The organism is Streptomyces sp. NPDC018947, assembly GCF_044390505.1.
In the GTDB taxonomy this organism is placed as follows: Bacteria; Actinomycetota; Actinomycetes; order Streptomycetales; family Streptomycetaceae; genus Streptomyces.
Map to the genome: position 1 here is coordinate 57,672 of NZ_JBIRZD010000003.1, position 230,686 is coordinate 288,357.

Genomic DNA, 230,686 nt, shown 5'->3' on the forward strand with positions numbered 1-230,686 from the left:
GAAGGAACTGCTGTCGCAGCGCTACGCCGACTCGCGGGAGTGCCTGATCAAGGACGACGCGGTGCTCACCAGCCCGCTCGCCCCCGGCGACCCGCGCGATCCCGCGCCCTGCGCGGGCGGTGGAACGGCGGCGCCGACGACGTACGAGGGCGACAGCACCACGCACCTGACGGTCGCCGACAAGTGGGGCAACGTCGTCGCCTACACGCTCACCATCGAGCAGACCGGCGGCAGCGGCATCACCGTGCCCGGCCGGGGCTTCCTGCTCAACAACGAGCTGACCGACTTCTCCTTCGCCCCCGCCAACCCGGCCGTCCACGACCCGAACCTGCCCGGTCCGGGCAAGCGGCCGCGCTCGTCCATCGCGCCGACGATCGTGCTGGACCGGCACGACAGGCCGGTGGTGGCGGTCGGTTCGCCCGGCGGCGCGACCATCATCACCACCGTGCTCCAGACCCTGACCGGCGTCCTCGACCGCGGCCTCCCGCTGGTCGACGCCATCGCGGCACCCCGCGCCAGCCAGCGCAACGCCGCCCGGACGGAGCTGGAACCGGGCCTGTACGACAGTGGGCTGCGGGCGGAGCTGGAGGCCCTCGGGCACTCGTTCAGGGTCAACCCGGAGATCGGCGCGGCGACCGGTGTGCAGCGGCTGCCCGACGGCAGGTGGCTGGCCGCCGCCGAGCGGGAACGCCGCGGCGGCGGCTCGGCCATGGTGGTCAGGCCCGCCCGGTAGGGGGCGTCACAGCTCGGGGACGGGCTGCTGGGGGGTACGGAACGCCAGCCGCCCGTCCTCGACGTCGACCGTGACCCGGCCGCCCTGCTGGACCCGGCCGTCCAGCAGCAGCCGGGACAGCTCGTTGTCGACCTCGCGCTGGATGGTGCGGCGCAGCGGACGGGCGCCGTACTCGGGCTGGTAGCCGCGTTCGGCGATCCAGTCCACCGCGGCGTCGGTGAAGTCGACGGTGATGTCCTGCGCCCGCACCATGCGGCGGGTCTGCTCCAGGAGCAGGCTGGTGATCTGCCGGAGCTGCTCTCCGCTGAGCTGGCGGAAGACGACGATCTCGTCGATGCGGTTGAGGAACTCCGGCCGGAAGTGCTCGCGCAGCGGGCGCAGCACCTGCTCGCGCCGGGCCTCCTCGTCCGCCTCGGAGCCGCCCGCTCCGAAGCCGATGCCGGCACCGCGCCGGGTGATCACGTCGGAGCCGAGGTTGCTGGTCATCACGACGACGGTGTTGGTGAAGTCCACCGTCCGTCCCTGGGAGTCGGTGAGCCGGCCGTCGTCCAGCACCTGGAGCAGGATGTTGAAGACGTCCGGGTGCGCCTTCTCCACCTCGTCGAGCAGCAGCAGCGAGTACGGGTGCCTGCGCACCACCTCGGTGAGCTGCCCGGCCTCCTCGTGGCCGACGTAGCCGGGCGGGGCACCGACCAGACGGCTGACGGTGTGCCGCTCCTGGTACTCGCTCATGTCGAGGCGCACCATGCGGTCCTCGCTGCCGAACAGCGCCTCCGCCAGCGCCCGGGCCAGCTCGGTCTTGCCGACGCCGGTCGGGCCGAGGAACAGGAAGCTGCCGATGGGCCGGTCGGGACTGGAGAGCCCGGCACGGGAGCGCAGCACGGCGTCGGAGACGACCCGTACGGCCTCGTCCTGGCCGACCACCCGCTCGTGCAGGTGGGTCTCGAGGCCCAGCAGGCGGTCCTTCTCCTCCTGGGTGAGGCTGCTGACCGGGATGCCGGTCTGCCGGGACACCACCTCGGCGATGGCCTCGGTGCCGACGACGAGGTTCAGCCCCTCGTCGGCCTCGTCGCCGCCGTCCGCCTCGGCGATGCGCTGCTTCAGCTCGGTGATCTGGTCGCGCAACCGCGTCGCCTGCTCGTACTGCTCGTCCGCGACGGCCTGGTCCTTGTCCCGGATCAACTGGTCGACCTCGCGCTCCATGGCCCGTACGTCCGTGCCCTTGGTGCGCGACCGGAGCCGCACGCGCGCGCCCGCCTGGTCGATCAGGTCGATGGCCTTGTCGGGCAGCCGCCGGTCGGTGAGGTAGCGGTCGGACATCTCGACGGCCGCGACCAGCGCCTCGTCGGTGTAGCGGACCTGGTGGTGGGCCTCGTAGCGGTCGCGCAGCCCGCGCAGGATCTCGACGGCGTCCGCGCTGGTGGGCTCGGGCACCAGGATGGGCTGGAAGCGGCGGGCGAGGGCCGCGTCCTTCTCGATCCTGCGGAACTCCTCCAGCGTGGTCGCGCCCACGATGTGCAGTTCGCCGCGTGCGAGGGCCGGCTTGAGGATGTTGCCGGCGTCCATCGAACCGCTCTCGCCGCCGCCGCCCGCGCCGACGACCGTGTGCAGCTCGTCGATGAAGATGATCAACTGGTCGGAGTGGGCGCGGATCTCGCCGACGATGTTGTTCAGCCGCTCCTCGAAGTCGCCCCGGTAGCGGGTGCCGGCGACCACGCCGGTCAGGTCCAGCGCGATCACGCGCCGTCCGGCCAGCACGTCGGGCACGTCGCCGTCGGTGATGCGCTGGGCGAGCCCCTCGACGATGGCGGTCTTGCCGACGCCCGCGTCACCGATCAGCACCGGGTTGTTCTTGCCGCGCCGGGAGAGCACCTCGACGGTCTGCTCGATCTCGTCCTCCCGCCCGATCACCGGGTCGATCCGGCCCTGCTGCGCCAGGTCGGTGAGGTCGCGGCCGTACTTGTCCAGCGTCGGCGTGTTCGTGGACCGGGGCGCCTCCGGGCGGGCCTTGGCGCCCTCCGGGGTCTCGGTGGGCAGCCCCGAGGGTGCGAAGCGGGCCGCGTTCAGGATGTGCCCGGCGGCCGAGTCGGGGTTGGCGGCCAGGGCGCTGAGCACGTGCTCCGGGCCGATGTAGCCGGTGCCGGACGAGCGGGCCAGTTCGTGGGCGTCCAGCAGGGCGCGTTTGACCGCCGGGGTCAGGGACAGCGAGGTGGGCGGCGGTACCTCGCCGGGCGGATGCTGCACCGGGCCGCTGCGCTCGTCGATCTGCGACGCGAGCGAGTCGGGGTCGGCGCCGGCCCGGCTGAGCAGGCCGCGGGTCGGCTCGGTGGCGAGCGCGGCCCGCAGCAGGTGCTCGGTGTCCAGGTCCCGGCTGCCGTGCTCCGCGGCGTACTGGGCGGCGCCGCGGACCAGCTCCCGCGCGGGCTGGCTGAGCAGCCGCCCGATGTCGATCTGCCTCGGCCTGGGCCCGCCGAAGAAGCGCGCCAGGAATTCCGCGAACGGGTCGCCCTCCGGGCCCATGAAGCCGCTGCTCATCGTGTACGGACCTCCGCTGCATCGCTGATCGACGTGCCGGGGCCGGGTAACCCGGTCGGGGCGCGGTCATGCCCAACATGACACGTTCTGTTCCACCGGGCACGTCCGGCAGCCCGACGGACGCGAGACCCCGCGGGACGTCGGCGGGGGAGAGGCGCCCGGCGACTCGGTGACCGCCCGACGACGCCGGAGCACGGCCCCTCCGGGGTTCCGCGCCGTGGCGTGCGTGCGCGGCGGAGCCGGCGGGCGTGCCGGCTCCGGGGCGCCGACGGGTGCCTCACGCGCGAGGGACCGGCTTCCGTGCCCGGGCGGCCGGGAACCTGCCGGGGCTCCCCCGACGTGCGGACGCGGCCCCGGCCCGCCGTCGCCCGGGGACGGGAAGCGGCCGTGTCGGCGGCGGGCCGGCCTCCGTGCGCGGTTCTCGCAGCCGCCCCCGGTGGGCGCCGGGGCGCGGCCGGGGCGCCCCTTCCTCAGCGGACCCCCTTCACAGCGCCTCCCTCGACGTCAGGACGCGTGGGCCGGTTTCCGTGATGGCCACCGTGTGTTCCACGTGCGCCGCGCGGGAGCCGTCGTTCGTGCGCAGGGTCCAGCCGTCCGGGGCGGCGTGGTAGTCGTCGCGCCCGCCGGCGGTCAGCATGGGCTCGATGGCGAGGACCATGCCGTGGCGCAGGGGCAGTCCGCGGCCGGGGCGGCCCTCGTTGGGTACCCCCGGGTCCTCGTGCATGCGCCGGCCGATGCCGTGGCCGCCGAAGTCCTCCATGATCCCGTACCCGCCGGCCCGGCACACCGTGCCGATGGCGTGCGCGATGTCGCCGATGCGGTTGCCGACGACGGCCGCCTCGATGCCCGCGGCCAGCGCCCGCTCCGCGGTCTCGATCAGCGTCAGGTCCGCCGCGCGCGGGGTACCCACGACGAAGCTGACCGCCGAGTCGCCGGCCCAGCCGTTCAGCGTGGCTCCGCAGTCCACGGAGACGAGGTCGCCGTCGCGCAGCCGGTAGCCGTCGGGGATGCCGTGCACGATCGCGTCGTTCACCGACGCGCAGATGACGCCCGGGAAGGGTGTCGGCGCGAAGGAGGGCCGGTAGCCGAGGAACGGCGATCCCGCCCCGGCCTCCCGCAGCACCTCGCGCGCCACCGCGTCCAGCTCCAGCAGCGACACGCCCACGTCCGCGGCCCGCCGTACGGCGGTCAGGGCGCGGGCGACGACCTGGCCGGCCTCGTGCATGGCGTCGATCGATGTGTCCGTCTTCAGTTCCACCATGCCAATTACTATACCGGTATTTGAATTGGGGCCGACCGTGGTGACCGGTATTAGAATGACGGCATGGTGCGCACCCCCCTGACCCCCGAAGAGCGCGACCGCGGCGAGCGGCTCGGGCGGCTGCTGCGCGCGGCCCGCGGCGAGCGGAGCATGACGGAGGTCGCGGCCGAGGCCGGCATCTCCGCCGAGACCCTGCGCAAGATCGAGACCGGCCGAGCGCCGACCCCGGCCTTCTTCACGGTGGCCGCGCTGGCCCGCACGCTCGGGCTGTCCATGGACGAGCTGGCGGGGCGGTGCGTCCTGGCCGTGCTCTGAGGCGGGCCCCGGCAGCCTCACGGGCCCCACGGCTCACCCACCGGAGTGCGAAACGCGATCGACACCCCGGCTTGACGACGATGGTCTTGGCAAGCCCGCCCGGGGGGCTTACGTTCGTGCCTCTACGTGCCTGCTCTACGGGCGTAGAGGCTCTGACGTCGTGTCGAAGGAGCAGCTCATGGCCAACGTCGTACGTGCCGCTCTCGTCCAGGCCACCTGGACCGGCGACACCGAGTCCATGGTGGCGAAACACGAGGAGCACGCCCGCGAGGCGGCCCGGCAGGGGGCCGGGGTCATCGGGTTCCAGGAGGTCTTCAACGCCCCCTACTTCTGCCAGGTCCAGGACCCCGAGCACTACCGCTGGGCCGAGCCCGTGCCCGACGGGCCGACCGTCCGCCGCATGCGGGACCTCGCGCGCGAGACCGGCATGGTGATCGTCGTGCCCGTGTTCGAGGTCGAGCAGCCGGGCTTCTACTACAACACCGCGGCCGTGATCGACGCCGACGGCACCGTCCTCGGCACCTACCGCAAGCACCACATCCCGCAGGTCGAGGGCTTCTGGGAGAAGTACTACTTCCGCCCCGGCAACCTCGGCTGGCCCGTCTTCGACACGGCCGTCGGCAAGGTCGGCGTCTACATCTGCTACGACCGCCACTTCCCCGAGGGATGGCGCCAACTCGGCCTGGGCGGCGCACAGCTGGTCTACAACCCGTCCGCCACCCACCGGGGGCTCTCCGCCCACCTGTGGCAGTTGGAGCAGCCCGCGGCGGCCGTCGCCAACGAGTACTTCGTCGCCGCGATCAACCGCGTCGGGCAGGAGGAGTACGGCGACAACGACTTCTACGGCACGTCGTACTTCGTCGACCCGCGCGGCCAGTTCGTCGGCGACCTCGCCAGCGACACCAAGGAGGAACTCGTCGTCCGCGACCTGGACTTCGACCTCATCGACCAGGTGCGGCGGCAGTGGGCCTTCTACCGCGACCGCCGCCCCGACGCCTACGAAGGGCTGGTGCGGCCGTGACCAAGGACCTGCTGGGCCGCCACCGCGCCGTCCTGCCCGACTGGCTCGCCCTGTACTACGAGGACCCGCTGGAGATCACGCACGGCGAGGGCCGCCACGTCTGGGACTCCGCCGGCAACAAGTACCTCGACTTCTTCGGCGGCATCCTCACGACGATGACCGCCCACGCCCTGCCCGAGGTGACCAAGGCGGTCGCCGAACAGGCCGGACGGATCGTCCACTCGTCCACCCTCTACCTCAACCGGCCGATGGTCGAACTCGCCGAGCGCGTCGCCCACCTGTCCGGCATCCCCGACGCCCGCGTCTTCTTCACCACCTCCGGCACCGAGGCCAACGACACCGCCCTGCTGCTCGCCACCGCGTACCGGCGCGGCAACACGGTCCTGGCGATGCGCAACAGCTACCACGGCCGCTCCTTCGGCGCCGTCGGCATCACCGGCAACCGCGGCTGGTCCCCGACCTCCCTGTCCCCGCTGCAGACCCTGTACGTGCACGGTGGCGTGCGCACCCGCGGACCCTACGCGCACCTGGACGACCGGGAGTTCATCGACGCCTGCGTCGCCGACCTGAAGGACCTCCTCGGCCACACCCGCCCGCCCGCGGCGCTGATCGCCGAACCCGTCCAGGGCGTGGGCGGCTTCACCTCCCCGCCCGACGGGCTCTACGCGGCCTTCCGCGAGGTGCTGCACGAGCGGGGCATCCTGTGGATCTCCGACGAGGTGCAGACCGGCTGGGGCCGCACCGGCGACCACTTCTGGGGCTGGCAGGCCCACGCCCGCAGCGGCCCGCCGGACATCGTCACCTTCGCCAAGGGCATCGGCAACGGCATGTCCATCGGCGGCGTCATCGCCCGCGCCGAGATCATGAACTGCCTGGACGCCAACAGCATCTCCACCTTCGGCGGCACCCAGATCACCATGGCCGCCGGCCTCGCCAACCTCGCCTACCTGCTGGAACACGACCTGCAGGGCAACGCCCGGCGCGTCGGCGGGCTGCTGATCGAACGGCTGCGGGCCGTCGCCGCACAGGTGCCGCACGTGCGGGAGGTGCGCGGGCGCGGGCTGATGATCGGCATCGAGCTGACCCGCCCCGGCACCGACGAGGCCGCCCCGGAGGCCGCCTCCGCCGTGCTGGAGGAGGCCCGCGCGGGCGGGCTGCTCATCGGCAAGGGCGGCGGCCACGACACCAGCGCCCTGCGCGTCGCCCCGCCGATGACCCTCACCGTCGCGGAGGCCGAGGAGGGCGCCGCGATCCTGGAGCGCGCCCTGCGGAGCCTGTGACCACCGTGCACTGAGCGGAGGAACCGCCGCCATGACCACCACCCGGCCCGCCTGGGAACCCGCCCTGTCCGTCCGCCAGGTCCTCGCCCTGGAGCGGGTCCTCGCCGGACAGCCCGAGGTGGTGGCCGGCGCCGGCCTGCTCGACCGGCCGGTGCGCTGGGTGCACGTCGCCGAGGCCGCCGACGTCGGCGTGATGCTCAGCGGCGGCGAGATGGTGCTCACCACCGGCGTGCTGCTCGCCGGCGACGAGGACCGCCAGACCGAGTACATCCGCTCCCTGCACCGCGCGGAGGCCGCGGCCGTCGTCCTCGGACTCGGCCGCGCCTTCCCCGCCCCGCCGGACGTGATGCGCCGCGCGGCCGACCGCTGCGGGCTCCCCATGATCGTCCTGCACCGGCCCTTCCCCTTCGCCGAACTGACCGAGGAGGTCCAGTCCCGGCTGCTGCGCCGCAAATTCGCCGCCGTCAGCCTCTCCGAGTCCCTGCGCACCGAACTGACCGGCCTGATCACCGCGGGCGCCCCCGTGCAGCGCCTGCTCGACGAGGTGGCCCGGCACGGCGGCTGCCCGGTCGTCGTCACCAACCTCGCCCACCGCGTCCTCGCCACGGCGGGGGAGCGGGCGGCCGTCGACGACGTCCTGCGCGACTGGGAGCGCATCGCCCGCCAGGCCGGCGCGGGCACGGCCGACGGCTGGATCCGCGCCGACCTGACCTGCCGCGGGGAGCGCTGGGGGCGGCTCGTGCTGTGCGGCCACCGCGGCGACCGGGCCGCCGGACGCCTGCTCGCCGACCGCGCCGCCGAGGCCCTCGTCCTGCACCGCATGCTCGGCGGCCGGGCGACGCCCACCTGGGAGGAGCAGTCCGCCCACGGCCTGCTCAGCGACCTCACGGACGGAGCCGTGCCCGCCCGGCAGCTTCTGCCGCGGGCGCGGGCGGCCGGACTGCCGGTCAACCGGCGCGCGTTCGTCCCCCTGGTCGTCCGCGGCGCGGAACCCGCCCGACTCGACCGGGTCCTGCGGCTGCTGGGACTCACCGGGCTCGTCGCCCCGCTCGCCGACGGCATGGCCGCCGTGCTGCTCAGTCTCGCCCGCGACCAGGACGCCAGGTCCCTGACCGGCCACTTCGCGGCCCGGCTGCGCTCCGAGCCGGACGGCGCCGGCACCGTGGTCGCCGCCGCCGACGCCCGCACCGACTGGGAGGACGTACCGGCCGGTCTGCGCGAGGCCCGGCACGTCGCCGACGCCGTCACCGACTCCGCCGCCGCCCTGGACCTGCCGCCCGTCGTCCGGCTTCGGGACATCCACCTGCGCGGCCTGGTCCGGCTCCTGCGCGACGACCCGCACGTGCAGTCCTTCGCCGAGCGGGAGCTGGACGGGCTGCTGCGCGGCCCCGACGAGGACCTGCTCGGCGTACTGCGGACCTATCTCGCCACCGGCCGCAACAAGTCCCGCACCGCCCAGCTCCACCACGTCTCCCGCCCCGCCCTCTACCGCCGCCTGGAGGCGATACAGGCCCGGCTCGGCGTGGACCTCGACGACTTCGAGCAGGCCGCGTCCGTGCACATCGCCCTCCTCGCCCACGACGCACAACAGGGGTGACACCGTGCAATGCCCGACCCCCGCAGACGTGACACCGTGCCACTCAAACCGGCCCCGCGCCGTCCCTACGCTCGCAGCACACCGAGCGAGTGGAGGTTCGACATGAGCCGAGTGATCCGTGCCGCGCTCTTCCAGACCGCCTGGACGGGCGACAAGGAATCCATGATCCAGGCCCACGAGCAGGCGGTCCGCGACGCCGCCGCGCAGGGCGCACAGGTCCTGTGCTTCCAGGAACTGTTCTACGGCCCCTACTTCTGCCAGGTGCAGGACCCCGCGTTCTACGCCTACGCCGAGCGCATCCCCGACGGCCCGGTCGTCGAGCGCTTCCGGCGCCTCGCCCGCGAGCACGGCATCGTCCTGGTGCTCCCCATGTACGAGGAGGAGCAGCCCGGCGTCCTCTACAACACCGCCGCCGTGATCGACGCCGACGGCTCCTACCTCGGCAAGTACCGCAAGACCCACATCCCGCAGGTGCGCGGATTCTGGGAGAAGTTCTACTTCCGCCCCGGCAACAGCGGCTGGCCCGTCTTCGACACGGCCGTCGGCAGGATCGGCGTCTACATCTGCTACGACCGGCACTTCCCCGAGGGCTGGCGGGCGCTCGGCCTCGAGGGCGCCGAGGTCGTCTTCAACCCGTCGGCCACCTCCCGGGGCCTGTCCGGCTACCTGTGGCAGTTGGAGCAGCCGGCGGCGGCCGTCGCCAACGAGTACTTCGTCGGCGCCATCAACCGCGTCGGCGTCGAGGAGTACGGCGACAACGACTTCTACGGCACCTCGTACTTCGTCGACCCGGAGGCGCAGTTCGTCGGCGAGGTGGCGAGCGACAAGGAGACCGAACTCGTCGTCCGCGACCTCGACATGGCCAAGCTGCGCGAGGTCCGCGACCGCTGGCAGTTCTACCGCGACCGGGCGCCGGGCGCGTACTCCCCGCTGACCGCGCCGTGACCCACCGCTCCTGACAGGAGGGACCAGCATGAGCAGCCGCACCGTCATCCGCGGCGGCCTCGTCGTCACCGCGTCCGACGAGACGCACGCCGACGTCCTGATCGAGGACGGCCGCATCGCCGCCCTCGCCTCGACCGGCACCCCGGCCGCCGAAGCCTTCACGGCCGAGCGGGTCATCGACGCCACCGGCAAGTACGTCGTCCCGGGCGGCGTCGACGGGCACACCCACATGGAGATGCCGTTCGGCGGCACCTACGCCGCCGACACCTTCGAGACCGGCACCCGGGCCGCCGCCTGGGGCGGTACGACCACCATCGTCGACTTCGCGATCCAGAGCGTCGGGCACTCCCTGCGCGAGGGGCTGGACGCCTGGCACGCCAAGGCCGAGGGCAACTGCGCCATCGACTACGGCTTCCACATGATCGTCTCCGACGTGAACCAGGAGACGCTGAAGGAGATGGACCTGCTGGTGGAGGAGGGCGTGACCTCCTTCAAGCAGTTCATGGCCTACCCCGGGGTCTTCTACAGCGACGACGGCCAGATCCTGCGGGCCATGCAGCGCGCCGCCGGCAACGGCGGACTGATCATGATGCACGCCGAGAACGGCATCGCCATCGACGTGCTCGTCGAGCAGGCCCTCGCCCGCGGCGAGACCGACCCCCGCTTCCACGGCGAGGTCCGCAAGGCCCTGCTGGAGGCCGAGGCCACCCACCGGGCCATCCGCCTCGCCCAGGTCGCCGGCGCGCCCCTGTACGTCGTGCACGTGTCGGCCCAGGAGGCGGTCGCCGAGCTGACCCGGGCCCGCGACGAGGGGCTGAACGTGTTCGGGGAGACCTGCCCGCAGTACCTCTTCCTGTCCACCGACAACCTCGCCGAGCCGGACTTCGAGGGCGCCAAGTACGTGTGCAGCACCCCGCTGCGGCCGAAGGAACACCAGGCGGCCCTGTGGCGCGGGCTGCGGACCAACGACCTCCAGGTGGTCTCCACCGATCACTGCCCCTTCTGCTTCAGCGGCCAGAAGGAACTCGGCCTCGGCGACTTCTCCAAGATCCCCAACGGGATGCCGGGCGTCGAGAACCGCATGGACCTGCTCCACCAGGCCGTCGTCGACGGGCACATCAGCCGCCGCCGCTGGATCGAGATCGCCTGCGCCACCCCGGCCCGCATGTTCGGCCTCTACCCGAGGAAGGGCACCATCGCGCCGGGCGCCGACGCCGACGTGGTCGTCTACGACCCGCACGCCGAGCAGGTCATCTCCGCCGAGACCCACCACATGAACGTCGACTACTCGGCGTACGAGGGCACACGCGTCACCGGCCGCGTCGAGACCGTGCTCTCGCGCGGCGAGCCGGTCGTCACCGAGCGGGAGTACACCGGGCGCAAGGGCCACGGCGTCTACACCCCGCGCTCCACCTGCCAGTACCTGAACTAGGAGCGGTGCCCATGGACTTCGGACTCGTCCTCCAGACCGACCCGCCCGCCTCCCGTGTCGTCGGCCTGATGCAGCGCGCCGAGCGCAACGGGTTCACGTACGGCTGGACCTTCGACTCCGCCGTGCTGTGGCAGGAGCCGTTCGTGATCTACAGCCAGGTCCTGGCCAACACCACGAAGCTGAAGGTCGGCCCGATGGTCACCAACCCGGGCACCCGCACCTGGGAGGTGACCGCCTCCACCTTCGCCACCCTCAACGACATGTTCGGCAACCGCACCGTCTGCGGCATCGGCCGCGGTGACTCCGCGATGCGCGTCGCCGGACGCAAGCCCAACACCCTGGCCCGCATCAGCGACGCGATGAAGGTCATCAGGGCGCTCGGCCGGGGCCAGGAGGCCGACCTCGGCGGCGGGACCGTCGTCAGGTTCCCCTGGATCAAGCCGGGCGCCGAACTCCCCGTGTGGATGGCCGCCTACGGGCCCAAGGCACTGAAGATGGCCGGCGAGGAGGCCGACGGGTTCATCCTCCAGCTCGCCGACCTGTACCTCACCGAGTACATGGTCAAGGCCGTCAAGGACGCGGCGGCCGCGGCCGGCCGCGACCCGTCCGACGTGACGGTCTGCGTCGCCGCACCGGCCTACGTCACCGCCGACGACTCGCCCGAGGCGCTCGCCCACGCCCGTGAACAGTGCCGCTGGTTCGGCGGGATGGTCGGCAACCACGTCGCCGACCTGGTCGCCAAGTACGGCGAGCACTCCGCCGCCGTCCCCGACGAACTCACCGACTACATCAAGGCCCGCCAGGGCTACGACTACGCCCACCACGGGCGCAGCGGCAATCCGGACACCCAGTTCGTGCCCGACGAGATCGTCGACCGGTTCTGCCTGATCGGGCCGGCCGACAGGCACATCGAGAAGCTGACCGCCCTGCGCGCCCTCGGCGTGGACCAGTTCGCCGTCTACGACATGCACGACGCGCAGGAAGCCGTGATCGACGCCTACGGCACGACGGTCATCCCGGCCGTCAACGGCTGACGACCCCCAGTACGCCCCCTGTCCCCGCGGGGCAGGGGGCCGGGGCGCACCCGCGCACCCCCCTCGGCACCGCCCGCACGGCCTCTCCCGACCCCTCGCACGATTGGCCTGCCCATGACCGACACCGCGCCCACGGCCATACCGCCGTCCGCCCAAGTCACCCTCCCCGACGGGCGCGTGGAGCTCGCCCCGGGCTCCCCGCCGCCGAGCGGCCCCTACGCCAACGAGGACCTGCTGCCCGTCCCCGTCGAGGGGCGCACCTGGACCACGTACAACTTCTCCGCCCTGTGGGTCGGCATGGCCCACAACACGGCCTCCTGGACCCTCGCCTCCGGTCTGATCGCCGTCGGCATGGACTGGAAGCAGGCGGTGTTCACCATCGCCCTGGCCAACCTGATCGTCCTCGTCCCGATGCTGCTCACCGGGCACGCGGGACCCAAGTACGGCATCCCCTTCCCGGTCTTCGCCCGCGCCTCCTTCGGCATCCGCGGCGCCAACCTGCCCGCCGTCGTGAGGGCGTTGGTGGCGTGCGGCTGGTTCGGCATCCAGACCTGGATCGGCGGCGAGGCCATCTACTTCCTGGCCGGCAAGCTGATCGGCGACGGCTGGACGGGCGCGGCGGCCTTCGGCGGCCACCCGTGGACGATGTGGCTGTCCTTCGGGATCTTCTGGGCGATCCAGGTCGCCGTGATCCTCCGCGGCATGGAGACCATCCGCCGGTTCGAGAACTGGGCGGCGCCCTTCGTCCTTGTCGGCGCGTTCGTCATGCTGTGGTGGATGACCGACAAGGCGGGCGGCTTCGGCCCGCTGTTCGACCAGCCGTCCCGGCTGGGCTGGGGCGGCGACTTCTGGAAGCTGTTCTGGCCCTCCCTCATGGGCATGATCGGCTTCTGGTCCACGCTGTCCCTGAACATCCCCGACTTCACCCGCTACGGCCGCAGCCAGAAGGCCCAGACCCGCGGCCAGGCGCTCGGCCTGCCGACCACCATGACGCTGTTCGCCTTCCTGTCGGTGATGGTGACCTCCGGCTCGCAGGCGGTCTACGGTGAGCCGATCTGGGACCCGGTGAAGCTCGCCGCGAAGACGGACAACGTGGTCGGACTGCTCTTCGCCCTCGTCACCGTCCTCGTGGCGACGCTGTCCGTGAACATCGCGGCCAACCTGGTCTCACCGGCCTTCGACTTCTCCAACGTCGCGCCGCGCAGGGTGAGTTTCCGCACCGGGGCGCTGATCACCTGCGTCCTCGCGGTGCTCATCTTCCCGTGGAAGCTGTACTCCGATCCGCAGGGCTACATCTTCACCTGGCTCGGCCTGGTCGGCGGGCTGCTCGGCACGGTCGCCGGCATCCTCATCGCCGACTACTGGATCCTGCGCCGCGCCCGGCTCGACCTCGTCGACCTGTACCGCACGGGCGGACGCTACTGGTACACGCGCGGCTGGAACTGGCGGGCGGTCCTCGCCTTCCTGGCCGGCGGTGTGCTGGCCGTCGGCGGCGCGGACTTCGACCCGCTGGTCGACGGCCGGCCCGTCCCGTTCCTCGAGCCGCTGGCCGACTACGGCTGGGCGGTGGGCCTGGGCACGTCGATGCTGCTGTACCTGCTGCTGATGCTGCCCGGCGCCCGGCGCGGGGCGGCCCGCTGAGGCCGGGGGCGGGGGAGGGCGGTCAGCCCGCGTCCCCGAGGGCGGCCACCGCCTCCTTGGCCGCCTTGATGGCCCCCTTGTTGATCTCCTCCGTACCGGGGGCCTTGCGGGACTCGAAGTCGCTGCCGTTGTACGTGATCATCACCAGGGCGTTGGCCGCGCGGACCACCACGGTGCCCTCACGGGTCTGCTGCTTGTCCTCGGTGGTGAGGTTCACGACGGAGTACGCGGTGTCGCCGAGCCCCGGCACGTCGCCGCCGCCGCTGCGGTCGGCGACCCGCTCCCGGTACGACTTCTGCGCCGCCTCGTCCGAGGCCATCACCTCGTACGAGACGTCCAGCCAGCGGTAGTCGTAGCCCTTGAGCGCGTTCCACGAGCAGGTGCGGCGCACCTTCTTGTCGGTCGAGGGGATCTCCTTGCCCGCTGCCTCGGCCCCCGGCACCAGCGAGCCGACCGTCTTCTCGGCGAGGCTCTCGCAGGGCGCCGGGGCGGAGGCGTACGTCTTCGTCACGGCCTGTGTCGCCGGGGCCGAGGCGGACGGGGCCCCGCCGTCGGGCGGCGTCCTGTCCTCGGCGGCCGACGGGGTGTCCGGCCCGGACGACAGCACCCAGCCCGCCGTGGCGAGCACGGCGACCGGGGCCAGGCGCGCGGTCAGGGCGAGCGGCAGGGGAAGAGAACGCACGGCGCACTTCTCGTGGGGGACGGTGCGGAAGGGGTCCGCACTGCGGACGGTACGCCAGTGTCACACGAGTGCTCCCGGGGCGGAAGTGCGAACTCGCTGCGTGCCCGGGCGGTGACGCAGACGGACCGCTTGCTCGCGGCGCCCGGCGGTCCCGGCGCTCCCCGGGCGGCGTGCGCCGGGCGACCCGTCCGCGCCCCGTTCGGCGGGTTCACATCTCCCCGACGGTGACGACCTCGTGGCAGACCGTGTAGGGGCGGTCCGCCTCGACCCGCAGGACCCAGGTGCCCTCGGACGCCGTCAGCTCGGCGGTCGCGCCTCCCGTCCCGTCCGGCACCAGCGTCACCGGCTTGGCCTCCGTGACCGGCCGGCCGGCGGGGGCCAGTCGGGCCCGCAGCGTCCTGCCGGTGACCGTCGGACCGGTCGCCCGGACGGAGAACGGCTCACCGGCGAAGGCGAGTTCGGGCACCTCCAGGCCGAACGCGGCGTCCCCCGACAGCATCTGGCGTGTGGGCCGGCTGTGCCGGATCGCGCCGAGCTGGTGGCGCAGGGACTCGGCACCGGCCATGCCGGCGTGGCGTTCACCGTTCCACAGGGCGTCGTCCTCGCGCTCCAGCGCCCACGCGGCCATGGCCGAACCGCTGGGGACCGTGCCGTCCCCGCTCCACTCCTGGTCGTTGTCGAAGCGCGTCGGGAAGCGCAGCGTCCCGTCGACACCGACCTCGACACCGTGCACGGTGGGGTGCGCCCGCCCGGCGAAGCAGTGCACCCGGTAGGGCGGCGTCGCCAGACCGGCCTGGTTGCGTTCCCAGGCGCTGTCGATGTCCTCGTGGAACGCGAAGGCCTCCTCCACCAGCTCCGTGGGAAGGTCCGGTACGGGCACGCGGGTCAGCAGCCGCCGCTTGTCGCCGTCCTCCCGCAGCACCGCCGCGTAGCGGGGCAGCAACTGGGCGACGGACGGGAAGGACCGCGCGAGCAGGGCCAGCCGCTCGTTGACGGACAGGACGCGCTCCAGCGCCCGGGTGGCGACGTTCCCCGGCTCCACGGCGTGGCCGGTGAGCACCCGCACCGCCTTGGCGGCCCCCCGGAACGGGGTGCCCAGCGTCACCAGGGCCCGGGTGTCCTCACGTCCGCCGAGGCACTCGAGGTAGTAGCGGGCGACCAGCCCACCCATGGAGTGGCACATCAGGATCAGCCGGGGCGGATCGTCGTGCGCCTCCGGGTACACCGCGGGAGCCAGCTCCCGCCACCGCGCCAGGGCGGTGCCGACGCGCGCCGCCAGACGCCGCGCGGTCAGGCGGTTCGACAGCCGCCAGTCGTAGGGGAACACCAGGTACTGCCCGGGGTGCGGCTCCTGCCCCTCCCGGTCGGTGTCGCTCCAGCCGAGGGCGGCCCGGACATCGGGGTATCCCAGGCAGGACAGGAACCCCGGGAACGCCCGGGGGCTCTTGAGCAGGTGATCGGCGTCCAGGGCCCAGGGCCCCTCCGGTGCCTCGTCGCCGATGCCCGGCGGGAGCACGAGACCCTCCACGGCCCGGCCCGGGTTCCGCAGGCTCAGCAGGGCACGCGCGGACTGGTTCCACACGTCCTCGCCGTCGCGGGTCAGGCGGCTGCCGAGGATGCCCGGCACGAAGACGACCAGGTCGTGTCTCATGAGGTGGTTCTCGCTCTCTTCCGTTCGGCGGACGACGCCCGCCTGCCCTCTTCCCGCCCCAGGTCAGACGGGCCGCCGGGCGACCGTGAGCCGGTCCTGGGGAATCCTCACCTGGTCGCAGCGGTCGCGGCCCTGCACGAACAGCGTCAGACCCTGCGCACCCCGCACCGCGTTCGCCGAGTGCACCTCCGCACCGCGGCACGGGACGGTCAGCTCCTCGAGCCAGGTGTCCTGGACGACGTCCCGCACGGCGAGGGTCACCGCCCCGCCGAAGGCCAGCAGCAGCGGCTGCCGGGTGGTGCCGGCGAAGACGAGCGCGGCCGGCGGGCCGTGTTCCCCGGAGAGCCGGCGGGCCCACCACTCGCCCTCGTCGTACTCGGCCAGGTGCGCGGCGCCCGCCTCCCGCCAGGCGACGAGCGGCACCCAGCCGTCGTCGTACCGGGCCGTCAGGGCGATGCCCACCCGCTGGTCGGGTGCGGCGGCGCGCTGCCCCACGCGGCGGAACCCGTTCCCGGTGCTCTGCCACAGCGCGAGCGTGTCCCCGCAGTCGGCGACGACCCAGGTCCGCCCGGCCACCGTGTGCGCCGCCACGTCGCACACCTTCACCTGCGCGGCCTCGATCGCGGCCTGCGCCGTCCACGAGGTGCCCGTGCGGCGGTACGGGACCACCCGCCGGTCGTCGGGGACGAACAGCAGGCACCCGTCCTTCGGCCCGTCCACCAGCGCGAGCGCGGGAACCACCTCGTTGACGTCGCCGCCGAGGTCGACCGGGTCGTCCTCGCGGTGTTCCGCGAGGTCCTCCCGCAGCCGCCACACCCGGACCCGGCGCCCCGCCGCGGCGGCCACGATCCACTCGCCGTCGTGCCACAGCGCGGCCACCGACGTGACCCGTCGTCCGCAGGAGAAGCCGACGCCGGAGCCGGTCCGCCCGCCCACGGGGCTGTGCAGGCCGACCAGCACCCGCTCGCCGGCCGCCCGCACCAGCGCGCACGTTCCCGCGGGTGCCTCGGCCACGGCGATCCGCGCCCACGACTCACCGCCGCCGGGCCGGGCCGCGGAGCCGGCCCCGGTCAGCGCGACGGTGTCGACCACCCTGACCTCGTCACCGTCCCCGACGGCCAGCCGGCCGCTGCCACCGGGGTCGAACATCAGGCCGCCGCGCGGGGCCGCCAGCCGCAGCACCGCGTCGACCGTGTCGCCGACGACGCCGCGCACCCGTACCCGGGAACCCTCGTGCAGCGCGAGCAGCGGCGTGCCACCGTGTCCGCCGAGCGCGATCTCCCGCGCCGGGGAGGCCACCCGCAGCACGGGGACGACGTCCGGGGGCCCGTACCCCTCCGCGGAGACCCGCCACACGACGACGGCGTCCTCCTCGGCGCCCGCTTCGGCCACCGCGACGTACCCGTGGTCGGCGTCCTCGGCGAGAGCCGCGACGGCGGCGTAGCGCGCGTCCGGCACGCTGTGGAACTCCCAGTCGCCCCGCACCAGGGGCCGGTCACCGTAGAGCTTGCCGTGCAGTTCGTGCAGGACCAGCGAACCGGCGGCGGTGAGCAGGAAGCAGCGGTGGCGCAGGCTCAGCAGCGCCACCCGGTCGGTCGGCACCGGCAGCACGTCGTGGTGCACGTCCCGTTCGCCGGGCGCCACCCCGGACGCCACGGGCCAGCGCCACGCCCATACGCGCCGGCCGTCCGCCGCCACGATCTGGACGCCGTCGCCGCAGGGCGCGGCGTCCAGATCACCGATGCGGCCGCCCCAGCCGTACGTCCGCAGCGGCCGTCGCTCCTCGCCCCACCACAGGTGCAGCGACCTGCCGTCGTGCGAGACGGTGACGCGTTCGCCCCGCCGGGTCGCCTCGCGGACCTCGGTGAAGACCGCGTCGTCCCGCTCCGGCCCGTCGAGGGCCCGCCGGGTGTGGACGTAGGCGCCCGTCTCCGCGTGCCGGGTGACGATCTCGCCGCGGCCGGCGATCGAGATCCTCCCGCCCCCGGTCCGGCTCCACTCCAGGGCCAGGGCGCCGCCGGGCGGGGCGGGCAGTCTCACCTCGACCGGCTGCGGAGGCGCGTCGGTCCACACCTCCCGCCACACGCGATCGGCGAAGCCCGGCAGGCGGTCGAGCATCTCGTGGACGCCGGGGTGACCGGCGAACGCCTCGGCGCAGAGCAGCGCCCGGCGCTCGCGCGCCGACGTGTGGACCCGGAAGGCGGCGCCGACCCGCCGGTACAGGGCCGCCCCGTCGCAGGCGCCGGCCGGCTGCCCGGTCAGCGGCAGCATCACGTCCGGTTCCGTGTGGACCAGGAATTCCGGGTCCAGGAACAACTGCTCCAGGGGGTGCTGCTCGTCCGGCGGGTCGTCGGGGCCCACCGGGACCTGTGCGGCGTGCGCGCCCAGGTACGTCCTCGTGTACTCGTGCGCCCGTTCCCAGTCGCCGCCGGGCCGGTGCAGAGCCTCGAAGACCCGGCGGTGCGCGGCTCCCTCGCCCAGCCGGGCGCGCTCCAGCAGGGCGGCGCCGTAACTGGCGTGGTCGAGACGGTGCAGCGGGGGCAGGCCCGGCCGGCGTTCGGTGGTGATCAGTACGCCCTTGAGCCCGCGGAGCATCGTGTCCAGCATCCGGCGCGTGATCTCGGGAGAGCGCCTGCGGCGCAGCCTGTTGGCCAGCAGGAGCCACAGGTCGAGGTCGGCGAGGCCGGGGCCCTGGACCACGGCGAGGGGCAGCAGCAGTTCGGCGAAACGGCCGCTGTCGCCGGGGTCCAGGGCGTTCAGCTCGTCCGTCATGCGCTCGCGCAGCTCGCTGCCGCCGCGCCGGACGAACAGGCCGAGCGCCTCCGCGTCGAGCGGCTCGGGACGCCGGGCGAGTGCGCGGGCGACCAGGTGGGCGACGAGGAACCTGCGGCCCGAGCGCCGGGCCACCAGGGCGGCGGCCTCCTCCCGGAGCGTCTCGTTCTCCGGTCCCGCGTACGGGGAGCCGGGGGTGTCGGCGAGCAGCGAGGCCACCAGCGCGGCGATGTCCCGCTCGGTGTCGCGGTCGTGCTCGAGGTCCAGGACCGGGGACGACCGGTCCAGCGCGTCGAGCAGCGATTCGCGCGAGCCGCCGTCGACCGTCCGGCGCGGGTGGGCGCGCGTGCCGACGATCAGCTTGACGCCGGGGCGCCGGGACAGGGGGTTGAGCAGCCGGCGGGCGATCTCGTGGGCCTGGCCGGGCATGGCCTCGTCCAGCCCGTCCACCAGCAGCGTGACACCACCGACGCGCGGTACCAGGGAGCCGATGCGGTCCACGGCCTCCTGAGCGGTGACCACCGTCCCGTCGGGGACCTCGGCGCCCAGCGGCACCAGGGCCTGGAGCAGGGAGCGGGCCAGCGAGTGCAGGGACGCCCCGTGGCAGGAGACCGCGCCGTGGACCGAGCCGGGCCGGGGCACGGTCTGCGGCGGCGGAGGGGGATCCAGGGCCTGCTGCCGACGGCGTACGGACAGCAGCGCGAGCCGGGCCAGCAGCGCGGTCTTGCCGGTCCCGGCCGGGCCGGTGACGACCAGCATTCCCCGGCTCTGCGTGGCGGTCCAGGTCACGAGCCGGCCGAGGGGGCGGACCCGGCCGGAGAAGTGCTGAGGCCGCAGGGCGTCGTTGACCGGACCGAACCGGTCGGGGGTGACCCACGGTTCCTGCTCGGGGGGCAGGACGGCGGGGCGGTAGACGGCGTCGGTGGAGTCGTAGTGCGGGTTGTGCAGGAACCTGCGGCTCAGGGAGCGGACCTCGGCGAACGCGGGGCGCAGCGCGGCGTCCTCGTAACCGGCCGCGAGAGCGCGCCGGTCCAGGGCCTCCAGCAGGTCCGGCACCAGCAGGAACGGGGCCGTCGGCTCGAACGGGCGGACCGTGCCGTCCAGTTCGAGGTCCCGGTCGGCGAGGGTCTCCTGGAGCCAGTCCACCCACAGGCTCTCCTCCACCGGGCGGTCGGCGCCCGCGGTGGCCAGGACCACGAACCCGTCGGTCGTGTCCCCGGCGTCGCGGTGGCGCCGCAGCGCCTCGTGGAGCCAACGGGTCCCGTTCAGGGCGTGCTGCGACTCGCAGGCGTCCACGATCACGAGCAGCTCGGAGTTCCGCACGCCCGACAGGCGGTCCAGGAGACGGGTGAACGGCATGGCCCGGGCGGCGACCGGATGCGGCCGGCCGGGTTCGTAACTGCCGCGGCAGGCCAGTACGTAGGCGTCGTGCTCCGTGGCATGGCCGTGGCCGGTCCAGTACAGGATCTTCCGCTCGGCGTCGGCGGAGACGAACCGCCTCAGGCCTTCGTCCACGCTCTCCAGCGTGCCGTCGCCCTCCAGGTTCTCCACCCGGCCGAAGCCGAGCCGGTCGCACAGTTCCGCGAAGCGGGCGCGGGCCCGCAGGACGTGCTTGCGGTCGCGCAGTCCGCCGCGCTCGCCGTACTCGGCGATGGCCACCGTGCCGGCCAGCCCGGTCGACCGGAGCTCGTCCCGTCTGATCTCGAAGTCGGCAGACACCCCTGTCGTCCCTCCCGCCCCTATACTGATCGATCCCCGTGACGCATGTCACCGGATTGCTCAACACAACCTCGGAAAGGGCGGGTTGATGACCCTCAGGGACCGGTTCACCGTGGTCGGGCGGCAGACCGACTGCCATGTCTTCGAAGGTGACGGGACCCGTCCCGTCAGCGAGGGGAACATGCGGGTGAAGTACGTGCCCGAGCGGGTCGAACTGCCCGAGGAGGTGGGCGAGTGGCGGCGCGAGATCGAGGCGGAGGAGAACCGCAAGGAAGCCGCGGGGGAACCGCACCGCTGGAACAATCCGCGGTTCGCCGTGCGGCGGCTGGTCGTCTCCCGCACCCACACGAGCGAGGACCCGGTCGCCACCCTCACGCTGTGCGACGCCGACTACTACGACTTCCTCGCCACGTCGATCAACCTCGACCGGCGGCAGAAGAACGGCCTGACCCTGCGTCAGCAGTACCTGGAGGGCAAGGACCTCCTCGACGTGCCGCCGTTCATGTTCTGCAGTTTCGGCGTCAACGTCGCGGTCGAGACCGGCAAGGACCGCAAGATGCTGTTCTCCCGGCGCAGCGCCCGGGTCGCGGGTCCGAACAAGGCCAAGTGGAACTCCTCCGCCAACGAGGGACTGGCCCGCAACCACGACCTCTCGCCCGACGGGCGGGTCAGCCTGCACGCCGCCGCCCGCCGGGCGCTGCGGGAGGAGCTGGCCGTCCTGGAATCGGACGAGGTCGACCTCGAACTGCTCGGCTTCGGGCTCGACGTGCGCAACAACCAGTGGGCCGCGTTCTTCCGGGCGGTGCTCACCGACCTGTCCGAAGAGGACCTGCGGGTGCGCTGGAGCCGGGGCGTGGAGGACAAGTGGGAGCACGACGGCCACGCCTTCGTGGACGCGGACCCGGAGACGGTCCTGCGCTTCGTGCGCGACCAGCCGGAGGAGGTGTGGACGCCCTGCGCGCCCGCCCTCTTCTACCTCGCCCTGGTCCGCGGCGCGGTGCGCGCCCGCGGGGGCGACCCGGACGCGCGGTACGAGGTGGAGGCGAGCGAGCGCGCGGTGCTGGCGGCAAGCGGAGACGAGGAAGCCCTCGTGTGACGCGGGCGGCCCGGCCGGGCGGGGGTTCCTGAGCCTCGCCGGCCGGGCCGCCGCGGACGGTCACGGCACCCGGGCCGTCCACCGCGGCGCGGAGAACTTCGTGCGGGCCAGTTCCCGCGCGCGGTCCAGTTCGTCGTCGGTGACCTTGCCGCGGGTGAGACCGTAGCGGGCGTCGAAGGACGTGATCATGCGGTCGATCACGGCCTCGCGGGCCAGTCCGGTCTGGCGGCGCAGCGGGTCCACCCGCTTCTTCGCGCTCTTGATGCCCTTGTCGCTGAGCTTCTCGCGTCCGATGCGCAGCACCTCGAGCATCTTGTCGGCGTCGATGTCGTACGACATGGTCACGTGGTGCAGCACCGCGCCGGAGCCGCCGCCGTGTCCCACGATCCGCTTCTGGGCGGCGCCCGCGATCTTGCCCTGGTCGGTGGCGATGTCGTTCAGCGGCTGGTACCAGGCGCGGATGCCCATGTCCCCGAGGGCGCCGAGCACCCAGTCGTCGAGGTAGGCGTAGCTGTCCTGGAAGGACAGGCCCTGCACCAGCGCCTCCGGCACCGACAGCGAGTAGGTGATGGTGTTGCCGGGCTCGACGAACATGGCGCCGCCGCCGGAGATCCGCCGCACCACCTCGACGCCGTGGCGCTCGGCGGCGGCGGCGTCCACCTCGTTGCGCAGGGACTGGAAACTGCCGATGATCACCGCGGGGGCGCCCCACTCCCACACGCGCAGCGTCGGCGGCCGCCGGCCCGCGGCGACCTCGGCCGTCAGCACCTCGTCCAGGGCCATGTGCAGTGCGGGGGACTGCGGGCCTTCGTGGATGAGCTGCCAGTCGTAGTCCGTCCAGTCCGTGGCGTGCGCGAGGGCGCGGCGCACGGCGATCGCGACGCCCTCCGAGGTCAGCCCGTACATCACGGTGCCCTCGGGCAGGGCCGCGTCGATCCGCGCCGCCAGACCCGCCGCGTCGGTGTCGGCCGGGGCGCCCTCCAGCGCGCGGTTCACGGCGTCCAGCGCCTCGTCGGGCTCCAGGAAGAAGTCGCCGGCCACGCGCACGTGCCGCAGCGCACCGCCCTCGGCCTCCACGTCCACGACGACGAGCTTGCCGCCGGGAACCTTGTACTCACCGTGCACTGATCCGCCCTCCAATGCCTAGACATCACAGGCAACAGTCCCGCTCTCGCCTGTGTTCCCAAGGCGCACCGGTGGTATCGCCGCGCACCGCGGGTGTGCCGTCGCTGGTGCGTGCGGCCCGGGGCCGCCGTTCGCCGCCCGCACGGTCGGCCGCCCGTGCGAGCATGCGGTCGGCACAGACCCGCGGACATCGAGGTGACAGATGCAGTTCACCGCTCGACCCACCCTGCAGGGCACCTTCGGGATGGTGTCCTCCACCCACTGGCTCGCCTCGCAGTCGGCGATGGCGGTGCTGGAGGACGGGGGCAACGCCTTCGACGCCGCCGTGGCCGGCGCGTTCGTGCTGCACGTCGTCGAGCCGCACCTCAACGGGCCCGCCGGAGAGGTGCCGATCCTGCTCGCCCCGGCGGGCGGCGAGGTGCGCGTGCTCTGCGGGCAGGGCGTCGCACCGGCCGGCGCCGACGTCGCGCACTACCGGGGTCTCGGCCTCGCACTCGTCCCCGGCACCGGACCGCTCGCCGCCGCGGTGCCCGGCGCCTTCGACGCCTGGATGCTCCTGCTGCGCGACCACGGCACCAAGCCCCTGGCCGACGTGCTGAAGTACGCCGTCGGCTACGCCGAGCACGGGCACCCTCCCGTGGAGCGCGTCACACAGACCGTCGAGACCGTCCGGGAGCTGTTCGAGACCGAGTGGACCTCCTCGGCCGAGGTCTACCTGCCCGGCGGACGCCCGCCCCGCCCCGGTGAGCCCTTCCGCAACCCCGCCCTCGCCGCCACCTGGAGACGGCTGCTCGCCGAGGCGGCCGGAGCGGGCGGCCGGGAGGCGGAGATCGACGCGGCCCGCGAGGTCTGGCGCACCGGCTTCGTCGCCGAGGCGCTGGTACGCCAGGCCGGACGGCCCACCATGGACACCAGCGGCCGGCGCCACACCGGCGCCCTCACCGCCGCCGACCTCGCCGGCTGGTCCGCCGCCTACGAGGCCCCGGCGACGTACGACTGGAACGGCTGGACCGTGTGCAAGGCCGGTCCCTGGAGCCAGGGCCCCGTGCTGCTCCAGCAACTGGCGCTGCTCCCGCCCGAACTGCCCCGCCACGGCTCCGGCGACTACGTCCACCTGCTGATCGAGGGCTGCAAGCTGGCCATGGCCGACCGGGAGGCCTGGTACGGGGACGCCGCAGGCCCGGACGGCGTGCCGCTCGACGACCTGCTGTCACCCGGCTACAACGAGGCGCGGCGCGCGCTCGTGGGGGAGAAGGCGTCCTTCGACCTGCGCCCCGGTGCCCCGGGCGGGCGCACCCCACGGCTCAGCGCCCACGCGCGCGTGGCGGCCGTCGAGGGAGAGGGCCTCGACGCCCTCGGCGTCGGTGAGCCGACCGTCGCCAAGAGCCCGTCCTCCCCGGTGCCCGGCGAGCCGGACGTCGGCGCCGACGGCACCACCCGCGGCGACACCTGCCACCTGGACGTCGTGGACCGCTGGGGCAACATGGTCTCGGCCACGCCCAGCGGAGGCTGGCTCCAGTCCAACCCCGTGGTGCCCGAACTGGGCTTCCCGCTCGGCACCCGGCTGCAGATGACCTGGCTGGAGGAGGGCCTGCCGAACTCGCTCACCCCGGGCCGCCGCCCGCGCACCACCCTGACCCCCTCCCTCGCCCTGCGCGACGGCGCGCCCGTCATGGCGTTCGGCACGCCCGGCGGCGATCAGCAGGACCAGTGGCAACTGCACTTCTTCCTGGCGGTCGCGCTGCGCCCGCGCGTGCGCGGCGGGCTCGACCTGCAGGGCGCGATCGACGCCCCCAACTGGCACAACGACGGCTTCCCCGGCTCGTTCTTCCCGCGCGGCATGAGGGCGGGCAGCGTCACCGTGGAGTCGCGGATGCCCGCGGCGACCGTCCAGGAGCTGCGGCGCCGCGGGCACGACGTCACCGTGGGCGGTCCCTGGTCGGAGGGGCGGCTGTGCGCCGTCGCCCGGGACCCGGAGACGGGGGTGCTGTCCGCGGCGGCGAACCCGCGCGGAATGCAGGGGTACGCGGTGGGGCGCTGAGCGCGGAACCGCCTGTTCACGCGGATTCCACCGGAGGTCCACCACCCGGGCGGGGTGTGTCAGTGCCACGTGTTCTCATGGAGTAATGATCGAGGACAGCGAAACCATCGACGAGTTTCTGACCCGGCGTGCCGACGAGGTGGAAGAGGCCGTGCGCAAGGCGGCCGCCCAGGAGATCATGCCGCGCTGGCGCCGGCTCGCGGCACACGAGGTCGACCAGAAGTCCGGCCCGCACGACCTGGTGACGGACGCCGACCGCAAGGCCGAGCAGTTCCTCACCGAGGCCCTGGTGGCCCTGCTGCCCGGCTCGGTGGTCGTCGGCGAGGAGGCGGTGCACGCCAACCCGGCGTCGTACGAGGCGATACGCGGCGAGGCGCCGGTGTGGATCGTCGATCCCGTCGACGGCACACGGCAGTTCGTGCACGGCGACCCGGGCTTCTGCACCCTGGTCGCCCTCGCCCACCACGGAGTCCTGCGGGCCTCCTGGACCTACGCGCCCGCCCGCGACGAATGCGCCACGGCGATACGGGGCCGGGGCGCCTTCCTGGACGGCGGGCGGCTGTACGCCGGGCCGCCCGAGCCCGGGCGCGACCTGCGGGTCGCCACCTCCCATCCCGACTACACGACCGACGAGCAGAAGCGCTCCCTGCTCACCCTGCGCACCCCGGGGGTGGCGCCCCGTCCCTGCGGCTCGGCGGGCCTCGAGTACCTGGCCGTGGCGCGCGGCGACCTCGACGCCACCGCCTTCTCCTGGGAGGCGGCCTGGGACCACGCGGCGGGCATCCTGCTGGTGGAGGAGGCGGGCGGCGCCCATCTGACCCGCTCGGGGGAGCCCTTCCGGATCACGGGTGACAACGACCTCCCGTTCACCGCGGCCCGCGACGCGGCCACGGCCAGGCGGATCGCGGCACTGCTCGCGGGAGAGGCCGCCTGACCCGCGGGCGCTCGGCCGCCCCCCGTCCCGGACCCGCCCCCGAGCAGCGGCGCCGTCGGTGCCCCGGCCTATCCTGATCCCGAGTGGCCATCGGCTGACGAAGGAGTCCGAAGGTGCCGTCGATGCTCGATGCGGTCGTGGTGGGTGCGGGGCCGAACGGACTGACGGCTGCCGTCGAGCTGGCCCGCCGCGGATTCTCGGTCGCCCTCTTCGAAGCCCGGGACACCGTCGGCGGCGGTGCCCGCACCGAGGAGCTGACCCTCCCCGGCTTCCGGCACGACCCGTGCTCGGCCGCGCACCCGCTCGCCGTCAACTCACCCGCGTTCCGCGCCCTGCCCCTGGAGCGGTACGGCCTGCGGTGGCTGCACCCCGCCCTGCCCATGGCGCATCCGTTCCCCGACGGTTCGGCCGCCGTGCTGTCCCGCTCCGTCGGGGAGACCGCCGCCTCCTTCGGGCCGCGCGACGCGGGCGCCTACCGCAGACTGGTCGAGCCCTTCCTGCACCGCTGGGACACGCTGGCCCGCGACTTCATGTCCCTGCCGGCCACCGCCCTGCCCCGCGACCCGGTCACGCTCGCCCGGTTCGGCCTGGTCGGGCTGCCCCCGTCGACGTGGCTGATGCGCCGCTTCGCCGACGAGAAGGCGAGGACGCTCTTCGCGGGCCTCGTCGCGCACGTCATGGCCCCCCTCGGCGGCTTCGCGACCGGCGCCGTCGGCCTGGTCTTCGCCCTCGCCGCCCACGCCCGCGGCTGGCCCGTGGCCCGCGGCGGCTCCCAGGCCATCTCCGACGCCCTCGCCGCCCACCTCGCCGACCTCGGCGGCACGATCCACACCGACTACGAGGTCAAGCGCCTCGACGACCTGCCGCCGGCGCGCGCGTACGTCTTCGACACCTCGCCCACCGCCCTGGCCCGCATCGCCGGCCTCGGCAACCACTACGAGCGCTACCGCTACGGCCCCGGCGTCTTCAAGATCGACTACGCGCTGGACGGTCCGGTCCCGTGGACGGCCGAGGAGCCGCGCACCGCCGGCACCGTGCAGATCGGCGCCGACAGCGCGGAGATCGGCGCCGCCCTGCACGCCGCCTCCCGCACGGACCGCGCGCCCGACCGGCCCTTCCTCATCACCGTGCAGCCCGGTGTCGCCGACCCCACCCGCGCCCCGGCCGGCAAGCAGGTGTTCTGGGCGTACGGGCACGTCCCCAACGGGTGGACCGGCGACCTCACCGACGCCGTCGAACGCCAACTGGAGCGGTTCGCCCCCGGGTTCCGCGACCGCGTGCTCGCCCGCGCGACCGCCGGACCGCCCGAGATCGCCGCCCGCAACGCGAACTACGTCGGCGGCGACATCGCCTCCGGCGCGGTCTCCGGGCTCCAGCTCCTGCTGCGCCCCAAGCTGTCCCTGTTCCCGTACGCCACCCCGCACCCGGCCGTCTTCATCTGCTCGTCGGCCACCCCGCCGGGCCCCGGCGTGCACGGCATGTCCGGACACAACGCGGCCAAGGCCGTCTGGCGGAGACTGAGGCAGACATGACCACCCTCACCCTGGTCAAGGGAGACATCACCCGCGAGAGCGCCGACGCGATCGTCAACGCCGCCAACTCCTCCCTGCTCGGAGGAGGCGGCGTCGACGGCGCCATCCACCGGCGCGGCGGCCCCGCGATCCTGGCGGCCTGCCGCGAACTGCGCGCGGGACACCACGGCAAGGGCCTGCCCACCGGCCGGGCGGTCGCCACCACCGCGGGCGACCTGGACGCGCGCTGGGTGATCCACACGGTGGGCCCGGTCTGGTCGGCCACCGAGGACCGTTCCGGCCTCCTCGCCTCCTGCTACCGCGAGTCCCTGCGGGTCGCCGACGAACTCGGCGCCCGCACGGTGGCGTTCCCGGCCGTCTCCACCGGTGTCTACCGCTGGCCCGTGGACGACGCGGCCCGCATCGCGGTGGAGGCCGTACGCGCCAGGCCGACCGCCGTCGAAGAGGTGAGGTTCGTCCTGTTCGACGACCGGGCGTACGAGGCGTTCGCCGCACAGATCCGCTGAGCGTCCCGGACCCGCACGACGCCGTCTCCCCGAGGGTGCCTCCCCACCTGGCTTGACGCTTCTCTTGCGAATGATGTGCAATAACCGTGCATCGACAACAAGCGTGGGGGAGAGATGACGACCCGTCGGATACGAAGTGCCGCCGCGGTGGCCGCGTTCACCGCAGGCGTCACCGCCTGTTCCGCACCGGGCGGCGGAACGGGCGACGACGCCGGGGCGGCCGACTCCGTCGTGATCGCGGTGGCCTCCGAACCGGACACCCTCAGCCCGCTCCTCGGCTACGGCAAGGACGGCAACTCCAAGATCTTCGACGGGCTGCTCGCCCGCGACGCCGACCTGAAGCTGAAGCCCGCCCTGGCCGGCGCCCTGCCCGAGGTCGGCGACGGCGGACGGACGTACACCTTCCGACTGCGCGACGGCGTGAAGTTCAGCGACGGCGAGCCCCTCACGGCCGACGACGTGGTCTACACCTACCGCACCGTCCTGGACGCCCGGACCAACAACACCGCGCGCAGCGAACTGGACGCCGTCAAGGACGTCCGGGCCGACGGCGACGACACCGTCGTCTTCACCCTCAAGTACCCTTACGCGCCCTTCGCCGCGCGCACGGTGCTGCCCATCGTCCCCGAGCACGTCGCGGGCGGGCAGGACCCGAACACCGGCGAGTTCAACACCAGGCCCGTCGGCACCGGCCCGTACGTGCTCACCGACTGGCGCAAGGGCGAGAAGCTCACCTTCAAGGCCAACCCCCATTACTGGGGCGGCGAGCCCGCGGTGAAGTCCTTCACCATGGCGATCATCGCCGACGACGACGTACGCGCCACCCGGCTGCGCTCCGGCGACCTCGACGGCGCCGTGCTGCCGCCCAACCTCGCCGCCACCTTCGAGAACGACAAGGCCAAGCGCACCTACGAGGCGAAGTCCTACGACTTCCGCGCCGTCACCCTGCCCACCGCCCACAAGGTCACCGGCGACCGCGCGATCCGGCAGGCCCTCGACGCCGCCGTGGACCGCCGGGCCATGGTCGACAAGATCCTGGACGGCGCGGGCCGGCCGGCCTACGGGCCGCTGCCCGTGGACGACCCCTGGTACGCGCGCGACATCGAGCGCCCCCACGACCTCGCCGAGGCCCGGCGGATCCTGGACGAGGCCGGCTGGAAGACCGGCTCCGGCGGCATCCGCGCCAAGGGCGGACAGCGCGCCGCCTTCACCCTGTACTACCCCTCCGGCGACAAGGTGCGCCAGGACCACGCGCTCGCCTACGCCTCCGACGCCAAGAAGGCCGGCATCGACGTCGAGGTGGAGAGCGCCACCTGGGAGGTCATCGAACCGCGGATGGCGACCAGCGCCGTCCTCGCCGGCCTCGGCAGCGTCGGCGACCCGGACTTCGGTCTCTACACCCTGCTCCACTCCTCCCTCGCGGGCGACGGCTTCAACAACATGGCCGGATACGACAACCCGGCGGTGGACAAGGCCCTCGACACCGGCCGCCGCAGCCAGGACGCCAAGGCGCGCGGCGCCGCCTACGCGCAGATCCAGCGGGCGCTCGTCACCGACCCCGGCTACACCTTCCTCACCCACATCGACCACCTCTACGTGCTCGCCGACCGCTGGGACGGACTGACCACCCAGCTCGAGCCGCACGAGCACGGCTTCGCCAGCGGCCCGTGGTGGAACATCGAGGACTGGCGGCCGAAGAAGTGACCGCCGCATGAGCCCCGTGCCCTGGGGAGCGATGGCACGACTTGCGGGACGCCGGGCCCTGTTCGCCGTCCCCGTCGTCCTCGTCGTCACCTTCGGTGTCTTCGCGGTCGCCGCCGCCTCCCCCTTCGACCCCGTCAAGGCGTACGCCGGCACGGCCGCCCTCGGCGCCGACCAGGAGACCCTGGACCGGCTGCGGGACAACCTCGGCGTCGACCAGTCCTTCGTCGCGCGCTGGTGGCACTGGCTGACCTCCGCGGTCACGGGTGACTTCGGCGACTCCTCCGTGATGCGGCAGCCGGTGGCCGAGGTCATCGGTGAACGCCTCGGCTGGTCCGCGCTGCTGTGCGCCGTCGCGTTCACCGCCGCCGTCCTGGCGGGCACGCTGCTCGGCGTGCTCGCCGCCCGCCGCCCCGGTTCCCCGCTCGACCGGGCCGTCACCTCGCTCGCCTACTGCCTGGAGGCGGCGCCGGTCTTCTGGATCGCGCTCCTCGCCGTCTGGCTGTTCGCCCTCCAGTGGGACGTCCTGCCGGCCGGCGGTCTCACCGACACCGCCAGCGAACGGGTCACGGCGGGACAGGTCACGAGCCACCTCGTGCTGCCCGCGGGCGTGCTGGCCGTCTCCCAACTGCCCTGGTTCACCCTCTACGTGCGCCAGGGCGTCGGCGACGCGCTGGCCGAGGACCCGGTGCGCGGCGCCCGTGCCCGCGGCATCGGCGAGAGGACCGTCCTGCTCGGCCACGCGCTGCGCTCCGGACTGCTGCCGGTGCTCACCCTGATCGGCTCGCGCGTGCCCGAACTCATCACCGGAGCCCTGCTGGTGGAGACCGTCTTCAGCTGGCCCGGCATCGCCGCGGCCACCGTCGAGGCGGCCACCGCCGTCGACTTCCCGCTGCTGGCGGCCCTGACCACGCTCGCCACCGCCGCCGTCCTCGCCGGAAACCTGCTCGCGGACCTGCTCTACGGACTGTTCGACCCGAGGGTGAAGCTCGATGAGATGTGACCTCCATGGCTGACACCGCCACCCACAAGACGGAGCGGCCCCCCGCCGTGTGGCGCTCCCACGGCACCGCCCGCCGCTCCACCCGGACCCTGCGCCTGCGCACCTCGGCCGCGATCCTCACCGTGACCGTCCTCGCCGTGCTGCTGGTGCCGCCGCTGGTCCAGCTCGACCAGCAGGCCGTCGACCTGGCCGCCAAACTGCGGCCGCCGAGCCGGGAGCACCCCTTCGGTACCGACGACGTGGGCCGCGACCTGCTGCTGCGCTGCGTGTACGGACTGCGCGTCTCCCTGCTGGTCGGGGTGGCCGCGGCGCTGACGGCGACCGTCGTCGGCACCGCCGTGGGAGCCGCCGCCGGGGCGCTGGGAGGCTGGGCCGACCGGCTCGTCATGCGCGTGGTCGACGCGCTCTCCTCCGTGCCGCACCTGCTGCTCGGCATCTTCGTCGTCGCCATGTTCCGGCCGGGCGTGTGGCCGGTCGTGGTCTCGGTCGCGCTCACCCACTGGCTGTCGACCGCGCGCATCGTCCGCGCCGAGGTGCTGTCCCTGCGCTCGCGCCCGCACATCGACGCGGCGGTCTCCGGCGGCGCCTCCCGATGGCGGGTGGCCGTACGGCACCTGCTGCCCGGCGTGCTGCCGCAGGCCGCGCTGGCCGCCGTGCTGATGGTGCCGCACGCCATGTGGCACGAGTCGGCGCTGTCCTTCCTCGGGCTCGGGCTGCCCACCCACACCGCCAGCCTCGGCAACCTCATCCAGGGCGCCCGGGGTTCGCTGCTCGCCGGACAGTGGTGGCCGACCCTCTTCCCCGGCCTGTTCCTCATCGTCCCCACCCTCGCCGTGGCCGGCCTCGCCGGAGCCTGGCGGGAGCGGATCAACCCCCGGCGCCGATCGGAGCTGATGCTGTGAGCGACCGAGCCCCCGTCCTGTCGGTACGCGGACTGTCGGTGCGCTTCCTCATGCCGGGCGGGCGGCGCGTCGCCGCCGTCACCGACGCGGACTTCGACGTGGCGCCCGGCGAGTGCCTCGCGCTGATCGGCGAGAGCGGCTGCGGCAAGTCCGTGCTCGCCTCGGCGCTCCTCGGCCTGCTCCCGGGCAACGCGCAGACCGCAGGCAGCGCGCTGCTCGGCGACCTCGACCTGCTCGCCGCCGACGAACGGACCCTCGCCCGCACCGTGCGGGGCCGGCTGATCGGCCTCGTCCCGCAGAGCCCCGCCGCGCACCTCACCCCGGTGCGCACCGTCCGCTCGCAACTGGAGGAGACGGTCGCCCAGCTCACGCCGGTCCGGGGCCGCGCGGCGCTGCGCGCCGCCGCCGAGGCCGCCGCCGAACGCGCCGCCTTCCCCGCAGGTCACCTCGACCACCACCCGCACGAACTCTCCGGCGGTCTCGCCCAGCGCGCCGCCACCGCCCTAGCCCTCGTCGGCGAGGCCCCGCTGCTGCTCGCCGACGAGCCGACCACCGGACTCGACCGCGACCTGGTGGACCGCACCGTCGACGAGCTGCGGCGGCATGTCGACCACGGGGAGGACGGCGACCGGGCGCTGCTGATGATCACGCACGACCTCACGGCGGCCGAACGCATCGCCGACCGGATCGCCGTCATGTACGCCGGCCGCATCGTCGAACTCGCCGACGCCGCCGCCTTCTTCGGCACCCCCGGCCCCCGCCACCCCTACAGCCGGGGCCTGCTCGAAGCGCTGCCCGACCGGTCCTTCACCCCGATACCCGGGCTGCCGCCCGAACTCGGCGACCTCCCCGGCGGCTGCGCCTTCGCCGCCCGCTGCGACCGGGCGACCGACGTCTGCGCCACCCTCCCGGCGCTCACCGCGACCGTCGCCTGCCACCACCCGCACGCCGCCCTGACGGAGGCCGCCGACCGTGCTTGAACTGCGCGCCGTGACCGCCGGATACGCCGGCCAGGCACCCGTCGTCCGCGACGTCTCCCTGACGATCCGGCCGGGGGAGGCCGTCGGGCTGCTCGGCCCCAGCGGCTGCGGCAAGTCCACCCTCGCCCGCGTCGCGGCCCTGCTGCACCGCCCCGACTCCGGCACCCTGCTGCTCGACGGCGAACCGGTGCGCCGCTGGCGCCACCGGGCACCCCGTGCGCAGCGCACCGCCTTCGGCGTCGTCTTCCAGCAGGCCCGGCTCTCCGCAGATCCCCGGATGCGGCTCGCCGACCTGATCGCCGAGCCGCTGCGCGCCACCGGCCGCCGCGAGGAGGTCCCCGGGCGGGTCGCCGAACTGTCCGCCACCGTGGGCCTGACCGCGGATCTGCTCGGGCGGCGCCCCCACGAGGTCAGCGACGGCCAGTTGCAGCGGGCCTGCCTCGCCCGCGCCCTCGTCCTGCGCCCGCGCTGGCTGGTCTGCGACGAGATGACCGCGATGCTCGACGCGTCCACCACCGCCGCGCTCGTCGCCGTGGTAGAGGAGTACAGGGCCGCGACCGGCGCCGGGCTGCTGGCCGTCGGTCACGACCGCACGCTTCTCGACCGCTGGTGCGACCGGACCGTCCAGTGGGACGGCCTGCGACCCGCCCAGCTCGACATGTAACGGTCAAGCGCGGTCCACGGGCCGAGCGGCGGGGGTTCATCCGGCCCCCGTTGCCTGGGTGTCGTCCGGCCATCCGTCTCCTGGAGGTTCGATGACCCCGCCGCGCATCAGCACGGACCGCTCCGGCACCTCCCACGGCGCCCTGCGCAGACGAGGCTTCCTCGGGCTCGCGGGCGCCGCCGGCACCGGTGCGGTGCTGCTCGGCACCGGCGCCGCGCCCGTCGCCGCCGCCCCGGTACGCGTCCCGGCCGACCCGTTCCGGCTCGGCGTCGCGTCCGGCGACCCGCTGCCCGACGCCGTGGTGCTGTGGACCCGCCTCGCCCCCGAGCCCCTCGAACCCGGCGGCGGCATGCCCCGCCGTCCCGTCCCCGTGCACTGGGAGGTCGCCCTCGACGCGCGGTTCCGGAAGGTCGTCCGGCGCGGTGTCGAACTCGCCCGGCCCGAGGAGGCGCACACGGTCCACGCGGACGCGCGGGGCCTGAGCCCGCACCACGAGTACTACTACCGGTTCCGGGCGGGCGACGCCCTCTCCCCGGTGGGCCGCACCCGCACCGCCCCGGCGCCGGGCACCGCGCCCGCCGTCGAGTTCGCCTTCGCCTCCTGCGCCAACTGGGAGCAGGGGTACTTCACGGCGTACCGGCACATGGCGGAGGAGCGTCCGGACGTGGTCTTCCACCTGGGGGACTACCTGTACGAGTACGCGGCCGGGGTCAACGGCAAGGTCCGCACCCACGCCGGCGACGAGATGAACACCCTGGACGAGTACCGGCAGCGCCACGCCCAGTACAAGACCGACCCGGACCTGCGGCTGCTGCACGCGACCGCGCCGTTCGTCGTCACCTGGGACGACCACGAGACCGACAACAACTACGCGGGCCTCACCCCCGAGAACCGCGACCCCGGCCAGGGCAACGACACCACCGCCCGCTTCGCCGCCCGCCGCAGGGCCGCGTACCAGGCGTACTGGGAGCACATGCCGCTTCGCCGCTTCCGCAAGCCGGTGGACACGGCGCTGCCCCTGTACCGGCGCCTGGAATACGGGGCGACGGCCACCTTCAGCGTGCTGGACACCCGCCAGTACCGCACCGACCAGCCCTACGGCGACAAGTGGCAGGTCTCCGGCCCCGAGCAGTGGAACCCCGGCGCCACCATCCTCGGCGACGAGCAGCACGCCTGGCTGGAGCGCAGTCTGTCGCGCTCCCGCTCCGCCTGGAACGTGGTCCCGCAGCAGATCTACTTCGCCAACTGGGACGCGATCGCCGGGCCGGACGACGGGGGCTACAACGACGGCTGGGACGGCTACCGCGTCTCCCGCGACCGGGTGCTCGGCTATGTCGAGGAGCGCCGCATCGAGAACTTCGTGGTGCTCACCGGCGACGTGCACAACAACTGGACCAACGACCTGCGCCGCGACTTCGAGCGCCCCGAGACCCGCCTGCTGGGCAGCGAGTTCGTCACCACGTCGGTCACCTCGGGCGGCGACGGGTCGGCCACCCACGACCCCGGCCGGGTGTACTGGGACGAGAACCCGCACACCAAGTACTACAGCAGCCGCCGCGGCTACGTCCGCTGCACCGTGACCAGGGAGCGGTATGCGGCCGACTACCGCGTGGTCGACTACGTCACCCGGCCCGGCGCCCCGGTCCGCACCGACAAGTCGTTCGTGATCGAGGCGGGCGTGCCGGGCGTGCAGCCGGCCTGAGCGCGCACGGGTTCCTCAGGAACCCACAAAGTCCGACGGGGTAATTGATTCGTTTGTGTTCGGGTCCTAGGGTGTGCCTGACTCAGCAGTCGTCGCGTCACCGGCAGTTGTGATCCTTCTCCCTGCCGACTGCTCTGCCAGCACCGTGCGTTGAGCCGCCCCCGAAGCCCACGGAAGGCCACGGTCATGCCTCACTCGCCCGTGTCACCCGCCGGACTCCCGGCCCCCCGTCCCCGCCCGCTCGTCAGCCGCCGCCGCCTCCTGGAGGGCGGTGCCGCCGTCCTCGGCGCCCTCGCCCTCTCCGCGTCGCCCGCGGCGGCGCACGTGCCCGCCCGCCCGGCGGCGGCCGACGAGCCTCCGGAGTGGAACGACTTCGGCGTCTTCCGGGTCGGCACCGAACCGCCGCACACCACGCTCATGCCGTACGCGGACGTGAGAGCGGCCCTCGCCGGCGACCGCACCCGCTCGCCGTACCGGATGAGCCTGGACGGAACCTGGAAGTTCGCCCACGCCGACCGCCCCGACGACCGGGACGCCGACTTCCACCGCACCGACGTGGACGACAGCGACTGGGACACCATCCCGGTCCCGTCCGTCTGGCAGCTCCACGGCCACGACGCCCCGGTCTACCTCAACATCACCTACCCGTACTGGGGCGCCAACGGCCTCGGCGAGGAACCGCGGCCGCCCGCCGCCCCCACCCGCTACAACCCGGTCGGCCAGTACCGGCGCACCTTCACCGTCCCGCGCGACTGGCGGGGCCGCCGCACCTTCCTCCACTTCGAGGGCGTCAAGTCCGCGCACTACGTGTGGATCAACGGCGAACTCGTCGGCTACGACGAGGACTCCTACACGCCCTCCGAGTACGACATCACCGACCGCCTCAGGCCGGGCACCAACCAGATCGCCGTGGAGGTCTACCGCTACTCCGACGGCGACTGGCTGGAGGACCAGGACATGATCCGGCTGAGCGGCATCTTCCGCTCGGTCTACCTCTACTCCACCCCGGCCGTGCGCCTGCGCGACTTCAAGCTGGAGACCCCGCTGGACGACACGTACACCGCAGCGGAACTCGCGGTCACCGCGAGCGTCCGGGCGTACGGCGACGGCGGCGCCGGACGGTACACGGTCGAGACCCAGCTCTACGACGCGCGCGGCCACGCCGTCTGGTCCCGGCCGCTGGAGCAGTCCGCCGACATCGGCACCGTCCGCGCCGGCGAGGACGTCACCGTACGGGCGGCGAAGGCCGTGCCGAAGCCCAGGCTGTGGTCGGCGGAGCACCCGAACCTCTACACGGCCGTACTGCGGCTGCGGGACCCGTCCGGCAAAGTGACGGAGACCCTGTCCCACCGGGTGGGCTTCCGCGAGTTCGCGCTCGAGGACGGGCTGATGCGGATCAACGGCAGGCCCGTCTCCTTCCGCGGCACCAACCGCCACGAGATGCACCCGGACCGCGGCACCGCCCTCACCCGCGAGGACATGGCCGAGGACATCGGGATCATCAAGCGGATGAACATGAACAGCGTCCGCACCTCGCACTACCCGAACAACCCGCTGTGGTACGAACTCGCCGACGAGTACGGCCTCTACCTCGTCGACGAGACCAACCTCGAGACCCACGGCATCCGCGGCGAGTACCCCGGCGACCACCCCGAGTGGACCGCCGCCTGCGTGGCGCGCGCCCAGAACATGGTGCACCGCGACAAGAACCACGCCTCGGTCGTCATCTGGTCGCTGGGCAACGAGGCCGGCGGCGGCAGCACCTTCACCGCCATGCACGACTGGATCCGCTCCTACGACCCCACCCGCGTCATCCAGTACGAGGGCGACGACCGGCCCGGCATCAGCGACATCCGCTCCGAGATGTACGACACCCCGCAGCGCGTCGAGCAGCGGGCGAAGGACACCGCCGACACCCGGCCGTACGTCATGATCGAGTACGCCCACGCGATGGGGAACTCCAACGGCAACCTCAAGAAGTACTGGGACCTCGTCCGCCGCCACGACGTGCTCCAGGGCGGCTGGATCTGGGACTTCGTCGACCAGTCGCTGACCTGGCCCGTCCCGCCGCGCATCCTGCTGACCGAGGAGGGCCCCGCCGGGCTGCGCGGGGAGATCCTCGCCGCCTCCGGCACCTTCGAACGCGGCAAGGGCCTGTCCGGCGGCACCGTCTTCTCCCGCGACGACCGCCTCGACCTCACCGGCTCGCTGACGCTGGAGGCCTGGGTCACCCCGCACGTGACCGGGTACCACCAGCCGATCATCGCCAAGGGCGACACCCAGTACGCCCTGAAGCAGAACAACCGCACCCTGGAGTTCTTCATCCACTCCGGCGGCCAGTGGATCACCGCCACCTGGACCGTGCCCCAGGACTGGACCGGCCGCGAGCACCACGTCGCGGGCGTCTTCGACGCCGACGCCGGCACCCTCACCCTCCACGTCGACGGCGTGGTGCGGGCGACCCGGACCACGGACCGGCGGCCCACGAGCAACACGGCCCCGCTGTCCCTCGCCACCGACGCCGACAACCAGGTGCGCGAGTTCAGCGGCACGGTCCGCCGCGCCCGTGTCTACGCCCGTGCGCTCGGCGCCGCCGAACTGGCCCGGGAGGACCGGGGTCCCGGCGACGACGGCGTGCGGTTCTGGTTCGACGCGGCGACCGCCCGGGCCGACCGGCGGCGGCCCGGGGAGAAGACCTTCTTCGCGTACGGCGGCGACTGGGGCGACAACCCCAACGACGGCAACTTCGTGGCCGACGGCATCGTCCTCGCCGACCGCGGCCACACCGGCAAGGCCGCCGAGGTCAAGCGCGTCTACCAGGCGGTGGGCGCCGAGCGCCGGTCCGGCGGCGCGGGCGCCGTCACCCTCGTCAACGAGTACCTGTTCACCAACCTCCGCGAGTTCGACGGCCACTGGGAACTCGTCGCCGACGGCAGGTCCGTACGGCGCGGCCGGCTCACCCGGGAACAGCTCGACGTGGAGCCGCTGTCCCGGAAGGACATCACCGTGCCGGTACGGCTGCCGGAACGCCCGGAGCCCGGCACGGAGTACTTCCTCCAGCTCTCCTTCACCACCAAGGAGGCCACCCCCTGGGCGAAGGCGGGCTTCGAGGTCGCCGGGCAGCAGCTCGCCCTCGACTCGGACGCGCCCGCCGTGACCCCCGTGCCCCTGTCCCGGGTCCCGGCCCTGCGCCACCGGGACGGCGAGGGCGAGGTCACGGTCGAGGGCCGGGACTTCTCGGTCACCGTCGACAAGCGCAGCGGCACCATCACCTCGTACGAGGTGCGGGGCAGGAAGCTGATCACCTCCGGTCCGGTGCCCAACTTCTGGCGGGCGCCCACCGACAACGACCACGGCAACGGCCAGCACACCCGCAACCGGACCTGGCGCGACGCGGGTGCCCGCCGCAGGGTGACGGACGTCGCCGTGCGGGCCCTGGGCGACCGCGCCGTCGAGATCAAGGTCAGCGGCACGCTGCCGACCACGGTCGAGTCGTCGTACACCACCACCTGCACGGTGTTCGGCAACGGCGAGATCAAGGTCGACAACACCCTGCACCCGGGAGCGGCCTCCCTGCCGTACATCCCCGAGGTCGGGACGATGCTGTTCCTGCCGCGCGGCCTGGACCGCCTGCACTACTACGGGCGCGGCCCCGAGGAGAACCACTGGGACCGCAACACCGGCACGGACGTGGGCCTGTACTCCGGGACCGTCGCCGAGCAGTGGACGCCCTACATCCGCCCCCAGGAGAACGGCAACAAGACCGACGTCCGCTGGGCCGCCCTCACCGACGGCCGGGGGACCGGCCTGCTCGTCACGGGCGAGCCCCTGCTGGAGGTGAACGCCTCCCACTTCACCCCGGAGGACCTGTCGGCCGGGGCGCGGCACGACTACCAGCTCACCCCCAGGGACGCCGTCGTCCTGCGGCTGAACCACCGCCAGATGGGCGTCGGCGGCGACAACAGCTGGGGCGCCCACACCCACGACGAGTTCAAGCTCTTCGCCGACCGGGACTACGCGTACACCTACCGGCTGCGCCCGCTGACGGACGTGAAGGAGGCGACGGCCGCGTCACGGCGGCCCACGGCGACCGAATAGCCGGGGATGAACCGGGAGTCCGGGGCAACCCGGGCTCCCATGGGTGACGTACTGGTCGGAGCGTGTTCCTGGACGGACCGTCAGCTCGTGGCGAGCGGCTGGTATCCGCGGGGACGACGGGACGCCGAGGGGCGGCTGCGGCACTACGCCTCGCGGCTGCCCGTCGTCGAAGTCGACGCCGGGTACTACGCGTTGCCGAGCCGGCGCAACAGCGAGCTGTGGGTGGAGCGCACACCGCCGGGTTTCCGCTTCGACGTCAAGGCGTTCTCACTGCTGACCGGCCACCCCACGCGCCGGGAGGCCCTGCCCGCCGATCTGCGCGGGGCCGTTCCCTCCGGGTCCGGGCGCGGCAGGGCGAGCGAGGCCCTGCTGGACGAGGTGTGGGGGAGGTTCGCCGAGGCGGTGGAGCCGCTGCGCGAGGCCGGGCGGCTCGGCACCGTCCTGTTCCAGTTCCCGCCGTGGTTCGCACCCGGCGCGCCGGCCGAGGCGGAGCTGGAGGCGTGCGCCCGGCGCACCGAGGGCTGGCCGCTGGCCGTGGAGTTCCGGCATCCGGGCTGGTGGGAGCCGGAACGGGCGGACGCCACCCACGCGTTGCTGGCCGCGCTCGGCGCCTCGGCCGTCGGCACGGACATGGCCCAGGACGTCCCCGGGGCCCTGCCGCCGATCGCGCCGGTCACCCGGCCCGCCCTCGCCGTGGTCCGTTTCCACGGACGCAGCCGCTCCTGGGGACGCGGTGGCAAGGAGGACCGCTTCCGGCACGACTACCGCGCCCCGGAACTCGCCGCCTGGGTGCCCCGGCTGCGGCGGGCCGCCGCCCGTGCGGACGAGTTGCACGTGCTGTTCAACAACTGCTGCGCCGACGCCGCCGTACGCGCCGCCGAGACCATGGGCCGGCTGCTCACCGGCCCGCGCCGCCTCACCGGGCCGCGTCGCTGATGCCCAGCCGCAGGTGCTCCACGTGGTAGACCGCCTGGTCGAGGAGTTCGGCCACGTGGTGGTCGTGCAGCGCGTAGACCACCGACCGGCCGCGCCGCTCACCGACGACGAGCCCCAGATTCCGCAGCAGTCGCAGCTGGTGGGAGCAGGCCGACTGCTCCATGCCGACCTCCGCCGCCAACTCGGTGGCGGGCAGCGGCCCTTCGCGCAGCCGCGCGAGGATCAGCAGCCGGGAGGGCGTGGACAGGGCCTGGAGCGTCGTGGCGACCTTGGCGACGTTCTCCGCGTCCAGGCGCACGCGCTCGGCTGCGTCCTGCGCGGTGGTGGCGGCTCCGTGACCCATGCGGTCATCTTACGCAGGCCGCCCGTACGCCTGGACGAATGAAAGAATGAATGAGTCTTCATGTGTTCCTGTATGGTGTCCGCGTGTCCACGACCCTCGCTCCCGCGCCCGTCCCCGCGCCCACCCGCCGGGCACCCGCCCGCCGCACCCGCGTCCTCGCCCTGCCCGAGGCGCGCTGGGCCCTCGCGTCGCTGCTCGCCTTCCTCGCCGCGCTCACCCTGGACCTCGGCGGCACCCCCGCATGGACGTACGGCCCGCTGTACGCGGTCGCCTACGCCGCCGGCGGCTGGGAGCCCGCGCTGGAGGGACTGCGGGCCCTGCGCGACAAGACCCTGGACGTCGACCTGCTGATGATCGTCGCGGCGCTCGGCGCGGCGGCCATCGGGCAGGTCCTCGACGGCGCCCTGCTCATCGTCATCTTCGCCACCTCCGGCGCCCTGGAGGCCCTGGCCACCGCCCGCACCGCCGACTCCGTCCGCGGCCTGCTCGACCTCGCGCCTGCCACCGCGACCCGGCTCACCGCCGGCGGCCGCGAGGAGACCGTCCCGGCCGCCGAGCTCGCCGTCGGCGACGTCCTCCTGGTCAGGCCGGGGGAGCGGATCGGCGCCGACGGCTCGGTGCTCGACGGCACCGGCGAGGTCGACCAGGCCACCATCACCGGCGAGTCCCTCCCGGTGCTCAAGACCCCCGGCGACGACGTCTTCGCCGGCACCCTCAACGGCACCGGCGCCCTGCGCGTCCGCGTGGGGCGCGACCCCGCCGACTCCGTCATCGCCCGGATCGTCACCCTGGTCGAGGAGGCGTCCCGCACCAAGGCGCCCACCCAGCTCTTCATCGAGAAGATCGAGCAGCGCTACGCGGTCGGCGTGGTGGCCGCCACCCTCGCGGTCTTCGGCATCCCCCTCGCTTTTGGCGCCGACCTCACGGACGCCCTGCTGCGCGCCATGACCTTCATGATCGTCGCCTCGCCCTGCGCGGTCGTCCTGGCGACGATGCCGCCCCTGCTGTCCGCCATCGCCAACGCCGGCCGCCACGGCGTCCTCGTGAAGTCCGCGGTCGCCATGGAACGCCTCGGTCAGATCGACGCCTGCGCCCTCGACAAGACCGGTACCCTCACCGAGGGCACCCCCGAGGTGACCGCCGTCCGCCCGCTGCCCGGCTCCGGCCTCGGCGAGGACGGCCTCCTCGCCCTCGCCGCCGCGGCCGAGCACCCCAGCGAGCACCCGCTGGCCCGCGCGATCGTCGCCGCCGCCCGCACCCGCGGCCTCACCGTCGCGCCCGCCGAGGACTTCACCGCGACGCCGGGCCGGGGCGTCACGGCGGTCGTCGACGGACGCACGGTGCACGTCGGCCGGGCCGGGACGCCCGAGGGCGCCGCGACCACCGTCCAGGTCACCCGCGACGGCACCCCGCTCGGCACCCTCGTCCTCACCGACCGCCTGCGCGCCGACGCCGCCCCCGCCACCGCCGCGCTCACCGCCCTCACCGGCACCGCCCCCGCCCTGCTCACCGGCGACAACGCCCCCGCCGCCGCCCGCGTGGCCGACGCGACCGGCATCACCGACGTCCGCGCGGACCTGCTGCCCGACGGCAAGGTCGAGGCCGTACGCGGCATGGAGCGGGCCGGCCGCAAGGTCCTCTTCGTCGGCGACGGCGTCAACGACGCCCCCGCCCTCGCCGCCGCCCACGCCGGCGTCGCCATGGGCCGCGCCGGCTCCGACCTCGCCCTGGAGACCGCGGACGCCGTCGTGGTCCGCGACGAGCTGACGGCCGTACCCGCGGTCGTACGGCTGTCCCGGCGCGCGCGCCGGCTGGTGCTCCAGAACCTGGTGATCGCGGGCACCTGCATCACCGGCCTCGTCCTGTGGGACCTGATCGGACACCTCCCGCTGCCGCTCGGCGTCGCCGGGCACGAGGGCTCGACCGTGCTGGTCGGCCTCAACGGGCTGCGGCTGCTGCGCGAGTCGGCGTGGCGATCCGGCGGGGCCCAGGAAGCGTGAGGTCCATGTCGGATTCTCGCCAGCCACAGCGCCTGCGGTGGACCATCCTGGACCCATGCCGATGGGGATGCACACCGACACCGAGCGCTGCGTGCGCGCCGTCCAGTCCAAGGACGCGCGCTTCGACGGCTGGTTCTTCACCGCCGTTCTGACCACCGGCATCTACTGCCGGCCGAGCTGCCCCGTGGTCCCGCCCAAACCGGCGAACATGACCTTCTACCCGAGCGCGGCGGCCTGCCAGCAGGCCGGGTTCCGGGCGTGCAAGCGCTGCCGCCCCGACACCAGCCCCGGCTCACCCGAGTGGAACCGGCGCGCCGACCTCACCGCCCGCGCCATGCGCCTGATCGCCGACGGCGTCGTGGACCGCGAGGGCGTGCCGGGCCTCGCCGCCCGGCTCGGCTACAGCACCCGGCAGATCGAACGCCAGTTGCTCGCCGAGCTGGGCGCCGGCCCGCTCGCCCTCGCCCGCGCGCAGCGCGCCCAGACCGCCCGCCTGCTCATCGAGACGACACCGCTGCCGATGGCGGACATCGCCTTCGCGGCCGGCTTCTCCTCCGTACGCACCTTCAACGACACCGTCCGCGAGGTCTTCGCGCTCGCCCCGAGCGAGCTGCGCGCCCGCCGCACCCCCGCGGACCCGGCCGCCCGGACCCCCGGCGGCGCGCTGACCCTCCGCCTCCCCTTCCGCGCCCCCCTCAACCCCGACAACCTCTTCGGCCACCTCGCCGCCACCGCCGTACCCGGCGTCGAGGAGTGGCGGGACGGCGCCTACCGCCGCACACTCCGTCTCCCGTACGGCCACGGCACCGTCGCCCTCGCTCCGGCCCCCGGCCACATCGCCTGCCGCCTGACCCTCACCGACCTGCGCGACCTGACCGTCGCCATCAGCCGCTGCCGACGCCTGCTCGACCTGGACGCCGACCCGACGGCCATCGACGACCGGCTGCGCACCGACCCGCTGCTCGCCCCGCTGGTCGACAAGGCGCCGGGCCGCCGCGTGCCGCGCACGGTCGACGAGGCGGAGTTCGCCGTACGGGCCGTCCTCGGCCAGCAGGTCTCCACCGCCGCCGCCCGCACCCACGCGGCCCGGCTGGTCACGGCCCACGGCGACCCGGTGGAGGACCCGGAGGGCGGCCTCACCCACCTCTTCCCGGCGACCGGCGCCCTCGCGGAGGTGGACCCGGAGACCCTGGCGATGCCCCGCACCCGCCGCACGACCTTCACCACGCTGGTCAGGCACCTCGCGGACGGCTCACTCAACCTCGGGGTCGAGACCGACTGGGCGGACACCCGCGCCCGCCTCCTCGCCCTCCCCGGCTTCGGCCCCTGGACCGCCGACGTCATCGCCATGCGCGCCCTCGGCGACCCCGACGCCTTCCTCCCCACCGACCTCGGTATCCGCCGCGCCGCCCGCGACCTGGGCCTGCCCTCCACCCCCGCGGCGCTCACCGCGCGCGCGGCGGCCTGGCGGCCCTGGCGGGCGTACGCGGTCCAGTACCTGTGGGCGACCGACAGCCACCCGATCAACTTCCTGCCCGTGTAAGGACGGACCCGTGGCACCCCTGAAGCAGCACACCGTGACCGACAGCCCGTACGGCCCCCTCACCCTGGTCGCCGAGGACGGCGTCCTGTGCGGCCTCTACATGAGCGGCCAGCGCCACCGCCCGCCGGAGGAGACCTTCGGCGTGCGCGACGCACGCCCCTTCACCGAGGCCGAGGAACAACTGGAGGCCTACTTCGCCGGCGACCTGAAGGACTTCACCCTGGCGCTGCGCCTCGCCGGGACCCCGTTCCAGCGCGCGGTCTGGGGCCGGCTCCGCGAGATCCCCTACGGCGAGACCCGCACCTACGGCGAACTCGCCGAGGCCCTCGGCAACCCCACCGCCTCCCGGGCCGTCGGCCTCGCCAACGGCCGCAATCCCATCGGCATCGTCGTCCCCTGCCACCGCGTCATCGGCGCGAGCGGCAGCCTGACCGGTTACGGCGGCGGCCTGGAACGCAAGAAGCGCCTGCTGGACCACGAACGGGGGACGGAGGAGGCGACACTGTTCCAGGCCCCGGCGAGGACCGCGCCCTAGCGGTCGACCCGGACGCCGTTCTCCAGCTCCGCGGTGCCCGAGTCCTCCGCCAGGGCGTCGAGGGCGGCCAGGACACGGCCGTGCAGGGCGCCGATGAGGTGGCCGGCCAGGTCCTCGCGCGACACCAGGCGCCAGGACAGCAGTTCCTCCTCCTGGAGGCGGATCGCCTTGAGCGCGTCCTCGTCCAGGACCCCGCCGTCGTAGACGTACGCCACCAGCGGAGGCCGCCCGGCGCCCGGCACCCAGTCCACCGCGAGCAGCCGGCCGAGCGGGACGTCCAGCCCGATCTCCTCCAGGGTCTCGCGCCGGGCGCCCTGGCGCGGGGTCTCGCCGTCGTCCGACTCGATCGTGCCGCCGGGCAGCGTCCAGCCGTCCCGGTAGTTCGGCTCCACGAGCAGCACATTGTTGCCGGCGTCACGGAAGAGCGCGGCGGCACCGGCCAGAACGCGGGGCAGCGAGGCGATGTACGTGGCGTAGTCGTGCGTCGTCATCCCCGAAGCCTAAGCGTGCCGGGCGGCCGTTCCACGGAGCGGGCAGGGGCATGACGCGGAGGGCGTGCTCCGGTTATGGTCGCAGCGGCGCGACTGCCTTGACGTGCGCAAGGCTCGGAGAGCAAGGGGAGATCAAGGTGGCTGACGCTGCAGTGGACGGGGCCCGCCGGGTCCTCGTGGCCGCTGACAAGTTCAAGGGTTCGCTGACGGCCGTCGAGGTCGCCGAGCGGGTCGCGGCCGGGCTGCGCCGCATCGTGCCGGACGTCGCCGTCGAGGCGCTTCCGGTCGCCGACGGCGGCGACGGAACCGTGGCCGCGGCGGTCGCGGCCGGGTTCGAACGCCGGGAGGTGCGGGTCGCCGGGCCCCTCGGCGACGAGGTGACGGCGGCGTACGCGCTGCGCGGCGACACCGCGGTCGTGGAGATGGCCGAGGCGAGCGGGCTCCAGCGGTTGCCCGCCGGTGTGCTCGCCCCGCTGACCGCGTCCACGTACGGCTCGGGCGAGCTGCTGCGGGCCGCGCTGGACGCGGGCGCGCGGACGATCGTGTTCGGGGTCGGCGGCAGCGCCACCACCGACGGCGGCGCGGGGATGCTGTCCGCGTTGGGCGCGCGGTTCCTGCGCGCCGACGGGGAGCCGGTCGCGCCGGGCGGCGGGGGGCTCGCCGAGGCGGCCTCGGCCGACCTGTCGGGTCTGGACCCGAGGCTCGCCGGGATCGAGCTGGTGCTCGCGAGCGACGTCGACAACCCGCTGACCGGCCCCAAGGGCGCCCCGGCCGTCTACGGCCCGCAGAAGGGCGCCTCGCCCGAGGACGTGGAGACGCTGGACGCGGCCCTCGCGCACTTCGCCAAGGTGCTGGAGGGGACCGTGGGGGAGCGGGCCGCCGAGTACGCCGCCTCGCCGGGCGCCGGCGCCGCGGGCGGCATCGGCTACGGCGCGCTGCTGCTCGGGGCGCGGTTCCGGCCCGGCATCGAGGTGATGCTGGACGTGCTGGGCTTCGCGCCGGCGCTGGAGCGGGCGGACCTCGTGGTCACCGGGGAGGGCTCGCTGGACGAGCAGACCCTGCACGGGAAGGCCCCCGCCGGTGTCGCGGCGGCCGCGCGCACCGCGGGCAAGGAGGTCGTCGCCGTGTGCGGGCGGCTGGCCCTCGCGCCGGAGGTGCTCGGGCGGGCCGGGATCCGGCGGGCGTACCCGCTGACGGACGTCGAGCCGGACGTGGCGAAGTGCATCGCCGACGCCGGGCCGATCCTGGAGCGGGTCGCCGAGCGCATCGCGCGGGACTTCCTGGCCTGAGCCGCCCCGGCCTCCGCCCTCACCCCCTGGCCCCCCGGGGGAGGGGCGGAGCCCCCGCGAGGCACGCCCCGGCGCCGGGAGCGCGCAGACGGAAGGGCCCCGAACCCACCCGGGTCCGGGGCCCTTCCTCTCGCGTCGCTACGGCAACTGCGCCGCCCGCGCCTCTCGCCGGTTGTCACGGAAGTTGTTCACCCGCCGCGCCGTGGCGAACAGCGGAATCACCGCTCCCATCACGAGCTGGAGCGCGCATCCCGTCTGGAGCAGAAGCTGCCCGCTCGGCGCGTCGAACGCCCACGCGGCCAGCAGCCCCATCGACAGGACGATCCACGACAGCATCGCCACCGCGAGGCGTCCCCGCGGCTTCGGGTACTCGACCCGGCTCACCATCAGCCACGCCGTCCCGATGATGGCGAGGAGCGTCGCCACGAAGGGCAGCTCCAGCAGCACGATCGAGACCACCGTCAGCGCACCGAACGGGGACGGCATCCCCTGGAAGGTGCCGTCCTTGACGGTGACGCACGAGAATCTCGCGAGTCTGAGCACCACCGCCAGCAGCACCACGATCGCGCCCACCGCCGCGACCCTCTGGTACGCGTCGTGCGCGACCATCCCGTAGACCAGGACGAAGTACGCCGGCGCCAGCCCGAAGCTGATCAGGTCGGAGAGGTTGTCCAGCTCCGCGCCCATCGGCGAGCTGCGCAGCTTGCGCGCCACGAGCCCGTCGAACAGGTCGAAGATCGCCGCGCACAGCATCAGGATGACCGCGGTGGCCGCGCTGTGCCGGGCCATGCCCGACTCCTCGCTGCCCGTCAGGTGCGGGATCAGGATGCCGGTGGTGGTGAAGTACACCGCCATGAACCCGCACGTGGCGTTGCCGAGGGTGAGGGTGTCCGCTATCGACAGGCGCAGCGAGAGCGGCATCTCCTCCTCGTCGTCCGCCTCGTCGGCCTCCGGCACCCACCCGGTCTGGGTCTGTGGATCAATCACGGTCAATTCGAGTCACCCCAGCCACCGTCTTCTGCCCCACCTCGACCGCGACCTCCACGCCCTCCGGCAGGTACAGGTCGACGCGCGAGCCGAAGCGGATCAGACCGATCCGCTCGCCCTGCTCGACCTTCGTGCCCTGGGGCAGGTAGGGGACGATGCGGCGGGCGACCGCGCCGGCGATCTGGATCATCTCGATGTCGCCGAGCTCGGTGTCGAAGTGCCACACCACCCGCTCGTTGTTCTCGCTCTCCTTGTTGAAGGCGGGAACGAAACCGCCGGGGATGTGCTCCACCGACGTCACCGTGCCGGCCAGCGGCGCGCGGTTCACGTGGACGTTGAGCGGGCTCATGAAGATCGCGACGCGGGTGCGGCCGTCCTTCCACGGCATGATGCTCTGCACCACACCGTCGGCGGGCGAGATGACCCGGCCCCGGGTGATCTCGCGCTCGGGGTCGCGGAAGAACCACAGCATCCCCGCCGCGAGCGCGGTGGCGGGGACGGCTACGGCCTTGGCCGCGCCCGAGCGGCGGGCGCGGACCAGGCTGACGGCTGCGGTGGCGACGGTCGGCAGAAGCCACGGCGATGCTCCGCGCGCGAGGCGTACGCCGGCGAGGCTGTCGCGAGGTGCAGAGGTTTGGCTGTGGGGCATGGATGACCTTCGTAGCGGATGATGCCGCGCTATGACGGGGGACGGCGGCTTTCCGGCGATCGTAGCGGCTATCAGCCGCAACTGGGTAAGCCAGGAAGCCGAGTCGGCGGCTGAACAGTGCCTACGGGGTGTGACCTTCTTCTCCAAGAAAACACCCCGTATCCGGACATCTAACCCTGGAATCGATACTCTTCGAGCAGCCTGCGGCCGATGATCATTTTCTGGATCTCGGCGGTGCCTTCACCGATCAGAAGCATCGGAGCCTCGCGGTAGAGCCGCTCGATCTCGTACTCCTTGGAGAAGCCGTACCCGCCGTGGATCCGGAAGGCGTCCTCCACGACCTCCTTGCAGTACTCGGAGGCGAGGTACTTGGCCATCCCCGCTTCCAGGTCGTTTCGTTCACCCGAGTCCTTTTTGCGTGCAGCGTTGACCATCATCGCATGCGCCGCCTCCACCTTGGTAGCCATCTCCGCCAGCTTGAACTGGATGGCCTGGTGCTGGGCGATCTGCTTGCCGAAAGTGTGACGCTGCTGGGCGTACTGGACGCCGAGCTCGAAGGCACGCTGGGCGACGCCGCAGCCACGGGCCGCCACATTGACGCGTCCCACCTCCACGCCGTCCATCATTTGGTAAAAACCCCGGCCGGTGACGCCGCCCAGCACCCGGTCGGCCGGGACGCGCAGGCCGTCCATGACGAGCTCGGTCGTGTCGACGCCCTTGTAGCCCATCTTGTCGATCTTGCCCGGGATGGTGAGGCCGGGGCGCACCTCGCCGAACCCGGGCTCCTTCTCCACCAGGAAGGTCGTCATCGACTTGTGCGGGGCCGTGCCCTCGGGGTGTCCTTCGTCACTCCGGACCAGGACGGCCACCAGGGAGGACGTGCCGCCGTTCGTCAGCCACATCTTCTGGCCGTTCAGGACGTACTCGTCGCCGTCCCGCACCGCCTTCGAGGAGATGGCCGACACGTCCGAGCCGAGCGCCGGCTCCGACATGGAGAAGGCGCCGCGGATGTCGCCGGCGGCCATGCGGGGCAGGAAGTGGTCCTTCTGCTCCTGCGTGCCGTGCTGCTTGAGCATGTACGCCACGATGAAGTGCGTGTTGATGATGCCGGACACCGACATCCAGCCGCGGGCGATCTCCTCCACGCACAGCGCGTAGGTGAGCAGCGACTCGCCCAGGCCCCCGTACTCCTCGGGGATCATCAGGCCGAACAGGCCGAGTTCCCTCAGGCCGTCGACGATCTGCTGGGGATACTCGTCGCGGTGTTCCAGCTCGGTGGCGACCGGGATGATCTCCTTGTCCACGAAGTCCCGGACGGTGGAGAGGATCTCCCGCTGCACGTCCGTGAGGCCGTGGGTCTGGGCGAGGCGGCTCATCTACTTCCCCTGTTCCTTCAGCTCGGGGCGGCCCGGCTGCTCGCCGCCGCGCTCCTTGATGTACGTCTGCGTGGGCACCATCACCTTGCGGCGGAAGACGCACACCAGCGTGCCGTCCTGCTTGTAGCCCTTGGTCTCGACGTGGACGATGCCCCGGTCGTTCTTCGACTTGGACGGCCACTTGTCGAGCACGGTGGTCTGGCCGTAGACCGTGTCGCCGTGGAAGGTCGGCGCCACGTGCTTGAGCGACTCGATCTCCAGGTTGGCGATCGCCTTGCCGGAGATGTCCGGCACGGACATGCCGAGCAGGAGGGAGTAGACGTAGTTCCCGACCACCACGTTCTTGCCGAAGTCCGTCGTCTTCTCGGCGTAGTTGGTGTCCATGTGGAGCGGGTGGTGGTTCATGGTGAGGAGGCAGAACAGATGGTCGTCGTACTCCGTGACCGTCTTGCCGGGCCAGTGCTTGTAGGTCGCCCCGACCTCGAACTCCTCGTACGTGCGTCCGAACTGCATGGCGCTCAGGCCTCCGGGATCTCGAACTTGCTGGTGCGCCGCATGCCGGCGGCGCGTCCCTTGCCCGCGATGACCAGGGCCATCTTGCGGCTGGCCTCGTCGATCATCTCGTCGCCGAGCATCGCGGAGCCCTTCTTGCCGCCCGCCTCGGAGGTGCAGTACTCGTAGGCGTCGAGGATGAGTTCCGCGTGGTCGTAGTCCTCCTGCGAGGGCGAGAAGACCTCGTTGGCCGCGTCGACCTGGCCGGGGTGCAGGACCCACTTGCCGTCGAAGCCGAGGGCGGCGGCGCGGCCGGCGACCTCGCGGAAACCGTCGACGTTGCGGATCTGGAGGTAGGGGCCGTCGATCGCCTGGAGGTCGTTGGCGCGGGCGGCCATGAGGATCTTCATCAGGATGTAGTGGTAGGCGTCCGCCGGGTAGCCGGGCGGCTGCTCGCCCACGACCAGCGACTTCATGTTGATGGACGCCATGAAGTCGGCCGGGCCGAAGATGATGGTCTCGATGCGCGGGCTCGCCTGCGCGATCTCGTTGACGTTGTTCAGGCCCCGCGCGTTCTCGATCTGCGCCTCGATGCCGATGCGGCCGACCTCGAAGCCCATCGTCTTCTCGATCTGCGTCAGCAGCAGGTCCAGCGCGACGACCTGCTGGGCGTCCTGGACCTTCGGCAGCATGATGCAGTCCAGGTTCGGGCCGGCGCCCTCCACGACCGTCACGACGTCCCGGTACGTCCACTCGGTCGTCCAGTCGTTGACGCGCACGACGCGCGTCTTGCCGCTCCAGTCGCCCTCGTTGAGGAACTTGACGATGGTGTGCCGCGCCTCCGGCTTGGCGAGCGGCGCGCACGCGTCCTCCAGGTCCAGGAAGACCTGGTCCGCCGGGAGGCCCTGGGCCTTCTCCAGGAAGCGCGGGTTCGAGCCGGGCACGGCCAGGCAGGAGCGCCGGGGGCGCAGGCGGTTGACCTGGGGAGCGGGGCTGGTCATGCGGGGACCTCCAGGGGGTCGAGCTGGTTCGCTGTCCGGATCTCGTCCACGATCCGGCCGATGATTCCGGTGATGTCGAAGTCCTTCGGGGTGAAGACCGCGGCCACTCCCGCGGACCGGAGCTGTTCGGCGTCACTGCCTGGGATGATGCCACCGGCGATCACCGGAATATCTGTGGCACCGGCCACACGGAGGCGCTCCAGCACGTCCGGCACGAGCTGGGCGTGCGAGCCGGACAGGACCGACAGGCCCACCGCGTGCACGTCCTCCGCGAGCGCGGCGTCCACTATCTGCTCGGGGGTGAGCCGGATGCCCTGGTAGACCACCTCGAACCCGGCGTCGCGGGCCCGCACGGCGATCTGCTCGGCGCCGTTGGAGTGGCCGTCCAGACCGGGCTTGCCGACCAGGAACCGCAGCTTGCCGACGCCCATCTCCTTGGCCGTCAGTTCCACCTTGCGGCGCACCTCGGACAGGGCCGAGCCCTCCTCGGCGGTGACCGCCACGGGCGCCGACGACACACCGGTGGGCGCGCGGAACTCGCCGAACACCTCGCGCAGCGCCCCGGCCCACTCGCCGGTCGTGACGCCGGCGCGGGCGCACTCCAGGGTGGCCTCCATGAGGTTGTCGGTGCCCTTGGCGGCCTCCTTCAGCTTCTCCAGCGCCTTGCAGGGCCGGGGGTGGTTGAAGGGCGGCTGGTAGCGGGTGTCGCGCCAGTGCTGGAGCGCGGCGGTGACACGGGCCTCCACCGCCGGGTCGACGGTGTGGATCGCGGTGTCCAGGTCGGCGGTCAGCGGGCTGGGCTCGGTGCCCTCGAAGGCGTTGACACCGATGATCTTCTCCTCGCCGGACTCGATCCGGGCCCGGCGCTCGGCGTGCGAGGCGACGAGCTGCGACTTGAGGTAGCCGGACTCGACGGCGGCCATCGCCCCGCCCATCTCCTGGATCCGCTCGATCTCGGCCTGCGCCTCGCCGACCAGCTCCGCCACCTTGGCCTCGACGACCTTCGACCCCTCGAAGAGGTCGCCGTACTCCAGCAGGTCGCTCTCGTACGCCAGCACCTGCTGGATGCGCAGCGACCACTGCTGGTCCCAGGGGCGGGGCAGACCGAGGGCCTCGTTCCAGGCCGGAAGCTGCACGGCACGCGCGCGTGCGTCCTTGGAGAGGGTGACCGCCAGCATCTCCAGGACGATCCGCTGGACGTTGTTCTCCGGCTGGGCCTCGGTCAGCCCGAGGGAGTTGACCTGGACGCCGTAGCGGAAGCGGCGGTGCTTGGGGTTCTCGATGCCGTAGCGCTCGCGGGTGATGCGGTCCCAGATCTGCCCGAATGCCCGCATCTTGCACATCTCCTCGACGAAGCGGACGCCCGCGTTCACGAAGAAGGAGATGCGGCCCACGACGTCGCCCATGCGCTCCTGCGGCACCTGGCCGCCGTCGCGCACGGCGTCGAGCACGGCGATCGCGGTGGACATCGCGTACGCGATCTCCTGGACCGGCGTGGCGCCCGCCTCCTGCAGGTGGTAGCTGCAGATGTTGATCGGGTTCCACTTCGGCATGTGGGAGACCGTGTACGCGATCATGTCCGTCGTCAGCCGGAGCGAGGGCCCGGGCGGGAAGACGTGCGTGCCCCGGGACAGGTACTCCTTGACGATGTCGTTCTGGGTCGTGCCCTGGAGCCTGGTGATGTCCGCGCCCTGCTCCTCGGCGACGACCTGGTAGAGCGCCAGCAGCCACATGGCCGTGGCGTTGATGGTCATCGAGGTGTTCATCTGCTCCAGGGGGATGTCCTGGAACAGCCGGCGCATGTCACCGAGGTGCGACACCGGCACCCCGACCCGGCCGACCTCGCCGCGGGCGAGGACGTGGTCCGGGTCGTAGCCGGTCTGGGTCGGCAGGTCGAAGGCGACGGACAGGCCCGTCTGCCCCTTGGCGAGGTTGCGCCGGTACAGCTCGTTGGACGCCTCGGCCGTGGAGTGACCGGCGTACGTGCGCATGAGCCACGGCCGGTCCTTGTGACGATCGGTCATGCGGCGCTCCTCAGATGTTCCGGAAGCGGTTGATGGCCTCGACGTGCCGCGCGCGCATCTCCGGGTCGCGCACGCCCAGGCCCTCCTCGGGGGCGAGGCACAGCACGCCGACCTTGCCCTGGTGGAGGTTGCGGTGGACGTCGTACGCCGCCTGTCCGGTGTCCTCCAGGGAGTACACCTTGGAGAGCGTCGGGTGGATCTTGCCCTTGGCGATGAGGCGGTTGGCCTCCCACGCCTCGCGGTAGTTGGCGAAGTGGGAGCCGATGATCCGCTTCAGCGACATCCACAGGTAGCGGTTGTCGTACTGGTGGTCGTACCCGGAGGTCGACGCGCAGGTGACGATGGTGCCGCCCTTGCGCGTGACGTACACGGAGGCGCCGAAGGTCTCGCGGCCGGGGTGCTCGAAGACGATGTCGACGTCCTCGCCGCCGGTGAGTTCGCGGATGCGCTTGCCGAAGCGCTTCCACTCGCGCGGGTTCTGGGTGTGCTCGTCGGCCCAGAACCGGTAGTCCTCGGCGCTGCGGTCGATGATCAGCTCGGCGCCCATCTTCCGGCAGATCTCGGCCTTCTGCTCGCTGGAGACGACGCAGATCGGGGTGGCGCCGCCGGCCAGCGCGAACTGGGTGGCGTAGGAGCCGAGTCCGCCGCTCGCGCCCCAGATGAGGACGTTGTCGCCCTGCTTCATCTGGGCGCCGTTGCGGGAGACGAGCTGGCGGTAGGCGGTGGAGTTGACCAGTCCGGGGGCCGCGGCCTCCTCCCAGGTGAGGTGGCCGGGCTTGGGCATGAGCTGGTTGGACTTGACGAGGGCGATCTCCGCGAGGCCGCCGAAGTTGGTCTCGAAGCCCCAGATGCGCTGCTCGGGGTCGAGCATCGTGTCGTTGTGGCCGTCGGACGACTCCAGCTCGACGGAGAGGCAGTGCGCGACCACCTCGTCGCCGGGGTGCCAGGCGTTGACGCCGGGGCCGGTGCGCAGGACGACGCCGGCCAGGTCGGAACCGATGATGTGGTACGGCAGGTCGTGGCGCCTGGTGAGCTCGCTGACCTTGCCGTAGCGCTCCAGGAAGCCGAAGGTCGACAGCGGCTCGAAGATCGAGGTCCACACCGAGTTGTAGTTGACCGAGGAGGCCATGACGGCCACCAGGGCCTCGCCGGGGCCCAGCTCGGGCAGCGGCACGTCGTCCAGGTGGATCGACTTGCGCGGGTCCTTGTCGCGGGTCTCGAGGCCCGCGAACATCTCCGTCTCGTCCTTGTGCACGGTGATCGCGCGGTACGACTCGGGGAGCGGCAGCGCGGCGATGTCGGCCGGCGTGGATTCGGGCGACTGGATCGCGTCCAGGATGTCCTTCACGGTCACGGTGTTGCCTCCGGCGGTGGGCGCCCCGAGGGAGGGGCGCCGATGGGTACGTCGGTGCTGCTGAGGGTTGGGGTGGGGTGGCCGTCGGTTCGGCGGGGTGGTGCTGTTCGGCGGCGCTTGGTCGGCGCGGGAGGTGCCTGTGACGCAGGCGCCGGGCACGCAGGCGATGGCTTGCGGGGACAGCCCGGACTCCTTCAACGTATGACACCGCGTGTCACCCCGCAAGGCACTGAGTGCCAGAACTTGCTCTCAGATGAAATCTTTACGCGACAGATGAGCGATGATCGATCGAATGCGGGTCACCGGGGCTCAGAAAAGGGGCGTTGACGTGCAAAAACGGCCACCCGGAGGGTGGCCGTCGTCACAGGGGGAAGCGGGTTCGGAGAGGCGTTCAGCGCTCCTTGAGCGCCTGCTCGATGGTGCGCATGACCTCGTGCAGCGGCGCGTCGGTCCGCGCCACGGTCACCAGCACCTCGCCCTCCACGGAGGCCGCGGACGCCGGCCGCGAGGACGCCGCGCCGCGCCCGGCGCCGATGCCGGTGCCGAACGTCCTGCGCACGATCGCGAAGGCGTGGTCGAGCTGCGCCTCCACGTCCCCCTGCCCGCCCGCGCGCAGCCAGCGCCGCAGCACGTGGTTGTGCGCGGTGACCACGGCGGACGCGGCGACCTCCGCCAGCAGCGGGTCGTCGTTGGCGTCGTCGTCGTGCGCGTGCTCGTCGAAGTGGCCGAGCAGATAGCGGGTGAACAGGCGCTCGTAGCGGGCCACCGACGCGATCTCCGCCTCGCGCAGCGTGGGCACCTCACGCGTCAGCTTGTAGCGGGCGACCGAGATCTCCGGCCGGGCCGCGTACATCTTCATGACTTCCTTGATGCCGCGGCACACCGTGTCGAGCGGATGCTCGTGCGCGGGCGCGGCGTTGAGCACGGCCTCGGCGCGCACCAGGGTGTCGTCGTGGTCCGGGAAGATCGCCTCTTCCTTGGAGCGGAAGTGGCGGAAGAAGGTGCGGCGGGCGACGCCGGCGGCCGCCGCGATCTCGTCGACGGTGGTCGCCTCGTACCCCTTGGTCGCGAACAGCTCCATGGCCGCGGCCGCCAGCTCCCGGCGCATTTTGAGCCGTTGGGCGGCGGCGCGGCTGCCGGCCGCGCTCTCCGGCGCGTCGGACGTGGCTGGCGTACGTGAGGACTTGGCGGGCTGGGACATGCCCCGAACGTACTCCATGCCCGCGGGCCGGTGCGCACGACCTGGGGTTCCCCCGCCCGAGAGGGGCGGGGGAGACCCGGCCGGACCCAGCAGCCCGCCCCAGCCGTCCTGCGGCCCGAACCAGTCGCCCGGCCGCTCAGCGGCGGGCATACTCGCGGAAGCCGCGGCCCGTCTTGCGGCCGAGGCAGCCCGCGGCCACCAGGTGCTCCAGCAGCGGCGCCGGAGCCAGTCCCGGGTCACGGAACTCGCGGTGCAGGACCTTCTCGATGGCCAGCGAGACGTCCAGCCCGACCACGTCCAGCAGCTCGAAGGGGCCCATCGGGTAGCCGCCGCCCAGCTTCATCGCCGCGTCGATGTCGTCGAGCGTCGCGTAGTGCTCCTGCACCATCTTCACCGCGTTGTTCAGGTACGGGAACAGCAGCGCGTTCACGATGAACCCGGCCCGGTCGCCGCAGTCCACCGCGTGCTTGCGGATCCCGGCGCACACCTCGCGGACCGTGGCGTGCACCTCGTCCGACGTCAGCACGGTGCGCACCACCTCCACCAGCTTCATCGCCGGAGCCGGGTTGAAGAAGTGCATGCCGATCACGTCCTGCGGGCGCGAGGTGGCGCGGGCACAGGCGACGACGGGCAGGGAGGAGGTGGTGGTGGCCAGCACCGCGCCCTGCCTGCAGACCTTGTCCAGCGTGGCGAAGAGCTGCCGCTTCACCTCCAGGTCCTCCGCGACCGCCTCCACGGCCAGGTCGACGTCGGCGAAGTCGTCGTACGTCCCCGTCGGCGTGATCCGCTCCAGCGCCCGCGCGGCGGCCTCGGCGGTCAGCCGGCCCTTGTCGACGCCGCGCGCCAGGGACGCGCCGACCCTCGCCTTCGCGGTCCGCGCCTTCTCCTCGCTGCGGGCGGCGAGGACGACGTCGTACCCGGCCTTGGCGAACACCTCGACGATGCCGGAGGCCATGGTGCCCGAGCCCGCGACACCCACCGAGCGCACGGTCCGGCCGGTGACCGGGGCGGCGCTCTCGCGCGGCGTCAGCGCGTCCGGCACGACGACCGCGCCGCCGGGGGCGTCGTAGGTGTAGAAGCCGCGCCCCGCCTTGCGGCCCGTCAGACCCGCCTCGCTGAGCTGCTTCAGGATGGGCGCGGGGGCGTGCAGCCGGTCGTGGGACGCGGAGTACATGGCCTCCAGGACCGTGCGGGCGGTGTCCACGCCGATCAGGTCCAGCAGGGCCAGCGGCCCCATCGGCAGCCCGCAGCCGAGCCGCATCGCGGCGTCGATGTCCTCGCGGGAGGCGTAGTTCGCCTCGTACATCGCCGCGGCCTGGTTCAGGTACCCGAACAGCAGCCCGTCGGCGACGAAACCGGGCCGGTCGCCCACCGCGACGGGCTCCTTGCCGAGGTCCAGCGCCAGGTCGGTGACCGCCGTGACCGCGGCCGGCGCGGTCAGCACGGAGGAGACGACCTCCACCAGCTTCATCGCCGGGGCCGGGTTGAAGAAGTGCAGGCCCAGCACCCGCTCGGGACGGGCCGAGTCGGCGGCCAGCCGCGTGACCGACAGCGCGTTGGTGCCGGTCGCCAGGATCGTTTCGGGCCGCACGATCCCGTCCAGCTCCCGGAAGATCTGCTGCTTGATCTCGTACGACTCCGGGGCCACCTCGACGACCAGGTCCGCGTCGGCCGCGGCCGCGAGGTCGGTGGCGGTACGGATCCGGGCGAGCGCGTCGGCGCGCTCCCGCTCGGTCAGCCGCCCGCGCTCGACGGCACGTGCGGTGGAGGACTCCAGTGCGGCGACGGCCTTCGCGGTCTGCGCCTCACTGATGTCGATGCCGACCACGTCGCGGCCGGCCCTGGCCAGGACCTCGGCGATGCCGGTGCCCATGGTGCCGAGGCCGACGACGGCCACGGTCCGGAGCGGGGAGGAAGGGGTGTGGGACAGGGGAGTGGCCATCGCGGGACTCCAGGAATGAGGGTGACGACGGGAGACGCCCGGGTGTGCCGAAGGGCGCACCGGGTGCGTACGGAGTGAGGAGTGCGGGTGCTGCCGGGCTGTCTGCGCACACGCCCGGTGCCGTCCGCGAGGACGTGCACACGCCCGGGCGGCGGCGGGGTCCGACCGGCCCTGTCCCGGGGCCGGATCGCACTGCGGTACCTGAGGCACCGAACCGACTGATCCGCTCACGGCGGCTGCGTCACCAAACCACCGTGAGGACTACTGCGAGTGGGTGACCCGCTCGTCCGAGATTAACTCGCGGGTAACGGGCGCGCCAGCCCCCGGTGTTCGTGATGTAGGTCCCACGGCGAGGGTGACGCGCCTAACCTCGGCGGCATGGACGAAGAGTTGCGATCGCTCACGGAACGCTTACGGGCCGAGGCGGTGGCCTCGGGCGTGCCGGACGCCCCGGCGGTGTTCGACCGTCTCTCGGCGACCGTGGACTACGACGCGCTGGCCGCGGTGCTCACCGAGCCCGGGCAGCCGCTGTGGGCCAGGGAGCTGGCCGCCTGCCGGCTGGGGGCGGCGGGGGACCGGCGGGCCTTCGAGTCCCTCGTGCTGCTGCTCAACCACCGTGACCCACCGCGCTGCGCCTCGGCCGCCCACGCCCTCGCCCGCCTCGGCGACCCGCGCACCGCCCGCGCCGCCGCGGCACTGGCCACCAACGAACTGCGCGTCGCCTACGCCCTGTACCCGGTGCGGCTGCTGGTCGAGCTGCGCGCCCCGGAGGCCGTGCCCGCGCTCACCACCACGCTGCGGCGCCGGCTGGACCCGCACGACCCGTACCGGCGCGTGGCCCTGGCCTGCGTCGAGGGCCTCGGCACCCTCGGCGACCCCCGGGCCGTCCCCGTACTGACCGACGCCCTCGCCCACCCGGCACTGGCGCAGGCGGCGGTGCGGGCGCTGGAGCGGATCCCGGGGGAGCGGTGAGACGCCGGCCGGCGTGCCGTCAGCCGGTGAGCGACCTCGCGTACCGGACCTCGGGCACCGGGACGCCCGCCACCTCGGACGCCTCCTCCGCGCCGTCGGGGCGGAAGCCGGCCCGCTCGTAGAAGCGCCGGGCGCGGGCGTTGCCCTCGACCACCCACAGGAGCATGCGCGCGTGCCCGGCGGCGGCGCACCGGCGCACCGACTCCCGGAGCAGGGCGCGCCCGACACCGGTGCCCAGGTGCCCGGTGTCCACGTAGAGCGCGTACAACTCGGCGTCCCCGGTGCGCCGTTCACCGTCCCGGTACGCGCCGTGGCAGGCCCAGCCGAGCACGGTGCCGCCGTCGTCCTGCGCGACCAGGTCCACCGTGCCGGGCGCGGCGCGGGTGAAGCGGGCGCGCGTGCGCTCGGCGTCCTCGCCGACACCGAGCCCGTCGAGGTACGGCTGCGGCATCAGGCCCCGGTACGCCCACTGCCAGCCCCGTACGCGGATCTCGGCGACACGGTCGCAGTCGGCGAGCGTCATCTCCCGCACACGGGGTCCGCTCACGGGGCGACGACCGCGAACGCCTCGATCTCCATCAGGAACTCCGGCGCGACCAGCGAGGCGACCTGCACCGCCGAGGCCGCCGGCAGCCGGTCGTCGGGTATGTGCTCGGCACGAGCCGCGCGGATCGCGGGCATGTGCGCCATGTCCGTGACGAAGTAGGTCATCTTCACCACGTCGTCGAAGGTCGCGCCGGCGGCGGCCAGACACCGCCGCAGGTTCTCGAAGACCTGACGCGCCTGGGCCGCGGCGTCGCCCTCGCCGACGAGCTTGCCGTCCTCGTCCAGGGCGAGCTGGCCGGAGACGGCCACGAGCCGTCCCGTCCCGATGACGACGTGGGTGTACGCGGCGGCGGGGGCGACGCCCTCGGGGGCGGGGATCCTGATCGGCTCACTCATGGGTCCATGGTGGACCATGGCACCGACAGCGCCCCCGACGGCCCGTCGGGCCGCCGGGACGCGCGAGGTGTCCGGGACGCTCGGGGCCGGGGCGCCGGTCCCGCCGGGGTTGACCAGCAGCGCGCCCTGGTAGGTCTTCGCCGTGTGCGGGACGCGGGACAGCGCGAGGGTGATCCGCCTCCCGTCCGGGCGGGTGTGGTCGAGCGGCGGCACCGTGAGGGACGCGCACTGGAGCGCCGGGTAGTCGTCCGTGCCGCACTTCTCCCAGGCGGGTCCGGCGGCAGGCGAGGCGTCCGCGCGGTGCGGGGCGCCGGCCTCGGCGGGGACGGCCGTGGCGGCGCCGGCCGCGAGGACGGCGGCGGCGCACAGGACGGCTGCGCGGTGACTCATGGAGTTCTCCCAGCAGGAGAGGCTGCGGTCCGCGGGTGTCGCGGTCCTCGCGCATCGCCCCTGGGAGCGTCTCCGCGGGAACGCTTTCCGTCCGCACGTGACCCGATTGCGCCGCCGGATGCCCTGGAACGCTTCCAGGTGGAACAGAGTTGAACCGATCCGGCCATCGCGGACGCCCGCTCCAGGCTGGTCCCGCACACGAGGACGACAGGAGACCGCGATGCCCGAGGCGACGCCGAGCGGAACCACGCCGGCCGACGTGATGGCCGAGCTGGCCGCCCTCGAGGACCCGAAGGCGCGCGCGGTCAATGAGAGGCACGGCGACGACCACGGGGTGAACCTCGGCAAGCTGCGCGCGCTCGCCAAGCGGCTGAAGACGCAGCACGAACTCGCCCGCCGGCTCTGGGATACGGGCGACACGGCGGCGCGGCTGCTGGCCCTGCTGGTCTGCCGTCCGAAGGCGTTCGGGCGTGACGAACTGGACGCCATGGTGCGCGAGGCGCGTTCGCCCAAGGTGCGTGACTGGCTCGTGAATCAGGTGGTCAGGAAGAACCCGCACGCCGAGGAGGTGCGCGTGGCCTGGACCGCCGATCCGGACCCGGTGGTGGCGAGCGCGGGCTGGGCACTGACGAGCGAACGGGTGGCGCGGAAACCCGAGGGTCTCGACCTCGCGGGGCTCCTCGACGTCATCGAGGCGGAGATGAAGGACGCCCCCGGCCCGCTCCAGTGGGCGATGAACACCTGCCTGGCCCGCATCGGCATCGACCACCCCGGGCACCGCGCCCGCGCGATCGCCGTCGGTGAGCGACTCGAGGTCCTCAAGGACTACCCGACGCCGCGGGGCTGCACCTCTCCGTACGCCCCCGTCTGGATCACCGAGATGGTCCGCCGGCACGAGGAGGCCGACCGGGGACAGTGACGGTCGCGGGCCCGTACTGTGAGCCGCGTCCGCACCGCCGGGGGGAGACGCATGACAAGTCGGTTCACGGAGCTGGTGGTTGACTGCCGCGACCCGGAGGGGCTCGCCGCCTTCTGGTGCGAGGCGCTGGGGTTCGAGGTGATCGACCGCGGCGAGGGCAAGGTCGAGATCGGCTCCTGGGTGCCAACCGTCGAGGAGGTCCGCGCCCGGCAGATGCCGCCCACCCTGCTGTTCGTCCGGGTGCCGGAGGGCAGGGTGGTGAAGAACCGGCTCCACCTCGACGTCAGCCCGGTCGACGCCGGCACGGACGAGGAGGTCGCCCGGCTCCTCGCCCTCGGCGCCACCAGGACCGACGTCGGCCAGGGACCGGACCGGAGCTGGGTGGTCATGGCCGACCCGGAGGGCAACGAGTTCTGCGTCCTGCGCACCTTGGCACCCGGGCGGCTAGGCAGGGCCGGCGGGGCATGCGCCGCGCTGGCGGGCGACCACGGCCGGCCCTTGTGCGCCGCCCCTATTTCCGCGTCGGCCAGACCACCGCCTGGGCCACGACGACCCGCTCCCCGTCGAAGGTGACGGCGGGGCCCGCGTGCAGCTCGTACCCGAGCGCGAGCGCCTCGCTCACCCGTCGGCAGAAGGAGGCGTCGTCCGGTCCGGTCAGGACTCGGTAGAGGGGCAGTCCGTCGGGCGGTGTGCTCATGGGCGCCATGATCTCAGGCACCCCCTCGCTCCCGTCGTGCGGGCTCAGATGAGGGAGAGCTGCACCGGCTCCGTCGGGGCGGGGGACTGTGCCGGGGGCGGCGGCGCGATGCGGCGGGGCATTCCGGGGCGGGCGGGGCCGATGCCGTACTCCCCGGCCAGCTCGTGCACCTGGCGGGTGATGCGACGCTGGTACCACCTCGGGGCGTAGGCGCCCTCCGCGTAGAGGCGTTCGTAGCGGCGGACGAGGTGGGGGTGGTGCCGGGCGAGCCAGGTCATGAACCATTCCCGGGCGCCCGGGCGCAGGTGGAGCACCAGCGGGGTCACCGACGTGGCGCCGGCGGCGGCTATGGCCCGGACGGTGGCCCGCAGCCGGCCGGGGTCGTCACCGAGGAACGGGATGACCGGCGCCATGAGCACCCCGCAGCCGATGCCGTGCTCGGTGAGGGTCCGTACGACGTCCAGCCGGCGTTCCGGCGCGGGCGTGCCCGGCTCCACCGTGCGCCACAGGTCCGCGTCCATGAAGCCGACGGACACCGAGATGCCCACGTCCGTGACCTCCGCCGCCCGGGTGAGCAGGTCGAGGTCGCGCAGGATCAGCGTGCCCTTGGTGAGGATCGAGAAGGGGTTGGCGCGCTCGGTCAGGGCCGTGATGATGCCCGGCATGAGGCGGTAGCGGCCCTCCGCCCGCTGGTAGCAGTCGACGTTCGTGCCCATCGCCACGTGCTCGCCCTGCCAGCGGCGGGAGGCGAGCTGGCGGCGCAGCAGCTCGGGCGCGTTCACCTTGACGACGATCTGCGAGTCGAAACCGAGGCCCGTGTCGAGGTCCAGATAGCTGTGCGTCTTGCGCGCGAAGCAGTACACGCACGCGTGCGTGCAGCCGCGGTACGGGTTCACCGTCCATTCGAACGGCATCCGCGAGGCGCCCGGCACCCGGTTGAGGATCGAGCGGGCCCGCACCTCGTGGAAGGTGATCCCGCGGAACTCGGGCGTGTCGAAGGTACGGGTGGTCACCGCGTCCGCGCCGAACAGCGCGGGATCGGCGGACCGGGCGTGGTCGGAGTCCGTGAGGTTCTCCCAGCGCATTGACGCCTCCTCGGTAGCACTGCCCACAGATTAGAACAGATGTTCCCTTGATCGTGCGGGTGAGCCGCACGTGGACGCTTCGTGGCCCCCGATTTGGTGGCCGGGCGGTGGGGTGGTTGGCTTGCCCCGACCCGGCACAACCAGGCCTTGGAGGAACCCGATGGCGCAGGTCGAGTCCACGACGGAGCGGATCGTCGCCGCGGACGCGGAGACGGTGTTCGACACCCTCGCCGACTACACCGGCACGCGCGAGAAGCTGCTGCCCGAGCACTTCAGCGAGTACGAGGTCCGCGAGGGCGGCGACGGCGAGGGCACCCTCGTCCACTGGAAGCTCCAGGCCACCAGCAAGCGCGTCCGCGACTGCCTGCTGGAGGTCACCGAGCCGAGCGACGGCGAACTCGTCGAGAAGGACCGCAACTCCTCGATGGTCACGACCTGGCGGGTCACCCCGGCAGGCGAGGGCAGGTCCCGGGTCGTGGTCACCACCACCTGGACGGGGGCCGGCGGGATCGGCGGTTTCTTCGAGAAGACCTTCGCGCCCAAGGGGCTCGGCCGGATCTACGACGCGGTGCTCGCCAGGCTCGCCGCCGAGGTCGAGAAGTAGCCGAGGGGCCCTGGGGCCCCAAGAGGCCCCTGAATCAAGGGTGTTGGCGGTCTCACCGGTTCGAGTGATCCTCGGTTGATCGCGCCGTACGCCGTAACTTGTCGCACTTGCTCGTAGTTGTCGCCTCAGGTGGCAAAAGTGAGCAGGTGCGATGAGGGGAGCGGTACGTGGGCGGGATCACTCTGGTGAAGGACGAACCGGTCGCCGCGCCACCCCCGGAGGCCCCCGAGGCCCCCGCTCCCGCCCCGGAGCGGGACGACGGGCTCAGCCCGCGCCGGGTCCGGCTGGTCTTCGTCGGACTGATGCTGGCGCTGCTGCTCGCCGCGCTCGAGCAGATGATCGTCGCCACGGCGCTGCCGAAGATCGTCGGCGAGCTGCACGGCCTGGACAAGATGTCCTGGGCGATCACCGCCTACCTGCTGACCTCCACCATCGGGCTGCCGATCTACGGCAAGCTCGGTGACCTCTTCGGCCGCAAGGGCGTCTTCCAGTTCGCCATCCTGGTCTTCGTCGTCGGCTCCGCCCTCGCCGGGCGCGCGCAGACCATGGACCAGCTCATCGCCTTCCGTGCCGTGCAGGGCGTCGGCGCCGGCGGCCTGATGATCGGCGTGCAGGCGATCATCGCGGACATCGTGCCGCCCCGCGAGCGGGGCCGGTACATGGGCCTGATCGGCGCCGCCTTCGGACTCGCCTCGGTCGCCGGGCCGCTGCTCGGCGGCTACTTCACCGACCACCTCTCCTGGCGCTGGTGCTTCTACATCAACGTGCCCTTCGGCCTGGTCACCATGGCCGTCGTCGCCGTCGTGCTGAAGCTGCCCAGGCCGCGGGTCAAACCCCGCCTCGACATCCTCGGGGCCCTGCTGCTCGCCGCGGCCTCCACCTGCCTGGTCCTGCTCACGAGCTGGGGCGGCACCGAGTACGACTGGGACTCGGAGGTCATCCTCGGGCTCGGCGCCGGAGCGGCGGTCACCACCGTCCTCTTCCTGGTCGCCGAACGCTTCGCGCCCGAACCGCTGATCCCGCTGCGCCTGTTCCGGGACTCCGTCTTCAACGTCACCGGCCTGGTCGGCCTCGTCGTCGGCGTCGCCCTCTTCGGCGCCGCGAGCTATCTGCCGACCTTCCTCCAGATGGTCGACGGCGCCACCGCCACCGAGTCCGGCCTGCTGATGCTCCCCATGATGGGCGGCATCGTCGTCGCCTCCATCGTCTCCGGACAGCTCATCAGCCGCACCGGCCGCTACCGCGCCCACCCCGTCATCGGCGGCGCGCTGTCCGTGCTCGGCATGTGGCTGCTCTCCCGCCTCGACATCGACACGCCCCGGCTGCACTACAGCGTCTGGATGGCCGTCCTCGGCGCCGGCATCGGCATGGTGATGCCGGTCCTCGTCCTCGCCGTGCAGAACTCCGTGCGCCCCGCCGACCTCGGCACCGCCACCAGCGCCAACAACTACTTCCGGCAGATCGGCGGCAGCGTCGGCGCCGCCGTCTTCGGCACCCTCTTCGCGGGCCGGCTCACCGACGCCCTCGCCGACCGCGTCCCCGCCGAGGCGGGCGCCGGACTGCCCGACGCCGAGTCCATCACGCCGCAGCTCGTCCACAGCCTGCCCCCGGCGCTGCGCGACGCCTACATCGGGGCGTACGCCGACGCCATGCCGCGCATCTTCCTGTACCTGGTGCCGGTGCTCGCCCTCGGCCTGCTCATGGCCTTCTTCCTCAAGGAGAAACCCCTGGTGTCCCACAACGCCCCCGTCACCGAGCCCGGGACCGCGCAGCACACCGCCCAGGTGCCGCAGGCCCGCCCCCATTCTCCGAACGGGGGGACCTCCACCTCGCCCCGCTCGCCGTACGCCGCCGGCATCCCGGTCTGCGGCACGGTGCAGCACCCCGACGGCACGGTGGTGCCCCGCGCCGCCCTCACCCTCATCGACGTCGGCGGACAGCAGGTCGGCCGGGGCGCCAGCGGCGACGACGGTCGCTACGCGCTGGCCACGCCCGGCGCCGGGGCGTACGTCCTGATCGCCGCGGCCGGCGGGCACCAGCCGCAGGCGGTCTCCGTGACCGTCGGCGAACGCCCGGTCGAACTGGACGTGGTCCTCGGCGGCGCCGGACGCCTGGCCGGCAGCGTCGTCACCGCCGACGGCAGCCCCGTGCGGGACGCGATCGTCACCCTCACCAACGTGCACGGCGAGGTGGTCGCCACGACCCGCAGCGGACGGGAGGGCGGCTACGTCATCACCGAGCTGGTGGCCGGCGAGTACACCCTCGCCGCCAGCGCGCCCGCCTTCCGCCCGGCCGCCCTGCCGGTCAGCGTCCAGGCCGCCCGCGAGACCCGCCAGGACGTCGAACTGGCCGGCGGCGCCGTGCTGCGCGGCACCGTGCGGGCGAGCGGCGGACGGGTCGTGGAGGACGCCCGGGTGACCCTCCTCGACGCCGCCGGGAACGTGGTGGACACCCTCACCACCGGCCCCGACGGCACCTTCCGCTTCGTCGACCTGTCGTCCGGCGAGTACACCGTCATCGCCGCCGGCTACCCGCCCGTCGCCACCGTCCTCCAGGTGGCCGGCGGCGGCCGCACGGAACGCGACCTCCAGCTCGGGCACGAGGACTGACCCCCCCGGTCACCGGCGCGGCGCCACACGCGCCGGTGACGTGTGGTTCGTGCGTGCCGTTCCTCCGCAGTCGTCTTCCGCGGAAGTGGCCCCGACGTGAGCATCCACGGCAGTCTGGACCACCGGCCGCCGTACCGGGGAAGGTGAAGACGCATCACATGTACCGAGAGTTCCTGGCTCCCGACGACGAAGAAGTCCACGAAGCCCTTGGCGAATGGCCCGAGTCGCATGAGGACGGGGTGCGGACGGTTACGTTCCAGGATGCTTCCGGGCAGAGCCTGGTCTTCTCCTACGACGTGTTGTCGAGGTCGGTCAGACTTCGCTGGACGAACGAACGGGGCGTCGAGTTGCTGGATGTCCACCGCGAGGGTGCGACGTGCATGGCCGTCGGTGGCGGGGAAGCGGCTGCCCGCATCCGCGTCGACTTCCACATGGGCGAGTGCGCGGGCGCCCTGGACGTCGAGGTGACACCACGTCTCTCCGTGAGCGACCGGCTTCTGTTCCAGTAGCCCGTCCGGGACCGAGGGTTTCCTCCCCCTTCGTAGCCGCCCCGCGCCCGGGCGCGTAACGTGGCGCTCCATGAAGATCCTCATCAGCGCCGACATGGAGGGCGCGACCGGTGTCACCTGGCCCGCCGACGTTCTGCCGGGGACTCCCCAGTGGGAGCGGTGCCGGTCGATGTTCACGTCGGACGTGAACGCCGCCGTGCTGGGCTTCTTCGACGGCGGCGCCGACGAGGTGCTCGTCAACGAGGCCCACTGGACCATGCGCAACCTGCTGCTGGAGCGGCTCGACGAGCGCACGCAGATGCTCACCGGCCGGCACAAGGCACTGTCCATGGTCGAGGGCGTGCAGCACGGGGACGTGGACGGCATCGCCTTCATCGGCTACCACGCGGGCGCCGGCATGGAGGGCGTCCTCGCCCACACCTACCTCGCCAACCAGATCACCGGCGTCTGGCTGAACGACGTACGCGCCAGTGAGGGTCTGCTCAACGCGCACGTCGTCGCCGAATACGGTGTACCGGTCGTCCTGGTCACCGGGGACGACGTGGCCTGCGAGGACGCGCTCGGCTACGCCCCCGAGGCGCGCAAGGTCGCCGTCAAGGACCACGTCTCGCGGTACGCGGCCGTGTGCCGTACGCCGTCCAGGACCGCCGCCGACATCCGGGCCGCCGCCAAGGAGGCCACGTCGCTCGCGGTGCGCACCGAGCCCGTGAGCGGCGGACCGTACACCGTCGCCGTGGAGTTCGACGCCGAACACCTCGCCGACGCCTCGACCGTCGTGCCCGGCGTGGCCCGGGTCGGGGAGCGGAAGGTGGCCTACACGAACGACACCATGGTCGAGGCGATCCGGACCTTCAAGGCCGTCACCACGATCGCCTCGGCCGCCGTGGAGGAGCAGTATGGCTGAGCACACCACCGGGAGCGAGGCGGCCGGCGCGGACGCGCAGGCCCTGGACGAGGTCGTCCGGTTCACCTCCGAGCTGATCCGGATCGACACCACCAACCGCGGCGGCGGCGACTGCCGGGAACGCCCGGCCGCCGAGTACGCCGCCGAACGGCTCGCCGAGGCCGGGATCGAGCCCACCCTCCTGGAGCGCACCGAGGGCCGGACCAACGTCGTCGCCCGCATCGAGGGCACCGACCCGTCCGCCGACGCGCTGCTCGTCCACGGTCACCTGGACGTCGTGCCCGCCGAGGCCGCCGACTGGAGCGTCGACCCGTTCTCCGGGGAGATCCGCGACGGCGTCGTCTGGGGGCGCGGCGCGGTCGACATGAAGAACATGGACGCGATGATCCTCGCCGTCGCCCGCTCCTGGGCCCGGCAGGGCGTACGGCCCCGGCGGGACGTGGTGATCGCGTTCACCGCGGACGAGGAGGCCAGCGCCGAGGACGGCTCCGGCTTCCTCGCCGACCGGCACGCCGAGCTGTTCGAGGGCTGCACCGAGGGGGTCAGCGAGTCCGGCGCGTTCACCTTCCACGACGGCGGCGGCCGGCAGATCTACCCGATCGCGGCCGGCGAGCGCGGCACCGGCTGGCTGAAGCTGACCGCCCGCGGACGGGCCGGGCACGGCTCCAAGGTCAACCGGGAGAACGCGGTCACCCGCCTCGCGGCGGCCCTCACCCGCATCGGCGAGCACGAGTGGCCGCTGCGCCTGACCCCCACCGTCGGCGCCGCGCTCACCGAACTCGCCGCCCTGTACGGCGTCGAGGCCGATCTGAACGACGTCGACACGCTGCTGGAGAAGCTCGGGCCGGCCGCCGCCCTGGTCGAGTCGACCGTCCGCAACAGCAGCAACCCGACCATGCTGGACGCCGGTTACAAGGTCAACGTCATCCCGGGCCAGGCCGTGGCCCACGTCGACGGGCGGTTCCTCCACAGCTGGGAGGACGAGTTCCGCGCCACCCTCGACCGGCTCACCGGGCCGGACGTGGACTGGGAGTTCGCCCACCACGAGGTCGCCCTCCAGGCACCGGTCGACTCGCCGACGTTCGCGAGGATGCGGGCCGCCGTCGAGGAGTTCGCCCCCGAGGGACACGTCGTGCCGTACTGCATGTCCGGCGGCACCGACGCCAAGCAGTTCTCACGGCTCGGCATCACCGGCTACGGGTTCGCGCCGCTGAAGCTGCCGGAGGGCTTCGACTACCAGGCCCTCTTCCACGGCGTGGACGAACGCGTCCCCGTCGAGGCGCTGCACTTCGGTGTCCGCGTCCTCGACCGCTTCCTGCGCACGGCCTAGCACGGCCCAGGAAGACCCGAGCAACGCAGGCAAGCCGAGAGGAAGTTGGGGGAGTCAGTGCAGACTCTGGCGTACGGATCGTGGCCCTCGCCGATCGACGCGGCCCTCGCCGCCGCGCACGACGGACGGCCCGAGGACGTGGGCTTCGTCGGGGACGAGGTGTGGTGGACCGCGCCCAGGCCCGCCGAGGGCGGCCGCCGCACCCTGGTCAGACGGCACCCGGACGGCACCGAGGAGCCGGTGCTGCCCGCGCCGTGGAACGTGCGCAGCCGGGTCATCGAGTACGGCGGCCGGCCGTGGGACGCGCTGGCGGACGGCACCGGCGTCACCGTGGTGTTCGTGAACTTCGCCGACCAGCGGCTGTACGCCTTGGAGCCCGGCGGCGCCGGGCCGCGCCCCCTGACCCCCCTCTCGGCCGTGGGCGGCGGGCTGCGCTGGGCCGAGCCGCAGCTTCGCCCCGAACGCGGCGAGGTGTGGTGCGTGCTGGAGGAGTTCACCGGCGACGGGCCGGGCGACGTGCGCCGGGTCCCGGCGGCGGTGCCGCTGGACGGATCGGCCGCCGACGACCGCGCCGCGGTGCGTGAACTCGCCGGTGAACGGCACCGGTTCGTCACCGGCCCGCGCGTCTCGCCCGACGGGCGGCGCGTCGCCTGGCTGGCCTGGGACCACCCGCGCATGCCCTGGGACGGCACCGAGCTGGTCGTCGCCGACATCGGTGCCGACGGCACCTTCGAGCAGCCGCGCACGGTCGCGGGCGGCGCCGAGGAGTCCGTCGCCCAGGTGGACTGGGCCCCCGACGGAGCCCTGCTGTTCGCCTCCGACCGCACCGGCTGGTGGAACCTGTACCGCGACGGCCGGCCGCTGTGCACCCGCGAGGAGGAGTTCGGCGGACCGCTGTGGAAGCTCGGCCGGCGCTGGTTCGCCCCGCTGGACAACGGCCTGATCGCCGTCGTGCACGGCCGTGGAGCCACGGCCCTCGGCATACTCGACCCGGAGACCGGCGAGGTCGTCGACGCGGCCGGCCCCTGGACGGAGTTCACGGACACCCTCGCCGCGCACGGCGAGCGGATCGTCGCCGTCGGCGCGAGCCCCCGCAGCGCCTACGAGGTGGTGGAGCTGGACGCGCGCACCGGCCGGGCCCGGGTGATCGGCGCCCCGCACGACGACGCCGTGGACCCCGCGTACTACCCCGAACCCCGGATCCGCGTCTTCACCGGCCCCGACGGCCGCGAGATCCACGCCCACGTCTACCCGCCGCACCACCCGGAGTGCACCGCTCCCGACGGCGAACTGCCGCCGTACGTGATCTGGGCGCACGGCGGACCCACCAGCCGCTCGCCGCTCGTCCTCGACCTGGAGATCGCCTACTTCACCTCGCGCGGCATCGGCGTGGCCGAGGTCAACTACGGCGGCTCGACGGGACACGGCCGCGAGTACCGCAACCGGCTGCGCGGACAGTGGGGCGTCGTCGACGTCGAGGACTGTGCCGCCGTCGCCCTGGCCCTCGCCGACGAGGGCGGCGCGGACCGCGAACGGCTCGCCGTGCGCGGCGGCAGCGCCGGCGGCTGGACCGCGGCGGCCTCGCTCACCGCCACCGACGTCTACGCCTGCGGCACGATCATCTACCCCATCCTCGACCTGACCGGCTGGGGCACCGGGGAGACCCACGACTTCGAGTCGCAGTACCTGGAGACCCTGGTCGGCCCCCTCGCCGAGGTCCCGCAGCGCTACACCGAACGCTCGCCCGCCGAGCACGCCGACCGGGTGCGCGCGCCGTTCCTGCTGCTCCAGGGCCTGGACGACGTGATCTGCCCGCCCGCGCAGTGCGAGCGGTTCCTCGACCGCATCGCCGGCCGCGGGGTGCCGCACGCGTACATCGCCTTCGAGGGCGAGGGACACGGCTTCCGCCGCGCCGAGACCATGGTGCGCGCCCTGGAGGCGGAACTCTCCCTGTACGCACAGGTCTTCCGCATCGACCCGCGCGGCATCCCCACCCTGGAGCTGACCACGTGAGGCCACTGCTGCGCCCCTCCCGGCTCGCGCCCGGCGCCCGCGTGGCCGTCGTCGCGCCCAGCGGACCCGTGCCCGAGGAACGGCTCCAGGCGGGCCTCGACGTGCTGCGCGGATGGGACCTCGACCCCGTCGTGGCACCGCACGTCCTGGACCGGCACGGCACCTTCGACTACCTCGCGGGCACGGACGCCGGCCGGGCCGCCGACCTCCAGGCCGCGTGGTGCGACCCCGCCGTGGACGCGGTGCTGTGCGCCCGCGGCGGATACGGCGCCCAGCGCATGGTGGACCTGCTCGACTGGGAGGCGATGCGCGCGGCGGGGCCCAAGCCGTTCGTGGGCTTCAGCGACATCACCGCGCTGCACGAGGCGTTCGCCCGCCGGCTCGGGCTGGTCACCCTGCACGGGCCGATGGCAGCGGGCGTCGACTTCCTCAAGAACGCGCGGGCGCAGGAGCACCTCAGGGCGACCCTGTTCGCCCCGGAGACCGTCCGTGTGATCACCGCCGACGCCGGCACGCCCCTGGTCGGCGGCCGGGCGCGGGGCGTCACCCTCGGCGGCTGCCTCGCGCTGCTCGCCGCCGAACTGGGCACCCCGCACGCCCGCCCGTCGGCGCGCGGCGGGCTGCTGTGCCTGGAGGACGTGGGGGAGGAGCCGTACCGCCTCGACCGCTACCTCACCCAACTGCTGCGCGCGGGCTGGCTGGAGGGGGTCGGCGGGGTGCTGCTCGGATCGTGGGAGGAGTGCGAGCCGGCCGCCGCGCTGCGCCCGCTGCTGGCCGACCGGCTCGGCGGGCTCGGGGTGCCGGTCGTCGAGGACTTCGGCTTCGGCCACTGCGCCGGGGCGCTGACGATCCCCTTCGGAGCGGCGGCGGAACTGGACGCGGACGCGGGCACCTTGACACTGGACGAGCCGGCGCTGCGCTGACCGGGCCGGGCCCCCGGCCGCGTCGTAGAGTGGCGGGATGCCGCACAGCGCCTCCCGCCACCTCGCCGAGGGCCCCCGCGTGGCCGTACGGCACTTCACGTACGAGGACGGTGCCGAGTTCACCGCCCGGGTGCGTGAGAGCAAGGACCTGCACCACCCCTGGCTCTTCCCGCCGGACAACGCCGAGGCGTACGCCGCCTACGCGGGCCGGCTGATCGAGGACCCGGCCAAGGCGGGGTTCCTGGTGTGCGAGAGGGACCGCGGGGGCATCGCCGGGTTCATCAACATCAACAACATCGTCGGGGGCGGCTTCCTCAGCGGCGCCCTCGGCTACGGCGCCTTCCGGCACGCGGCGGGGCGCGGCCTGATGCGCGAGGGGCTGGACCTCGTCGTGCGGTACGCGTTCGGGCCGATGGGACTGCACCGGCTGGAGATCAACGTGCAGCCCGGCAACGCCGCCTCGATCGCGCTGGCCCGCGCCTGCGGCTTCCACCTGGAGGGCTTCTCGCCGAGGATGCTCTACATCGACGGCGCCTGGCGCGACCACCAGCGCTGGGCGATCACCGCCGAGACCGTGACTTCCGGTTGATCTTCATCGTGTCGAGGTCCGTCACCGTCGACCTGAGGTCGCGGAACCCGTAGCCCAGTCCGCGCAGAGCGCCCTCCGCCCGGTCCTCCGCGAGGGCGGCCGCCATCTCCTCGCCGTCCGCCGCGTCCGAGACCACCACGTAGCGCATCGAGAAGTGCTTCAGGGGGGAGGGCTCGTACGACAGCGAACCCTCCTCGGTGAACCGCATGCTCGCCATCCCGTGCTCGCCCGCCTCGGCGAGCAACCGGGCACGGGCGTCCTCGGTCAGTCCCTCCCAGGTGCCCCGGACGATCACCCGGTAGGTGTGCTGCTCACTCACGTGCCGCTCTCCTTCGTACGCGCGCCGACCGCCCGACCCTAAGCCCTCGCCCCCACCGCGCCCCAGGGAATTAAACGTGAGCCACGTCGCCCCGGCCCGCGAGGCGGAGCCCCTGTTCACCGCGCCGGTGAACGGCTTCCATGGGGACCGTGACGACGATCCGACGTGAGGTACTGACGCTGCCCGCCGCTTCGCTGGGAACGGACAACCCGCTGCCGCCGCTGCGCCCGCTGGACGAGGCCCACCGCATCGACGAGCGGGACCGGGCCGCGCTGCCGCGCGACATGGCCCGGCAGGTCGACTACGAGCCGCTGCGCAGCCTCCTGCCCGTCCAGGTCCGCGACGGCTACGGGCGCCGGCGCGAACCGCGCGGGCTGGACGCGCTGGTCATCGAGAACGACCGGTTGCGGGCCACCGTCCTGCCCTCCCTCGGCGGCCGGATCGCCTCCCTCTTCCACAAGCCCACCGGACGTGAACTCCTCTACACCAACCCGGTGTTCCAGCCCGCCAACTTCGCCCTCAACGGCGCCTGGTTCTCCGGCGGCATCGAGTGGAACATCGGCGCCACCGGGCACACGACCCTGTCCTGCTCACCCGTGCACGCCGCCCGGGTGCCCGCCCCCGACGGCGGGGAGATGCTGCGCCTGTGGGAGTGGGAGCGGCTGCGCGACCTGCCCTTCCAGGTCGACCTGTGGCTGCCCGACGGCTCGGACTTCCTGCGCGTCGGCGTCCGGATCCGCAACCCGCACGAGCGCCCGGTGCCGGTCTACTGGTGGTCCAACATCGCCGTCCCCGAGGACCTTCGCGTCCTCGCCCCCGCCGAGGAGGCCTGGCACTTCGGCTACGAGCGCCGGCTGCGCCGCGTACCGGTCCCCCGCTACGACGGCGCGGACCGCACGTACCCGCTCGACAGCACCTACGCCGCCGACTACTTCTACGAGGTGCCCGACGGCCGGCGCCGCTGGATCGCCGCGCTCGACGCGCACGGGCACGGCCTGGTGCAGACCTCGACCGACGTGCTGCGCGGCCGCAAGCTGTTCGTGTGGGGCACGGGGCCCGGCGGGCGGCGCTGGCAGGAGTGGCTCACCGAACCCGGCACCCGGGGCTACTGCGAGATCCAGGCCGGGCTCGCCCGCACACAGCTCGAGCACGTGAAGCTGGAGGCGGAGAGCGAGGTGTCCTGGCTGGAGGCTTACGGGCCGCTCGACGCGGCGCCCGAGGGCGAGTGGCACACGGTGCTGCGCGGGGCGCAGGAGCGGCTGGAGACCGCGCTGCCGCGCGCCGACGTGGACGCCGCGTACGCCGCCTGGCGGTCCCGCGCCGACGACGAGCCCGGCGAGAGCCTCGCCACCGGATCCGGCTGGGGCGCCCTGGAGGTGCTGCGGGCGGGCTGGAAGCTGCCCGGCACGCCCTTCGACGAGAGCACCCTCCAGGACGAGCAGGCGCCGTGGCTGCACCTGCTGCGCGCGGGGTCCCTCCCCGAGCCGGACGGGTCACGGCCGCCCGCGCCGACGCTGGTCGCCCGGCCCTGGCGGGACATGCTGGAGACGGCTCCCGCGACACCGGACACCGAGTACCACCTCGGCGTCGCCCAGTGGCACGCCGGTGATCTGGCGCAGGCGGTGCGCAGTTGGGAGCGCGGCCTGAAGGGCGCCGCCGAGCGCTGGCCGCTGCTGCGCTGCCTCGCGCTGGCCGACCAGGAGGGCGGCCACCCGGAGCGGGCCGCCGACCGGTACACCGAGGCCTTCGGCGACCTGTGCGGGAGGCGGGACGCGGGCGGGGACGAGGGTGACGCGTGGCCGGCCGTCATGGCCGCGCTCGGCCGTGAGGCGATCGAGGCGCTGCTGGCGGCCGGACGTGCCGCGCACGCCCGTTCCGTGTGGGAACGGCTGCCGGACGCGGTCCGGGCCCGCGGCAGGTTCCGGCTGATCGAGGCGGAGCTGCTGGCCGCCGAGGGCCGCCGCGCCGAGGCACGGGCCGTCTACGACGACGGCTTCGAGGTCGCCGACCTGCGGGAGGGCGACGAGCGCATCGGCCGGCTGTGGGCCCGCCTCACCGGCGAGCCGCTCCCGGCCCGCCACGACTTCCGGATGCGGCCGGACGGGGGCGGGCCCGCCCGGCCGGACACGCTCACCCCGGCGGCCGGCCTGTCCGAAGGGACTGCCTAGGCGCGCCGGTCCACGTACTCGTACACCGCGCCGTCCGGATGACGGGCGATCAGGTTGCGGCCGGCCGGTGTCGGCAGCGGGCCCGCGATGATGTCCGCGCCCAGCCCGGACAGCACCCGGCCGGTCTCCTCGACGTCCGCCACGGCGATCGTCGCGGCCACCTTGCGCAACACCTCGAGCTGGTTCTCCGGCCCGCTCATCAGCAGGAAGCAGCCGACGGCGGCGACCTGGACACCCCCGCGCTCGAATCGCAGCGCCCGGCCGCCCGCCAGGCCTTCGTAGAAGGGGATCGCCTTGTCCAGGTCGTCGACGTAGACGCGCAGAGTCGCTCCGAGAATGTCCATACGGACGAGCCTAGTTGGCGCGGCGGGCACGGTGCCCGGGTCATGGGGGACGCCGTCGTGGGTACCCGCGACCCATGGACCGCATGGATCACTTGGAACACCTGGACAGGCAACTGATCGACGAACTGGCGCAGGTGGCACGCGAGACCGTGCGCGACGAGCTGCGCCGGCAGACGCGCAAGCAGCGGCGCAGGGCCACGCTGTACGCCGCCTCCGGTGCCGCCGCCCTGTACGCGGGCGCGGCCCTCGCGCTCACCGTGGGGCTGGTGCTCGCCATCGGCCTGCCGGGCTGGGCCGCCGCGCTGATCACGGCCGCCCTGCTGGGCGTCGCCGCTCACCTGCTGCGCACCGCCGCCCGGCCGCACGGCTCCGGGACGGGGACCGGGTACGGCGCCGGCCACGGGCTCACCGCCTCCGGCCACGCTCCCGCCGCGCAGGCTAACGGCACCGGCGTGCCGTATCCGCCGATGCCGTCCGTGGCGCCCGACGCGGAGCCGCGCCGGGACGACGCCGGCGCCGGGGACCCGCACCGCCGCGCCTGACGGGCCGCTCGCACGGCCGCGCCCCCGGACCGGTGTCCGGGAGCGCGGCCGTGACCGGGGGAGCCGGGGCTCAGGCGGTCTCCTGGAGCTGCGGCAGCACCTTCGTGCGGTAGAAGTCGAAGAAGCCGCGGAGGTCGGGGCCGATCTGGTTCACGTAGATCCGGTCGAAGCCGGCGTCGGCGAACCGCTTCAGCTCCGCGACGTGTTCGTCCGCGTCGTCCCCGCACACGCGGTTCTCGCGCACCATGTCCTCGGTGACCAGGGTCTGCGCCTGCTCGAAGTGTTTGGGCGACGGCAGCACCTGGCCCAGCTCGCCCGGCAGCAACTCGTTCGCCCACAGCCGGTGCACGGTCCGTACCGCCGCGTCCCGGTCGGTGTCGTAGCAGACCTTGGTGCCGCCGCTGACCGGCTTGGAGCCGCCCCCGCCCTTGCGGTACTGCTCCACCATCGAGGCGTCCGGCATCGTCGTGATGTAGCCGTCGCCCACCCGGGCCGCCAGCTTGGTCGCGGCCGGGCCGAAGCCCGAGATGTCGATGGGCACGGGCTCGTGGGGGACGGTGTAGAGACGGGCGTTCTCCACCGTGTAGTGCGTGCCGTGGTGGTTGACCTCCTCGCCGGACAGCAGTCGGCGCATGACGAGGACGGCCTCCTCCAGCATCTCCAGGCGTACGTGGGCGGCGGGCCAGGCGTCCCCGAGGATGTGCTCGTTCAGCGCCTCGCCGGTGCCGAGACCGAGCCGGAAGCGGCCCTCCGTCATCACCGCGCTCGTCGCCGCGGCCTGCGCCACCACCGCCGGGTGGATGCGCACGGTCGGGCAGGTCACCGCCGTCTCCACGGGCAGCGACACCGCCTCCGACAGCGCGCCGATCACCGACCACACGAACGGGCTCTGCCCCTGCTGGTCGTTCCAGGGGTGGTAGTGGTCCGAGATCCACAGCGCCTGGAATCCGGCCTGCTCGGCCATCCGCGCCTGCTCGATCAGCTCCGCGGGACCGTACTGCTCGCACGAGAGGAAATAGCCGTACTCGGGCATGGGGCTGCCTCCGGGACGTGGGGGAGGGTGGGACCCGGCCCGGGTACCCGGGGGCCGTCCGCGCAACCGGCGGCGCAAGGCCCCGCGCGGCCCGCCGGACGTTTGGCCGACCCGGCCGAGGGGACGCGGAAGGCTCACGAGGTACGCGACAGCCCGGAGGCGAACCGTGAGCCGACCCCGCATCGTGATCGTCGGTGCCGGCTTCGCCGGGTACCGGACGGCCCGCACCCTGTCCCGGCTCACCCGGCACCAGGCCGACATCACCCTGCTCAACCCGACCGACTACTTCCTCTATCTGCCCCTGCTGCCCCAGGTCGCCGCCGGCGTCCTCGAACCGCGCCGGGTCAGCGTGTCCCTGTCGGGCACCCTGCCGCGCGTCCGGCTGGTGCTGGGCGAGGCCGACGGCATCGACCTCGACGGGCGCACCGTGCGCTACACCGGCCCCGAGGGCGCGGAGGGCACCCTGCCCTTCGACCGGCTCGTGCTCGCCGCGGGCAGCGTCAACAAGCTGCTGCCGATCCCCGGGGTCGCCGAGCACGCCCACGGCTTCCGCGGGCTGCCGGAGGCGCTGTATCTGCGCGACCACGTGACCCGGCAGATCGAGTTGGCCGCCGCGACGCGCGACCGCGCCGAGTGCTCCGCCCGGTGCACCTTCGTGGTGGTCGGTGCCGGATACACCGGTACGGAGGTCGCCGCGCACGGCCAGATGTACACGGACGCGCAGGTCCGCAAGCATCCGATGCGCACCGGCATGCGGCCGCGCTGGATGCTTCTGGACGTTGCGCCGCGTGTCCTGCCCGAGATGGACGAGCGGCTCTCCCGCACCGCCGAGAGGGTGCTGCGGCAGCGGGGCGTCGACGTGCGGATGGGCACCTCCGTGAAGGAGGCGACGCACGAGGGGGTGGTGCTGACCGACGGCACGACCGTCGACACGCGCACGCTGGTGTGGTGCGTGGGGGTGCGGCCGGACCCGCTGGTGGAGTCCCTCGGGCTGCCCATGGAACGCGGCCGGCTGCTGGTCGACCCCCACCTCCAGGTGCCGGGGCACCCCGAGCTGTTCGCCTGCGGCGACGTGGCGGCGGTGCCCGACCTGCACAACCCCGGCGGGTACACGCCGATGACGGCGCAGCACGCGTGGCGGCACGGCAAGGTGTGCGCCCACAATGTCGCCGCGTCGCTCGGCCTCGGCGGTGAGCGTCGGCCCTACCGTCACCGCGACATGGGCTTCGTCGTGGACCTGGGCGGCGCCAAGGCCGCGGCCAACCCGCTCGGTGTCCCGTTGTCCGGCCCGGCGGCGGGTGCGGTGATGCGTGGCTACCACCTCGCGGCGATGCCGGGCAACCGCGTCCGGGTCGCCGCGGACTGGCTCCTGGACGCGGTGCTGCCCCGGCAGGCCGTGCAGTTGGGCCTCGTACGGTCATGGTCGGTCCCCCTGGAGTCGGCGTCCCCGGAGCTGGCCCGGGTCCCGGCGGGGGCGGCACCGGAACGCCGGGGCACGGCGGCAGGCGCGGGGTCCGGTCCCGGCCGGCCGGACACGGCGTCCGAAGACGCCGGCCGCCCGGCCGCCGGGCCGGCACGACCGGCACCGGACGACGGCCGACCGGACGGGGGCAGGGCAGGTGGTGAGCCCGCGAAGAACCAGCCCGGTGGTGAGCCCGCGAGGAACCAGCCCGGTGGCGAACCGGCGAAGAAGCAGCCGGGCGGCGAACCGGCGAAGAACCGGCCCGGCGGCGACCCCGCGAAGCCGAGCCCCGCCGACATGCCTCACACACACGGGACGCCCGGGCCCGGCCCCGCGGGCGCCCGCCCCAAGCCCGGATCGGCCGCTGCCGGAGCCGCCGGGGCCGGAGCCAGGCCCGGGCGGGCCGGGGGAGCGGCCGGGCCCGGCTCCTCCGGCGGCCGGGGCGGGCCGCGTCCGGCCGGAGGGCCCCGGGCCAGGCCGCCGTCGGCCGGCGCGCCCGCCCCCACCCGCTCCGCCGAAGGCGTCGAGCCCCCGCCGAACCAGCCGCCGCCCGGCCCCGACATCGCCCCCGGTCCCGTCAGGCGTACCGACGGACCCCCGGAAGGAGACTCATGAACACCGGTGAACTCGCGGAACTCGGGCAGCAGTTGCGCGTCGACAGCGTCCGCGCCTCCGCCGCCGCGGGCTCCGGGCACCCGACGTCCTCGATGTCCGCGGCGGACCTGATGGCCGTACTGCTCGCCCACCACCTCCGCTACGACTTCTCCCGCCCCGCACACCCCGGCAACGACCGCTTCGTCCTCTCCAAGGGACACGCCTCGCCCCTGCTCTACTCCGCCTACAAGGCGGCCGGCGCCATCGACGACGAGGAACTGCTCACCTTCCGCAAGCTGGGCAGCCGCCTCGAAGGGCACCCCACGCCACAGCGACTCCCGTGGGTCGAGACGGCCACGGGCTCGCTCGGCCAGGGACTGCCCGTCGGCGTCGGCATCGCGCTGTCCGGCAAGCGGCTGGACCACGCCGACTACCGGGTGTGGGTGCTGTGCGGCGACAGCGAGATGGCCGAGGGATCCGTGTGGGAGGCCGCGGAGCACGCCGGTCACGAGCACCTCGACAACCTGACCGTGATCGTGGACGTCAACCGGCTCGGCCAGCGCGGCCCCACCCGCCACGGACACGACCTCGACGCCTACGCGCGCCGCTTCCGCGCCTTCGACTGGCACACCGTCGAGATCGACGGGCACGACGTGGACGCCATCGACCGCGCCTACGGCGAGGCCCTGTCCACCCGGGGACAGCCCACCGCGATCATCGCCCGCACCCTCAAGGGCAAGGGCGTCGCGGCCGTCGAGGACCGCGAGGGCCATCACGGCAAGCCGCTGCCGGAGGCCGAGGACGCCGTCGCCGAACTCGGCGGCCCGCGCGACCTGACCGTCCGGGTGAACGAGCCGCCGTCCGCGCGGGCCCTGCACTCGGCCGGCTCCGGACAGCTCGACCTGCCCCGGTACGCGAAGGGCGACGAGGTGGCCACCCGCAACGCCTTCGGCGAGGCGCTGGCCGCGCTCGGCACCGCCCGCGGCGACGTCGTCGCCCTCGACGGCGAGGTCGGGGACTCCACCCGCGCCGAGTTCTTCGCCAAGCAGCACCCCGAGCGCTACTTCGAGTGCTACATCGCCGAGCAGCAGATGGTCGCCGCCGCCGTCGGCATGGCGGCGCGCGGCTGGGTGCCGTACGCCTCCACCTTCGCGGCCTTCCTCACCCGCGCCCACGACTTCGTCCGCATGGCCTCCGTCAGCGGTTCCGGGATCAACCTCGTCGGCTCCCACGCGGGCGTCGCCATCGGCCAGGACGGGCCCAGCCAGATGGGGCTGGAGGACCTGGCGATGATGCGGGCGATCCACGGCTCGACCGTGCTGTACCCGTGCGACGCCAACCAGACGGCGGCCCTGGTCGCCGAGATGGCCGGCCTGGAGGGCATCCGCTATCTGCGCACCTCGCGCGGTGAGAGCCCGGTGATCTACGGGCCCGACGAGGAGTTCCCCGTCGGCGGCAGCAAGGTGCTGCGCTCCTCGGACCGCGACCGGCTGACCGTCGTCGCGGCCGGCCACACGGTCCACGAGGCGCTGACCGCGGCAGACGCCCTCGCCGGGGAGGACATCGCGGTCCGGGTGATCGACCTGTACTCGGTCAAGCCCGTGGACGCCGAGACGCTGCGCGGGGCCGCCGAGGAGACCGGCTGCCTGCTGACCGTCGAGGACCACCGTGAGGAGGGCGGCATCGGCGACGCGGTGGCCGACGCGTTCTCCGACGGGCGCCCGGCGCCGCGCCTGGTACGGCTCGCCGTACGGACGATGCCGGGCTCGGCCTCCCCGGACGAGCAGCTCCGCGCGGCCGGCATCGACGCCGAGTCCATCGCGGCGGCCGGCCGGCTGCTGGTGGGGGAGGCGGTCGTCGCGTGAGCCAGGACGCCGTACGGACCGTCCGGGCCGGCCGGCGCACCGTGGAGGTCCACCGGCCCGGCAAGGTGCTGTTCGCCGCCGGGAGCGGCCCGGGCGGCGACGGCGGGGCCGGGGAGTACACCAAGGGCGACCTCGTCGACTACTACCGGGCCGTCGCGCCGTTCATGCTGCCGCACCTGCGGGGCCGCCCGCTGATGCTGGAGCGGCATCCGGACGGTGTCGACGGCCCCCGGTTCATGCAGAAGAACACCCCGGACCACTACCCGGACTGGGTCCCCCGCGTCGAGGTGGGCAAGGAGGGCGGCACCGTCCGCCACACGGTCTGTGACGACACCGCCACCCTTCTCCACCTTGCCGACCAGGCCGCCCTCACCCTGCATCGCTGGCTGTCGCGGACCGGTGACCTGGAGCGGCCGGACCGGATGGTCTTCGACCTCGACCCGTCCGGCGACGACTTCGCCCGGGTCAGGGAGGCGGCCGGACTGCTCGGCGCGCTGCTCGACGAGCTGGAGCTGCCCTCCATGCTCATGACCACCGGCTCGCGCGGCCTGCACGTGATCGTGCCGCTGAGACCGCGTCAGGACTTCGACGAGGTGAGGCGGTTCGCGCGCGACGTCGCCGACACCCTCGTCGCGGCTCACCCCGGCCGGCTCACCACCGCGGCCCGCAAGAAGGACCGCGGCGACCGGCTCTACCTCGACGTCCAGCGCAACGCCTACGCGCAGACCGCGGTGGCGCCCTTCACCGTCCGCGCCCTGCCCGGCGCCCCGGTGGCCACGCCGGTCTCCTGGGACCAGCTCGACGACCCCGCCCTGCACGCCCGCCGCTGGACCGTGGCGGACGCCGTCGAGCAGGCACGCACCCGGCCCTGGGCCGGGATCACCAGCCGCGCCAGGGCGCTGGGACCCGCCCGGCGGCGGCTGGACGCGCTGCGCGGCTGAGCCGCCCCGCCTCCTCGGCGGGGCCCGGCGCCGCCGCGCACATGCATGTGTCTGTGGAGGTTTGGCGAACACGCTTGCGGCCACACGGAGGGGGAGGTGGCCATGACGAACACGAAAAACACATCCGAATCGCCAAGCTCACAACAGACTTCACGGAAATCAACACAAGAGACCCGAGAGTCGCAAAAGTCTCAAGAGCAACGAGAGTCACGCGAGTCACAGGAACAACAGGGGGCACAGTCGGCCCGTCGGCCGGGCCCGATGGAGGTGCTGCGCGAGGCGCGCGCCCAGTTCGCGGAGCTCACCGGTCTGACCGCCGAATCCGTCTCGTCCTTCGGGCAGACGGAGGACGGCTGGTCGCTGGAGGTCGAGGTGCTCGAGCTGGAGAGGGTGCCCGACACGATGAGCCTGATGGCGAGCTACCAGGTGGAGCTCGACCCCCAGGGGCAGCTCACCGGCTACCGGCGGGCCCGGCGCTACGAGCGCGGACGCGCCGACGCGCGCGGCTCCGGCCGCTAGGCCGTCCGACCGCGCCCCACCCACACCCGTAGACGAGAGGGAGGAACAACCGGATGACTGTCGTACCGGCACAACAGTCCGGCGGCGGAGGCGGCAGCAGCGGCCTCTACGACGTGCTCGAGCTCGTACTGGACAGGGGGCTCGTCATCGACGCGTTCGTGCGGGTTTCCCTGGTCGGCATCGAGATCCTGAAGATCGACGTCCGCGTCGTCGTCGCCAGCGTCGACACCTATCTCCGCTTCGCCGAGGCGTGCAACCGGCTCGACCTGGAGGCCGGGCCGCGCAAGGCCCCGGGCCTGCCCGACCTGGTCGGAGAGATGACCGAGTCCGGCGCCCGCGGCAAGTCCAAGGGGGCGCTGTCCGGCGCCGCCGAGACCATCTCGGACGCGTTCAAGCAGGCCCGTGACGAGAGCGGCTCCGAGCGGGAGAGCGCCTCGCGTCCGCGTGCCCGCAAGGCCACGTCCTCGCGTCGTAAGGAGGAGCAGGAGTGAGCACGTACGTCTACGGCATCACCGCCGGGTCCCACCCCTCGCTCCCGGAAGGGCTGACGGGCATCGGCGACCCGCCCCGCGAGGTGCGCGTCCTCAAGGAGGGCGACCTGGCCGCGGTGGTCAGCGACGCCCCCGAGGACCTGCGCCCCAAGCGCAGGGAACTCCTCGCCCACCAGAACGTCCTCAGCGAGGCGGGCGCCGCCGGGTGCGTGCTGCCCATGAGGTTCGGCAGCGTCGCCCCGGACGACGCGGCGGTCACCGGCGTGCTCGCCGAGCGCGCCGAGCACTACCAGGAGCGGCTGCGGGCGCTGGACGGCCGGGTCGAGTACAACGTCAAGGCCAATCACGTCGAGGAAGCCGTCCTGCACCAGGTGATGGCCGAGAACTCGGAGATCCGCGCCCTCGCGGAGTCGAACCGGAAGGCGGGCGGCGGAAGTTACGAGGACAAGATCCGGCTCGGCGAGCTGGTCGCCTCCGCCGTCAAGGGCAAGGAGGCGGAGGACGCCGTCGCGCTGGAGCGCGCCCTCGAGGGGGCCGCCGACTCGGTGAGCGTGGGACCCGAGTCCACCGGCTGGCTGGCCAACGTGTCGTTCCTGGTGCACCGGGACTCGGCCGAGGAGTTCCTGGCCGCCGTGGAGCGGATCCGCGGGGAGATGCCGCACCTGGAGGTGCGGGTGAACGGTCCGCTGCCGCCGTACAGCTTCGTGGAGCCCGGCCCGGCCGAGCCCGCGGGCACCGCGGCCGGCGGGACGGACGCCGGAGCGGGGTGACGACCGTGGGAATCCTCTCGGAGATCCTCCTGCTGCCGCTCGCCCCGGCGCGCGGTGGCGGCTGGGCCATCAAGCAGGTACTGGCAGAGGCGGAGCGGATCTACTACGACCCCTCCACGATCCGGGCCGAACTCGCCCGGCTGGAGGAGCGGTTGGAAGCCGGGGAGATCACCGAGGAGGAGTTCGACCAGGAGGAGGACGCCCTCCTGGACCGGCTGGAGACCGCAACGCGCCACAGCGCGGGATTGGGCAACGGGACGGCACCATGAATCGAACGGCACTGGGCCTCGCGGTAGGGGCCGGCTATCTGCTCGGACGCACGAAGAAGATGAAAATGGCGGTCGCCGTGGGCACCATGGTGGCCGGAAAGAAGCTGAACCTCACCCCGAAGGGTGTCGCGGAACTCGTCTCCTCGCAACTGCAGAACAACCCGCAGTTCAAGGAGATCGGGGACCAACTGCGCACGGACCTGCGGGGCGTGGGCAAGGCCGCCTCCGGTGCCATGGTGGAGCGGCAGATCGACGCGCTCGCCGACCGCCTCCACGGCCGCACGGCCCAGGTGCGCGACCAGCTCTCCGGCGTGACGTCGAAGGCGACGGGCGTCGGATCCGGCGACTCCGAGGACTCCGAGGAGCCGGAGGACGCTGAGCCGGACGCGCGGGACGCGGAGGAGCAGGAGGACGAGCGCGCCGGGGAGGAGCACGAGGAGGAGCGCGAGAAACCCGCCGGGCGGCAAGAGCCGCGGCGCGAGAGGGCCGCGAAGGACGCTCCGTCCGCGGCACGGAAGACGGCCCGGAAGGCTCCGGCCAAGAAGGCCGCGGGCAAGGCTCCCGCGAAGTCCGCGGCGAAACGGACACAGCCCGCCAGGAAGGCGGCCGGCAAGAAGACGGCCGGCGCCCGCAGTACCGGGTCCCGGCAGTCGAAGGGCGGTGGTGAGCGATGACCGACACCCTCGGTTCCGCGGCCTCCACGGCCGGCAAGGCCGTGAAGGACAACCCGTTGGCCGACGTGGCGCGCAGCGAGGCGGCCGACCGCCTCAAGGCGGAGGTGCAGGACTACCTCGCCGCCCAGGCCACGCGTCTGCTGACCGGCGTCGGCCGCAAGCTCGGCGAGACCACCGGCAAGCTGAACGACATCGCCGAGGGCAACAGCCCCGGGTTCGCCAAGCTCGCCCTCGACGGCGGGCGCAAGCTCGCCGAGGGCAAGAGCCCGCTGCGGGCCGCGTTCGAGGTCGGCGCCGGCAAGGTCAAGGACAACGTGCTCGGCGCCTTCAAGAACCTCGGCGGCGGCAAGGGCAAGAAGAAGGGCGGCGGCGGCCAGAAGCCGACCGTCATCATCGAGTACGTCGACGTCGGCGTGCCGTTGCGCACCGCCTACGACCAGTGGACGCAGTACCAGGACTTCAGCACCTTCGCCAAGGGCGTCAAGAGCGCCAACCGCGCCGACGACACGACGTCCGACTGGCAGCTCAAGGTGTGGTGGTCCAACCGGAGCTGGAAGGCCAAGACCACCGAGCAGGTCCCCGACGACCGGATCTCCTGGTCCTCGGAGGGCGCCAAGGGCACCACCAGAGGCGTGGTCAGCTTCCACCGGCTCGCCGACAACCTCACCCGCGTGCTCCTCGTCATCGAGTACTACCCCAGCGGTTTCTTCGAGAAGACCGGCAACATCTGGCGCGCTCAGGGCCGCCGGGCCCGGCTCGACCTCAAGAACTACGTCCGCCACATCACCCTCAAGGGCGAGGTCGAGGACAGCTGGCGCGGAGAGATCCGCGACGGCGAGGTCGTCCGCAGCCACGAGGACGCGGTCGAGGAGGAGGAGCGGGAGAAGCGGGAGAAGGAGAAGGGGGAGGACCGGGAAGGCCCCGAGGGCCGGGAGCGCGACGAGGACGAAGAGGACTACGGGGACGACGAGGAAGCCTCGTACGACGAGGACGAGGACGAGGCGGAGGAGGACTCCGGCGAGCCCGAGGACGAGGACGACTACGAGGAGGAGCCCGAGGACGAGTACGAGGAGGACGAGGAGGAGGACGAGGACGAGGAGCCCGAGGACGAGTACGAGTCGCGCGGTGAGTACGAGGACGAGGACGAGGACGCCTACGCCGACCGCGGGAGCCGTCGATGACCACTCCCGGCCGGCTGCCCGAGCCCTACGGTCAGGGACAGAGCGCCAACCTCGCCGACATCCTGGAGCGGGTGCTCGACAAGGGTGTCGTCATCGCGGGCGACATCCGGATCAACCTGCTCGACATCGAGCTGCTCACCATCAAGCTGCGGCTCATCGTCGCCTCCGTCGACAAGGCCAAGGAAATGGGCATCGACTGGTGGGAGAGCGACCCGGCGCTCTCCTCGCGCGCGCGGCGCGACGAACTGACCCGGGAGAACGCCGAGTTGCGGCAGCGCCTGCGCGAGCTGGAGGGCGGCCGCGTACCGAGGGAGGAGGCACCGTGACAGGACTGCGGTACGTCTACGCCGTCTGCCGCCCCTTCGACTCGCCCCTGCAGTCCCAGCTCACCGGGGTGGCGGGCGATCCGCCCAGGCTGCTGACCCACGGCGGCCTGGTCGCGGTGGTGAGCCATGTGCCCGAGGCCGACTTCTCCGAGGAGGCGCTGCGGGCACGCCTGGAGGACCTGGACTGGCTCGCCGGGACCGCCCGCGCCCACCAGCAGGTCATCGACGCGCTCACCGTCGTCACGACGCCGCTGCCGCTCCGGCTGGCCACCGTCTTCCGGGACGACAGCGGCGTCCGCTCGATGATGGAGGAGCGCGAGGAGGACTTCGTGCGCACCCTCGGCCGGCTGGAGGGCCGGGTGGAGTGGGGCGTCAAGGTGTACGTCGAGACGGAGCCCGGGCAGCAGGAGCGCGCGGAGCCCGCGCCCAAGCCCGTCTCGGGCCGCGACTACCTGCGCCGGCGGCGGCAGCAGTCGCGGGCGCACGAGGACCGGTGGGCCAGGGCCGAGGAGTTCGCGACGCGCCTGCACGCGAACCTGTCCGCGCGGGCCGACGACGCGCGGCTGCACGCGCCGCAGAACCCGACGCTCTCCGGTGCCGCCGGACGCAACGTTCTCAATGCCGCCTATCTGGTGCCGCGGGACGTTTCCGAGGAATTCGTGGAAATGGTCGACCGCACGAAGGACGACACTCCCGGAATTCGCGTGGAACTCACCGGGCCATGGGCAGCCTATTCCTTCGCGGGAGAGGAAGCCGCCGGCGAGGAGAGCGCGGCCGGCGAGGGCGCCGCCCCGGAGAGCGGGGAGAGGACCGCGGGGGAGGACGCATGACCGTCGTCGAACGACGTGAGATCGCCCTCGTGGACCTGCTCGACCGGCTGCTGGCCGGCGGAGTCGTCATCACCGGCGACATCACGCTGCGCATCGCGGACGTCGACCTCGTCCGCATCGACCTCAACGCGTTGATCAGCTCGGTCAACCGCAATGTGCCCTCACCGTTCGGGGACTGACGTGAGCGAACATCCCGAACGCCGCAAGAGGCTCGACCTGGAACCCGACACGGTCGAACGCGACCTGGTCAAGCTGGTGCTGACCGTCGTGGAACTGCTGCGCCAGCTCATGGAACGCCAGGCGCTGCGCCGCGTCGACGAGGGCGACCTGAGCGAGGAGCAGGAGGAGCGGATCGGGCTCACCCTGATGCTGCTCGACGACCGCATGACCGAACTGCGCGACCGGTACGGACTGCGGCCCGAGGACCTGAATCTGGACCTCGGGCCGCTGGGACCGCTGCTGCCCCGGGAGTGAGCCTCCCGGGGCAGCAGCCTCACCGCCTGTCGTTCACCGCCTGTCGTTCACCACCTGTACCAGCGGCCCCGGCCGCCGCCGGCGTTCGTCCCACGGGCCAGGAAGCCCAGCAGCCACACGATCAGGACGGCCAGGGCTATCCACCAGAGAATCTTCACGGCGAATCCGGCGCCGAAAAGAATGATTGCGAGAAGCAGTACGAGCAAAAGCGGAACCATAGTGTGAACCTCCTGCCCTACTGGTTTCCCGTAATACGCGGAACAGGCGTCCGTCAGCCTTCCTTTCTGCACAGAATCTCTCCGTGCAGGACGCTGAACCAGCCCTCCGGCCGGCGCCCCCACTCCCGCCAGGCCGCCGACACGGCCCGCAGCTCCTCCTCGGTCGCGTGGCCGCCCCGCGTGGCCCGCTCGGCGTAGGACGACTCCAGGGTGCGGTCCGCCCACAGGCCGCTCCACCACGCGCGCTCGTCCGGCGTGGCGAAGGTCCAGGTGTCCGAGGTCGCCGTGACGTCGGTGAACCCGGCCTCCAGCGCCCAGGCCTTCAGCCGCCGCCCGGCGTCCGGCTCGCCGCCGTTGGCGCGGGCCACCCGCTGGTAGAGGTCCAGCCAGGCGTCCATGCCCGGTGAGGCCGGGAACCAGGTCATGGCGCCGTAGTCGGCGTCGCGGACCGCGATCAGCCCGCCCGGCTTCGCCACCCGCCGCATCTCGCGCAGCGCCCGGACCGGGTCGCCCACGTGCTGGAGCACCTGGTGGGCGTGGACCACGCAGAAGGTGTCGTCCGGGTAGTCCAGGGCGTGCACGTCCGCGACGGCGAAGTCGGTGTGCGAGAGGCCGCGTTCGGCGGCGGTGGCGCGGGCCCGTTCCACGATCTCCGGCGCCCGGTCCACCCCGGTCACGTGCCCGTCGGGCACCAGCTCGGCCAGGTCCGCGGTGATGGTGCCGGGGCCGCAGCCGACGTCCAGGATCCTCATGTGCGGCTTCAGCGAGCCGAGCAGGTAGGCCGCCGAGTTCGCGGCGGTGCGCCAGGTGTGCGAGCGCAGCACGGACTCGTGGTGTCCGTGCGTGTAGACGGCGGTCTCCTGTGGCCTGGACATGGCTGGTCCCCTCTTCCCGACGGCCCGACACGCCGGTGCGCGGGGTACGGCGACCCCGCCCGGCAGCAGGATCACGGTACGCCCGCGCACCACATGATGAGACCCGTGTTTTGCTATGTGGACTGACGACCCCTCAGGAAGCGTGTGCCGAGGGGCGGCTGCCGATCAGCGGACGGTAGACGGTCAGCGCCTCCGGCAGCTTCTCCAGCAGCAGGTCGCCCTGCGTCTCGGTGAGCTCCCCGTCGTACGCGAGGAGCGTGCCCGGCGCGATTCCGGCCAGCCGGAGCCGGGGCACCTGCACCGCCGCGTGGGCGGGGGAGCGCGTCAGCGGACCGGCGACGGCCGCGGAGAGCAGGCGCAGCGCCGGCCGCGCGCCGCCGTGCACCACCCGGACGTCGAGCTGCCCGTCCGCCAGGTCCAGCCGGCGGCCCGGCGCCAGCCCCATGCGGTGGTACGTGCCGTTGCCCGCGAACAGCATCCACAGCGGGCGCCTGCGTCCCCGCAGTTCCGCCTCCAGCGGATGCCGGTCGGCCCGCAGCACCCGCACGGCCGCGAGCACCCCGGCCGGCCAGCCGCCGATCCGGTGCGACCAGCGCTCCCGCTCGCGCACCAGCTCCGGGTACACGCCGAGGCTGAAGGTGTTCAGGAAGACGCCGCGCTGCTCGCCGGAGGTGAACCGGCCGACGTCCACGCGCACGCCCTCGCCGCGCTCCAGCGCGCGGCACAGGTCGCGCACGTCCTCCACACCGAGGTCGTAGGCGAAGTGGTTGAGCGTGCCGCCGGGCAGCACCGCCAGGGGCAGGCCGTGGCGCAGCGCGATCTCCGCGGCGGCGTTCACCGTGCCGTCGCCGCCGCAGACGCCGAGCACCCGGGCGCGGTCAGCCGCCTTCTCCAGCTCGGCGCCCACCTCGTCCGGCGCGCACTCGACGACCTCCGCCCGGGGCAGCGCGTCGCACAGAGCCCGCACCCGGTCGGAGGTGCCCGAGCCGACGTTGGCCACCATGACCAGGCCCTCGCCCTGCGACAGCGCCGGGACCTCGGCGCGCGGCCGGGCCGGCGGGACGAGCTGGGCGCGCGTGGGCACCATGCCCCGTACGGCGAAGGCCGCGCCCACCCCCAGCGCCGCGCCGGCCAGCACATCGCTCGGGAAGTGGACGCCCGTGTAGACGCGGGACAGGGCGACCGCCGCGGCCACCGGCGCCACCGCCGCGCCCCACGCCGGCGACTCCAGCGCGACACCGGCCGCGAACGCGGCGGCCGACGCAGAGTGCCCCGACGGGAACGACGTGGTGATCGGCTGCCGCTTCAACTGCCGCACCACCGGCACCGGATCCAGCACGGGCCGGGGGCGGCGCACCGAGCGCTTGCCGAGCGTGTTGATCGTCAAGGACGCCAGGCCCAGCGAGGCGAGGCCCCGGACGGCGGCGCGCCGCGCCCGCGGTGTGCGGGACGCGGCCAGCGCGGCGGCCGCCGCGAACCACAGCACACCGTGGTTGGCGCCGCGGCTGAGGCGGGGCAGCAAGGGGTCGGCGCCGGGCCAGTGCCGGGCGGCGACCGCCTCGAACACGCGCTGGTCCAGCCGCAGCAGACCGTTGCGGACCGGGTGCGGACCGGGCGTCGGGGCGGTGAGGTCTACGTCGGGGCTCATGCCTCCCGACTACCCGGCGGACGCCGTTTCCTGCGGGTGGTGTGCCGCACCTGCCCGTACCGGGGAAAACGGTTTGCCCGCAGGGCGCCCGGAGCCGCAGAATCCGGTCCCATGGGTCATCTCGAAGCCGCGCACCTGGAGTACTACCTCCCCGACGGGAGGGCGCTGCTCGGCGATGTCTCCTTCCGGGTGGGGGAGGGCGCCGTGGTGGCCCTCGTCGGACCCAACGGGGCCGGCAAGACCACCCTGCTGCGCCTGCTGTCCGGGGAGCTGAAGCCGCACGGCGGGACCGTCACCGTCGGCGGCGGGCTCGGGGTGATGCGGCAGTTCGTGGGCTCCGTGCGCGACGAGACGACCGTGCGGGACCTGCTGGTGTCCGTGGCCACGCCCCGCGTCCGCGAGGCCGCGCGCGCCGTCGACGCCGCCGAGCACGCGATCATGACCGTCGACGACGAGGCCGCCCAGATGCGGTACGCGCAGGCGCTCGCCGACTGGGCCGAGGCCCGGGGCTACGAGGCCGAGACGCTGTGGGACATCTGCACCACGGCCGCGCTCGGCGTCCCCTACGAGAAGGCCCAGTGGCGGCAGGTGCGCACGCTCTCCGGCGGCGAGCAGAAGCGCCTCGTCCTGGAGGCGCTGCTGCGCGGCACCGACGAGGTCCTCCTGCTCGACGAGCCGGACAACTACCTCGACGTGCCCGGCAAGCGCTGGCTGGAGGAGCGCCTGAAGGAGACCCGCAAGACGGTCCTCTTCGTCTCCCACGACCGCGAACTCCTCGCCCACGCCGCCCAGAAGATCGTCTCCCTGGAACCCGGCCCCGCCGGCGCCGACGCCTGGGTGCACGGCGGAGGCTTCGCCACCTTCCACGAGGCCCGCCGCGAACGCTTCGCCCGCTTCGAGGAACTGCGCCGCCGCTGGGACGAGAAGCACGCCCAGCTCAAGAAGCTCGTGCTGACGCTGCGTCAGGCCGCCGCCGTCAGCCACGAGATGGCCTCGCGCTACGCGGCCGCCCAGACCCGGCTGCGCAAGTTCGAGGAGGCCGGCCCGCCGCCCGAGCCGCCCCGCGAGCAGGACATCAGGATGCGCCTGAAGGGCGGCCGCACGGGGGTACGCGCCGTCACCTGCGAGGGCCTCGAACTCACCGGCCTGATGAAACCGTTCGACCTGGAGGTCTTCTACGGCGAACGCGTCGCCGTCCTCGGCTCCAACGGCTCCGGCAAGTCGCACTTCCTGCGGCTGCTCGCGGGCGAGGAGGTGGCGCACACCGGGAACTGGAAACTCGGCGCGCGCGTGGTGCCGGGACACTTCGCCCAGACCCACGCCCACCCCGAACTGCTGGGACGCACCCTCCTGGACATCCTGTGGAGCGAGCACTCCCAGGACCGGGGCGCCGCCATGTCCCGGCTGCGCCGCTACGAGCTGACCCAGCAGGCCGAGCAGACCTTCGACAGGCTCTCCGGCGGCCAGCAGGCCCGCTTCCAGATCCTGCTGCTGGAACTGGAGGGCGTCACCGCCCTGCTGCTCGACGAGCCGACCGACAACCTCGACCTGGAATCGGCCGAAGCCCTCCAGGAGGGCCTGGAGGGCTTCGAGGGCACGGTCCTCGCGGTCACCCACGACCGCTGGTTCGCCCGCTCCTTCGACCGCTACCTCGTCTTCGGCAGCGACGGCCGGGTCCGCGAGACACCGGAGCCGGTCTGGGACGAACGGCGCGTGGAGCGGACCCGGTAGCGGTCGGCGGGACGCCGCGGGACCGCCGGGAGGGTTCCGGGCTGACGCGCGGGGCCGGACGGGTGCGGGCCGTCACCGCCAGCGCAGCAGGGCGCCGAGCCCGCCGACCGGCACGTCGTCCGCGTCCTCGCGCGGCAGCGCCGGCGTCACCGAGATCGCGGGTGCGCCGGTCATCACCGCCGAGCGCAGCAGCGCGTCGTCCGCGCGGGCCGACCAGGAGTTCTGCTCGCCCAGCGTCTTCAGCTCCGTTCGGCGCACCGCCACCTGGTCGGCGTCCTCGCCGATCCACACCTCGCGGTGCGTGTCCGGCCCGTCCGGGATGACGAGCAACTCGTCGATGCGGTGCTCCCGGGCTGCCTCGATCAGCGCCGGCACACCCTCCGCGGCGGCGGCCCGGCCCTCGTCGTCCGGGGACCGGGCGGCCAGGAACCGGTCCAGGTCCACCCGCGCCCGCGCCCGTACGTGCTCGTCGCGCAGCCGCTCCACGTCCTCGTCCAGCAGCCGGCTGCCGGCGCCGTGAGCCGCGTCCACGATCCGGTCCTGGAGCCGCTTGGGCAGCCGCTCGTGCACCGACCGCCGTTCGCGGTCCTCACCGACCAGGATCAGCAGGTCGGCACCCGTCTCCTCCTGGCACACGGCCAGCGCGTCCGCGATCTCCGCCGCGTTGTGCTCCCAGGTGTTCTCCACCCGGAGCTGGAAGTGGCGCTCCGACCAGTCGAGGGTGCTCGTGCGGTGCACGGGCCACTGCCTGCCGGTCACCGACCCGGCGTCCCGGCTGCCCAGGGCGCTGCGCAGCTCGAAGTCGGCGCCCTTGCGGTCGATGTACGCCACGACGCACACCGGGTCCTCGCCGGCCAGCTCCAGCAGCGGCGCCACGTGCGGCAGCGGCGCCCAGTGGGCCTCCGTGCCGCCCCGCGGGGGCCGCGCCAGCACCGGGTCGAGGACCACCTGCCCGGCGCGGGCGAACAGCGCCCGCCCGTGCCGGTCCGAGGAGTGGCGCAGCCCGTCGACCGCCACCCGCACGGCCTCGCAGGTCGCCTCGTCCGCGCCCTGCGCCGCCAGCTCCCGGGCCACCGCGGCGGCCGTCAGCTCACGCTCGTGAGGAGTGTCCTCCGTGTGCCGGGACAGATCGACGTACACGGAGGCCCAGGGGCCCTGATGTTCGTAGAGGGGATGCAGAAACGCGAGATCCATGGCTCCCTCCCGGATGCCGCTCGGGGGTGGTAGTGCTTCCGGGGCGGCGGGTACCCGGACGGCATGAACGAACACGACACGCGGGGCGACACCGGCACCGCCACCGGGGTCGACCCGGGCCGCCTGGACGACCAGCAGCTCATGAAGGAGCTGGAGACCATCCACCGCACGCGCCACGACACCCTGCTGTACGGGTCGAACGACGCGCTGCGGGCCCACAACGGACGCATGGCGCAGCTCGAGGGCGAGTGGCTGCGCCGCAATCCGCGGCGTGCGGTCGCCGCGGGCCGCACCCGCGAGGGTGCCCGCGAACGAGGATCGTCGGACGCGGCGACACCCGGCGGCTGACGGGTGGCCGAGCGCGTCGCGGCCCCGGACACGCGCGGGCCCGGGCCGGCGGCGCGACGATGGCGCACCGCGGGGCCCGGGCCCGGTACGGGGTCCCTCAGCCGTCCGCCTTGGCGAACTCGGCGAGGTACGTCTCGCAGAACGCCTTGAGGTCGTCCGGCTTCCGGCTGGTGACCAGCACGTTGTTCCCGTGGTCGCAGACCTTGACCTGCTCGTCGACCCAGGTGGCGCCCGCGTTGCGCAGATCGGTCCGCAGGCTCGGCCACGAGGTCAGGACCCGGCCGTTCACGACGTCCGCCTCGACGAGCGTCCACGGGGCATGGCAGATCGCGGCCACCGGACGGCCCCGGTCGAAGAAGTCCTTCACGAAGGCCACGGCCTTGGCGTCCATGCGCAGGAAGTCCGGGTTGGCCACACCGCCGGGCAGGACCAGCCCGCCGAACGAGCCGGCCGACGTCTCGCCGACCACCTCGTCCACGGGGAACGTGTCGGCCTTGTCGAGATGGTCGAAGGCCTGGATCTCGCCGGACCGCGTGGAGACGAGCACGGGCTCGTGACCCGCGTCCTTCGCCGCCTGCCACGGCTCGGTCAGCTCGACCTGCTCCACGCCTTCCGGTGCGGTCAGAAATGCGATGCGCATAGGGTTTCCGGTTCCTTTCGAGGCGCGCCGCGGTGTCGCCGCGCGGCGCGCGCGTCTCGTTCGTGTTCCGGGGCGGCGGTCCCGTCAGGTGCCGTCCCGGGTGTCCGGCCGGGCATGGCCGATGTCGGCGAGCGCCGAGCCGGGGACGTGGGCCTCGGCCAGATCACCGAGGGTCACCATCCCCACCGGCAGGCCGTTCTCCACGACCGGGAGACGGCGCACGGCGTGCTCCCGCATCAGCGTGACCGCGTCCGCCACCGGAGCGCCGGGGGAGACGGTCAGCGGATCGGGGGTGCACACCGTACGGACGCTCACCGCCATGGGGTCGAGGCCGTCGGCGACGGCGCGCACCGTGATGTCCCGGTCGGTCAGCACGCCCACGACGTCCTGCCCGTCCGCGACCACCACATCACCGATGTGCCGCGCGCGCATGAGCAGCGCCGCCTCGACGAGGGAGGAGTCCGGGCGGACGGCGACCACGCCCGGCGTCATGACGTCCCTCACGTACTCGGCCATCGTGGGCCGCCCCTTCCGGCGCCTACGCGCCCTGTGCTCCCGCCGTACCCGGCGGACCGGACTCGGTCAGGGCGACGGCCAGTTCCTGCACGTTGTCGTAGCGCGCCTTGTCCGGCAGCCGCTCCAGCCCCTCGACCAGGGCGTCGGGGGCGTTGCCGCGGCGCAGGGCGCGGGTCAGTTCCCGCGGGCCCGCGGGGAAGGTGCCCCGCGTCAGGTTCCGGGCCAGCTCGAGCCGCAGGGCCTCCAGATAGGTGGGGCCGCGGCCCGGGGTCACCGGTCCGAACACGACGTCCGGGTCGTCCTCGGCGGCCGGTTCCGGGTCGTTCCACTCCTCGCTGCGGGTCGGGTGCCCGGACCTGAGCAGACCCTGCAGTTCGTGCTTCATCTCGTCGTCGCGGTGGACGCTCATCCGGTCACTGCCTCGCTGCATGTTTCCCTCCAGATCCTCAGGGGGTGCGGACCGCGTACCCGGCCACCGCGGGCCGACACGGATTCCCCCGGACGGGTCGATTCCGATTCGTCCGGACACGGAGCGTTCGGGGGTGTGCACGGCGGGTTTGCCCCGCCGGGCCGGGGAACCCGCCCCGCACCACCACCCCCCACGCCCACCCCTTTCGGGAAGGACGGATCATGGCGGTGCTGCTCGCTGTGTTCATCCCGGTCCTCATGCTCGGCGTGGTGCTGGCGATGGGCAGGTACGAGGACGTGATGCTGCCGGGCACCGCTCCGCCGCCCGACGACGCCGCAACGACCGCCGGCACGGAGGGGCTGCGCTCCGCGCGGTAGGCGGCCGGGTGCCGGGGGACCGGGGCGCCGGGGCGGGTTTGGGACGCGGTCGCGGGGGCATGCGCAGGGGCAGTGCTTCGGACAGGAGGCACGTCCGTGGGAGCGGCACGAAGCCGCCCCGGACGCGTCCGTCCGATCCCGGACGCCCTCCCACGGTGACCGACCGACCCCGGGCCGTGTCGTCGCCCCGCGCCGACGCCCGTTTCGCGTACCGAAGTTCGCCGAGCCCCGGCACCCGCCGCGACGACAGGACCCGCGCTCCGAGGAGTTGCGACGCACCATGCCGATACCAGCCGGCGCGAAGCACCCGCACGACGACGCCCCCGACACCGCCGACGCCTTCCGCCGCCTCGCCGCCCTCGCCGACGGCCCGGAACGCGACGCGGTCCGCGACGGGATCGTCGAGGCCTGGCTGCCCATGGCCGAACGGCTCGCGGGACGCTTCCGCAGCCGCGGCGAGAGCCACGAGGACCTGCGCCAGGTCGCGGCCCTCGGCCTGGTCAAGGCCGTCGACCGCTACGACCCCGCCCGCGGCAGCGCCTTCGAGAGCTACGCCGTGCCCACGATCACGGGCGAGATCAAGCGCCACTTCCGCGACCACATGTGGACCATGCACGTGCCGCGCCGGGTCCAGGAACTGCGCAACCGCGTGCGCCTCGCGGGCCAGGAACTGTCCCGGTCCACACCGGGCGGCAGCCCCACCGTCGCCGAGATCGCCGAGCGCGCCGATCTGAGCGAGGAGGAAGCCCGTATCGGCATGGAGGCCCTGGAGAGTTTCACCGCCCTGTCCCTGGACGCCGAACTCCCCGGCAGCGAGGACGGCTACTCGCTCGCCGACGGCCTCGGCGGACCCGACCCGGCGCTCGACACCGTCGTGGACCGCGAGGCCGTCAAGAAGCGGCTTGCCGCCCTGCCCGAGCGCGAGCGGGCCATCCTCTACATGCGGTTCTTCGACGACATGACCCAGAGCCGCATCGCCGAGCGGCTCGGCATCTCCCAGATGCACGTCTCGCGGCTGATCAGCCGGTGCTGCGACCGGGTGCGGGAAGAGGTGCTGCGGGACCCGGCGGCCTGACCCGCCCGGCTGCGCGCGGTCCGAAACCCGCTCCTCACCCGCTCGGGCGCCCCCGGTCCCGCGAACGGCGCAGGGCGGCGCGCGCCCAGGGGGCCGGAGGGCTGTGATGGCCGAGGGGGCGCGAGTGCCGTGCCCCCGCAGCCGTCGCTCGAAGGAGCCCGCCCCATGCGCCGCACCGCCCGTGCCCTGTCCGTCGCCGTCGTGGCCAGTGCCGCCCTGGGCGCCCTCACCGCGTCCGGCGCGGCGGCCCGGGGCGTGACCCCGGAGCCCTCCGGAGCGGGCGGTCCCACCGCGGCGGTCAGCCCGGCCGACGCGCCCCCCGGCGGCACGGTCACCGTCTCGGTGACCTGCGACGCGGCCGGCGAGAGCGCGCCGGCCGTCCTGTACGCCACCTCCGAAGCCTTCGACGAGGGCACCGTCGCCCTGCTCAGGGTGCGCGACGACTCAGCGGTCCCGGTCTACCGCGGTACCGCGCGGACAGCCTCCACCGCCGCGTTCGAGGCCGACCCGGACGCGGCCGGCCCGCACATCCCGTGGACGGTCGACGGCACCTGCCCGTCGGCCTCCGGCGGCGAAGGCACCCGCTGGAGCGCCCCCATGACGGTGACCGGCGGCAGCGGCGCGACGGCGTCCCGGGAGAGCGGCGCGACGGCGTCCGGCAGCGGTGGCGCCCCGCCGTCCCGGGGCGGCGGCACGGGGGCGCCCCCGTGCCCCGAGCCCACCGGCCCGCACCGGCCGGCGACCCCCCACGAGCAGCCGACGAGACCCGGCGGCAAGCCGGCCGTCCCCGCCGAGCCGTCGGCGCACGGCCAGGCTCCGGTGCCGGGGGAGGACGCGGTTCCCTACGACGGGTCCGCAGCGGACGGGGAGCCCGGTCTCCCCGAGGAGGAGCCGGTCCTGCCGGGCGACGAGCCTCCCCTCCCGGGCGACGGGACCGTGCCGGGGGAGGCGCCCGCTCCGGACGACGTGACCGCCGTCCCCGGCGCAGAGCCCGCGGGGCCCGGCGACGAGGCCGCCGCGCCGTACGACGAGACGCTCCCCGACGAGGAGTCCGTCCCGTACGACGACGCGGCCCCCGGCGACCAGCCCGGTCCCGTCCCCGCCCCCTCGGCGCCGTCAGGCCACTCCGCCGGGGACGGCGGGACCGGCACCCACGGCGTGCCCTGTGCGACCGGCCCCGCCTGCCCCGAACCCGCCGCGCCCGGCACGGACTGCGAGGGGCCGGGGGCGGAGCACGGGGTGCGGGCGGGCGCGGGAGGGTCCTTCACCGGCTCCGTGCCCGCTCTGGCCGCCGGCGGCGTCCTGATCGCGGGCGCGCTCGGCGGGGCCGCCCACCGGGTCCGGCTGAGGCTGCGCGGGGACGCGCGCGAGGACTGAACCGGGCCCCGGCCCCGCGGGCGGTCCGCGTTGTGATCGGCGCAACCGGGGCCGCGGCCATGGCCCGGCGGCACGGTGGGTACTTGGAGCACGACCGCGGACCACGGCCCGGCGGCGACAGGACTCGGCACCACGGAGGCACCCATGCGGCGGACCCACCCCGAAGGCAACGCCTCCGCAGGCGACGGCCCCGGGGTGCGTGCCCCCCACGGCCGGGCGCCCGACGGCCGAGTCGCCCCGGAACGCCCCCCCGAGGGCCGGGCCCCCGAGGGCGACGCCTCCACGCGTCACCTGTCCCAGGGCCACAGCCCCGAGAACGACGCGTCCCAGGGCGGTGCCTTCGAAGGCGCGGTCCCGGAAGGCGCGGTCTCCCAGGGCAACGCCTCCGAAGGCGGGGCCTCCGAAGGCCACGGCCGCGGCGCCCGCACCCGCCGAGACCCGGCGCCCGAAGGCCGGGACGCCGGGGGCAAGGCCACCGAGGGCCGAAGAGGCCGGCCCCCCGGAGCCCGGGACCTCGGGCACCACCCCCCGCACGGCCACGGCCCCGTCCGCTACGGCCCCCACCTCCCCGGGGACGGACTGCCGGTGCTGCCGGAGCTGTCCGCCGTCCTCGCCGCCTCGGCGGGGCGTGCGGGCGAGGAACCGGTCGGGGGCGCGCCCGCGCTGCTGGAGTCCGCCTGCGGCTACTGGGAGCGGCGCGGCCTGCCCACCGAGCCGGGGCAGGTGGCCGCCGCCCCCGGTGCCCACTCCCTGCTGCTCGCGCTGACCGCCGCGCTGGGCGGCGACGTCCTGGTGCCCCGCCCCTGCGCGGCCTGGTGGGCGCCGGACGCTCGGCTGCTGGGCAGACCCGTGTTCCACGTGCCGACCCCGGCCGAGTCCGGCGGCGTACCCGATCCGTACGCACTCCTGGAGACCGTGCGCCGCGTCCGCGACGAGGGCGGCGAGCCGCGGCTGCTCGTGCTGTCCGTCGCCGACGACCCCACGGGCACCGTCGCGCCGCCCGAGCTGCTGCACGAGACCGTCGAGGCCGCCGCGGGCGAGGGACTGCACCTGGTCAGCGACGAGACCTGGCGCGACACCCTGCACGACCCGCACGGCACGGTGCTGCTCAGCCCCGCCGAGATGCTCCCCGAACGGGTCACCGTCGTGACCGACCTCGCCGGGGCGTTCCTCCCGCCCGGCTGGCCCGCGGCCGTCGCCCGCCTGCCCGCGTCCGCCGCCGGCCAGGACCTGCACGCACGCGCGCTCGACGTGCTCACCGCCCTCGGCGCCCGCGTGGCCGCCCCCCTCGCCGCCGCGGCCGGGTACGCGCTGGACGAACCCGAACCGGTCACCGCCCGCCGCACCGCCGCCGTCCGCCTGCACGCGCGCCTCGCCGCCGCCGTGCACGCGGCCGTCGTCGCCGCGGGCGCCACCGCCAGACCCCCGCAGGCGGGCCGCCACCTGTACGCCGACCTCGGGCCCCTGCGCGACGCGCTCGCCGCGCAGGGCGTCGGCGACGCCCAGGAACTGGAGGACTTCCTCACCGCCCGGCTCGGCATGCCCGCCCCCGGAGGGCACCGCTTCGGCGACGACCTCCCCGCCCTGCGCGTACGGCTGTCCACCGGCCCGCTGCCGGCCGACGCCGACGAGCCGGGCGCGCACTTCCCGACGACCACCGACCCCTTGGAACTGCCGCACGTGCACAGCGCGTTGGCACGCCTGAAGTCCGTCTTCGGCGATCTCCGCGACGCTCAGCGATGGGAGCCTCCTCGATGACGCAGCAGCCCCGGCCGGCCACGGGCACCACGACGCCCGTCCAGGACCAGGACACCGACGCCCCGCCGTCCACGACGGCCCCGTTCCCGCCGCTGGCCGAACCCCGGCCGCCGGCCGAACGCCGGGTGTGGCCCCGTACCTTCCACGACCGGCTGACCGCCCCGCTGCCCGGCCTGAAGGCCTTCGCCAGATTCGCCCGCGAGGGCGCGGTCAGACCCGGCCCGGAGGGCCTCGCCGACATCCCCAGGCTGCCGTACGCCCCCGGCCCGCTGCCCCGCGTGGACACCCGCACCGTCGCCGTCACCTGGGCCGGACACGCGAGCTGGGTGGTCGGCATCGGCGGGCTCACCGTGCTCACCGACCCGGTCTGGTCGCGCCGCATCCTCGGCACACCCGCCCGCATCACGCCGGTCGGCGTCCCCTGGAGCGCCCTGCCGCGCGTCGACGCGGTCGTCATCAGCCACAACCACTACGACCACCTGGACGCCCCCACGCTGCGCAGGCTTCCCCGCGACACCCCGGTGTTCGTCCCGGCAGGGCTCGGCCGGTGGTTCCACCGCCGCCGGTTCACCCGCGTCACCGAGCTGGACTGGTGGGAGGCGACCGAACTGGGCGGCGTCCGCTTCGACTTCGTGCCCGCCCACCACTGGTCCAAGCGGACCCTCACCGACACCTGCCGCACCCTGTGGGGCGGCTGGGTCCTCACCGACCCCGAGGGCCGGCGCGTGTACTTCGCCGGCGACACCGGCTACGGCCACTGGTTCTCCCGCATCGGCCGCCGCTACCCCGGCATCGACCTCGCCCTGCTCCCCATCGGCGCCTACGACCCGCGCTGGTGGCTCAGCGACGTCCACTGCGACCCGGAGGAGGCGGTCCGGGCCGCGGTGGACGTCGGCGCCCGCCGGATGGCGCCGATGCACTGGGGCACGTTCGTGCTCTCGGCCGAACCGGTCATGGAGCCGCTAACCCGCGTACGGGCCGCCTGGGAGCAGGCGGGCCTGCCCCGGCAGGACCTGTGGGACCTCCCGGTCGGCGGCTCCCGCGTACTGGAGTGACACCGCCCGCCCGGCGCCTACGCCTTCGCGGGCCCGCGCATCCGCCGCCACACGCTCGGCGCCGCGCTCACCAGCACGGTGAGCGCGACCGCCGCGGCCACGCCCTCCCACGGCTCGGCGAACAGCGAACCGCTCAGGATCCCGATGAGCTGGTAGGTCGCGGCCCAGGCCAGACAGGCCGGCAGATTACCCCTGGCGAAGCGGCGCGAGGGCCACTCGGCCAGCAGACAGGCGAGCATCACCGGTATCCGGCCGGCCGGCACGAGCCGGGACAGCACGAGCACCGCGACGTCGTGCTCGGCGAGCTTCGCCCGCGCCTGCTCCAGCCGGTCCTCGGGCGCCCGCGACCGGATCACCTCCAGCCAGCGCGACCCGTTCTTCGAGCCGACCCCGCGCCGCCCCAGCCAGTACAGCGCCATGTCCCCGCAGAACGCCGCCAGCGACGCCGTCACGAACACCATCAGCAGCGAGAACGGCAGCGTCTGGTGCATCGCCACCACCGCCGCCGAACTCACCAGCACACCCGTCGGCACCACCGGCACCAGCGCGCCGATCAGCACCAGCAGGAACAGCGACGGATAACCGAGCGCCTGCTGCGTCGGCTCGCCCGGGATGCTCGTCGCGGCGGTGCCCAGCCAGGTCACCTCGCGACCTCCACCCGCACGCTCTCGCCGTGCCCGAGCCGGTGCACCGCCACCTGCGGCGCGCGCAGCCCCGACAGGCGCACGAACTCCTCGCCCGGCGTGTGGAACTCGTGGGGGCGCACGGCGTCCATCCCGATCGGCCAGTACGTGCCGTAGTGCACCGGCACCGCCGTGCGCGGCGCCAGCCGGGCCAGCGCCTCGGCCGCCCGCCCCGCGTCCAGATGGCCGGGCCCCAGGTACGGTCCCCAGCCGCCGACCGGCAGCAGCGCCGCGTCGACCGGCCCGACCTCCTTCTCCATCCCGTCGAACAGGCCGGTGTCCCCCGCGAAGTAGGTGCGGCCCTCGCCCTCGACGACGTAACCGAGCGCGGGGGAGCGGTGCGGGCCCAGCGGCAGCCGCCGCCCGTCGTGCCGCGCCGGCACCGCCCGGATCCGCAGGTTCCCGACGACCGTCTCGTCGCCGGGCGCCACCTCGCTCAGCCGCAGATGCCCGAGCCGGCGCAGCCCCGCCACCTGTCCCCGCGCCCCTCGGGGCACGAGCAGGCGCGTGCCCGGCGCGAGCCGCGCGAGCGACGGCACGTGCAGATGGTCGGCGTGCAGATGCGACACCAGCGCCACGTCCGCGCGCCACGCGTCCGGCGGCGGCACCGCGCCCCGCCTGCGGCGCAGATGGGCGAGCCTGCGCACGAACAACGGGTCGGTGAGCACACGCATGTCCGAGTCCTCGACCGTGCAGGTGGCGTGACCCCACCACGTGAGCTCCACCGGCACTTCTTTGCCCCCTTCGTGCGACTCCCCGAAGCCTACGTCCAGGAGTAGGGTCGGCGGCGAAAACAGGAGGTGAGGGGGGACACCATGAGGCCGGTACGGGTGACGGCGATCGCGAGTCTGACGCCGCTGGAGCAACTGGACGACGATCCGTTCCTGGTCGACTCCCGCAGCCAGCACGCCATGTGCGCACACTGGGCCGCCGAGCAGGGCTACACCGTCACCCGCGAGCTGCTGGTCCGCGGGCTGCGGACCGACCACGCCGCCCTGTGGGACGGCGTCCGTCCCGGGCAGGACCTGTTCGTGGCCCCCAGCCGCCGGGTCCTGGAGAGCGCGCTGTCGTCCGTGGAGGAGTTCATGGCGGAGTGCGCGCGGCGCGGGGTGCGCGTCGAGACCGTCGGACAGGCCGAACCGTCGTACGACGCCCGGATGAAGGCGTGCGTCCACCGCAGGCTGTCGATGCCGACGGCGGGCTACGACGGCCGCTGACCCGGCCCGCCGCGGGCGCCGTCCCGGGCCGAACCGGGCCAGGGGGGACAAACAGGCGCTCCGGAGCGTTGTGGCAGGGTGGGGAGGGCCCGCACGGACGACGGGCCGGGACGTGAGGTGTGCGGAGCGTGGCTGGAGGGCGTTGGCGGCGGGGCGCCAGTCAGATCGGGCGGAGCGTCACGGTGTGGGCCGTCTCCACGGTCACCATGCTGGTGCTCGCCGGCATCCTGCCGGACTTCCGGCTCCAGTCGCCCGACGGGGACAGCGCCACCGACATAGCCGTCACCGCCGCGGCCGGCGCCGGTGCCTTCGGCCTGCTGTCGGCCCTGGTGTGGCCGCTGCTGGTCCGGCTGCTGCTGCTGGTGCCGGCGCTCGTCCTCGGCCTGCTGGTGTTCTTCCTCAACGGCGGGCTGCTGCTGCTCGCCCTCGACGTGAACCCCACGGCGCGCGGCGGCGTCGCCCCCGAGACCGCGGTCGTGGTGGCCGCCGTCATGTCCGCCGTGGCCTCCGCCACCGGAGGCGCCCTGGCCGTGCGCGACGACGACGCCTACCGGCGCCGGCTCTACCGGCTCGCCGACCGCCGCCGCCGGGCCGGCCCGCCCTGCCCGACCGGCCCCGGCACCCTCTTCCTGCAACTGGACGGCGTCGGCCACGACGTCCTGAGGGACGCGGTCGACGAGGGACTGATGCCCACCGTCGCCCGCTGGCTCGGCCGTGACGGCACCCGCCCCACCCACCGTCTCGCCCCCTGGCGCACCGACTGGTCCAGCCAGACCGGCGCCAGCCAGCTCGGCATCCTGCACGGCAGCAACCACGACGTCCCGGCGTTCCGCTGGTACGAGAAGGACACCGGCGAGGTCGTCGTCTGCAACCGCCCGACCAGCGCGGCCGAGCTCCAGCGGCGTGCCGTCGTCCACACCGGCGACGGCGGGCTGCTCACCGCCGACGGCGCCAGCCGCGGCAACCTGTTCAGCGGCGGCGCGGGCGAACAGGCCCTCGTGCTGTCCATCGCGACCCGCCGCCGTAGCCGGGAGAACCGCTCCCGCGCCGGCTACTTCGCCTACTTCTCCGACCCGGCCAACGCGGTCCGCACCGCGCTGTCCTTCGTCGCGGAGGTGTGCCGGGAGATCGGCCAGTCCACCCGCGCCCGCCTCAAGGAGGTCCGCCCGCGCGTCTCCCGCGGCGGCCTCTACCCCTTCGTACGCGCCTTCGCGACCGTCGTCGAGCGGGACGTCGTCGTCGCCGCGGTGATGGGCGACATGCTCGCCGGACGCACCGCCGTCTACGCCGACCTGGTCGCCTACGACGAGGTCGCCCACCACTCCGGGCCGCGCAGCCGGGACGCCGCGAAGGTCCTCCAGCGGCTCGACCGGTCCCTCGCGCTGATCGAGAAGGTCGCCGAGCACGCCCCCCGCCGGTACCGCGTCGTCGTCCTGTCCGACCACGGGCAGAGCCCCGGTGAGACCTTTCGCGCCCGCTACGGCCTCACCCTCGCCGACCTGGTGCGGGCGGGCTGCGGACTGCCCGTGCCCCGCAGTGCGGGCCGCACCCGCAGCGGCGCCGAGGCGCGCTCCGCCGTACGGGCCGCCCTGCACCGGCCCGTCGAGGAGGGCGAGGAGCGGCGCCGCCCCGACGACCGCCGCTCCGAGCCGATCGTGCTGGCCTCCGGCAACCTCGGCCTGGTCTCCTTCCCCGACGTCCCGCACCGGATGAGCCGCGAGGAGATCGACGCCCGCCACCCCGCGCTGCTGCCCACCCTCGCCAACCACCCCGGCGTCGGCTTCCTCCTCGTGCGCAGCGAGGAGCACGGCGGTCTGGTGCTCGGCGCGCGCGGTGCGGAGATCCCCCTGGACCGGCTCGACGAGGAGCCGGGGCCGCTCGCGCCGTTCGGGCCCGGCGCCGCCGACGCCGTGCGCCGCACGCACTCCTTCCCGCACGCCGCCGACGTCATGGTCAACTCCTTCCACGACCCGGCCGACGGCGAGGTCCTCGCCTTCGAGGAGCAGATCGGCTCCCACGGCGGACTCGGCGGCGACCAGTCGCGGGCGTTCCTGCTGTCGCCGCTCGTCCTGTCCCCGCCGTGCGACGACGGCGCGGGCATCGTCGGCGCCGAACACGTCCACCGGGTGCTGCGCCGCTGGCTCCGCGAGTCCAACGGCCCTCAGGTGCCGCTGCACGATTCCCGGCCCGAAGGCCCCGACAGTGCACCTTTTGCGGTCCCCGAGGGGCTGGCACAGGACAAATCCGCCTGATTTGGAGTGATGTGCGCCCATGCCGGACCATGGGCGGGTCCCGGCGATCCCGGGCACCTGTTCCAAGGAAGGCGCACCACCCCATGCACGTCACCGGGACCGTCACCCCACCGGCTCCGGAGCAGCGGGAGACCCCTGCGGCCGCCACCCCGGCACCGGTCAGCACCCGGCACGCCCGCCGCTTCGGACTGCCCGTCGCCACCGCCCTGGTCATGGGCAACATCATCGGCGGCGGCATCTTCCTGCTCCCGGCCTCCGTCGCCCCCTTCGGCACGATCAGCCTGCTCGCCTTCGGCGTGCTCACGGTCGGTGCCATCGCCCTCGCCCTGGTCTTCGGCCGCCTCGCCGCCCGCGATCCGCGTACCGGCGGCCCCTACGTCTACGCCCGCGAGGCCTTCGGCGACTTCGCCGGATTCCTCGCCGCCTGGGCGTACTGGATCACCACCTGGGTGTCCAACGCCGCACTCGCCGTCGCCGCCGTCGGCTACCTCGACGTCCTCGTCCCGGTGAACGACCACCGCTGGACCGCCTGCCTCGCGGCGCTCGCCCTCCAGTGGCTGCCGGCGCTCGCCAACTTCGCCGGCACCCGCTACGTGGGCGCCGTCCAGCTCGTGTCCACGGTGCTGAAGTTCGCGCCGCTGCTGCTCGTCGCCGTCGGCGGCCTGTTCTTCTTCGACCCGGACAACCTCGGCCCGTTCAACGCGACCGGCGGCAGCGGGATCGGCGCGGTCTCCGCCGCCGCCGCGATCCTGCTCTTCTCCTACCTCGGCGTGGAGTCCGCGGCCGTCAGCGCGGGGGAGGTCAAGGACCCGCGCCGCACGGTCGGCCGGGCCACCGTCATCGGCACCGCGGGCGCCGCCCTCGTCTACCTGCTGGGCACCCTCTCCGTCTTCGGCACCGTCGCCCACGACCGCCTGGTCGACTCCTCCGCTCCCTTCTCCGACGCCGTGAACGCCATGTTCGGCGGCGCCTGGGGCGGCTGGGCCGTCGCGCTGGCGGCGCTGGTGTCGATGACCGGCTGCCTCAACGGGTGGACCCTGCTGAGCGCCCAGACCCCGTACGCGGCGGCCCGCGACGGGCTCTTCCCCGCGGCCTTCGCCCGCAAGCGGCGCGGTGTGCCCACCGTCGGTGTCGGCGTGACCGTCGTCCTCGCCTCGCTGCTCACCGTGTACAACTACACGTCCGGCTCGGCGAAGGTCTTCGAGGTTCTCGTCCTCGTCACCACCTTCACCGCCACCGTGCCCTACCTGCTGGCCACCGCCGCCCAGCTCTTCCACCTGGTCTCCGGGCGGGGCGAGCGGGTCGACCGCGCCCGCCTCGTACGGGACGGCGTGATCGCGTCCGTCGCGGCCGCGTTCTCCCTCTGGCTGGTCGCGGGCGCCGGCTACGCGGCGGTCTACCAGGGCGTGCTGTTCCTGTTCGCGGGCGTGCTCGTCTACGCCGTGATGGCGGCCCGCAGGAAGCGGCAGGAGGAGCCCGCCGCACGGTGATCCGGCCGCCCGGGGCTCGCGCCGGGCCGCCCTTCACCGCCCGGAGGCCGGTCGTGCGGGTGAGCCGGGCCGGAGTGTGATCGGATGGGGCCGAGGAACCCGGACACGGGCTCCCACCGCCCCCGTACCGCAAGGGAATCGGAAAGGATTCGTCGTGGCAACCACGCGCTCCGCACACACCGTCTGGGAAGGCAACCTGCTCGAGGGCAGCGGCGTCGTCACCTTCGACTCGTCCGGCATCGGCGAGCAGCCGGTGTCGTGGCCGTCGCGCGCCGAGCAGGCGAACGGGAAGACCAGCCCGGAGGAGCTGATCGCCGCCGCCCACTCGAGCTGCTTCTCCATGGCGCTCTCGCACGGCCTGGCCGGCGCCGGCACCCCGCCCACCAAGCTCACCACCTCGGCCGACGTCACCTTCCAGCCGGGTGAGGGCATCACGGGCATCCACCTCACCGTGGAGGGCACCGTCCCCGGCATCGACAACGACGCGTTCGTCGCCGCCGCCGAGGACGCCAAGAAGAACTGCCCGGTCAGCCAGGCCCTGACCGGCACGACCATCACCCTGTCGGCGAAGCTCGCCTGACACGGGAGCGGGGCGGGCGGGCCGGCTACGACCCCGCCCGCTCCCACCCCCGCCGGTCCGGGCGCGGCCCAGGCCGGCACCGGGTCCCCGAGCCGGGCCCCGGGCCTCCCGGTACATGTCCAGCAGCACCCCGCGCACGTACGGGTGGCGCACCCGCGTCGGCGAGTAGGTGTACCAGGAGAACGCGGCGCCCCGGGGACAGCCGCGCGGCTCGTACTCGGGGCGGTCCGGACCGGCCGACGGACAGTCCGTCGCCTGCGTCTCCCAGGTGATGACGCCGTCCTTGACGAACACGTTCCCGCGGCAGGAGCCGGTGCAGTTCACGCCGTGGGTGGAGGTCACGACCTTGTCGTGGCTCCACGGGTCCCGGTAGAAGGCGTCCGACTCCCGGCCGCCGACCAGCCCGATGCCGTGCAGGTCGCGGGAGGGCGTGCCGGGCCGGAAGAACCGGCCCGCACGCAGCAGGACCGCGCCCGGCTCGGTGGGCGGTGTCCGCGTCTCGGTCACGTGCGCTCCCTTGCCCGCCCCTGGGCCAGAACCCAGGGGCGGGCGGGAGCGCCCACCCGATCGCGGGGCCCGTAGGGGTCAGGGAGCGCGGCGACGCGAGCGGTCAGGGCTTGCGCGCCACCCCCGCGTACACGGGGACGATGCCCTCGGCCTGCGCCGCCACGTCCTCCGCCTCCGGCCGCCAGCCGGTCACCGGGATGATGCCGGGGCCCAGCAGTTCCAGACCCTCGAAGAACCGCGCGAACTCGGCCAGCGAGCGGGGGTGGAACGGGGTGCCGCCGCGGGCGAACAGGGCGGCGGCCCGGCCGACCGCCTCCGGGCTCAGATCGGGGGTCACCTGCGACAGGATCAGGTGGCTGCCGGGGGCGAGGGCGTCGACGTACCGCTTGAGCAGCCCGTGCACGTCGTCGCCGTCCACCGCGTCCCCGAGGTAGTGCGTCAGCGCCACCAGCGACAGGGCGACCGGCCGGCCGAGGTCCAGGCACTCGCCGGCCAGCCGCAGGATGGTGTCCGGGTCGCGGACGTCCGCGTGGACGTACTCGGTCCGGCCCGCCGCGGAGCCGTGCAGCAGCGCCTCGGCGTGCCGCAGCACGATCGGGTCGTTGTCGGCGTACACCACCCGGGCCTCGGGCGCCACGCCCTGGGCCACCTGGTGCAGGTTCGGCTCGGTGGGGATGCCCGTGCCGATGTCCAGGAACTGGCGGATCCCGGCCTCGGCGACCGTGCGCACGGCACGGTGCATGAAACGGCGGTTGGCGCGCGCCCCGCGCACCGCCGTGTCGTCCGCGGCGAGGATCTTGCGGGCCAGTTCCTCGTCCACGGGGTAGTTGTCCTTGCCGCCCAGCCACCAGTCGTAGACGCGGGCCGGGTGCGGCCTGCTCGTGTCGATCGGGGTGGCGGCGGCGTCGGATCCGGTCATGCGGTGTGTCTCCCTCGGTGCTGTCGGCGGCGTCAGTAGTTCTCGCGGTACTCCCGCAGGATCTTCTCGGTGCGCTGGGCGGAGGCGGCCCGCGCCGTCATGTGGTCCAGGACCTCCAGGTGCGTGGAGACCTCCACACGGGAGTCCAGGTACAGGGCGCCGGTCAGATACTCGGTGAACACCATGTCGGGCAGCTCCGGCTCGGCGAACCGGAACAGCGTGAAGGGCGCGTACGTCCCCGGGTGCGGGCCGTCCGCGAACTCGGCGACCTGCAGCGTCACCCGGTCCGTCGCGGTCAGCTCCAGCAGGCGGTCGAGCTGGTCGCGCATCACCCGGCCCCGGACGCTCACCGGGCGGCGCAGCACCGTCTCGTCCATGATCACCCACAGGTGCGGCGGGTCCGGCCGCTCCAGCAGCCGCTGCCGCTCCATCCGCAGGGCCACGTGCCGCTCGACGGCGTCCTCGCCCGCGTTGCCTATCGTCCCGGCGTCCAGGACCGCGCGCGCGTAGTCCTCGGTCTGCAACAGGCCGGGCACGAAGTGCGGTTCGTAGGAGCGGACCAGGCGCGCCGCGCCCTCCAGGCTCACATACAGGCTGAACCAGTCCGGCAGCACATCGGTGTAGCGCTGCCACCAGCCCGGGCGGTTGGCCTCCTCGGCCAGCGCGACGAACGCCTCGACCTCGTCCTCGGGCATCCCGAACGCCGTCAGCAGAAGCTGGACGTACGGGATCTTCAGCGCGACCTCGGCCGTCTCCATGCGCCGCACGGTCGCCGGGGCCACCCGGAGCACCTTGGCGGCCTCCTCGCGCTTGAGCCCCGCGGCCTCCCGTAATTCCTGGAGCCGCTTGCCCAGCACCACCTGGCCCACGGTGGGTGCCACCCGCCGCTCACTCACGCCACGCCTCCCCAACGCGCCCAAGTCCGCCCGCAGTCTGTCATGTTCCCCTGTCAGTTCCACAAGAGGTGCGGGCCCGCCCGGGCATTACCCCGGGGGTAATCGACCGCGGCCGGCCGGCGCGGGATCGTGGAGCGCACCGGGGCCCGGACCGGCGCACTCCGGCCCGGGCACCGGCCCCCCGGTCCCGACCGACCCCCGATGAAGGGTGATTCGACATGTCCGCGAACCAGCTCGCCGCCCTCGCCCGCACCGTCGAGCCGCAGCTCGCGCTGCGCCGCTTCCTGGCCCTCGACGCGCTCGTCACCGGCGGCAACGCGCTCGCCTACCTCGCCTTCTCCGGCCCCCTGGGCCGCTTCCTGGGCGCCGGTTCCGGGCTGCTCCTCGGCCTCGGCGCCTTCCTCGCCGTGTACGCGGGGGCCGTGGGCCTGCTGGCCGCGCGCCGGCACCCTCCGGCGCTCGGGGTGCGTGTCGTGGTGGAGGCCAACCTCGCCTGGGCGGCGCTCAGCCTGGCCGCCCTCGCCCTGTGGCTGACGCCCACCACGGCCGGCGCGGTGTGGACGGTGCTCCAGGCACTGACCGTCGCGGGCTTCGCCCTGCTCCAGTACGCGGCCCTGCGGCAGTGTCAGGACACGAACGTCTGAAGGTACTTGACCGTCGCCGGGTCGGCCGGGAGCAGCGTCTCGATGGCCAGCTCGGCGACGGTGACGTCCATCGGCGTGTTGAAGGTGGAGATGGACGAGATGAACGACAGGGTCCGGCCCTCGTGTTCCAGCATCAGCGGCAGCGCGAAGTACGGCACCGGCTCGTCCGGCTCCTGCCCGGCGCCCGTGTCCGGCACCGGGTACGCGGCGACCTCCTCGTACAGGGCGCGCAGGGGAGGGGAGCGGTGCAGGGCGATCTGCCGCTGCATCTGTTCCAGCAGGTGCCCGCGCCACTCGCGCAGGTTGCGGATGCGCGGCGCCAGGCCCTCCGGGTGCAGGGCGAGGCGCATCGCGTTCGGCCGGGGCGCCAGCAGGTGCTCGGGCAGGCCCTCCATCAGCATCAGGATGCCCCGGTTGGCGGCCAGCACGTCGTACGTCGCGTCGACCACCAGCGCGGGATAGGGCTCGTAGCCCCTGATCAGACGCTCCATTCCCGCGCGCAGCGCGTCCAGGGACGGGTCGTCCAGCGGGGTCTCCGGGTAGTGCGGGGCGTAACCCGCCGCGAGCAGCAGCGCGTTGCGCTCCCGCATGGGGACGTCGAGCCGTTCGGCGAGCCGCAGCACCATCTCCTCGCTCGGGCGGGCGCGGCCCGTCTCGATGAAGCTGATGTGCCGGGCGGAGGAGTCGGCGCGCAGGGCCAGTTCGAGCTGGCTGATCCGCCGCCTGACCCGCCAGGCCCGCAGGAGCTGACCCACGCCCTGGGCGGTGGAGGCGGTGGCGGACACGAGTGCGGTCATACGCCGAACCGTAGTGGACGCCGGAGCCCGCCGGGACCGGCCGGCGCCGCTGACCAGGGCCGCGAGAGCCGTGCTGTGGCAGGCTGGGAGGGGAACCGAGGCCGTACGGGGCACGTGAGCCGGCCCCAGCAGACGAGGAGCGCAGCCCATGCCCGTGGAACCGCTGTCGCACAAGGAGATCGAGGAGCGGCTGGCCGAGCTGCCGGGCTGGTCGGCCGAGGGGGACCGTCTCACCCGCGCCTACCGGCTCGGCTCGCACTTCGCGGCCACCGCGATGGTCGTGCACATCGCGCAGGTGCAGGAGGAACTCGGCCACCACTCCGACCTGACCCTCGGCTACAACACGGTGAGCCTGGCCGTCAGCACCCACAGCGCGGGCGGCGTCGTCACCGAGAAGGACATCGAGCTCGCCCGCAGGGTGGAGGACCTGGCCGGGAGCCACGGGGCACACTGACCGGGTGCTCGACTACGACGAAGAAGCGCAACGCTACGACACCCTGCGCGGCGGCGAGCCCCGTGCCGAAGCCGCCGCCCGTGCCGTCCTGAGCCTCGTGCCGCCGGCCGCCCGCGACCTGCTCGACGTCGCCTGCGGCACCGGACTGGTCACCGCCCGGTTCGCGGCCGTGCGGCCGGGGCTGCGCGTGACCGGCGTCGACCTCGCCCCCGCCATGGCCCGCCGTGCCGCCGTCCGGCTGCCCGGCCGTGTCGTACGCGGCGACAGCCGGCGCCTGCCGCTGCGCGACGGGGAGTTCGACGCCGTCAGCAGCGTGTGGCTGCTGCATCTGACCGGCGGCGCCGAGGACGCGCGGGCCGTCGTCGCGGAGTGCGCCCGTGTGCTGCGGCCCGGCGGGGTGTACGTCACGACGGTCGACAAGGGCGCCTCGCACAACGTGGGCAGCGACATCGACGCCGTGCTCGCCGCACGTCCGCCGAGTCCCGCCCACGACGCCTCCCGCCTCGTCGAGTCGTACGCCCGCGCGCACGGCCTGGTGCCGGCCGGTGAGGCCCGCTTCACCGGCCACGGACAGGGCCGCAGCCCCCGCCGTGCCATCGCCGACCTGCGACGCGGCTGGTTCGTCACGGTGCCGCCGGACGGGGAGCGGGCCGACCGCTTCGCCGCGCGCCTCGCGGCCCTGCCCGACCAGGAACGGCCCCGGCCCGACCCGGTCTTCACCCTCAGGGCGTTCGTGAAGGCCTGAACACCGGGCGCACGGGCGGCGGTACGGCAGCCGTGACGTCCCGGGGATCACCGACACGATTCCGTCACGGATTCTTCATGCGGGGCGGTGCCGGGAGATGATGGGGCCGCAACTGCGACACCCCCGGGGGGAACCTTGAGCAACCACATGACGCCGCCGCCGCTGCCGCCGTACGGGCCGCCGGTGCCCCCGCAGCCGAGGAAGAACCCCGCCGTCGTCACCGCGCTCGTCGCGGGCGCCGCCGCCGTGGTCGCCGCGGCCGTGGCGGTCGCCGTCACCCTCGGTGTGACCGGCGACGACGAGGCGAAGGCGGCGCCCACGGTCACCGTCACGGAGACCGTCGGCGAGGGCGCCGCGCCCGCCGCCGACGAGGAGGAGGCCGCCGAGCCCGCCGCCGAGGCCTCCGAGGACGGCGTCTACGCCCTCGGTGACACCGTCACGTACGACAGCGACATCGAGGTCGGCCTCTCCGGCTTCGAGCGGGCCGTGTCCACGGACACCGCGATGCCCGAGAACGCGCCGCACGTCCGCTTCACCGTGAAGATCAAGAACGGCGGAGGCGAGACGCTCGACGCCACCGCGCTCACCGTCAACTGCTCCTACGGCAAGGACGGGCACAGCAGCGAGGCCGTCTTCGACAGCGCCGCGGGGCTGAACGGCGGGCCGGACACCAAGCTGCTCGCCGGACGGTCTATCAACGTGCCGTGGGGCTGCGAACTCCCCAAGGGCGAGAAGCTGGTCCAGATCGAGGTCGCCCCCGACTTCGACTCGGAGACGGCCATCTTCACGGGCGAGGTCGAGTAACCGTCCCGGTACGCCCTGCCGGCCACCCGGCCGTTTTGCGGTAACGGCAACACGGATTGCCCGCTCGCGGTGAGTCGTCGCACCCTGGGCCCACCGCGAACGGAAGGCTGACCGGCATGGCACACGACCACCACCACGCTCACGACCGGAATCACGCCCACGGCGACCTCGACTGGGCCGCGATGGCCCCGCTGCTGGAGGCACAGGCGGAACTGTTCACGCCGCTGTACCGGCGCGCCATGGAGTGGCTGGCCCGGGAGGCGGCCGAGCCGGGACTGATCGCCGACGTGGGCAGCGGACCCGGCGTCGTCTCCTGCCTGTTCGCCGAGCACTTCCCCGGCGCCCGGGTCGTCGCCGTCGACGGGGCCGGGCCCCTGCTGGAGCGGGCCCGCGACCGCGCCGCCCGGCTCGGCGTCGCCGACCGCCTCGGCACCCTCACCGGCGATCTGCCCGGGGTGCTCGCGGAACTGGAGGGCCCCGCCGACCTGCTGTGGGCGAGCCAGAGCCTGCACCACCTCGGCGACCAGCGTGCCGCCCTCGCCGCGCTCGGCGGGCACCTCGCCCCCGGCGGCACCCTGGCGATCCTGGAGGGCGGGCTGCCCGCGCGGTTCCTGCCCCGGGACATCGGTGTCGGCCGCCCCGGCCTCCAGGCCAGGCTGCACGCGGCGGAGGAGGACGCGTTCGCCGGGATGCGCGCGAGCCTGCCCGGCACCGTCGCCGAGACCGAGGACTGGCCGGCGCTGCTGACGGCGGCGGGCCTGAAGCACACCGGCACCCGCAGCTTCCTGCTGGACCTGCCCGCACCCGTCTCCGACGAGGCCCGCGCGTACGTCACCGCCGCCCTGTCCCGGGTGCGGGAACGCTTCGCCGACGGTCTCGACGCCGAGGACCGGGCCACCCTCGACCGGCTGCTCGACCCCGAGGACGCCGCGAGCGTGCACCGGCGGCCCGACGTGTTCGTCCTGCTGGCGCACACGGTCCACACGGCGGTGCGGCCCGCGGACTGACGGGTCCGGACAGCAGAAGAGGGGCCCGGTCCGCGCGGACCGGGCCCCTCCGTGGCGCGTACGGGGTCAGGCGACGTCGAAGTGGGCCGGGTCCGGACCCAGGCGGCGGTCCTCGTTCAGCGCGCTGATCGCCGCGAGGTCCTCGGTGTCCAGGGTGAAGTCGAACACGGCGATGTTCTCCTGGATCCGCGAGGGCGTCACGGACTTCGGGATCACCACGTTGCCGGTCTGCAGGTGCCAGCGCAGCACGACCTGGGCCGGGGTGCGGTTGTGCTTCTGCGCGATGGCGACGATCGCCGGGATCTCCAGGATGCCCTTGCCCGAGCCGAGCGGGGACCAGGCCTCGGTGGCGATGCCCTGCTCCGCGTGGTACTCGCGGGCGGCGTGCTGCTGGAGGTGCGGGTGCAGCTCGATCTGGTTGACGGCCGGGACGACCGACGTCTCGCCGATCAGCCGCTCCAGGTGCTCGGGAAGGAAGTTGGAGACTCCGATGGCACGCACCCGGCCGTCGGAGTACAGCTTCTCGAAGGCCTTGTACGTGTCCACGTACCGGTCCTTCGACGGCAGCGGCCAGTGGATCAGGTACAGGTCCACGTACTCCAGACCGAGCTTGGCCAGCGAGGTGTCGAAGGCGCGCAGCGTCGAGTCGTACCCCTGGTCGCTGTTCCAGAGCTTGGTGGTCACGAAGAGGTCCTCGCGGGCGATGCCGGACGCGGCGACGGCCTTCCCGGTGCCCTCTTCATTGCCGTAGATCGCCGCTGTGTCGATGCTGCGGTACCCGGCCTCCAGCGCCGCGGCGACGGCCTTCTCGGCCTCGTCGTCCGGCACCTGCCAGACGCCGAACCCGAGCTGGGGCATCTCGACGCCGTTGTTCAGGATGATCGGGGGGACCTTGCTGCTCACGAGCTGTTGATCCTTCGGTTGTGGTCAGGTGGTACGACCATGGTCAACGATCGTGGGGCGCCGTGCATTCCTGACCGGGAAAATCACGCCCGGTACAGCGCCTCGACCTCGGCGGCGTAGGCCTTCTCGACGGCCTTGCGCTTGAGCTTGAGCGAGGGGGTCAGCAGCCCCTGCTCCTCGGTGAACGGCTGGGCGAGGATGCGGAAGGTGCGGATCGACTCGGCCTGCGACACGAGGGTGTTGGCCGCGACGACCGCCCGCCGCACCTCCGTCTCCAGATCGGCGTCGTGCACCAGCTCGGCCGTGCTCGTGCGGGGCTTGTTGCGCATCGTCAGCCAGTGCTCGACCGCCTCCTGGTCCAGGGTGACGAGGGCGGCGACGTAGGGGCGGTCGTTGCCGACGACGATGCACTGGCCGACCAGCGGATGGTCGCGCACGCGCTCCTCCAGCAGGCCGGGGGAGACGCTCTTGCCGCCGGAGGTCACCAGGATCTCCTTCTTGCGGCCGGTGATGGTGAGGTAGCCGTCCTCGTCGAGCACGCCCAGGTCGCCGGTGGCCAGCCAGCCGTCGTTCAGGGTCCGGTCAGTGGCCTCGGGGTCGTTGAGGTAGCCCTGGAAGACGTTGTCGCCGTTCAGCCAGATCTCGCCGTCGTCCGCGATGTGCACGGTCACGCCGGGCAAGGCCTGGCCGACGGTGCCGTAGCGCGTGCGCTCGGGCGGATTGGCGGTGGCCGCCGCCGTGGACTCGGTCAGGCCGTAACCCTCGTAGATCTGCACACCGGCGCCCGCGAAGAACAGGCCGAGCCGCCGGTCCATCGCCGAGCCGCCCGACATCGCGTTGCGGATCCGGCCGCCCATCGCGGCCCGCACCTTGCCGTAGACCAGCCTGTCGAAGAACTGGTGCTGCACCCGCAGGGCCGCCGACGGTCCCGGACCCAGGCCCCAGGCCCTCTCCTCCACCGCCTGCGCGTACCTCACCGCCACGTCGACGGCCTTCTCGAAGGGACCGGCCTTGCCCTCCTTCTCCGCCTTGCGCCGGGCCGCGCGGAAGACCTTCTCGAAGATGTACGGCACGGCCAGGACGAACGTCGGCCGGAACGCCGCCAGGTCGGGCAGCAGCGCGGCGGCGTCGAGCCGCGGCTGGTGGCCGAAGCGGACCCGGCCGCGGATCGCCGCGACCTCCACCATCCGGCCGAAGACGTGGGCCAGCGGAAGGAACAGCAGCGTCGCCGCCTCGTCGCCCTTCCGGGAGTGGAAGACGGGCTCCCAGCGCGCGACGACGGTGTCCGCCTCGTACATGAGGTTGCCGTGCGAGAGGACGCAGCCCTTGGGGCGGCCCGTGGTGCCCGACGTGTAGATGACGGTGGCGACCGAGTCGGGCGTCACCGCCCGCCGGTGCCGGTGCACCACCTCGTCGTCCAGGTGCGCGCCCGCGTCGTACAGCTCCTGGACGGCGCCGGAGTCGAGCTGCCACAGGCCGCGCAGCCGGGGCAGCCGGTCGATGACGGTGGCGATCGTCATGGCGTGGTCCTCGTGCTCGACGACCGCCGCCGTGACCCCGGCGTCGTGCAGCATCCACAGGCACTGCTCGGCGGACGACGTCGGGTAGACCGGCACGACCTGGGCGCCGATCGTCCACAGGGCGAAGTCGAAGAGGGTCCACTCGTAGCGGGTGCGGGACATGACGGCGATCCGGTCGCCGAAGCGCACGCCCTGGGCGAGCAGGCCCTTGGCGAGGGCCAGCACCTCGTCGCGGAAGGCGCCGGCGGTGACGTCCCGCCACTGCCCGTGCTCGTCCTTGCGGCCCAGCGCGATGCGGTGCGGGTCCTCCTCGGCATGGCGGAAGACGGCGTCGGCCAGACCGCCCACGGGTGGTGCCAACGCCAACGGAGGATTGGTGAACTCGCGCAAACCCCGCTCCCCGCTCCTGGTGACGCCCCGCACAGCGCCGTGAAAGCTACCCCACGCCCGGCGGGGGCGGGAGTGGTGCCGAAGGCGGGCGGGGCGTGTGTCCGTGCCGGCGGGCGGGGGAAAATGCGCGCAGACGGGGAGGGGACGGACGGTTTCGCGGCGGTCGGGCGAGGATCGGTGGCGCAATCTCCACCGAATCCATACGCCCCGATTACCGCCGGTACGGTGCCGGGCGAGGCGTCCCCGGCGCCGCCGGACAGGCCGTCTCCTCCTACAGCGCGGGCACCCCGCACCGCGTCACACCCGGCGCCGCGGAGCCCGTGCGGCCCCTAGGCGAGGCCCGCGCGGCCGGGGCGGTGCAGGCGGTCGCCGCTCGCCAGGATCGCCGACGCCAGGGCGTCCGCGGCGCCCTGGGCCGAGGGGCGGCGGCGGCCGTGCACCAGGACGAAGTCGACACGGCCCAGCTCCGGCAGCCCGGCCCGGTCCGGCACCCGCACCAGGCCGGGCGGGACGAGTCCCCGCGAGTGCGCCATCACGCCGAGGCCGGCGCGTGCCGCCGCGATCAGCCCGTTGAGGCTGCCGCTCGTGCAGGCGACGCGCCACTCCCGGCCCTGCCGCTGCAAGGCGTCCAGCGCGAGGGCGCGGGTGATGCCCGGCGGCGGATAGACGATGAGCGGCACCGGGCGGTCCGGGTCGAGGCGCAGCCGTTCGGCGCCGATCCACACCAGCCGGTCCTGCCAGACCGGCTCGCCGCGCGGGTCCTCGGGGCGCCGTTTGGCCAGCACCAGGTCGAGCTTCCCGGCGGCCAGCCGCTCGTGCAGCGTGCCCGACAGCTCCACCGTCAGCTCCAGGTCGACCTCGGGATGCTCCTGCCGGAAGCCCTCCAGGATCTCGGGCAGCCGGGTGAGCACGAAGTCCTCGGACGCGCCGAACCGCAGCCGCCCGCGCAGCCGGGTGCCGGTGAAGAAGGCCGTCGCCTGCTCGTGCACCTCCAGGATCCGGCGCGCGAAGCCCAGCATCGCCTCGCCGTCCTCCGTCAGCTCCACGGAGTGCGTGTCGCGGGTGAAGAGCCGACAGCCGGCGGCGTCCTCCAGCCGCCGCACGTGCTGGCTCACGGTCGACTGACGCAGCCCGAGCCGCCGGGCGGCGCGCGTGAAGCTCAGCGTCTGGGTCACCGTCACGAAGGTCCGCAGGTGGGAGGGGTCGTACACACCCTCACGGTACCGCGCTCATCGTGGAACGTGATGACAGTGAGAGCGGTGTACCGGATTCCCGATCGCGGGGGGACGGCCCACCATGGAACGGGGACCCCGTCCCCGGGAACCAGGACGAGAACGAGCATGTGGAGCACCGTGAGACGCCTGCGACGGCCGCGTTGGATGCCGGTCGACCCGTACATCCTGCTGCTGATCGGGACGGTGGGCCTAGCGGCCCTGCTGCCGGCCCGCGGAACGGGCGCCGACGTCGCCTCCGGGGCCTCCACGCTGGCGATCGCGTTCCTCTTCTTCCTCTACGGGGCCCGGCTCTCCACCCGTGAGGCGCTGGACGGGCTGCGTCACTGGCGGCTGCACCTCACGGTGCTGGCCTGCACCTTCGTCGTCTTCCCGCTGCTGGGCCTCGCCGCCCGGGGACTCGTGCCGGCCCTGCTGACCGACCCCCTCTACCAGGGCCTGCTCTTCCTCACCCTGGTCCCCTCCACCATCCAGTCGTCGATCGCCTTCACCTCCATCGCCCGCGGCAACGTGCCCGCCGCGATCTGCGCGGGGTCCTTCTCGTCGCTGGCCGGCATCGTCGTCACCCCGCTGCTGGCCGCCGCCCTGCTCGGCGGCGGCGTCGGCGGGTTCTCCGCCGACTCGCTGGTGAGGATCGTGCTCCAGCTCCTGGCGCCGTTCGTCGCCGGGCAGGTGCTGCGCCGCTGGATCGGCGGGTTCGCCGCCCGGCACAAGAAGGTGCTCGGGCTCGTCGACCGCGGCTCCATCCTCCTCGTCGTCTACACGGCGTTCAGCGAGGGCATGGTGCAGGGCATCTGGCACCAGGTGAGCGCGCTCCGGCTGGCCGCGCTGCTGGCCGTCGAGGCGGTGCTGCTCGCGGTGATGCTGGCGCTGACCTGGTACGGGGCCCGGGCGCTGGGCTTCGGCCGGGCCGACCGGGTCGCGATCCAGTTCGCCGGCTCCAAGAAGTCCCTCGCCTCCGGCCTCCCCATGGCCGGCGTCCTGTTCGGCGCCCACGCCTCGCTGGCGGTGCTGCCGCTGATGCTCTTCCACCAGATGCAGCTCATGGTGTGCGCGGTCATCGCCAAGCGGCGGGCACGCGACCCCGAGGCACGCGACCCCGAGGACCCGGCCGCCGGGGCACGGACGGCTGTCGGCACGGGGGCGGGCTCGGGGTAAGCGGACCGGGGCGGACGGCCGTCCCCGCGGGGACCGGCCGGGGGTGAGCGGACCGGGCGGGACGGCTTTCGGTGGACGGGTCCCGGTACGGGCCGGGGCGCGCGGCGAGCCCTCGCCGCGCCCGGCCCCATCCGGACGGTTGGTGCCCCGTCGGCCGGAGCGCCCGCCCGCGGCGCGGTTCAGTCCCGTCCGGGCGCTGCCGGGAGGGTCACGCGGTGTTCGCCCGCGTACACGTTCATCGAGGCGCCCCGCAGGAAGCCCACCAGTGTCAGGCCCGTCTCGGCGGCCAGGTCCACCGCCAGCGAGGACGGCGCCGAGACCGCGGCGAGCACCGGGATGCCCGCCATCACCGCCTTCTGCGCCAGCTCGAAGGAGGCCCGCCCCGACACCAGCAGCACGGAGCGGGACAGCGGCAGGTCCCCGTTCTGGAGGGCGCGTCCTACCAGCTTGTCGACCGCGTTGTGCCGGCCCACGTCCTCCCGTACGTCCACCAGCTCCCCGTCCTCGCCGAACAGGGCCGCCGCGTGCAGGCCGCCGGTCCGGTCGAAGACCCGCTGGGCGGCCCGCAGCCGGTCGGGCAGGCTCGCCAGCAGCTCCGGGGTGACGCGCAGCGGGGGAGCGTCCGTGATCGGCCAGCGGGCGGTGGTGCGCACCGCGTCCAGACTGGCCTTGCCGCACAGGCCGCAGGACGAGGTGGTGTAGACGTTGCGCTCCAGTGTGATGTCGGGGACCGGCACCTGGGGGGAGGTCTGCACGTCCACCACGTTGTACGTGTTGGAGCCGTCGGCCGTGGCACCCGCGCAGTACACGATGTTCCGCAGGTCGTCCCGCTCGGCCAGCACGCCCTCGCTGACCAGGAACCCGGCCGCCAGCGCGAAGTCGTCGCCCGGAGTGCGCATCGTGATCGCGAGCGGCTTGCCGTTCAGCCGGATCTCCAGCGGCTCCTCGGCGACGAGCGTGTCCGGGCGGGTGGAGACGGCCCCGTCCCGAATGCGGATCACCTTGCGTCGTTCCGTGACTCGTCCCATGTCGTGCCCCTCGTACCGGTTCGTCCCGGTGCTGATGCGTGCTGGTGGCCGAAGAGGCCCTTGCCGCACAGGTTGCCCGGTCCCGCCGGCTTGCCCGCGGCGGGGTGGCCTCCACCGGCTCATTGTCCTGCACGGCGGGGCGCGGACCGCGGACGCTGACGGAAGCCGACAAGGCGGGCGCCCGTTTCCTGTCGCATCACCTGCCGCCGTACTCGTCGGTCACTGATCACACTGGTGGATCCCGTCCCCGACGCAACGAGGATCCATCCATGCTCGGCTCGCGCATCACCGCCGTCGGCCACTACCAGCCCGCCCGGGTGCTCACCAACGAGGATCTGACGGGCATGGTCGACACCAGCGACGAGTGGATCAGGAGCCGGGTGGGCATCCGTACCCGCCGGATCGCCGGGGCCGACGAGCCCGTCGACGAGCTGGCCGGCCACGCCGCCGCCAAGGCGCTCGCCGCGGCCGGGCTGACGCCCACGGACGTGGACCTGGTATTGGTCGCCACCTCCACCGCTATCGACCGCTCCCCGAACATGGCGGCCCGGGTGGCCGCCCGCCTCGGCATGCCCGGGCCCGCCGTGCTGGACCTCAACGTGGTGTGCGCCGGCTTCACCCACGCCCTCGCCACCGCCGACCACGCCGTCCGGGCCGGGTCGGCGAGCCGCGCCCTCGTCATCGGGGCCGACAAGATGTCCGAGGTGGCCGACTGGACCGACCGCACCACCTGCGTGCTGGTCGGCGACGGGGCGGGGGCCGCCGTCGTGGAGGCCTGCGACGAGGGCCGGGCGGGGATCGGGCCGGTGCTGTGGGGCTCGGTGCCCGAGATGGGCAACGCGGTCCGCATCGAGGGCACGCCCCCGCGGTTCGCGCAGGAGGGGCAGAGCGTCTACCGCTGGGCGACCACGAAGCTGCCCGCCATCGCCCGCCGGGCCTGCGAACGCGCCGGGCTGGAACCCGCCGACCTCGCCGCCGTCGTCCTGCACCAGGCCAACCTGCGCATCATCGAACCCCTCGCCGCGAAGATCGGCGCGGTCAACGCCGTCGTCGCCCGCGACGTGGTGGAGTCCGGCAACACCTCCGCCGCGAGCATCCCCCTCGCCCTGTCCAAGCTGGTCGAGCGCGGTGACATCACCTCCGGGGACCCGGTGCTGCTGTTCGGCTTCGGCGGGAACCTCTCCTACGCCGGCCAGGTCGTCCGCTGCCCCTGAACCCGCACCGCCCGCCCGGCCCGCCGCCGCGCCGGAAGGCCTCTCCGCACCCCCTCTTTGTCCTCTCAGTGGAGAAAGTTCGCAGGAATTCATGCGCGACTTCTTCCCACACCGGGCGGCCACTGCTACGTTCCCTCCGAAAGCAGGCCACGGAAGTGGCCGGAAATCCGGCACGCTCAAGCCGATCGAGGCGGGGAGGGGCTCGTGAGACGCATGACGGCACGACCTGCGAACGCCCACCAGGCCCGGCTGCTGCGGCTGTTGCGCGACGGCGGTCCCAACTCCCGCGCCCAGCTCGGCGACCAGGTCGACCTGTCCCGGTCCAAGCTGGCCGTCGAGGTGGACCGGCTGCTGGAGACGGGTCTGGTGGTGGCCGACGGACTCGCCGCCTCGCGCGGCGGACGCCGGTCCCACAACATCCGCCTCAATCCCGAACTCCGCTTCCTCGGCGTGGACATCGGCGCCACGTCGATCGACCTCGCGGTCACCAACGCCGAGCTGGAGATCCTCGGGCACCTCAACCAGCCCATGGACGTACGCGAGGGCCCCGTCGCGGTCTTCGAGCAAGTACTCGCCATGGCGGCCAAGTTGCGGGCCACGGGGCTCGCGGAGGGCTTCGACGGCGCCGGCATCGGCGTCCCGGGCCCGGTCCGCTTCCCCGAGGGCGTGCCGGTGGCCCCGCCGATCATGCCCGGCTGGGACGGCTTCCCCGTGCGGGAGGCGCTCAGCCAGGAACTGGGCTGCCCGGTCATGGTCGACAACGACGTGAACCTGATGGCGCTGGGAGAGCAGCACGCGGGTGTCGCCCGCACCGTCGCCGACTTCCTCGTCGTCAAGATCGGCACAGGCATCGGCTGCGGCATCGTCGTCGGCGGTGACGTCTACCGCGGGACCACGGGCAGCGCGGGCGACATCGGCCACATCCAGGCCGTGCCCGACGGACGCCCGTGCGCCTGCGGCAACCGGGGGTGCCTGGAGGCCCACTTCAGCGGTGCGGCACTGGCCCGCGACGCGACGGAGGCCGCCCAACAGGGCCGGTCCGCCGAGCTCGCGAGCCGGCTGGAGACGAACGGGGGCCTCAGTGCCGCCGACGTCGCCGCCGCGGCCGCGGCCGGTGACGCCACCGCGCTCGAGCTGATCCGGGAGGGCGGCCGCAGCACCGGCCAGGTCATCGCCGGCCTGGTCAGCTTCTTCAACCCGGGCCTGGTGGTGATCGGCGGCGGGGTGACCGGCCTCGGTCACAACCTGCTCGCCGCGATCCGCACACAGGTCTACCGCCAGTCGCTGCCGCTGGCGACCGGCAACCTGCCCATCGTCCTGGGGGAGCTGGGCCCGACCGCCGGCGTCATCGGCGCGGCCCGGCTGATCAGCGACCACCTGTTCTCACCGGCGTAGACCGGCAGAGGCGCGCGGGCGGCAGACCGCCGCCCCGCGCACCGCACCCGCGGCAGACCGCCGCACCGTGCACAGCACAGCAGCAGCCCCGCCGTACCGCGTACCGCACCACCCAGCAGTTCCGCCGCACCACGCACCGCACCCGCACGCCGCCGCCCAGCGCGCCGGCACCGGCTCCGTCGTACCCGCGCACCGCACCCGTACCACCGGCACCAGCTCCGTCGTACCCGCGCACCGGCGGACGTACCCGTCCGTCGTACCACCGGCCCGCCCGTACCCCTGCTCCGCCCCGTCCCGCCCACCCGCTGCGCCGCACCGCGCTCAGCCCTGCCCTGACACCGGCCCGAACGCCCGCCGAGGGGACCTCACATGGCACCAGAACCACCGCTGCTCAGCATGTCCGGCATCACCAAGTCGTTCCCCGGCGTCCGGGCCCTGGACGGCGTCGACCTCGACGTCCAGGCCGGCGAGGTGCACTGCCTGCTCGGCCAGAACGGCGCCGGCAAGTCCACCCTCATCAAGGTGCTGGCCGGCGCCCACCAGCCCGACACCGGCACCATCCGCTGGCGCGGCGAGGAGGTCACCCTCCGCTCGCCGATCGCCGCCATGCGCCTGGGCATCGCCACCATCTACCAGGAACTCGACCTGGTGGAGCACCTGTCGGTCGCCGAGAACGTCCACCTCGGCCACGAGCCGACCGCCGCCGGCTTCGTCGTCCGGACGGGGGCGGCCAAGGCGTCGACCGCCGCGCTGCTCAAGCGGCTCGGCCACCCCGAGATCGACCCGGGACGACTCGTCGGCGACCTGTCGGCGGCGCAGCAGCAGATCGTGTCCATGGCGCGGGCGCTCTCGCACGAGGTGCGGCTGATCGTGATGGACGAGCCGTCCGCCGCGCTCGACCCGGACGAGGTCGACAACCTCTTCCGCATCGTCGGAGACCTCACCGCGGACGGGGTGGCCGTCGTCTACATCTCGCACCGCCTGGAGGAGATCCGCCGCATCGGCGACCGGGTCACCGTCCTGAAGGACGGCCGGGCCGTCGCGGGGGGACTGCCCGCCGAGTCGACACCGACCCGCGAGGTGGTCGCGCTGATGACGGGACGCAACGTCGAGTACGTCTTCCCGGAGCGCCCGGCCGCACCGCCCTCGGGCGAGCCCGTGCTGAGCGTGCGGGGACTGGCCCGGGAGGGCGAGTTCGACCCGCTCGACCTGGACGTGCGCCCCGGCGAGATCGTGGGCCTGGCCGGTCTGGTCGGCTCCGGCCGCTCGGAGATCCTGGAGACCGTCTACGGCGCCCGCAGGCCGACCGCCGGCCAGGTCCTCGTCGAGGGCCGCCCGCTGCGGCCGGGCAGCGTACGCGCCGCCGTCCGCGCCGGACTCGGCCTCGCCCCCGAGGAACGCAAGGCGCAGGCCCTGCTGATGCTGGAGTCCGTCACCCGCAACGTGTCGGTCTCCGCCATGTCCCGCTTCTCGCACGCGGGCTGGATCGACCGCGGCGCCGAACTGGCCGCCGCCCGGGCCTCCACCCGCGAACTGTCGCTCAGGCCGGACAACCCGTCCGTGCCGGTGCGCACCCTGTCCGGCGGCAACCAGCAGAAGGCGGTCCTCGCCCGCTGGCTGCTGCGCGGCTGCCGCGTCCTGCTCCTGGACGAACCCACCCGCGGCGTCGACGTCGGCGCCCGCGCCGAGCTGTACGCGGTCATCCGCCGCCTGGCCGACGAGGGCCTCGCCGTCCTCCTGGTCTCCAGCGAGGTGCCCGAGGTGCTCGGCCTCGCCGACCGCGTCCTGGTGCTGCGCGAGGGCCGCGTCGTCCACGAGGCCCCCGCCCGCGAACTCGACGAACACCGCGTACTCGACCTCGTGATGGAAGGAAGCCCGGCGTCATGACGCAGCACGTGTCCCCGCCACGGGGCGGCACCGGCAAGGCGGCCCCCGTGGAGGGCCCGCCCGCCTGGAGGGGCCTGACGGCCCGCGCCGACCTGCGCACCCTCACCCTGCTCGGCGTGCTCGCCGCCCTCGTCCTGATCGGCGGCATCACCCAGCCCGACGCGTTCCTCGACACCCGCAACCTGCAACTGGTGCTCACCCAGGCGTCCGTCATCGGCGTCGTCACCGTCGGCATGACCTTCGTCATCGTCTCCGGCGGCATCGACCTGTCCGTCGGCGCGATCGTCGCCCTCGCCTCGGTGTGGGCGACCACGGTGGCCACCCAGGAGTTCGGCTTCGCCGGCATCCTGTTCACCGCGGTGATCGTCGGAGTCGGCTGCGGACTGGTCAACGGCGTGCTCATCGCCTACGGCCGGATGGTCCCGTTCATCGCCACCCTCGCCATGCTGGCCTCGGCCCGCGGCCTCGCGCTGCAGATCACCGACGGCCGCACCCAGGTGGTCACCGTCCCCAGCGTCCTCGACCTCGGTGAGCGCGACTCCTACGTCCTGGGCATCCCGCCGCTGGTCCTGGTGTTCGCGGCCGTCACCGTCGTCGGCTGGCTGGCGCTGAACCGGACCACCTTCGGGCGCCGCACGGTGGCCGTCGGCGGCAACGCCGAGGCCGCCCGACTCGCCGGCATCGACGTCCGCCGCCAGCGGCTCTACCTCTACCTGCTGTCCGGCCTGTGCTGCGGCATCGCCGCCTTCCTGCTGATCGTCCTGGCCGGCTCCGGCCAGAACACCAACGGCAACCTGTACGAACTCGACGCCATCGCCGCCGCGATCATCGGCGGCACGCTCCTCAGCGGAGGCCGCGGCACCATCGTCGGCTCCGTCCTCGGCGTCCTCATCTTCACCACGATCACGAACATCTTCGCCCTGAACAACCTGCAGAGCGACGTCCAGCAGATCGCCAAGGGCGCGATCATCGTCGCCGCCGTGCTGGTCCAGCGCCGTACCGCGAGCACGACCTGAGGAAAGGGTTCACCACCATGAAGCAAGTCAACGCGAGCCGCAGAGGACTGCTCTTCGGAGCCGCCGCCGTCTCCGCCGGTGCCTTCCTCACCGGCTGCACGAGCAACGAGACCGACGACGAGAAGCCGGCCGCCAACGAGCAGCCCGCCGCCGACGACAAGCCCGGCAAGCCGGTCACCATCGGCTACGCCGGCCCCCAGGCCGACCACGGCTGGCTCAACGCCATCAACGACAACGCCAAGAAGCGCGCCGAGAAGTACTCGGACGTCACCCTCGAGGTCACCGAGGGATCCAACGACACCGCCCAGCAGATCGGCCAGATCGAGACCCTCATCAACAAGAAGGTCGACGTCCTGGTGGTGCTGCCCGCCGACGGCAAGGCACTCACCCAGGTCGGGCTGAAGGCCATGCGCGCCGGAATCCCGGTCGTCAACCTCGACCGCATCTTCAACAGCCCCCAGGCCTACCGCTGCTGGATCGGCGGCGACAACTACGGCATGGGTCTCAACGCCGCCCACTACATCGGCGAGAAGCTCAAGGACAAGCCGAACGCCCGGGTCATCGAGCTGGCCGGGCTCGACAACCTGGAGCTGACCAAGCAGCGCACCCAGGGCTTCGACGACGGTCTGAAGAACTACCCGAACATCAAGAAGGTGGCCCGCCAGGCCGCCGAGTTCACCGTCGAGTCCGGCCAGGCCAAGATGGCCCAGCTCCTCCAGGCCCAGTCGCAGTTCGACGCGCTGTGGAACCACGACGACGACCAGGGCGTGGGCGCGCTGCGCGCCATCGAGCAGGCGGGCCGCGACGACTTCCTGATGGTGGGCGGCGCCGGGGCGCTCTCCGCCTTCGAGGCCATCAAAGCCGACCGGGGTGTCCTCAAGGCGACCGTGCTGTACCCGCCGACCATGGCGGCCTCGGCGATCGACCTCGCCCGCGCCCTCGGCCAGGGCAAGGGGATCGGCGGCCTCGCCGAGTTCGAGATCCCCTCGACGGTCACCTGCTACTCGGCCGTCGTCGACAAGGACAACGTGGACCAGTACATGTCCACGGGCTTCAAGTGAGGCCGGCCGCCCCGCGGGCCTGACCAGCCCGCCGGGGCGGGGCCCACCCGCACCGCGCCACCACGACGAGGAGGACATCCGCATGGGACAGCCGCAGCAGCCCGAGGGGGCCGGGGCGGACGCAGCAGCGACCGGGACCGGTGACGGCACCGCCACCACGGCCACGGGGGCAGCCGGGACCAGACCGCCGCTGCGCGTCGGCATGGTCGGCTACGCCTTCATGGGCGCCGCCCACTCCCAGGGCTGGCGCACCGCCGGCCGGGTCTTCGACCTGCCGCTGAACCCGGTCATGACCGCGATCTGCGGCCGGGACGCCGACGCCGTGCGCGCGGCGGCCGACCGGCACGGCTGGGCGAGCGCCGAGACCGACTGGCGGGCCCTGGTGGCACGGGACGACATCGACCTCGTCGACATCTGCACCCCCGGCGACAGCCACGCCGAGATCGCCCTCGCCGCCCTCGCCGCGGGCAAGCACGTCCTGTGCGAGAAGCCCCTCGCCAACACCGTCGCCGAGGCGGAGGCGATGACCCGCGCCGCCGAACAGGCGGCAGCGCGCGGGCAGGTGGCGATGGTCGGCTTCAACTACCGCCGGGTGCCCGCCACCGCGCTGGCCCGGCGCATGGTCGCCGAGGGCCGCATCGGCCGGCTGCGGCACGTGCGGGTGGCGTACCTCCAGGACTGGCTGGTGGACCCCGAGGCGCCGCTGACCTGGCGGCTGCGCAAGGAGCTGGCCGGCTCCGGCGCGCTCGGCGACCTGGGCGCGCACATCGTCGACCTCGCCCAGTACCTGGCGGGGGAGCGGCTCGCGGGCGTCTCCGCCCTCACCGAGACCTTCGTACGGGAGCGCCCGCTGCCCGGCGGCACGGCCCGCGGCCTGTCCGCGACGTCGGCGGCCGGGACCGGCGAGGTCACCGTGGACGACGCCGCCGTCTTCACCGGCCGATTCACCTCCGGCGCCCTCGCCTCCTTCGAGGCCACCCGGTACGCCACCGGCCGCAAGAACGCCCTGCGCATCGAGCTCAACGGTGAGCGCGGCTCGCTCGCCTTCGACCTGGAACGGCTCAACGAGCTGTCGTACCACGACGGCACCGGGCCCGAGGAGCACGCCGGGTTCCGCCGCATCCTCGTCACCGAACCCGGACACCCCTACCTGGAGGCCTGGTGGCCGCCGGGCCACGGACTGGGCTACGAGCACACCTTCGCCCACCAGGTGCGCGACCTCGTCCACGCGGTCGCCGAGGGCCGCGGTCCCGAACCCTCCTTCGCCGACGGGCTGCAGGTGCAGCGCGTGCTCGCGGCCGTGGAGGAGAGCGCCGGGAAGAACTCCGTCTACACCCCCGTCGGCGTCACGTCGATCCCCGTCTGAGGAGGCCACAAGCGCATGCCGCGCAACTTCACGCTGTTCACCGGACAGTGGGCCGACCTGCCCCTGGAGGAGGTCTGCCGGCTCGCCCGCGACTTCGGCTACGACGGCCTCGAACTCGCCTGCTGGGGCGACCACTTCGAGGTCGACAAGGCCCTCGCGGACCCGTCCTACGTGGAATCCCGCCATCAGTTGCTCGACAAGTACGGACTGAAGTGCTGGGCGATTTCCAACCATCTCGTCGGGCAGGCCGTGTGCGACGCCATCATCGACGAACGCCACCAGGCCATCCTGCCCGCCCGCATCTGGGGCGACGGCGACGCCGAGGGCGTCCGCAGGCGCGCCGCGGCCGAGATCCAGGACACCGCGCGGGCCGCCGCCCGCCTCGGCGTCGACACCGTCATCGGCTTCACGGGCTCCTCGATCTGGCACCTGGTCGCCATGTTCCCGCCCGCGTCCGAGTCGATGATCGAACGCGGTTACGAGGACTTCGCGGACCGCTGGAACCCCATCCTGGACGTCTTCGACGCGGAGGGCGTGCGCTTCGCCCACGAGGTCCACCCGAGCGAGATCGCCTACGACTACTGGACCACGCAGCGCGCCCTGGAGGCGGTCGGCCACCGGCCCGCCTTCGGCCTCAACTTCGACCCCTCGCACTTCGTGTGGCAGGACCTCGACCCGGTCGGCTTCCTGTGGGACTTCCGGGACCGGATCTACCACGTCGACTGCAAGGAGGCCCGCAAGCGCCTCGACGGCCGCAACGGCCGCCTCGGATCCCATCTGCCGTGGGGCGACCCGCGGCGCGGCTGGGACTTCGTCTCCGCCGGGCACGGCGACGTCCCCTGGGAGGACGTCTTCCGCATGCTGCGCTCCATCGACTACCGGGGGCCGGTCTCCGTCGAGTGGGAGGACGCCGGCATGGACCGGCTCCAGGGCGCCCCCGAGGCCCTCACCCGGCTGAAGGCCTACGACTTCGAGCCGCCCAGCGCGTCCTTCGACGCCGCGTTCAACCGCTGATCCGCACGTCTGACGGCGGGCCGGGCCGGGGGCCGAAGCGTCCTCCGGCCCCGGTCCGGCCTGCCCGGACACCGCTTTGTCCAGCGTAGGGAAAAAGTTCGACCACTGTCCGTCCCAAGGCTGTTGCGCCCGGACGAACACGGCTACCGTCCCTGATGCGTTCAGGACACACACGCCTCCGGGGTGACGGCGCACCCCGGCGCCCGCACACCGCACGTCTTCGCACCCGTTCCGTACGGCCCATTCCGTTCCCGGAGGGATTTCGTGCACAGAAGCAGACTCAGAGGCAGCACCGTGAGACGGCCCGGGCTCCGCACCGCCCTCGCCCTGCTCACCGGCCTCGCACTGGCCGTGGGCACCCCGGCGACCGTCGCCGGCGCCCGGCAGGGCGCCGTCTCCGCCGAGGAACCGGTCGCCGCCGAGGGGCAGTTCCAGCAGGTGCCGCTCGCCAAGGGCGAACCCGAGACGGGCGAGCCGATGTCGCTGGCCGTCCTCCCGGACCGCAGCGTCCTGCACACCGCGCGCGACGGCACACTGCGCCTCACCGACCAGGGCGGCGTCACCAAGGTCGCCGGCAAGATCCCCGTCTACAGCCACGACGAGGAGGGCCTGCAGGGCGTCGGCATCGACCCGGACTTCGAGAACAACCGGGCGATCTACCTCTACTACGCCCCGCCCCTCGACACCCCCGCGGGCGACGCCCCGGAGACCGGCACCGCCGAGGACTTCAAGAAGTTCGACGGCGTCAACCGCCTCTCCCGCTTCGTCCTCAACCCCAACGGCACGCTGGACATGGCCAGCGAGAAGAAGGTCCTGGACGTCGCGGCCTCCCGCGGCACCTGCTGCCACGTCGGCGGCGACATCGACTTCGACGCCGAGGGCAACCTCTACCTGTCCACCGGCGACGACACCAACCCCTTCGCCTCCGACGGCTACACGCCGATCGACGAGCGGCCGGACCGCAACCCGGCCTTCGACGCCCGCCGCAGCTCCGGCAACACCAACGACCTGCGCGGCAAGATCCTGCGCATCAAGGTCGCCGAGGACGGCTCGTACACCGTCCCCGAGGGCAACCTCTTCCCGCCGGGCACCGAGAAGACCCGCCCCGAGATCTACGCGATGGGCTTCCGCAACCCGTTCCGGATGAGCGTCGACGACAAGACCGGCACCGTCTACGTCGGCGACTACGGCCCCGACGCGGGCGCCGCCGACCCGAAGCGGGGCCCGGCCGGCCAGGTCGAGTTCGCCAAGGTCACCAAGGCCGCCAACTTCGGCTGGCCGTTCTGCACCGGCGCCAACGACGCCTACACCGCCTACGACTTCGCCACCAGGACGTCCGGTGAGAAGTTCGACTGCGCCGCTCCCAGGAACACGTCCCGCCACAACACGGGCCTCGTCGACCTGCCCCCCGCGCAGCCCGCGTGGATCCCCTACGACGGCGGTTCCGTGCCCGAGTTCGGCAGCGGCTCCGAGTCCCCGATGGCCGGCCCGGTCTACCGCTACGACCCGGACCTCGACTCCTCGGTGAAGTTCCCCGAGGAGTACGACGGCGACTTCTTCGCCGGCGAGTTCGGGCGCCGCTGGATCAAGCGGATCGAGCAGAACACCGACGGCTCGGTCGCGCGGATCAACGCCTTCCCCTGGACCGGCACCCAGATCATGGACATGGAGTTCGGCCCCGACGGCGCGCTCTACGTCCTCGACTACGGCGTCTCCTGGTTCCAGGGCGACCAGAACTCCGCCCTGTACCGGATCGAGAACGCCGAGGACGGCTTCTCCCCGATCGCCGAGGCCGGCGCGAACAGGACGTCCGGAGCGGTCGGCATGAAGGTCACCTTCACCGGCTCCGCCAAGGACGCCGACTCGCCCGAGCTGACCTACGCCTGGGACTTCGGCGACGGCACCCGGGGCGAGGGCCTCAGCCCCACCCACCAGTACAAGAAGGCCGGCACCTACACCGCGACCTTCACCGCGAAGGACCCCGAGGGCAACACCGGCAACGCCAGCGTCAGGATCGTCGTCGGCAACACCGCGCCCAAGGTGAAGATCGAGATCCCGGGCAACGGCAGCCTGGCCGCCTTCGGCGAGCCCGTCCCGTTCAAGGTGACCGTCACCGACCCCGAGGAGACCGTCGACTGCTCCAGGGTCAAGGTCGCCTACAGCCTCGGCCACGACTCCCACGCCCACGAGCTGACCAGCGAGACGGGCTGCGAGGGCACCCTCGAGCCGCCCGCCGGTGACGGCGGCCACGACCCCAACGCCAACATCTACGGCGTCGTCGGCGCCGCCTACACCGACGGCGGGGCCATGGGCCAGGAGGCCCTGACCGGCACCGCGCGCGCCGTCGTCCAGCCCCTGCACCGCCAGGCCGAGCACTACACGGCCCAGTCCGGTGTGAAGACCTACGACAAGGCCACCGCCAACGGCGGCAAGACCGTCGGCGACATCCACGACGGCGACTGGATCTCCTTCAGCCCCTACCGGTTCGACGGGCAGAAGAAGATGACCGTACGGGCCTCCTCCGGCGGCGCCGGCGGCTTCGTCGAGCTGCGCACCGGCTCGCCCGACGGCCCGCTGCACGGCTCGGCGTACATCCCGCCGACCGGGAGCTGGGAGACGTTCCAGGACGTCGACGTGCCGCTGCGGGCCCTGCCGGCCCGGACCACGGACATCTACCTGGTCTTCCGGGGCGGCGAGGGCGCGCTGTACGACGTGGACGACTTCGAGTTCTCCAAGGAGCCGTTCAAGGGCGGCAAGAAGGTCCTGGTCTTCTCGAAGACCGCGGGCTTCCGCCACGACTCCATCCCCGCGGGCATCGCCGCGCTGAAGGAACTGGGCGGCCCGGCCGGCATCACCGTCGACGCCACCGAGGAGGCCAGGCAGTTCACCACGGCCAACCTCGCCAAGTACGACGCCGTGGCCTTCCTGTCCACCACCGGTGACGTGCTCAACGCCGACCAGCAGAGGGCGTTCGAGAACTACGTGGCGAACGGCGGAGGCTACATCGGCATCCACGCCGCCGCCGACACCGAGTACGAGTGGGAGTTCTACGGCGGCCTCGTCGGCGCCTACTTCGCCTCGCACCCGGCCATCCAGAAGGCCACCGTGCGCGTCGAGGACCACGATCACCCGTCCACCGCGCACCTCGGGGACACCTGGGAGCGCACCGACGAGTGGTACAACTACCGCACGAACCCGCGTGAGCAGGCCAAGGTCCTCGCCACCCTCGACGAGACCACCTACCAGGGCGGCACCATGAAGGGCGACCACCCGATCGCCTGGTGCCAGAGCTACGGCGGCGGCCGCTCCTTCTACACCGGCGGCGGCCACACCAAGGAGTCCTACGCCGACGAGGCCTTCCGCGCCCATCTGCTCGGCGGCCTCCAGTACGCCACCGGCCAGGTGAAGGCGGACTGCAAGCCGAACAAGGGCTACCGGCAGATCTTCAACGGCCAGACCCTGGACGGCTGGAAGCAGGCCGGCCCCGGCAGGTTCGACGTCAAGGACGGCACCCTCGAGTCCGAGGGCGGCATGGGCCTGCTCTGGTACCAGGCCAAGGAGCTGAAGTCGTACTCCCTCAAGCTCGACTGGAAGATGCAGGGCGACGACAACTCCGGAGTCTTCGTGGGCTTCCCCGCCTCCGACGACCCCTGGTCCGCGGTGAACAAGGGCTACGAGATCCAGATCGACGCCACGGACGCGCCCGACCGCACCACGGGCTCCGTCTACTCCTTCAAGTCGGCGGACATCAAGGCCCGTGACCAGGTCCTGCGTCCGCCCGGCCAGTGGAACACCTACGAGATCAAGGTCCAGGGCGAACGCCTCCAGGTGTTCCTCAACGGGGTCAGGATCAACGACTTCACCAACACGGACCCCGCGCGGAGCCTGACCGACGGCTACATCGGCCTGCAGAACCACGGCGCCGACGACCAGGTCTCGTTCCGCAACATCCAGCTCAAGGAACTGCCCTCCTAGGGCGCACAGACGGCGGCGGGCGGAGGACGCCGGACCTCCGCCCGCCGTCTCCCCGGACCCACGCGTCCGGCAACCGCTCGTCCCCTTCCGGCACTCGCACCAGGTTCGCGTACGACAAGGAGGCTGCCCATGTCCGCCGAACCGTCCCTTCCCACCCCCGCCCCGGCCCCGCGCCACGGCGTCTGGCTCATCGGCGCGCGCGGTTCCGTGGCCACCACCGCGATCGCGGGCTGCGCCGCCGTCGCCGCCGGGCTGCACCCGCCCACCGGCATGGTCACCGAGACCCCCGACTTCGCCTCGTCGGGTCTGCCCGCGCTGTCGTCCCTCGTCTTCGGCGGACACGACACCGTGGACTGCCCGCTGCCCAAACGTGCCGAACACCTCGCCGACGGCGGGGTCCTGCCGCACGGCCTGCCGTCCGCCGTGCACACCGAACTCGCCGCCGCCGACCGGGAGATCAGGCCCGGCGGCCCCCTGCCGGACGACACGGACGGCACCCCCGGCCGCACCCAGGACGCGTGGATCGACAGGTTCGCGTCCGACATCAGCGACTTCGTACGCCGCCACGGGCTCGCCGGCGCGGTCGTGATCAACGTCGCCTCCACCGAGCCCGCGCCCGCCGAGGGCACACTGCCGCCCAGCTCCCTCTACGCGGCGGCCGCGCTGCGCGCCGGCTGCCCCTACGTCAACTTCACCCCCTCCACGGGCCTGCACCACCCGGCGCTGGCCGCGCTCGCCGCGTCCTCGGGCGTGCCGTACGCGGGCCGCGACGGCAAGACCGGGCAGACGCTGCTGCGTTCCGTGCTCGGCCCGATGTTCCTCCAGCGCGCCCTCGCCGTGCGGGCCTGGTCCGGCACCAACCTCCTCGGCGGAGGTGACGGGGCCGCCCTCGCCGACCCGGCGGCGGCCGCGGCGAAGAACGCCGGCAAGGAACGCGTCCTCGCCGACACGCTCGGCGCCGCCCCCGAGGGCGAGGTCCACATCGACGACGTCCCGGCGCTCGGCGACTGGAAGACGGCCTGGGACCACATCGCCTTCGACGGCTTCCTCGGCTCCCGCATGATCCTCCAGACCATCTGGCAGGGCTGCGACTCGTCCCTCGCCGCCCCCCTCGTCCTCGACCTGGCCCGTCTGGCCCTGCGCGCCCAGGAGAAGGGCCTGACCGGGCCGCTCGGGGAACTGGGGTTCTACTTCAAGGACCCGGTGGGAGACGGACCGGCGTCGCTGGCGGAGCAGTACGGAGAGCTGAGGCGGTTCGCGGCCCGGTTGGGGGACGGGGCCGAAGAACGGGGGAGCGGTGGTGCCGGGGGCCGAGGGAGCGACGGTGCCCGTGCCGACGGCCGGGTGAGCGACGGTGCCGGTGAGCGGTCGGGCGCCGTTGGGGACGGCCACGTGAGTGACGGTTCCGACGAGCGCGGGGCGCGGCGATGAGCCGCACGGTCGCGGCCGCACGGGAGGTGCCCGCGCCTGCCGGGGGGCAGGCGGGGGCGGCGGCCGGCCCGGCCTGTGGGCCCGCCGACCCGATCGCCTCCGGCGGCGCCCCGCCGTCCGCACCCCGCCCCGGGTCCGGCCGGGCGGGCGCCTGGGCCGAACTGCTGCGCCTGCCCGCCCTGTTCACCGTCCCCGGCGACGCCCTGGCGGGCGCGGCCGCGGCCGGTGCGCGCCCCGGGCCCCGCACCCTGCTCGCCATCGGATCCTCCCTGTGCCTGTACGAGGCCGGCATGGCCCTCAACGACTGGGCGGACCGGGCCGAGGATGCCGTGGAACGCCCGCACCGCCCCCTGCCGTCCGGCCGCGTCCGCCCGGCCGCCGCCCTCACCGCGGCCTGCGGTCTCACCGGCGCCGGTCTGCTGCTCGCCGCCCGTGCCGGCCGGCCCGCCCTCGCGGTGGCCGCGCCCCTCGCGGCGACCGTCTGGGCGTACGACCTGGCGCTGAAGCACACGCCCGCCGGCCCCGCGGCCATGGCCGCCGCCCGCGGACTGGACCTGCTGCTGGGCGCGGCCGCCACCAGCGGCGGCATCCGGACCGCGCTGCCCTCCGCGGCGCTGCTCGGCAGCCACACCCTCGCGGTCACGGCCGTCTCCCGCCGGGAGACCACCGGCGGCTCGGTTATGGCCCCGCTGGCGGCCCTCGCGGCGACCGGGGTACTGACCCGGCTGGTCACCCACCGCCGCACCCGACTCCCGGCAGGCCGACGGGCAGCAGCCGCCCCCGGCCTGCCGGGCTCCCACCCGGCCGAGGACCGTCCCGGGGCCACCGCCGGCCGGGGGGCCGACGCCCTCTCGGCCGAGGTCCCCGGCCCGCGCGGCCCCCGCGACGCCGTGCACCCGACCCCGGGCGTGGCCGCTGCCGGGAGGGCACGCCGTGCCGCACCCGGCTCCCGAACCTCCGCGGCCGAGGCAGCCGCCGACGCGGTGACGGGCGTCCCCGGACCGCGAAGCTCCCGCCCGGGCGGGAGCACGCCGAGGGCCCTCGGCGCCCTCACCGGCGCCCTGGGCGCCGTCTACGCCGCCACCGCCGCCCGCCCCTACTTCCACGCCGCCCTCAACCCCTCGCCCCCGCTCACCCAACGCGCCGTCGGCGGCGGCATCCGGGCCACGATCCCGCTCCAGGCCGCGCTCGCCGCCCGCTCCGGCGCACCCGTCACCTCCCTCCTGGTCGCGGCCCTCGCCCCGGCCGGCCGGATGTTCGCGCGGAGGACCGCCATGAGGAAGGTGAGCATCACATGAACCGGAACGAGAACCAGGACACCCCGGACGCGGGCACGATCGCGGCCTCCGGCGCGAACGCGGATCCTCGTGGGCACGCCTCCTCCGGCGCTCACGCGGCCTCCCGCGCAGGCGCCACCACCCGCACCTCGCCCCCTCTCCGCTTCGGCTACGGCACCAACGGCCTGGCCGACCTCCGTCTCGACGACGCCCTCGCCCTCCTCGCCGACCTCGGCTACGACGGCGTAGGGCTGACGCTCGACCACATGCACCTCGACCCCCTCGCCGACGACCTGGCGGCCCGCACCGGCCGGGTCGCGCGCCGGCTCGGCGAACTCGGGCTGACGGTGACCGTCGAGACGGGCGCCCGCTACGTCCTCGACCCGCGCCGCAAGCACGGGCCGTCCCTCCTCGACCCGGATCCGGAGGACCGCGCCCGCCGCACCGGCCTGCTCCTGCGTGCCGTCCGCGTCGCCGCCGACCTCGGCGCGCACGCCGTGCACTGCTTCAGCGGCGTCACCCCGCCGGGGACGGACGAGGACACGGCCTGGAAGCGCCTGGCGGAGGCCCTCGCCCCCGTCCTGGACGCCGCCGCCGGCGCCGGTGTGCCCCTGGCGGTCGAGCCCGAACCGGGCCATCTCCTCGCCCGCGTCGCCGACTTCCACCGGCTGCGCCGCACCCTCGGCGACCCCGGCCACCTCGGCCTCACCCTGGACATCGGCCACTGCCAGTGCCTCGAACCCCTCCCTCCCGCCGACTGCGTGCGCGAGGCCGCGCCCTGGCTGCGGCACGTCCAGATCGAGGACATGCGCCGCGGAGTCCACGAACACCTCCCCTTCGGCGACGGCGAGATCGACTTCCCGCCCGTCCTCGAGGCCCTCGCCGCCACCGGTTACCAGGGCCTGACCGTCGTGGAACTGCCCCGCCACTCCCACGCGGGACCCCACTTCGCCGAGCAGTCCCTCCCGTTCCTCCGCCGGGCGGCGGCAGCGGCGGCCACCACCGCGCACCACCGTGGCGAGCGCTCCGCCACCCCGAAGGGAGCCACCACATGACCGGACAGCACGCCGCCCAGGACCCGGCCGGCACCCGCGCCGCGCGGCCCGCCCAGGGCACCACCCCCGCCCACATCCCCCCGGCCGAGCTGCGCGCCACGCTCACCGACCGGCTCGACGCGGCCGCCCGCGCCTGGCTCGACCGGGCCCTGGACGAGGCCGCCGCCCGCCCCGACACCCACGGCCCCGTCTCCGCGTGGGAGCTGCGCCTCGCCGAGGCCGGCCGCCGCTGCGGCCCCGCACACGCCGACGCCGCCCGCGTCCTCGTCCTGCACGCGGCCCGCCCCGGCACCGACGCCCTGACGCGGGCCTACTCCCAGGGCACCGCCGACGAACGCCGCGCCGTCCTGCACGCCCTGCCCCATCTCGTCCCCGGCCCGGACGCCCTGCCGCTCGTCGAGGACGCCCTGCGCACCAACGACACCCGGCTGGTCGCCGCCGCGCTCGGCCCGTACGCCGCCCGGCACCTGGACGCCCACCAGTGGCGGCACGCCGTACTGAAGTGCCTGTTCACCGGCGTCCCCGTCGACCGGGTGGCGGACCTGGACCGGCGGGCCGCCGGGGACGCCGAGCTCGCCCGCATGCTCGCCGACTACGCCGCCGAACGCACCGCCGCCGGCCGCCCCGTCCCCGAAGACCTGCACCGTGTGCTGGCCCTGACCGACCCCCCGCGCGCCCCGCACGGCACGGCCGACCCCCACGGCAAGGAGTCCTGATGCGCATCTTCGACCCCCACATCCACATGACCTCCCGCACCACCGACGACTACGAGGCCATGCACGCCGCGGGCGTCCGCGCCGTGGTCGAGCCCTCCTTCTGGCTCGGCCAGCCCCGCACCTCTCCCGACTCCTTCCGCGACTACTTCGACGCGCTCCTCGGCTGGGAACCCTTCCGCGCCGCCCAGTACGGCATCGCCCACCACTGCACGATCGCCCTCAACCCCAAGGAGGCCAACGACCCGCGCTGCGCCCCCGTCCTGGACGAACTGCCCCGCTACCTCGTCAAGGACCGGGTCGTCGCCGTCGGCGAGATCGGCTACGACTCCATGACCCCCGCCGAGGACACCGCGCTCGCCGCCCAGCTGCAGCTCGCCGCCGACCACGGGCTGCCCGCCCTCGTGCACACCCCGCACCGCGACAAGCTGGCCGGCCTGCGCCGCACCCTCGACGTGGTCCGCGAGTCCGCCCTGCCCACGGACCGGGTCCTGGTCGACCACCTCAACGAGACCACCGTCAAGGAGGCCAAGGACAGCGGCGCCTGGCTCGGCTTCTCCGTCTATCCGGACACCAAGATGGACGAGACCCGCATGGTCGCCCTCCTGCGCGAGTACGGCCCGGAACGCGTCCTGGTGAACTCCGCCGCCGACTGGGGCAGAAGCGACCCCCTCAAGACGCGCAAGGTCGGCGACCTGATGCTCGCCGAGGGGTTCACCGAGGACGACGTGGACCACGTGCTGTGGCGCAACCCCGTCGCCTTCTACGGCCTCAGCGGGCGCCTGAGCCTCGACGTGACCGCCTCCGACGCCACCCACGAGGGCAACTCCATCCTGCGCGGCGGGGAGTGAGAGATGCGCTTCCGGCACCCCGACGGCTCCACCGTCCACCTCGCCTACTGCACCAACGTCCACCCCGCCGAGACCCTCGACGGCGTCCTCGCCCAGCTCCGCGACCACTGCGAGCCCGTCCGCAAACGCCTCGGCCGCGACCGCCTCGGCATCGGCCTGTGGCTCGCCCGCGACGCGGCCCACGCCCTGGTCACCGACCCGTCGGCCCTGCGCGGCCTGCGCGGCGAACTCGACCGGCGCGGCCTGGAGGTCGTCACCCTCAACGGCTTCCCCTACGAGGGCTTCGGCGCCGAAGAGGTCAAGTACCGCGTCTACAGGCCCGACTGGGCCGACCCCGAGCGCCTCGACCACACCACCTCCCTGGCCCGCGTCCTGGCCGGCCTGCTGCCCGACGACGTCACCGAGGGCAGCATCTCCACCCTGCCGCTGGCCTGGCGCACCGCCTACGACGACACCCGCGCCGACAAGGCCCGGGCCGCGCTCGTCACCCTGGCCGAACGCCTCGACGCCCTCGAGGAACTGACCGGCCGCTCCATCCGCATCGGCCTCGAACCCGAGCCCGGCTGCGTGGTGGAGACGACCCACGACGCCATCGCCCCGCTCACCGCGATCGCCCACGACCGCATCGGTGTCTGCGTCGACACCTGTCACCTCGCCACCTCCTTCGAGGACCCGCACACCGCCCTGGACGCCCTGACCGAGGCCCGCGTCCCCGTCGTCAAGTCCCAGCTCTCCGCCGCCCTGCACGCCGAACACCCCCGTGATCCCGCGGTCCGCGAGGCCCTCGCCGCCTTCGCCGAACCCCGCTTCCTGCACCAGACCCGCACCGCCGGCCCGGCCGGCGCCCTGCTCGGCACCGACGACCTCGACCAGGCCCTCGCCGCCGACGGCCCGCTGCCGGGCACCGCGCCCTGGCGCGCCCACTTCCACGTCCCCCTGCACGCGGCCCCGGCCGCGCCCCTCACCTCCACCCTCCCCGTGCTGGAGACCGCGCTGAGCCGGCTCGTCGGCGGCCCGCACCCCCTCACCCGCCATCTCGAGGTCGAGACCTACACCTGGCAGGCCCTCCCGCCCCGGCTGCGGCCGCGCGCCCGCGCCCAGCTCACCGACGGCATCGCCGCCGAGCTCACCCTCGCCCGCGACCTGTTGACGGACCTCGGCCTCAAGGAACTGCCATGACCCGACCCACCCCCTCCGACGGACCGACCCCGCTCCTCGTCCTGGACGTCGTCGGCCTCACCCCCCGTCTCCTCGACCACATGCCCCACCTCAAGAAGCTCGGGCAGACCGGCTCCCGCGCCCCCCTCGGCACCGTCCTGCCCGCCGTCACCTGCGCCGCCCAGTCCACCTTCCTCACCGGCACCCACCCCGCCGAACACGGCATCGTCGGCAACGGCTGGTACTTCCGCGAACTCGGCGACGTCCTGCTCTGGCGCCAGCACAACGGACTCGTCGCCGGCGACAAGCTCTGGGACGCCGCGCGCCGCGCCCACCCCGGCTACACCGTCGCCAACATCTGCTGGTGGTACGCCATGGGCGCCGACACCGACATCACCGTCACCCCCCGTCCCGTCTACTACGCCGACGGCCGCAAGGAACCCGACTGCTACACCCGGCCCCCGGCCCTGCACGACGAACTCACCGAGAAGTTCGGCACGTTCCCCCTGTTCCACTTCTGGGGCCCCGGCGCGGACCTGGTCTCCAGCCAGTGGATCATCGACGCGACCCGGCACATCATGCGCACCCGCCACCCCGACCTGACCCTCTGCTACCTCCCCCACCTCGACTACGACCTGCAGCGCTTCGGCCCCGACGACCCCCGATCCCTGAAGGCCGCCACCGACCTGGACGCGGCCCTGGCCCCGCTCCTGGACGACGCCCGGGCCGAGGGCCGCACCGTCGTCGCGCTGTCCGAGTACGGCATCACCCGCGTGAACCGGCCCGTGGACATCAACCGCGCCCTGCGCCGCGCAGGACTGCTGGAAGTCCACACCCAGGACGGCATGGAGTACCTCGACCCGATGGCCTCCCGCGCCTTCGCGGTCGCCGACCACCAGATCGCCCACGTGTACGTCCGCCGCCCCGAGGACCTCGACGCCACCCGCGCCGCCCTCGACGGCCTGCCCGGCATCGAGCTGCTCCTCGACGACGAGGGCAAGAAGGCCCACCACCTCGACCATCCGCGCGCCGGCGAACTCGTCGTCGTCGCCGAGCCGGACGCCTGGTTCACGTACTACTACTGGCTCGACGACGACCGCGCGCCCGACTTCGCGCAGCTCGTCGAGATCCACCGCAAACCCGGCTACGACCCGGTCGAGCTGTTCATGGACCCGCTCGACCCCTACGTCAAGGTCAAGGCGGCCACCGCCCTGGCCCGCAAGAAGATCGGCATGCGCTACCGCATGGCGGTCGTGCCCCTGGACCCCTCACCTATTCGCGGCAGCCACGGCCGCCTTCCCGAGAGCGACGACGACGGTCCGCTCCTCCTCTGCTCCACCCCCCGCGCAGTCGGCGACCGCGTCGCGGCCACCGACGTCAAGCAACTCCTGCTCCGGCTCGCCGGACTCGGCTGACGCACCACCGCACACCGCGGCGTACGGCCCCCGGGACCCAGCTGCCCGGAGTGAGACACACCGCACTGACAACGGCCCGCCCCGACCACGTCGGCGCAGGCCATGACCCAGAAGGCAGGCACCGTGACCCCGTTCCCCGACCCCTCCCGCACCGACACCGCCACGCCCTCCGCGGCCGGCCCGGACGAGGCCCTCCGCCGCACCCTCGGCGTCGGCCGCCGCCGCTTCCTCACCACCTGCACCGCCGTCGCGGCCGGTGCCGTCGCGGCCCCCGTCTTCGGAGCGGGCCCGGCCCTGGCCCTCGACGGCGACGACCAAGGCCAGGAGCACGGCCACGACCACGGCGGCGACGTCCTCGTCCCGCACGCCAGGCGCGGCATCATCCTCTACACCGTGCGCGACGCCACCGGCCGCGACCCCCTCTCCACCGACCTGCCCTCCGGCTTCCGCGAGGTGTTCAAGCAGCTCGCCCGCCACGGCTACCGCCAGGTGGAGTTCGCCGGCTACCGCCAGCACGCCAACGCGCCCGGCGGCGCCGACCTCGAGACCGTCGCCGGCGCCAGGCTGCTGCGCTCCTGGCTCGACGAGTACGGGCTGCGCGCGCAGGGCAACCACGGCTTCATTCCGTCCTCCTGGCCGCTGACGACGGCGGACCTGGACACCTTCAAGAAGCACCTGGAGATCGCCAACATCCTCGGCATGGACCACATGGGCACCGGCGGCGACCCCACCGGCAGCTCCTACCGGGCCGACTGGGACGTGGCCGCCGACAAGTGGAACGCCCTCGGCGAGATCGCCCGCCGCGAGGGCGTCAAGCTCTACACCCACAACCACGACGCGGCCTACGGCTTCCTGCTCGACGGCGGCCCGCTGGACGCCCAGGGCCGCCCGACCCGCAGCTCCGGCATCCGGAAGCTGGAGTACTTCCTCCAGGTCACCGACCCGAAGTCCGTCTGGCTGGAGATGGACATCTTCTGGGCGCACGTGGCCCAGTACAAGTTCCACACGTACACCGCGCACGACGGCTCGACCCGGGAGAACGTCTTCGACCCGGCCGCGCTCGTCGCCCGCAACAACAAGCGCTACCCGCTGTTCCACGCCAAGGACGGCACCGTCAACACCACCAACGGCCAGGGCTACGACATGGTCCCGTTCGGCACCGGGGTCATCGACTACCGGACCTTCTTCACCCGTGTCGGCCACCGCAACTACCACAACCCGATGGTCGAGCAGGACAACGCCCCGAGCTCCACGGACGCGGGCCAGTCCCTGCGGTACGCGAAGACCGGCTACGACAACCTGGCCGCGCTGCGCAAGCGCCGCGGCTAGCACGGCGCACGTCCTCCGCGCCGGTCGCCGGGGCATCGGCGGTCAGCCGATGCCCTGGCGGTCCGGCCGGAGGGCGAACGCCCGGTCCGCCGGGGTCGGCGCGGTGCGCTCCACGGCCTGCCGGACCAGTTCCCGGTGGCGCCGGAGCGGCTCGCGCCGCTCCGGCGGGGAGAGCCGCTCCAGGTCGTCCAGCCCGGCCAGCATGCGCCGCGAGACCTGCGGCGACCCGGCGGCGCATCCCCGCACCTCGGCGAAGCCCAGATCCACCAGCTCGGCCCACCCCGGCACGGCCTGCACCAGCCGCACCGCACCCCGCCGGTCCCGGTGCGCGACGGTGTCCAGGGGCCGCCGGCACAGCGCGGCCAGCAACTGCACCACCCGGTCCAGCGCCTGCACGGCGGTCGTCGGATCGTTGACCGCGGGGGACAGGGCCCGCAGGGCGATGTCGGAGAGCTGCCGCAGCCCGAAGCCCAGATCCTGGTGGAAGGTGCGCTCCACACCCACGGACAGGGCGTACCGCAGCGCCCGGCGCGGCGGAGCCTGCCCGCCGTGCACCGCCAGTACGGGCGTGCCGGGCACCACGAAGTCCCCGGTACGCGGAATCAGCCGCAGCACCACGCCGTGCTTGCGCGCCGCCCGCACCAGCCGCGCGACGTGCACGTCCCGCAGCACGCCCGCCGTGCCGTCGTGGGCGACCCACGCGGTGACCGGCCCGAGCGCGGGCACCCCCGCACCGTCCGCCGGCACGGGCATCGCCGCAGCCACCCGGAACGACTCGGCGGCGATCCGGGCGATCACGTGGCCGATCCGCATCAGCCGCAGTGTCGTGTTCACGTACATCACGAACAGCAGCAGACTCAGCGCGACCATCACCAGGGTGAGCACCGACTGGACCAGGGGGACCGACGTGACGACGCGGGGGTCGGTGGAGCTGTCGTAGGAGGTCAGCACCAGCAGGGTCAGGACGAAGGTGGCGAGGAAGACCGCGAAGGTCGCCTTGGTGATCCGGCTGCGCACGAAGAGACGCACCACCCGCGGCGTGAACTGCCCGCTCGCCATCTGCACGGCGACCAGCGAGATGCTGAAGACCACACCGATGAACGTCATCATCGCCGAGCCGACCGCCGACACCACGGACTTCGCGTCGGCCGCGAACCGCAGCAGCTCGGACAGCGTCTCGTAGTCCCCGTGCTCCCGCAGGGAGCGCACCAGCGCGGCATCGAGCTCCTGGGCCACCAGCCACACCACGAGGACGCCCGCCATGGCCGCGGTCGGCGCGAACCAGAACGTGTCCCGCAGATGCTCCCTGAACGGCGACAACGGCCGCGGCCGCCGCGGACGGGACCCCTCGGTAACCAGCCAGTCACTCATGGTGCGACCCTAGGCTCCGCGCGGCCGCACACCCGGCAGCGCCGCCCGGGACAGGGAAAACGCAGGTGAAAGGCACTCCGAAACCTTGGTATGGTTGTCCATGTCGCCGCGGGGAACACCCCGAACGGCGGCAGACACCTAGTCCGGGTGGCGGAATGGCAGACGCGCTAGCTTGAGGTGCTAGTGCCCTTTATCGGGCGTGGGGGTTCAAGTCCCCCCTCGGACACACACAAGAAGCGGGCCCCGGTCGTCGACCGGGGCCCGCTTCGTCCTGCCGGTCGCCTGCGCGCGGGAGCCCGAAAATCCGTGGCCCCGTCCTCCCCTCCCTCCCTACACTCGCCGCACGGACGAACAGACGGGCCCCCGGCGCGGGGTGCCCGTGACCAGTGAGGGGAGAGCGCCGTGCGTGACCGCACCGCCGTCGTCGCTCCCCGTCCCCGGTACACGGTGATCCTGGTGTCCCGGGCCGTCCGGTGCCTGCCGCGCGGCCCGCACCGGATGCCCGTGGCGTCCGCCTGATCCACGCTCCGCCGCCTCCCCGCCGCCCCAGGGTCGGCGGTCAGGGGGCGTGCCGCGTTCGGCGTGCGCCCGGGAAATCGCGCTGCCCGATTCCCGAACTCCCGAAAGGCCAAGGGGCCATGCGCAGCAACCCCCTCACCACCGTCCGCAACCTCGGCGTCCTCGCCCACGTCGACGCGGGCAAGACCACCGTCACGGAGCGGATCCTCTACACCACGGGCACCACCCACAAGCGCGGCGAGGTCCACGACGGGACGACCGTCACCGACTTCGACCCGCAGGAGCGCGACCGCGGCATCACCATCTTCGCCGCGGCCGTGAGCTGCTCGTGGGACGGCCACCGGCTCAACCTGATCGACACCCCCGGGCACGTCGACTTCGCCGACGAGGTCGAGCGGTCCCTGCGGGTGCTGGACGGCGCGGTCGCCGTGTTCGACGCGGTCGCCGGGGTGGAACCGCAGAGCGAGTCCGTGTGGCGGCAGGCCGACCGGCACGGGGTACCGAGGATCGCCTTCGTCAACAAGATGGACCGGGCCGGCGCCGACCTCGACACCGCCGTCGCCTCCATCCGCGAACGGCTGCACCCCGTACCGCTGGCCGTGCAGGTGCCCATCGGTACGGAGGACGGTTTCCGCGGCGTCGTCGACCTGCTGCGCATGCGCGCCCTCGTGTGGGCCGACAGCGCGGACGCGGCCGAGGACCGGCCGGTGCCGGACGCCCTGCGCGAGGAGGCGGCCCACAGGCGGCGGGCGCTGGAGGAGGCGGTGGCGGAGCGGCACCCGGCCGCGCTGGAGGAGTTCTGCGACCGGGAGACGCTGAGCGCCGGCACCCTCGCCGCGGCGCTGCGCGACCTGACCCGTGACGGCGAGGCCGTCGTGGTCCTGTGCGGCTCGGCCTACCGCAACCGCGGCATCGAACCGCTGCTGGACGCCGTGGTGGCCTACCTGCCCTCCCCGGTGGACGTCCCCCCGGTACGCGGCACGCACGACGGCACGGAACAGGAGCGGGCCACCGACCCGGCGGCACCGCTGGCCGCGCTCGCGTTCAAGGTGAACGCGACGCCGACCGGGCGGCTGACGTATCTCAGGCTGTACTCGGGCACGATCGGGAAGGGAGACACCGTGTGGGACGCGGGCACACGCCGCACCGAGCGGATCGGCCGCATCCTGCGCGTACGGGCCGACCGGCACGACCCGCTGGACCGGGCCGCCGCCGGGGACATCGTCGCCGTCGTCGGGCTCAAGTCCGCCCGCGCCGGCTCGACCCTGTGCGCGCCGGACGCCCCGCTCGTGCTGGAACCTCCGGGCGTCGCCGACCCGGTCGTGCACGTCGCCGTCGAGGCCCGGCGGTCCACCGACACCGACAGGCTGGCCACCGCGCTCGCCCGGCTCACCGAGGAGGACCCCTCGCTGGCCGTGCGGACCGACCCGGAGACCGGGCAGACCGTGCTGTCCGGCATGGGCGAACTGCACCTGGAGGTCGCCGTGGAGCGCCTCCGCGGCGAGCACGGCATCGAGGTCGCGGTGGGACGGCCGGGCGTGGCGTACCGGGAGACGGTCGGTACGGGCGTGTCCGGCTTCGTCTACCGGCACGTCAGACAGGACGGTGGAGCGGGCCAGTTCGCGCACGTCGTGCTCGACGTCGAACCGTGGGGCGAGGGCGGGTTCGTGTTCCGCTCGGCGGTCGTCGGCGGGCGCGTGCCGCAGGAGTACGTCCGCGCCGTCGAGGCCGGCTGCCGGGACGCCCTGGCCGAGGGGCCCCTCGGCGGGCATCCGGTGACCGGTCTGAGGGTCACCCTCACCGACGGCCACACCCATGTGAAGGACTCCTCGGACACGGCCTTCCGCACCGCCGGACGGCTGGGTCTGCGCGACGCCCTGCGTGCCTCGGCGATGGTCCTGCTGGAGCCGGTCGTCGAGGTGACCGTCACCGTGCCCGAGGACGCGGTCGGCGGCGTGCTCGGTGACCTGTCCGCGCGCCGCGGACGCGTCACCGGGTCCGACACGCGCGGCGGCGCCGCCGTCGTCACGGCCACCGTGCCGCTGGCCGAACTGTTCGGCTACGCCACCCGGTTGCGCGGCCGCACCCAGGGGCGCGGCACCTTCACCGCCCGGCCCACCGGCTACGCGCCGGCACCGGCCGCGAGGCCCGTCCCGTAGGACACGGGCCGGTCCCCTCTTCCGCTCGGCAGGGGGGACCGGCCCCGTTGCGAGCAGGGAGGCGGTACGGCATATTCCGCCGCACCCGGCGGAATATCGGATACATGTCAAAGGGGATGCGCTGGACGATCGTGATCGCCCTGCTGGTCTGGAGCCTGTTCGCCTACCCGTGGTTCGACAGGGGGTGCGACATCGCGGAGGCGTACACGGCGGTCTTCAAGTACGGGGTGCCGGAGGGGCTGGAGCCGTTGCCGGCCTGCTACGGCTGAGGATCCGGCGGCGGTCGTTCGCCTGCCGCGCGGCGGGTGCGGGCCCCGGGACCCGGCGCCCGCCCGCCCCGTGACCCGGCACCGGCTCGGCACCCCGGCACCGGCTCGGCACCCCGGCACCGGCTCGGCACCCCGGCACCGGCTCGGCGCCGGGCCCGGGGACCCGGGCCCCGGTGACCCGAGGCCTGGGTCACCTCCGTCAGCCCCCGGAGAGCAGCGACTCCAGCGTCCGTGCCGTGGACGGATGCCGGGCCACGAGCACGGCCCCGCCCGGCGCGCCCGCATCGGCCGTCGCCCACGCGCCGTCGCACCCCAGCAGCCCCGCCACCGCGTCGCACGTGGCCGGATGCGCGGACAGCAGGGCCACGCCCGGCGCCGCCGGGCCGCCGGAGACGGCCCACCCCTCGTCGCAGCCCAGCAGCCCGGCCACCGCGTCGCACGTCGCCGGATGGGCCGTGAGCAGCGCGGCCCCCCGGCGGCCCCCGCCCTCGGAATCCGTACGGCGGCCCGCGGGCGGGGCCGGCGGAGTCCGCCACGGCGGTATCCACGCGTCCAGGGCCGCCAGTCGGCCCGGGAACACCCGCCCCGCCTCACGGATCAGCAGCGGGGCGAGGTCCCCCGCACCGGAGCGCAGGGTGGTGATCAGCAGCGGCAGCCACGGCAGCAGCACGGCGTCCGGCAACCGGCCGAACGCGTTCGACACCGCCTCCACCACCACGTCCGCCAGTCCCGGCACGGGCTCCAGCGCGTGCACGAAACCGCTCAGGTAGCGCGGATAGGCGGGCACCACCAACGGGTTGTCCAGCAACCCGGAGCACCGGGACCGCAGTTCCTCCCGCGACAGCGTGCCGAGCTGCACCCGCGCCGCCCACAGCAGCGCCGTCTTCGCGGGCTCCTCGGGGTGCGACTGCCCGACCGACAGCTCCAGTTGGGCCCGGTCGCAGCCCAGCGACAGCGCGAGGCCCTCCATGCTGAACAGGAAGCCGAGCATCGCCGCGACCTGCCCGACCGTCGCCTCCTCGTCCCGGAACGCCGTGGGCAGCAGCGTGCAGTAGTGCGCGTAACCGGTCTTGACGAACGACTCGATCCACGCCGGCAGCACCGGCTCACTGGTCCGGTAGTACGCCAGCAGCGCACGCACCCGGCGCAGCACCTCCGGAGCGCCGTCCACGCTGCGTTCGGTCGCGAGCACCTTCAGCGCGTGGGTGCCGAGTTCGTCGGCGAGGCGCCGGCTGCGCAGGTACAGGGTCGCGTCCTCGACGGCGGCCAGTACGGTCGCCGTCGTCGCCTGCGGGGCGTAGGCCTCGCGCCGCAGCCGCTGTTCGAGGACCTGCTCGATGCTGACGCCCTCGTAACCCAGCTCGATCAGCGCCCGCTGGTGCGTGCCGATCGCGAGGTCCCAGGACTCCTGGATCGACCGCTCACCGAGCCGTCGCTCACCCATGATCGGCCGCGCCGCGCCGTGCGGCATCAGGCGCCGCAGCATCCACAGCACGTCGGAGCAGGCCCGCAGCTCCGGCCGCGAGGCCATGTCCAGCAGGGCCCGCTGCACACCGCGCTGCTGGAGCTTGAGGCCGAGCGGCGCCAGCCGGTCGTGCACGTCCCGGGCGAGCGGCGGCAGCGCGTCGTAGCCGACCTGGCCGATCCGGTCGCCGCCCATCATGATCTCGACCAGGCGCCGCACGTCCCGCCGCCCGGGAACGGCGTCCTTCTCGATGCAGGTGACGGCCGCGTCCTGGAAGTCGTACGGCGTCGGCTTGGCCCGGTCCCGCATGCCCGCCAGCAGGATCGACGTCTCGAAGACCGCGATGGCGTCGGCGGTGGAGGCCAGGTAGCCGTTGCGCCGGGCCGCGCGCACGATGTCCACCGACCAGCCGAGCAGTTCGGCCTCGTCCAGGGCGTCGAGCACGGGCGGCCGCCGGAGGAAGCCGGACAGCCGGTCGGCGGAGCCGGTGGCCGGGGCGCTCGCCCCGGGGAGCGGCGCGGCCGCCTTCGCCGTGCTCTTCTTCGTGCCCGCCTGACCCGCCAGCCGGTACGGCCGCACCCGGGTGCGCCTGAGGCTCTTCGCCCACTCCGTCGCCGCGATCGACACGGAACCGGCGGCCAGCCCGAACTGCGCCTCGATCGCCGCGTGACTGGACGGGATCAGCCCGTACTGCCAGGTGGTGCCGGTGCGCGGCGATATCGTGAACGTGTCCGCGCCCCGCACGCCGAACTCCTCGACGCGGCTGGCCGCGTGGAACGCCCCGCACACGTACAGGCAGTCCGCCGGGTCGGTGCCGGTCGCCCGCAGGTGCTCGCGCATCCGCGTCCACATGTACCGCTCGCGGTCCTCGTCCACCCGGACCCGCGTGCTGTCGCCGGGGGCGAGCCGGCGGAACAGGCTGCCGACGAGGAACATGACCTGGCGGTAGGTGTCGTGGTCGCACCTGCCGTCGCCGAGGGGCACCTCGACGTACTGGTGCCACCACTCCGACCAGTGCCGCACCTTGCCGTGGCGCAGCAGGTGCTCCTCCAGCTCGGCGAACCGGGGCCGCAGATCGCCGATCTCGACGCCGACGGCCTCGCCGTGCAGCCCGGCACCCTCCTCCACCGGTGCGTCCGCGCTGTGGGCCGGGGCGTCCGGAGCCTGCTCACCGCGGGTGTCCCACTGGAACACGTGGTCGGCGGACCGGTCGACGAGGACCAGTTCCACGCCCGGGGTGTCCAGGGCGTACGCGATGGCCTGGTACTCGGCGGACGCCTCCGTCAGGGGCGCGACGACCGACAGCGGCGCCCAGTCCTGGGGGAAGCCGTCGACGTCGCCGGCGAACGCCTGCACCGCCACCGGCAGCCGGCAGTTGCGCAGCTCGGTCAGCAGCGGCGCCATGTCCTCGCACAGCTCCAGGTACACGGCCTTGGGCTGCTTCTCCCGCAGGCGCCGCGCCATCGCGGTCGCCGAGGCAGGGGAGTGGTGGCAGACCGGGAAGATCTCCAGCGGTTCGCGGATCGCCCGGTCCACGTCGTCGACCAGGCCGAGCAGGATGCCCTCCAGGGCGTCCGGACCGCCCGCGAACTCGGCCGCCGCCTGCTGCAGTTGGCCGCGCAGGGCGTCGAACGTGCCGCCGCCCCCCTGGGCGGGCGCGGCCACGACGGTGTTCTCCTGGGCCCCGCTCATGACAGCGTGGCGATCGCGTCGCGGCCGCCCTCCAGGAACTCCGGCCAGCAGCCGCCCTCGTCCTTGCTGCGCGGCTCGACGACGCCGTGCAGGTACTTGTTGAGGATGGCCAGGTCCTCGGGCTCGCGCCGGGTGAGGGAGCCGACCAGCGAGGACGCGAGGGTACGGGCGGTCAGCGCGCGCTCGCCGAAGAAGTTGCTGTGCAGGACCGCGTCCTCCAGCACGCCGATCTGCTCCGCCGTCGACAGCGCCGACTCCAGCTTCTCGTCGTCGCTGCCGGCCGCCGCCGCGGACGCCCGCAGATCGGCGAAGCTCTGGAGCAGCACGTCGAGCAGCGTCGGCGGCACGTCGAGGTCGATGGAGTGCCGGCGCAGCAGTTCCTCGGTGCGGAAGCGGACGATCTCCGCCTCGCTCTTCTTGTTCGTCACCACCGGGATGCGCACGAAGTTGAAGCGGCGCTTGAGCGCGGACGACAGGTCGTTGACGCCCCGGTCGCGGCTGTTGGCGGTGGCGATGATCGAGAAACCGGGCTTGGCGAACACGATGTTGTCGTCACCGCCGCCGCTCTCCAGCTCGGGCACGGAGATGTACTTCTCGGACAGGATGGAGATCAGCGCGTCCTGGACGTCGCTCGTGGACCGGGTCAGCTCCTCGAAGCGGCCGATCGCGCCCGCCTCCATCGCCGTCATGATCGGGGACGGGATCATGGACTCCCGGGACTGGCCCTTGGCGATGACCATGGACACGTTCCACGAGTACTTGATGTGGTCCTCGGTGGTGCCGGCCGTGCCCTGGACGACCAGCGTGGAGTTGCGGCAGATCGCGGCGGACAGCAGCTCGGCCAGCCAGCTCTTGCCGGTGCCGGGGTCGCCGATGAGCAGCAGACCGCGGTCGGAGGCGAGGGTGACGATGGACCGCTCGACGAAGCTGCGGTCACCGAACCACTTCTGCGACACCTCGCGGTCCAGGCCGTCGGAACGCTCGGAACCGAGGATGAACAGGCGGACCATCTTGGGCGACAGGCGCCACGAGAACGGCTTGGGGTTGTCGTCGATCGACTCCAGCCAGTCGAGTTCCTCGGCGTACTTGATCTCGGCGGGGGCGCGCAGCAGGTCGGACATGGAGGGGAGGCCTTTCGTACGGTGATCGGAGGGGGACGGCGCGGACACACGTCCGCCGATCAGGTGAGAAACGTCTTGAGTTCGTGCACGAGCTTCTTGATGTGGCCGGAGATCACCGGCGTGCCGAGGTCCTTGAACCGCTCCCGGAACCACGGGTTGACGCTGCCGCGCCCGGAGCTGGTCACCGAGCCGACGGGGATGAACCTGGCCCCCGAGCGGTGGATGGCGGCCATGCTCTCGAACAGCTCCGCGTACCGCCATTCGTAGAAGTCGGAGATCCACACCACGACCGTGTTGCGCGGCTCGGCGATCTTCGGCTGGGCCAGCGCCATGGCGACCGTGCCGTCGGTGCCGCCGCCGAGCTTGGTGCGCAGCAGCGTCTCGAAGGGGTCCTGCGCCCAGGGCGTCAGGTCCAGCGCCTGCGTGTCGTACGCGACGAGGTGGACGTCGACCTTCGGCAGTCCCGCGAAGATGGACGCCAGGATGGTGCAGTTGACCATCGAGTCGACCATCGAGCCCGACTGGTCCACGACGACGATCAGCCGCTGCGGCGTCGTCTTGCGGCTGGTGTGCCGGTAGTAGAGGCGGTCGACGTAGAGCCGCTCCTCCTCCGGGCTCCAGTTGGTGAGGTTCTTCCAGATGGTGCGGTCGAGGTCGAGATTGCGGAAGACCCGCTTCGGCGGCACCGACCGGTCCAGCTCGCCGACCGTGGCCTTCTCCACCTGGGTGCGCAGCACTTCGGTGACCTCGTCGACGTAACGGCGGATCAGCGCCTTGGCGTTGGCGAGGGCCACGCCGGAGAGGTTGTCCTTGTCGCGCAGCAACTGCTCGATCAGGGACATGCTCGGCGTCAGCCGCGAGGCGAGCTGCGGATCGGCCAGCACCTCGCGCAGGTGCATCCGCTTGACGAGGTCGCCCTCGATGGCACCCAGCTCCGGGCCGATCTCGGGGATCAGCCGGCCGAGGTCGGGCGCGGGAGCGCCGAACCCGGTGCCGGTGGGGCTGACACCCGTCCCGCCCCCCGCACGGCCGGCACCCCGGGGGCCGCCGGGCGCGCCGGGACCACCGGCACCGCCGCGCAGACCACCGGGCCGGCAGCCCAGCGCCCGCTCCAGCCACCCGGCGTCCGACTGCCAGCGCGCCAACTGCTCGGCGGTGACGGTGCCGGGCCGGGACGCGAAGACGTTCAGCAGCACCTTGGACGCCAGCGCCGCGCGCCGCACCTCGGCGGCCCGGTCGCGCGCCCCGTCCTCCTCAGGCTCGGGCACCATCACCCCGTCGAACTCGGCGGCCAGCTCGGGATGCCGCTGCACCACGGAGTCGACGGACGCGCCGGGGTCGAGCAGCGCGGCGGGCAGACCGATGTCCTCGACCACGGCGAGGCTCGCCGACTCCAGCGTGGCCTGCTCCTCCGGGTCGAAGAGGCGGGCCAGCAGACGCCAGTACAGCACCTGCCGCCGGTTCTCGTCGGGGTCGGGCCCGGGGGCGTCGCCGTGGGGGAGGGGGGCCGTCGCGGTGCCGGGGACCGCCGCGGCCCGGCCGGCCGCCGTGTCGCGGCCGGGCGTTCCGGCGCGGTCGCCGGCATCGCCCCGGCCGCCCGTACTGCCCTGCCCGGGCGTTCCGCCGTGGCCGCCCGCATCATCGTGGCCTGGCGTTCCGCCGTGGTCGTCCGCGACGCCGTGGCCGGTCGCTTCGTCGTGGGTCATTTCCGCAGCAGCTTTCCGGCGCGTTCGCGCAGCACCTTGACGGCGTCGGTCGCGGCCTTCTCCGCCCGCACCCCGGCCTTGTCGGCCGTACCCCCGGCCCAGGCACCGGCGTGCACGGCGACCGCCTTCTTCCGCACCGTCCGCTCCACCGCGAGCGGCTGGAGCAGGAACTCCCCGGCATCCCAGCGCAGCAGCCCGACACACGCGCCGGACGCGGCGACGACCTCGGGGGTGAGCGGCCCGGCGGCCGGCACCCGGTCGACGTCGACGACGAGACGGTGCCCGGCGATCCGCAGGGCGGTCCCGTCCTCGTCCTCCTCCACGGCGTACCCCTCCACCAGCACGGGCACGGCGATCCGCGCCGGATGCCGGTCGAGAGGCGCGACCGCGGACGCGACGGCGGTGGGCAGGGCCACCCGGGCGGTGGTGAAGACCTCGGCAGGTTCACCGGCGCGGGCACGGGTGTCGTCCCACACCAGGTCGCCCTCGGCCGTGACGGGCATCGCGTCCAGCTCCATCGTGCGGCCCTCGCTCACGGCCGCGAGCAGGGACATGCGCGGCCGCAGAAGCTGCCACAGCCCCGCCCCGACGACCGTGTCGGGCTTCGGCGCGGACACCGAGGCCCGCACCAGCCGGGTCGCACCGCCGTCCGAGGGCTCGAACACCGCGTGCACCTGGGCCTGTACGGCGGTGGCGTGCTCCTGCACGTCCACACCGAGCGGCAGCAGCCGGCCCGACACCTCGGCCACGCCGGCGGGGCGGGCCGCTCCGGGCAGCGTCAACAGCAGGGCGCGCGACCACAGATCGGCCCAGCGGCGCACCGGAACGCGCTCCAGGGTCGCCCCCGGGCAGGACGCGGCCAGCTCGGCCGCGAACCCGTCGAGCAGCGTGGCCAGGCGGCGCAGCGCCGGGTCGGGCAGCATCGCGGAGACGACGGGCGCGGCCCCGGCGACGAGTTCGTGGTCGATGCCCTGCCAGCCGGCCCGCGCCAGGTCGCACAGCCAACTGCGGGCCGCGGCATGCAGGTTCGCGGCGTACTCCTCACCCGCGGACGGTGCTGCGGCCTCCGCGGCCGCGGGCCGACCGGTGACCTCGTCCACCCTGGCGACCAGCGCGTCGTGCACCGAGCCGAGCAGGGCGGTACGGGCCGCGGCGAGAGCGACGAAGTGGTCCTCGCCCCCGGCCCCGGCGGCCGTCTTCTCGGCGGCCTCGGCGGCCCGTGAGGCGAGCGGCGTCCCCGCGACGGCCTCGGCGAGCCCGGTCAGCCCGCCGGCCTGCCCCGGACGGGGGCGCAGCAGACCGCCCACCAGGACGTCGTCGAAGCCGTCCACGGCCGCGAGCGCCTCGTCCAGTCCGTCGATGGCGTCGGACAGCAGATCGGCACGCATCAGGCCACCGCCCTCGTCGTCGGGAACCACTGCATCTCGGGCAACGGCTCGGTCACCGGCTCGAGTTCGAGGTACGCCAGGTGCCGCAGGAACCGGCTGAACACCTGGGCCGCGGCGGAACTGTCGGCCTGTGCCGGCCGCGTCGTCGTCATGGCGAGGGTGACCGCGTGGGCGTCCGGCTCCGCGGCCTCCACCTCCACCTTCAGGTACCGCGCGACCCGCTCCGCCCCGTACTGGAGCGCGGCCTCGCCGATCAGCGCGCGTATGTGGTTGCAGAACATGCCGCGCGCCCCGCCGCAGGGCCGGTTGTTGTTGGTGCTGCACGCGAACGCGTACGTCCCCGCCTCGACCGACGACACGTAGACGCGCCCGATGTCCGACCCGCTGGACACCACGCCCTGCAACCGCCCGTCGGCCAGCTCCACGAACGGCACCTTGGCCAGCTTCCGCGGTCGTGCGGCCGGGACCACCCGTGCCGTACTCGACCTCTCCCAGACCGACAACGCACCATCTCCCATGCATGCGAAAGGGGGGCGTTCACGCCACCTCGGCGGAACGAGATCGAACTTATCGCCGACCACTGACAACGCCGCGTCCGCCTCGTGCGCGGGGCCGCGCGGCCTCTGCTCGTGTCCGACGTCCACGGACTCCACGTCGCCCTCGACCTGCCCGGCTCCCCGCCGGCCCCTGACCGCACCGGCGGACGGCGGCCGGGCACCGACCGTGCGCCGGGAGACGCACCCCGACGAGTCCGACGAACTGCGCACGATCTGCGGTGGCCGGCCGCCCGATCCCACTCACGGGAAGGGGGGAGCGGATGTTGCTCCTGTTGCGCACCTTGACGGTTCGACGGAACGGGCCGCTACTTGTGCACGGGACGTTGGGCGGTTGTCCATGTCCGGGTCAACAGGAGTGAGGAGCAGCCGCGCATGGTCGTGTCCGGTCCACCCACCACCGAAGGGCGCCGGCACCATGCCCGGGGCCCTCGGCCCGATACCCATGCCCATGCTCCCAGGCGGTGCGGATGAAGAAGAGACTGGTCGGTGCGGCAGCCGTCCTCGGCGTCCTCGTCACGGCGGGCGGCCCTCCCGCCCAGGCGTCGTCCCCGGCCCCGGAGCCGACCCGGCAGGCACTGCCGCTGGGCCCCTCCGACCTCACCGAGACCCGCACCACGACGACCCTGCAACCGGGCGTCACCCTCACCCGCATCGTGCGCGGCGACGCCGACCCGTCCCTGCACTGGACGGTCGAGGTCTCCATTCCCGGCGGTGACACCTCACCGGACCCCGACGCGCCGCCGACGGCCCTGAAGGACAGGGCGAGCGCGGACGAACTCGCCGCGAAGCTCCGGCGCGACGGCTTCCCGGCCCGCGTGGAGCAGGTGACGACGGAGAAGACGGCCGACTACGCCGGGGGCACCCTCGGCTGGCGCGTACGCATCGGAACGTTCACCTCCCAGGCCGCCGCGACTGCCGAACGCACGCGCCTGAGGGCCGCGGGCCACACCGGCTCCGCCGTCTTCACCGGCTGGGACGGCGCGGCCACGGACCGCGGTCCCTGGCACATCGACGTACTCACCATCGACCCGCGCCGGTTCCACGGCGGCCTCGGGGCCTCCTACGGCCCGGACCTGGAGAACCGGGAGACCACGACCGCCCTCTCGAACGCGGCCGGCGCCACCGCCGCCGTCAACGCGGGCTTCTTCGTCCTCGACCCGAAGGCGGGCGCGCCCGGCGACCCCGCGGGACTGGGCGTCTACGACGGACGCCTGCTCAGCGAACCGGTCGGCACACGCCCCAGCCTGGTCCTCCACGACAACGGCGGACGCACGGAGATCGCCCGCTACACCTGGCGGGGCCGGGTCGCGGCCCACGGCACCTCCCTGACCCTGAACGGCGTCAACCGCGTACCGGGCCTGATCAGGAACTGCGGCGGCAGCGACGGCGACCTGCCGACGTCCCTGCCGCTGCACGACGTCACCTGCACCAACGCGAACGAACTGGTCGCCTTCACCCCGGAGTTCGGCAACCGGACGCCGTCCGGCGAGGGTGTCGAGGCGGTGCTGGACGCCCACGACCGCGTCGTGGAGGTGCGTTCACCGCGCGGCGGCCCGCTCCCGCCCGGCGGCGGCTCCGTCCAGGCGACCGGCGCACGCGCCGCCGAACTGACCGCCCTCGCACGCACCGGCGGCCGGCTGAGCGTGACGACGACCCTGCTGGACGAGCGGGGCCACCGCGTGACGCCCTCGCCGGACACGGACATCGTCAACGCGGGCCCGGAACTGGTGCGTGACGGACGGCTGCACGTCACACCCGCCACCGACGGCATGGTGCACCCGGGAGACCCGAGCTGGTACTACGGCTGGGTGCACAAGCGCAACCCGCGCACCCTCGCGGGCGTGGACGCGGCCGGCCGCACGGTACTCGTCACGGCCGACGGACGCAGCACCGAGGCCCTCGGCCTGAGCATCCTGGAGAGCGCCAGGATCGCCGAGGCCCTCGGACTGCGCGACGCGGTCAACCTCGACGGCGGCGGCTCCACGACCATGGTGGCCGACGGCACGGTGATCAACGACCCGTCGGACGCGGCGGGCGAACGCCCGGTGGGGGACGCGGTGTTGATCACCCCGAGCCGCCACTGACCCAGTCCCGGTCCCACCGTTCACTCAGCGACGAACCGCAACCGCAGGGAGCATCCGTGCCGGCGACCAAGACCGTCCTGACGACGTTCAGATCCCGCGTACTCCTCGTCCTCGCCGTCCTCCTGGCCACCCTCGCACCGACCGCGCCCGCAATGGCGGGCACGGACGCACCCCGGCCGTCGTCACCGCGGGGCGCGGAGGTCGTGGCCGTCACCCGGGTCGCGGACCGCCAGGTCGACCTGTCGGTACGGTCGCGGGCCCTGGGCGGCAGGACCGTGAACGTCCGCCTCCTCACCCCCGACGGCTGGGACCCGGACGCCCGGGGAGGGCAGCACTGGCCGACGCTCTGGCTGCTGCACGGCTGCTGCGGCGACTACACGTCGTGGACCCGGATGACCGACGTCGCCCGGACCGACAGCCTGCGCGACGTCCTCGTCGTGATGCCGGAGGCCGGCTGGAACGGCTGGTACAGCGACTGGTGGAACCACGGCGAGGGCGGCGACCCCGCGTGGGAGACCTTCCACACGAAGGAACTGCGCCACCTCCTGGAGCGCGACTGGGGCGCCGGCCCCAACCGCGTCGTCGCGGGCCTGTCGATGGGCGGCCAGGGAGCCCTCCTCTACGCCGCCCGCCACCCCGGCATGTTCAAGGCGACGGCCGCGTACTCGGGCTCCGCGCACCCGCTCCTCGACGCCGAGTCGGTCGGCCGCATCATGGGCTTCTTCGCCGGCCAGGGCAACGATCCGCTCCGCGTCTGGGGCGACCCGGTGGCCCAGCGCGCCGTCTGGGAGGCGCACGACCCGTACTTCCTGGCCGAACGGCTCCGCTCGATCCCGGTCTACCTGTCCTGCGGCGACGGCACGACGGGCCCCCTGGACGCCCCGGGCGCGACGAGCGCGCTGGAGGCCGACTTCAACCGCCAGAACCACGCCCTGGCGGGGGAGCTGCGGAGGGTGGGGGCACGGCACCTGACGACCAACTTCTACGGCCCCGGCACGCATGGGTGGGCGTACTGGCAGCGGGAACTGCACGCGTCGTTGCCGATGCTGCTGGGGGCGTTGGGGGTGGAGGGCTGAGCGGCCGTCGGTTGCCGTCCCACCCCTCCCACTGGTTGACCTGAGCATGGCGGCCTGGGCAGGGTGAGCCGGTCCGCGTTCCGTCTCTCCCCAGGAGTCGCTGTGACCGACACTCCCGCCCCCGGCCCGGCCGCACGCCGCCCTTCCCGCCGCGCCCTGCTGCGCACCACCGGACTGATGGCCGGTCTCGCCGCGGCCGGCCTCCCCACCCCCGCGGGTGCGGCCGGACTCCCCGACGCGGAACAGGCCCCGAGCCCCGTGGCCAAGGCCCCCGGACCGGCCGCGGCCGAGGGCCGTGAACTGCGCGGGGAGTGGATCGCCACCGTCTCCAACATCGACTGGCCCTCGCGGCCCGGCCTGAGCCCGGCCGAACAGCGCGCGGAGTTCGTCGCACTGCTCGACCGCGCCCGGTCGGTGGGGCTCAACACGGTCTTCGCCCAAGTGCGCCCGGCGGCGGACGCCTTCTGGCCCTCCCGGTTCGAGCCGTGGTCGCAGTACCTGACCGGAACCCAGGGGAAGGAGCCCGGTTACGACCCTCTGGAGTTCATGGTCGACGCGGCGCACGCCCGCGGACTGGCCCTGCACGCCTGGTTCAACCCGTACCGGGTGTCACAGCAGTCGGACGTCACCAAGCTCGTGCCCGGCCACCCGGCGCGACGGCACCCGGAGTGGATCGTCCCCTACGGCGGCAAGCTGTACTACAACCCGGGCATTCCCGAGGTCCGCGCGTTCGTCGAGGACGCCATCATGGACGCGGTGGAGCGCTACGAGATCGACGGCGTCCACTTCGACGACTACTTCTACCCCTACCCTGTGGCCGGTCAGGACTTCCCCGACGACGACGCGTTCGCCGCGTACGGCGGGGACTTCACCGACCGGGCCGCCTGGCGCCGGCACAACGTGGACCTGCTGGTGAGCGAGATGTACGACCGGGTGCGCGAGGTCCGGCCCGAGGCGGCCTTCGGCGTCAGCCCCTTCGGCATCTGGCGCAACGCCTCCAGCGACCCGCGGGGCTCGGCCACCCGCGGCACCCAGGCCTACGACGCCCTGCACGCCGACACCCTGGGCTGGGTGCGCAACGGCTGGCTGGACTACATCGCCCCGCAGTTGTACTGGAACATCGGTCTCCCCGTGGCCGACTACGCCGTCCTCGCCCCGTGGTGGGCGGACGCCGTGCGCGGCACCGGCGTACAACTGTGGATCGGCCAGGCCGTGTACAAGGTCGGCGACCCCGCCCAGCCCGCCGCCTGGCGGGACCCGGCCGAGCTCTCCCGGCACCTGACGCTGGACAAGGGACTGCCGGAGATCAACGGCGAGATCCTGTTCAGCGCGAAGAACGTGACCGCCGACCCGATCGGAGCGATCAGCACCCTGACCGCCGACCACTGGCAGCGGCCCGCACTGGCTCCCGTCCTGCCACGGCTCGCCGACGGCCGGGCGCCCCTGCCCCCGCTCGCGTCGGCGACCCGGTCGGCCGACGGCGCCATCCGCATCGACGTCCGTTCCCGGGGCAACCACGTCCCCGCGCTCTACGCGGTCCGGCTCAGGGGCGCGGACGGCAGCGACACACTCGTGGCGGTCCTGCCGGGCGCCCGCAGCACGACGTGGACGGGACCGACGGCACCGGAGGGAGCGGCCTACGCGGTCGCGTCGGTGGACGGCGCCCGCCGCGAGAGCACGCTCATCGGGGTGAGGCCGCCCAGCCACTGAACGAAGCGGCGGAGGTGTGCCGAGAGTGCTGCGCGCTCGGGCCGTCCACTGCCGCGCCCAGGCCGGTGCGCCGCCCCTTGCAAGGCGGCGCCCGGAGTGCGGAGAGGGAGGCGTTTCGGCCGCATTTTCCGTATTACCCCCGAGCTCCCCGGTGAGCGGCGTACGTTCACGTGCATGTCTGAACCTCTCACCCCGCACGCCTCGGCCGCCCGTCCTTCCCGCCGTACGGTGCTCAGGGCGGCCGCGGTCGCCGCCGCGGTGGTCGGCGTACCGCTCCAGGCGTGGACGGCCGGAGCGCAACCGGCCGGGGCCACCCCGTCGGCCACCGCCTCGTCCGCGCCCGAACTGCCCGCCGGACTGGTCGCGTACCGCACCCCCTACGTGAACTGGTCGGGGGAGATCACCCACGCCGGCTTATGGGCCTGCGCACCCCGCACCGCCCAGGACGTCGCGGACCTCGCCAACTGGGCGCACCGCGAGGGCTGGCGGCTGCGCGCACGCGGCAAGGCGCACAACTGGTCCCCGCTCACCATCACCGGTCCCTCCGAGCCGGACGAACGGGTCCTCCTCCTGGACACCACCCGCCACCTCACCGGCATGGAACTCGTCACCCCGCCCCCCGGCGCGCCCGGCGCCGTCCGGGCGCAGACCGGAGTGCTCCTGGAGACCCTGATGGCCTTCCTCGCCGACCACGGACTCGGAGTCACCAACACACCGGCGCCCGGGGAGCTGACCCTCGGCGGCACCCTGGCCATCGACGCCCACGGCACCAGCGTGCCGGCCGCCGGGGAGACCCCGCGTCCCGGCCACACCTACGGCTCGCTCAGCAACCTCGTCCTCTCCCTCACCGCCGTCGTCTGGGACACCGGACGCGCCGAATACGTGGTGCGCACGTTCCACCGGGGAGCCGACGACGAGTGCGAGGCGCTGGCCACCCACATCGGACGCGGACTGCTGACCGAGGTGGTGCTCCAGGCAGGCGAGGAGGTCCCGCTGCGCTGCGTCAGCCGCGTCGACATCAGCACCGACGAACTGTTCGCGGCGCCCGGCAGCCCGGAGGCCGGCCGTGGCAACACGTTCGCCGACTTCCTCGACCGCGCGGGACGTGTGGAGGCCATCTGGTTCGCCTTCACCGACCGGCCCTGGCTGAAGGTGTGGAGCCTCAGCCCCAGGCGTCCCCTCACCTCACGGCCCGTCAGCCACCCCTACAACTACCCCTTCAGCGACGTCCTGCCGACACCCGTCGCCCGCCTCGCGGGACGGCTCGTCGGCGAAGGTGCCTGGTTCCTCGCACCCGAACTGGGCCTCGTCCAGTACACCGTTGCGGCGACCGGCCTCACCGCCACCCTCGCCTCCGACCTGTGGGGACCCGCACACGCGCTCCAGTTCTACCTGCGCCCCACCACCCTCCGCGAGACCGCGAACGGCTACGCCATCCTGACCCGGCGCGCCGATGTCCAGAGAGTGGTCTCCGAGTTCGCCGCCTACTACAGCGAGCGGCTCAAGTCGGCGGCGCTGCGAGGCAGCTACCCGGTCAACGGCCAGGTCGAGATCCGCGTCGGCGGACTGGACAGCCCCGAGGAGTCGGCGGCCCCCGGAGCCCGCCCACCGCTGCTGTCCGTGATCCGGCCGCACCCGGACCACCCGGAGTACGACTGCGCGGTGTGGGTCGACGTGCTCACCCAGCCGACCACGCCCGGGGCGCACGCCTTCTACCGCGACCTGGAACGCTTCCTGCTGAGCACCTTCGACGGCGGTTACGCGCTCACCCGCGTCGAGTGGTCCAAGGGCTGGGGGTACACCGACACGGCCGCCTGGTCCGACGAGGAGGTCATCGGCACCGCGGTGCCGGCCTCCTACGGGCGCGGCCAGTGGGCGGAGGCGGTCGGTATCCTCGACCGCCTCGACCCCCACGGCGTCTTCGGCAACGACTTCACGGACCGGCTGGTACGGGTGTGACGCCGTAACCTGGCACACACCCCTCGCGACCCCACACACGGACGGTGCCCCGCAGGCCGGCGACATGCCGGCCCGCGGCTCCGCGAGAACAGCTCATACGTCCGCCTCCACCAGGAACTGGCTCGGCTTGCCCGACCAGGAGACGTACAGGCTGTCGCGGGCCCTCGTGCAGGCGACGAAGAGCAGGCAGCGCTCGGACATCATGTCCGTCTCGTGCTGCTTGGGGTCCACCTCGGGCGGCGTGACCGCCTTCGCGAACGGCAGTGCCTCGTCGTCGACGCCGATGACCGCCACGCAGCGGAACTCAAGCCCCTTGAAGGAGTGCATGGTCCCCACCCGTACGGTCGTCCCCTGCCCGGCGGCGTCGGTGGAGCGGAGCGTCGCGGCGGGGACACCGGCGTCCTTCAGGCGGGCGACCGCCTTGGCACAGGTCTTGTTGAACCGGGCGCTGACCCCGATCTCCCCGGCGCCGACGCCCGCGTCCATCCACGTCCGCACCTGGGTGACCAGCGCGTCCAGTTCCGCCTCCTCGGACTTGGCCGGGTGGACGGTGGGCCCGTCGCCGTGAAGGGCGGAGCGGTAGCCGAGCAGGGTCTCGTTGCCGTTCTCGTCCTCGAGCCGGGCGATCGGGCGGCCGATGAGCAGGGCGGTGGACCAGCGCAGGATCTCCTGCGTGCTGCGGTAGTTCTTGCGCAGCTTCACCGACCGTCCGGCCACCTTGATGCCGAGCGACTTCAGCGACACCTTCGAGTCGTAGATCCGCTGGTGCGGGTCGCCCGCGATGAACAGGTCGTCCGGACGGGCGGGAGCCGCCGCCCGCAGCAGACGCCACTGCGCCGGGTGCAGGTCCTGCGCCTCGTCCACCACGACGTGCCGGTACCGCGGCCCCGTCTCCTCCAGCAGCCGCGCCGCCTCCGCGCACGTCTGCAGCCAGGTGCGGCGCCCGTCCGCGGCCAGGCCGGCCGTGAACCGCTCCATCGTCTCCCACACCAGCGGTCGCTCGGCCGCGGTCAGCCGGCTGCCGCGTCCCCGCCGGTCCGCCGCCTCGTACTCGGCCAGGGTGCCGATGCCCTGCGCCAGGACGACATGGCGGTACTCCTGCGCGAGGAACTGCGCGCTGCCGGTGAAACCGGTCGCCTTGGCGGCCTTTCCCCAGCGGCTCACCTCCTCGTTGTGCAACAGCGGCCGCAGCGGCACGGCGTCCGGCGCCTCCGCGACGACGCGGCTGGCGAAGCCGTCCACCGTCGAGATGTCCACCCGTTCGCGCAGTTCCGGATCGTCCACCAGGGACTCCAGACCGGAGCGCAGCGCGTTGACCAGGGCGTTGGTGTACGTCGTCAGCAGGATGCGGTCGCCGTCGCGCAGGTGCCCGAGCAGGTGCTTGACCCGGTGCAGCGCGACCACCGTCTTGCCGGTGCCCGGCCCGCCCGTGACCTGCGCGGGGCCCGAGTACGACGACCGGTACGCCACCTTGCGCTGGGAGGGGTGCAGGAAGACCCGCCAGGCCGCGAAGGGCTTCTCCAGGATGTCCCGCAGCTCCTCGGGAGCCGTCACCAGCGCGATACGCGCCCGGGTGTGCTGGATCGCGGTCTCGTAGTCCCCCTGGTCCACCGGTTGCGTGGTCGCCCGCAGCGCCGGCGCCACGATGTCCTGCCAGACCTCCTCGACCGTGCAGCCGGCGGCGAGGTACTGCAGTACTTCCCGCTGGTCCTGCGGCAGCAGCGGCGCGAAGACGTCCAACTGCTCCTGGTCGACGAGCGACCGGGCCTGCCGCAGCGTCTCGTCGTCGATGCCGAGCGCCTTCAGGTCCCCGTCGGAGAACTTCGCGAACAACCGTTCCTTCGACGAGGCTTCGGCCACCTGCTCATAGGCCGGCGTGATCTCGTCCAGGGTCGCCGCGTCCCGGATCTCGACGGCCCGCGTCACCTCGTTGATGCTGGACCTCTGCTTCATCGCCCAGGCGATGGCCTTGTCGTGCGGCATCACCCGCAGCAGGACGAAGGTGTCCCCGGAGGGCGGTGCGAGTACCACACCGCGCCAGAACTGGTCGATGCGGATCGTCCGTATCTGCTTGTCCTTCGCCTTCACCAGGCTTTCCAGCTTCAGACCCTGATCCTTGAAGAGCTGGTCCAGGGTGAGCCGGTTGAACTTCTCCCAGGCGTCGAGCACACCCTTCCTGACCGGGGGCTGGAGCTTGGCGAGTTCGGCGAAGAAACCGATGTCGAAGGCGAGCTGCGGCATGCGGGGATCCTAGTGCCCGGCCGGCCTGCTGCGCGGACGAAGACCAGGTCAGGGCGCAGAACCGGCGCTGTCACCATCGAGATCCAGACGGATCACCGCCAGGGTCTCGGCCACCTCGGCGGTCAGCTCGTCGTCCGGGCCGAGCACCACGCACAGGTCCGCGTGCAACGGTTCCAGGACGTCGAAGGCCTCCGCCGCCCGTTGTTGCGCGAGGAGCAGCATGCCGATGTCGCGGCGCAGCTCCACGGCGTTCTCGCTGACGTCGCCGTCGACGGCCCGCACCGCGTCGAGCACGCCGTTCAGCCCGGCCAGCGCCTCGGTCACCCGGCCGAGTTCGCCGCGGCAGCGTGCCGCCTGGGCCCGGCACTCCAACGCCTCCTCACTGCTCGGGCCGCTCACGCGTCCGTAGGCGTCGGCGAGTGCCTCGAACTCCGGCAGTGCGGCCCGGTGGTCACCGGCGAGCTGCCGGCTGACCGCCCGCCACGAACGCAGCCGCAGCACCGCCTTGCTCTCCGATCCCAGGGACCGTGCGGCCGGCTCGATCAGCTCACCCACCACGTCGGCGGCCTGCGCGTACCGTTCCTCTTCCATCAGCGCCAGATAGTGCGCGTGGACCTCGCGGATCTGCTCCCGCAGCGCCTCCCGCTCGGCCGCGGGCACGACGGGCGGCACGTCCGGTCCGACGGCGGGCGAGGCGGCCTGCGCGCCGCCCGTGGCACCGGCACGCGAGCGGGGCGCGTAGGGCCGACGGAAGATGCCGGTCGGGTCGGGCGTCCCGGCGGGCCCCGCCTCCTGTGGGGCGGCCTCCTCGCCGGGCACCGGCAGGAACGGCCGCAGCCGCTCGTACACCTCCTGCACGTCCGCCGGGCGTGCCTCGGGCGCCTTGCGGAGCAGGTGCAGGACGAGCTCCTCCAGGGCCGCCGGCACGTCGCCGCGGAGCTGCCGCAGCGGGGGCGGGGCCGCATTGACATGCTGCATCATCAGCTGCCACTCGCTGTCCCCGCTGAACAGGGGCCGCCCGCCGAGCAGTTCGTGCAGTACGCACCCCAGTGCGTACAGGTCGGTGCGGGGCGTGACCCGCGCGCCGCGGACCTGCTCCGGTGCCATGTACTGGTGCGTCCCGATCGGACTGCCCGTCGCGGTCAGCTTGGTGACGTCCGTCCGCAGGATCGCCGCGATACCGAAGTCCAGCACCTTCACCGTGCCGTCCCGGGCCACGAGGATGTTGCCCGGTTTCAGGTCACGGTGCACCACCGGCACCTCGTGCGCGTACGACAGCACCGTCGCGACCTGTGCCGCCACGGCCACCGCCCAGCTGACGGGGAGCGGATGATCCGGGTGTACGTACGCGGTCAGGGGTACGCCGTCGACCAGCTCCATCACCAGGAACAGTTGCTCGTACGACTCGTCCAGCACCGCGTCGTACACCTGCGGCACGCCCGGGTGCTGGATCCGTGCGGTGACCCGCGCCTCGCGCCGGAACCGCTTCTCGAACTCCTCCGCCAGATGCGGCGACGTGACGGCCTGCGGGCGGATCAGCTTCACGGCGACCGGCCGGTCCAGCACGGCGTCGTAGCCGCGCCAGACGTCCCCCATGCCGCCGTGGCTGAACTGCTCCAGCAGTTCGTAGCGTCCCGCGATCCGTCGTACGTCCGGCACCTGGTCCCCGCTCCCGCCCCGTCGAGTGTCCGAAGGGACCAGTCTCGCGGGCGTGCTTTCACGCGTCCAGCCAGGTCCCGGAGCAGGTGTGCGATCAGGTCAGGCCGACAGCGGTGCACTCCGCCCAGACGGTCTTGCCGGGCCCGCCCGTGGAACGGGGCGAGCATCCCCAGCGGTCGGCCAGGGCCTCGACGAGAAGCAGTCCGCGTCCGCCGTCGCCGTCCTCAGATACGGCGGCGGGGAGGTGGGGGAGCCGGTCACCCCGTGTGTCGGTCACCTCGATGCGTACGGTCCCGGTCGCGGGGTCCGCGGTGAGCAGGACGTGGAAGTCCCGGCCGGCGACGCGCCCGTGCCGTACGGCGTTGGCACACAGCTCCGACGCGATCAGCGTGACGGTGTCGTGCGCGTCGCTGCCGTACGGAACGCCCCAGGCGTCCAGCCGGTGCGCGCACAGGCGCCGGGCCAGGCGGGCGCCTCGAGGGGTGGAGCTGAAGCACATCGCGAACCGGTGCACCGTCACGGGTGGTTGTGTTGCGGTCATGCACTCACGGTGGCGCCCCGTGGCCTAGCGTGACCAGCAGTGACGCGCTGACGCCGGTCCTTCGTACGGGGCGGGCGCGGGCGCTGTACGCGGTGGTACGCGGGGAGAGGAAGCAGGGCGGTGACCGTGCGGGACGAGGAGACGGCGCAGCGGCCGGAGGACGAGCCGGGGACAGGTGTGGTGACCGCGTTCGGACGGCAGTTGAAGCTGCTGCGGACGCGGGCGGGCTTGGAGCGGGCCGAGTTCGGCAAGAGGCTCGGGTACTCGGCGGACACGGTGGCGTCCATCGAGCAGGGGCGGCGCATCCCGCAGGCCCGCTTCATCGAGAAGGCGGACGAGGTGCTGGGGGCGGGTGGCGTCCTCACGGCGCTCAAGGAGGAGGTGGGTCGGGCTCAGTATCCGGCGTTCTTCCGGGACATGGCCCGGTTGGAGGCGGAGGCGGTCACCCTTCATGTGTACGGTGCCTTGGCCGTTCCTGGCCTGTTGCAGACCGAGGAGTACGCGAGGGCTGTTTTCACCATGCGTCGCCCGCTTCTCGATGAGGAGACCGTGGAGCAACGGGTTGCAGCGCGACTGGCACGACAGGAGATCTTCTCGCGGCGACCGCTTCCCACGCTGAGCTTCGTCATCGAGGAGTCGGTGTTGCGGCGGCCCGTGGGAGGACGGTCGATCCTGCACGGACAGTTGGAACAGATCCTTCTGCACGGGCAGCGCAGAAATGTCGAGATCCAGGTCATGCCCACTGATGCAGCCGAACACTGCGGGCTGGCTGGACCCTTCACCTTGATCGAAAAACGTGACGGGCGGAGGATGGCGTATGTGGAGGTGCAGCGGACCAGTCGCCTCTACACAGAGCGCGCAGAAGTGCGGGACGCTGAGGAGCAGTACGGCATCCTGCGAGCTCAGGCCCTGACTCCACGCGGGTCGCTGGCCTTCGTCGAGAGACTCCTGGGAGAGAAATGACCCACCGGGTGAGTGAGCTGACGGTTGCCGAGTCAGCGTGGTTCAAAAGCAGCTACAGCAGCGGCGAGGGCGGGGAATGTGTCGAAGTAGCCGCCCACGCAGCCACCGTACTGGTACGGGATTCCAAGCGTCCGACAGAAGCCAGGCTCTGCTTCGCACCCGAGGCATGGGTCGGCTTCCTGCGGATGACCACAGAGCGCTGAACCGATGGAGTCCCCTGGGCCCGGTACGCGCGCCGTACCGGGCCCAGGGTGCGTCAGATGTCGTCCAGCCCCTCCTCCCGGCGGATCATCCGCCAGGCCGCGCGGCGGGCGCTGCGGTCGAGGTTGGACTTGAAGTCCCGGTCGGTACCGAAGTACCGCTTTCCGAGCGTGTCGATCGTGGAGACATGATCCATCATGTTCTCCTCGAACTTCTTGTCGAAGACGATGCCGAAGTTCTCCTCGTCGTTGACGAGGGCGGCGGCCCGGACCTTCGGGTCCTCCTTGGTGGCGTTGAACGCCGGAAGAACGTCCTCCTCCGTGAACTCCGTCCCGAACTTGGCGTTGAACTTCTCGATCAGTTCGGACAGGAGTGACTTCTCGGCGTCCGTGGCACCGCCGACTCCGTCGCCGAAGCCCTTGAGTTCGGCGGGGCCCTCGGGGTTGAGGGACACGTCGTGCTCGCCGGTCTTCTCGACGCGCAGGTGGCTGAGGTCGACCTCGCCTATGTCGACGCCACCGTCGGCGAGCCGGGGGAGCCGGTTGAGCAGGTACCGCCCGTACAGGTACAGGCGCTCCAACTCGGCGTCGCGGTACGGCACGATCTGCGCGAGGAAGCCGTACTTGCGGACGTAGTCGTTGAGGTTGGCGCGGAACTCCTCGGCCGTCTCGACGTCGTCCTCCTCCTCGCTCTCCAGGAGAGTGGTGAAGCGGGTGACGGCGGGGGAGAGGAGCCGGTACAGCTCGGCGTGCAGCTTCTCCCACTTGGACTGCGAGCCGCCCGCCTTCTCCTGCGCCTCGAAGTACGCGGCGACGAACTCGTCCATGTCCTGCTCCGAGATGATCGGCGCGGACATGACGCGGCTCTGGGCCGTGTAGAGGAGGTTCGGGTCGGAGGGCAGGGTGTGCGCCTCCTCGAAGTACGGGCGGAACGCGTCCTGGATGTCCTCTGCCTCGTTGACGAAGTCCAGCACGGCGAGGTCGGCCTGGGTCTTGCGCTCGGCGGTGCGGTTGAGGCGGGAGAGGGTCTGCACGGCGGCGATGCCGGTCAGCGTCTTGTTGACGTACATCGTCGTCAGCAGCGGCTGGTCGAAGCCGGTCTGGTACTTCTCGGCGACGACCAGGATCCGGTACTCCTGCTGGCCCTTGCCGCCGGCCTTCACCGCCTTGTCGTCGGCGCGGGTGTAACCGAACGCCTTGGGCAGCGCGCTCTCCGGCAGACCGCCGTTCTCCTTGGTCTCGGTGGTCTCCTCGCCGTCGATGGTGAGGGACCCCGAGAAGGCGACCAGGACGCCGAGGTCCGGGTACCTGGTGTCGTACTCGCGGTCGGCGATGTAGCTCCGGATGGCGCGGGCCATCTGCACGGCGGAGTGGCGGGACGCCGTGACCACCATGGCCTTGGCCCGTCCGCCGAGCCGGCCGCGGGTGTGGGCGACGAAGTGCTCGACGATCACCTGGGCGTGCTGGGACACCGTGTGCTCGTGCATGAGCGCGAACCGGGCGAGCAGGCTGTTCGCCTTGGAGGGGTCGACCTCCTTCTCGTCGTGGTTGAGGTTCGCGAGCTTCCAGTACGTGTTGTAGGTGACGTAGTTGCGCAGCGGGTCGAGGATGAAGCCTTCCTCGATGGCCTGGCGCATGGAGTAGGTGTGGAAGGGGCGGTAGACGGTCCTGCCGTTCTCCACGCCTTCCGTGCCGAAGAGTTCGAGGGTCTTGGACTTGGGCGTGGCGGTGAACGCGAAGTAGGAGAGGTTGGCGGCGTGCGAGCGCTCGACCGCCTTCGCCTTCAGCTTGTCGTCCACGGTGACCGTGGTCGCGCCCTCGTCGTCCGAGTCGGCGTCCAGACCGAGGTCGCGCAGGGCGGACTTCACGGCGGTGGCGGCGTCGCCGGACTGGGAGGAGTGCGCCTCGTCGACGATGATCGCGAAGCGCGTGCCCTTGATCTCGGTGGGGTTGTCCTTGATGTGGTTCAGCAGCGCCGGGAACGAGTGCAGGGTGACGGTGACGATCTTGCCGGTGTCCCGGGAGAGGGCACGGGCGAGCTGCTCGCTCTTCGCGCCGTGCTTCTCGTCCACCTTCACGACCAGGCCGTCGGTCTGGCTGAAGCTGCCGACGGTCTCCCGGATCTGGGCGTCCAGGTTGCGGCGGTCCGTGATGACGATGACCTTGTCGAAGACGGGCTCGCCGGGCTTGATACGGCCCTCGGCCAGGGCGTCGGGTCGGAGAACGGCCGGGTCCATGCGCGCGTGCAGATCGCTGAGGCGATGGGCCAGCCAGCCGATGGTGTTCGACTTGCCGGAGCCGGCGGAGGCCATGACCAGGTAGTTCTGGCCGGCGCCGTGGACGGAGGCGTGCGCGGTGAGCTTCCGGACCACGTCCCACTGGTGGAAGCGGGGGAAGATCGTCTTCTTGGTGACGCCGCCGCCGGGCGTCTTCTCCTTCTGCTGGTGCACGAAGCGCTGGAGGAGGTCGAGCCAGTGGTCCCGCTGCCAGACCTCTTCCCAGAGGTAGGAGGTGGCGTACTTGCCGTGCGCGGTCGGCGCCGGGTTGCCGGCGCCGCCGGGTCGGCCGGGGCCGTTCGATCCGGTGTTGAACGGCAGGAACTGGGTGCTCTTGCCGCGCAGCTGCGTGGTGACGAAGACCAGGTCCGGGTCCACGGCGAAGTTCGCGATGACGCGCCGCGTGAAGATCAACTCGGTCGGATCGCGGTCGGTCCGGTACTGCTCCTTGGCCTGCTCGACGCCCTGGCCGGTGAGCGGGTTCTTCAGCTCGGCGGTGGCGACGGGGATGCCGTTGAGGAACAGGGCCAGGTCAAGCTCGTGTCCCCAGTCGGCCTGCTTGGTGGCGTACCGCAGTTCACGGACGACAGTGAGGCGGTTGGCGCGGTAGCCGTCCAGGACGGAGTCGGCGGAGATGAGGTTGGGCTTGAAATAGGCGACGCGGAGCCGGACTCCGCGGTCCTTGACGCCGTTGCGGAGGACATGGAGCAGTCCGTCGTCGGCGATGGCCCGGTCGAGCCGCTGCGCGAATCCACGCTCGGCCTCGTTGGGGTTGCCGCCGTAGACGGTGAGCAGTTCGTTCCACTCGTCGGGCTGGGTCTCGCGGACAAACTCGTACAGCTCGTCGGTGTCCAGGCCGAGATCGGCTTGGTAGTTCTCGGGGTTGGCTTCCCGCCAACCGCGCTCGCAGAGGGCGGCGACGATAGCAGACCCGAAGGACGACTCGTCGTGCACGGGGCTCATGCGGAGACTCCCTCGGTGACGTTGCGGCCGCTGGCGGTGGAGACGTCGAACTGGCCGGTTACGGCGGCGGTGATGAGGGCTTGGCGGCGTTCGGCCAACAGATTCAGTTGGCGCTCGCAAGCGTCGACGGCCGCCTTGGTCCGACTCCAGGACTGCCGGTGCTCGGCGACCACGGATCGTTGTTTCCGCAGTTCCGGAATGGGCAGCATCGCGGACTTCACGATCTCCAGATTGATCATCGAGCGGGTAGAGCCTCGACCCTCGATCGAGCTGGCGCCAACAGGCGAAGACAGCAGCAGGGCGATAAAGTCGGCGTCGGCTGCTTCCGTCTCCAGGCGCGCCCGGAAGCACTTTCCCTTCACGATCGCCGGACCGAGAGCCGGGGCCACACAGGCGCGTCCGGCATGGTTGCGAGCGTCTCCCAGTCCGGCGATGAGAACGTCCCCTCGGCTGACCTCGTGGTATTGGAATTGTCGATACAGGCTCATCGGGATGTACGCCTGATCGGCTGGCCTGTATTCCGCGAAACCGATGTTCCCGAGCCGGATGACTGCCGCGCCCTCGTCGATGTAGTCGGCGCTGGAAAAAGCGCTCCCGAAAGGACCGTCGATGACGGACCGTATGACGCGGCGCAGCGGAATCACTGGTCCGGCTACTGTGTCCATGACCTCTTGGAACTGCGACCACCGGCGTGAGGCAAGAAGATCCCGCTGCTGGCGGCGCAGATTCGCTACATGGTCGATGCGGGCGGTCTCGGTGTCGAGGAAGTCGGCGATGCGACGCTGTGTACCCAATGGTGGATCGGGAAGCGCCAGATTGCCGACTTGCTCAGCATTGAGGTTCGCCTGCGTGTTGCTTCGCGCAAACTCCGTGAGAGTCGGCTTGATGGCATCCAGTGCGTACTTGACGAACCGTACGTCGTAGGACGGTGAGACGTCGATCCCCAGAATGGCCTGGTTCCAGCTGGCTCGTGTCGTCAGGAATGCCGTATGACCGAGACTCGCGTACATACTCAGAAGTAGGGTCCCCGGGGCGCCCACTGGGAGGCGAGCGGCCGAAACGCCTGCATCCGTAACCCTGCGGCCTGTGGTGGTGACCCAATCGCGCCCAGACATGTCACCGATGGACACCCACGGCAGTCCGGTCTCGTCGTCGTTGGACCAGAAGGATGGCTCGGCAACCGAGGGGGTCCCACCTGCATTGCTGGTAGCCACCCACTTCAGCTTCGTGGTGGGGAAGGTCATTCCGTCACCTCTCTCAACAGTCCCTGAATCTCCGCCTCCAGCGCCTTCAACTCCGCGTCGATCTCCGCCAGCGGCCGAGGCGGCTCGTACACATAGAAGTGCCGCGTGAACGGAATCTCGTACCCGATCTTCGTCTTGCTGTGATCGATCCACGCGTCCGGCACATGTGGGTGAACCTCCCGCGCCAGGTACTCCTCGACGTCCTCACCCAAAGGCACGTTCTCGAAGTCCCGAAGCTCCGAGTCCGGCTCCGGCTGGCCCTTGACGAGCTGGACCTCGCCCTCCGCGTCCCGCACGCCGACGACTTCGCGAAGCGCCTTGTTGAACGGCGCCCCCGTCGGCCACGTCCCGCCGGCCTGCACCACCGCGTCCTTCAGGGCGAGCCAAGCCTCCTGCTTCGTACCCCAGCTCGTGCTCATCAGGGACTTGAAGGCGTCCGCCAGGGCCGCAGCCTGCGGAAGCTTCTGGATCGCCTTCGACGCCTCCAACGCCGTCAGCGTCTCCTCCGTCACCTCGAAGCGCAGCTTGAGCGGGCGTTCCACAGTGATCCGCTGGTAGCCGAAGTCTTCGTTGCGGAAGACCTTCACCTTGCCGTGCAGCGGGTGTTCCGCATCACGCGCCACGGTCAGCGCCTCGCCGTAGAGCTTGACCACCGTCGCGATGTGCTCCTTGCCCAGCTCCTTGCGCTTGTCGCCGAGCGACTTCCGCATCTTCTGCCACTGGTCGCGGGCATCCAGCAGGATGACCTTGCCCTTGTGGTCCGGACTCTTGCGGTTGGTCAGGATCCAGAAGTACGTTGAGATGCCGGTGTTGTAGAACAGCTGATCTGGCAGGGCCACGATGCCCTCCAGCCAGTCGTTCTCCAGAATCCATCTGCGAATCTCCGACTCGCCCGATCCAGCCGCACCTGTGAAGAGCGGCGAGCCGTTGAAGACGATCGCGATACGAGAGCCGCCCTTGCCTTCCGTGTCGACCGGCTTCATGTGCGCGATCATGTGCTGGAGGAAGAGCAGAGAGCCGTCGTTGATCCGCGGCAGACCCGCACCGAAACGGCCGGCATCACCGAGCGCCTTGTGCTCATATTCGACTTCGTCCTTGACCTTCTTCCACTCGACACCGAAGGGCGGGTTCGCCAGAAGGTAGTCGAAGGTCTTCCGCCTAAAAGCGGGGTTCGAGAACGAGTTGCCGAAGGCGATGTTGTCCGGCTCCTGCCCCTTGATCATGAGATCGGAACGACAGATGGCCCAGGATTCCGGGTTGAGCTCTTGCCCGTACACCTCGACTTGGGCGTGCTCGTTGAGCTCGGTGATGTGCTCCTCGGTGGCGGAGAGCATGCCGCCGGTGCCGCAGGCTGGATCCATGACCGTGCGGACAACGCCGGGCAGGTGGAGCGCGTCTCCGTCCGGGGCGATGAGCAGGTTCACCATCAACTGGATGACTTCACGCGGCGTGAAGTGCTCACCGGCCGTCTCGTTGGACTGCTCGGACCAGCGGCGAATGAGCTCTTCGAAGATGTAGCCCATGTTGTGGTTGGGTACGGAGTTTGGGTGCAGGTCGAGATCGGTGAACACACCGAGCACGTTGTAGAGCTGGTTTGCCGCGTCAAGTCGGTTGATGTGACGGTTGAACTCGTAGGCTTCCAGAACTTCACGGACGTTCTCGGAAAAGTTGCTCACGTAGAGCCTGAGGTTGGCTGCGGCATGTTCCGCATCGCCCGCGATCTTCTTCAGCGTGAGATCCGACTTGTTGTAGAAGGCGAGGCCCCCCGCTGCCCGCCGGAGAAAACCGTCCGGGTTCACCTCCGTCTGGTCCTTGTACTTCTCAGCCACAGCCGCGACCGCGTGGCGCGTCGGTTCCAGGACGCACTCCAGGCGACGGAGCAGCGTGAACGGAAGGATCACCCTGCCGTACTCCGACTGCTTGTAATCCCCGCGTAGGAGTTCGGCTACCGACCAAGCGGTGTTCACCAGCTCCGTGTGCTTGCTGCCGTTCAACTGGATCCCCAGATTCCTTCCGAAATGTCCCAGCCCCACCGTCCGAGCCGAGTCCGCGTCGAGCGGCCGACCGGAGCGGTCTGACAAGTGTGGTCCATAGGTGAAGGCCCGCGTGCCGAAGGGGGCGAATCGCCACCCCGGCCGCCTGCCTCCGGTCGCGTACCTCAGCCGTCTCCCGGCGACGGCAGCAACTGTCCGCCCGTGAGCCCGCCCGCCAGGAGCCGCGCCGTCTCCTCCGCGAGCCGCGTCGCCCGCTGCGCCTCGGCCCGGAGCTCGTGCACGTGCCGGAACGCCTCCCCGTACCGCCGCTGCTCCTCCAGCGGCAGCAGCGGTACGCGCAGCCGGCCCGGGTTGACCGTGAGGACCGTGCTGCCGGTCGAGGCGCCCGCGATGTTCTCCTCCGCGCCCAGGAACCCGGCGAGGAACCAGGCGTCCAGGCGTGCCGGGTCCGGGCGGAAGAGGTGGACCTGCGGGCCGGGCAGTGCTCCGGCGTCCTGCTCGTCCGCGACCCGGGCCATGGGGCCTTCGGTGCCGGCGACCGCTCGTACGAGGACGTCCCCGACGGCGATCACGGGCGACGAGTCGTCGTACAGACCCATCGGCTCTCCCGTGGGCCCCGACCCGGTGGCGATGTCCGCGCCGGTGAGGACCGCCCGTGTCTCGGGTCTCCCGTCCTCACCGCCGGCGGCGTGTGCGCGTGTGCGCACGCTGTCCGGCACCGGGCGGAGCAGGATGAGTGCGCCGCCCCGCGAGAGGTCGGAGGCCGTCGCCGTCCGCCATTCGCGCGCACCGACGCCCGCGGCGCTCCAGCCCTCACGGCCGGCCGTCCGGGCGAGGGCCTTCGCGGCCTTCACGAGATCCTGACGGGCGGCATCGACCTCGGCCGACAGCTCCGCCGGATCGACCTCCGCCCGTGACGCCCGCACGAGCCGTGCCGGGGTCAGGTCCACCATGTCGTCCAAGAGATCCACCACGCCGACCGCACGCGCGACACCCGGCTCGCCCTCGAAAGCGTCCCGGGCCGCAGTGAAGGCCTCCCACGCCTCCAGGGCCCTCGTCGTGACCTCGGTCCAGTCCACGGAGGCCGACCGGCTCGCGCCCCGCGTCCGCGCGGTCACCGCCGTCCCGCCTCGCCCGGCCACCGACGGCGTCTCCGCGGCCGTGTCGACGAACAGCACCGACTTGCGCTCCGCGCCGCCGGGCTCGGGCCGCTGCAACACCCACACCTGAAGGCCGACATGCAGCGGCAACGACGCGCCCACCGGCAGGGCGATCACCGCGCGCAGCGCCCCGCTGCGGACCAGCTCCGCGCGTACGCGGCGACCGGACGTACGCCCGGCCGTGGCCGGTGGCAGGAGCAGGGCCGCGCAGCCGCCGGGCGAGAGGTGGGCGAGCGCGTGCTGCACCCACGCCAGCTCCGACTCGGCGCGGGCCGGTACCCCGTAGGCCCAGCGCGGGTCGTACGCCAGCTCATCGTGGCCCCAGTCGCGCACGCCGTAGGGCGGGTTGCACAGCACCGCGTCCGCGACGAGGTCCGGGAACGCGTCCGCGCGCAGGCTGTCGCCGGCGCGCACGGCTACCGTGGCCTCCGGGGCGGTCAGTGCGAGGCTCACGGCGCTGCGCCGGGCCTGCACGGGCAGCGTGTCCTGGCCGAACAGCTCGCGGGCACCCCGGCGGGCGGCGGCCGCCAGCAGGGTGCCACTGCCGCAGGCCGGGTCGAGCACGCGGTCCGGGATGCCGGGGATCAGGGCGGCGAGCAGGTCCGCGAGAGGCGCGGGGGTCCGGTACGCACCGGACGCGGCGCTGTCCTCCAGCTCCCGCTCCGCCAGCACGCTCAGCGCGGTCGCTCCGCCCTCGTCACGTACACACGCGTACAGCGCGCGCAGCACCGCCGCGTCGTCCGCCCCGAAGCGCAGCGGGTCCGCGCTCGGCACGGCCTCGGCCACCGACGCCGCGTCGTCCTGCGCTCGTTCGGCGAGGTCCGCGTCCGGCAGCCGGACGGCGGCCGTCAGCTCCTCCGGTGAGCGTCCCGCCGCGGCGAGGACGAGGAGCAGGAGATCCGGCGTCCCGCCGCCGCTCAAGGGGTGCAGCCGCAGGACCGTGCGGAGCTCCTCCGACGCGCTGGCCGCCGAGGCGTGGCCGCGCGACGCGAGCCAGGCGCGCACGGATTCGAGGTCGTACAGCGGACTGCTCTCCGTGCCGCCCGAGGGCGTGGGGAAGTCCTCGTGCCGACGGCGCCAGTTGCTGACCGTGGCGCGCGTGACCCCGGCGATGCGGGAGATCTCGGCGGCGGTCACCTGGGCTGATGACTGGGGCATGGCAGGGAGTCCTGGGCCTCTCGGTAGCGAACGGTCAACAACCTACAGCACCCGTCAAGGCTGTCAACGTGATTGACGATGCTTTCACGTCTGTGCTTCTCTGTTGCTGCTTCCGAATGGAAGCCTGTTGCTCATAGCTCCGGGGGGAGTCCCATGCGCCTGACCATGCCGACGGCCGTCGTCGAAGGCACGCAGCTCACCGTCATGCCGTTCCGCGCCGACGCCGTCGTGGGCACGATGTCCGTGCCGACGCTCGTCCAGCTCGTGCCCTCGCCCCGCGCCGAGGAGGATCCGCGCCGGCTGAGGGCCGCGTCGGGTCTGGTGCGCCGGCACGCCGAACTGCGGGCCACCGTGCAGAGCACGCCGAAGTCCTCACAGAAGGGCAAGAACGTCGGCCCCTACGCCGACTGCATCGCCTCCGGCCTCAAGGGCGAGCTCGGCGCCGCCTGGTCCACGCCGCCCATCACCCCGACTTCAGCGGCGGTGTGAAGGACTCCGGCGGGCGGGTCGCCGAGGCGATCCTCCACCCGGCGACCGAGACGGGACGCAGGATCCGCGGCCTGTAGGCCGGCCCGAACGACCTCACCGCATCACGGCAGGGGACGGACCACCGGTCCGCCCCGACAGAACCGCCTGCCCCCACCACAGTCGTCTGCACGAAACGGAGCGCCCCATGTCCGATCAGCAGCCCGTCCCGGCACCCGACCCCGAGAACGTTCCTGCCATGCCGCCGGCTTCCGGGCCGTACGGTGACGACCGGGGCGCCTTCCCACCCGTGCCGCCGGTGCCGCCGGACAGCCGGGCCGGGTGCCCCGACCCCGTCGGCCGGGTGACGCTCCACAAGGGCGAGTACTTCAAGACCAACCGGTGCCAGGAGTGGAAGCGGGTCGGCTGAGCCCCGACGCTCCATGCGGTGCCGGACGGCACAACAGCCACAGGTCTGGAAGAAGGGGACGGTGCCCGTCCCTCTTCCCGGTACGGCGTCGACGACGGACGCCCCGTATCCCCTCGTCACAGACATGCCCTCGAACACCCGGCGTCCTGTCCCATCCGCCACCTCTGCAGCCCGCTCACCACCACCCGCGACCTGGAAGGACCTCGTGACGACCACCGAGCACACAGAGCTCATCCGTCGCTTCGCCGACGACTTCACCGCCCTGCAGGACGCCGTCCTCGCCCGCATGAACGGGATCTGCGACCCGGAGACCGCCGCGGCCCTGGAACACGCGTCACTCACCGGCCCCGTCCTCCTCGTCCTCGCCCACGCCGACGTCCTCGCCCGCGGGGCCGTCCGGTGCGCGGAACTCTCGGCCCGGCAGTCCCCCGAGCGGCTGCGACAGCTGCGCGCACACGCGTACAGAGTGCGACGGGCCCGGTCGCAGGCGGAGACCCTGTACAAGGAACAGCGGGCCCGCCAGCTCGCCGGCCGTACCCGGCAACCGGACCCGCTGGAGCTGCGCGTGGCGCGTACGGCATCCCCGACGGCCTTCGCCGAGGCCCTGCGGCGTGAACTGGGCGACAGGGGACTGCCGGACGGCACACCGCAGGCACCGGAGAGCGATCTCACCCGATGGGCCTGGGAGCGGAACGCGGCGGGCGGCGAACTGCCGGAACCCGTGCGCGAACTGCGGGACTGCGACGACGACACCTTCGTCCAGGCCCTCCTGCGCGACGCCCGGGAGGAAGAGAACCCGCACCTCCCGCACGACGCGGTGTGCGAACGGTGGAGCCGTCACGCCCGCACCGCGCTGGCCTGGGGCCGCTACGCGATCGGCCGGGCCGAGCGGGACGTGCTCGCCTGCCGGCCCTCCGCACGGCATGCCCGGCTCGACACCCTGGAGGACGCCTACCAGGACGCCGCGGTGCTCGCCGCCCGCTCCCGCGAAGCCCAGCTCCGGACCACGGAACTCTACGACCGGATGCGGGCCTGCATGGCCAAGGGGACCTTTGCGGAACTCCTGGCCCAGTGCCGCGCCTCGGCACTGGTGCGCTTCGCCGATGCCGAGCCCGAGGTGTGGCACCGAGTGTGTGAGCTGACCGCGGCGCACCGAGCGAACTGCCCCGAACAGGCGGAGGGTTGCCCGCGCTGCCACCGCGCCCTCGCCGCCGCCTGGCCCGCTGGTCCGGCCGAGGACGGTGAAGGAGGACGTTCGACGGCAACGCTCCCGGTCGACGGAGACCGCTACGCCATGCTCGCCGACCTCCCCGACACCACCGCCGTGGCCGTCGCCGACGCCGCCCTCGGCGACGACTCCGCCGTGTGCGGTTACGGCTGGGCTGCCGAGGACGGAAGCACCGGATACGGCGACTCCCTCGCCTCGAGCAGCGGCGAAGCCGAAGTCATCGGCATCTGCGCGGCCGCCCTCGGCCTTCTCGAGCGGCACGAGGAGGCACCCGTCGTCGTCCTGTGCGACAGTACCGAGGCCGTCGAGGCGGCCAACACCGCCCTGCGCGCCGGCGACCCGGCAGCCGCCCACCGCACCCTCCTCTTCCCGGAGAGCCGCCACCTGATGGGCCGTCTGCTGCACCACCGTGACCGGGTCCAGGTCCGCTGGCTCAAAGGCCACATCGGGCACGACCTCAACGAGACCGCCGACGCCTTCGCCCGCCTCGCTCTCCGCCGCGCCACCGGCCGCATCCCTCCCGCAGCGGCACGCAAGGAGGAGACCCGGATCCTGCGCGCAGTCGGTTCCGGGGGCGGCTTTCTTCCGGCGGCCGCCTGAGGGCGGGGCTCGTCACTGGGTTCACCGGTAACCGGGCCTTGACCACGTCCGACGGTAGGCGGTGTGGCAGTTCCGGCCGGAGACGTACGCCTGGTGACATTCGAAAACACGTACCCCGTCGTTCCCGGGGCCTGGCATCATCTGGGGCTGTAGCGATGCGTCTTTTTGCGGGCCGACTGGTCCTGACCGAGAGGGATTTCATGGCGGACTGGATCTACATCCTCAATCCGCTCAAGGACACGCTGGACGAGGAGCCGTCCGACAAGGAGACGATGCGTCGGCTGGCGGAGGAGGAACCGGAACTGGAGTTCTGGCTCAGCCGCCGCAACCGTATGCGGCCGGGCGACCGTCTCTGGTTCTTCTTCACCCACCCGGAGTCGGCGGTCGCGGCGGTGGCCCAGGTCGACGAGGAGCCCTGGGAAGACGCCGACGGAGCCGGCACCTCATACCTGGTTGCGGCGACCTTGCTGCCCGAGGCGACGAAGGCGTTGTACCGCGACCCGGTGGGCCGTGACGAACTGGCTCTGGGGCAAGTGCGGTCCGTGCAGAAGGTCAAGCCCGAAGCCCTGCCGGTGCTGCTGGCACGGGCGGGCCTCTGACACCAGGCCGACGGGCCGGAAGTCACACCACTCGCCGTGCAGTCCGGCGAATCCGGCTGGGTCACAGCGGGAAGCTACAAGGAATCCCTTGTCCAGTGGTGCCGGACTCATGGCCGTGATCACGCAGGACTGCTTCCAGCACTCCAAACATTCCCAGCACTCTGACATCGAGGCGACAACATGACTCTCTCCGCTTACGAACAGCGGGAGTGGGACCGGCTCCAGAAGCGAAAGGCGGCCGTCCTCGGCAAGCAGACGAGGAACATCCTTCCGCAGTCGGCCCGGGACCGGCTCGCTTCGCTCGGTCAGAAGGCGAAGAACGCCCCGGGCGCCGACAAAGTGGTTGCCGCGTACGGCGGAGCCGCAAAGGGCCTCGGCAAGGCTGTGGGCGGCACCGCGAGCCGGACGGTGAGCAAGAAACGTGTCATCGAGCAGTATCGACGTGCCGGACACGACATCGCCGGGTTGGACGACATCCGTACGCTCGATCTGCGGATCGTCGACGAGGTCGCCAGGCACAACACGGTGCGGTACGGTCACGCGCTCTCGGCAGCGGCAACCGGCCTCGGATCCGCCGCAGCCGTGACGGGCGGAGAGGTTCTCGCCGGCGCCGGGACCATCGCCGGCGCAGGTGCGGGAGCCGCACCCGGGTTCGGAACCGTGGCCGGGGCGATGGCCGCCGACTCCGCGATGATGCTCGCCCTTGCCACGCGAACGGTCGCCGCCACAGCTCTCTACTACGGCTATCAGCCGAGCGATCCGGAAGAGGAAGTCTTCGTGATGTCCGTGATAGCTCTCGGGATGTCCGCGGGCACATCGGCGAAGGCGGCCGCGTACGCCGAACTGTCCCAGCTCACCCAGTTGCTGGCCAAGAACGCTCCCTGGGCCAAGTTGAACGAGAAGATCCTCACCAAGATCGCCCAGGCCTTCGCGGCGAAGTTCGCGAAGCAACTTCCGAAGAGGAAACTCGGGCAGTTCGTGCCCGTCGCCGGTATGGCAGTCGGTGCGGGGCTGAGCTACATGCTCATCGACGGCATCGCCGTGTCGGCGCGCGACGCGTATCGCGAACGCTTCCTGATGGAGAAGTCGGGCGGAGACCTGACCGGCGTCCCGGACTACGGCGACGCCGACCCCGCACAGGACGACGACGCGATCGGCGTGTTCGAACTGCTCCGGGAGGAAGACGTCCTGCCGACGTCTGCCCCGACCGGCTCCGAGGATCAGCCGGACGACTGCATCCGGTGAGGTACCACCGAGCGAATCGTCGAAGACCCCGGCCGGCCGCCGGCCAACAGACGAGATCCGCAATCGTGCAGGTAGGGGCACGACTTGTGGAAATGCTCAGCGCCGGTCGGCTTGCCTGGGAGGCTCATCGACTGCTCACCGCAGCACATCCGGGTCCGGCGTGCTGTGCGAGGGCGCGGACGCCCGCAAGGTCCGGCACTCAGCCGGCCACCGCCTCGTGCACCAGCCGCTTGAGGTCCCGGAACACCGTGTGCGAGGACCTGGGCCGCACCTGGGTCATGAACTGCACCGTGAGGTCACGGCCCGGGTCGACCCAGAAGGTGGTCGTCGCCACCCCGCTCCAGCCGTACGTGCCGAGCCCGGAGGGCGCCTGCGTACGGCTCGGGTCGACGACCACGGAGACGCCGAGGCCGAAGCCGACGCCGTCGTTGCCGGGTACGTCGTGCGCGGGCCGGCAGCCGAAGGCGCGCAGGTCGGCGCCGCCGGGCAGATGGTTGCGGGTCATCAGGCCGACCGTCTCCGGGGCGAGCAGCCGTACGCCGTCGAGTTCGCCGCGGCGCCGCAGCATCTCCGTGAAGCGGTGCACGTCGTCCGCGGACGCCACCAGACCGCCGCTGCCCGACAGGAACCGGGGCCGGCCCCGCAGCGGCAGCCCGGCCACCGGTTCGATGCCGCCGCCGTCCGTCTCCCCGTACAGCTCGGCCAGGCGGCCCGCCTTCTCGTCCGGCACCTCGAACCCGGCGTCCGCCATGCCGAGCGGGCCGAAGATCCGCTCGGCGAAGAAGGTGTCCAGCGGCTGCCCGGACACCACCTCGACCAGGCGTCCCAGCACATTGCTGGCCACGGAGTAGTTCCACCGCGTACCCGGCTCGAACTGGAGCGGGAGGCTCGCGTACAGGTCGACCGTCTCGGCCAGGCCCGCGCCGGGCCGCACCGAGGACTCCAGACCGGCGGCCCGGTACAGCGCGTCCACCGGGTGCGCGTGGTAGAAGCCGAACGTGAGCCCGGCGGTGTGGGTCATCAGGTGCCGGACGAGGACGGGCCCGTCCGCCGGGCGCGTCACGACGTCGTCGGCGGACCCCTCCACGTACACCCGCGGCTTCGCGAAGGCCGGCAGGTACCGGGCCACCGGGTCGTCCAGCGACAGCCGGCCCTCCTCCACCAGCATCAGCACCGCCACCGACGTGACGGGCTTGGTCATGGAGTAGATGCGCCACAGCGTGTCCGCCCGCACCGGCAGTCCCGCGGCGACGTCCCGGTGCCCGTGCACGGTGAGGTGCGCGACCCGTCCGCCGCGGGCGAGAGCCACCAGGAACCCCGGCAGCCGCCCCTGGTCGACCAGCCGGGCGAAGTGCCCGTCCAGCCGGTCCAGCGCCCCGGGATCCAGCCCGGCCGCCCCCGGATCGGCCTCCTGCCGCAGCGGTCCCATCGCCATCGCCTCCCAGTTCGCCCGACGAGGTGGATGCGGCCTACCCCGCTCACGCGTCCTCAGACCTCACGGACGGGGAAACACGCCGACGCCCCCGCGCGGCCGACGGGCCGGGCGGGGGCGTGCGGGCCGGGGTGTCACTTCTTCTTCGCCGACTCCACGGCGTGCCCGCCGAACTGGTTGCGCAGCGCGGCGATCATCTTCATCTGCGGCGAGTCGTCCTGCCGGGACGCGAACCGGGCGAACAGCGACGCCGTGATCGCGGGCAGCGGCACCGCGTTGTCGATCGCGGCCTCCACGGTCCAGCGTCCCTCACCGGAGTCCGCCGCGTAGCCGCGCAGTTGCTCCAGGTGCTGGTCCTCGTCGAGGGCGTTGACGGCCAGGTCCAGCAGCCAGGAGCGGATGACCGTGCCCTCCTGCCAGGAGCGGAAGACCTCGCGGACGTTGTCGACCGAGTCGACCTTCTCCAGCAGCTCCCAGCCCTCGGCGTAGGCCTGCATCATGGCGTACTCGATGCCGTTGTGGACCATCTTGGAGAAGTGCCCGGCGCCCACCCTGCCCGCGTGGACGTAGCCGTAGGGGCCCTCGGGCTTGAGGGCGTCGAAGATCGGCTTGAGGTCGTCGACGTGCTCCTTCTCGCCGCCGACCATCAGGGCGTAGCCGTTCTCCAGACCCCACACACCGCCCGAGACGCCCGCGTCGACGAAGTTGATGCCGCGCTTGCCCAGCTCCTCGGCGTGCCTCTCGTCGTCGGTCCAGCGGGAGTTGCCGCCGTCGATGACGGTGTCGCCGGGCTTGAGCAGCGCTCCGAGCTGGTCGATGACGCCCTGGGTGGCGGCACCCGCCGGCACCATCACCCAGACCGCGCGCGGCCGCTCGAGCTGGTCGACCATGTCGACGAGGCTGGCGACGTCCGCCAGCTCCGGGTTGGTGTCGTACCCGACGACGGTGTGGCCGGCGCTGCGCAGGCGCTCGCGCATGTTGCCGCCCATCTTGCCGAGACCAACGAGACCGATCTGCATGTCAGTGCCCTTCCTTCAGTTCACGGTAGGCGGCCACCAGCGCGGCCGTGGACGGATCGAGACCGGGCACGTCCGCGCCCTCGGTCAGGGCGGGTTCGACGCGCTTGGCGAGGACCTTGCCGAGCTCGACGCCCCACTGGTCGAAGGAGTCGATGTTCCACACCGCGCCCTGGACGAACACCTTGTGCTCGTACAGCGCGATCAGCTGGCCGAGGACCGAGGGGGTCAGCTCGGTCGCCAGCACGGTCGTGGTGGGGTGGTTGCCGTGGAAGGTGCGGTGCGGCACCTGCTCCTCGGGCACGCCCTCGGCCCGCACCTCGTCGGCGGTCTTGCCGAAGGCGAGTGCCTGGGTCTGCGCGAAGAAGTTGGCCATCAGCAGGTCGTGCTGGGCCTTCAGCTCGTCGCTCAGCTCGGCGACCGGCCGGGCGAAGCCGATGAAGTCCGCCGGGATCAGCTTGGTGCCCTGGTGGATCAACTGGTAGTAGGCGTGCTGCCCGTTGGTGCCGGGCGTGCCCCACACCACCGGCCCCGTCTGCCACTCCACCGGACGGCCTTCGCGGTCCACCGACTTGCCGTTGGACTCCATGTCGAGCTGCTGGAGGTACGCCGTGAACTTCGACAGGTAGTGGCTGTAGGGCAGCACCGCGTGCGACTGCGCGTCGAAGAAGTTGCCGTACCAGATGCCCAGCAGGCCGAGGATCAGCGGTGCGTTGGCCTCCGCGTCGGCGTTGCGGAAGTGCTCGTCCACGATGCGGAAACCGTCGAGCATCTCCCGGAAGCGGTCCGGGCCGATGGCGATCATCAGGGACAGGCCGATCGCCGAGTCGTACGAGTAGCGTCCGCCGACCCAGTCCCAGAACTCGAACATGTTGGCCGTGTCGATGCCGAACTCCGCGACCTTCTCGGCGTTGGTCGACAGCGCGACGAAGTGCCTGGCCACCGCCTTCTCGTCGCCCCCGAGGCCGTCCAGCAGCCAGGAGCGCGCCGAGGTGGCGTTCGTGATCGTCTCGATCGTCGTGAACGTCTTGGACGCCACGATGAACAGCGTCTCGGCCGGGTCCAGGTCGCGCAGCGCCTCGTGCAGGTCGGCGCCGTCCACGTTGGACACGAACCGGAAGGTGAGCGAGCGGTCGGTGAAGGCGCGCAGTGCCTCGTAGGCCATCGCCGGGCCGAGGTCGGAGCCGCCGATGCCGATGTTGACGACGTTCCTGATGCGCTTGCCGGTGTGACCGGTCCACTCGCCGGAACGGACCCGGCCGGCGAAGTCCGTCATCTTGTCGAGGACGGCGTGGACCTTGGGGACGACGTTCTCGCCGTCGACCTCGATCACCGCGTCCCGCGGGGCGCGCAGCGCGGTGTGCAGCACGGCCCGGTCCTCGGTGATGTTGATGCGCTCGCCGCGGAACATGGCGTCGCGCAGCCCGGACACGCCGGTGGCGGCGGCCAGTTGGCGCAGCAGCCGCAGCGTCTCGTCGGTGACCAGGTGCTTGGAGTAGTCGATGCGCAGGTCGCCGACGCGCACGACGTAGCGCTCGGCCCGCCCGGGGTCCTGGGCGAACAGCTCGCGCAGGTCCGGCCGGGACAGCGCGTCCGAGCGGTGTTCCCCGAGCGCGGCCCACTCGGGCCGGGCGGTGAGCTTGGTGGTGTCAGACATGGACGGGGGTCTCCTTGCCGGCCTCGCCGCGCAGGGCGATGGCGTACATCTCGTCCGCGTCGAGGCGCCTGAGCTCCTCGGCGATGAGTTCGGAGGTGGGGCGGACCTTGAGCGCGAGAGAGCGCGGGGGCTGGTCCGGCAGGGTCAGCGTGGCGAGCGGGCCCTCCGGCCGGTCGATGACGATCTCGCCGTTCGCGGTGCCGAGGCGGACGGCCGTGACGACCGGGCCGTCGGTGACCACCCGGTCGACGCGTACGTCGAGCCGCGCCTCCAGCCAGCGGGCCAGCAGCTCGGCGGCCGGGTTGTCGGCCTCGGCCTCCACGGCCGCCGAGGTCACGGGCACCCGTGCCTGGTCCAGGGCCGCGGCCAGCATGGAGCGCCACAGCGTCAGCCGGGTCCAGGCCAGGTCGGTGTCGCCGGGCGCGTAGGAGCGAACCCGGCGCTCCAGGACCTCCATCGGCCGCTCCACCGAGTACAGGTCGGTGATGCGGCGCTGGGCCAGCGCGCCCAGCGGGTCCTTCGACGGGTTGTCCGGCGCCTCCACCGGCCACCACACGACGACCGGGGCGTCCGGCAGCAGCAGCGGCAGGACGACCGAGTCGGCGTGCTCGGAGACCTCGCCGTACATGCGCAGGACGACCGTCTCGCCGGTGCCGGCCTCGGAGCCCACCCGGACCTCGGCGTCGAGGTGCGAGCGGGTGCGTTCGCGCAGGTTGCGGGTGTGCCGCTTGATGACGACCAGGGTGCGCGAGGGGTGCTCGTGCGAGGCCTCCTCGGCGGCCTTGATCGAGTCGTAGGCGTTCTCCTCGTCCGTGACGATCACCATCGTCAGGACCATGCCCACGGCCGGCGTGCCGATGGCCCGGCGGCCCTGCACCAGCGCCTTGTTGATCTTGCTTGCCGTGGTGTCGGTCAGGTCGATCCTCATGGCCTGCGCCAGCTCCGTCCGTCTCGTGCGAGCATCTCGTCGGCTTCCCGCGGTCCCCAGCTTCCCGACGCGTACTGCGCGGGCCTGCCGTTCGTCGCCCAGTACTCCTCGATCGGGTCGAGGATCCGCCAGGACTCCTCCACTTCCTGGTGGCGGGGGAACAGGTTGGCGTCGCCCAGGAGGACGTCCAGGATCAGCCGTTCGTACGCCTCCGGGCTCGACTCCGTGAAGGACTCGCCGTACGCGAAGTCCATCGACACGTCCCGGATCTCCATGGAGGTGCCCGGCACCTTGGAGCCGAAGCGGACCGTCATGCCCTCGTCGGGCTGGACGCGGATGACGATGGCGTTCTCGCCCAGCTCCTCGGTCGCGGTGGAGTCGAAGGGGGAGTGCGGGGCCCGCTGGAAGACGACCGCGATCTCCGTGACCCGGCGGCCCAGCCGCTTGCCGGTGCGCAGGTAGAAGGGGACGCCCGCCCAGCGGCGGTTGTCGATGCCCAGCTTGATCGCCGCGTAGGTGTCCGTGACGGAGGCCGGGTCGATGCCCTCCTCCTCCAGGTAGCCGGGCACCTGCGCGCCGCCCTGCCAGCCGCCCGCGTACTGTCCGCGCACGGTGTGCCGGCCGAGGTCCTCGGGCAGCCGCACCGCGCGCAGCACCTTCAGCTTCTCGGTGAGCAGCGATGCCGCGTCGAAGGAGGCGGGCTCCTCCATCGCGGTGAGCGCGAGCAACTGGAGCAGGTGGTTCTGGATGACGTCACGGGCGGCGCCGATGCCGTCGTAGTAGCCGGCCCGGCCGCCGATGCCGATGTCCTCGGCCATGGTGATCTGCACGTGGTCGACGTAGGACCGGTTCCAGATCGGCTCGTACATCTGGTTGGCGAAGCGCAGCGCCAGGATGTTCTGGACGGTCTCCTTGCCCAGGTAGTGGTCGATGCGGAAGACCTGGTCGGGGTCGAAGACGTCGTGCACGAGCGCGTTCAGGTCGCAGGCGCTGTCCAGGTCGTGGCCGAACGGCTTCTCGATGACCGCGCGGCGCCAGGAGCCCTCGGGGGCGTCTGCCAGCCCGTGCTTCTTGAGCTGCTGGACGACCTTCGGGAAGAACTTCGGCGGCACCGACAGGTAGAAGGCGTAGTTGCCGCTGGTGCCGCGGGAGGCGTCCAGCTCCTCCACGGACTTGCGGAGCTGCTCGAACGCCTCGTCGTCGTCGAAGTCGCCGGGGATGAACCGCATGCCCTCGGCGAGCTGCTGCCAGACCTCCTCGCGGAAGGGCGTGCGCGCGTGCTCCTTGACGGCGTCGTGCACGACCTCGGCGAAGTCCTGGTTCTCCCAGTCCCGGCGGGCGAACCCGACCAGCGAGAAGCCCGGGGGCAGCAGACCCCGGTTGGCGAGGTCGTACACGGCCGGCATCAGCTTCTTGCGGGACAGGTCGCCGGTGACGCCGAAGATGACCAGGCCGGAGGGGCCGGCGATGCGGGGCAGGCGGCGGTCGCGCGGATCGCGCAGCGGATTGCTCCAGTCGAGCGGCGGTACGGGCTCCACGGCCCGGCCGTCCGCCTTCGCGCCCTTCGCCCCCTCGGTGGCTCGGGCGGCCTCGGTCTTCTTCGCCGAGCGGCCGGAGCCGCTCGCCGCACTCGTCCCGGCGGCGGGGGACTCGCCGCCCTTCCGGGCCGCCGGCCGCCGCGCGTCCCGCTCGGCCGCCCCGGTCTTGTCGGCTTCCTTCGTCGCCTCGGTCCCCTGGACCGCCGTAGCGGGAAGCTCCTCGCTCATTCCCCGTCAACTCCCTTGCTGTTCAGGGACTTCGTCACCGCGTCGAGCAGGTCCTGCCAGGCCGACTCGAACTTGGCGACGCCCTCCTGTTCGAGCTGCTCCACCACCTCGTCGTACGAGATGCCGAGCCGCTCCACGGCCGCGAGGTCGGCCCGGGCCTGGGCGTACCCGCCGGTGACCGTGTCGCCCCGGACGACACCGTGATCGGCGGCGGCGTCCAGGGTCGCCTCCGGCATCGTGTTCACGGTGCCGGGAGCGACCAGCTCCTCCACGTACAGGGTGTCCCGATATGCCGGGTCCTTCACACCGGTGGACGCCCACAGGGGGCGCTGGGCGTTGGCCCGGGCACCGGCGAGGGCCGTGAAGCGGTCACCGGAGAAGACCGCCTCGTACGCCTCGTAGGCCAGCCGCGCGTTGGCCAGCGCCGCCTTCCCCTTCAGGGCGAGGGCCTCGTCCGTGCCGAGCAGCGTCAGGCGCTTGTCGATCTCGCTGTCGACGCGGGAGACGAAGAAGGACGCCACGGAGTGGATGCCCGACAGGTCGATCCCGGCCGCCCGCGCCTTCTCCAGACCGGCGAGGTAGGCGTCCATGACCTCGCGGTAGCGCTCCAGCGAGAAGATCAGCGTGACGTTGACGCTGATGCCGGCGCCGACGACCTCGGTGATCGCCGGGAGGCCGGCCTTCGTCGCCGGGATCTTGATCATCACGTTGGGGCGGTCGACGAGCCAGGCGAGCTGGCGGGCCTCGGCGACGGTGGCCCCGGTCCGGTGGGCCAGACGCGGGTCGACCTCGATGGAGACCCGGCCGTCCCGGCCGCCGGTGGCGTCGTACACCGGACGCAGCACGTCGGCGGCGGCGCGGACGTCGGCCGTGGTCATCATGCGCACGGCCTCGTCGACGGTGACGCCCCGGACCGCGAGGTCGGCGAGCTGCTCCTCGTAGCCCTCGCCGGAGCCTATGGCGGCCTGGAAGATCGACGGGTTGGTGGTGACGCCGACGACGTTCTTCGTCTCGACCAGTCCGGCGAGGTTGCCGGACTCGATCCGCCGCCGCGACAGGTCGTCCAGCCAGACGGAGACGCCCGCCTCGGACAGGCGTCGGAGGGCTCCCGCGGTCGCGGTCGCTTCGGTCACTGTGATCATCTTCTTTCTGCGGTGGGATCAACCGCGGACGGCGGCCAGGGATTCCCGGGCGGCGGCGGTGACGTGCTCGGCGGTGAAGCCGTACTCGGTGAACAGGGTCTCGGCGTCGGCGGAGGCGCCGAAGTGCTCCAGGGAGACGATGCGGCCCGCGTCGCCCACGAAGCGGTGCCAGGTCAGGCCGATCCCGGCCTCCACGGCCACCCGGGCCCGCACGGACGGCGGCAGCACGCTGTCGCGGTACTCGCGCGGCTGCTCCTCGAACCACTCGACGGACGGCATCGACACCACGCGGGTGGGGACGCCCTCGGCCTCCAGCGCCTCGCGGGCCGCCACGGCGAGCTGCACCTCGGAGCCGGTGGCGATCAGGACGACGTCCGGGGAGCCGGTGGAGGCCTCCTCGCGCACGTAGCCGCCGCGCGCCGCGTCCGGGTTCGGGGCGTAGGTCGGCACGCCCTGGCGGGTCAGCGCGAGGCCGTGCGGCGCCGGGGCGGTGGAGTGCCGCTCGAGGATCTCGGCCCAGACGACGGCGGTCTCGTTGGCGTCGGCCGGGCGGACCACGTTCAGACCGGGGATGGCGCGCAGCGAGGCCAGGTGCTCGACCGGCTGGTGGGTGGGGCCGTCCTCGCCGAGCCCGATGGAGTCGTGCGTCCACACGTAGGTCACCGGGAGCTGCATCAGCGCGGACATCCGCACGGCGTTGCGCATGTAGTCGGAGAAGACCAGGAAGGTGCCGCCGTAGACGCGGGTGTTGCCGTGCAGGGCGATGCCGTTCATCTCCGCGGCCATGGAGAACTCGCGGATGCCGAAGTGCACGGTGCGGCCGTACGGGTCGGCCTCCGGCAGCGGGTTGCCCGCGGGCAGGAAGGAGCTGGTCTTGTCGATGGTCGTGTTGTTGGACCCGGCCAGGTCGGCGGAGCCGCCCCACAGCTCGGGCAGGACCGCGCCGAGCGCCTGGAGGACCTTGCCGGACGCGGCGCGCGTGGCGACCGCCTTGCCGGGCTCGAACACCGGCAGCGCGTCCTGCCAGCCCTCCGGCAGCCGGCCCGCGACGACGCGGTCGAACAGCTTGGCGCGCTCGGGCTGGGCGCCGCGCCACTTGTCGAGCCGCTTGGCCCAGGCGGCGTGCTCCTCGGCGCCCCGGTCCAGGGCCCCGCGGGTGTGGGCGAGGACCTCGTCGGCGACCTCGAAGGTCTTCTCCGGGTCGAAGCCGAGGACGCGCTTGGTGGCCGCGACCTCGTCCTCGCCGAGCGCGGAGCCGTGGGACGCCTCGGTGTTCCGCGCGTTCGGCGCCGGCCAGGCGATGATCGTGCGCATGGCGATGATGGAGGGCCGCCCGGTCTCGGCCTTCGCCGCCGTCAGGGCCGCGTACAGGGCGCGCACGTCCACGTCGCCGTTCTCGGCGGGCTCGATGCGCTGCACGTGCCAGCCGTACGCCTCGTAGCGCTTCAGCACGTCCTCGGAGAAGGCGGTCGCGGTGTCGCCCTCGATGGAGATGTGGTTGTCGTCGTAGAGGAAGACCAGGTTCCCGAGCCTCTGGTGCCCGGCGAGGGACGACGCCTCGGCGGAGACGCCCTCCTGGAGGTCGCCGTCGGAGACGATGGCCCAGATCGTGTGGTCGAAGGGGGACTCGCCCTCGGGAGCCTCCGGGTCGAACAGGCCGCGCTCGTAGCGGGCGGCCATCGCCATGCCGACCGCGTTGGCGACGCCCTGGCCGAGGGGGCCGGTGGTGGTCTCCACGCCCGCGGTGTGCCCGTACTCCGGGTGGCCCGGCGTCTTCGAGCCGTGGGTGCGGAACGCCTTGAGGTCCTCCAGCTCCAGCTCGTAGCCCGCGAGGTAGAGCTGCGTGTACAGGGTCAGCGAGGTGTGCCCGGGGGAGAGGACGAAGCGGTCACGGCCGGTCCACTCGGGATCTGCGGGATCGTGCCGCATCACCTTCTGAAAGATCGTGTACGCGGCGGGGGCGAGCGCCATCGCCGTGCCGGGGTGACCATTGCCGACCTTCTGCACCGCGTCCGCCGCGAGAACACGGGCGGTGTCGACGGCACGCCGGTCGAGTTCGGTCCATTTGAAGCTGTCCGCGCTGTCCGTGGAGTGCGTGCTCATCTTCAAGAAATCCTCGATCGGAGCGTAGGAGCTGGTCTGACGCGTTCAAATTTAAAAGTCTGACTTTTGGGAGTGAAGGTTGTGGTGTGCCAGCCTGTGGTGAAACTGGGACACGCACCGGCGCCCTCGCGTCCGGGCGGCACGGCGCGAGAAGGACATGGCGGACGAACACACCCAACACGGCGACGACGGCGGCGACGGGATCAGAACCTTCCCCTTCCCGGTCGATCTCAGCCTCCTCGGCGTCGGCATGCAGGTCGGCCCCATGGGCGCCGGCCGCACCTGGCACGCGCACGCCCCGCTGCACCGCGTGCACCGCATCGACTTCCACATCGTCATGCTGTTCACCGGCGGCCCGGTCCGTCACATGATCGACTTCGCCGAGTACGAGGCGACGGCCGGCGATCTGCTGTGGATCCGGCCCGGCCAGGTCCACCGCTTCTCGCCCGAGAGCGAGTACCGCGGAACGGTGCTGACCATGCAGCCCGGCTTCCTGCCCCGCGCCACCGTGGAGGCCACCGGCCTCTACCGCTACGACCTGCCGCCCCTGCTCCACCCCGACGAGGCGCGGCTCGCGGCCCTGACCGCCTCGCTCGACCAGCTCCGGCGCGAGTACGAGGACGCCACGACCCTGCCGCTCAGCCTGCACACCGCCGTGCTGCGCCACACGCTCACCGCGTTCCTGCTGCGCCTCGCCCATCTCGCGGCCGGCTCGGCGCAGGAGGCACGCCGGGGGAGGGGTCAGGCGGACACGCCGGGGGACACCACCTTCACCCTCTTCCGCGACGCGGTCGAGCGCGGCTTCGCCACCAACCACAGCGTCAGCGCCTACGCCGACGCGCTGGGTTACTCGCGCCGCACCCTCGTCCGCGCGGTGCGCGCCGCGACCGGCGAGACGCCCAAGGGGTTCATCGACAAGCGGGTGGTGCTGGAGGCCAAGCGGCTCCTCGCGCACAGCGACCTGCCCATCGCCCGGGTCGGGGCGGCGGTCGGCTTCCCGGACGCGGCGAACTTCTCCAAGTTCTTCCAGCAGCACACGGACATGACCCCGGCGGCGTTCCGGGCGGAGCTGCGCTGAGCCGCGGCACGGCCGAGGGGCCCCACGCGTACGTGGAGCCCCCAGGTCGTGCCTGACCGCGGGTCAGCGCCCGAAGGTGAACCAGTTGACGTTGACGAAGTCCGCCGGCTGGCCGCTGGTGAACGTCAGATACACGTCGTGCGTGCCCGTCACCGCGCCGATGTTCGCGGGAATCGTCCGCCACGACTGCCAGCCGCCCGTGCTGCCCACCGCGAAGCTGCCGACGGGCGTGGAGGTGCGGCTGTCCAGCCGCACCTCCACGAGGCCGCTGACGCCGGACGCCGCGCCGCTCGCCACCCGGGCACTGAACTGCGTCGCCGCAGCCGACCCGAAGTCGACGCCCTTGTACTGGGCCCAGTCGCCGTCGGCGAGCGCGCCCAGGTTCTGCCCGCCGCCCGTGTCCGAGGTGCTCTCGGTCATCGTGCCCGACTGGGCGTCGTAGGACTCCGCCTGGAGGGTGCCGTACGCGTCGCGGCCGCCCGTCGGCGGAGGCGTGGTGCCGCCCCCGCCGGACGAGAGCACCTGGACGTAGTCGACGAGCATCGGGTGGCCGGGCTGGGTGCCGGCGTCGGGCCCGCCGCCGAAGGCGTTCGGGAAGCCGCCGCCCATCGCCACGTTGAGGATGACGTAGTAGCCGTGGTGGGTGGCGTTCGCCCAGGTCGTCGCGTCGACCTGGTCGGCGCGCACCGTGTGGTAGGTGGTCCCGTCGACGGAGAAGCGGATCTGCTCGACGCTCGTCGAACGGTCCCACTCCACCCGGTACGTGTGGAACCCGGCCTGGCACGTGGCGCCGGGACAGGGGGTGCTGCCGCCGATGCCGCTGGTCTCGTTGCAGGGGCCGCCCGGTGAGGTGCCGCAGTGCATGGTGGCCCAGACCGTGTTGAGGCCCTGCGTGTTCTCCATGACGTCGATCTCGCCGACCGCGGGCCAGTTCCAGTAGTTGCCCCGGTAGGGCGCGCCCAGCATCCAGAACGCCGGCCAGTAGCCCTTGGCCGCGGCCCCCGTGACGTTCGGGACCTGGATGCGGGCCTCCACGCGCAGCTTGCCGCCGGCCGGGGGCTGGAAGTCGGTGCGCCTCGTCTCGACGCGGCCCGACGTCCAGTTGCCGGCGCCGTCCCGCAGCGGGGTGATGCGCAGGTTGCCGTTGCCGTCCAGGGAGACGTTGCTCGTGGACGACGTCATCGTCTCGATCTCGCCGGTGCCCCAGTTGGCGGGGCCGCCGGGATACGAAGTGCCGGTCGCGTACTGCCAGTTCGAGGTGTTGACGCCGGATCCGGCGGCGCCGTCGAAGTCGTCGGCGAAGACCTGGGTCCAGCCGGTCGGCGGAGGGGGAGCGGAGGCGTTGGCGGACGGCCCGGTGACGGCGGCCGCGGCGGCGGCGAGGCCGAGCGTGCCGACGACGGCCACGAACGCCCGGCGCCACGGGCGGCGTCCGGGTGCTGTGCCGGAGGTCTCTCTCATGTGGGGGTGCCTCTCGGGTGGGGGAACGGACGGCCCGAACAGCGCTCCCCGGACGTTCTGAGAGCGCTCTCAGGGTGCGGCCAATGTGCTCCCGGGCGCAGGCGCCGTCAAGAGGTGAAGCCGAGAAAGTCCGTGCCGCGGACCGGAGTTCAGTCCGTGAACGGGGTGAAGGCTCACGCCGGCGGAGCGTCCCGGAGATGCCGGGAGGCGCACGGCAGGGGCGCAGACCAGGGGATGCCGGTGACCGGCGGGCACGGCTCCGGCGCTCCCACGGCGTGCCATGATCGGCGGCAGGCGGAAGTGCGGCGGGCGACGGAAGGGTGCGACGTGAGGCTGACGATTCTGGGCGGCGGCGGTTTCCGGGTGCCGCTCGTGTACGGGGCGCTCCTCGCGGACCGCGGCGAGGGGCGCGTGACCCGCGTCGTGCTGCACGACCTGGACGCGGACCGGCTCTCCGCGGTGACCCGGGTGCTCGCCGAGCAGGCGGCGGGGGTGGCGGGCGCGCCCGAGGTGACCGCCACGACCGACCTGGACGAGGCGCTGCGCGGCGCCGACTTCGTGTTCTCCGCGATCCGCGTCGGCGGCCTGCAGGGCCGCGCGGACGACGAGAGGGTCGCGCTCGCCGAGGGCGTCCTCGGCCAGGAGACCGTCGGCGCGGGTGGCATCGCGTACGGACTGCGCACCGTCCCGGTCGCCGCCGACATCGCCCGCCGCGTGGCCCGGCTCGCGCCGGACGCCTGGGTCATCAACTTCACCAACCCGGCCGGCCTGGTCACCGAGGCGATGGCCCGGCACCTCGGCGACCGCGTCATCGGCATTTGCGACTCACCGGTCGGCCTCGGCCGCCGCATCGCCCGCGTGCTCGGTGCCGACCCGCGGGAGGCCTGGATCGACTACGTCGGCCTCAACCACCTCGGCTGGGTCCGCGGCCTGCGCGTCGCCGGCCGCGACGAACTCCCGCGCCTGCTCGCCGACCCCGCCCTGCTCGGCTCCTTCGAGGAGGGCCGTCTCTTCGGCGCCGACTGGCTCAGGTCCCTCGGCGCGATCCCCAACGAGTACCTTCACTACTACTACTTCAACCGGGAGGCCGTACGCGCCTACCGGGAGGCGGAACGGACCCGCGGCGCGTTCCTGCGCGACCAGCAGGCCTGCTTCTACGAGGAGGCGCGCCGCCCCGGCGCCTGCGCCCTCGCCGCCTGGGAGCGCACCCGTGCCGAACGCGAGGCCACCTACATGTCCGAGAACCGGGAGGCGGCCGGGGCGGGGGAGCGCGAGGCCGACGACCTGTCCGGCGGGTACGAGAAGGTGGCGCTGGCGCTGATGCGGGCCGTCGCCCGCAACGAGCGCACGGTCCTCATCCTCAACGTCCGCAACCGCGGCACCCTGTCGGTCCTCGACCACGAGGCCGTGATCGAGGTGCCGTGCGTGGTCGACGCGAGCGGCGCGCACCCGGTGGCCGTCGACCCGCTGCCGGGCCACGCCACCGGCCTGGTCTGCGCGGTCAAGGCCGTCGAACGGGAGGTGCTGGCCGCCGCCGGCACCGGCTCCCGCGCCGCCGCCGTCAAGGCCTTCGCCCTGCACCCCCTCGTCGACTCGGTGAACACCGCCCACCGCCTCCTCGACGGCTACAGGGCGGTGCATCCGGGCCTGGCCTATCTGAGGTAGCCCGTACGGCGGGCCCCGCCCCAGGGGGCGCGTCGCCGGAGGGTGTCCCCGCACTTCGCGTGCCCTTGCCGGTCCGTCACCCCGGTGCCGGCACGGGGGAACCGCGCGACCGGCCACCCGTGGCCGCCGACCGGCGCGGGCCCCGCTCCCCGGGCGGTCCCTTCGCGCTAGGCCGGCGCTCCGGCCGCCGTGTCCGGTGCGGCGGCGGGGACGCCGCGGCCGGACGCAGGGGCCGGTGCGGGGGTCGGTCGCGCCGCGAGGTCCGTGCGCTGCTGCGGCAGGGACACCGGCAGCAGCGGACGCGGCCCGGACACCACCGCGTAGTCCTGCCCGAGGAAGGGCGGCACCAGCTCGCCCGGATCGTCGCCGAGCGCCAGCCGCACGGCGGCCCACGGTGCGTTGATCCCGCACAGCGAGAGCTGGTGCAGCCCGCCGGCCGGACGGGTGTTGACGTCCATCAGCACGGGACGGTCCCCGAACATCCGGAACTGCACGTTGGACAGGTGGTGCAGCCCGAACTCCTCGGCGATCCGCCGGGCCGGCGCCAGCCACCGCTCGCCGAGCGTGAACCCCCGCCGCCGGCCGTTCTTGGTGCGGCCCACCGCCATCCGCACCCGGTCGTCCGGGCCGGTGAGGAGGTCCACCGACACCTCCGGCTGCTCCAGCCGCGGCATCACCAGCCAGTCGACCGGTTCGTCGGCCGCCCTCAGCGCGTCGACGACCAGGCGCAGCGGGACGTGCGGGGACGGAAAGCCGTTCAGGTGCCCGAGGGAGAAGGGATCGCGGGTGACCGTGCGAAAGCCCACCCCGCCCGCGCCGGACGCCGGTTTGAAGCACGCCCTGTCGCCCCGCTGCTCCAACTCCTCGACCGCGGCGACGAGTTCGTCCGCCGTGCGGACCCGCCACCACGGCGGCACCGGCACCCCGGTCGCCCGTACGGCCTCGTACGCGACCACCTTGTCCCGGAAGACGGCGACCGCCTCGGGCGGCGGCGCGAGCAGCGCGGTGCCGGCCGCCTCGAACTCGGCGCGGTGCGCCACGATCGCCGCCTGGTGCAGCCGGGGCACGAACACGTCGATGCCGCGCCGTACGCACACGGCGAGGGCGTACTCGACGTACGCGGCCGGCGACAGGCCCTCGGGCTCCGGCTCGGCGGTGTCGGCGGCGGCGAGCACGGGGGAGTCCGGATCGCCGTGCGTGGCGTGGATCTCGACGGCCCGCGCGTCGGGATTGCGCCGGAGCTGATCCATGAAGAACACGTTCTCCGCGTACGTGCGGTTGAGCCAGACGCGTACGCGGGAGATCATGCTTGCCGCCTTTCACGGTGCGCGGGCACGCCGAAGCGGGGCCGTGCCCGGCCGGGTGGTTGGAGGTACGCCGAGCCGCCCTGCGCGGAGGGGATTCGGAGCGGTGGCGTCGGGGCGATCATAGGGGCTCCGGGGCCGCCCGGCGCAACGCGCGTCACACGGATGCCCGGCAGCCGCACGCCGGAGCCGCAAGGACGCCGTCCGGCCGGAGCGGGAAGCCCTTGTGACCCGGTCGCCGATGTGATCTCTTGGCCTCGGACGAGCGCGGGAAAGAGGCGGGGGATGAGATCCACGAACGGGGGGCCCGGACAGCTCTGGGCCATCAGCGACCTGCACATCGGCTACGCGGAGAACCGCGCGCTGGTCGAGGAGATGCGGCCCGAGTCGGACGACGACTGGCTGCTGGTGGCCGGTGACGTGGCGGAGACCGTGGCCGACGTCCGCTGGGCCCTCGGCACCCTCGCCGCCCGCTTCCGCCGCGTCGTCTGGGCCCCCGGCAACCACGAACTGTGGACCCACCCCAAGGACACCGTCACCCTGCGCGGCGAGGCCCGCTACCGGCACCTCGTCGAGGTCTGCCGCGAACTCGGCGTGACCACGCCCGAGGACCCCTACCCCGTGTGGGAGGGAGCCGGCGGCCCGGCGGTCGTCGCACCGCTGTTCCTGCTCTACGACTACTCCTTCCTGCCGCCCGGCTGCGCGACCAAGGAGGAGGGCCTGGCCTACGCGCACGGGACCGGCATCGTGTGCAGCGACGAGTACCTGCTCCACCCCGACCCGCACCCGAGCCGCGAGGACTGGTGCCGGGCGCGGGTCGCCGAGACCGAACGCAGGCTCGCCGAGCTGCCCGGGGACCTGCCGGCCGTCCTCGTCAACCACTATCCGCTGGACCGCCACCCCACCGAGGTCCTGTGGTACCCCGAGTTCGCCATGTGGTGCGGCACCCGGCTGACCGCCGACTGGCACCGGCGCTTCCGCGTCGACACCGTCGTCTACGGGCACCTGCACATCCCGCGGACCACCTGGCACGAGGGTGTCCGCTTCGAGGAGGTGTCGGTCGGCTACCCCCGGGAATGGCGCAAGCGGTCCACACCGCCCGGGCGGCTGCGCCGCATCCTGCCCACACCGTCGAGTAAGGAAACGGCCCGTTGATCGAGGACCTTCTGCCCGAAACGGTCGTCGCCGTGGAGGCGTACGGCACCGACGACACGGGACACTCGCCCCTGTACCCCGAGGAGGAGGCCCTCGTCGCCCGGGCCGTCGACAAGCGGCGCCGTGAGTTCACCGCCGTGCGGTCCTGCGCGCGCCGGGCCATGCGGAAACTCGGCGTGCTCCCGCAGCCCGTCCTGCCCGGGGAGCGCGGCGCGCCGCGCTGGCCGGCCGGGCTGGTCGGCAGCATGACCCACTGCGACGGCTACTGCGCCGCCGTCCTGGCCCGCGCCGGCGACCTGGCCTCCCTCGGCATCGACGCCGAACCCGACGGGCCGCTGCCCGACGGCGTGCTGTCCGCCGTGGCCCTGCCCGGCGAGGCGGAGCGGCTCGGCCGTCTGGCCGCAGAACGTCCCGACGTCCACTGGGACCGGCTGCTGTTCAGCGCCAAGGAGTCCGTCTACAAGGCGTGGTTCCCCCTGACCGGGCAGTGGCTGGACTTCGCGGAGGCCGACATCGAGATCACCGTGGATCCCGGCGACGGCCGCCGCGGCCGGCTGCACGCCGACCTCCTCGTGCCGGGGCCGACCGTGGGCGGACGCCGCCTGACCCACTTCACGGGCGAGTGGACCGCCCGCCGCGGCCTGGTCGCCACGGCGATCACGGTCCCGCACACCTGAGCCGACGCCCGCCGAGCGGCGGAACGGCGCCCGCCCCCGGACGGTCCGTCAGGAGGGCGGGCACCAACTGCCCACCAGCCGGAAGAAGGCGTCCTCGTTCCCCGCCAGACCCGCGGCCTCGAGCGCCCGTTCCGCCTCGGCGAGCACGGAGGGCGGGACGACGGGCGCTCCGGCCGCGGTGTCGAAACCCGCCCGGACGGTGTGCAGCAGACGCAGGTAGGCCTGGACGGCGGTGCGCTCGCGGTCGGTCGGTACGGCGGTGGTCATCGGTCGGCTCCCCACAACGACATCGGTGGTCACGCGCCCCCGCACCGCGGTGGCACTCCTCCCAGCTTGCCGTCCCCCACTGACAATCGAGCCGAGCCGCGCGGCGCCGGCTTCACGGCTCGGGGCGCTTCACGCTCTCCAGGAGCATGTCCAGCCACTCGGCGACCTTGTCGCGGTGCTGGTCGGTGGGGAGTTGAGCGGCCCGCCAGGCGATGCCGCGCACACCGTGGTCCTGGAGCAGCCGCTCCAGCGGATCGCCGGCCGCGTCCGCCGCCTCCCGTTCACGGTCGGCGAGTTGCTGGAGCAGTTCCTGCTCGGTGTGCTGGAGCGCGCCCGCGAGCGCCTCGGGGTCCTCCGCGGTGAGGAAGCCGGCGTGCACGCCGAAGAAGCGCTGGATCGCGTCGCAGTGCTCCATGGTGGGCCGGCGGTCGCCGTTGATGAGGGCGCCCGCCTGCTGCCGGGACATGCCGGCGCCGTCGGCGATCTCCTGCTGGGTGTACTTGCGCCCGTTGGGCTTGAGACGGGTGCGCCGCAGCAGGTCCAGCCGCTGCACGAACCGGGCCTGCACATCGGGCTCGCCCGCGGGCCGGCCGCCCAGCAGGGCGGCCACCACGGGCTCGGGGACACCGGAGGCGACGGAGAGTGCACCGACGTCGAAGACCTCGGCGTGCGACACGCCGAGCCGGTCCGCGAGTGCGGTGACGCGGGCGACCACGGCCGGCAGCGCGGCCGTCGGCTTGGCACCCTGACCCTCGAAGCCACCCGTCACCGACAGATCTCCTACGTCTCTCACAGGCCTCACAGGCTTCACACGAGCGGTAGCCGTGAACTTCCCGGAGAGTAGCCTGCCGCTCGGACCACATCCAGGTCTCGCCACAACTGTGGCCAATTTCAGCCGTCAACACGTACAGAATGCCACGATAGTTGACACGCCTCGCGTCGGGGCAGCAGGATCGGGACGCCGCGAGAAGGCCGCATAGGCAAGAGGGGTGACCTCCCGATGGCATTTCAGGCAGGAGGACCGCGGCCGGCACCGCGGCCCGTCCCCGCGACCCCCGGTGCCCAGGCGTATCTCCAGGACTACGCCACGCTCCTGGAAGCCGTCTCCTTCCCCTCCTTCGTGGTGGACCACCGCTGGGACGTGCTCCTGGCCAACGGCGCCTTCCGGACACTCTTCCGGGGGATCGGTCCGCACCCCACGGCCATGCCGGCCGACAACTTCCTGCGGTTCGTCCTCTTCCACCCGGACGCCTCCACGGTCCTCGGGGACCACGAGTCGTCCTGGTGCCTGCCGATGCTGGCCCACTTCGCCGACGCCCTGGAGCGGTACGGACACGACCCCGCCCTCCAGGCGGTCCGCCGGGACATCGCCCAGGACCCGCTGATGGAGGCCGCCTACCGGCAGGGTCTGCCGCACTGGATGCGCGCCGTCGGCGAGGAGGCCGTCGAGCACGACGGCGCCGTACGCCCGCTGCACCACCCCGACCCCCGTCGGGGCGTCACCGACTGCCGTGTCGTCGTCGAGACGCCGAGGTCGCTGGAGCGACTGGGCTGCACCCGGCTGACGCTGGTCCTGCGCGAGACGCGCCGCCCTGCGCAGCGGCCCGCCCGGGCCGCCCGCACCGCCTCCCACCTGAGAGTGGTCTCCGGCACCGACTGACGCCGCCCCGGCCGGTGAGCCCGGCGCACGTCAGCGCTCCAGCTCCTCGTGCGCCGTCTCCGGCAGCCGCAGGTACACCAGCGAGGACAGCAGGCACAGCACGGCGACGTACCAGGGGAAGAGCCCGGAGTGGCCCAGCTCCTTGAACAGCGTTCCCACGTACGGGGCCGTGCCGCCGAACAGGGCGACCGTGAGCGAGTACGGGAAGCCGATGCCGGCCGCCCGCACCCGCGGCGGGAAGATCTCCGCGTTGACGGCCGCGCTGATCGACGTGAAGCCGGTCAGCAGGATCATGCCGGCGCAGCTCACCAGCAGCAGCACGGCGAACGAGTCGCGCAGGGCGTGCAGCAGGGGCACGCTCAGCAGGGCGAACCCCACACCGAAGAACAGCAGCAGGGGACGGCGGCCGAACCGGTCGGAGAGCAGCCCGCCGAGCGGCTGGAGCAGGGCGAAGAACGCCAGCGACAGGGTGCCCGCGAGCAACGCGTCCGACTTGTCCAGACCCGTCTCGAGTTCGGCGTACGTCGGCAGGTACGACGTCCACGTGTAGTAGGCGATCGTGCCGCCCGCCGTGATGCCGCCGATCAGCAGCGACTCGCGCGGATGGCGGCGCAGCGCCTCGAACAGGCCCGGGCGCGGCGCCCTTCGCTGCTCGGCGCTGCGGGTCTCCTCGGCGCCCTGCCGGATCCAGAAGCCGACCAGGCTGAGCACCGCCCCGAGCACGAACGGCACCCGCCAGCCCCAGCCGTTCATCGCCCCCTCGTCGAGGGTCCTCACGAGCACGGTGGCGACCCCCGACGCGACGAGCTGCCCGGCGGTCGTCGAGACGTACTGGAAGCTGGAGAACAGACCGCGGCGGCCCGGGCCCGCCGACTCCACCAGGAAGGTGGTGGACGCCGCGAACTCACCGCCGACCGACAGGCCTTGGAGCAGCCGGGCCAGCACCAGCACCACCGGCGCCAGCACACCCGCCGCCGCGTACGTCGGGGTCAGCCCGACCAGCAGACTGCTGCCGCCCATCAGCAGGATGGTGACGGTCAGCGCCGCGCGCCGCCCGCGCCGGTCGGCGATCGCGCCCATCAGCAGTCCGCCGACGGGCCGCATGAAGAAGCCCACCGCGAACACCGCGAACGTCGACAGCAGCGGCACCAGCGAGCTGTCTGCGCTCTCGGGGAAGACCTGGTCGGCGATGTAGGTGGCGAGGAAGGTGTAGGCGTACCAGTCGTACCACTCCACGGCGTTGCCCACCGAGGCGGCGAGGAGCTGCCGTACCGGCCGCCGGGCGGCGGGGATTGCGTGTGCAGGCCAGTCATGACGCCACGATCCCCGCGGGCCGGACCGGCGCACCCCGCGTACCGGCGACTTTCACATCAACGCCACCGAACCCTTCCCTGACGTTTGGTGCTCCTGGAACACTCCTTTCGCGCGCATTCCGTCACCGGCCCGGTACCGTCCGACACCGGCCGACGGGTCCCCCCACCCCCGAGGCGAGAGGCTTCTCACCCCATGCCCGAAGTCAACCGGCGCCGTTTCTTCCAACTGGCGGGCGCCACCGCGGCGTTCAGCGCGCTGTCCGCGAGCATCGAGCGGGCCGCCGCACTGCCCGCCAACCACCGTTCGGGAAGCATCGAGGACGTCGAGCACATCGTGGTCCTCATGCAGGAGAACCGGTCCTTCGACCACTACTTCGGCTCACTGCGCGGCGTCCGCGGATTCGGCGACCCGCACCCGGTGACCCTGGACTCCGGCAAGTCGGTCTGGCACCAGCGGAAGAGCGACGGCACGGAGGTGCTGCCCTTCCACCCCGAGGCCGACGACCTCGGCATGCAGTTCCTGGAGGGGCTGCCGCACGGCTGGCCCGACGGCCAGGCGGCCTACCACAACGGCAAGTACGACCGCTGGCTGCCCGCCAAGGGCACCACCACCATGGCGTACCTGACCCGTGAGGACATCCCCTTCCACTACGCGCTCGCCGACACCTTCACCGTCTGCGACGCCTACCACTGCTCCTTCATCGGCTCCACCGACCCCAACCGCTACTACCTGTGGTCGGGCCACACCGGGAACGACGGTGAGGGCGGGGGCCCGGTCCTCGGCAACGACGAGCGCGGCTACGACTGGACGACGTACCCCGAGCGCCTCGAGGAGGCCGGGATCTCCTGGAAGATCTACCAGGACATCGGCGACGGCCTGGACGCGGCGGGCTCCTGGGGCTGGATCGGCGACGCCTACCGCGGCAACTACGGCGACAACTCCCTGCTGTACTTCAACACGTACCGCAACGCCCGACCCGGCGAACCGCTGTACGACAAGGCCCGCACCGGCACCGACGTCCGCAGCGGCGAGGGCTACGTCGACCGGCTCCGCGCCGACGTCAAGGCCGGGACGCTGCCGCAGATATCGTGGATCGTCTCCCCGGAGGCGTTCTCCGAGCACTCCAACTGGCCCTCGAACTACGGCGCCTGGTACATCTCCCAGGTCCTGGACGCGCTCACCTCCAACCCCGCGGTGTGGGCGAGGACCGCCCTGTTCCTCACCTACGACGAGAACGACGGCTTCTTCGACCACGTGGTGCCGCCGCTGCCGCCGAAGTCCGCCGCCCAGGGACTGTCCACCGTCGACACCTCCCTCGACGTCTTCCCGGGCAGCGCCACCCACGTCGAGGGCTTCTACGGACTCGGCCCGCGCGTGCCCATGCTGGTCGTCTCCCCGTGGAGCAAGGGCGGCTGGGTCTGCTCCGAGACCTTCGACCACACCTCGGTCGTCCGGTTCATGGAGCGCCGCTTCGGGGTGCGCGAACCCCAGATCTCCCCGTGGCGGCGCGCGATCTGCGGCGATCTGACGTCCGCCTTCGACTTCTCCCGCCCGGACGGCCGGCCCGCCCGGCTGCCGGACACCGACGCCTACGAACCGCGCGACCGCGAGCGCCACCCGGACTACCGCCCGACGCCCCCGGCCGACCCGGACATGCCCCGCCAGGAGCCCGGTCTGCGCCCCGCCCGCCCGCTGCGCTACGACCCGCGCGTGGACGGTTCCGTGGACGCCGCGGGAGGGACGTTCACGCTCACCTTCGCCTCCGGCGCCCGGGCCGGTGCCGCCTTCCTCGTCACCTCCGGAAACCGCGGCGACGGCCCGTGGACCTACACGACCGAGGCCGGCAAGAGCATCGCCGACACCTGGAACTCGGTGTACTCGGGCGGCTCGTACGACCTGACCGTGCACGGCCCCAACGGGTTCCTGCGCGTCTTCCGGGGCGGGAACCGCGGCGCCGGGCCCGAGGTCACCGCCCGGCACACCGGCGACGACATCCGGCTGACCTTCACCAACGCCTCGCGGACGAGCGTCCGGCTGAAGCTGACCGACGGCTACGGCGGCCGCGCCGGGGCCGTCACCGTGCGCCCCGGAGCCACCGTGCACCACACCGTCGACCTCGCGGAGAGCCGGCGCTGGTACGACCTCACGGTCACCGCCGAGGGCGACCCGTCCTTCCTGCGGCGCTTCGCCGGGCACGTGGAGAACGGACTGCCGTCGGTGAGCGACCCGGCCATCGCCACGGCGTAGGCGTCACAGGGCGGTGAGGTGCCCCGGTCCGGGCTGCCGGGGCACCGGCACCGGCTCCGGTGGCCCTTCCTCCGGCACCGGCACCGGCACGGCGGCCGCCGGACGGGGGTCGCCGTGCCGCTCGGGCGTCCGGCGGCTGAGCTGGACCACCCCCCAGGCGGCCAGCGCGGCGCCGGTCAGCGCGAGCAGCACACCGGCCGGGCCGCCGCGCAGCCGCTCGCCCAGCAGCGCGAGGCCGATGACCGCGGCGGCCACCGGGTTGGCCAGCGTCACCACCGCGAGCGGTGCGCCCAGGCCGCCCCGGTAGGCCGTCTGCGACAGCAGCAGCCCGCCCGCCGCGAAGACCGCCACCAGCACCGCCACCCCGATCACCTGGACGCTCAGCAGCGGGCCCGAGCGGTCCGTGACGGCGACCGTGACGGTCTGGGTGAGCGCCGAGGCGACCCCGGAGGCGATGCCGGACGCCGTCGCGTGCCGCAGGCCCGGCCGGGCACCGGGCCGCGACAGCACGCCGATCAGCGCCGCCGTGGCGCCCGCGACCGTCAGCGCCTCGGGCACGCTCAGCACGTCGTCGGGCGCGGGACCGGAGGCCGTCAGCAGCAGCGCGCCCAGCCCGAGCAGCGTCAGCCCGGTGCCCCGCCACTCGACCGCGCTCACCCGCCGGCCCGCCAGCCGCGCCCCGAGGGGCACCGCGGCGACCAGGGTGAGCGCGCCGAGCGGCTGCACCACCGTGAGCGGGCCGTACTTGAGCGCCACGACGTGCAGCAGCGCGGCCGACGCGTTGAGCGCCACCGACCACCACCAGGCGCCGCTGCCCAGCATCCGCAGCGCGCCCGTACGCGGGTCGCGGGCCGCCAGCCGCTCCTGGGCCACGGCCGCCGCCGCGTACGCGACCGACGAGACCAGGGAGAGCAGGACGGCGATCAGCGCGGCGCTCACCGGGCCGCCCCCGCCGGCTCGCGCCGCCCCGCTCCGTCCTGCCGCGCCGCACGCCGCCGCGGCACCGCCGAACCGGGCGGCACGGCGGGGCGGGAGCGGCGGGCCCCGTGCGGCGGGCGCAGGACCGCGAGCGCGAGGCCGAGCAGGGCGGTCGCCACGATCACGTCCAGCCAGTAGTGGTTCGCGGTGCCCACGACGACCAGGAGCGTCAGCACCGGGTGCAGCAGCCACAGCCACCGCAGCCGCGACCGGGTGGCCGCGATCAGGCCGACCGCCAGCATCAGCGCCCAGCCGAAGTGCAGCGAGGGCATCGCCGCGAACTGGTTCGACAACTGGTCGGTGCGCGGCGGGCCGTACACCGAGGGCCCGAACACCCGGGCCGTGTCGATCAGCCCGGACGCGCCCAGCATGCGCGGCGGGGCCAGCGGGAAGGCCAGGTGCAGCACCAGCGCGGCGCCGGTCACCGCCGCCAGCACCCGGCGGGCCCACACGTAGTGCGCGGGGCGCCGCAGATAGAGCCAGACCAGGAAGGCCACGGTGGCGGGGAAGTGGACGGCGGCGTAGTAGGTGTTGGCCAGGTGGACCGGGACGTCCCCGTGCAGCAGCAGGGACTGCACCGCGCCCTCGTCGGGCAGCCGGAGCGCGCGCTCCCCGTCCCAGACGCGGTGCGCGTTGCGGAAGGCCTCCGAGGTGTGCCCCGTCGCCAGCCCGCGGGCCAGCTTGTAGACGAGGAAGAGTCCCGCCACGAGCAGGAGTTCGCGGACGAGCGGTGGTCGCGCCGGGGTGTCCGGCTCCGCTTCTGCAGGCTCGGTGCGGGCGTTCATGCCCCGGCCCCCCTCATCGACGGTGGTGCGTGCGGTGGTGCTGGCCGGACCGGTGACCCGCCGGGTGCGGCGGGCTCGTCGGTCCGGGGGCCGTGTGACGGTTCTCATCGATACGACCCCGTTCCGATACGGCAGTGTACCGATACGGTGGGGTACCGGTACACTTCCGTATCGATAGACATGCGCCACACTGGGGTGCGCACCCCGCGGATCCCGGCGGGACGCGACCGGGAACGGGTCACGAGCGAGCGAGGAGCAGAGCATGACGTCGCAGGCCGCGGACCGACCGGACACGGTCGGCACCTCGCGCCGCTCCAAGCTCACGCCGGAGCGTGAGCAGGAGTTCTTCGACGCCGTGCTCGAACAGATCCGTGAGTGCGGCTACGACGCCGTGACCATGGAGGGCGTCGCCGCCAGCACCCGGTGCAGCAAGTCCACGCTGTACCGGCAGTGGAAGACGAAGCCGCAGTTCGTGGCGGCGGCCCTGCGCTCCAGCCGCCGGGTTCGCTTCGCCGGCATCGACACGGGATCGCTCGCCGAGGACCTGCGCCGGGCCGCCCGGGCCGCGGGCCAGTGGTCGGGCAAGGACACGCTGCTCCAGGCGCTCGGCCACGCCGTCATGCAGGACCCGGAGCTGCAGCGCGCGCTGCGCGAGGCGCTGGTCGAGCCGGAGATCGCCGCGCTGCGGGAGATCCTGCGGCGCGGAGTCGAGCGCGGCGAGGTGCCGGCCGGGCATCCGGCGCTGGAGTTCGTGCCGGCGCAGATGTTCGGCGCCCTGCGGATGCGGCCGGTCATCGAGGGCGAGTACGCCGACGCGGAGTACCTCGTCCGGTTCGTGGACGCCGTGGTGCTGCCCGCGCTCGGCCTGCCCTGACACCTCCATGCCCAGGCCGCCGTCCACGGGATGACTGGACGGTGACCTGCCCGCGCCGCACCGTGGGGACGGGGGCGGCGCGCACCCCCGGCCGGGCGGGGCTCCCTCTGAGCGGAAGGAGGCCCCGCCCGGCCGACCGACGTCCGGGGCTCAGACGTCCTGGCCGCTGCCGCCGCCGGAGGAGACCGCGATGCCCTTCGTGATCTCGTCGAGCACCGTCTGCCCCTCCTCCACGTCGACGCCGATGCGGACGACGACGATGCGCTTCGCGTCGGCCGGGGACGGGAAGGCGAGCGATTCGACGTAGCCGTCGGAGCCCTTGCTGGTGACCGCCTTCCAGCGCACCAGGTAGCCCTTCTGCCCGGCGACCGTCACCGCCTCGGAGGCCAGCTCCTCGTGCGAGGTGATCCCGCCGTAGGACGCGCCGCCGTACGACTCCTCGGCGTTGGCCTCGATGTCGGCCTTGGCGACCTCCTCGGCGGTGGTGCCCTTGGTGTCCAGCACGATGGCGGGGGCCGAGTAGGCGCCGCCCTTGGTGCAGGTCGCCGAGGCGTCGCCGGGGCACTTGTAGCTGTCGTCCGAGGTGACCGTCGCGCCGACCGAGAGCTGCTGCCCCGACCAGCCGTCGGGGATGGGCAGGCTGATCCCGCTGACCGGGTCCGGCACCGATCCGCTGTCGATCCTCGGCGGCTGCGACCGCCCCGGTCCGTCCGGCGCGGGGGACGCGCCGTCCGGGCCGCTGCCGCCACCGGAACCGGGCCCCTCCTCCCGCTGTTCCTGCTGCCGGGAGGCGGAACCCCCGCCGTTCGAGTCGTCGTCGGTCAGCACGTAGACACCGGCGCCGATGCCGGCCAGGACCGCCACGGTGGCCGCGACCGCGATCGCGGTGCGCAGACCGCGCCGCCGGCCGGGCGGCGGCTGCACGGGGTACCCCGGATACCCCGGGTGCACCGGGTACGGCCCGGGGGCGGCGTACGCCCCCGGCACGACACCGGTCGGTCCCGGCACCGCCCCGGCCGGCCCCGGTGCGCCACCGTGCGCTCCGGCCGCGCCGCCAGCCGCTGACACCGCGTCGACCGGACCGGGCACGGCACCACCCGGGCCGCCGGGCACGGCACCACCCGGGCCGCCGGGCGCGGCGCCGGCCGGTCCGCCCGGTGCGCCCGCCGCCGGCGGCGTGGGAGGCGCCCACGCGGCGGCCGGACCCGCGGCGCGGACCTGGTCCGTCCATGCCTTGCCGTCCCACCACCGCTCGGTGGCGGGACCGTCACTTTTCTGCCCGGGGTCCGGGTACCACCCGGGAGGAGTCACCTGCGTCATGGCCCCACCGTATGAGGCGTCGGTGAAAGGGGGATGAGAGACCCCGGCGCGGGCCCCCGGCCCCATCTCCCGCGACGGGCCGTCCGGTTCGGCTCCGGGTGACGGGCCGGCCGCGTCCCGGGCGCTTTACCGCATGTCACCCATCACGGCAACTGCTGCCCCGAGCACCCACCGCACGGCCGATCCGGCCGCTAGGCTCGACCCCTGTACGTCGTTCGGGCGACTTGGGGAGGTAGCGGGATGACGGAGGGCGGGCCCACGGTCGCAGCCTCGGCGTCCCTGTGGGAGCGCGACGAGGAAGTCGCCGCCATCACACAGGCGGTCGACACCCTGTGCGCGGACCACTCGTCCCCCGGCAGCCTGCTCGTGTGCCGGGGCGAGGCCGGATTCGGCAAGACCGCGCTGCTGGCCGAGACCCGCCGCATCGCCGAGGCCCGCGGCTGCACCGTCTGGTCGGCACGCGGCGGCGAGATCCTGCGCTCGGTCCCCTTCAACGTCGTACGGCAGTTGCTCCAGCCGGCCCTCGTCTGCATGCTCCCCGAGGAGGCCCGCGAGTACCTGGGCGACTGGTACGACATCGCCGGCCCCGCCCTCGGCATAGCCGAACCCGGCGACCGGCAGGCCGACCCGCAGGGCGTGTGCGACGGCCTGGTCGCCGCCGTGCACCGCCTCGCCGGCCGGGAGTGGCCGCTCGTCCTGCTCGTCGACGACGTCCACTGGGCCGACCAGGAGACCCTGCGCTGGCTCGCCGCGCTCGCCGAACGCCTCGACGAGATCTCCGTCCTCGTGGTCGTCGCCCGCCGCCCCGGCGAGGTCACCGGCGACAGCGCGCACCACCTCGCCGCGGCCGAGGCCGCGGGCCGGCCCCTCGCCCCGCTCAGCGCCCTCACCCCCGAGGCGACGGCCGGGCTGACCCGCGCCACCGTGGGCGCCCACGCCGACGGCGCGTTCTGCCGCGAGGTGTGGGCCGTCACCGGCGGCAACCCCTACGAGACCGTCGAACTGCTCGCCAAGGTCCGCGACAGCGAACTGGAACCCGTCGAGTCCCGGGCCGCCGACCTGCGCGAGCTGAACCGCTCGGCCCGCGGCGGCGGACTCGTCGCCCGCATCGAGGAACTCGGCATCGACGCCACCCGGTTCGCCTGGGCCGCCGCCGTCCTCGGCACCGGCGTCACCGTCGACATGGTGGCCCGCATCGCCACCCTCGACCGCGACACCGCCGTCCGCTGCGCCGAACGGCTCGCCACCGCCCGCATCCTCACCGAGCCCGAAGGCGCCGTCGGCCGCTCCGCCGGCGACGACCTGGAGTTCCTCCACCCGCTGATCGCCACCGACGTCTACAACTCCATCCCCGACGCCCTGCGCCGGGCCATGCACGGCATCGCCGCCCAGCTCGTCACCGACTCCGGACTCGGCGCCGCGGCCGCCTCCCGCCACCTCCTCCAGGTCCACCCCGAGGACGACCAGGACGTCGTACGGCAACTGCGCGAGGCCGCCCGCGAGCACCTCGCCGTCGGCGCGCCCGACGCGGCCCGGCGCTGCCTCGAACGCGCCCTGGAGGAACCGCCGTTGCCCGAGGCGCACGCCCGTGTGCTCTACGAACTCGGCTGCGCCACCCTGCTCACCGCGCCCGCCACCACCATCGAGCACCTGCGGACGGCCCTCGCCATGCCCGGCCTCGACGCCGAGCACCGCGTGGACGCCGTCTTCCGCCTCTCCCAGGCCCTCCTGCACAACAACCAGCTCGAGGAGGCCGTCCGCACCGTCGAGGCGGAGGCCGCCCGCAACCCCGACCCGTCGGCGCGACTGCGCCTGCAGGCCGTCCAGTACATGTGGGAGGGCATACACGCGGGCGAGACCGCCTCACCGGGCCGCTCCGCGCGCCTGGCCGAACTCGCGGCGACCTGCACCGGCCGCGACAACTCCGAACGCGCCCTGCTCATCCTGCGCGGCTTCGACGCCATGACCCACGGCGAGAGCGCCGAGGAGGTCGTCGAGCTGTGCGACCGCGCCCTCGTCAACGGGCGCCTCGCCCCCGGACTCGGCTGGACCGACACCGAGTGGGGTCTCGAACTGCCCATGATGCTGGCCAGCGCCTACGCCTACTGCGACCGGCTCGACCGCGCCGAAGCGCTGTTCACCGAGGCCCTGCGCGCCTACGAGACCGCGGGCTGGAGCGGCGGCCACCTGGCCCTCGCGCACGCCTACGTCGGCCTCGGCCACCGCAGGCGCGGCCGGCTGAAGGAGGCCGAGGAGTCCCTGCGCGAATCGCTGCGGATCGCCGAGCGAGTGGGCCGCGGGCTGCCGCTGTACTGGTCCGCGATCTGCAACCTGATCGACACGCTCCTCGCCCGCGGCCATGTCGAGGAGGCCCGCTCCGTGGCCGACCAGTACGGCTTCGCCCCGCCGTACCCGTCCACCATCGTGCTGCCCGACCCGCGCACCGTCCGGGGCCGGCTGCTGCTGGCGACCGGCCGCACCGAAGAGGGCATCGACGAACTGGACGCGGCCGAGAAGGCCGCGGCCGTACGCGGACGGCACAACCCCGTGGTGGTCCCCTGGGCGACCGACCTCGCCCGGGCCCTCGCCGCGGAGGACCCCGGCCGCTCCGCCCGACTGGCCGCCGACGCACGCCGCCAGGCCGAGCGGTTCGGCACGGACACCGCCATAGGAGAGGCCCTGCGCTGCGCCGCCGCCCTGGAGACGGGCCCGCGCGCGGTCCGGCTCGCCGCCCAGGCGGTCACCTATCTGGAATCCTCGCCCTGCCAGTACGAGCACGCCGCGGCCCGCGTCGAGTACGGCATCGCGGCACGCTCGGAGGACGAGCTGAACCGGGGCCTGGCGCTGGCCCTCTCGTGCGGCTCGGACGGGCTCGTGGCCAAGGCCCGCGAGGCACTGGCGGCGATACCGGTGGGCTGAGTGCTCAGCCCGCGGTGCCGTCCTCCTCGGCCAGCACCCGCTGGGCCACCGCGAACGCCGAGTTCGCCGCCGGCACCCCGCAGTACACGGCCGTCTGGAGCAGCACGGCACCGATCTCGTCGGCGGTGAGCCCGTTGCGGCGCGCCGCCCGTACGTGCATGGCCAGTTCGTCGTAGTGGCCGTGCGCCACCAGCGCCGTCATCGTGATCATGCTGCGCTCGCGGCGCGACAGCGTCTCGTCGGTCCAGATCTCGCCCCAGGCGTAGCGCGAGATGAAGTCCTGGAACCGGGCGGTGAACGGGGTCTGCCGCGCCTGTGCCCGGTCCACATGGGCGTCGCCCAGCACCGCGCGCCGGACCGCCATGCCCCGCTCGGCGCGCCCGTCGAAGTGTGCGCGCAGCGCGGTCAGCACCGCCTCGGGGCGTTCCGCGGGCGCCAGGTGCGAGGCACCCGGTATCTCCACCAGCGCGGCGCCGGGCACGGCGTCGGCGATCTCCCGCAGATGCGCGGGCGGCGTGGCCGGGTCCTCGCGGCCGGCGATCAGGAGCGTCGGCGCGGAGATCTCGCCGAGCCGGTCCCGCAGGTCGAAGGCGGCCAGCGCGTCGCAGCACGCGGCGTACGCCCCGGGGTCGGCCTCCCGGTGGTCGCGGACCAGTCGCGGCACGGTGAACCCGGGCGTGAACCAGCGGGCGTGCGCGCTGCGGGCCAGCTCGGCCAGCCCCTGTTCGCGTACCAGCGCGGCCCGTTCCCGCCACGGCTTCTCGCCGTTGAAGTGCGCCGACGAGCAGACCACGGCCAGCGAGGACAGCCGCTCGGGGTGGTGCACCGCCAGGTGCAGGCCCACCGCGCCGCCCAGGGACACGCCCGCGTACGCGAACCGCCGTACGCCGAGCGAGTCGGCGAGCGTGAGCACCAGGCCGGCGAGGTCGCCGACGGTGGCGCCGGCTCCGATCAGGTCCGCCGCGGAACCGCCGTGCCCCGGCAGGTCCCAGCGGATCACCCGGTGCCCGACGGACAGTTCGGGCGCCACCTCGTCCCACAGGGCGCGGGAGGTGCCGAGGGAGGGGCCCAGCAGCAGCGGGGGAGCGGATTCGGGGCCTTCGGACAGGTGGTCGAGCATGGTCAACGTCGCTCCAGAGCGCGGTCGGTCAGTGCTCCGGCGAAGCCGGTGCAGCGGGCGGGATCGGTCGCGGCGGCCAGGTCGAGGCCCCGCAACTCCGGTACTTCGGCGAGGAGTTCGCCCAGACTGCGATCCTCGGCGTAGGTCCGCCGGGCCAGTTCGGTCAGCAGTGCTCTGGCGCGGGCCCGCCCGAGCACCGGGGCCAGTTCGGCCGAGAGCCGCTCGGACACGATCAGCCCGTGCGTGAGGCCGAGGCCGGCGCGCATCCTGTCCGGGTGCACCCGCAGCCCCTCGGCGAGTTCGGCGGCGTCGCGCGCGGCACCGCCGGTCAGCCGCAGCAGCTCCCGCAGCGGCTCCCACTCGGCGTGCCAGGCGCCGGCCGGGCGCTCGTCCTCGGCGGCCAGCGAGCCGTACAGGGTGGCCGCGAGCTGCGGGGCGCGCCGGGCGGCGGCCGCGATCAGCGTGGACCGCACCGGGTTGGCCTTGTGCGGCATCGCCGACGAGCCGCCGCCGCTGCCCTCCGCGACCTCGCCGATCTCGGTGCGGGCGAGGGTGAGCACGTCCACGGCGAGCTTCCCGAGGGCCCCGGCGGCGAAGGCGAGGCAGCCGGCCAGATCGGCGACCGGGGTGCGCAGCGTGTGCCACGGCAACAGGGGTGCGGCGAGGCCGAGTTCGCGGGCGTACGCGGCGGGCAGTGCGACCGGGTCCGGCGCGCCGTACGCCCCGAACGCCGACAGCGTGCCCGTCGCACCGCCGAGCTGGGCGGGCAGCGAGTCGCGCACGGCGGTGACGCGGTCCCGGGCGTCGAGGACCAGCGAACGCCAGCCGGCGGCCTTCAGCCCGAACGCGGTCGGCACGGCGTGCTGGGTCAGCGTCCGGCCCGGCATCGCCGTGTCGCGGTGCTCGGCGGCGAGCCGGGCCAGCGCCCGTTCGGTCCGGGTGAGGTCGGCGAGCACCGGGCCCAGTGTGCGGACGGCGACCAGCATCGTCGCCGTGTCCAGGATGTCCTGGCTGGTCGCGCCCCGGTGGACGTAGGGCCCGTACTCCTCGCCGACCGCCGCCGTGAGATCGGCGACCAGCGGGATGACCGGGTTGCCGCCGCCGCGGGCGCGTTCGGCGAGGGAGCGCATGTCGAAGCGGTGCGGGTCGGCGGCCTCGGTGACCGCCGTCGCCGCCTCGGCGGGGGCGAGCCCGAGCCCTGCCCAGGCCCGGGTCAGCGCCGCCTCCGCGTCGAGCAGGGCCCGCAGGTACGCGGCGTCGGAGGTCGAGGCGGCGGCCGGCGAGCCCGCCCACCCGGGGGCGAGCAGGCTCGGGGCGCCGTCGGCGGAATCGGCGGGTGATGTCACCGGAACTCCAGGAAGACCGTCTCGCCCTCGCCCTGAAGGCGGATGTCGAAACGGTACGTGCCGTTGCCCTCGTCCCGGGCGATCAGCGTGTCGCGGCGCTCCGCGGCCACGCGGGACAGCAGCGGGTCCGCGGCGTGCGCCGCCTCGTCGCCCGGCAGGTAGATGCGGGTGAACAGGTGCACGAGCAGCCCGCGTGCGAACACGCACAGGCTGAGGTACGGCGCGTTCCGTCCGCGTGCCCCGGGCCGCAGGGTCCGGGCGTACCAGTGCCCGTCGGCGTCGGTCTGGATGCGGCCGAAGCCGGTGAACTCCACGCCGTTGCGGCCGAGGAAGCCACCGGAGGCGGGGTCGCGCCGCATCGAGCCGTCGGCGGTCGGCACGTTGCCGTCGGGGTCCGGGCCCCAGACCTCCAGCAGCGCGTCGGGCAGCGGCACGCCCTCGCCGTCGTACACGTGGCCGTGCACGGTGACGGTGTCCGGGTGGCCGAGCGGCGCGATGTCCTCGCCGCCGCGGAAGGGCAGCGCGTAGCCGTAGAACGGGCCGACGGTGTGCGACGGGGTGGGCAGCACGGCCTCGGGGCGGGCGGTGTCGGTCTTCGTCATGCCGGTCAGCGTCCTTCTTCGATCCAGGTGGCGTTCGGTCCGTCGAGCACGATGTCCCAGTGGTAGCCGAGCGAGAACTCCGGCACCGACAGGCTGTGGTCGTACGTCGCCACCAGCCGCTGCCGGGCGGCGTCGTCCGTCACGGACTGCAGGATCGGGTCGTACGGGAACAGCGGGTCGTTCGGGAAGTACATCTGCGTCACCAGCCGCTGCGTGAACGCCGTGCCGAAGACGGAGAAGTGGATGTGGGCCGGGCGCCAGGCGTTGACGTGGTTGCGCCAGGGGTAGGGGCCGGGCTGGATCGTGGTGAAGCGGTAGCAGCCGTCGTCGTCGGTGAGGGTGCGGCCCACGCCGGTGAAGTTCGGGTCCAGCGGGGCGTCGTGCTGCTCGCGCCGGTGGGCGTAGCGGCCGGCCGAGTTGGCCTGCCAGATCTCGACGAGCTGGCCGCGCACGGGCCGTCCGCCGCGGTCCAGCAGCCGCCCGGAGACCGTGATGCGCTCGCCGACGGGCTCACCGGTGTGCTGCCGGGTCAGGTCGTTGTCCACCCCGGTGATGTCCCGCTCGCCGAAGGCGGGGGAGGACAGCTCCACCAGTTCCGGGTCCCTGGTGACGTCGATGGCGACCGGCGGCTGCTTGGGGTGGCGCAGCACCGAGGAGCGGTAGGGGGCGTAGTCGCGGCGCGGGTGGTGCTCGACGGGCGCGCCGTCGGCGACCCGCTTGCCGTACGCGGCGCGTTCGGCCGCGATCTCCGCGTCGATGTCCTGCTGGGTGAGGGTCATGGGGATACCTGTGCGCTTCCTAGCGTTCGAGGACGAGGGCGAGGCCCTGGCCGACGCCGATGCAGAGGGTGGCGACGCCGGTGCCGGAGCCCTTGCGGGCGAGCTGGTGGGCGACGGTGCCGGCGAGGCGGGCGCCGGAGGCGCCGAGCGGGTGGCCCAGCGCGATGGCGCCGCCCTGGGGGTTGAGGATCGCGGGGTCGAACTCGGGCCACTCGGCCACGCAGCCGAGCACCTGTGCGGCGAAGGCCTCGTTGAGTTCGAGCACGTCCAGGTCGGCGAAGGTCCTGCCCGCCTTCGCCAGGGCCCGGTTGACGGCTTCCACGGGGGCGAGGCCGAAGTAGTCGGGGTCGAGGGCGTGCACGCCGGTCGCCGAGATACGGGCCAGCGGCTCGCGGCCGGTGGCCCTCAGGCCCTCCTCGTCGGTCAGGAGCAGGGCGGCGGCGCCGTCGTTGAGGGGTGAGGCGTTGCCGGCCGTGACCGTGCCGTTCTCCGTGCGGAAGGACGGCTTGAGCCCGGCCAGGGCCTCGGGGGAGGTGTCGGCCCGCACCGACTCGTCGGCGGCGAACACCACCGGGTCCGCCTTGCGCCGCGGGATCGTGACGGGTGCCAGCTCGGCGTCGAACAGGCCCGCTTCCCGGGCCGCCGCCGCCTTGCGGTGCGAGGCGAGGGCGAACTCGTCCTGCCGCTCGCGGCCGATCCCGTGCTTCTCGGCGATCAGTTCGGCGCTCTCCCCGAGGGGGATGGTCCACTGGGGGTCCATCAGCGGGTTGACCATGCGCCAGCCGAGGGTGGTGGAGTACAGCTCGGTGTGCCCGGCGGGGAACGGCCTGTCGTTCTTGGGCAGCACGTAGGGGGCGCGGGTCATGGACTCCACGCCGCCCGCGACGGCGATCGAGGCGTCGCCGACGGCGATGGCGCGGGCGGCCTGGATCACGGCCTCCAGGCCGGAGGCGCACAGCCGGTTCACGGTCACGCCGGGCACGCCGGTGGGCAGGCCGGCGAGGAGGGCGGCCATGCGGGCGACGTTGCGGTTCTCCTCACCGGCGCCGTTGGCGTTGCCGAGGTAGACGTCCCCGATCCGGGAGGGGTCCAGGTCCGGTGTGCGGGCGAGGAGCCGGCGCACGGCGTGCGCGGCCAGGTCGTCCGGGCGGACGGGGGCCAGCGAGCCGTTGTACCGGCCGAACGGGGTGCGTACGGCGTCGACGACGTAGACGGTGTTCACGCCGGTTCCCCCGCCTTCAGGCCGTGGGCGACGAGGAGTTCGGCGCCGGTCCTGGCGACGACCTCCTCCACCTCGACACCGGGTGCGGTCTCGACGAGTACGAGGCCGTCACCGGTGACGTCGAGGACCCCGAGGTCGGTGATGACCCGGTTCACACACGCCTTGCCCGTGAGCGGCAGCGCGCACTCCCGGACGATCTTCGGCGATCCGTCCTTCGCGGTGTGCGTCATCACCACGATCACCGTGCGGGCGCCGTGGACCAGGTCCATCGCCCCGCCGATCCCGGTGATCATCTTCCCGGGTACGGCCCAGTTGGCCAGGTCACCGGCGGCGGACACCTGCATCGCCCCGAGCACCGCGACGTCGATGTGCCCGCCGCGGATCATCCCGAAGGACAGCGCCGAGTCGAAGAAGGACGCTCCCGGCAGGACCGTGACGGTCTCCTTGCCGGCGTTGATCAGGTCCGGGTCCACCCGGTCCTCGGCCGGATACGGGCCGGTGCCCAGGATCCCGTTCTCCGACTCCAGGACCACCTCCACACCCTCGGGCAGGTAGTTCGGGATCAGCGTCGGCAGACCGATGCCCAGGTTGACGTACTGCCCGTCCCGCAGCTCCCGCGCCGCCCGCGCGGCCATCTCCTCACGTGTCCAGGCCATCAGGAACCCACCGTCCCCCGCGCCGAGGGCGCGGATGTCGTCCGCCGTTCGATCTTCTTGTCGGCGGCCTGCTCCGGGGTCAGCGCGACCACGCGCTGCACGAAGATCCCCGGCAGGTGCACCGCGTCCGGGTCGATCTCGCCGGGCTCGGCCAGTTCCTCCACCTCGGCGACGGTGACGCGGCCCGCCATCGCGGCGAGCGGGTTGAAGTTCCGCGACGACTTGCCGAAGACGAGGTTCCCGTGCCGGTCGCCCTTCGCCGCCCGCACCAGGGCGAAGTCCGTGCGGATGCCGCGCTCCAGCACGTACTGCGCACCGTCGAACTCCCGCACCTCCTTCGGCGGCGACGCCAGCGCCACCCCGCCCGAGCCGTCGTAGCGCCACGGCAGCCCGCCCTCGGCGACCTGCGTGCCGACCCCGGCGGGGGTGTAGAACGCGGGGATCCCGGCGCCGCCGGCCCGCAGCCGCTCGGCGAGCGTGCCCTGCGGGATCAGCTCCACCTCCAGCTCGCCGGCCAGGTACTGGCGCGCGAACTCCTTGTTCGCCCCGATGTAGGAGCCCGTCACGCGCGTGATCCGCCCCGCGGCGAGCAGGACGGCGAGGCCGGAGTCCATCGCACCGCAGTTGTTGGAGACCACCGACAGTCCGCCGGTCCCGCGCTCGTACAGCGCCTGGATCAGTACGTTCGGCACACCGGCCAGCCCGAAGCCGCCCACCGCGAGCGATGCGCCGTCCGGCACGTCGGCCACTGCTTCGGCGGCCGTGGCCACCACCTTGTCCATCCGAGAAGCCCCATCTCTTCCAAGCGCCCCCGGATCACCGGAACGTGCATCCCGGCGAATTAATCAGGGCACTGAGTATTTCAGCGAGGTGACCCACACGCTGCCACCGGACGCCCGGGGCGTCAAGACCGGGAGAAACACGAGGTAGAGCGCTTGATGGTGGTGCGGGCGACTTCGTGTCCGCCGATGTATCGTCAGTGCACTCACGAATCCAGTCACGGGAGCGCACATGGCCGCGGTCGATCTGAGCACCCACCCCGGGCATCTCGCCCGGCGGCTGCAGCAGGCGCACCACCTGCTGTGGAACACGATGGTCTCGGAGGAGACCACCTCGCCGCAGTTCGCGGTCCTCAACGCGCTCGTCGCCGAACCGGGGCTGGACCAGCGCACCGTGGGGGAGCGCGTGGGACTCGACCGGTCCACCATCGCCGAGGTGATCAGCAGGCTCGGCCGTCGCGGACTGCTCGACAAGGTCCGCGACCCGCAGGACGGCCGCCGCTTCCTGCTGCGCCTGACCGGCGAGGGCGAGCGCGTCCACCGCAGGCTGACCGTGCGGACGGCTCGGATGAACCAGGTGTTCCTCGCCCCGCTGTCCGCCGGCGAACAGGCGGTGTTCTTCGATCTCATCCAGCGGGTCGCGGACGCGGCCGAGGGTCTGCGCAACCCGGCCGAGCCGGTGGTGTCACCGGGCTGACCCGGCGTCCGGGGTCAGGGCGCCGGGAGGAACACCACCCATACCGGGCCCGCGGCGAAGTTCAGCGGGGTGCCGTCCCGGGCGGTGAAGGCCGTGCCCTCGTCGGCGGCCCCGCGCTTCCACGTCGCCTCGTAGGAGCGTCCGTCGCGCAGCACCTCCGCCTTCCCGGCGCCGACCGACTCCACGTACGGCGAGTTGCTGCCCCGGAAGTCGCGGAAGGCGGACTCGCGCACCGTCACGTGCTGGACGACGACCGTCGCCGGGGCGGGACGTCCGCCGCCCGTCATGACGGCCGGCTCGCCGTCCATGGCGACCAGCCAGCGGTCGCGGTGCGCCGACCAGGTGAAGGTGAAGCTCGCCGCCGGGTAGCGCACCGTGCGCGAGGACTCTGCCCGCCCGCCCCCGGGAGCCTCGCCGTAGTGGAAGCCCGTGGTCAGCGCGGCCGAGCCGGCGGGCGACGGCAGCAGGCGGCCGGGCCGTACGTAGAGGTTGTGCGGGGCGGCCCGGCCCTCGTCGCGGACGTAGGCGCCCGGCGTCCTGCCCGGGGGCTCGGCCCGCAGGGGCGCCCGGTCGACGAGCGGGAGCAGCTTGCTCTGCGCGCCGGAGAAGGCGAGCGTCGGCCGGTCGAACTGGCGCAGCAGCTCCAGGTCGGACTCACGGGCGCTGCGCACCGGTCCGACCGACTGCGGCAGGCCGGTCGCGTAGACGGCCATGAGGCGGCTCAGCCCGCCCTCCACCGGCTCCACGTAGACGAGGTCCGCGGCGTCCAGGCCCGTCTGCGGCCGGGCCGCGGGCACGTTGTCGACCTTCACGGCGAGGACGGAGCCGGTGGCGTGCGTGTTCTCGGAGCGCTGGGGGTGCGGTGCCCGGCTGTCGCCGTCCTGCGGCGCCGAGGTCCCCGTGCACCCCGCCGACAGCGAGGCCACGACCGTCGCGGCCAGCAGCGCCGGGACGGCGGCCCGGGTCCGGCGCCGGGCCCCGGGCGCCGTGCCGGGCAGCGCGCCACGGTCTCGCCTGCGGATACCTCGTCGCATTCCGACCACCCGCTCACCGTCCTGTGTCATCGATTGTGCGCTTTCAGCGGCGTTTGTGCCCATACCCGACTGGATCCGACGGTGCACCCGGAATCCCGCTGTTCGGCCGCACGGGTGGCGGTTGGGCGTTGAGGGCCTCGGGTACTCGGCACCGACATCACACCGACGCGCAGGGCGACGGAGGGAGCGCGAGGCGATGAAGGCAGTTGTCTGGCAGGGCAAGCGGGACGTGCGGGTCGAGGACGTCCCCGACCCGAAGATCCAGGAACCGACGGACGCGGTCATCCGCGTCACGTCCACCGGCCTGTGCGGCTCCGACCTGCACCTCTACGAGGTGCTGACGCCGTTCATGACACCGGGCGACATCCTCGGCCACGAGCCCATGGGCATCGTGGAGGAGGTCGGGCCCGAGGTGAGCGGCCTCAGGCCCGGAGACCGGGTCGTGGTGCCGTTCCAGATCGCGTGCGGGCACTGCTACATGTGCGACACCGGGCTGCCCACCCAGTGCGAGACCACCCAGGTCACCGGCGAGGGCATGGGAGCCCCGCTGTTCGGCTACACCCGTCTGTACGGCGCGGTGCCCGGCGGCCAGGCCGAGTACCTGCGTGTTCCGCAGGCCCAGTACGGGCCCATCAAGGTGCCCGAGGGGCCCGCCGACGACCGGTTCGTCTACCTCTCCGACGTGCTGCCCACCGCCTGGCAGGCGGTCGAGTACGCCGCGGTCCCGCAGGGCGGCAGCGTCGCCGTGCTCGGGCTCGGGCCCATCGGCGACATGGCCTGCCGGATCGCCCGGCTCAGGGGCGCCGGACGCGTGTTCGGCGTGGACCTGGTGCCGGAGCGACTGGAGCGGGCCCGGGCGCGTGGCGTGGAGACGTACGACCTGCGGTCCTTCGACAACGAGAAGGAACTGGTCGCCGCCATCCACGACCAGACCGGAGGCCGCGGCCCCGACGCCGTGATCGACGCGGTCGGCACCGAGGCGCACGGCAGCACCGTGGCCAAGCTCGTCCAGCAGTCCGCGGCCGTGATGCCCCGGGCCATCGGCGGACCGCTCGCCGAGCGCTTCAGCATCGACCGGCTCGCCGCCCTCTACACCGCCATCGACCTGGTGCGCCGCGGCGGCACGATCTCGCTCAGCGGCGTCTACGGCGGCATGGCCGACCCGATGCCGATGCTGACGATGTTCGACAAACAGATCCAGATGCGCATGGGGCAGGCGAACGTGCGCCGCTGGAGCGACGAGATCGTCCCGTACCTGACCGACGAGGACCCGCTCGGCGTCGACGACTTCGCCACCCACCGCGTCCCCCTGGCCGAGGCGCCGCACGCGTACGAGATGTTCCAGAAGAAGCAGGACGGCGCGGTCAAGGTCCTGATGAAGCCGTAGGGCTCAGGGACCGCGCAGGATCTCCGCCAGGTCGTAGCGGACCGGCTCCTCCAGCTGCGCGTACGTGCAGCTCTCCGGCGTGCGGTCCGGCCGCCAGCGGCGGAACCGGGCCGTGTGCCGAAAGCGCGCCCCGTTCTCCATGTGGTCGTACGCCACCTCCGCGACCCGCTCGGGCCTCAGCGGCACCCAGGACAGGTCCTTCTTGCCCGACCAGCGGCTCGGCGCGCCGGGCAGCCGCGCCGACTCGTGCGCGGCCTCCTCGGCCCAGGCCGCCCACGGATGCCCCCGGACGTCGTCCATGCGCAGCGACTCCAGCTCCTGGACCAGCTCGGCCCGGCGCTTCATGGAGAACGCGGCGCTCACCCCCACGTGCTGGAGCCGGCCCCGGTCGTCGTACAGGCCGAGCAGCAGGGAGCCGACCACCGGCCCGCTCTTGTGGAGGCGGTACCCGGCGACGACGACGTCCGCCGTGCGCTCGTGCTTGACCTTGAACATGGCCCGCTCGTCCTGGCGGTAGCGCAGGTCGAGCGGTTTGGCGACGACGCCGTCCAGCCCCGCCCCCTCGTACTGCTCGAACCACTGCCGGGCCACCTCGACGTCCTCCGTCGCGGGAGCCACGTGCACCGGCGGGGTGACGTCCGCCAGCGCCCGGACCAGCAGCGCCCGCCGGTCGGTGAGCGGCACGTCGAGCAGCGACTCGTCGTCCAGTGCCAGCAGGTCGAAGGCGACCAGCGAGGACGGCGTCCGCTCGGCCAGCATCCGCACCCGGGAGTCCGCCGGATGGATCCGCTCGGTCAGCGCGTCGAAGTCCAGGTGCCCCTCCCGCGCGATCACGATCTCGCCGTCCACCACGCACCGCTCCGGCAGCCGCTCCCGCACGGCCTCCACCAGCTCGGGGAAGTACCGGGTCAGCGGCTTGCCCGTCCGGCTGCCGAACTCCACCTCACCGCCGTCGCGGAACACGATCACCCGGAAGCCGTCCCACTTCGCCTCGTACTGCATCCCCGGCGGGATCTTCGCCACGGACTTGGCGAGCATCGGCTTCACGGGCGGCATCACGGGAAGATCCATGCACCGATTCTGCGCGCCCGGCGCCCCGAATGCGCGATATGCGAAGTGCGCGGGGTACGCCTACCGTGGCTCGCATGGCGGAAGCGGTGGAACTGGAGACGGACGGGCGGACCGTACGGCTGTCCAGCCCGGGCAAGGTGTTCTTCCCGGAGCACGGCTACACCAAGCTGGACGTCGCCCGCTACTACCAGGCGGTCGCCCCCGGCATCCTGCGCGCCCTGCGCGACAGGCCCACCACCCTGGAGCGCTACCCGGACGGCATCACCGGCGAGTGGTTCTACCAGAAGCGCGCGCCCAAGGGCATGCCCGACTGGATCCCCACCGCGCACATCACCTTCCCCAGCGGACGCAGCGCCGACGAGATGTGCCCCACCGAACAGGCCGCGGTCGTCTGGGCCGCCCAGTACGGCACCCTCACCTTCCACCCCTGGCCGGTGCGCCGGGGCGACGTCGACCACCCCGACGAGCTGCGCCTCGACCTCGACCCGCAGCCCGGCACCGACTACGACGACGCCGTCCGCGCCGCCCACGAACTGCGGGCGGTGCTGGAGGAGTTCGGCGGACTGCGCGGCTGGCCCAAGACCTCCGGCGGACGCGGCATCCACGTCTTCGTGCCGATCGAGCCCCGCTGGACCTTCACCCAGGTCAGGCGCGCCGCCATCGCCGTCGGGCGGGAACTGGAGCGGCGGATGCCGGAGCGGGTCACCATCAAGTGGTGGAAGGAGGAACGCGGCGAGCGCATCTTCGTCGACTACAACCAGACCGCCCGGGACCGCACCATCGCCTCCGCCTACTCGGTCCGCCCCCGCCCGCACGCCCCCGTCTCCGCGCCGTTGCGCTGGGAGGAGGTCGGCGTCGCGCACCCGCGGGACTTCGACATCACGACCATGCCCGCGCGCTTCGCCGAACTCGGCGACGTGCACGCGGACATGGACGGTCACGCGTACTCCCTCGACGCCCTGCTGGAGCTGGCGGCGAAGGACGAGCGGGACCACGGACTCGGCGATCTGCCGTACCCCCCCGAGTACCCGAAGATGCCGGGAGAACCCAGGCGGGTACAGCCGAGCCGGGCCAGGAAGCCGGGCCCTGCGGCTCCCTGATCCGCACGTCGCGGTACGAGACCACCTCCGCGGTGCCGTGCACCTGGAGCCCGGTGTGGCCGGACGCGAACCGCCGCCCGTCCGTTCCCGGTTCGTCCGAGCGCGCCGGGCAGAAGTCCTGACCGCCGGTGTCCGGGGCGCCGGGCGAGGGCCCGAGGCCCCGTTCCGCCCGGCGACCTGCCGCTATCCTGAGCGGCAGTCGCCGAGGAGGAGCGCCCGTGACCGACACCGCGCCGCGCCCCACACTGGAGGCCGTGGCCGCCCGGGCGGGGGTCTCGCGGGCCACCGTCTCCCGCGTGGTCAACGGGGCGCGCGGGGTGCGCCAGGAGCTCGCCGAGCGCGTGCGGCGCGCGGTCGAGGAGCTCGGCTACGTCCCCAACCGGGCCGCCCGGAGCCTGGTGACCAGACGTCACGACGCCGTCGCCGTCGTCGCGGCCGAACCGGAGGCGCGGGTCTTCTCCGACCCCTACTTCGCCCAGCAGTTGCGCGGCATCAGCAAGGAACTGACCGCCCACGACAACCAGCTCGTCCTCCTGCTCACCGAGGGCCGCGAGGACCACGCCCGCGTCGGCCGCTACCTGGCCGGCGGGCACGTCGACGGCGCCCTCGTCTTCTCCCTGCACCTGGACGACCCGCTGCCCGCCCTCGTCCGCGGCGCGGGCGTGCCGACCGTGTTCGGCGGACGCCCCGGCTGGGACGACGGCGCGCACGACGTCGTCTACGTGGACAGCGACAACCGGGGCGGCGCCCGCGAGGCCGTACGCCACCTGACCGGCCTCGGCCGCAGCCGCGTCGCGCACATCACCGGCCCGCTCGACCAGACCTCCGCCGCCGACCGCCTCGCCGGCTACCGCGACGTGGTCGGCGACGCCGGCGCGGGGCTGGTCGCGTCCGGGGACTTCACCCCGGCCGGCGGTGAACGGGCCATGCGCGAACTGCTGGACAGGTGCCCGGAGGTGGACGCCGTGTTCGCCGCCAACGACCTCACCGCCGCGGGCGCCCTGCGGGTGCTGCGCGAGAACGGACGCCGGGTGCCGGACGACGTGGCGGTGGCCGGCTTCGACGACATGCTGCCCGTCGCCGAGCAGACGGACCCGCCGCTGACCACGGTCCGCCAGGACATCGAGGGGATGGGCCGCCTGATGGCCCGTCTGCTGCTGCGCGGGACGGCGGGGGAGGAACACCTCGCGGACGGCGAGGGGCGCGGGCCGGGCGCGGGCCGGGGCTGCCCGGAGGCGTCCTGCGGGGTGATCCTGCCGACCACCCTCGTGCGCCGCGCGTCCGCGTAGCCGGCGGCCCGGCTACTCCTGCCGGGGCGCGGGGTGCAGCACCGCGAACCGTGCGCCGTGCGGGTCGGCGAGCCGGGCGAGGCGCCCGACGCCCTCGATGTCCCTCGCGGGCATCCGCACCGTGCCGCCCAGCTCCCCGGTCCGGGCGACCGCCCTGTCCGCGTCGTCCACCGCGAAGTACGGCAGCCAGTGGGCGTCCGTCTCCAGCGGGTCGTCGGCGAGCGCGACGACGCCGCCGAACATGCTCTCCTCGCCCTCCCCGCCCGGATTGACACAGGTGTACGTGCCCGCGCCGGGGAAGGGCACGGCGGAGGTCTCCAGGCCCAGCACCGCGTGGTAGTACGCGGCCTCGGCGGCGACGTCCGGCGTGTACAGCTCGACCCAGCACAGCGCGCCGGGCTCACCGGCCGCGTCCACGCCCCCGAGCCGGCCCGGCTGCCAGATGCCGAACGGCACTCCGGACCGGTCGGCGAGGACCGCCACGACGCCGAGGCCCATGACGTCCGCCGGCTGCATCAGCACACCGCCGTGCGCCTGCGCGGAGGCGTCGGCCGCGGCCTGCGCGCTCGGGGCCTGGAAGTACACCGTCCAGGACGGTGGTCCCTGCTCCGGCGTGACGGGCATGGCACCGGCCACCGTCCGGCCGTCGAGCTGGAAGAAGCCGTACCCCCCGGCGTCGGGCCCCGCGGAACGCAGTTCCCAGCCGAAGAGACCCCCGTAGAAGGACGCGGCGGCGTCGGTGTCGGGAGCGCCGACATCGATCCAGTTCGGAGCGCCGGTGACGAAACGGGTGGTGAGCATGCTGGCCCTCCTCGAAAGGTCCCGTTGCCTGCACTGCCGAGTCTTCCACCGACGAAGGGCCCCCGCCTCCGCGCGCCGCCGTGCGTCGCGCCCCCGCCGGGGGCACCCTCGGTGAGCGGGGGGCTGCCGCGGGCCGGGGCCGGCCAGGCGTTGATCGCGCGTTGATCGGACGTTTTTCGCCGTCGGGCACGCTGCTCACCATGCTCATCGACACGATCGCGACGCCCGACCTGGACTGGCAGCAGGAGGCGTTGTGCGCCCAGACCGGGGGAGACTTCTTCTTCCCCGAGCCCGGCAGCTCCGTCCGGGACGCGAAGCGGATCTGCGCCCTGTGTCCGATCCGGTCGGCCTGCCTCGACTACGCGCTGGCCCACGACGAGCGCTTCGGCGTCTGGGGCGGCCTGTCGGAGAAGGAACGGCAGGCCCTGCGGCGCACCTCGCGCTGAGCCGGTCCGGCCCGGGCACGCACCGGTGCACCCTCCCCCCGCACGGCGGACGGCCCCGGGCGGTGTCGTCACCGGCCGGGGCCTCGGCACGCCGACGGCGTGGGGCGGATCAGCCCGCCTTGCGCGCCGCCATCCGGGCCTTGCGCGCCGCCAGCTTCTCGTCGAACTTGGCGGCCTCGGTGTCCAGCCCGTTCATGAACAGCCCGAGCTCCTCCTGCGCCTTGAGGCCCTCGGGGCCCAGGCCGTCGATCTCCATGATCTTCAGGAAGCGCAGCACGGGCTGGATGACGTCGTCGTGGTGGATGCGCAGGTTGTAGACCTCGCCGATGGCCATCTGCGCGGCGGCCCGCTCGAAACCGGGGATGCCGTGGCCGGGCATGCGGAAGTTCACGACCACGTCCCGCACGGCCTGCATCGTCAGGTCCGGCGCGAGCTCGAAGGCGGCCTTGAGCAGGTTCCGGTAGAAGACCATGTGCAGGTTCTCGTCGGTCGCGATGCGCGCCAGCATGCGGTCGCAGACCGGGTCGCCGGACTGGTGGCCGGTGTTGCGGTGCGAGATGCGGGTGGCCAGCTCCTGGAAGGCGACGTAGGCCACCGAGTGCAGCATCGAGTGCCGGTTGTCCGACTCGAAGCCCTCGCTCATGTGGGCCATGCGGAACTGCTCCAGCTTGTCCGGGTCCACGGCGCGCGAGGTGAGCAGGTAGTCGCGCATCACGATGCCGTGCCGGCCCTCCTCCGCGGTCCAGCGGTGCACCCAGGTGCCCCAGGCGCCGTCGCGGCCGAACAGGGTCGCGATCTCGTGGTGGTAGCTGGGCAGGTTGTCCTCGGTCAGCAGGTTCACCACCAGGGCGATCCGGCCGATCTCGGTGACCTTGGACTGGTCCTTCTCCCAGGCCTCCCCGTCCTCGAACTGGCCGGGGAAGTTGCGGCCGTCGGTCCACGGCACGTACTCGTGCGGCATCCAGTCCTTGGCGACCCCCAGGTGCCGGTTGAGCTCCTTCTCGACCACTTCCTCCAAGGCGTACAGCAGCCGGGCGTCGGTCCAAGCGGCGGAAGAGCCGAGGTGGGGAGAAGTGATCGTCACGGGTACTCCAGGGGACGTGCGACAGAGCGGATACAGAGCCCGGCGAGCGGAGCCGGGAACCTACGGGATCGTAGGCTACGAAACCGTAGGTTACGAGAGCGTAGGTTAAATGCTCCGTAAAGGCCCCTGCTCAACGTCGCGCGCCTGTGCCGAGAGACACGTCACACGGTCCGGTCCTCCGGGTCGCCGGACGTGCCCCGGGGGTGCGGCCGCGTCCCCCGCCCCGCCAGCCGCAGATGTTCCGCGGTGAAGGAACCCTCCGCCTCCAGGAGTTCGGACGGCGTCCCCTCGAAGACCACCCGGCCGCCGTTGCGGCCCCCGTCCGGGCCGAGGTCGATCACCCAGTCGGCGCGGGCGACCACGTCGAGGTTGTGCTCGACGACGATCACGGTGTTCCCCGCGTCCACGAGCCGGTCCAGCAGCGCGACCAGGCCGTCCACGTCCGCCATGTGGAGTCCGGTGGTCGGCTCGTCGAGGACGTACACCGCCCCCGTGCGGTGCAGCCGGGTGGCCAGTTTGATGCGCTGGCGCTCACCGCCCGAGAGCGTGGACAGCGGCTGGCCGAGGGTGAGGTAGGTGAGCCCGACGTCCCGCAGCGCGCGCAGCCGGCGGCGCACGCCCGCGTCGTCGAGGAAGGACAGCGCCTCGTCGGCCGTCATCCCCAGCACGTCGGCGATGGAACGGCCGCGGACCGTCAGCCGCAGCACCTCGTCCTTGAATCGCCGGCCCTCGCAGTCGTGGCAGGTCGTGGTCACCGGGTCCATGAACGCCAGGTCCGTGTAGATGACGCCGCGGCCCTCGCAGGTCGCGCACGCGCCGGCGGAGTTGAAGCTGAACAGGCCCGGCTCCCGTCCCGTCTCCCGCGCGAAGATCTTCCGCACGGTGTCCATGATCCCGAGATACGTGGCCGGGGTGGACCGCGCCGAGATCCCGATGGACGACTGGTCGACCACCACGGCGTCGGGGTGGGCCGCGGTGAGCTCGGCGACCAGGGTGCTCTTGCCGGACCCGGCGACCCCGGTCACCGCGGTCAGCACCCCGGCCGGGAACCGCACCGTCACGTTCCGCAGGTTGTGCCGGCCGGCACCCTTGACCCACAGCTCGCCGCGCGCCCCGCGCACCTCTTCCTTGACCTCCGTGCGCCGGCCCAGGCACCGTCCGGTCGGGGTGTCCGAGGCGGCCAGTTCCCGCGGCGTTCCCTCGAACACCACCCGGCCGCCCCGTGCGCCGGCCCCCGGCCCCATGTCGACGACGTGGTCGGCCAGCGCGATCACGTCCGGGTCGTGCTCGACGACCAGCACCGTGTTGCCCTTGTCGCGCAGCCGCAGCAGCAGTTCTCCGAGGCGGTGCACGTCCCTGGGGTGCAGGCCGACGCTGGGCTCGTCGAAGATGTACGTCATCCCGCTCAGGCTGGACCCGAGGTGCCGCACCGTCTTCAGCCGCTGGCCCTCGCCGCCGGACAGCGTGGAGGTCTCCCGGCCGAGGCTGAGGTAGCCGAGGCCGATCCTCTCGATCCGCTCCAGGGCGGCGACGGCGGCCGCGGCGACCGGCCGGGCGACCGGATCGGTGATCTCGTTCAGCACGGTGATCAGGTCGGTGACCTGCATCCGGGCGCAGTCGGCGATGGACCGTCCGGCGATCCGCGTGGCGAGCGCGGCCTCGTTCAGCCGGGCACCCCGGCAGGCCGGGCAGACGCCCTCGGCGAGGAACTCCCGCACCATGTCACGGGTCCTCTGGCTCATCGCCGAGAGGTCCCGCTTGAGGTACAGCCGTTCGAAGCGGTCCGCGAGCCCCTCGTACTCGGTGGTCCAGGTGCCGCCCGAGCCGTTCACGGTGACCTTGCTGCCGGGCCGTCCCCGCATCAGGAACTCCCGTTCGGCGGCGGTGAACCGCCCGACCGGCTTGTGCGGGTCGAGACCGGCGCTGTTGGTGTACGCCTGCCCCTGCCACGTCCCGGCGGCGAACGGCGGGAACCGGACCGCCCCGTCGGCCAGGGAGCGGTCAGGGTCCAGGATGCGGTCCCAGTCGGGCCGCACCGTCCGCCCGAGCCCGTCGCACTCGGGGCACATGCCCGACGGGTCGTTGAACGAGTACGCCGTCGCCGGACCGGCGCTCGGGGTGCCGTGCCGGGAGAACAGCACCCGGATCACCGACCAGACGTCCGTCATCGTGCCGACCGTGGACCGCGAGTGGCCCCCGATCGGCCGCTGGTCGACGACGATCGCGGGGGAGAGGTCCTCGATGGCGTCCGCGTGCGGCCGCTCGTACTTGGGCAGCCGGTTGCGGACGAACCACGTGAACGTCTCGTTGAGCTGGCGCTGCGACTCCACCGCGATCGTGTCGAAGACGACGGACGACTTCCCCGACCCCGAAACACCGGTGAACACGGTCAGCCGGTCCTTCGGGATGCGGAGGGTGACGTCCTTGAGGTTGTTCTCCCTGGCTCCGGTGAGGGTGATGTATGCGGGCATGGACCCGACGCTAGGCGGGATACCCGACAGCTCCTGTCGTGATTTCCCTCAGCTCTCCCTCCTCCAGCAGCAGCCGGCGCGTGACGCCGACGGAGTCGAGGAACGGCATGTCGTGACTGGCCACGATCAGTGCTCCCTCGTACGACTCCAGCGCCGAGGTGAGCTGCCGGACGCTCGCCATGTCCAGGTTGTTCGTCGGCTCGTCCAGCATCAGCAACTGCGGCGCCGGCTCGGCCAGCATCAGCGCGGCCAGCGCCGCCCGGAAGCGCTCACCGCCGGACAGCGTCCCCGCCGGCTGGTCGGCGCGTGCGCCCCGGAACAGGAAGCGGGCCAGCCGCGCCCGGACCCGGTTGTTGGTGGCGCCCGGCGCGAACCGGGCCACGTTCTCGGCGACGCTCAGCCCGTCGTCGAGGACGTCGAGGCGCTGCGGCAGGAACCGCAGCGGCACATGTGCCGCCGCCTCGCCGGCCACCGGGTCCAGCTCCCCGGCGATGGTGCGCAGCAGCGTGGTCTTGCCCGCGCCGTTGCGGCCGATCAGCGCGACCCGCTCGGGCCCGCGCAGATCGAGACCGCCCCGCGCCCGGGTGCCGTGGACGAGTTCCAGGTCCCGCAGCGTGAGCACCTCCCGGCCCGGCGGTACGGCGGTGAACGGCAGGTCGACGCGGATCTCGTCGTCGTCCCGCACCGCCTCCACCGCCTCGTCGAGCCGCTCCTTGGCCTCGGCGAGCTTCTCCTCGTGCAGGACGCGGTACTTGCCCGCGGACTCCTGGGCGGTGCGCCGGCGCATCTTCATCACCGCCCGGGGCTCGCGCTTGGTGTCGTACATCTTCTGCCCGTACCGCCTGCGCCGGGCCAGGACGACGTGGGCTTCGGTCAGTTCGCGCTTCTGCCTGCGCAGATCGGCCTCGGCGACGCGCACCATGCGCTCGGCCGCCTCCTGCTCGACGGCCAGGGCCTCCTCGTAGGCCGAGAAGTTGCCGCCGTACCAGGTGATCCGGCCGGAGCGCAGGTCCGCGATCTGGTCGACCAGGTCCAGCAGTTCGCGGTCGTGGCTGACCACGACCAGCACGCCGGGCCACGAGGCGACGGCCGCGTACAGCCGTCTGCGGGCGTACACGTCGAGGTTGTTGGTCGGCTCGTCCAGCAGCAGGACGTCCGGCCGCCGCAGCAGCAGGGACGCCAGCCTGAGCAGCACGGACTCGCCGCCCGAGACCTCGCCGACCGTGCGGTCCAGGCCGACGTGGCCGAGGCCGAGCTCGCCGAGCGTGGCGAGGGCGCGCTCCTCGACGTCCCAGTCGTCGCCGAGCGTCTCGAAGTGCTCCTCGGCCGCGTCACCGGCCTCGATGGCGTGCAGCGCGGCCCGCTGCGCGGCGATGCCGAGCACCTCGTCGACCCGCAGGCGGGTGTCGAGGGTGACGTTCTGCGGCAGCCATCCGACCTCGCCGGACACGCGGACGGTGCCGTCGGACGGGGTGAGCCGCCCGGCGATCAGCTTCAACAGAGTGGACTTCCCGGCCCCGTTGACGCCGAGCAGGCCGGTCCTGCCGGGGCCGAACGAGGCGTCGAGTCCTTCGAAGACGGCGGTGCCGTCGGGCCAGGCGAAGGAGAGGGAGGTACAGGTGAGGGATGCAGACATGCGGGTCTCCGCGGTTGCTCGATGCGGTCAGGGGCAAACGCGTATCGAGACACCGGGAGGCGGCGACCGCCGTCGGGCGCGGGAAGGAGGAGTCCGCGGGAGCGGCCGGACATGGGAAGGCCCTGCTCCGCAAGGACGGCTCGAACGCCGAGGTCGCACGTGGCAGCCACGCACGAGAGGGTGCGTGGCGCGGTGTCTCAGGACCTCAGACGTACAACGTCCGTCTCCGATCGGCGGCAACAGAAGCGCTGTACACCGTAGGAGGGTCCGGTCGGGGTGTCAACGCGTTTACCGCCCGGTCCCACGGCCCCGAGGAGGCCCCCGTGCCCGACGGCTCACTCTCCCTCCCGGCCCGGCTCTGCCTGCTGGCCTGGCACCCCGCGCGGCCGGGGGCCGCCGACACCGCCCGCCTGCACCGCCTGGTGCGCGCCGGCGCCCTCGTCGAGCTGGCCCGGCGCGGCCTGCTCACCGACGACGAGGGCATCGCCACCCCCGCCGACCAGGACTCCCGCACCGGCGACGCCGTCCTCGACGGACTGCTGGACCTCGTCCGGGAGTCCGTGCCGAGGCCGTGGCGGGCCTGGGTGCGGGCGTACGCGCGGGTCACCTTCGACGCGGTCCGGGAGCAGCTCGTGGCCGACGGGTACCTGCGCGCCGAGCGCAGACGGGTGCTCGGTGTCTTCCCGTCCGTCGACCACGTGCCGGCCCGGCCGGCCGCGGTACGGGCGCTGCGCGAGGAGACGCGGAACGTCCTGGACGGTCCGGTGCCGGCCGGGCGGGTACCGGAGCGGGACGCGCTCGTGGCCGCCCTGGCGGGCTCGGCGGAGCTGCGCGGCCTGGGCCCCGGCGAGGACCGGGCGCGCAGGCGGGGACGCGTCGAGGAGCTGACCGAGCGCGGCGCGGCGGCGGCCCCCGGGCTGGGGAAGGTCCTGCGGGAGGTGCGGGCGGCGGTCGGCGACGGGGCGGCGGGGACGGTGGCCCCGGCGGGCCGCGGCTGACGGCCGGGAGCCGGCCCGGGCACGGGGGCCGGTTCGGGCACCTTCCCCCGGGCGGCCCGGTTCAGGCCGGGGGCCGGAGGCGGGGCGTGGGGCTCAGTGGCTGTCCCGCATCAGCTCGGCCAGACCGTGGTCCAGGTCGAGCTGGAGATGCTCCAGCCCCACCGGCACCAGCTCGCCGGTCGCCTGGAGGAACCGGCGCAGCTCGCCCGAGCGCACATGGACGACGGCGGTGCCCTCGGGAGCGTGGAACTCCAGGACGGTGCGGTCGTACCCGTACGGCCGCACCCGGACGTCGCCGTGGCCGTCGGGCTCCCGCATCCCGGTGATGAGCAGCTCGCGGGAGAAGGTCCAGCAGACCTCCACGCCCTCCAGGGTGGCCGGGGCCGGGAACGTCATGCGGACCGCGAACGGGTCGCTGCGGTCGTAGTGCAGCGTGGCGGGAATGCTCGGCATACGCGGCGCGGCGGCGACGAGACGCGCCTCGACGGGCTGCTCGATGACGGTGGACAACGCCTTGCTCCCTCGTGACGGGCTGGACGGGCGGGTGGTGCGGGCCGGGCACTGGAAGAGACGTCAGAATCCGCCGCTCCGTGCACACGAGGTGCGAGTGACCTCCGTCACCGCCTTCATGCACGGGAGTGACATGACTCTCCTGAGGTGCCCCGTAAGGGACTTGGGGCCGCGCCCCCCTCGCGCGGCCCTCCGGACGGCACGGGAGCCGTGGGCCGGCTTCGCCCGCCATGAGGCGCTGGGGAGCATGCGACGCACGGCACGAACCGCACCCTCCCGCGGGCGGCGCACGGCACGGCTGCCGACCGCCGCGGCGGTGTCCGCGGCGGCGCCCGCCGGCCACGCTGACGACGGTGCGGGCGGGTGGCCCGGCCGGAGCGCCGACACCGCGCGGGGCGGGGTGTTTGTCCGTAACGTGGGTATCCGTTCGCTGAACGTCGAGAGGAAGTGAGCGGACATGCCACGCGGTTCCAGCTCCAAGCGGGAGCGGCAGTACGAGCACATCAAGGAGAGCGCCGAGGACCGTGGCGAGAGCACCGGCCGGGCCAAGGAGATCGCGGCCCGCACGGTGAACAAGGAACGGGCACGGTCGGGCGAGTCGAAGACCGCGAGCCGCACGTCCACGCAGGACAAGTCGTCGGGCAAGCGCGGCGGACAGCGCTCCGGGTCGCGGCAGGGCTCCCAGGGCCCCACCTACGACCAGCTCTACGAGGAGGCCAAGCGCCGTGACGTCAGCGGTCGTTCGCACATGAACAAGAGCGAGCTGCGGCGCGCGCTCGGCAAGTGAGCCGCGCCCCTAACCGAGGGTCTCCCGGTACGGCTCCAGCGCCGGCGCCGTCTTCGTGGCGACGAACTCGGTGACGCGGTACGCGCACACGCCGGCCCTGACGAAGGGGTCGCCCGCGGTGATC

Annotated in this window: 194 protein-coding genes, 1 tRNA gene and 4 pseudogenes (2 of these 199 only partly in view); 114 read left to right on the plus strand and 85 right to left on the minus strand. The window is 73.2% G+C overall.

The window, feature by feature from the left end:
* A protein-coding gene (ggt, locus tag ACH499_RS08350; protein ID WP_399014357.1) for a gamma-glutamyltransferase crosses the window boundary here: on the plus strand, positions 1-733 show its 3' portion. It extends 1,070 nt beyond the left edge of the window; the window shows 733 of its 1,803 coding nt (coding positions 1,071-1,803); the start codon falls outside the window, past its left edge; its stop codon occupies positions 731-733.
* Positions 734-739: 6 nt separating this feature from the next.
* Here the strand turns inward: ggt and ACH499_RS08355 are convergent, their stop codons facing one another.
* On the minus strand, positions 740-3,268 hold the full coding sequence (locus ACH499_RS08355) for an ATP-dependent Clp protease ATP-binding subunit (RefSeq protein ID WP_356202063.1): 2,529 nt from the start codon (positions 3,266-3,268) through the stop codon (positions 740-742).
* A 484-nt stretch (positions 3,269-3,752) separates the two neighbouring features.
* Positions 3,753-4,529 (minus strand): type I methionyl aminopeptidase, encoded by a 777-nt coding sequence (gene map, locus ACH499_RS08360; RefSeq protein ID WP_365603736.1) that lies wholly within the window; start codon positions 4,527-4,529, stop codon positions 3,753-3,755.
* 63 nt (positions 4,530-4,592) lie between these two features.
* Between map and ACH499_RS08365 the strand changes: the two genes are divergently transcribed.
* The 8 genes from ACH499_RS08365 (at position 4,593) to ACH499_RS08400 (ending at position 13,794) form a co-directional block, all read left to right on the plus strand.
* Positions 4,593-4,844, plus strand: a complete 252-nt coding sequence (locus ACH499_RS08365; RefSeq protein ID WP_399014359.1) for a helix-turn-helix domain-containing protein — start codon at positions 4,593-4,595, stop codon at positions 4,842-4,844.
* Positions 4,845-5,022: 178 nt separating this feature from the next.
* Positions 5,023-5,865, plus strand: a complete 843-nt coding sequence (locus tag ACH499_RS08370) for a nitrilase-related carbon-nitrogen hydrolase (RefSeq protein ID WP_356202058.1) — start codon at positions 5,023-5,025, stop codon at positions 5,863-5,865.
* Positions 5,862-7,145, plus strand: a complete 1,284-nt coding sequence (locus ACH499_RS08375; RefSeq protein WP_356202056.1) for an aspartate aminotransferase family protein — start codon at positions 5,862-5,864, stop codon at positions 7,143-7,145. Before ACH499_RS08370 ends, ACH499_RS08375 begins: the two co-directional genes overlap by 4 nt.
* A 31-nt stretch (positions 7,146-7,176) precedes the next feature.
* Positions 7,177-8,742, plus strand: a complete 1,566-nt coding sequence (locus tag ACH499_RS08380; protein ID WP_399014360.1) for a PucR family transcriptional regulator — start codon at positions 7,177-7,179, stop codon at positions 8,740-8,742.
* A gap of 102 nt (positions 8,743-8,844) precedes the next feature.
* Entirely contained in the window at positions 8,845-9,687 is an 843-nt protein-coding gene (locus ACH499_RS08385; RefSeq protein WP_399014361.1) for a nitrilase-related carbon-nitrogen hydrolase, read from the plus strand.
* A gap of 28 nt (positions 9,688-9,715) precedes the next feature.
* Positions 9,716-11,119 carry a dihydropyrimidinase gene (hydA, locus tag ACH499_RS08390; protein WP_356202050.1) on the plus strand — a complete coding sequence of 468 codons (1,404 nt, stop codon included), beginning with the start codon at positions 9,716-9,718 and terminating at the stop codon, positions 11,117-11,119.
* 11 nt (positions 11,120-11,130) lie between these two features.
* Entirely contained in the window at positions 11,131-12,153 is a 1,023-nt protein-coding gene (locus ACH499_RS08395) for a TIGR03842 family LLM class F420-dependent oxidoreductase (RefSeq protein ID WP_356202048.1), read from the plus strand.
* A 114-nt stretch (positions 12,154-12,267) separates the two neighbouring features.
* A complete protein-coding gene (locus tag ACH499_RS08400; protein ID WP_399014362.1) occupies positions 12,268-13,794 on the plus strand; it encodes an NCS1 family nucleobase:cation symporter-1 in 1,527 nt (508 codons plus the stop codon).
* 22 nt (positions 13,795-13,816) lie between these two features.
* Here ACH499_RS08400 and ACH499_RS08405 read toward each other — a convergent pair whose 3' ends face one another.
* The 3 genes from ACH499_RS08405 to ACH499_RS08415 all read right to left on the minus strand — a co-directional run bounded on the left by ACH499_RS08405 (position 13,817) and on the right by ACH499_RS08415 (position 20,618).
* Positions 13,817-14,476: a hypothetical protein gene (locus ACH499_RS08405; RefSeq protein ID WP_356202044.1), complete on the minus strand. Its 660-nt coding sequence runs from the start codon at positions 14,474-14,476 to the stop codon at positions 13,817-13,819.
* A gap of 208 nt (positions 14,477-14,684) precedes the next feature.
* Complete coding sequence (locus ACH499_RS08410; RefSeq protein WP_399014363.1) at positions 14,685-16,127, minus strand: lipase family alpha/beta hydrolase; 1,443 nt, start codon at positions 16,125-16,127, stop codon at positions 14,685-14,687.
* Positions 16,128-16,190: 63 nt separating this feature from the next.
* Positions 16,191-20,618 (minus strand): AAA family ATPase, encoded by a 4,428-nt coding sequence (locus ACH499_RS08415; RefSeq protein ID WP_399014364.1) that lies wholly within the window; start codon positions 20,616-20,618, stop codon positions 16,191-16,193.
* An 88-nt stretch (positions 20,619-20,706) separates the two neighbouring features.
* On the opposite strand from ACH499_RS08415, the gene ACH499_RS08420 reads away from it, so the two are divergent.
* Positions 20,707-21,714 carry a translation initiation factor 2 gene (locus ACH499_RS08420; protein ID WP_399014366.1) on the plus strand — a complete coding sequence of 336 codons (1,008 nt, stop codon included), beginning with the start codon at positions 20,707-20,709 and terminating at the stop codon, positions 21,712-21,714.
* 60 nt (positions 21,715-21,774) lie between these two features.
* Here the strand turns inward: ACH499_RS08420 and ACH499_RS08425 are convergent, their stop codons facing one another.
* Entirely contained in the window at positions 21,775-22,839 is a 1,065-nt protein-coding gene (locus tag ACH499_RS08425) for a biotin/lipoate A/B protein ligase family protein (protein ID WP_356202037.1), read from the minus strand.
* 202 nt (positions 22,840-23,041) lie between these two features.
* Here ACH499_RS08425 and ACH499_RS08430 point away from each other — a divergent pair, with 202 nt between their 5' ends.
* The 12 genes from ACH499_RS08430 to ACH499_RS08485 all read left to right on the plus strand — a co-directional run bounded on the left by ACH499_RS08430 (position 23,042) and on the right by ACH499_RS08485 (position 39,838).
* Positions 23,042-24,880 (plus strand): gamma-glutamyltransferase family protein, encoded by a 1,839-nt coding sequence (locus ACH499_RS08430; protein WP_399014367.1) that lies wholly within the window; start codon positions 23,042-23,044, stop codon positions 24,878-24,880.
* A gap of 85 nt (positions 24,881-24,965) precedes the next feature.
* The gene (locus ACH499_RS08435) at positions 24,966-25,814 is read left to right on the plus strand and encodes an inositol monophosphatase family protein (protein WP_399014368.1); all 849 of its coding nucleotides are present in this window, start codon (positions 24,966-24,968) and stop codon (positions 25,812-25,814) included.
* A gap of 122 nt (positions 25,815-25,936) precedes the next feature.
* Positions 25,937-27,346, plus strand: coding sequence for an NAD(P)/FAD-dependent oxidoreductase (locus ACH499_RS08440; protein WP_356202031.1), 1,410 nt, complete (start codon positions 25,937-25,939; stop codon positions 27,344-27,346).
* Complete coding sequence (locus ACH499_RS08445) at positions 27,343-27,852, plus strand: O-acetyl-ADP-ribose deacetylase (protein ID WP_399014369.1); 510 nt, start codon at positions 27,343-27,345, stop codon at positions 27,850-27,852. The genes ACH499_RS08440 and ACH499_RS08445 overlap by 4 nt, the downstream gene beginning before the upstream one ends.
* Before the next feature lie 114 nt (positions 27,853-27,966).
* Positions 27,967-29,556, plus strand: coding sequence for an ABC transporter substrate-binding protein (locus ACH499_RS08450; RefSeq protein WP_399014370.1), 1,590 nt, complete (start codon positions 27,967-27,969; stop codon positions 29,554-29,556).
* 31 nt (positions 29,557-29,587) lie between these two features.
* Positions 29,588-30,556, plus strand: coding sequence for an ABC transporter permease (locus tag ACH499_RS08455; RefSeq protein ID WP_399014732.1), 969 nt, complete (start codon positions 29,588-29,590; stop codon positions 30,554-30,556).
* 5 nt (positions 30,557-30,561) lie between these two features.
* Positions 30,562-31,458: an ABC transporter permease gene (locus ACH499_RS08460; RefSeq protein WP_356202022.1), complete on the plus strand. Its 897-nt coding sequence runs from the start codon at positions 30,562-30,564 to the stop codon at positions 31,456-31,458.
* On the plus strand, positions 31,455-32,438 hold the full coding sequence (locus ACH499_RS08465; RefSeq protein WP_356202021.1) for an ABC transporter ATP-binding protein: 984 nt from the start codon (positions 31,455-31,457) through the stop codon (positions 32,436-32,438). Before ACH499_RS08460 ends, ACH499_RS08465 begins: the two co-directional genes overlap by 4 nt.
* Positions 32,431-33,102 carry an ABC transporter ATP-binding protein gene (locus ACH499_RS08470; protein ID WP_399014372.1) on the plus strand — a complete coding sequence of 224 codons (672 nt, stop codon included), beginning with the start codon at positions 32,431-32,433 and terminating at the stop codon, positions 33,100-33,102. The genes ACH499_RS08465 and ACH499_RS08470 overlap by 8 nt, the downstream gene beginning before the upstream one ends.
* Positions 33,103-33,193: 91 nt before the next feature.
* The gene (locus ACH499_RS08475) at positions 33,194-34,804 is read left to right on the plus strand and encodes an alkaline phosphatase D family protein (protein WP_399014373.1); all 1,611 of its coding nucleotides are present in this window, start codon (positions 33,194-33,196) and stop codon (positions 34,802-34,804) included.
* A 186-nt stretch (positions 34,805-34,990) separates the two neighbouring features.
* Positions 34,991-38,902 (plus strand): glycoside hydrolase family 2 TIM barrel-domain containing protein, encoded by a 3,912-nt coding sequence (locus ACH499_RS08480; protein ID WP_399014374.1) that lies wholly within the window; start codon positions 34,991-34,993, stop codon positions 38,900-38,902.
* 39 nt (positions 38,903-38,941) lie between these two features.
* Positions 38,942-39,838 carry a DUF72 domain-containing protein gene (locus tag ACH499_RS08485; RefSeq protein ID WP_399014375.1) on the plus strand — a complete coding sequence of 299 codons (897 nt, stop codon included), beginning with the start codon at positions 38,942-38,944 and terminating at the stop codon, positions 39,836-39,838.
* On the opposite strand, the gene ACH499_RS08490 is transcribed toward ACH499_RS08485, so the two are convergent.
* The gene (locus tag ACH499_RS08490) at positions 39,819-40,181 is read right to left on the minus strand and encodes a metalloregulator ArsR/SmtB family transcription factor (RefSeq protein ID WP_356202015.1); all 363 of its coding nucleotides are present in this window, start codon (positions 40,179-40,181) and stop codon (positions 39,819-39,821) included. The genes ACH499_RS08485 and ACH499_RS08490 overlap by 20 nt on opposite strands.
* A 50-nt stretch (positions 40,182-40,231) precedes the next feature.
* Here ACH499_RS08490 and ACH499_RS08495 point away from each other — a divergent pair, with 50 nt between their 5' ends.
* The 3 genes from ACH499_RS08495 (at position 40,232) to ACH499_RS08505 (ending at position 44,259) form a co-directional block, all read left to right on the plus strand.
* A complete protein-coding gene (locus ACH499_RS08495; protein WP_399014376.1) occupies positions 40,232-42,181 on the plus strand; it encodes a heavy metal translocating P-type ATPase in 1,950 nt (649 codons plus the stop codon).
* Positions 42,182-42,248: 67 nt separating this feature from the next.
* Positions 42,249-43,724, plus strand: coding sequence for an AlkA N-terminal domain-containing protein (locus tag ACH499_RS08500; protein ID WP_399014734.1), 1,476 nt, complete (start codon positions 42,249-42,251; stop codon positions 43,722-43,724).
* Between the two features lie 19 nt (positions 43,725-43,743).
* Complete coding sequence (locus ACH499_RS08505; protein ID WP_399014736.1) at positions 43,744-44,259, plus strand: methylated-DNA--[protein]-cysteine S-methyltransferase; 516 nt, start codon at positions 43,744-43,746, stop codon at positions 44,257-44,259.
* Here the strand turns inward: ACH499_RS08505 and ACH499_RS08510 are convergent.
* Entirely contained in the window at positions 44,256-44,750 is a 495-nt protein-coding gene (locus tag ACH499_RS08510) for an NUDIX hydrolase (RefSeq protein WP_356202012.1), read from the minus strand. The genes ACH499_RS08505 and ACH499_RS08510 overlap by 4 nt on opposite strands.
* A 152-nt stretch (positions 44,751-44,902) precedes the next feature.
* Between ACH499_RS08510 and ACH499_RS08515 the strand changes: the two genes are divergently transcribed.
* Positions 44,903-46,039, plus strand: a complete 1,137-nt coding sequence (locus ACH499_RS08515) for a glycerate kinase (protein ID WP_399014739.1) — start codon at positions 44,903-44,905, stop codon at positions 46,037-46,039.
* Positions 46,040-46,177: 138 nt separating this feature from the next.
* On the opposite strand, the gene pssA is transcribed toward ACH499_RS08515, so the two are convergent.
* The 9 genes from pssA to ACH499_RS08560 all read right to left on the minus strand — a co-directional run bounded on the left by pssA (position 46,178) and on the right by ACH499_RS08560 (position 57,065).
* The gene (pssA, locus tag ACH499_RS08520) at positions 46,178-46,996 is read right to left on the minus strand and encodes a CDP-diacylglycerol--serine O-phosphatidyltransferase (RefSeq protein ID WP_356202147.1); all 819 of its coding nucleotides are present in this window, start codon (positions 46,994-46,996) and stop codon (positions 46,178-46,180) included.
* A gap of 22 nt (positions 46,997-47,018) precedes the next feature.
* Positions 47,019-47,675 carry a phosphatidylserine decarboxylase gene (locus ACH499_RS08525; RefSeq protein WP_356202010.1) on the minus strand — a complete coding sequence of 219 codons (657 nt, stop codon included), beginning with the start codon at positions 47,673-47,675 and terminating at the stop codon, positions 47,019-47,021.
* 170 nt (positions 47,676-47,845) lie between these two features.
* On the minus strand, positions 47,846-49,051 hold the full coding sequence (locus ACH499_RS08530; RefSeq protein ID WP_356202009.1) for an acyl-CoA dehydrogenase family protein: 1,206 nt from the start codon (positions 49,049-49,051) through the stop codon (positions 47,846-47,848).
* The gene (locus ACH499_RS08535; protein ID WP_356202007.1) at positions 49,052-49,564 is read right to left on the minus strand and encodes a MaoC family dehydratase; all 513 of its coding nucleotides are present in this window, start codon (positions 49,562-49,564) and stop codon (positions 49,052-49,054) included.
* Positions 49,565-49,569: 5 nt separating this feature from the next.
* Positions 49,570-50,544, minus strand: coding sequence for a CoA ester lyase (locus tag ACH499_RS08540; protein ID WP_356202005.1), 975 nt, complete (start codon positions 50,542-50,544; stop codon positions 49,570-49,572).
* The gene (locus tag ACH499_RS08545) at positions 50,541-52,568 is read right to left on the minus strand and encodes a protein meaA (protein ID WP_356202004.1); all 2,028 of its coding nucleotides are present in this window, start codon (positions 52,566-52,568) and stop codon (positions 50,541-50,543) included. The genes ACH499_RS08540 and ACH499_RS08545 overlap by 4 nt, the downstream gene beginning before the upstream one ends.
* 10 nt (positions 52,569-52,578) lie before the next feature.
* Positions 52,579-53,916: a crotonyl-CoA carboxylase/reductase gene (ccrA, locus tag ACH499_RS08550; protein ID WP_356202145.1), complete on the minus strand. Its 1,338-nt coding sequence runs from the start codon at positions 53,914-53,916 to the stop codon at positions 52,579-52,581.
* A gap of 397 nt (positions 53,917-54,313) precedes the next feature.
* Positions 54,314-55,123, minus strand: a complete 810-nt coding sequence (locus ACH499_RS08555; protein WP_356202002.1) for a TetR family transcriptional regulator — start codon at positions 55,121-55,123, stop codon at positions 54,314-54,316.
* Between the two features lie 136 nt (positions 55,124-55,259).
* On the minus strand, positions 55,260-57,065 hold the full coding sequence (locus ACH499_RS08560) for a 3-hydroxyacyl-CoA dehydrogenase family protein (RefSeq protein ID WP_399014377.1): 1,806 nt from the start codon (positions 57,063-57,065) through the stop codon (positions 55,260-55,262).
* A gap of 378 nt (positions 57,066-57,443) precedes the next feature.
* Here ACH499_RS08560 and ACH499_RS08565 point away from each other — a divergent pair, with 378 nt between their 5' ends.
* The gene (locus ACH499_RS08565; RefSeq protein WP_399014378.1) at positions 57,444-58,037 is read left to right on the plus strand and encodes an adenylosuccinate lyase; all 594 of its coding nucleotides are present in this window, start codon (positions 57,444-57,446) and stop codon (positions 58,035-58,037) included.
* 19 nt (positions 58,038-58,056) lie between these two features.
* On the opposite strand, the gene ACH499_RS08570 is transcribed toward ACH499_RS08565, so the two are convergent.
* The 3 genes and pseudogenes from ACH499_RS08570 to ACH499_RS08580 all read right to left on the minus strand — a co-directional run.
* Positions 58,057-58,584, minus strand: coding sequence for a GNAT family N-acetyltransferase (locus ACH499_RS08570; protein WP_356201996.1), 528 nt, complete (start codon positions 58,582-58,584; stop codon positions 58,057-58,059).
* A complete protein-coding gene (locus ACH499_RS08575; protein WP_399014741.1) occupies positions 58,581-58,979 on the minus strand; it encodes a RidA family protein in 399 nt (132 codons plus the stop codon). The genes ACH499_RS08570 and ACH499_RS08575 overlap by 4 nt, the downstream gene beginning before the upstream one ends.
* Positions 58,980-59,072: 93 nt before the next feature.
* Positions 59,073-59,369: pseudogene (locus ACH499_RS08580) on the minus strand (alpha/beta hydrolase); the annotation flags it as partial.
* A gap of 220 nt (positions 59,370-59,589) precedes the next feature.
* Here ACH499_RS08580 and ACH499_RS08585 point away from each other — a divergent pair.
* Both ACH499_RS08585 and ACH499_RS08590 read left to right on the plus strand, forming a co-directional pair.
* Positions 59,590-60,288: a DNA alkylation repair protein gene (locus tag ACH499_RS08585; RefSeq protein WP_399014379.1), complete on the plus strand. Its 699-nt coding sequence runs from the start codon at positions 59,590-59,592 to the stop codon at positions 60,286-60,288.
* A gap of 51 nt (positions 60,289-60,339) precedes the next feature.
* Positions 60,340-60,726: pseudogene (locus ACH499_RS08590) on the plus strand (VOC family protein); the annotation flags it as partial.
* Between the two features lie 73 nt (positions 60,727-60,799).
* Here ACH499_RS08590 and ACH499_RS08595 read toward each other — a convergent pair.
* Both ACH499_RS08595 and ACH499_RS08600 read right to left on the minus strand, forming a co-directional pair.
* Positions 60,800-60,985, minus strand: coding sequence for a DUF1737 domain-containing protein (locus tag ACH499_RS08595; RefSeq protein ID WP_356201991.1), 186 nt, complete (start codon positions 60,983-60,985; stop codon positions 60,800-60,802).
* Positions 60,986-61,029: 44 nt separating this feature from the next.
* Positions 61,030-62,070 carry an Rv2578c family radical SAM protein gene (locus tag ACH499_RS08600; protein ID WP_399014380.1) on the minus strand — a complete coding sequence of 347 codons (1,041 nt, stop codon included), beginning with the start codon at positions 62,068-62,070 and terminating at the stop codon, positions 61,030-61,032.
* A gap of 160 nt (positions 62,071-62,230) precedes the next feature.
* On the opposite strand from ACH499_RS08600, the gene ACH499_RS08605 reads away from it, so the two are divergent.
* From ACH499_RS08605 to ACH499_RS08640, 8 genes are all read left to right on the plus strand, one after another.
* Positions 62,231-62,674: an SRPBCC family protein gene (locus ACH499_RS08605; RefSeq protein WP_356201989.1), complete on the plus strand. Its 444-nt coding sequence runs from the start codon at positions 62,231-62,233 to the stop codon at positions 62,672-62,674.
* A gap of 167 nt (positions 62,675-62,841) precedes the next feature.
* Positions 62,842-65,283, plus strand: a complete 2,442-nt coding sequence (locus tag ACH499_RS08610; RefSeq protein ID WP_356201987.1) for an MFS transporter — start codon at positions 62,842-62,844, stop codon at positions 65,281-65,283.
* 158 nt (positions 65,284-65,441) lie between these two features.
* On the plus strand, positions 65,442-65,792 hold the full coding sequence (locus tag ACH499_RS08615) for a hypothetical protein (RefSeq protein ID WP_356201985.1): 351 nt from the start codon (positions 65,442-65,444) through the stop codon (positions 65,790-65,792).
* A 70-nt stretch (positions 65,793-65,862) separates the two neighbouring features.
* Positions 65,863-66,696 carry a M55 family metallopeptidase gene (locus ACH499_RS08620; protein WP_356201983.1) on the plus strand — a complete coding sequence of 278 codons (834 nt, stop codon included), beginning with the start codon at positions 65,863-65,865 and terminating at the stop codon, positions 66,694-66,696.
* Positions 66,689-68,026 (plus strand): M20/M25/M40 family metallo-hydrolase, encoded by a 1,338-nt coding sequence (locus ACH499_RS08625; RefSeq protein ID WP_399014382.1) that lies wholly within the window; start codon positions 66,689-66,691, stop codon positions 68,024-68,026. Before ACH499_RS08620 ends, ACH499_RS08625 begins: the two co-directional genes overlap by 8 nt.
* Positions 68,027-68,071: 45 nt before the next feature.
* A complete protein-coding gene (locus ACH499_RS08630; RefSeq protein WP_399014383.1) occupies positions 68,072-70,039 on the plus strand; it encodes an LpqB family beta-propeller domain-containing protein in 1,968 nt (655 codons plus the stop codon).
* A complete protein-coding gene (locus ACH499_RS08635) occupies positions 70,036-70,962 on the plus strand; it encodes an LD-carboxypeptidase (RefSeq protein ID WP_356201980.1) in 927 nt (308 codons plus the stop codon). The genes ACH499_RS08630 and ACH499_RS08635 overlap by 4 nt, the downstream gene beginning before the upstream one ends.
* Before the next feature lie 37 nt (positions 70,963-70,999).
* On the plus strand, positions 71,000-71,551 hold the full coding sequence (locus ACH499_RS08640; protein ID WP_356201978.1) for a GNAT family protein: 552 nt from the start codon (positions 71,000-71,002) through the stop codon (positions 71,549-71,551).
* Here the strand turns inward: ACH499_RS08640 and ACH499_RS08645 are convergent.
* The gene (locus ACH499_RS08645; RefSeq protein WP_356201976.1) at positions 71,523-71,870 is read right to left on the minus strand and encodes a DUF6204 family protein; all 348 of its coding nucleotides are present in this window, start codon (positions 71,868-71,870) and stop codon (positions 71,523-71,525) included. The genes ACH499_RS08640 and ACH499_RS08645 overlap by 29 nt on opposite strands.
* Positions 71,871-72,010: 140 nt before the next feature.
* Here ACH499_RS08645 and ACH499_RS08650 point away from each other — a divergent pair, with 140 nt between their 5' ends.
* Entirely contained in the window at positions 72,011-74,038 is a 2,028-nt protein-coding gene (locus tag ACH499_RS08650) for a DUF5107 domain-containing protein (RefSeq protein ID WP_399014384.1), read from the plus strand.
* On the opposite strand, the gene ACH499_RS08655 is transcribed toward ACH499_RS08650, so the two are convergent.
* On the minus strand, positions 74,035-74,382 hold the full coding sequence (locus ACH499_RS08655; protein ID WP_399014386.1) for a VOC family protein: 348 nt from the start codon (positions 74,380-74,382) through the stop codon (positions 74,035-74,037). The two genes, ACH499_RS08650 and ACH499_RS08655, sit on opposite strands and share 4 nt — an antisense overlap.
* 83 nt (positions 74,383-74,465) lie before the next feature.
* Here ACH499_RS08655 and ACH499_RS08660 point away from each other — a divergent pair, with 83 nt between their 5' ends.
* Positions 74,466-74,924 carry a phage holin family protein gene (locus ACH499_RS08660; protein ID WP_399014388.1) on the plus strand — a complete coding sequence of 153 codons (459 nt, stop codon included), beginning with the start codon at positions 74,466-74,468 and terminating at the stop codon, positions 74,922-74,924.
* Positions 74,925-74,994: 70 nt separating this feature from the next.
* Here the strand turns inward: ACH499_RS08660 and ACH499_RS08665 are convergent, their stop codons facing one another.
* Positions 74,995-75,957 carry an LLM class F420-dependent oxidoreductase gene (locus tag ACH499_RS08665; protein WP_356201969.1) on the minus strand — a complete coding sequence of 321 codons (963 nt, stop codon included), beginning with the start codon at positions 75,955-75,957 and terminating at the stop codon, positions 74,995-74,997.
* A 166-nt stretch (positions 75,958-76,123) separates the two neighbouring features.
* Here ACH499_RS08665 and ACH499_RS08670 point away from each other — a divergent pair, with 166 nt between their 5' ends.
* From ACH499_RS08670 to ACH499_RS08730, 13 genes are all read left to right on the plus strand, one after another.
* A complete protein-coding gene (locus tag ACH499_RS08670) occupies positions 76,124-78,034 on the plus strand; it encodes an NAD(P)/FAD-dependent oxidoreductase (protein WP_399014389.1) in 1,911 nt (636 codons plus the stop codon).
* On the plus strand, positions 78,031-79,878 hold the full coding sequence (locus ACH499_RS08675; protein WP_399014390.1) for a transketolase: 1,848 nt from the start codon (positions 78,031-78,033) through the stop codon (positions 79,876-79,878). The genes ACH499_RS08670 and ACH499_RS08675 overlap by 4 nt, the downstream gene beginning before the upstream one ends.
* A complete protein-coding gene (ligD, locus tag ACH499_RS08680; RefSeq protein ID WP_399014391.1) occupies positions 79,875-80,819 on the plus strand; it encodes a non-homologous end-joining DNA ligase in 945 nt (314 codons plus the stop codon). Before ACH499_RS08675 ends, ligD (ACH499_RS08680) begins: the two co-directional genes overlap by 4 nt.
* Positions 80,820-80,921: 102 nt before the next feature.
* Entirely contained in the window at positions 80,922-81,338 is a 417-nt protein-coding gene (locus ACH499_RS08685) for a gas vesicle protein (protein ID WP_356201964.1), read from the plus strand.
* 53 nt (positions 81,339-81,391) lie between these two features.
* Positions 81,392-81,829, plus strand: coding sequence for a gas vesicle structural protein GvpA (locus tag ACH499_RS08690; RefSeq protein ID WP_356201962.1), 438 nt, complete (start codon positions 81,392-81,394; stop codon positions 81,827-81,829).
* Entirely contained in the window at positions 81,826-82,599 is a 774-nt protein-coding gene (locus ACH499_RS08695; RefSeq protein WP_356201960.1) for a GvpL/GvpF family gas vesicle protein, read from the plus strand. The genes ACH499_RS08690 and ACH499_RS08695 overlap by 4 nt, the downstream gene beginning before the upstream one ends.
* Positions 82,600-82,604: 5 nt before the next feature.
* The gene (locus ACH499_RS08700; protein ID WP_356201959.1) at positions 82,605-82,868 is read left to right on the plus strand and encodes a gas vesicle protein GvpG; all 264 of its coding nucleotides are present in this window, start codon (positions 82,605-82,607) and stop codon (positions 82,866-82,868) included.
* Positions 82,865-83,542, plus strand: a complete 678-nt coding sequence (locus ACH499_RS08705) for a DNA primase (RefSeq protein WP_399014392.1) — start codon at positions 82,865-82,867, stop codon at positions 83,540-83,542. The genes ACH499_RS08700 and ACH499_RS08705 overlap by 4 nt, the downstream gene beginning before the upstream one ends.
* Positions 83,539-84,723, plus strand: a complete 1,185-nt coding sequence (locus ACH499_RS08710) for an SRPBCC family protein (protein WP_399014393.1) — start codon at positions 83,539-83,541, stop codon at positions 84,721-84,723. Before ACH499_RS08705 ends, ACH499_RS08710 begins: the two co-directional genes overlap by 4 nt.
* On the plus strand, positions 84,720-85,049 hold the full coding sequence (locus ACH499_RS08715; RefSeq protein WP_365604882.1) for a gas vesicle protein: 330 nt from the start codon (positions 84,720-84,722) through the stop codon (positions 85,047-85,049). The genes ACH499_RS08710 and ACH499_RS08715 overlap by 4 nt, the downstream gene beginning before the upstream one ends.
* Complete coding sequence (locus tag ACH499_RS08720) at positions 85,046-85,879, plus strand: GvpL/GvpF family gas vesicle protein (protein ID WP_399014394.1); 834 nt, start codon at positions 85,046-85,048, stop codon at positions 85,877-85,879. Before ACH499_RS08715 ends, ACH499_RS08720 begins: the two co-directional genes overlap by 4 nt.
* Entirely contained in the window at positions 85,876-86,058 is a 183-nt protein-coding gene (locus ACH499_RS08725; protein WP_077799359.1) for a gas vesicle protein, read from the plus strand. The genes ACH499_RS08720 and ACH499_RS08725 overlap by 4 nt, the downstream gene beginning before the upstream one ends.
* A gap of 1 nt (position 86,059) precedes the next feature.
* The gene (locus tag ACH499_RS08730) at positions 86,060-86,353 is read left to right on the plus strand and encodes a gas vesicle protein K (protein WP_356201949.1); all 294 of its coding nucleotides are present in this window, start codon (positions 86,060-86,062) and stop codon (positions 86,351-86,353) included.
* Positions 86,354-86,400: 47 nt separating this feature from the next.
* Here ACH499_RS08730 and ACH499_RS08735 read toward each other — a convergent pair whose 3' ends face one another.
* From ACH499_RS08735 to ACH499_RS08745, 3 genes are all read right to left on the minus strand, one after another.
* A complete protein-coding gene (locus ACH499_RS08735) occupies positions 86,401-86,571 on the minus strand; it encodes a hydrophobic protein (protein ID WP_356201947.1) in 171 nt (56 codons plus the stop codon).
* Positions 86,572-86,624: 53 nt separating this feature from the next.
* Complete coding sequence (locus ACH499_RS08740; RefSeq protein WP_356201945.1) at positions 86,625-87,446, minus strand: class I SAM-dependent methyltransferase; 822 nt, start codon at positions 87,444-87,446, stop codon at positions 86,625-86,627.
* A 133-nt stretch (positions 87,447-87,579) separates the two neighbouring features.
* A complete protein-coding gene (locus tag ACH499_RS08745) occupies positions 87,580-89,094 on the minus strand; it encodes a bifunctional phosphatase PAP2/diacylglycerol kinase family protein (protein ID WP_399014395.1) in 1,515 nt (504 codons plus the stop codon).
* A 111-nt stretch (positions 89,095-89,205) separates the two neighbouring features.
* On the opposite strand from ACH499_RS08745, the gene ACH499_RS08750 reads away from it, so the two are divergent.
* Positions 89,206-90,825: an ATP-binding cassette domain-containing protein gene (locus tag ACH499_RS08750; RefSeq protein ID WP_356201941.1), complete on the plus strand. Its 1,620-nt coding sequence runs from the start codon at positions 89,206-89,208 to the stop codon at positions 90,823-90,825.
* A gap of 72 nt (positions 90,826-90,897) precedes the next feature.
* Here the strand turns inward: ACH499_RS08750 and ACH499_RS08755 are convergent, their stop codons facing one another.
* Complete coding sequence (locus ACH499_RS08755; RefSeq protein ID WP_356201939.1) at positions 90,898-92,019, minus strand: Vms1/Ankzf1 family peptidyl-tRNA hydrolase; 1,122 nt, start codon at positions 92,017-92,019, stop codon at positions 90,898-90,900.
* Between the two features lie 63 nt (positions 92,020-92,082).
* Between ACH499_RS08755 and ACH499_RS08760 the strand changes: the two genes are divergently transcribed.
* Complete coding sequence (locus ACH499_RS08760) at positions 92,083-92,367, plus strand: DUF6158 family protein (RefSeq protein WP_356201938.1); 285 nt, start codon at positions 92,083-92,085, stop codon at positions 92,365-92,367.
* A gap of 97 nt (positions 92,368-92,464) precedes the next feature.
* Here ACH499_RS08760 and ACH499_RS08765 read toward each other — a convergent pair whose 3' ends face one another.
* The 3 genes from ACH499_RS08765 to ACH499_RS08775 form a co-directional block, all read right to left on the minus strand.
* Positions 92,465-93,007 (minus strand): type 1 glutamine amidotransferase domain-containing protein, encoded by a 543-nt coding sequence (locus ACH499_RS08765; RefSeq protein ID WP_356201936.1) that lies wholly within the window; start codon positions 93,005-93,007, stop codon positions 92,465-92,467.
* An 84-nt stretch (positions 93,008-93,091) separates the two neighbouring features.
* Complete coding sequence (locus ACH499_RS08770) at positions 93,092-93,523, minus strand: CBS domain-containing protein (protein WP_399014396.1); 432 nt, start codon at positions 93,521-93,523, stop codon at positions 93,092-93,094.
* Positions 93,524-93,545: 22 nt separating this feature from the next.
* Positions 93,546-93,953, minus strand: a complete 408-nt coding sequence (locus tag ACH499_RS08775; protein ID WP_356201932.1) for a DUF2795 domain-containing protein — start codon at positions 93,951-93,953, stop codon at positions 93,546-93,548.
* Positions 93,954-94,153: 200 nt separating this feature from the next.
* Here ACH499_RS08775 and ACH499_RS08780 point away from each other — a divergent pair, with 200 nt between their 5' ends.
* From ACH499_RS08780 to ACH499_RS08800, 5 genes are all read left to right on the plus strand, one after another.
* A complete protein-coding gene (locus ACH499_RS08780) occupies positions 94,154-94,309 on the plus strand; it encodes a hypothetical protein (RefSeq protein WP_399014397.1) in 156 nt (51 codons plus the stop codon).
* A 280-nt stretch (positions 94,310-94,589) separates the two neighbouring features.
* Complete coding sequence (locus tag ACH499_RS08785) at positions 94,590-95,384, plus strand: RNA polymerase sigma factor SigF (protein ID WP_399014398.1); 795 nt, start codon at positions 94,590-94,592, stop codon at positions 95,382-95,384.
* Positions 95,385-95,549: 165 nt separating this feature from the next.
* A complete protein-coding gene (locus tag ACH499_RS08790) occupies positions 95,550-96,761 on the plus strand; it encodes a hypothetical protein (protein ID WP_399014399.1) in 1,212 nt (403 codons plus the stop codon).
* A gap of 144 nt (positions 96,762-96,905) precedes the next feature.
* A complete protein-coding gene (locus tag ACH499_RS08795; RefSeq protein ID WP_399014400.1) occupies positions 96,906-98,519 on the plus strand; it encodes an aminotransferase class I/II-fold pyridoxal phosphate-dependent enzyme in 1,614 nt (537 codons plus the stop codon).
* On the plus strand, positions 98,516-99,574 hold the full coding sequence (locus ACH499_RS08800; protein ID WP_399014401.1) for an MBL fold metallo-hydrolase: 1,059 nt from the start codon (positions 98,516-98,518) through the stop codon (positions 99,572-99,574). The genes ACH499_RS08795 and ACH499_RS08800 overlap by 4 nt, the downstream gene beginning before the upstream one ends.
* A 17-nt stretch (positions 99,575-99,591) precedes the next feature.
* Here the strand turns inward: ACH499_RS08800 and ACH499_RS08805 are convergent, their stop codons facing one another.
* A complete protein-coding gene (locus ACH499_RS08805) occupies positions 99,592-100,218 on the minus strand; it encodes a VTT domain-containing protein (RefSeq protein WP_356201921.1) in 627 nt (208 codons plus the stop codon).
* Positions 100,215-100,988, minus strand: a complete 774-nt coding sequence (locus tag ACH499_RS08810) for an MBL fold metallo-hydrolase (RefSeq protein WP_399014402.1) — start codon at positions 100,986-100,988, stop codon at positions 100,215-100,217. The genes ACH499_RS08805 and ACH499_RS08810 overlap by 4 nt, the downstream gene beginning before the upstream one ends.
* 84 nt (positions 100,989-101,072) lie before the next feature.
* Here ACH499_RS08810 and ACH499_RS08815 point away from each other — a divergent pair, with 84 nt between their 5' ends.
* From ACH499_RS08815 to ACH499_RS08830, 4 genes are all read left to right on the plus strand, one after another.
* Entirely contained in the window at positions 101,073-101,474 is a 402-nt protein-coding gene (locus tag ACH499_RS08815; RefSeq protein WP_356201918.1) for a hypothetical protein, read from the plus strand.
* A 119-nt stretch (positions 101,475-101,593) separates the two neighbouring features.
* Entirely contained in the window at positions 101,594-103,726 is a 2,133-nt protein-coding gene (locus ACH499_RS08820; protein ID WP_399014404.1) for an alkaline phosphatase family protein, read from the plus strand.
* An 83-nt stretch (positions 103,727-103,809) separates the two neighbouring features.
* The gene (locus ACH499_RS08825; protein ID WP_356201914.1) at positions 103,810-105,216 is read left to right on the plus strand and encodes an amino acid permease; all 1,407 of its coding nucleotides are present in this window, start codon (positions 103,810-103,812) and stop codon (positions 105,214-105,216) included.
* A gap of 154 nt (positions 105,217-105,370) precedes the next feature.
* Positions 105,371-105,796 carry an OsmC family protein gene (locus ACH499_RS08830; protein WP_356201913.1) on the plus strand — a complete coding sequence of 142 codons (426 nt, stop codon included), beginning with the start codon at positions 105,371-105,373 and terminating at the stop codon, positions 105,794-105,796.
* Positions 105,797-105,861: 65 nt separating this feature from the next.
* Here the strand turns inward: ACH499_RS08830 and ACH499_RS08835 are convergent.
* The 3 genes and pseudogenes from ACH499_RS08835 to ACH499_RS08845 all read right to left on the minus strand — a co-directional run.
* A pseudogene (locus tag ACH499_RS08835) lies at positions 105,862-106,303 on the minus strand (nitrate reductase subunit alpha); the annotation flags it as partial.
* A gap of 103 nt (positions 106,304-106,406) precedes the next feature.
* The gene (locus ACH499_RS08840) at positions 106,407-107,222 is read right to left on the minus strand and encodes an SAM-dependent methyltransferase (RefSeq protein ID WP_356201911.1); all 816 of its coding nucleotides are present in this window, start codon (positions 107,220-107,222) and stop codon (positions 106,407-106,409) included.
* A gap of 32 nt (positions 107,223-107,254) precedes the next feature.
* On the minus strand, positions 107,255-108,118 hold the full coding sequence (locus ACH499_RS08845) for a helix-turn-helix transcriptional regulator (protein WP_356201909.1): 864 nt from the start codon (positions 108,116-108,118) through the stop codon (positions 107,255-107,257).
* A 218-nt stretch (positions 108,119-108,336) separates the two neighbouring features.
* Here ACH499_RS08845 and ACH499_RS08850 point away from each other — a divergent pair, with 218 nt between their 5' ends.
* A complete protein-coding gene (locus ACH499_RS08850) occupies positions 108,337-108,762 on the plus strand; it encodes a hypothetical protein (RefSeq protein WP_356201908.1) in 426 nt (141 codons plus the stop codon).
* On the opposite strand, the gene ACH499_RS08855 is transcribed toward ACH499_RS08850, so the two are convergent.
* Positions 108,744-109,559, minus strand: coding sequence for a helix-turn-helix domain-containing protein (locus ACH499_RS08855; protein ID WP_399014405.1), 816 nt, complete (start codon positions 109,557-109,559; stop codon positions 108,744-108,746). The genes ACH499_RS08850 and ACH499_RS08855 overlap by 19 nt on opposite strands.
* Before the next feature lie 148 nt (positions 109,560-109,707).
* Between ACH499_RS08855 and ACH499_RS08860 the strand changes: the two genes are divergently transcribed.
* The 4 genes from ACH499_RS08860 to ACH499_RS08875 all read left to right on the plus strand — a co-directional run bounded on the left by ACH499_RS08860 (position 109,708) and on the right by ACH499_RS08875 (position 112,569).
* Positions 109,708-110,013: a 4a-hydroxytetrahydrobiopterin dehydratase gene (locus tag ACH499_RS08860; protein ID WP_356201904.1), complete on the plus strand. Its 306-nt coding sequence runs from the start codon at positions 109,708-109,710 to the stop codon at positions 110,011-110,013.
* Between the two features lie 4 nt (positions 110,014-110,017).
* On the plus strand, positions 110,018-110,758 hold the full coding sequence (locus ACH499_RS08865) for a class I SAM-dependent methyltransferase (protein WP_399014406.1): 741 nt from the start codon (positions 110,018-110,020) through the stop codon (positions 110,756-110,758).
* A gap of 135 nt (positions 110,759-110,893) precedes the next feature.
* Positions 110,894-111,562: a hypothetical protein gene (locus ACH499_RS08870; protein ID WP_399014408.1), complete on the plus strand. Its 669-nt coding sequence runs from the start codon at positions 110,894-110,896 to the stop codon at positions 111,560-111,562.
* 116 nt (positions 111,563-111,678) lie between these two features.
* Entirely contained in the window at positions 111,679-112,569 is an 891-nt protein-coding gene (locus tag ACH499_RS08875; RefSeq protein ID WP_399014409.1) for a class I SAM-dependent methyltransferase, read from the plus strand.
* Between the two features lie 66 nt (positions 112,570-112,635).
* Here ACH499_RS08875 and ACH499_RS08880 read toward each other — a convergent pair whose 3' ends face one another.
* From ACH499_RS08880 to ACH499_RS08890, 3 genes are all read right to left on the minus strand, one after another.
* Positions 112,636-113,472, minus strand: coding sequence for an aldo/keto reductase (locus ACH499_RS08880; RefSeq protein ID WP_399014410.1), 837 nt, complete (start codon positions 113,470-113,472; stop codon positions 112,636-112,638).
* Positions 113,473-113,555: 83 nt separating this feature from the next.
* A complete protein-coding gene (locus tag ACH499_RS08885) occupies positions 113,556-115,382 on the minus strand; it encodes an AMP-dependent synthetase/ligase (protein WP_399014411.1) in 1,827 nt (608 codons plus the stop codon).
* Between the two features lie 329 nt (positions 115,383-115,711).
* Positions 115,712-116,593, minus strand: coding sequence for a LysR substrate-binding domain-containing protein (locus ACH499_RS08890; RefSeq protein ID WP_356201893.1), 882 nt, complete (start codon positions 116,591-116,593; stop codon positions 115,712-115,714).
* A 168-nt stretch (positions 116,594-116,761) separates the two neighbouring features.
* Here ACH499_RS08890 and ACH499_RS08895 point away from each other — a divergent pair, with 168 nt between their 5' ends.
* Positions 116,762-117,772 carry a bile acid:sodium symporter family protein gene (locus ACH499_RS08895; RefSeq protein WP_399014743.1) on the plus strand — a complete coding sequence of 337 codons (1,011 nt, stop codon included), beginning with the start codon at positions 116,762-116,764 and terminating at the stop codon, positions 117,770-117,772.
* A gap of 179 nt (positions 117,773-117,951) precedes the next feature.
* Here ACH499_RS08895 and fdhD read toward each other — a convergent pair whose 3' ends face one another.
* Positions 117,952-118,800 carry a formate dehydrogenase accessory sulfurtransferase FdhD gene (gene fdhD / locus ACH499_RS08900; protein WP_399014412.1) on the minus strand — a complete coding sequence of 283 codons (849 nt, stop codon included), beginning with the start codon at positions 118,798-118,800 and terminating at the stop codon, positions 117,952-117,954.
* Between the two features lie 269 nt (positions 118,801-119,069).
* On the opposite strand from fdhD, the gene ACH499_RS08905 reads away from it, so the two are divergent.
* The 16 genes from ACH499_RS08905 (at position 119,070) to ACH499_RS08980 (ending at position 140,957) form a co-directional block, all read left to right on the plus strand.
* Positions 119,070-120,014, plus strand: coding sequence for a beta-ketoacyl-ACP synthase III (locus ACH499_RS08905; RefSeq protein WP_356201891.1), 945 nt, complete (start codon positions 119,070-119,072; stop codon positions 120,012-120,014).
* 213 nt (positions 120,015-120,227) lie between these two features.
* On the plus strand, positions 120,228-121,409 hold the full coding sequence (locus tag ACH499_RS08910) for an ROK family protein (RefSeq protein WP_399014413.1): 1,182 nt from the start codon (positions 120,228-120,230) through the stop codon (positions 121,407-121,409).
* Between the two features lie 369 nt (positions 121,410-121,778).
* Positions 121,779-123,296: a sugar ABC transporter ATP-binding protein gene (locus ACH499_RS08915; protein WP_399014414.1), complete on the plus strand. Its 1,518-nt coding sequence runs from the start codon at positions 121,779-121,781 to the stop codon at positions 123,294-123,296.
* Positions 123,293-124,312, plus strand: a complete 1,020-nt coding sequence (locus tag ACH499_RS08920; RefSeq protein ID WP_356201885.1) for an ABC transporter permease — start codon at positions 123,293-123,295, stop codon at positions 124,310-124,312. Before ACH499_RS08915 ends, ACH499_RS08920 begins: the two co-directional genes overlap by 4 nt.
* Positions 124,313-124,329: 17 nt before the next feature.
* Positions 124,330-125,373: a substrate-binding domain-containing protein gene (locus tag ACH499_RS08925; RefSeq protein WP_356201883.1), complete on the plus strand. Its 1,044-nt coding sequence runs from the start codon at positions 124,330-124,332 to the stop codon at positions 125,371-125,373.
* An 82-nt stretch (positions 125,374-125,455) separates the two neighbouring features.
* A complete protein-coding gene (locus ACH499_RS08930; RefSeq protein ID WP_399014415.1) occupies positions 125,456-126,739 on the plus strand; it encodes a Gfo/Idh/MocA family protein in 1,284 nt (427 codons plus the stop codon).
* A gap of 15 nt (positions 126,740-126,754) precedes the next feature.
* Complete coding sequence (locus tag ACH499_RS08935) at positions 126,755-127,753, plus strand: sugar phosphate isomerase/epimerase family protein (RefSeq protein WP_399014416.1); 999 nt, start codon at positions 126,755-126,757, stop codon at positions 127,751-127,753.
* 264 nt (positions 127,754-128,017) lie between these two features.
* Complete coding sequence (locus tag ACH499_RS08940) at positions 128,018-131,728, plus strand: ThuA domain-containing protein (protein WP_399014417.1); 3,711 nt, start codon at positions 128,018-128,020, stop codon at positions 131,726-131,728.
* 129 nt (positions 131,729-131,857) lie between these two features.
* Entirely contained in the window at positions 131,858-133,159 is a 1,302-nt protein-coding gene (locus ACH499_RS08945) for an inositol-3-phosphate synthase (RefSeq protein WP_399014418.1), read from the plus strand.
* Positions 133,156-134,457, plus strand: a complete 1,302-nt coding sequence (locus tag ACH499_RS08950) for an SCO3242 family prenyltransferase (RefSeq protein ID WP_399014419.1) — start codon at positions 133,156-133,158, stop codon at positions 134,455-134,457. The genes ACH499_RS08945 and ACH499_RS08950 overlap by 4 nt, the downstream gene beginning before the upstream one ends.
* Positions 134,454-135,491 (plus strand): sugar phosphate isomerase/epimerase family protein, encoded by a 1,038-nt coding sequence (locus ACH499_RS08955; protein WP_399014420.1) that lies wholly within the window; start codon positions 134,454-134,456, stop codon positions 135,489-135,491. The genes ACH499_RS08950 and ACH499_RS08955 overlap by 4 nt, the downstream gene beginning before the upstream one ends.
* Entirely contained in the window at positions 135,488-136,207 is a 720-nt protein-coding gene (locus ACH499_RS08960; protein ID WP_356201870.1) for an EboA domain-containing protein, read from the plus strand. Before ACH499_RS08955 ends, ACH499_RS08960 begins: the two co-directional genes overlap by 4 nt.
* A complete protein-coding gene (locus ACH499_RS08965) occupies positions 136,207-137,055 on the plus strand; it encodes a TatD family hydrolase (protein WP_356201868.1) in 849 nt (282 codons plus the stop codon). Before ACH499_RS08960 ends, ACH499_RS08965 begins: the two co-directional genes overlap by 1 nt.
* 3 nt (positions 137,056-137,058) lie before the next feature.
* The gene (gene eboE / locus ACH499_RS08970; RefSeq protein ID WP_356201866.1) at positions 137,059-138,234 is read left to right on the plus strand and encodes a metabolite traffic protein EboE; all 1,176 of its coding nucleotides are present in this window, start codon (positions 137,059-137,061) and stop codon (positions 138,232-138,234) included.
* Complete coding sequence (locus tag ACH499_RS08975; protein WP_399014421.1) at positions 138,231-139,628, plus strand: nucleotide pyrophosphatase/phosphodiesterase family protein; 1,398 nt, start codon at positions 138,231-138,233, stop codon at positions 139,626-139,628. Before eboE ends, ACH499_RS08975 begins: the two co-directional genes overlap by 4 nt.
* Before the next feature lie 123 nt (positions 139,629-139,751).
* Positions 139,752-140,957, plus strand: coding sequence for a sugar phosphate isomerase/epimerase family protein (locus ACH499_RS08980; protein ID WP_399014746.1), 1,206 nt, complete (start codon positions 139,752-139,754; stop codon positions 140,955-140,957).
* Positions 140,958-140,999: 42 nt separating this feature from the next.
* Here the strand turns inward: ACH499_RS08980 and ACH499_RS08985 are convergent, their stop codons facing one another.
* A complete protein-coding gene (locus ACH499_RS08985; RefSeq protein WP_399014422.1) occupies positions 141,000-142,328 on the minus strand; it encodes a DUF2254 domain-containing protein in 1,329 nt (442 codons plus the stop codon).
* 141 nt (positions 142,329-142,469) lie between these two features.
* On the opposite strand from ACH499_RS08985, the gene ACH499_RS08990 reads away from it, so the two are divergent.
* From ACH499_RS08990 to ACH499_RS09000, 3 genes are all read left to right on the plus strand, one after another.
* Positions 142,470-142,554: transfer RNA gene (locus ACH499_RS08990), tRNA-Leu, on the plus strand.
* Between the two features lie 412 nt (positions 142,555-142,966).
* Positions 142,967-145,006 carry an elongation factor G gene (fusA, locus tag ACH499_RS08995; RefSeq protein WP_399014423.1) on the plus strand — a complete coding sequence of 680 codons (2,040 nt, stop codon included), beginning with the start codon at positions 142,967-142,969 and terminating at the stop codon, positions 145,004-145,006.
* Positions 145,007-145,110: 104 nt separating this feature from the next.
* The gene (locus ACH499_RS09000) at positions 145,111-145,275 is read left to right on the plus strand and encodes a hypothetical protein (RefSeq protein WP_356201222.1); all 165 of its coding nucleotides are present in this window, start codon (positions 145,111-145,113) and stop codon (positions 145,273-145,275) included.
* Positions 145,276-145,474: 199 nt separating this feature from the next.
* Here ACH499_RS09000 and ACH499_RS09005 read toward each other — a convergent pair whose 3' ends face one another.
* The 5 genes from ACH499_RS09005 to ACH499_RS09025 are packed head-to-tail and all read right to left on the minus strand — an operon-like array spanning position 145,475 to position 153,165.
* Positions 145,475-148,432 (minus strand): hypothetical protein, encoded by a 2,958-nt coding sequence (locus ACH499_RS09005; RefSeq protein WP_399014424.1) that lies wholly within the window; start codon positions 148,430-148,432, stop codon positions 145,475-145,477.
* Positions 148,429-149,553 carry an AAA family ATPase gene (locus ACH499_RS09010; protein ID WP_365604725.1) on the minus strand — a complete coding sequence of 375 codons (1,125 nt, stop codon included), beginning with the start codon at positions 149,551-149,553 and terminating at the stop codon, positions 148,429-148,431. The genes ACH499_RS09005 and ACH499_RS09010 overlap by 4 nt, the downstream gene beginning before the upstream one ends.
* Positions 149,554-149,612: 59 nt before the next feature.
* Positions 149,613-151,259 carry a VWA domain-containing protein gene (locus ACH499_RS09015; protein ID WP_399014425.1) on the minus strand — a complete coding sequence of 549 codons (1,647 nt, stop codon included), beginning with the start codon at positions 151,257-151,259 and terminating at the stop codon, positions 149,613-149,615.
* Positions 151,256-152,647: a hypothetical protein gene (locus ACH499_RS09020; RefSeq protein WP_399014426.1), complete on the minus strand. Its 1,392-nt coding sequence runs from the start codon at positions 152,645-152,647 to the stop codon at positions 151,256-151,258. The genes ACH499_RS09015 and ACH499_RS09020 overlap by 4 nt, the downstream gene beginning before the upstream one ends.
* Complete coding sequence (locus ACH499_RS09025) at positions 152,647-153,165, minus strand: hypothetical protein (RefSeq protein ID WP_356201214.1); 519 nt, start codon at positions 153,163-153,165, stop codon at positions 152,647-152,649. Before ACH499_RS09025 ends, ACH499_RS09020 begins: the two co-directional genes overlap by 1 nt.
* 506 nt (positions 153,166-153,671) lie before the next feature.
* On the opposite strand from ACH499_RS09025, the gene ACH499_RS09030 reads away from it, so the two are divergent.
* The 4 genes and pseudogenes from ACH499_RS09030 to ACH499_RS09045 all read left to right on the plus strand — a co-directional run bounded on the left by ACH499_RS09030 (position 153,672) and on the right by ACH499_RS09045 (position 160,033).
* Complete coding sequence (locus tag ACH499_RS09030; protein ID WP_399014427.1) at positions 153,672-155,288, plus strand: phosphodiester glycosidase family protein; 1,617 nt, start codon at positions 153,672-153,674, stop codon at positions 155,286-155,288.
* Positions 155,289-155,344: 56 nt separating this feature from the next.
* Positions 155,345-156,364, plus strand: coding sequence for an alpha/beta hydrolase (locus tag ACH499_RS09035; protein ID WP_399014428.1), 1,020 nt, complete (start codon positions 155,345-155,347; stop codon positions 156,362-156,364).
* A gap of 177 nt (positions 156,365-156,541) precedes the next feature.
* A pseudogene (locus tag ACH499_RS09040) lies at positions 156,542-157,774 on the plus strand (glycoside hydrolase family 10 protein); the annotation flags it as partial.
* A gap of 474 nt (positions 157,775-158,248) precedes the next feature.
* Complete coding sequence (locus ACH499_RS09045; RefSeq protein WP_399014429.1) at positions 158,249-160,033, plus strand: cholesterol oxidase substrate-binding domain-containing protein; 1,785 nt, start codon at positions 158,249-158,251, stop codon at positions 160,031-160,033.
* A 93-nt stretch (positions 160,034-160,126) separates the two neighbouring features.
* Here ACH499_RS09045 and ACH499_RS09050 read toward each other — a convergent pair whose 3' ends face one another.
* From ACH499_RS09050 to ACH499_RS09060, 3 genes are all read right to left on the minus strand, one after another.
* Positions 160,127-162,274 (minus strand): UvrD-helicase domain-containing protein, encoded by a 2,148-nt coding sequence (locus ACH499_RS09050; protein ID WP_399014430.1) that lies wholly within the window; start codon positions 162,272-162,274, stop codon positions 160,127-160,129.
* Positions 162,275-162,322: 48 nt separating this feature from the next.
* Positions 162,323-163,933: a protein kinase gene (locus ACH499_RS09055; protein ID WP_399014431.1), complete on the minus strand. Its 1,611-nt coding sequence runs from the start codon at positions 163,931-163,933 to the stop codon at positions 162,323-162,325.
* Between the two features lie 94 nt (positions 163,934-164,027).
* Positions 164,028-164,474, minus strand: a complete 447-nt coding sequence (locus ACH499_RS09060; protein WP_399014432.1) for an ATP-binding protein — start codon at positions 164,472-164,474, stop codon at positions 164,028-164,030.
* A gap of 120 nt (positions 164,475-164,594) precedes the next feature.
* Between ACH499_RS09060 and ACH499_RS09065 the strand changes: the two genes are divergently transcribed.
* Together ACH499_RS09065 and ACH499_RS09070 are read left to right on the plus strand one after the other, a co-directional pair.
* On the plus strand, positions 164,595-165,437 hold the full coding sequence (locus ACH499_RS09065; protein WP_399014433.1) for a helix-turn-helix domain-containing protein: 843 nt from the start codon (positions 164,595-164,597) through the stop codon (positions 165,435-165,437).
* Complete coding sequence (locus tag ACH499_RS09070) at positions 165,434-165,640, plus strand: DUF397 domain-containing protein (RefSeq protein ID WP_399014434.1); 207 nt, start codon at positions 165,434-165,436, stop codon at positions 165,638-165,640. Before ACH499_RS09065 ends, ACH499_RS09070 begins: the two co-directional genes overlap by 4 nt.
* A 53-nt stretch (positions 165,641-165,693) precedes the next feature.
* On the opposite strand, the gene ACH499_RS09075 is transcribed toward ACH499_RS09070, so the two are convergent.
* The 4 genes from ACH499_RS09075 to ACH499_RS09090 all read right to left on the minus strand — a co-directional run bounded on the left by ACH499_RS09075 (position 165,694) and on the right by ACH499_RS09090 (position 174,432).
* Positions 165,694-168,876 carry a type I restriction endonuclease subunit R gene (locus ACH499_RS09075; protein WP_399014435.1) on the minus strand — a complete coding sequence of 1,061 codons (3,183 nt, stop codon included), beginning with the start codon at positions 168,874-168,876 and terminating at the stop codon, positions 165,694-165,696.
* Positions 168,873-170,120, minus strand: a complete 1,248-nt coding sequence (locus ACH499_RS09080) for a restriction endonuclease subunit S (RefSeq protein ID WP_399014436.1) — start codon at positions 170,118-170,120, stop codon at positions 168,873-168,875. The genes ACH499_RS09075 and ACH499_RS09080 overlap by 4 nt, the downstream gene beginning before the upstream one ends.
* The gene (locus tag ACH499_RS09085; RefSeq protein WP_399014437.1) at positions 170,117-172,114 is read right to left on the minus strand and encodes an N-6 DNA methylase; all 1,998 of its coding nucleotides are present in this window, start codon (positions 172,112-172,114) and stop codon (positions 170,117-170,119) included. The genes ACH499_RS09080 and ACH499_RS09085 overlap by 4 nt, the downstream gene beginning before the upstream one ends.
* Positions 172,115-172,278: 164 nt before the next feature.
* Entirely contained in the window at positions 172,279-174,432 is a 2,154-nt protein-coding gene (locus ACH499_RS09090) for an N-6 DNA methylase (protein ID WP_399014438.1), read from the minus strand.
* Positions 174,433-174,585: 153 nt separating this feature from the next.
* Here ACH499_RS09090 and ACH499_RS09095 point away from each other — a divergent pair, with 153 nt between their 5' ends.
* The 5 genes from ACH499_RS09095 to ACH499_RS09115 all read left to right on the plus strand — a co-directional run bounded on the left by ACH499_RS09095 (position 174,586) and on the right by ACH499_RS09115 (position 178,999).
* Positions 174,586-174,921, plus strand: a complete 336-nt coding sequence (locus ACH499_RS09095) for a hypothetical protein (RefSeq protein WP_399014439.1) — start codon at positions 174,586-174,588, stop codon at positions 174,919-174,921.
* Between the two features lie 184 nt (positions 174,922-175,105).
* On the plus strand, positions 175,106-175,327 hold the full coding sequence (locus ACH499_RS09100; RefSeq protein WP_399014440.1) for a hypothetical protein: 222 nt from the start codon (positions 175,106-175,108) through the stop codon (positions 175,325-175,327).
* 205 nt (positions 175,328-175,532) lie between these two features.
* The gene (locus ACH499_RS09105; RefSeq protein ID WP_399014441.1) at positions 175,533-177,155 is read left to right on the plus strand and encodes a hypothetical protein; all 1,623 of its coding nucleotides are present in this window, start codon (positions 175,533-175,535) and stop codon (positions 177,153-177,155) included.
* A 200-nt stretch (positions 177,156-177,355) separates the two neighbouring features.
* Complete coding sequence (locus ACH499_RS09110) at positions 177,356-177,754, plus strand: hypothetical protein (RefSeq protein WP_356201191.1); 399 nt, start codon at positions 177,356-177,358, stop codon at positions 177,752-177,754.
* A 180-nt stretch (positions 177,755-177,934) separates the two neighbouring features.
* Positions 177,935-178,999 carry an EcsC family protein gene (locus ACH499_RS09115; protein ID WP_399014442.1) on the plus strand — a complete coding sequence of 355 codons (1,065 nt, stop codon included), beginning with the start codon at positions 177,935-177,937 and terminating at the stop codon, positions 178,997-178,999.
* Between the two features lie 199 nt (positions 179,000-179,198).
* Here ACH499_RS09115 and ACH499_RS09120 read toward each other — a convergent pair whose 3' ends face one another.
* From ACH499_RS09120 to tkt, 7 genes are all read right to left on the minus strand, one after another.
* Positions 179,199-180,428, minus strand: coding sequence for a serine hydrolase domain-containing protein (locus ACH499_RS09120; RefSeq protein WP_399014748.1), 1,230 nt, complete (start codon positions 180,426-180,428; stop codon positions 179,199-179,201).
* A gap of 137 nt (positions 180,429-180,565) precedes the next feature.
* Positions 180,566-181,450 (minus strand): phosphogluconate dehydrogenase (NAD(+)-dependent, decarboxylating), encoded by an 885-nt coding sequence (gene gnd, locus ACH499_RS09125; protein ID WP_399014443.1) that lies wholly within the window; start codon positions 181,448-181,450, stop codon positions 180,566-180,568.
* 1 nt (position 181,451) lies between these two features.
* Positions 181,452-183,104, minus strand: a complete 1,653-nt coding sequence (gene pgi / locus ACH499_RS09130) for a glucose-6-phosphate isomerase (RefSeq protein WP_399014444.1) — start codon at positions 183,102-183,104, stop codon at positions 181,452-181,454.
* The gene (gene opcA, locus ACH499_RS09135) at positions 183,097-184,032 is read right to left on the minus strand and encodes a glucose-6-phosphate dehydrogenase assembly protein OpcA (RefSeq protein WP_365594496.1); all 936 of its coding nucleotides are present in this window, start codon (positions 184,030-184,032) and stop codon (positions 183,097-183,099) included. The genes pgi and opcA overlap by 8 nt, the downstream gene beginning before the upstream one ends.
* On the minus strand, positions 184,029-185,798 hold the full coding sequence (zwf, locus tag ACH499_RS09140; RefSeq protein ID WP_399014445.1) for a glucose-6-phosphate dehydrogenase: 1,770 nt from the start codon (positions 185,796-185,798) through the stop codon (positions 184,029-184,031). The genes opcA and zwf overlap by 4 nt, the downstream gene beginning before the upstream one ends.
* Positions 185,795-186,940, minus strand: a complete 1,146-nt coding sequence (tal, locus tag ACH499_RS09145) for a transaldolase (RefSeq protein WP_356201179.1) — start codon at positions 186,938-186,940, stop codon at positions 185,795-185,797. The genes zwf and tal overlap by 4 nt, the downstream gene beginning before the upstream one ends.
* Before the next feature lie 18 nt (positions 186,941-186,958).
* Positions 186,959-189,043: a transketolase gene (gene tkt, locus ACH499_RS09150; protein WP_399014446.1), complete on the minus strand. Its 2,085-nt coding sequence runs from the start codon at positions 189,041-189,043 to the stop codon at positions 186,959-186,961.
* Between the two features lie 157 nt (positions 189,044-189,200).
* Here tkt and ACH499_RS09155 point away from each other — a divergent pair, with 157 nt between their 5' ends.
* Entirely contained in the window at positions 189,201-190,121 is a 921-nt protein-coding gene (locus ACH499_RS09155; protein WP_356201176.1) for an AraC family transcriptional regulator, read from the plus strand.
* Positions 190,122-190,184: 63 nt separating this feature from the next.
* Here ACH499_RS09155 and ACH499_RS09160 read toward each other — a convergent pair whose 3' ends face one another.
* Entirely contained in the window at positions 190,185-191,582 is a 1,398-nt protein-coding gene (locus tag ACH499_RS09160; protein WP_399014447.1) for a glycoside hydrolase family 16 protein, read from the minus strand.
* Positions 191,583-191,909: 327 nt separating this feature from the next.
* On the opposite strand from ACH499_RS09160, the gene ACH499_RS09165 reads away from it, so the two are divergent.
* Complete coding sequence (locus ACH499_RS09165) at positions 191,910-193,247, plus strand: 6-phospho-beta-glucosidase (protein WP_399014448.1); 1,338 nt, start codon at positions 191,910-191,912, stop codon at positions 193,245-193,247.
* A gap of 167 nt (positions 193,248-193,414) precedes the next feature.
* Here ACH499_RS09165 and ACH499_RS09170 read toward each other — a convergent pair whose 3' ends face one another.
* Positions 193,415-194,554, minus strand: coding sequence for an ATP-grasp domain-containing protein (locus ACH499_RS09170; RefSeq protein ID WP_399014449.1), 1,140 nt, complete (start codon positions 194,552-194,554; stop codon positions 193,415-193,417).
* 282 nt (positions 194,555-194,836) lie between these two features.
* Between ACH499_RS09170 and ACH499_RS09175 the strand changes: the two genes are divergently transcribed.
* Both ACH499_RS09175 and ACH499_RS09180 read left to right on the plus strand, forming a co-directional pair.
* Positions 194,837-195,706: a metallophosphoesterase gene (locus ACH499_RS09175; RefSeq protein ID WP_356201170.1), complete on the plus strand. Its 870-nt coding sequence runs from the start codon at positions 194,837-194,839 to the stop codon at positions 195,704-195,706.
* A complete protein-coding gene (locus tag ACH499_RS09180; protein WP_399014450.1) occupies positions 195,703-196,383 on the plus strand; it encodes a 4'-phosphopantetheinyl transferase in 681 nt (226 codons plus the stop codon). Before ACH499_RS09175 ends, ACH499_RS09180 begins: the two co-directional genes overlap by 4 nt.
* 48 nt (positions 196,384-196,431) lie before the next feature.
* Here ACH499_RS09180 and ACH499_RS09185 read toward each other — a convergent pair whose 3' ends face one another.
* Together ACH499_RS09185 and ACH499_RS09190 are read right to left on the minus strand one after the other, a co-directional pair.
* Positions 196,432-196,650 carry a hypothetical protein gene (locus tag ACH499_RS09185; protein WP_356201167.1) on the minus strand — a complete coding sequence of 73 codons (219 nt, stop codon included), beginning with the start codon at positions 196,648-196,650 and terminating at the stop codon, positions 196,432-196,434.
* A gap of 112 nt (positions 196,651-196,762) precedes the next feature.
* Complete coding sequence (locus ACH499_RS09190; RefSeq protein ID WP_356201165.1) at positions 196,763-197,419, minus strand: helix-turn-helix transcriptional regulator; 657 nt, start codon at positions 197,417-197,419, stop codon at positions 196,763-196,765.
* A 231-nt stretch (positions 197,420-197,650) separates the two neighbouring features.
* Here ACH499_RS09190 and ACH499_RS09195 point away from each other — a divergent pair, with 231 nt between their 5' ends.
* Positions 197,651-198,310: a hypothetical protein gene (locus ACH499_RS09195; RefSeq protein WP_399014451.1), complete on the plus strand. Its 660-nt coding sequence runs from the start codon at positions 197,651-197,653 to the stop codon at positions 198,308-198,310.
* 30 nt (positions 198,311-198,340) lie between these two features.
* Here ACH499_RS09195 and ACH499_RS09200 read toward each other — a convergent pair whose 3' ends face one another.
* Positions 198,341-199,603, minus strand: coding sequence for an MFS transporter (locus ACH499_RS09200; protein WP_399014750.1), 1,263 nt, complete (start codon positions 199,601-199,603; stop codon positions 198,341-198,343).
* A gap of 213 nt (positions 199,604-199,816) precedes the next feature.
* On the opposite strand from ACH499_RS09200, the gene ACH499_RS09205 reads away from it, so the two are divergent.
* The gene (locus ACH499_RS09205; protein WP_399014452.1) at positions 199,817-201,871 is read left to right on the plus strand and encodes a phosphocholine-specific phospholipase C; all 2,055 of its coding nucleotides are present in this window, start codon (positions 199,817-199,819) and stop codon (positions 201,869-201,871) included.
* 3 nt (positions 201,872-201,874) lie between these two features.
* Here the strand turns inward: ACH499_RS09205 and ACH499_RS09210 are convergent, their stop codons facing one another.
* Complete coding sequence (locus tag ACH499_RS09210) at positions 201,875-202,810, minus strand: hypothetical protein (protein ID WP_399014453.1); 936 nt, start codon at positions 202,808-202,810, stop codon at positions 201,875-201,877.
* Positions 202,807-203,634 (minus strand): phosphatase PAP2 family protein, encoded by an 828-nt coding sequence (locus tag ACH499_RS09215; RefSeq protein WP_399014454.1) that lies wholly within the window; start codon positions 203,632-203,634, stop codon positions 202,807-202,809. Before ACH499_RS09215 ends, ACH499_RS09210 begins: the two co-directional genes overlap by 4 nt.
* A gap of 262 nt (positions 203,635-203,896) precedes the next feature.
* On the opposite strand from ACH499_RS09215, the gene ACH499_RS09220 reads away from it, so the two are divergent.
* Positions 203,897-204,508 (plus strand): TetR/AcrR family transcriptional regulator, encoded by a 612-nt coding sequence (locus ACH499_RS09220; RefSeq protein WP_356201158.1) that lies wholly within the window; start codon positions 203,897-203,899, stop codon positions 204,506-204,508.
* Between the two features lie 150 nt (positions 204,509-204,658).
* Here ACH499_RS09220 and ACH499_RS09225 read toward each other — a convergent pair whose 3' ends face one another.
* Positions 204,659-205,828 carry a DUF2510 domain-containing protein gene (locus ACH499_RS09225; RefSeq protein ID WP_399014455.1) on the minus strand — a complete coding sequence of 390 codons (1,170 nt, stop codon included), beginning with the start codon at positions 205,826-205,828 and terminating at the stop codon, positions 204,659-204,661.
* Positions 205,829-206,068: 240 nt separating this feature from the next.
* Between ACH499_RS09225 and ACH499_RS09230 the strand changes: the two genes are divergently transcribed.
* Entirely contained in the window at positions 206,069-208,747 is a 2,679-nt protein-coding gene (locus ACH499_RS09230) for an ATP-binding protein (protein ID WP_399014456.1), read from the plus strand.
* A 4-nt stretch (positions 208,748-208,751) separates the two neighbouring features.
* On the opposite strand, the gene pcaD is transcribed toward ACH499_RS09230, so the two are convergent.
* The 7 genes from pcaD to ACH499_RS09265 are packed head-to-tail and all read right to left on the minus strand — an operon-like array spanning position 208,752 to position 215,254.
* A complete protein-coding gene (gene pcaD / locus ACH499_RS09235; RefSeq protein WP_399014752.1) occupies positions 208,752-209,867 on the minus strand; it encodes a 3-oxoadipate enol-lactonase in 1,116 nt (371 codons plus the stop codon).
* A 2-nt stretch (positions 209,868-209,869) separates the two neighbouring features.
* Positions 209,870-211,213: a 3-carboxy-cis,cis-muconate cycloisomerase gene (gene pcaB / locus ACH499_RS09240; protein WP_399014457.1), complete on the minus strand. Its 1,344-nt coding sequence runs from the start codon at positions 211,211-211,213 to the stop codon at positions 209,870-209,872.
* Positions 211,210-211,815: a protocatechuate 3,4-dioxygenase subunit alpha gene (gene pcaG, locus ACH499_RS09245; protein WP_399014458.1), complete on the minus strand. Its 606-nt coding sequence runs from the start codon at positions 211,813-211,815 to the stop codon at positions 211,210-211,212. Before pcaG ends, pcaB begins: the two co-directional genes overlap by 4 nt.
* Before the next feature lie 5 nt (positions 211,816-211,820).
* Positions 211,821-212,594: a protocatechuate 3,4-dioxygenase subunit beta gene (pcaH, locus tag ACH499_RS09250; protein WP_356201149.1), complete on the minus strand. Its 774-nt coding sequence runs from the start codon at positions 212,592-212,594 to the stop codon at positions 211,821-211,823.
* 19 nt (positions 212,595-212,613) lie between these two features.
* Positions 212,614-213,816 (minus strand): thiolase family protein, encoded by a 1,203-nt coding sequence (locus ACH499_RS09255; protein WP_399014459.1) that lies wholly within the window; start codon positions 213,814-213,816, stop codon positions 212,614-212,616.
* Positions 213,813-214,472: a CoA transferase subunit B gene (locus ACH499_RS09260; RefSeq protein ID WP_399014461.1), complete on the minus strand. Its 660-nt coding sequence runs from the start codon at positions 214,470-214,472 to the stop codon at positions 213,813-213,815. The genes ACH499_RS09255 and ACH499_RS09260 overlap by 4 nt, the downstream gene beginning before the upstream one ends.
* Positions 214,472-215,254, minus strand: coding sequence for a CoA transferase subunit A (locus ACH499_RS09265; protein WP_356201143.1), 783 nt, complete (start codon positions 215,252-215,254; stop codon positions 214,472-214,474). Before ACH499_RS09265 ends, ACH499_RS09260 begins: the two co-directional genes overlap by 1 nt.
* A gap of 229 nt (positions 215,255-215,483) precedes the next feature.
* Between ACH499_RS09265 and ACH499_RS09270 the strand changes: the two genes are divergently transcribed.
* The gene (locus tag ACH499_RS09270) at positions 215,484-215,948 is read left to right on the plus strand and encodes a MarR family transcriptional regulator (RefSeq protein ID WP_356201142.1); all 465 of its coding nucleotides are present in this window, start codon (positions 215,484-215,486) and stop codon (positions 215,946-215,948) included.
* A 14-nt stretch (positions 215,949-215,962) separates the two neighbouring features.
* Here ACH499_RS09270 and ACH499_RS09275 read toward each other — a convergent pair whose 3' ends face one another.
* A complete protein-coding gene (locus ACH499_RS09275; protein WP_399014463.1) occupies positions 215,963-216,982 on the minus strand; it encodes a DUF3048 domain-containing protein in 1,020 nt (339 codons plus the stop codon).
* Between the two features lie 196 nt (positions 216,983-217,178).
* Between ACH499_RS09275 and ACH499_RS09280 the strand changes: the two genes are divergently transcribed.
* Complete coding sequence (locus ACH499_RS09280) at positions 217,179-218,369, plus strand: zinc-dependent alcohol dehydrogenase (RefSeq protein WP_356201138.1); 1,191 nt, start codon at positions 217,179-217,181, stop codon at positions 218,367-218,369.
* Positions 218,370-218,372: 3 nt separating this feature from the next.
* Here the strand turns inward: ACH499_RS09280 and ACH499_RS09285 are convergent, their stop codons facing one another.
* Positions 218,373-219,440, minus strand: coding sequence for an ATP-dependent DNA ligase (locus ACH499_RS09285; protein WP_399014465.1), 1,068 nt, complete (start codon positions 219,438-219,440; stop codon positions 218,373-218,375).
* Positions 219,441-219,514: 74 nt separating this feature from the next.
* Between ACH499_RS09285 and ligD (ACH499_RS09290) the strand changes: the two genes are divergently transcribed.
* Both ligD (ACH499_RS09290) and ACH499_RS09295 read left to right on the plus strand, forming a co-directional pair.
* Positions 219,515-220,540 carry a non-homologous end-joining DNA ligase gene (gene ligD, locus ACH499_RS09290; RefSeq protein WP_356201135.1) on the plus strand — a complete coding sequence of 342 codons (1,026 nt, stop codon included), beginning with the start codon at positions 219,515-219,517 and terminating at the stop codon, positions 220,538-220,540.
* A gap of 218 nt (positions 220,541-220,758) precedes the next feature.
* Positions 220,759-221,829 (plus strand): LacI family DNA-binding transcriptional regulator, encoded by a 1,071-nt coding sequence (locus ACH499_RS09295; protein ID WP_399014467.1) that lies wholly within the window; start codon positions 220,759-220,761, stop codon positions 221,827-221,829.
* A gap of 12 nt (positions 221,830-221,841) precedes the next feature.
* Here the strand turns inward: ACH499_RS09295 and ACH499_RS09300 are convergent, their stop codons facing one another.
* The gene (locus ACH499_RS09300; RefSeq protein ID WP_356201131.1) at positions 221,842-222,630 is read right to left on the minus strand and encodes a VOC family protein; all 789 of its coding nucleotides are present in this window, start codon (positions 222,628-222,630) and stop codon (positions 221,842-221,844) included.
* Between the two features lie 200 nt (positions 222,631-222,830).
* Between ACH499_RS09300 and ACH499_RS09305 the strand changes: the two genes are divergently transcribed.
* Entirely contained in the window at positions 222,831-223,076 is a 246-nt protein-coding gene (locus ACH499_RS09305; protein ID WP_356201129.1) for a WhiB family transcriptional regulator, read from the plus strand.
* A 109-nt stretch (positions 223,077-223,185) separates the two neighbouring features.
* Here the strand turns inward: ACH499_RS09305 and ACH499_RS09310 are convergent, their stop codons facing one another.
* The 3 genes from ACH499_RS09310 to ACH499_RS09320 all read right to left on the minus strand — a co-directional run bounded on the left by ACH499_RS09310 (position 223,186) and on the right by ACH499_RS09320 (position 228,267).
* Positions 223,186-224,160, minus strand: coding sequence for an acyl-ACP desaturase (locus ACH499_RS09310; protein ID WP_356201128.1), 975 nt, complete (start codon positions 224,158-224,160; stop codon positions 223,186-223,188).
* Positions 224,161-224,321: 161 nt separating this feature from the next.
* Positions 224,322-226,631: an ATP-binding cassette domain-containing protein gene (locus ACH499_RS09315; RefSeq protein ID WP_399014471.1), complete on the minus strand. Its 2,310-nt coding sequence runs from the start codon at positions 226,629-226,631 to the stop codon at positions 224,322-224,324.
* Between the two features lie 10 nt (positions 226,632-226,641).
* Positions 226,642-228,267 (minus strand): ABC-F family ATP-binding cassette domain-containing protein, encoded by a 1,626-nt coding sequence (locus tag ACH499_RS09320; RefSeq protein WP_356201124.1) that lies wholly within the window; start codon positions 228,265-228,267, stop codon positions 226,642-226,644.
* 323 nt (positions 228,268-228,590) lie between these two features.
* On the opposite strand from ACH499_RS09320, the gene ACH499_RS09325 reads away from it, so the two are divergent.
* The gene (locus ACH499_RS09325; protein ID WP_399014474.1) at positions 228,591-229,265 is read left to right on the plus strand and encodes a GPP34 family phosphoprotein; all 675 of its coding nucleotides are present in this window, start codon (positions 228,591-228,593) and stop codon (positions 229,263-229,265) included.
* A gap of 93 nt (positions 229,266-229,358) precedes the next feature.
* On the opposite strand, the gene ACH499_RS09330 is transcribed toward ACH499_RS09325, so the two are convergent.
* On the minus strand, positions 229,359-229,775 hold the full coding sequence (locus ACH499_RS09330) for an SsgA family sporulation/cell division regulator (RefSeq protein ID WP_356201122.1): 417 nt from the start codon (positions 229,773-229,775) through the stop codon (positions 229,359-229,361).
* 457 nt (positions 229,776-230,232) lie between these two features.
* On the opposite strand from ACH499_RS09330, the gene ACH499_RS09335 reads away from it, so the two are divergent.
* Entirely contained in the window at positions 230,233-230,562 is a 330-nt protein-coding gene (locus ACH499_RS09335) for a plasmid stabilization protein (RefSeq protein WP_356201120.1), read from the plus strand.
* Between the two features lie 9 nt (positions 230,563-230,571).
* On the opposite strand, the gene ACH499_RS09340 is transcribed toward ACH499_RS09335, so the two are convergent.
* On the minus strand, positions 230,572-230,686 hold the end of the coding sequence (locus tag ACH499_RS09340; RefSeq protein ID WP_365594560.1) for a YciI family protein. 182 nt of this gene lie beyond the right edge of the window; only the last 115 of its 297 coding nucleotides appear in the window; its start codon lies off the right edge, out of view; its stop codon occupies positions 230,572-230,574.

Coding starts and splice junctions, on each gene's coding strand:
- ACH499_RS08355 (WP_356202063.1), bottom strand. CDS start 3,268: ATGAGCAGCGGCTTCATGGGCCCGGAGGGCGACCCGTTCGCGGAATTC.
- map (WP_365603736.1), bottom strand. CDS start 4,529: ATGGTGGAACTGAAGACGGACACATCGATCGACGCCATGCACGAGGCC.
- ACH499_RS08365 (WP_399014359.1), top strand. CDS start 4,593: ATGGTGCGCACCCCCCTGACCCCCGAAGAGCGCGACCGCGGCGAGCGG.
- ACH499_RS08370 (WP_356202058.1), top strand. CDS start 5,023: ATGGCCAACGTCGTACGTGCCGCTCTCGTCCAGGCCACCTGGACCGGC.
- ACH499_RS08380 (WP_399014360.1), top strand. CDS start 7,177: ATGACCACCACCCGGCCCGCCTGGGAACCCGCCCTGTCCGTCCGCCAG.
- ACH499_RS08385 (WP_399014361.1), top strand. CDS start 8,845: ATGAGCCGAGTGATCCGTGCCGCGCTCTTCCAGACCGCCTGGACGGGC.
- hydA (WP_356202050.1), top strand. CDS start 9,716: ATGAGCAGCCGCACCGTCATCCGCGGCGGCCTCGTCGTCACCGCGTCC.
- ACH499_RS08395 (WP_356202048.1), top strand. CDS start 11,131: ATGGACTTCGGACTCGTCCTCCAGACCGACCCGCCCGCCTCCCGTGTC.
- ACH499_RS08400 (WP_399014362.1), top strand. CDS start 12,268: ATGACCGACACCGCGCCCACGGCCATACCGCCGTCCGCCCAAGTCACC.
- ACH499_RS08410 (WP_399014363.1), bottom strand. CDS start 16,127: ATGAGACACGACCTGGTCGTCTTCGTGCCGGGCATCCTCGGCAGCCGC.
- ACH499_RS08420 (WP_399014366.1), top strand. CDS start 20,707: ATGACCCTCAGGGACCGGTTCACCGTGGTCGGGCGGCAGACCGACTGC.
- ACH499_RS08430 (WP_399014367.1), top strand. CDS start 23,042: ATGCAGTTCACCGCTCGACCCACCCTGCAGGGCACCTTCGGGATGGTG.
- ACH499_RS08435 (WP_399014368.1), top strand. CDS start 24,966: ATGATCGAGGACAGCGAAACCATCGACGAGTTTCTGACCCGGCGTGCC.
- ACH499_RS08440 (WP_356202031.1), top strand. CDS start 25,937: ATGCTCGATGCGGTCGTGGTGGGTGCGGGGCCGAACGGACTGACGGCT.
- ACH499_RS08445 (WP_399014369.1), top strand. CDS start 27,343: ATGACCACCCTCACCCTGGTCAAGGGAGACATCACCCGCGAGAGCGCC.
- ACH499_RS08450 (WP_399014370.1), top strand. CDS start 27,967: ATGACGACCCGTCGGATACGAAGTGCCGCCGCGGTGGCCGCGTTCACC.
- ACH499_RS08455 (WP_399014732.1), top strand. CDS start 29,588: ATGGCACGACTTGCGGGACGCCGGGCCCTGTTCGCCGTCCCCGTCGTC.
- ACH499_RS08460 (WP_356202022.1), top strand. CDS start 30,562: ATGGCTGACACCGCCACCCACAAGACGGAGCGGCCCCCCGCCGTGTGG.
- ACH499_RS08475 (WP_399014373.1), top strand. CDS start 33,194: ATGACCCCGCCGCGCATCAGCACGGACCGCTCCGGCACCTCCCACGGC.
- ACH499_RS08480 (WP_399014374.1), top strand. CDS start 34,991: ATGCCTCACTCGCCCGTGTCACCCGCCGGACTCCCGGCCCCCCGTCCC.
- ACH499_RS08485 (WP_399014375.1), top strand. CDS start 38,942: ATGGGTGACGTACTGGTCGGAGCGTGTTCCTGGACGGACCGTCAGCTC.
- ACH499_RS08490 (WP_356202015.1), bottom strand. CDS start 40,181: ATGGGTCACGGAGCCGCCACCACCGCGCAGGACGCAGCCGAGCGCGTG.
- ACH499_RS08495 (WP_399014376.1), top strand. CDS start 40,232: ATGAGTCTTCATGTGTTCCTGTATGGTGTCCGCGTGTCCACGACCCTC.
- ACH499_RS08500 (WP_399014734.1), top strand. CDS start 42,249: ATGCACACCGACACCGAGCGCTGCGTGCGCGCCGTCCAGTCCAAGGAC.
- ACH499_RS08510 (WP_356202012.1), bottom strand. CDS start 44,750: ATGACGACGCACGACTACGCCACGTACATCGCCTCGCTGCCCCGCGTT.
- ACH499_RS08525 (WP_356202010.1), bottom strand. CDS start 47,675: ATGCCCCACAGCCAAACCTCTGCACCTCGCGACAGCCTCGCCGGCGTA.
- ACH499_RS08530 (WP_356202009.1), bottom strand. CDS start 49,051: ATGAGCCGCCTCGCCCAGACCCACGGCCTCACGGACGTGCAGCGGGAG.
- ACH499_RS08535 (WP_356202007.1), bottom strand. CDS start 49,564: ATGCAGTTCGGACGCACGTACGAGGAGTTCGAGGTCGGGGCGACCTAC.
- ACH499_RS08540 (WP_356202005.1), bottom strand. CDS start 50,544: ATGACCAGCCCCGCTCCCCAGGTCAACCGCCTGCGCCCCCGGCGCTCC.
- ACH499_RS08545 (WP_356202004.1), bottom strand. CDS start 52,568: ATGACCGATCGTCACAAGGACCGGCCGTGGCTCATGCGCACGTACGCC.
- ACH499_RS08555 (WP_356202002.1), bottom strand. CDS start 55,123: ATGTCCCAGCCCGCCAAGTCCTCACGTACGCCAGCCACGTCCGACGCG.
- ACH499_RS08560 (WP_399014377.1), bottom strand. CDS start 57,065: ATGGCCACTCCCCTGTCCCACACCCCTTCCTCCCCGCTCCGGACCGTG.
- ACH499_RS08565 (WP_399014378.1), top strand. CDS start 57,444: ATGGACGAAGAGTTGCGATCGCTCACGGAACGCTTACGGGCCGAGGCG.
- ACH499_RS08575 (WP_399014741.1), bottom strand. CDS start 58,979: ATGAGTGAGCCGATCAGGATCCCCGCCCCCGAGGGCGTCGCCCCCGCC.
- ACH499_RS08585 (WP_399014379.1), top strand. CDS start 59,590: ATGCCCGAGGCGACGCCGAGCGGAACCACGCCGGCCGACGTGATGGCC.
- ACH499_RS08595 (WP_356201991.1), bottom strand. CDS start 60,985: ATGAGCACACCGCCCGACGGACTGCCCCTCTACCGAGTCCTGACCGGA.
- ACH499_RS08600 (WP_399014380.1), bottom strand. CDS start 62,070: ATGCGCTGGGAGAACCTCACGGACTCCGACCACGCCCGGTCCGCCGAT.
- ACH499_RS08605 (WP_356201989.1), top strand. CDS start 62,231: ATGGCGCAGGTCGAGTCCACGACGGAGCGGATCGTCGCCGCGGACGCG.
- ACH499_RS08615 (WP_356201985.1), top strand. CDS start 65,442: ATGTACCGAGAGTTCCTGGCTCCCGACGACGAAGAAGTCCACGAAGCC.
- ACH499_RS08620 (WP_356201983.1), top strand. CDS start 65,863: ATGAAGATCCTCATCAGCGCCGACATGGAGGGCGCGACCGGTGTCACC.
- ACH499_RS08625 (WP_399014382.1), top strand. CDS start 66,689: ATGGCTGAGCACACCACCGGGAGCGAGGCGGCCGGCGCGGACGCGCAG.
- ACH499_RS08640 (WP_356201978.1), top strand. CDS start 71,000: ATGCCGCACAGCGCCTCCCGCCACCTCGCCGAGGGCCCCCGCGTGGCC.
- ACH499_RS08650 (WP_399014384.1), top strand. CDS start 72,011: ATGGGGACCGTGACGACGATCCGACGTGAGGTACTGACGCTGCCCGCC.
- ACH499_RS08655 (WP_399014386.1), bottom strand. CDS start 74,382: ATGGACATTCTCGGAGCGACTCTGCGCGTCTACGTCGACGACCTGGAC.
- ACH499_RS08660 (WP_399014388.1), top strand. CDS start 74,466: ATGGATCACTTGGAACACCTGGACAGGCAACTGATCGACGAACTGGCG.
- ACH499_RS08665 (WP_356201969.1), bottom strand. CDS start 75,957: ATGCCCGAGTACGGCTATTTCCTCTCGTGCGAGCAGTACGGTCCCGCG.
- ACH499_RS08675 (WP_399014390.1), top strand. CDS start 78,031: ATGAACACCGGTGAACTCGCGGAACTCGGGCAGCAGTTGCGCGTCGAC.
- ACH499_RS08685 (WP_356201964.1), top strand. CDS start 80,922: ATGACGAACACGAAAAACACATCCGAATCGCCAAGCTCACAACAGACT.
- ACH499_RS08690 (WP_356201962.1), top strand. CDS start 81,392: ATGACTGTCGTACCGGCACAACAGTCCGGCGGCGGAGGCGGCAGCAGC.
- ACH499_RS08705 (WP_399014392.1), top strand. CDS start 82,865: ATGAATCGAACGGCACTGGGCCTCGCGGTAGGGGCCGGCTATCTGCTC.
- ACH499_RS08710 (WP_399014393.1), top strand. CDS start 83,539: ATGACCGACACCCTCGGTTCCGCGGCCTCCACGGCCGGCAAGGCCGTG.
- ACH499_RS08715 (WP_365604882.1), top strand. CDS start 84,720: ATGACCACTCCCGGCCGGCTGCCCGAGCCCTACGGTCAGGGACAGAGC.
- ACH499_RS08725 (WP_077799359.1), top strand. CDS start 85,876: ATGACCGTCGTCGAACGACGTGAGATCGCCCTCGTGGACCTGCTCGAC.
- ACH499_RS08735 (WP_356201947.1), bottom strand. CDS start 86,571: ATGGTTCCGCTTTTGCTCGTACTGCTTCTCGCAATCATTCTTTTCGGC.
- ACH499_RS08740 (WP_356201945.1), bottom strand. CDS start 87,446: ATGTCCAGGCCACAGGAGACCGCCGTCTACACGCACGGACACCACGAG.
- ACH499_RS08745 (WP_399014395.1), bottom strand. CDS start 89,094: ATGAGCCCCGACGTAGACCTCACCGCCCCGACGCCCGGTCCGCACCCG.
- ACH499_RS08750 (WP_356201941.1), top strand. CDS start 89,206: ATGGGTCATCTCGAAGCCGCGCACCTGGAGTACTACCTCCCCGACGGG.
- ACH499_RS08755 (WP_356201939.1), bottom strand. CDS start 92,019: ATGGATCTCGCGTTTCTGCATCCCCTCTACGAACATCAGGGCCCCTGG.
- ACH499_RS08760 (WP_356201938.1), top strand. CDS start 92,083: ATGAACGAACACGACACGCGGGGCGACACCGGCACCGCCACCGGGGTC.
- ACH499_RS08765 (WP_356201936.1), bottom strand. CDS start 93,007: ATGCGCATCGCATTTCTGACCGCACCGGAAGGCGTGGAGCAGGTCGAG.
- ACH499_RS08770 (WP_399014396.1), bottom strand. CDS start 93,523: ATGGCCGAGTACGTGAGGGACGTCATGACGCCGGGCGTGGTCGCCGTC.
- ACH499_RS08775 (WP_356201932.1), bottom strand. CDS start 93,953: ATGCAGCGAGGCAGTGACCGGATGAGCGTCCACCGCGACGACGAGATG.
- ACH499_RS08780 (WP_399014397.1), top strand. CDS start 94,154: ATGGCGGTGCTGCTCGCTGTGTTCATCCCGGTCCTCATGCTCGGCGTG.
- ACH499_RS08785 (WP_399014398.1), top strand. CDS start 94,590: ATGCCGATACCAGCCGGCGCGAAGCACCCGCACGACGACGCCCCCGAC.
- ACH499_RS08790 (WP_399014399.1), top strand. CDS start 95,550: ATGCGCCGCACCGCCCGTGCCCTGTCCGTCGCCGTCGTGGCCAGTGCC.
- ACH499_RS08795 (WP_399014400.1), top strand. CDS start 96,906: ATGCGGCGGACCCACCCCGAAGGCAACGCCTCCGCAGGCGACGGCCCC.
- ACH499_RS08800 (WP_399014401.1), top strand. CDS start 98,516: ATGACGCAGCAGCCCCGGCCGGCCACGGGCACCACGACGCCCGTCCAG.
- ACH499_RS08815 (WP_356201918.1), top strand. CDS start 101,073: ATGAGGCCGGTACGGGTGACGGCGATCGCGAGTCTGACGCCGCTGGAG.
- ACH499_RS08825 (WP_356201914.1), top strand. CDS start 103,810: ATGCACGTCACCGGGACCGTCACCCCACCGGCTCCGGAGCAGCGGGAG.
- ACH499_RS08840 (WP_356201911.1), bottom strand. CDS start 107,222: ATGACCGGATCCGACGCCGCCGCCACCCCGATCGACACGAGCAGGCCG.
- ACH499_RS08850 (WP_356201908.1), top strand. CDS start 108,337: ATGTCCGCGAACCAGCTCGCCGCCCTCGCCCGCACCGTCGAGCCGCAG.
- ACH499_RS08855 (WP_399014405.1), bottom strand. CDS start 109,559: ATGACCGCACTCGTGTCCGCCACCGCCTCCACCGCCCAGGGCGTGGGT.
- ACH499_RS08860 (WP_356201904.1), top strand. CDS start 109,708: ATGCCCGTGGAACCGCTGTCGCACAAGGAGATCGAGGAGCGGCTGGCC.
- ACH499_RS08875 (WP_399014409.1), top strand. CDS start 111,679: ATGGCACACGACCACCACCACGCTCACGACCGGAATCACGCCCACGGC.
- ACH499_RS08895 (WP_399014743.1), top strand. CDS start 116,762: ATGCCGGTCGACCCGTACATCCTGCTGCTGATCGGGACGGTGGGCCTA.
- fdhD (WP_399014412.1), bottom strand. CDS start 118,800: ATGGGACGAGTCACGGAACGACGCAAGGTGATCCGCATTCGGGACGGG.
- ACH499_RS08905 (WP_356201891.1), top strand. CDS start 119,070: ATGCTCGGCTCGCGCATCACCGCCGTCGGCCACTACCAGCCCGCCCGG.
- ACH499_RS08910 (WP_399014413.1), top strand. CDS start 120,228: ATGACGGCACGACCTGCGAACGCCCACCAGGCCCGGCTGCTGCGGCTG.
- ACH499_RS08915 (WP_399014414.1), top strand. CDS start 121,779: ATGGCACCAGAACCACCGCTGCTCAGCATGTCCGGCATCACCAAGTCG.
- ACH499_RS08920 (WP_356201885.1), top strand. CDS start 123,293: ATGACGCAGCACGTGTCCCCGCCACGGGGCGGCACCGGCAAGGCGGCC.
- ACH499_RS08925 (WP_356201883.1), top strand. CDS start 124,330: ATGAAGCAAGTCAACGCGAGCCGCAGAGGACTGCTCTTCGGAGCCGCC.
- ACH499_RS08930 (WP_399014415.1), top strand. CDS start 125,456: ATGGGACAGCCGCAGCAGCCCGAGGGGGCCGGGGCGGACGCAGCAGCG.
- ACH499_RS08935 (WP_399014416.1), top strand. CDS start 126,755: ATGCCGCGCAACTTCACGCTGTTCACCGGACAGTGGGCCGACCTGCCC.
- ACH499_RS08945 (WP_399014418.1), top strand. CDS start 131,858: ATGTCCGCCGAACCGTCCCTTCCCACCCCCGCCCCGGCCCCGCGCCAC.
- ACH499_RS08950 (WP_399014419.1), top strand. CDS start 133,156: ATGAGCCGCACGGTCGCGGCCGCACGGGAGGTGCCCGCGCCTGCCGGG.
- ACH499_RS08955 (WP_399014420.1), top strand. CDS start 134,454: ATGAACCGGAACGAGAACCAGGACACCCCGGACGCGGGCACGATCGCG.
- ACH499_RS08960 (WP_356201870.1), top strand. CDS start 135,488: ATGACCGGACAGCACGCCGCCCAGGACCCGGCCGGCACCCGCGCCGCG.
- ACH499_RS08965 (WP_356201868.1), top strand. CDS start 136,207: ATGCGCATCTTCGACCCCCACATCCACATGACCTCCCGCACCACCGAC.
- eboE (WP_356201866.1), top strand. CDS start 137,059: ATGCGCTTCCGGCACCCCGACGGCTCCACCGTCCACCTCGCCTACTGC.
- ACH499_RS08975 (WP_399014421.1), top strand. CDS start 138,231: ATGACCCGACCCACCCCCTCCGACGGACCGACCCCGCTCCTCGTCCTG.
- ACH499_RS08985 (WP_399014422.1), bottom strand. CDS start 142,328: ATGAGTGACTGGCTGGTTACCGAGGGGTCCCGTCCGCGGCGGCCGCGG.
- fusA (WP_399014423.1), top strand. CDS start 142,967: ATGCGCAGCAACCCCCTCACCACCGTCCGCAACCTCGGCGTCCTCGCC.
- ACH499_RS09000 (WP_356201222.1), top strand. CDS start 145,111: ATGTCAAAGGGGATGCGCTGGACGATCGTGATCGCCCTGCTGGTCTGG.
- ACH499_RS09005 (WP_399014424.1), bottom strand. CDS start 148,432: ATGAGCGGGGCCCAGGAGAACACCGTCGTGGCCGCGCCCGCCCAGGGG.
- ACH499_RS09010 (WP_365604725.1), bottom strand. CDS start 149,553: ATGTCCGACCTGCTGCGCGCCCCCGCCGAGATCAAGTACGCCGAGGAA.
- ACH499_RS09015 (WP_399014425.1), bottom strand. CDS start 151,259: ATGACCCACGACGAAGCGACCGGCCACGGCGTCGCGGACGACCACGGC.
- ACH499_RS09020 (WP_399014426.1), bottom strand. CDS start 152,647: ATGCGTGCCGATCTGCTGTCCGACGCCATCGACGGACTGGACGAGGCG.
- ACH499_RS09025 (WP_356201214.1), bottom strand. CDS start 153,165: ATGGGAGATGGTGCGTTGTCGGTCTGGGAGAGGTCGAGTACGGCACGG.
- ACH499_RS09030 (WP_399014427.1), top strand. CDS start 153,672: ATGAAGAAGAGACTGGTCGGTGCGGCAGCCGTCCTCGGCGTCCTCGTC.
- ACH499_RS09045 (WP_399014429.1), top strand. CDS start 158,249: ATGTCTGAACCTCTCACCCCGCACGCCTCGGCCGCCCGTCCTTCCCGC.
- ACH499_RS09050 (WP_399014430.1), bottom strand. CDS start 162,274: ATGCCGCAGCTCGCCTTCGACATCGGTTTCTTCGCCGAACTCGCCAAG.
- ACH499_RS09060 (WP_399014432.1), bottom strand. CDS start 164,474: ATGACCGCAACACAACCACCCGTGACGGTGCACCGGTTCGCGATGTGC.
- ACH499_RS09070 (WP_399014434.1), top strand. CDS start 165,434: ATGACCCACCGGGTGAGTGAGCTGACGGTTGCCGAGTCAGCGTGGTTC.
- ACH499_RS09075 (WP_399014435.1), bottom strand. CDS start 168,876: ATGAGCCCCGTGCACGACGAGTCGTCCTTCGGGTCTGCTATCGTCGCC.
- ACH499_RS09080 (WP_399014436.1), bottom strand. CDS start 170,120: ATGACCTTCCCCACCACGAAGCTGAAGTGGGTGGCTACCAGCAATGCA.
- ACH499_RS09090 (WP_399014438.1), bottom strand. CDS start 174,432: ATGCCCCAGTCATCAGCCCAGGTGACCGCCGCCGAGATCTCCCGCATC.
- ACH499_RS09095 (WP_399014439.1), top strand. CDS start 174,586: ATGCGCCTGACCATGCCGACGGCCGTCGTCGAAGGCACGCAGCTCACC.
- ACH499_RS09100 (WP_399014440.1), top strand. CDS start 175,106: ATGTCCGATCAGCAGCCCGTCCCGGCACCCGACCCCGAGAACGTTCCT.
- ACH499_RS09110 (WP_356201191.1), top strand. CDS start 177,356: ATGGCGGACTGGATCTACATCCTCAATCCGCTCAAGGACACGCTGGAC.
- ACH499_RS09115 (WP_399014442.1), top strand. CDS start 177,935: ATGACTCTCTCCGCTTACGAACAGCGGGAGTGGGACCGGCTCCAGAAG.
- ACH499_RS09120 (WP_399014748.1), bottom strand. CDS start 180,428: ATGGGACCGCTGCGGCAGGAGGCCGATCCGGGGGCGGCCGGGCTGGAT.
- gnd (WP_399014443.1), bottom strand. CDS start 181,450: ATGCAGATCGGTCTCGTTGGTCTCGGCAAGATGGGCGGCAACATGCGC.
- pgi (WP_399014444.1), bottom strand. CDS start 183,104: ATGTCTGACACCACCAAGCTCACCGCCCGGCCCGAGTGGGCCGCGCTC.
- opcA (WP_365594496.1), bottom strand. CDS start 184,032: ATGAGGATCGACCTGACCGACACCACGGCAAGCAAGATCAACAAGGCG.
- zwf (WP_399014445.1), bottom strand. CDS start 185,798: ATGAGCGAGGAGCTTCCCGCTACGGCGGTCCAGGGGACCGAGGCGACG.
- tal (WP_356201179.1), bottom strand. CDS start 186,940: ATGATCACAGTGACCGAAGCGACCGCGACCGCGGGAGCCCTCCGACGC.
- tkt (WP_399014446.1), bottom strand. CDS start 189,043: ATGAGCACGCACTCCACGGACAGCGCGGACAGCTTCAAATGGACCGAA.
- ACH499_RS09155 (WP_356201176.1), top strand. CDS start 189,201: ATGGCGGACGAACACACCCAACACGGCGACGACGGCGGCGACGGGATC.
- ACH499_RS09160 (WP_399014447.1), bottom strand. CDS start 191,582: ATGAGAGAGACCTCCGGCACAGCACCCGGACGCCGCCCGTGGCGCCGG.
- ACH499_RS09170 (WP_399014449.1), bottom strand. CDS start 194,554: ATGATCTCCCGCGTACGCGTCTGGCTCAACCGCACGTACGCGGAGAAC.
- ACH499_RS09175 (WP_356201170.1), top strand. CDS start 194,837: ATGAGATCCACGAACGGGGGGCCCGGACAGCTCTGGGCCATCAGCGAC.
- ACH499_RS09185 (WP_356201167.1), bottom strand. CDS start 196,650: ATGACCACCGCCGTACCGACCGACCGCGAGCGCACCGCCGTCCAGGCC.
- ACH499_RS09195 (WP_399014451.1), top strand. CDS start 197,651: ATGGCATTTCAGGCAGGAGGACCGCGGCCGGCACCGCGGCCCGTCCCC.
- ACH499_RS09205 (WP_399014452.1), top strand. CDS start 199,817: ATGCCCGAAGTCAACCGGCGCCGTTTCTTCCAACTGGCGGGCGCCACC.
- ACH499_RS09215 (WP_399014454.1), bottom strand. CDS start 203,634: ATGAACGCCCGCACCGAGCCTGCAGAAGCGGAGCCGGACACCCCGGCG.
- ACH499_RS09220 (WP_356201158.1), top strand. CDS start 203,897: ATGACGTCGCAGGCCGCGGACCGACCGGACACGGTCGGCACCTCGCGC.
- ACH499_RS09225 (WP_399014455.1), bottom strand. CDS start 205,828: ATGACGCAGGTGACTCCTCCCGGGTGGTACCCGGACCCCGGGCAGAAA.
- ACH499_RS09230 (WP_399014456.1), top strand. CDS start 206,069: ATGACGGAGGGCGGGCCCACGGTCGCAGCCTCGGCGTCCCTGTGGGAG.
- pcaD (WP_399014752.1), bottom strand. CDS start 209,867: ATGCTCGACCACCTGTCCGAAGGCCCCGAATCCGCTCCCCCGCTGCTG.
- pcaG (WP_399014458.1), bottom strand. CDS start 211,815: ATGACGAAGACCGACACCGCCCGCCCCGAGGCCGTGCTGCCCACCCCG.
- pcaH (WP_356201149.1), bottom strand. CDS start 212,594: ATGACCCTCACCCAGCAGGACATCGACGCGGAGATCGCGGCCGAACGC.
- ACH499_RS09260 (WP_399014461.1), bottom strand. CDS start 214,472: ATGGCCTGGACACGTGAGGAGATGGCCGCGCGGGCGGCGCGGGAGCTG.
- ACH499_RS09265 (WP_356201143.1), bottom strand. CDS start 215,254: ATGGACAAGGTGGTGGCCACGGCCGCCGAAGCAGTGGCCGACGTGCCG.
- ACH499_RS09270 (WP_356201142.1), top strand. CDS start 215,484: ATGGCCGCGGTCGATCTGAGCACCCACCCCGGGCATCTCGCCCGGCGG.
- ACH499_RS09275 (WP_399014463.1), bottom strand. CDS start 216,982: ATGCGACGAGGTATCCGCAGGCGAGACCGTGGCGCGCTGCCCGGCACG.
- ACH499_RS09280 (WP_356201138.1), top strand. CDS start 217,179: ATGAAGGCAGTTGTCTGGCAGGGCAAGCGGGACGTGCGGGTCGAGGAC.
- ACH499_RS09285 (WP_399014465.1), bottom strand. CDS start 219,440: ATGGATCTTCCCGTGATGCCGCCCGTGAAGCCGATGCTCGCCAAGTCC.
- ligD (WP_356201135.1), top strand. CDS start 219,515: ATGGCGGAAGCGGTGGAACTGGAGACGGACGGGCGGACCGTACGGCTG.
- ACH499_RS09300 (WP_356201131.1), bottom strand. CDS start 222,630: ATGCTCACCACCCGTTTCGTCACCGGCGCTCCGAACTGGATCGATGTC.
- ACH499_RS09305 (WP_356201129.1), top strand. CDS start 222,831: ATGCTCATCGACACGATCGCGACGCCCGACCTGGACTGGCAGCAGGAG.
- ACH499_RS09315 (WP_399014471.1), bottom strand. CDS start 226,631: ATGCCCGCATACATCACCCTCACCGGAGCCAGGGAGAACAACCTCAAG.
- ACH499_RS09320 (WP_356201124.1), bottom strand. CDS start 228,267: ATGTCTGCATCCCTCACCTGTACCTCCCTCTCCTTCGCCTGGCCCGAC.
- ACH499_RS09335 (WP_356201120.1), top strand. CDS start 230,233: ATGCCACGCGGTTCCAGCTCCAAGCGGGAGCGGCAGTACGAGCACATC.